Source organism: Bordetella genomosp. 5, from assembly GCF_002261315.1.
GTDB lineage: Bacteria > Pseudomonadota > Gammaproteobacteria > Burkholderiales > Burkholderiaceae_B > Bordetella.
Genome location: NZ_NEVP01000007.1, coordinates 1 through 230,686 on the forward strand (window position 1 = coordinate 1; position 230,686 = coordinate 230,686).

191 protein-coding genes, 5 tRNA genes and 2 pseudogenes (1 of these 198 cut by a window edge) are annotated in these 230,686 nt (G+C 66.4%); 62 read left to right on the forward strand and 136 right to left on the reverse strand.

What is annotated here, in order from left to right; all coding sequences use genetic code 11:
- The 3 genes from CAL25_RS12065 to CAL25_RS12075 all read left to right on the forward strand — a co-directional run.
- A partial coding sequence (locus CAL25_RS12065; RefSeq protein WP_094800299.1) for a VCBS domain-containing protein occupies positions 1 to 16,429 on the forward strand: 16,429 nt, incomplete at its 5' end.
- A gap of 89 nt (positions 16,430 to 16,518) precedes the next feature.
- Positions 16,519 to 17,202 (forward strand): transglutaminase-like cysteine peptidase, encoded by a 684-nt coding sequence (locus CAL25_RS12070; RefSeq protein WP_094800301.1) that lies wholly within the window; start codon positions 16,519 to 16,521, stop codon positions 17,200 to 17,202.
- Positions 17,203 to 17,220: 18 nt separating this feature from the next.
- On the forward strand, positions 17,221 to 19,248 hold the full coding sequence (locus CAL25_RS12075) for a bifunctional diguanylate cyclase/phosphodiesterase (RefSeq protein ID WP_094800303.1): 2,028 nt from the start codon (positions 17,221 to 17,223) through the stop codon (positions 19,246 to 19,248).
- A gap of 54 nt (positions 19,249 to 19,302) precedes the next feature.
- On the opposite strand, the gene CAL25_RS12080 is transcribed toward CAL25_RS12075, so the two are convergent.
- The 3 genes from CAL25_RS12080 to CAL25_RS12090 form a co-directional block, all read right to left on the reverse strand.
- Complete coding sequence (locus CAL25_RS12080; RefSeq protein WP_094800769.1) at positions 19,303 to 20,142, reverse strand: M48 family metallopeptidase; 840 nt, start codon at positions 20,140 to 20,142, stop codon at positions 19,303 to 19,305.
- Positions 20,143 to 20,216: 74 nt separating this feature from the next.
- Complete coding sequence (gene aroC, locus CAL25_RS12085; protein WP_094800305.1) at positions 20,217 to 21,275, reverse strand: chorismate synthase; 1,059 nt, start codon at positions 21,273 to 21,275, stop codon at positions 20,217 to 20,219.
- A gap of 38 nt (positions 21,276 to 21,313) precedes the next feature.
- Positions 21,314 to 22,687, reverse strand: a complete 1,374-nt coding sequence (locus CAL25_RS12090) for a putative bifunctional diguanylate cyclase/phosphodiesterase (protein WP_170948480.1) — start codon at positions 22,685 to 22,687, stop codon at positions 21,314 to 21,316.
- A gap of 241 nt (positions 22,688 to 22,928) precedes the next feature.
- Between CAL25_RS12090 and CAL25_RS12095 the strand changes: the two genes are divergently transcribed.
- Positions 22,929 to 25,718, forward strand: a complete 2,790-nt coding sequence (locus tag CAL25_RS12095; RefSeq protein WP_094800307.1) for an EAL domain-containing protein — start codon at positions 22,929 to 22,931, stop codon at positions 25,716 to 25,718.
- A 77-nt stretch (positions 25,719 to 25,795) separates the two neighbouring features.
- Here the strand turns inward: CAL25_RS12095 and CAL25_RS12100 are convergent, their stop codons facing one another.
- The 3 genes from CAL25_RS12100 to CAL25_RS12110 all read right to left on the reverse strand — a co-directional run bounded on the left by CAL25_RS12100 (position 25,796) and on the right by CAL25_RS12110 (position 28,550).
- Positions 25,796 to 26,524 carry a response regulator transcription factor gene (locus tag CAL25_RS12100; RefSeq protein WP_094800309.1) on the reverse strand — a complete coding sequence of 243 codons (729 nt, stop codon included), beginning with the start codon at positions 26,522 to 26,524 and terminating at the stop codon, positions 25,796 to 25,798.
- 128 nt (positions 26,525 to 26,652) lie between these two features.
- The gene (locus tag CAL25_RS12105) at positions 26,653 to 28,182 is read right to left on the reverse strand and encodes a protein adenylyltransferase SelO (RefSeq protein ID WP_094800311.1); all 1,530 of its coding nucleotides are present in this window, start codon (positions 28,180 to 28,182) and stop codon (positions 26,653 to 26,655) included.
- Positions 28,179 to 28,550, reverse strand: coding sequence for a DUF2069 domain-containing protein (locus tag CAL25_RS12110; RefSeq protein WP_094800312.1), 372 nt, complete (start codon positions 28,548 to 28,550; stop codon positions 28,179 to 28,181). Before CAL25_RS12110 ends, CAL25_RS12105 begins: the two co-directional genes overlap by 4 nt.
- A gap of 17 nt (positions 28,551 to 28,567) precedes the next feature.
- Between CAL25_RS12110 and CAL25_RS12115 the strand changes: the two genes are divergently transcribed.
- On the forward strand, positions 28,568 to 29,956 hold the full coding sequence (locus tag CAL25_RS12115) for a YihY family inner membrane protein (RefSeq protein WP_094800314.1): 1,389 nt from the start codon (positions 28,568 to 28,570) through the stop codon (positions 29,954 to 29,956).
- A 48-nt stretch (positions 29,957 to 30,004) separates the two neighbouring features.
- On the forward strand, positions 30,005 to 30,463 hold the full coding sequence (locus CAL25_RS12120) for a CBS domain-containing protein (protein WP_094800316.1): 459 nt from the start codon (positions 30,005 to 30,007) through the stop codon (positions 30,461 to 30,463).
- An 85-nt stretch (positions 30,464 to 30,548) separates the two neighbouring features.
- Here CAL25_RS12120 and dusA read toward each other — a convergent pair whose 3' ends face one another.
- The gene (dusA, locus tag CAL25_RS12125; protein WP_094800318.1) at positions 30,549 to 31,559 is read right to left on the reverse strand and encodes a tRNA dihydrouridine(20/20a) synthase DusA; all 1,011 of its coding nucleotides are present in this window, start codon (positions 31,557 to 31,559) and stop codon (positions 30,549 to 30,551) included.
- Between the two features lie 221 nt (positions 31,560 to 31,780).
- On the opposite strand from dusA, the gene CAL25_RS12130 reads away from it, so the two are divergent.
- Both CAL25_RS12130 and CAL25_RS24390 read left to right on the forward strand, forming a co-directional pair.
- Positions 31,781 to 32,749, forward strand: a complete 969-nt coding sequence (locus CAL25_RS12130; protein WP_094800320.1) for a homoserine kinase — start codon at positions 31,781 to 31,783, stop codon at positions 32,747 to 32,749.
- Between the two features lie 65 nt (positions 32,750 to 32,814).
- Positions 32,815 to 33,618, forward strand: a complete 804-nt coding sequence (locus CAL25_RS24390) for a BPSS1780 family membrane protein (RefSeq protein WP_249279049.1) — start codon at positions 32,815 to 32,817, stop codon at positions 33,616 to 33,618.
- A gap of 6 nt (positions 33,619 to 33,624) precedes the next feature.
- Here CAL25_RS24390 and CAL25_RS24395 read toward each other — a convergent pair.
- The 24 genes and pseudogenes from CAL25_RS24395 to metE all read right to left on the reverse strand — a co-directional run.
- A pseudogene (locus tag CAL25_RS24395) lies at positions 33,625 to 33,894 on the reverse strand (DUF192 domain-containing protein); the annotation flags it as partial.
- Positions 33,891 to 34,790, reverse strand: coding sequence for a type II secretion system F family protein (locus CAL25_RS12145; protein ID WP_249279050.1), 900 nt, complete (start codon positions 34,788 to 34,790; stop codon positions 33,891 to 33,893). The pseudogene CAL25_RS24395 and the gene CAL25_RS12145, both read right to left, overlap by 4 nt.
- 56 nt (positions 34,791 to 34,846) lie before the next feature.
- Positions 34,847 to 35,695, reverse strand: a complete 849-nt coding sequence (locus CAL25_RS12150) for a type II secretion system F family protein (protein ID WP_094800324.1) — start codon at positions 35,693 to 35,695, stop codon at positions 34,847 to 34,849.
- Positions 35,696 to 35,698: 3 nt separating this feature from the next.
- A complete protein-coding gene (locus CAL25_RS12155; protein ID WP_170948481.1) occupies positions 35,699 to 37,654 on the reverse strand; it encodes an ATPase, T2SS/T4P/T4SS family in 1,956 nt (651 codons plus the stop codon).
- On the reverse strand, positions 37,651 to 38,967 hold the full coding sequence (locus tag CAL25_RS12160) for a type II and III secretion system protein family protein (RefSeq protein WP_094800328.1): 1,317 nt from the start codon (positions 38,965 to 38,967) through the stop codon (positions 37,651 to 37,653). The genes CAL25_RS12155 and CAL25_RS12160 overlap by 4 nt, the downstream gene beginning before the upstream one ends.
- Positions 38,968 to 39,133: 166 nt before the next feature.
- Entirely contained in the window at positions 39,134 to 40,069 is a 936-nt protein-coding gene (gene cpaB, locus CAL25_RS12165; RefSeq protein WP_094800330.1) for a Flp pilus assembly protein CpaB, read from the reverse strand.
- A complete protein-coding gene (locus CAL25_RS24240; RefSeq protein WP_170948482.1) occupies positions 40,066 to 40,920 on the reverse strand; it encodes a hypothetical protein in 855 nt (284 codons plus the stop codon). Before CAL25_RS24240 ends, cpaB begins: the two co-directional genes overlap by 4 nt.
- A 152-nt stretch (positions 40,921 to 41,072) precedes the next feature.
- On the reverse strand, positions 41,073 to 41,876 hold the full coding sequence (locus tag CAL25_RS12175) for a hypothetical protein (RefSeq protein ID WP_141217926.1): 804 nt from the start codon (positions 41,874 to 41,876) through the stop codon (positions 41,073 to 41,075).
- Complete coding sequence (locus tag CAL25_RS12180) at positions 41,873 to 43,279, reverse strand: hypothetical protein (RefSeq protein ID WP_094800336.1); 1,407 nt, start codon at positions 43,277 to 43,279, stop codon at positions 41,873 to 41,875. Before CAL25_RS12180 ends, CAL25_RS12175 begins: the two co-directional genes overlap by 4 nt.
- Positions 43,276 to 43,557 carry a hypothetical protein gene (locus CAL25_RS12185; protein WP_432759237.1) on the reverse strand — a complete coding sequence of 94 codons (282 nt, stop codon included), beginning with the start codon at positions 43,555 to 43,557 and terminating at the stop codon, positions 43,276 to 43,278. The genes CAL25_RS12180 and CAL25_RS12185 overlap by 4 nt, the downstream gene beginning before the upstream one ends.
- A 175-nt stretch (positions 43,558 to 43,732) precedes the next feature.
- A complete protein-coding gene (locus tag CAL25_RS12190; protein WP_094800340.1) occupies positions 43,733 to 43,864 on the reverse strand; it encodes an entericidin A/B family lipoprotein in 132 nt (43 codons plus the stop codon).
- 27 nt (positions 43,865 to 43,891) lie between these two features.
- On the reverse strand, positions 43,892 to 44,587 hold the full coding sequence (locus CAL25_RS12195) for a fumarylacetoacetate hydrolase family protein (RefSeq protein ID WP_094800342.1): 696 nt from the start codon (positions 44,585 to 44,587) through the stop codon (positions 43,892 to 43,894).
- A 183-nt stretch (positions 44,588 to 44,770) separates the two neighbouring features.
- The gene (gene ppa, locus CAL25_RS12200) at positions 44,771 to 45,307 is read right to left on the reverse strand and encodes an inorganic diphosphatase (protein ID WP_094800344.1); all 537 of its coding nucleotides are present in this window, start codon (positions 45,305 to 45,307) and stop codon (positions 44,771 to 44,773) included.
- 39 nt (positions 45,308 to 45,346) lie between these two features.
- Positions 45,347 to 46,954, reverse strand: a complete 1,608-nt coding sequence (locus CAL25_RS12205) for a heme biosynthesis HemY N-terminal domain-containing protein (protein WP_094800346.1) — start codon at positions 46,952 to 46,954, stop codon at positions 45,347 to 45,349.
- 3 nt (positions 46,955 to 46,957) lie between these two features.
- Complete coding sequence (locus tag CAL25_RS12210; RefSeq protein ID WP_094800348.1) at positions 46,958 to 48,154, reverse strand: uroporphyrinogen-III C-methyltransferase; 1,197 nt, start codon at positions 48,152 to 48,154, stop codon at positions 46,958 to 46,960.
- 37 nt (positions 48,155 to 48,191) lie between these two features.
- Entirely contained in the window at positions 48,192 to 48,965 is a 774-nt protein-coding gene (locus CAL25_RS12215) for a uroporphyrinogen-III synthase (RefSeq protein WP_094800350.1), read from the reverse strand.
- 55 nt (positions 48,966 to 49,020) lie between these two features.
- The gene (gene hemC / locus CAL25_RS12220) at positions 49,021 to 49,968 is read right to left on the reverse strand and encodes a hydroxymethylbilane synthase (protein WP_094800352.1); all 948 of its coding nucleotides are present in this window, start codon (positions 49,966 to 49,968) and stop codon (positions 49,021 to 49,023) included.
- Positions 49,969 to 49,976: 8 nt separating this feature from the next.
- Entirely contained in the window at positions 49,977 to 50,099 is a 123-nt protein-coding gene (locus tag CAL25_RS24520) for a hypothetical protein (protein WP_255176093.1), read from the reverse strand.
- A complete protein-coding gene (locus CAL25_RS12225; protein WP_094800354.1) occupies positions 50,086 to 50,808 on the reverse strand; it encodes a TerC family protein in 723 nt (240 codons plus the stop codon). Before CAL25_RS12225 ends, CAL25_RS24520 begins: the two co-directional genes overlap by 14 nt.
- A gap of 171 nt (positions 50,809 to 50,979) precedes the next feature.
- The gene (locus CAL25_RS12230) at positions 50,980 to 51,678 is read right to left on the reverse strand and encodes a TerC family protein (protein ID WP_094800356.1); all 699 of its coding nucleotides are present in this window, start codon (positions 51,676 to 51,678) and stop codon (positions 50,980 to 50,982) included.
- Positions 51,679 to 51,978: 300 nt separating this feature from the next.
- Positions 51,979 to 52,860 carry a succinate--CoA ligase subunit alpha gene (gene sucD, locus CAL25_RS12235; RefSeq protein ID WP_094800358.1) on the reverse strand — a complete coding sequence of 294 codons (882 nt, stop codon included), beginning with the start codon at positions 52,858 to 52,860 and terminating at the stop codon, positions 51,979 to 51,981.
- Between the two features lie 21 nt (positions 52,861 to 52,881).
- Entirely contained in the window at positions 52,882 to 54,042 is a 1,161-nt protein-coding gene (gene sucC / locus CAL25_RS12240; protein WP_094800360.1) for an ADP-forming succinate--CoA ligase subunit beta, read from the reverse strand.
- Positions 54,043 to 54,052: 10 nt separating this feature from the next.
- Positions 54,053 to 54,661: a DUF2889 domain-containing protein gene (locus tag CAL25_RS12245; RefSeq protein WP_094800362.1), complete on the reverse strand. Its 609-nt coding sequence runs from the start codon at positions 54,659 to 54,661 to the stop codon at positions 54,053 to 54,055.
- 231 nt (positions 54,662 to 54,892) lie between these two features.
- Positions 54,893 to 57,187 carry a 5-methyltetrahydropteroyltriglutamate--homocysteine S-methyltransferase gene (metE, locus tag CAL25_RS12250; protein ID WP_094800364.1) on the reverse strand — a complete coding sequence of 765 codons (2,295 nt, stop codon included), beginning with the start codon at positions 57,185 to 57,187 and terminating at the stop codon, positions 54,893 to 54,895.
- Positions 57,188 to 57,338: 151 nt separating this feature from the next.
- Between metE and CAL25_RS12255 the strand changes: the two genes are divergently transcribed.
- A complete protein-coding gene (locus tag CAL25_RS12255) occupies positions 57,339 to 58,259 on the forward strand; it encodes a LysR family transcriptional regulator (protein WP_094800366.1) in 921 nt (306 codons plus the stop codon).
- Between the two features lie 15 nt (positions 58,260 to 58,274).
- Here CAL25_RS12255 and recX read toward each other — a convergent pair whose 3' ends face one another.
- Complete coding sequence (recX, locus tag CAL25_RS12260; protein ID WP_094800368.1) at positions 58,275 to 58,988, reverse strand: recombination regulator RecX; 714 nt, start codon at positions 58,986 to 58,988, stop codon at positions 58,275 to 58,277.
- A gap of 118 nt (positions 58,989 to 59,106) precedes the next feature.
- Positions 59,107 to 60,168, reverse strand: coding sequence for a recombinase RecA (gene recA / locus CAL25_RS12265; protein ID WP_094800370.1), 1,062 nt, complete (start codon positions 60,166 to 60,168; stop codon positions 59,107 to 59,109).
- Between the two features lie 275 nt (positions 60,169 to 60,443).
- On the opposite strand from recA, the gene CAL25_RS12270 reads away from it, so the two are divergent.
- From CAL25_RS12270 to CAL25_RS12280, 3 genes are all read left to right on the forward strand, one after another.
- Entirely contained in the window at positions 60,444 to 61,133 is a 690-nt protein-coding gene (locus CAL25_RS12270) for a response regulator transcription factor (protein WP_094800372.1), read from the forward strand.
- Between the two features lie 115 nt (positions 61,134 to 61,248).
- The gene (locus CAL25_RS12275; protein ID WP_094800775.1) at positions 61,249 to 62,631 is read left to right on the forward strand and encodes a sensor histidine kinase; all 1,383 of its coding nucleotides are present in this window, start codon (positions 61,249 to 61,251) and stop codon (positions 62,629 to 62,631) included.
- A gap of 187 nt (positions 62,632 to 62,818) precedes the next feature.
- On the forward strand, positions 62,819 to 64,492 hold the full coding sequence (locus CAL25_RS12280; RefSeq protein WP_094800374.1) for an MFS transporter: 1,674 nt from the start codon (positions 62,819 to 62,821) through the stop codon (positions 64,490 to 64,492).
- Positions 64,493 to 64,936: 444 nt separating this feature from the next.
- On the opposite strand, the gene CAL25_RS12285 is transcribed toward CAL25_RS12280, so the two are convergent.
- Positions 64,937 to 65,155: a hypothetical protein gene (locus tag CAL25_RS12285; protein WP_094800376.1), complete on the reverse strand. Its 219-nt coding sequence runs from the start codon at positions 65,153 to 65,155 to the stop codon at positions 64,937 to 64,939.
- A 149-nt stretch (positions 65,156 to 65,304) separates the two neighbouring features.
- On the opposite strand from CAL25_RS12285, the gene CAL25_RS12290 reads away from it, so the two are divergent.
- Positions 65,305 to 66,204 (forward strand): recombination-associated protein RdgC, encoded by a 900-nt coding sequence (locus CAL25_RS12290; protein WP_094800776.1) that lies wholly within the window; start codon positions 65,305 to 65,307, stop codon positions 66,202 to 66,204.
- Between the two features lie 98 nt (positions 66,205 to 66,302).
- Here CAL25_RS12290 and CAL25_RS12295 read toward each other — a convergent pair whose 3' ends face one another.
- From CAL25_RS12295 to CAL25_RS12310, 4 genes are all read right to left on the reverse strand, one after another.
- Positions 66,303 to 67,598 carry an aspartate carbamoyltransferase gene (locus CAL25_RS12295; protein WP_094800378.1) on the reverse strand — a complete coding sequence of 432 codons (1,296 nt, stop codon included), beginning with the start codon at positions 67,596 to 67,598 and terminating at the stop codon, positions 66,303 to 66,305.
- Between the two features lie 84 nt (positions 67,599 to 67,682).
- Positions 67,683 to 68,105: a hypothetical protein gene (locus CAL25_RS12300; protein WP_212590907.1), complete on the reverse strand. Its 423-nt coding sequence runs from the start codon at positions 68,103 to 68,105 to the stop codon at positions 67,683 to 67,685.
- A gap of 10 nt (positions 68,106 to 68,115) precedes the next feature.
- The gene (locus CAL25_RS12305) at positions 68,116 to 68,544 is read right to left on the reverse strand and encodes a BPTD_2524 family lipoprotein (protein ID WP_094800380.1); all 429 of its coding nucleotides are present in this window, start codon (positions 68,542 to 68,544) and stop codon (positions 68,116 to 68,118) included.
- A 315-nt stretch (positions 68,545 to 68,859) separates the two neighbouring features.
- On the reverse strand, positions 68,860 to 68,991 hold the full coding sequence (locus tag CAL25_RS12310) for an entericidin A/B family lipoprotein (protein ID WP_094800382.1): 132 nt from the start codon (positions 68,989 to 68,991) through the stop codon (positions 68,860 to 68,862).
- A 140-nt stretch (positions 68,992 to 69,131) separates the two neighbouring features.
- On the opposite strand from CAL25_RS12310, the gene CAL25_RS12315 reads away from it, so the two are divergent.
- Positions 69,132 to 69,890: an endonuclease gene (locus CAL25_RS12315; RefSeq protein ID WP_094800384.1), complete on the forward strand. Its 759-nt coding sequence runs from the start codon at positions 69,132 to 69,134 to the stop codon at positions 69,888 to 69,890.
- A 112-nt stretch (positions 69,891 to 70,002) separates the two neighbouring features.
- Here CAL25_RS12315 and CAL25_RS12320 read toward each other — a convergent pair whose 3' ends face one another.
- On the reverse strand, positions 70,003 to 70,335 hold the full coding sequence (locus tag CAL25_RS12320) for a hypothetical protein (protein WP_094800386.1): 333 nt from the start codon (positions 70,333 to 70,335) through the stop codon (positions 70,003 to 70,005).
- Positions 70,336 to 70,600: 265 nt separating this feature from the next.
- Positions 70,601 to 70,677, reverse strand: a tRNA-Met gene (locus CAL25_RS12325).
- A 530-nt stretch (positions 70,678 to 71,207) separates the two neighbouring features.
- Here CAL25_RS12325 and CAL25_RS12330 point away from each other — a divergent pair.
- Positions 71,208 to 72,644: a PLP-dependent aminotransferase family protein gene (locus CAL25_RS12330; RefSeq protein WP_094800388.1), complete on the forward strand. Its 1,437-nt coding sequence runs from the start codon at positions 71,208 to 71,210 to the stop codon at positions 72,642 to 72,644.
- 180 nt (positions 72,645 to 72,824) lie between these two features.
- Here CAL25_RS12330 and CAL25_RS12335 read toward each other — a convergent pair whose 3' ends face one another.
- Positions 72,825 to 73,070, reverse strand: a complete 246-nt coding sequence (locus tag CAL25_RS12335; RefSeq protein WP_094800390.1) for a hypothetical protein — start codon at positions 73,068 to 73,070, stop codon at positions 72,825 to 72,827.
- A gap of 117 nt (positions 73,071 to 73,187) precedes the next feature.
- Between CAL25_RS12335 and CAL25_RS12340 the strand changes: the two genes are divergently transcribed.
- Together CAL25_RS12340 and CAL25_RS12345 are read left to right on the forward strand one after the other, a co-directional pair.
- Entirely contained in the window at positions 73,188 to 73,643 is a 456-nt protein-coding gene (locus CAL25_RS12340; protein ID WP_094800392.1) for an Lrp/AsnC family transcriptional regulator, read from the forward strand.
- Positions 73,644 to 73,733: 90 nt separating this feature from the next.
- Positions 73,734 to 74,039, forward strand: coding sequence for a hypothetical protein (locus tag CAL25_RS12345; protein ID WP_094800778.1), 306 nt, complete (start codon positions 73,734 to 73,736; stop codon positions 74,037 to 74,039).
- A 10-nt stretch (positions 74,040 to 74,049) separates the two neighbouring features.
- Here the strand turns inward: CAL25_RS12345 and bla are convergent, their stop codons facing one another.
- Positions 74,050 to 74,976, reverse strand: a complete 927-nt coding sequence (bla, locus tag CAL25_RS12350; RefSeq protein ID WP_094800394.1) for a class A beta-lactamase — start codon at positions 74,974 to 74,976, stop codon at positions 74,050 to 74,052.
- 37 nt (positions 74,977 to 75,013) lie between these two features.
- Positions 75,014 to 75,934, reverse strand: coding sequence for an aldose epimerase (locus CAL25_RS12355; protein ID WP_094800396.1), 921 nt, complete (start codon positions 75,932 to 75,934; stop codon positions 75,014 to 75,016).
- Positions 75,935 to 76,057: 123 nt separating this feature from the next.
- Here CAL25_RS12355 and CAL25_RS12360 point away from each other — a divergent pair, with 123 nt between their 5' ends.
- From CAL25_RS12360 to CAL25_RS12375, 4 genes are all read left to right on the forward strand, one after another.
- Complete coding sequence (locus CAL25_RS12360) at positions 76,058 to 76,456, forward strand: DUF1090 domain-containing protein (protein ID WP_094800398.1); 399 nt, start codon at positions 76,058 to 76,060, stop codon at positions 76,454 to 76,456.
- A gap of 117 nt (positions 76,457 to 76,573) precedes the next feature.
- On the forward strand, positions 76,574 to 77,311 hold the full coding sequence (locus tag CAL25_RS12365) for a phosphatase PAP2 family protein (RefSeq protein ID WP_094800399.1): 738 nt from the start codon (positions 76,574 to 76,576) through the stop codon (positions 77,309 to 77,311).
- 432 nt (positions 77,312 to 77,743) lie between these two features.
- A complete protein-coding gene (locus tag CAL25_RS12370; protein ID WP_094800400.1) occupies positions 77,744 to 79,096 on the forward strand; it encodes an MFS transporter in 1,353 nt (450 codons plus the stop codon).
- 219 nt (positions 79,097 to 79,315) lie between these two features.
- Positions 79,316 to 80,428 (forward strand): porin, encoded by a 1,113-nt coding sequence (locus CAL25_RS12375; protein ID WP_094800401.1) that lies wholly within the window; start codon positions 79,316 to 79,318, stop codon positions 80,426 to 80,428.
- A 56-nt stretch (positions 80,429 to 80,484) separates the two neighbouring features.
- Here CAL25_RS12375 and CAL25_RS12380 read toward each other — a convergent pair whose 3' ends face one another.
- Positions 80,485 to 80,874 carry a DUF2809 domain-containing protein gene (locus CAL25_RS12380; protein WP_094800402.1) on the reverse strand — a complete coding sequence of 130 codons (390 nt, stop codon included), beginning with the start codon at positions 80,872 to 80,874 and terminating at the stop codon, positions 80,485 to 80,487.
- 31 nt (positions 80,875 to 80,905) lie between these two features.
- Positions 80,906 to 82,132, reverse strand: a complete 1,227-nt coding sequence (locus CAL25_RS12385) for an MFS transporter (protein ID WP_094800780.1) — start codon at positions 82,130 to 82,132, stop codon at positions 80,906 to 80,908.
- Positions 82,133 to 82,566: 434 nt separating this feature from the next.
- On the opposite strand from CAL25_RS12385, the gene CAL25_RS12390 reads away from it, so the two are divergent.
- A complete protein-coding gene (locus tag CAL25_RS12390; protein WP_249279067.1) occupies positions 82,567 to 83,382 on the forward strand; it encodes a prohibitin family protein in 816 nt (271 codons plus the stop codon).
- 89 nt (positions 83,383 to 83,471) lie between these two features.
- Here CAL25_RS12390 and CAL25_RS12395 read toward each other — a convergent pair whose 3' ends face one another.
- On the reverse strand, positions 83,472 to 83,756 hold the full coding sequence (locus CAL25_RS12395; protein ID WP_094800404.1) for a hypothetical protein: 285 nt from the start codon (positions 83,754 to 83,756) through the stop codon (positions 83,472 to 83,474).
- Positions 83,757 to 84,152: 396 nt separating this feature from the next.
- On the opposite strand from CAL25_RS12395, the gene CAL25_RS12400 reads away from it, so the two are divergent.
- Positions 84,153 to 85,511, forward strand: coding sequence for a c-type cytochrome (locus CAL25_RS12400; RefSeq protein WP_094800405.1), 1,359 nt, complete (start codon positions 84,153 to 84,155; stop codon positions 85,509 to 85,511).
- Positions 85,504 to 86,448: a c-type cytochrome gene (locus CAL25_RS12405; RefSeq protein ID WP_094800407.1), complete on the forward strand. Its 945-nt coding sequence runs from the start codon at positions 85,504 to 85,506 to the stop codon at positions 86,446 to 86,448. Before CAL25_RS12400 ends, CAL25_RS12405 begins: the two co-directional genes overlap by 8 nt.
- 25 nt (positions 86,449 to 86,473) lie before the next feature.
- Here CAL25_RS12405 and CAL25_RS12410 read toward each other — a convergent pair whose 3' ends face one another.
- Together CAL25_RS12410 and CAL25_RS12415 are read right to left on the reverse strand one after the other, a co-directional pair.
- Positions 86,474 to 86,758, reverse strand: coding sequence for a hypothetical protein (locus CAL25_RS12410; protein WP_141217928.1), 285 nt, complete (start codon positions 86,756 to 86,758; stop codon positions 86,474 to 86,476).
- Positions 86,755 to 87,102, reverse strand: coding sequence for a hypothetical protein (locus tag CAL25_RS12415; protein WP_141217929.1), 348 nt, complete (start codon positions 87,100 to 87,102; stop codon positions 86,755 to 86,757). Before CAL25_RS12415 ends, CAL25_RS12410 begins: the two co-directional genes overlap by 4 nt.
- Before the next feature lie 418 nt (positions 87,103 to 87,520).
- Between CAL25_RS12415 and CAL25_RS12420 the strand changes: the two genes are divergently transcribed.
- The 4 genes from CAL25_RS12420 to CAL25_RS12435 all read left to right on the forward strand — a co-directional run bounded on the left by CAL25_RS12420 (position 87,521) and on the right by CAL25_RS12435 (position 92,822).
- Positions 87,521 to 88,495, forward strand: coding sequence for an XRE family transcriptional regulator (locus CAL25_RS12420; protein ID WP_094800411.1), 975 nt, complete (start codon positions 87,521 to 87,523; stop codon positions 88,493 to 88,495).
- A gap of 75 nt (positions 88,496 to 88,570) precedes the next feature.
- Positions 88,571 to 89,116 carry a hypothetical protein gene (locus CAL25_RS12425; RefSeq protein WP_094800413.1) on the forward strand — a complete coding sequence of 182 codons (546 nt, stop codon included), beginning with the start codon at positions 88,571 to 88,573 and terminating at the stop codon, positions 89,114 to 89,116.
- A gap of 234 nt (positions 89,117 to 89,350) precedes the next feature.
- Complete coding sequence (locus tag CAL25_RS12430) at positions 89,351 to 90,094, forward strand: sulfite exporter TauE/SafE family protein (RefSeq protein WP_094800415.1); 744 nt, start codon at positions 89,351 to 89,353, stop codon at positions 90,092 to 90,094.
- 742 nt (positions 90,095 to 90,836) lie between these two features.
- Entirely contained in the window at positions 90,837 to 92,822 is a 1,986-nt protein-coding gene (locus CAL25_RS12435) for an autotransporter domain-containing protein (protein WP_094800417.1), read from the forward strand.
- Between the two features lie 593 nt (positions 92,823 to 93,415).
- Here the strand turns inward: CAL25_RS12435 and CAL25_RS12445 are convergent.
- A complete protein-coding gene (locus CAL25_RS12445) occupies positions 93,416 to 93,934 on the reverse strand; it encodes a bleomycin resistance protein (RefSeq protein ID WP_249279054.1) in 519 nt (172 codons plus the stop codon).
- A gap of 167 nt (positions 93,935 to 94,101) precedes the next feature.
- Here CAL25_RS12445 and CAL25_RS12450 point away from each other — a divergent pair, with 167 nt between their 5' ends.
- On the forward strand, positions 94,102 to 94,548 hold the full coding sequence (locus CAL25_RS12450; protein ID WP_094800419.1) for a phage regulatory CII family protein: 447 nt from the start codon (positions 94,102 to 94,104) through the stop codon (positions 94,546 to 94,548).
- Between the two features lie 331 nt (positions 94,549 to 94,879).
- Here CAL25_RS12450 and CAL25_RS12455 read toward each other — a convergent pair whose 3' ends face one another.
- The 22 genes from CAL25_RS12455 to ndk form a co-directional block, all read right to left on the reverse strand.
- On the reverse strand, positions 94,880 to 95,221 hold the full coding sequence (locus tag CAL25_RS12455) for an XRE family transcriptional regulator (RefSeq protein ID WP_094800421.1): 342 nt from the start codon (positions 95,219 to 95,221) through the stop codon (positions 94,880 to 94,882).
- The gene (locus CAL25_RS12460; protein WP_249279055.1) at positions 95,214 to 95,603 is read right to left on the reverse strand and encodes a type II toxin-antitoxin system RelE/ParE family toxin; all 390 of its coding nucleotides are present in this window, start codon (positions 95,601 to 95,603) and stop codon (positions 95,214 to 95,216) included. Before CAL25_RS12460 ends, CAL25_RS12455 begins: the two co-directional genes overlap by 8 nt.
- A gap of 227 nt (positions 95,604 to 95,830) precedes the next feature.
- Positions 95,831 to 95,909, reverse strand: a tRNA-Ile gene (locus CAL25_RS12465).
- Positions 95,910 to 95,916: 7 nt separating this feature from the next.
- Complete coding sequence (rpoD, locus tag CAL25_RS12470; RefSeq protein ID WP_094800423.1) at positions 95,917 to 98,190, reverse strand: RNA polymerase sigma factor RpoD; 2,274 nt, start codon at positions 98,188 to 98,190, stop codon at positions 95,917 to 95,919.
- A 925-nt stretch (positions 98,191 to 99,115) separates the two neighbouring features.
- A complete protein-coding gene (gene dnaG / locus CAL25_RS12475; protein WP_094800424.1) occupies positions 99,116 to 101,233 on the reverse strand; it encodes a DNA primase in 2,118 nt (705 codons plus the stop codon).
- Positions 101,234 to 101,252: 19 nt separating this feature from the next.
- Positions 101,253 to 101,465: a 30S ribosomal protein S21 gene (rpsU, locus tag CAL25_RS12480; RefSeq protein WP_006218592.1), complete on the reverse strand. Its 213-nt coding sequence runs from the start codon at positions 101,463 to 101,465 to the stop codon at positions 101,253 to 101,255.
- A gap of 476 nt (positions 101,466 to 101,941) precedes the next feature.
- Positions 101,942 to 102,481, reverse strand: a complete 540-nt coding sequence (locus CAL25_RS12485) for a phosphoribosyltransferase (protein ID WP_094800426.1) — start codon at positions 102,479 to 102,481, stop codon at positions 101,942 to 101,944.
- A gap of 125 nt (positions 102,482 to 102,606) precedes the next feature.
- Positions 102,607 to 103,902, reverse strand: a complete 1,296-nt coding sequence (locus tag CAL25_RS12490; RefSeq protein WP_170948483.1) for an adenylosuccinate synthase — start codon at positions 103,900 to 103,902, stop codon at positions 102,607 to 102,609.
- Positions 103,903 to 103,979: 77 nt separating this feature from the next.
- Complete coding sequence (locus tag CAL25_RS12495) at positions 103,980 to 105,134, reverse strand: ATP phosphoribosyltransferase regulatory subunit (protein WP_094800430.1); 1,155 nt, start codon at positions 105,132 to 105,134, stop codon at positions 103,980 to 103,982.
- Positions 105,135 to 105,362: 228 nt separating this feature from the next.
- Positions 105,363 to 106,253, reverse strand: a complete 891-nt coding sequence (gene hflC, locus CAL25_RS12500; protein WP_094800432.1) for a protease modulator HflC — start codon at positions 106,251 to 106,253, stop codon at positions 105,363 to 105,365.
- 18 nt (positions 106,254 to 106,271) lie between these two features.
- Positions 106,272 to 107,591 carry an FtsH protease activity modulator HflK gene (gene hflK / locus CAL25_RS12505; RefSeq protein WP_094800434.1) on the reverse strand — a complete coding sequence of 440 codons (1,320 nt, stop codon included), beginning with the start codon at positions 107,589 to 107,591 and terminating at the stop codon, positions 106,272 to 106,274.
- Complete coding sequence (hflX, locus tag CAL25_RS12510) at positions 107,557 to 108,663, reverse strand: GTPase HflX (RefSeq protein ID WP_094800436.1); 1,107 nt, start codon at positions 108,661 to 108,663, stop codon at positions 107,557 to 107,559. Before hflX ends, hflK begins: the two co-directional genes overlap by 35 nt.
- Positions 108,664 to 108,753: 90 nt before the next feature.
- Positions 108,754 to 108,990: an RNA chaperone Hfq gene (gene hfq / locus CAL25_RS12515; RefSeq protein WP_003810707.1), complete on the reverse strand. Its 237-nt coding sequence runs from the start codon at positions 108,988 to 108,990 to the stop codon at positions 108,754 to 108,756.
- A 131-nt stretch (positions 108,991 to 109,121) separates the two neighbouring features.
- Complete coding sequence (hisC, locus tag CAL25_RS12520; protein WP_094800438.1) at positions 109,122 to 110,204, reverse strand: histidinol-phosphate transaminase; 1,083 nt, start codon at positions 110,202 to 110,204, stop codon at positions 109,122 to 109,124.
- Positions 110,205 to 111,554, reverse strand: coding sequence for a ribosome biogenesis GTPase Der (gene der / locus CAL25_RS12525; RefSeq protein WP_094800440.1), 1,350 nt, complete (start codon positions 111,552 to 111,554; stop codon positions 110,205 to 110,207).
- Between the two features lie 21 nt (positions 111,555 to 111,575).
- Positions 111,576 to 112,739, reverse strand: a complete 1,164-nt coding sequence (bamB, locus tag CAL25_RS12530; protein ID WP_094800442.1) for an outer membrane protein assembly factor BamB — start codon at positions 112,737 to 112,739, stop codon at positions 111,576 to 111,578.
- A 3-nt stretch (positions 112,740 to 112,742) separates the two neighbouring features.
- Positions 112,743 to 113,381: a YfgM family protein gene (locus tag CAL25_RS12535; RefSeq protein ID WP_094800444.1), complete on the reverse strand. Its 639-nt coding sequence runs from the start codon at positions 113,379 to 113,381 to the stop codon at positions 112,743 to 112,745.
- 1 nt (position 113,382) lies between these two features.
- On the reverse strand, positions 113,383 to 114,675 hold the full coding sequence (gene hisS / locus CAL25_RS12540; RefSeq protein ID WP_094800446.1) for a histidine--tRNA ligase: 1,293 nt from the start codon (positions 114,673 to 114,675) through the stop codon (positions 113,383 to 113,385).
- A 52-nt stretch (positions 114,676 to 114,727) separates the two neighbouring features.
- Positions 114,728 to 116,014: a flavodoxin-dependent (E)-4-hydroxy-3-methylbut-2-enyl-diphosphate synthase gene (gene ispG, locus CAL25_RS12545; RefSeq protein ID WP_094800447.1), complete on the reverse strand. Its 1,287-nt coding sequence runs from the start codon at positions 116,012 to 116,014 to the stop codon at positions 114,728 to 114,730.
- Positions 116,015 to 116,028: 14 nt separating this feature from the next.
- Positions 116,029 to 116,556 (reverse strand): helix-turn-helix domain-containing protein, encoded by a 528-nt coding sequence (locus CAL25_RS12550; RefSeq protein ID WP_094800449.1) that lies wholly within the window; start codon positions 116,554 to 116,556, stop codon positions 116,029 to 116,031.
- Positions 116,553 to 117,704 (reverse strand): 23S rRNA (adenine(2503)-C(2))-methyltransferase RlmN, encoded by a 1,152-nt coding sequence (gene rlmN, locus CAL25_RS12555; RefSeq protein WP_094800451.1) that lies wholly within the window; start codon positions 117,702 to 117,704, stop codon positions 116,553 to 116,555. Before rlmN ends, CAL25_RS12550 begins: the two co-directional genes overlap by 4 nt.
- A 34-nt stretch (positions 117,705 to 117,738) precedes the next feature.
- Positions 117,739 to 118,164, reverse strand: coding sequence for a nucleoside-diphosphate kinase (gene ndk / locus CAL25_RS12560; protein WP_094800453.1), 426 nt, complete (start codon positions 118,162 to 118,164; stop codon positions 117,739 to 117,741).
- A 385-nt stretch (positions 118,165 to 118,549) separates the two neighbouring features.
- On the opposite strand from ndk, the gene CAL25_RS12565 reads away from it, so the two are divergent.
- Positions 118,550 to 121,438, forward strand: coding sequence for a valine--tRNA ligase (locus CAL25_RS12565; RefSeq protein WP_094800455.1), 2,889 nt, complete (start codon positions 118,550 to 118,552; stop codon positions 121,436 to 121,438).
- 365 nt (positions 121,439 to 121,803) lie between these two features.
- A complete protein-coding gene (locus CAL25_RS12570; RefSeq protein WP_249279056.1) occupies positions 121,804 to 122,184 on the forward strand; it encodes a hypothetical protein in 381 nt (126 codons plus the stop codon).
- A 52-nt stretch (positions 122,185 to 122,236) separates the two neighbouring features.
- On the opposite strand, the gene trmD is transcribed toward CAL25_RS12570, so the two are convergent.
- From trmD to panD, 17 genes are all read right to left on the reverse strand, one after another.
- A complete protein-coding gene (gene trmD, locus CAL25_RS12575; protein ID WP_094800457.1) occupies positions 122,237 to 123,046 on the reverse strand; it encodes a tRNA (guanosine(37)-N1)-methyltransferase TrmD in 810 nt (269 codons plus the stop codon).
- A complete protein-coding gene (gene rimM, locus CAL25_RS12580) occupies positions 123,046 to 123,672 on the reverse strand; it encodes a ribosome maturation factor RimM (protein WP_094800459.1) in 627 nt (208 codons plus the stop codon). The genes trmD and rimM overlap by 1 nt, the downstream gene beginning before the upstream one ends.
- A gap of 264 nt (positions 123,673 to 123,936) precedes the next feature.
- Positions 123,937 to 124,197 (reverse strand): 30S ribosomal protein S16, encoded by a 261-nt coding sequence (gene rpsP / locus CAL25_RS12585; protein ID WP_094800461.1) that lies wholly within the window; start codon positions 124,195 to 124,197, stop codon positions 123,937 to 123,939.
- A gap of 645 nt (positions 124,198 to 124,842) precedes the next feature.
- The gene (locus CAL25_RS12590) at positions 124,843 to 125,100 is read right to left on the reverse strand and encodes a sulfurtransferase TusA family protein (RefSeq protein ID WP_094800463.1); all 258 of its coding nucleotides are present in this window, start codon (positions 125,098 to 125,100) and stop codon (positions 124,843 to 124,845) included.
- Positions 125,100 to 127,721: an alanine--tRNA ligase gene (gene alaS / locus CAL25_RS12595; RefSeq protein WP_094800465.1), complete on the reverse strand. Its 2,622-nt coding sequence runs from the start codon at positions 127,719 to 127,721 to the stop codon at positions 125,100 to 125,102. Before alaS ends, CAL25_RS12590 begins: the two co-directional genes overlap by 1 nt.
- Positions 127,722 to 127,790: 69 nt before the next feature.
- Entirely contained in the window at positions 127,791 to 128,897 is a 1,107-nt protein-coding gene (locus CAL25_RS12600; RefSeq protein WP_094800467.1) for a hypothetical protein, read from the reverse strand.
- Positions 128,894 to 129,541: a prepilin-type N-terminal cleavage/methylation domain-containing protein gene (locus tag CAL25_RS12605; protein ID WP_141217930.1), complete on the reverse strand. Its 648-nt coding sequence runs from the start codon at positions 129,539 to 129,541 to the stop codon at positions 128,894 to 128,896. Before CAL25_RS12605 ends, CAL25_RS12600 begins: the two co-directional genes overlap by 4 nt.
- 33 nt (positions 129,542 to 129,574) lie before the next feature.
- Positions 129,575 to 130,681, reverse strand: coding sequence for a hypothetical protein (locus CAL25_RS12610; RefSeq protein WP_094800471.1), 1,107 nt, complete (start codon positions 130,679 to 130,681; stop codon positions 129,575 to 129,577).
- A gap of 35 nt (positions 130,682 to 130,716) precedes the next feature.
- Positions 130,717 to 132,354, reverse strand: a complete 1,638-nt coding sequence (locus CAL25_RS12615; RefSeq protein WP_170948484.1) for an ATPase, T2SS/T4P/T4SS family — start codon at positions 132,352 to 132,354, stop codon at positions 130,717 to 130,719.
- Positions 132,355 to 132,467: 113 nt separating this feature from the next.
- Positions 132,468 to 133,115 carry a hypothetical protein gene (locus tag CAL25_RS24050; RefSeq protein ID WP_141217931.1) on the reverse strand — a complete coding sequence of 216 codons (648 nt, stop codon included), beginning with the start codon at positions 133,113 to 133,115 and terminating at the stop codon, positions 132,468 to 132,470.
- Positions 133,105 to 134,421 (reverse strand): hypothetical protein, encoded by a 1,317-nt coding sequence (locus tag CAL25_RS12625; RefSeq protein WP_094800477.1) that lies wholly within the window; start codon positions 134,419 to 134,421, stop codon positions 133,105 to 133,107. Before CAL25_RS12625 ends, CAL25_RS24050 begins: the two co-directional genes overlap by 11 nt.
- Entirely contained in the window at positions 134,414 to 136,036 is a 1,623-nt protein-coding gene (locus CAL25_RS12630) for a hypothetical protein (RefSeq protein WP_094800479.1), read from the reverse strand. Before CAL25_RS12630 ends, CAL25_RS12625 begins: the two co-directional genes overlap by 8 nt.
- Positions 136,037 to 136,056: 20 nt before the next feature.
- Complete coding sequence (locus CAL25_RS12635) at positions 136,057 to 136,953, reverse strand: TcpQ domain-containing protein (protein WP_249279068.1); 897 nt, start codon at positions 136,951 to 136,953, stop codon at positions 136,057 to 136,059.
- Between the two features lie 343 nt (positions 136,954 to 137,296).
- On the reverse strand, positions 137,297 to 138,625 hold the full coding sequence (locus CAL25_RS12640) for an extracellular solute-binding protein (RefSeq protein WP_094800481.1): 1,329 nt from the start codon (positions 138,623 to 138,625) through the stop codon (positions 137,297 to 137,299).
- 4 nt (positions 138,626 to 138,629) lie between these two features.
- Entirely contained in the window at positions 138,630 to 139,886 is a 1,257-nt protein-coding gene (locus tag CAL25_RS12645) for a D-amino acid dehydrogenase (protein WP_094800483.1), read from the reverse strand.
- Between the two features lie 192 nt (positions 139,887 to 140,078).
- A complete protein-coding gene (locus tag CAL25_RS12650; protein ID WP_094800485.1) occupies positions 140,079 to 141,125 on the reverse strand; it encodes a CDP-6-deoxy-delta-3,4-glucoseen reductase in 1,047 nt (348 codons plus the stop codon).
- Positions 141,126 to 141,181: 56 nt separating this feature from the next.
- The gene (gene panD / locus CAL25_RS12655; protein ID WP_094800487.1) at positions 141,182 to 141,550 is read right to left on the reverse strand and encodes an aspartate 1-decarboxylase; all 369 of its coding nucleotides are present in this window, start codon (positions 141,548 to 141,550) and stop codon (positions 141,182 to 141,184) included.
- A 253-nt stretch (positions 141,551 to 141,803) separates the two neighbouring features.
- Between panD and sugE the strand changes: the two genes are divergently transcribed.
- Positions 141,804 to 142,121 carry a quaternary ammonium compound efflux SMR transporter SugE gene (gene sugE, locus CAL25_RS12660; RefSeq protein ID WP_094800489.1) on the forward strand — a complete coding sequence of 106 codons (318 nt, stop codon included), beginning with the start codon at positions 141,804 to 141,806 and terminating at the stop codon, positions 142,119 to 142,121.
- Here the strand turns inward: sugE and CAL25_RS12665 are convergent, their stop codons facing one another.
- The 6 genes from CAL25_RS12665 to CAL25_RS12690 form a co-directional block, all read right to left on the reverse strand.
- The gene (locus CAL25_RS12665; protein ID WP_094800491.1) at positions 142,122 to 142,997 is read right to left on the reverse strand and encodes an MOSC domain-containing protein; all 876 of its coding nucleotides are present in this window, start codon (positions 142,995 to 142,997) and stop codon (positions 142,122 to 142,124) included. It abuts the gene before it with no gap.
- Between the two features lie 211 nt (positions 142,998 to 143,208).
- A complete protein-coding gene (thpD, locus tag CAL25_RS12670; RefSeq protein WP_094800493.1) occupies positions 143,209 to 144,135 on the reverse strand; it encodes an ectoine hydroxylase in 927 nt (308 codons plus the stop codon).
- Positions 144,136 to 144,160: 25 nt separating this feature from the next.
- Positions 144,161 to 144,562, reverse strand: a complete 402-nt coding sequence (locus CAL25_RS12675; protein ID WP_094800495.1) for an ectoine synthase — start codon at positions 144,560 to 144,562, stop codon at positions 144,161 to 144,163.
- On the reverse strand, positions 144,559 to 145,866 hold the full coding sequence (gene ectB / locus CAL25_RS12680) for a diaminobutyrate--2-oxoglutarate transaminase (RefSeq protein WP_094800497.1): 1,308 nt from the start codon (positions 145,864 to 145,866) through the stop codon (positions 144,559 to 144,561). Before ectB ends, CAL25_RS12675 begins: the two co-directional genes overlap by 4 nt.
- Before the next feature lie 113 nt (positions 145,867 to 145,979).
- Complete coding sequence (gene ectA, locus CAL25_RS12685) at positions 145,980 to 146,546, reverse strand: diaminobutyrate acetyltransferase (protein WP_094800499.1); 567 nt, start codon at positions 146,544 to 146,546, stop codon at positions 145,980 to 145,982.
- The gene (locus tag CAL25_RS12690; protein ID WP_094800501.1) at positions 146,543 to 147,085 is read right to left on the reverse strand and encodes a MarR family winged helix-turn-helix transcriptional regulator; all 543 of its coding nucleotides are present in this window, start codon (positions 147,083 to 147,085) and stop codon (positions 146,543 to 146,545) included. Before CAL25_RS12690 ends, ectA begins: the two co-directional genes overlap by 4 nt.
- Positions 147,086 to 147,358: 273 nt before the next feature.
- Between CAL25_RS12690 and CAL25_RS12695 the strand changes: the two genes are divergently transcribed.
- Positions 147,359 to 148,309, forward strand: coding sequence for a MurR/RpiR family transcriptional regulator (locus tag CAL25_RS12695; RefSeq protein ID WP_094800503.1), 951 nt, complete (start codon positions 147,359 to 147,361; stop codon positions 148,307 to 148,309).
- Between the two features lie 43 nt (positions 148,310 to 148,352).
- A complete protein-coding gene (locus CAL25_RS12700; RefSeq protein ID WP_094800505.1) occupies positions 148,353 to 149,693 on the forward strand; it encodes an aspartate aminotransferase family protein in 1,341 nt (446 codons plus the stop codon).
- 50 nt (positions 149,694 to 149,743) lie between these two features.
- On the opposite strand, the gene CAL25_RS12705 is transcribed toward CAL25_RS12700, so the two are convergent.
- The 4 genes from CAL25_RS12705 to parE form a co-directional block, all read right to left on the reverse strand.
- Complete coding sequence (locus CAL25_RS12705) at positions 149,744 to 150,943, reverse strand: DUF418 domain-containing protein (protein WP_094800507.1); 1,200 nt, start codon at positions 150,941 to 150,943, stop codon at positions 149,744 to 149,746.
- An 87-nt stretch (positions 150,944 to 151,030) separates the two neighbouring features.
- Positions 151,031 to 153,346, reverse strand: a complete 2,316-nt coding sequence (gene parC, locus CAL25_RS12710; protein WP_094800509.1) for a DNA topoisomerase IV subunit A — start codon at positions 153,344 to 153,346, stop codon at positions 151,031 to 151,033.
- Between the two features lie 31 nt (positions 153,347 to 153,377).
- Positions 153,378 to 153,971, reverse strand: a complete 594-nt coding sequence (locus CAL25_RS12715; protein ID WP_094800511.1) for a YcxB family protein — start codon at positions 153,969 to 153,971, stop codon at positions 153,378 to 153,380.
- Positions 153,971 to 155,932, reverse strand: coding sequence for a DNA topoisomerase IV subunit B (parE, locus tag CAL25_RS12720; protein ID WP_094800513.1), 1,962 nt, complete (start codon positions 155,930 to 155,932; stop codon positions 153,971 to 153,973). The genes CAL25_RS12715 and parE overlap by 1 nt, the downstream gene beginning before the upstream one ends.
- 324 nt (positions 155,933 to 156,256) lie before the next feature.
- On the opposite strand from parE, the gene trxA reads away from it, so the two are divergent.
- Entirely contained in the window at positions 156,257 to 156,583 is a 327-nt protein-coding gene (gene trxA, locus CAL25_RS12725; RefSeq protein ID WP_094800515.1) for a thioredoxin TrxA, read from the forward strand.
- Between the two features lie 138 nt (positions 156,584 to 156,721).
- Positions 156,722 to 157,978: a transcription termination factor Rho gene (gene rho / locus CAL25_RS12730; protein ID WP_094800517.1), complete on the forward strand. Its 1,257-nt coding sequence runs from the start codon at positions 156,722 to 156,724 to the stop codon at positions 157,976 to 157,978.
- Between the two features lie 81 nt (positions 157,979 to 158,059).
- Here rho and CAL25_RS12735 read toward each other — a convergent pair whose 3' ends face one another.
- Positions 158,060 to 161,695: a YhdP family protein gene (locus CAL25_RS12735; RefSeq protein WP_249279058.1), complete on the reverse strand. Its 3,636-nt coding sequence runs from the start codon at positions 161,693 to 161,695 to the stop codon at positions 158,060 to 158,062.
- A gap of 123 nt (positions 161,696 to 161,818) precedes the next feature.
- Here CAL25_RS12735 and glnE point away from each other — a divergent pair, with 123 nt between their 5' ends.
- Together glnE and CAL25_RS12745 are read left to right on the forward strand one after the other, a co-directional pair.
- The gene (gene glnE, locus CAL25_RS12740) at positions 161,819 to 164,629 is read left to right on the forward strand and encodes a bifunctional [glutamate--ammonia ligase]-adenylyl-L-tyrosine phosphorylase/[glutamate--ammonia-ligase] adenylyltransferase (RefSeq protein WP_094800521.1); all 2,811 of its coding nucleotides are present in this window, start codon (positions 161,819 to 161,821) and stop codon (positions 164,627 to 164,629) included.
- A gap of 64 nt (positions 164,630 to 164,693) precedes the next feature.
- Entirely contained in the window at positions 164,694 to 165,368 is a 675-nt protein-coding gene (locus CAL25_RS12745) for an epoxyqueuosine reductase QueH (RefSeq protein ID WP_094800523.1), read from the forward strand.
- A gap of 48 nt (positions 165,369 to 165,416) precedes the next feature.
- Here CAL25_RS12745 and CAL25_RS12750 read toward each other — a convergent pair whose 3' ends face one another.
- The gene (locus CAL25_RS12750) at positions 165,417 to 166,808 is read right to left on the reverse strand and encodes an L-serine ammonia-lyase (protein ID WP_094800525.1); all 1,392 of its coding nucleotides are present in this window, start codon (positions 166,806 to 166,808) and stop codon (positions 165,417 to 165,419) included.
- Positions 166,809 to 167,027: 219 nt separating this feature from the next.
- On the opposite strand from CAL25_RS12750, the gene CAL25_RS12755 reads away from it, so the two are divergent.
- Entirely contained in the window at positions 167,028 to 168,692 is a 1,665-nt protein-coding gene (locus tag CAL25_RS12755; protein WP_094800527.1) for a Na/Pi cotransporter family protein, read from the forward strand.
- 45 nt (positions 168,693 to 168,737) lie between these two features.
- Here the strand turns inward: CAL25_RS12755 and CAL25_RS12760 are convergent, their stop codons facing one another.
- The 3 genes from CAL25_RS12760 to polA form a co-directional block, all read right to left on the reverse strand.
- Positions 168,738 to 169,529 (reverse strand): dienelactone hydrolase family protein, encoded by a 792-nt coding sequence (locus tag CAL25_RS12760; protein ID WP_094800529.1) that lies wholly within the window; start codon positions 169,527 to 169,529, stop codon positions 168,738 to 168,740.
- A 58-nt stretch (positions 169,530 to 169,587) separates the two neighbouring features.
- Positions 169,588 to 170,433, reverse strand: a complete 846-nt coding sequence (locus tag CAL25_RS12765; protein WP_094800531.1) for a ZIP family metal transporter — start codon at positions 170,431 to 170,433, stop codon at positions 169,588 to 169,590.
- A 126-nt stretch (positions 170,434 to 170,559) separates the two neighbouring features.
- Positions 170,560 to 173,280: a DNA polymerase I gene (gene polA / locus CAL25_RS12770; protein WP_094800533.1), complete on the reverse strand. Its 2,721-nt coding sequence runs from the start codon at positions 173,278 to 173,280 to the stop codon at positions 170,560 to 170,562.
- Between the two features lie 52 nt (positions 173,281 to 173,332).
- Here polA and CAL25_RS12775 point away from each other — a divergent pair, with 52 nt between their 5' ends.
- Entirely contained in the window at positions 173,333 to 173,962 is a 630-nt protein-coding gene (locus CAL25_RS12775) for a TIGR00730 family Rossman fold protein (protein ID WP_094800535.1), read from the forward strand.
- 16 nt (positions 173,963 to 173,978) lie between these two features.
- Here the strand turns inward: CAL25_RS12775 and CAL25_RS12780 are convergent, their stop codons facing one another.
- On the reverse strand, positions 173,979 to 174,935 hold the full coding sequence (locus CAL25_RS12780; protein ID WP_094800537.1) for a LysR family transcriptional regulator: 957 nt from the start codon (positions 174,933 to 174,935) through the stop codon (positions 173,979 to 173,981).
- 143 nt (positions 174,936 to 175,078) lie between these two features.
- Between CAL25_RS12780 and CAL25_RS12785 the strand changes: the two genes are divergently transcribed.
- A complete protein-coding gene (locus tag CAL25_RS12785; protein WP_094800539.1) occupies positions 175,079 to 175,477 on the forward strand; it encodes a tautomerase family protein in 399 nt (132 codons plus the stop codon).
- 86 nt (positions 175,478 to 175,563) lie between these two features.
- On the opposite strand, the gene typA is transcribed toward CAL25_RS12785, so the two are convergent.
- The 8 genes and pseudogenes from typA to scpB form a co-directional block, all read right to left on the reverse strand.
- On the reverse strand, positions 175,564 to 177,384 hold the full coding sequence (gene typA / locus CAL25_RS12790; protein WP_094800540.1) for a translational GTPase TypA: 1,821 nt from the start codon (positions 177,382 to 177,384) through the stop codon (positions 175,564 to 175,566).
- A 10-nt stretch (positions 177,385 to 177,394) separates the two neighbouring features.
- Positions 177,395 to 178,135, reverse strand: a complete 741-nt coding sequence (gene truB / locus CAL25_RS12795; RefSeq protein ID WP_094800542.1) for a tRNA pseudouridine(55) synthase TruB — start codon at positions 178,133 to 178,135, stop codon at positions 177,395 to 177,397.
- Between the two features lie 47 nt (positions 178,136 to 178,182).
- On the reverse strand, positions 178,183 to 178,581 hold the full coding sequence (gene rbfA, locus CAL25_RS12800) for a 30S ribosome-binding factor RbfA (protein WP_094800544.1): 399 nt from the start codon (positions 178,579 to 178,581) through the stop codon (positions 178,183 to 178,185).
- Positions 178,582 to 178,611: 30 nt separating this feature from the next.
- Entirely contained in the window at positions 178,612 to 181,719 is a 3,108-nt protein-coding gene (gene infB, locus CAL25_RS12805; protein ID WP_094800546.1) for a translation initiation factor IF-2, read from the reverse strand.
- Between the two features lie 76 nt (positions 181,720 to 181,795).
- The gene (gene nusA, locus CAL25_RS12810) at positions 181,796 to 183,274 is read right to left on the reverse strand and encodes a transcription termination factor NusA (RefSeq protein ID WP_094800548.1); all 1,479 of its coding nucleotides are present in this window, start codon (positions 183,272 to 183,274) and stop codon (positions 181,796 to 181,798) included.
- A complete protein-coding gene (rimP, locus tag CAL25_RS12815; RefSeq protein ID WP_094800550.1) occupies positions 183,271 to 183,768 on the reverse strand; it encodes a ribosome maturation factor RimP in 498 nt (165 codons plus the stop codon). The genes nusA and rimP overlap by 4 nt, the downstream gene beginning before the upstream one ends.
- Positions 183,769 to 184,477: 709 nt before the next feature.
- A complete protein-coding gene (gene rluB, locus CAL25_RS12820) occupies positions 184,478 to 186,592 on the reverse strand; it encodes a 23S rRNA pseudouridine(2605) synthase RluB (RefSeq protein ID WP_432759238.1) in 2,115 nt (704 codons plus the stop codon).
- Positions 186,593 to 187,622: 1,030 nt separating this feature from the next.
- A pseudogene (gene scpB / locus CAL25_RS12825) lies at positions 187,623 to 188,283 on the reverse strand (SMC-Scp complex subunit ScpB); the annotation flags it as partial.
- A 68-nt stretch (positions 188,284 to 188,351) separates the two neighbouring features.
- Here scpB and CAL25_RS12830 point away from each other — a divergent pair.
- Positions 188,352 to 188,428 (forward strand) — tRNA-Met (locus tag CAL25_RS12830).
- A gap of 38 nt (positions 188,429 to 188,466) precedes the next feature.
- On the opposite strand, the gene CAL25_RS24245 is transcribed toward CAL25_RS12830, so the two are convergent.
- From CAL25_RS24245 to CAL25_RS12840, 3 genes are all read right to left on the reverse strand, one after another.
- Complete coding sequence (locus CAL25_RS24245; RefSeq protein WP_170948485.1) at positions 188,467 to 188,610, reverse strand: hypothetical protein; 144 nt, start codon at positions 188,608 to 188,610, stop codon at positions 188,467 to 188,469.
- A gap of 990 nt (positions 188,611 to 189,600) precedes the next feature.
- On the reverse strand, positions 189,601 to 190,509 hold the full coding sequence (locus CAL25_RS12835) for a LysR family transcriptional regulator (protein WP_094800552.1): 909 nt from the start codon (positions 190,507 to 190,509) through the stop codon (positions 189,601 to 189,603).
- A 191-nt stretch (positions 190,510 to 190,700) separates the two neighbouring features.
- Entirely contained in the window at positions 190,701 to 191,735 is a 1,035-nt protein-coding gene (locus CAL25_RS12840) for a CobW family GTP-binding protein (RefSeq protein WP_094800554.1), read from the reverse strand.
- 173 nt (positions 191,736 to 191,908) lie between these two features.
- On the opposite strand from CAL25_RS12840, the gene CAL25_RS12845 reads away from it, so the two are divergent.
- Entirely contained in the window at positions 191,909 to 192,265 is a 357-nt protein-coding gene (locus CAL25_RS12845) for a cupin domain-containing protein (RefSeq protein WP_094800556.1), read from the forward strand.
- A gap of 78 nt (positions 192,266 to 192,343) precedes the next feature.
- Here the strand turns inward: CAL25_RS12845 and CAL25_RS12850 are convergent.
- Positions 192,344 to 192,419: transfer RNA gene (locus CAL25_RS12850), tRNA-Asn, on the reverse strand.
- Positions 192,420 to 192,645: 226 nt separating this feature from the next.
- On the opposite strand from CAL25_RS12850, the gene CAL25_RS12855 reads away from it, so the two are divergent.
- Positions 192,646 to 192,721: transfer RNA gene (locus CAL25_RS12855), tRNA-Thr, on the forward strand.
- A gap of 191 nt (positions 192,722 to 192,912) precedes the next feature.
- On the opposite strand, the gene maiA is transcribed toward CAL25_RS12855, so the two are convergent.
- The 3 genes from maiA to CAL25_RS12870 form a co-directional block, all read right to left on the reverse strand.
- Positions 192,913 to 193,557, reverse strand: coding sequence for a maleylacetoacetate isomerase (gene maiA / locus CAL25_RS12860; RefSeq protein ID WP_094800558.1), 645 nt, complete (start codon positions 193,555 to 193,557; stop codon positions 192,913 to 192,915).
- A gap of 146 nt (positions 193,558 to 193,703) precedes the next feature.
- Complete coding sequence (ispH, locus tag CAL25_RS12865) at positions 193,704 to 194,681, reverse strand: 4-hydroxy-3-methylbut-2-enyl diphosphate reductase (RefSeq protein ID WP_094800560.1); 978 nt, start codon at positions 194,679 to 194,681, stop codon at positions 193,704 to 193,706.
- Positions 194,681 to 195,136 (reverse strand): FKBP-type peptidyl-prolyl cis-trans isomerase, encoded by a 456-nt coding sequence (locus CAL25_RS12870; protein WP_094800562.1) that lies wholly within the window; start codon positions 195,134 to 195,136, stop codon positions 194,681 to 194,683. The genes ispH and CAL25_RS12870 overlap by 1 nt, the downstream gene beginning before the upstream one ends.
- Positions 195,137 to 195,208: 72 nt before the next feature.
- On the opposite strand from CAL25_RS12870, the gene radC reads away from it, so the two are divergent.
- The 6 genes from radC to CAL25_RS12900 all read left to right on the forward strand — a co-directional run bounded on the left by radC (position 195,209) and on the right by CAL25_RS12900 (position 201,305).
- Complete coding sequence (gene radC, locus CAL25_RS12875; RefSeq protein WP_094800564.1) at positions 195,209 to 195,886, forward strand: RadC family protein; 678 nt, start codon at positions 195,209 to 195,211, stop codon at positions 195,884 to 195,886.
- Positions 195,887 to 195,966: 80 nt separating this feature from the next.
- On the forward strand, positions 195,967 to 196,596 hold the full coding sequence (gene kynB / locus CAL25_RS12880; protein ID WP_094800566.1) for an arylformamidase: 630 nt from the start codon (positions 195,967 to 195,969) through the stop codon (positions 196,594 to 196,596).
- Between the two features lie 46 nt (positions 196,597 to 196,642).
- Positions 196,643 to 197,530, forward strand: coding sequence for a tryptophan 2,3-dioxygenase (gene kynA, locus CAL25_RS12885; protein ID WP_170948486.1), 888 nt, complete (start codon positions 196,643 to 196,645; stop codon positions 197,528 to 197,530).
- Positions 197,531 to 197,706: 176 nt separating this feature from the next.
- Complete coding sequence (locus tag CAL25_RS12890) at positions 197,707 to 197,973, forward strand: type B 50S ribosomal protein L31 (protein ID WP_094800568.1); 267 nt, start codon at positions 197,707 to 197,709, stop codon at positions 197,971 to 197,973.
- 156 nt (positions 197,974 to 198,129) lie between these two features.
- Entirely contained in the window at positions 198,130 to 199,866 is a 1,737-nt protein-coding gene (locus CAL25_RS12895) for an ArnT family glycosyltransferase (RefSeq protein WP_094800570.1), read from the forward strand.
- Positions 199,863 to 201,305, forward strand: coding sequence for an MATE family efflux transporter (locus CAL25_RS12900; protein ID WP_094800572.1), 1,443 nt, complete (start codon positions 199,863 to 199,865; stop codon positions 201,303 to 201,305). Before CAL25_RS12895 ends, CAL25_RS12900 begins: the two co-directional genes overlap by 4 nt.
- 104 nt (positions 201,306 to 201,409) lie before the next feature.
- Here the strand turns inward: CAL25_RS12900 and CAL25_RS12905 are convergent, their stop codons facing one another.
- The 3 genes from CAL25_RS12905 to radA form a co-directional block, all read right to left on the reverse strand.
- On the reverse strand, positions 201,410 to 201,619 hold the full coding sequence (locus CAL25_RS12905; RefSeq protein WP_094800574.1) for a hypothetical protein: 210 nt from the start codon (positions 201,617 to 201,619) through the stop codon (positions 201,410 to 201,412).
- A gap of 221 nt (positions 201,620 to 201,840) precedes the next feature.
- Positions 201,841 to 202,638 carry a sulfite exporter TauE/SafE family protein gene (locus CAL25_RS12910; protein WP_094800576.1) on the reverse strand — a complete coding sequence of 266 codons (798 nt, stop codon included), beginning with the start codon at positions 202,636 to 202,638 and terminating at the stop codon, positions 201,841 to 201,843.
- Between the two features lie 79 nt (positions 202,639 to 202,717).
- Positions 202,718 to 204,082 carry a DNA repair protein RadA gene (gene radA / locus CAL25_RS12915; RefSeq protein ID WP_094800578.1) on the reverse strand — a complete coding sequence of 455 codons (1,365 nt, stop codon included), beginning with the start codon at positions 204,080 to 204,082 and terminating at the stop codon, positions 202,718 to 202,720.
- Positions 204,083 to 204,255: 173 nt separating this feature from the next.
- Here radA and CAL25_RS12920 point away from each other — a divergent pair, with 173 nt between their 5' ends.
- The 4 genes from CAL25_RS12920 to hpaI are packed head-to-tail and all read left to right on the forward strand — an operon-like array spanning position 204,256 to position 208,764.
- Positions 204,256 to 206,028 carry a vWA domain-containing protein gene (locus tag CAL25_RS12920; RefSeq protein WP_249279059.1) on the forward strand — a complete coding sequence of 591 codons (1,773 nt, stop codon included), beginning with the start codon at positions 204,256 to 204,258 and terminating at the stop codon, positions 206,026 to 206,028.
- Positions 205,991 to 206,692 carry an RNA polymerase sigma factor gene (locus tag CAL25_RS12925; protein ID WP_249279060.1) on the forward strand — a complete coding sequence of 234 codons (702 nt, stop codon included), beginning with the start codon at positions 205,991 to 205,993 and terminating at the stop codon, positions 206,690 to 206,692. The genes CAL25_RS12920 and CAL25_RS12925 overlap by 38 nt, the downstream gene beginning before the upstream one ends.
- Positions 206,689 to 207,954, forward strand: a complete 1,266-nt coding sequence (locus tag CAL25_RS12930; RefSeq protein ID WP_141217933.1) for a hypothetical protein — start codon at positions 206,689 to 206,691, stop codon at positions 207,952 to 207,954. The genes CAL25_RS12925 and CAL25_RS12930 overlap by 4 nt, the downstream gene beginning before the upstream one ends.
- Before the next feature lie 6 nt (positions 207,955 to 207,960).
- Entirely contained in the window at positions 207,961 to 208,764 is an 804-nt protein-coding gene (hpaI, locus tag CAL25_RS12935) for a 4-hydroxy-2-oxoheptanedioate aldolase (RefSeq protein ID WP_094800582.1), read from the forward strand.
- A 178-nt stretch (positions 208,765 to 208,942) separates the two neighbouring features.
- Here hpaI and CAL25_RS12940 read toward each other — a convergent pair whose 3' ends face one another.
- Both CAL25_RS12940 and alr read right to left on the reverse strand, forming a co-directional pair.
- Positions 208,943 to 209,659, reverse strand: a complete 717-nt coding sequence (locus CAL25_RS12940; RefSeq protein ID WP_094800584.1) for an SDR family oxidoreductase — start codon at positions 209,657 to 209,659, stop codon at positions 208,943 to 208,945.
- Positions 209,660 to 209,900: 241 nt separating this feature from the next.
- Positions 209,901 to 211,028, reverse strand: coding sequence for an alanine racemase (gene alr / locus CAL25_RS12945; RefSeq protein WP_094800586.1), 1,128 nt, complete (start codon positions 211,026 to 211,028; stop codon positions 209,901 to 209,903).
- Positions 211,029 to 211,156: 128 nt separating this feature from the next.
- Between alr and hpnC the strand changes: the two genes are divergently transcribed.
- Genes hpnC through hpnE form a run of 3 tightly spaced genes read left to right on the forward strand, consistent with a single transcriptional unit; the run spans position 211,157 to position 214,177 of the window.
- Positions 211,157 to 211,984 carry a squalene synthase HpnC gene (gene hpnC, locus CAL25_RS12950; protein WP_094800588.1) on the forward strand — a complete coding sequence of 276 codons (828 nt, stop codon included), beginning with the start codon at positions 211,157 to 211,159 and terminating at the stop codon, positions 211,982 to 211,984.
- Between the two features lies 1 nt (position 211,985).
- The gene (hpnD, locus tag CAL25_RS12955; RefSeq protein ID WP_094800590.1) at positions 211,986 to 212,864 is read left to right on the forward strand and encodes a presqualene diphosphate synthase HpnD; all 879 of its coding nucleotides are present in this window, start codon (positions 211,986 to 211,988) and stop codon (positions 212,862 to 212,864) included.
- The gene (gene hpnE, locus CAL25_RS12960) at positions 212,861 to 214,177 is read left to right on the forward strand and encodes a hydroxysqualene dehydroxylase HpnE (RefSeq protein WP_094800592.1); all 1,317 of its coding nucleotides are present in this window, start codon (positions 212,861 to 212,863) and stop codon (positions 214,175 to 214,177) included. Before hpnD ends, hpnE begins: the two co-directional genes overlap by 4 nt.
- Before the next feature lie 68 nt (positions 214,178 to 214,245).
- Here the strand turns inward: hpnE and CAL25_RS12965 are convergent, their stop codons facing one another.
- From CAL25_RS12965 to CAL25_RS12985, 5 genes are all read right to left on the reverse strand, one after another.
- Entirely contained in the window at positions 214,246 to 215,280 is a 1,035-nt protein-coding gene (locus tag CAL25_RS12965; RefSeq protein ID WP_094800594.1) for a nucleotidyl transferase AbiEii/AbiGii toxin family protein, read from the reverse strand.
- The gene (locus tag CAL25_RS12970) at positions 215,273 to 215,869 is read right to left on the reverse strand and encodes a DUF6088 family protein (protein WP_094800595.1); all 597 of its coding nucleotides are present in this window, start codon (positions 215,867 to 215,869) and stop codon (positions 215,273 to 215,275) included. The genes CAL25_RS12965 and CAL25_RS12970 overlap by 8 nt, the downstream gene beginning before the upstream one ends.
- A gap of 111 nt (positions 215,870 to 215,980) precedes the next feature.
- Positions 215,981 to 216,358, reverse strand: coding sequence for a fluoride efflux transporter CrcB (crcB, locus tag CAL25_RS12975; protein ID WP_094800798.1), 378 nt, complete (start codon positions 216,356 to 216,358; stop codon positions 215,981 to 215,983).
- A 95-nt stretch (positions 216,359 to 216,453) separates the two neighbouring features.
- Positions 216,454 to 217,419, reverse strand: coding sequence for a tripartite tricarboxylate transporter substrate binding protein BugE (locus tag CAL25_RS12980; protein WP_094800597.1), 966 nt, complete (start codon positions 217,417 to 217,419; stop codon positions 216,454 to 216,456).
- 27 nt (positions 217,420 to 217,446) lie between these two features.
- Positions 217,447 to 218,916: an N-acyl-D-amino-acid deacylase family protein gene (locus CAL25_RS12985; RefSeq protein WP_094800599.1), complete on the reverse strand. Its 1,470-nt coding sequence runs from the start codon at positions 218,914 to 218,916 to the stop codon at positions 217,447 to 217,449.
- Between the two features lie 95 nt (positions 218,917 to 219,011).
- Here CAL25_RS12985 and CAL25_RS12990 point away from each other — a divergent pair, with 95 nt between their 5' ends.
- The gene (locus CAL25_RS12990) at positions 219,012 to 219,968 is read left to right on the forward strand and encodes a LysR family transcriptional regulator (RefSeq protein WP_094800601.1); all 957 of its coding nucleotides are present in this window, start codon (positions 219,012 to 219,014) and stop codon (positions 219,966 to 219,968) included.
- On the opposite strand, the gene CAL25_RS12995 is transcribed toward CAL25_RS12990, so the two are convergent.
- The 3 genes from CAL25_RS12995 to CAL25_RS13005 are packed head-to-tail and all read right to left on the reverse strand — an operon-like array spanning position 219,965 to position 222,527.
- On the reverse strand, positions 219,965 to 220,417 hold the full coding sequence (locus CAL25_RS12995) for an SRPBCC family protein (protein WP_094800603.1): 453 nt from the start codon (positions 220,415 to 220,417) through the stop codon (positions 219,965 to 219,967). The two genes, CAL25_RS12990 and CAL25_RS12995, sit on opposite strands and share 4 nt — an antisense overlap.
- Before the next feature lie 52 nt (positions 220,418 to 220,469).
- Positions 220,470 to 221,300: a phosphoenolpyruvate hydrolase family protein gene (locus CAL25_RS13000; protein WP_094800605.1), complete on the reverse strand. Its 831-nt coding sequence runs from the start codon at positions 221,298 to 221,300 to the stop codon at positions 220,470 to 220,472.
- Positions 221,301 to 221,312: 12 nt separating this feature from the next.
- A complete protein-coding gene (locus CAL25_RS13005) occupies positions 221,313 to 222,527 on the reverse strand; it encodes a Tm-1-like ATP-binding domain-containing protein (RefSeq protein ID WP_094800607.1) in 1,215 nt (404 codons plus the stop codon).
- 178 nt (positions 222,528 to 222,705) lie between these two features.
- Between CAL25_RS13005 and CAL25_RS13010 the strand changes: the two genes are divergently transcribed.
- A complete protein-coding gene (locus CAL25_RS13010; RefSeq protein ID WP_249279061.1) occupies positions 222,706 to 223,371 on the forward strand; it encodes a TetR/AcrR family transcriptional regulator in 666 nt (221 codons plus the stop codon).
- Positions 223,372 to 223,432: 61 nt separating this feature from the next.
- Here the strand turns inward: CAL25_RS13010 and clpB are convergent, their stop codons facing one another.
- Positions 223,433 to 226,036 (reverse strand): ATP-dependent chaperone ClpB, encoded by a 2,604-nt coding sequence (gene clpB, locus CAL25_RS13015; protein ID WP_094800609.1) that lies wholly within the window; start codon positions 226,034 to 226,036, stop codon positions 223,433 to 223,435.
- 434 nt (positions 226,037 to 226,470) lie between these two features.
- Between clpB and fnr the strand changes: the two genes are divergently transcribed.
- Together fnr and CAL25_RS13025 are read left to right on the forward strand one after the other, a co-directional pair.
- Positions 226,471 to 227,199: a fumarate/nitrate reduction transcriptional regulator Fnr gene (gene fnr / locus CAL25_RS13020; RefSeq protein WP_094800611.1), complete on the forward strand. Its 729-nt coding sequence runs from the start codon at positions 226,471 to 226,473 to the stop codon at positions 227,197 to 227,199.
- Positions 227,200 to 227,234: 35 nt separating this feature from the next.
- Positions 227,235 to 228,344, forward strand: a complete 1,110-nt coding sequence (locus CAL25_RS13025) for a hypothetical protein (RefSeq protein ID WP_249279071.1) — start codon at positions 227,235 to 227,237, stop codon at positions 228,342 to 228,344.
- A 12-nt stretch (positions 228,345 to 228,356) separates the two neighbouring features.
- On the opposite strand, the gene CAL25_RS13030 is transcribed toward CAL25_RS13025, so the two are convergent.
- The 3 genes from CAL25_RS13030 to CAL25_RS13040 form a co-directional block, all read right to left on the reverse strand.
- Positions 228,357 to 228,677 carry a 2Fe-2S iron-sulfur cluster-binding protein gene (locus CAL25_RS13030; protein WP_249279062.1) on the reverse strand — a complete coding sequence of 107 codons (321 nt, stop codon included), beginning with the start codon at positions 228,675 to 228,677 and terminating at the stop codon, positions 228,357 to 228,359.
- A gap of 47 nt (positions 228,678 to 228,724) precedes the next feature.
- The gene (locus tag CAL25_RS13035; protein ID WP_094800614.1) at positions 228,725 to 229,327 is read right to left on the reverse strand and encodes an NUDIX domain-containing protein; all 603 of its coding nucleotides are present in this window, start codon (positions 229,325 to 229,327) and stop codon (positions 228,725 to 228,727) included.
- Positions 229,328 to 229,474: 147 nt separating this feature from the next.
- The gene (locus CAL25_RS13040) at positions 229,475 to 230,239 is read right to left on the reverse strand and encodes a sulfite exporter TauE/SafE family protein (RefSeq protein ID WP_094800802.1); all 765 of its coding nucleotides are present in this window, start codon (positions 230,237 to 230,239) and stop codon (positions 229,475 to 229,477) included.
- A 94-nt stretch (positions 230,240 to 230,333) separates the two neighbouring features.
- On the opposite strand from CAL25_RS13040, the gene CAL25_RS13045 reads away from it, so the two are divergent.
- Positions 230,334 to 230,686, forward strand: partial view of a LysR family transcriptional regulator gene (locus tag CAL25_RS13045; RefSeq protein WP_094800616.1) — the 5' end (the start) only. Its footprint extends 538 nt past the window's final position; the window shows 353 of its 891 coding nt (coding positions 1–353); its start codon is at positions 230,334 to 230,336; its stop codon lies off the right edge, out of view.

Below are 230,686 nucleotides of genomic sequence, written 5' to 3' on the forward strand. Positions count from 1 at the left end.
CACGGTCACGTCGGCCGACGGTTCCATGCACGACATCACGGTCACGATCCAAGGGACCAACGACGCGCCCAAGCTGAGTGGTGAAGTCACGGGTTCGGTGACCGAGGATGGAACCAAGACGGCTACCGGTCAGTTGACGACCAGCGACATTGACACCACTGACACGCACACATACTCCGTCGTCGGCAATGCGAAGGGAACCTATGGTTCGTTCGGCGTCGACGCCACCGGCAAGTGGACCTACACGCTCGACAACGCTGCCGCCCAGACGCTGAAGTCGGGTCAGGCAATTACCGAGACCTACACGGTCCAGGTCAGCGACGGACACGGCGGCACCGACACGAAGGTCATCTCGGTCACCATCAACGGTACCGACGATGCCGCCGTAATCACCCCGCACACCCCTGGTGCCGACCGAGGTCGCGTCCAGGAGGACGGACAGCTTACGACCAACGGCAAACTCGACGTCGTTGACCCGGATGCGGGCCAAGCTGTCTTCCAAGTTCAACCGGCGACGGCTGGCGCCTACGGCACCTTCGCCGTCGACGCCAATGGCAACTGGACATACAACCTCGACAACACTAACAAGGCAGTTCAAGCCCTTGGCGCCGACAAGTCGCTGACGGAGACCTTCACGGTCACGTCGGCCGATGGCTCCACGCATGACATCACGGTCACGATCCAAGGCACGAATGACGCGCCGAAGCTGAGTGGCGAGGTTACCGGCTCCGTGACCGAAGATGGCGTCAAGACCGCCAGCGGTCAGTTGACGATGAGCGACGTTGACACCACTGACACGCACACCTACTCCGTGGTTGGCAAGACCACCGGCACCTATGGTTCGTTCGCTGTCGATGCCTCGGGCAAGTGGACCTACACGCTCGACAATGCTGCCGCTCAGACGCTGAAATCGGGCCAAGCAATCACCGAAACCTATACGGTCCAAGTTAGCGACGGCCACGGTGGCACGGATACGAAGGTCATCTCTGTCACGATCAACGGCACGGATGACGCTGCCGTCATCACCCCGCACACGCCCGGGGCCGATCAAGGTCGTGTTCAAGAAGACAGTCAGCTCGTCACCAACGGCAAGCTCGATATCGTCGATCCAGATGCGGGCCAAGCCGTCTTCCAAGTTCAACCGGCGACGGCTGGAGCCTACGGCACGTTCGCCGTCGACGCCAATGGCAACTGGACCTACAACCTCGACAACGCCAACAAGGCTGTCCAGGCACTTGGTTCCGATAAGTCGCTGACCGAGACCTTCACGGTCACGTCGGCCGACGGTTCCACTCACGACATCACGGTCACCATTCAAGGCACGAACGACGCACCCAAGCTCTCCGGTGACGTCACGGGTTCGGTGACCGAGGACGGCACCAAGACGGCTTCCGGCCAGCTCACCACGACTGACATCGATGCGACCGACACGCACACCTACTCTGTCGTCGGCAACGCGAAGGGAACGTATGGTTCCTTCGGCGTCGATGCCACCGGCAAGTGGACCTATACGCTCGACAACGCTGCCGCCCAGACGTTGAAGTCGGGTCAGGCGATCACCGAAACGTACACGGTCCAGGTGAGCGACGGCCACGGCGGCACCGACACGAGGGTGATCTCGGTCACCATCAACGGCACCGATGACGCTGCCGTCATCACCCCGCACACGCCGGGCGCCGACCAGGGTCGCGTCCAAGAGGATGGACAGCTCGTCACCAACGGCAAGCTCGACATCGTCGATCCGGATGCCGGGCAGGCTGTGTTCCAAGCTCAGCCGGCGACGGCCGGCGCCTACGGCACCTTCACTGTCGATGCCAATGGCAACTGGACCTACAACCTCGACAACACCAACAAGGCTGTACAAGCACTTGGTGCCGATAAGTCGCTGACCGAGACCTTCACGGTCACGTCCGCAGACGGGTCGAAGCACGACATCACGGTCACGATCCAAGGCACGAACGACGCACCGAAGCTCTCGGGCGAAGTTACCGGTTCGCTGACCGAGGACGGCACCAAGACGGCATCTGGTCAGCTCACCACGACTGACGTCGACACGACCGACACGCACAGCTACTCTGTCGTGGGCAAGGCCACCGGCACCTATGGTGCGTTCGCAGTGGATGCCACCGGCAAGTGGACCTACACGCTGGACAACGCCGCAGCGCAGACGCTGAAGTCGGGTCAGGCGATCACGGAAACGTACACGGTTCAAGTTAGCGACGGCCACGGCGGTACCGACACGAAGGTGATCTCGATCACCATCAACGGTACCGACGATGCCGCCGTGATCACCCCGCACACGCTGGGGGCCGACCAAGGTCGTGTGCAGGAAGACGGACAACTCGTCACCAACGGCAAGCTCGACATCGTGGATCCGGACGCCGGACAGGCTGTATTCCAGGCCCAGCCCGGAACGGCCGGCGCCTACGGCACCTTCGCCGTCGACGCCAACGGCAACTGGACCTACACCCTCGACAACGCGAATAGGGCAGTTCAGGCGCTGGGCTCGGATAAGAGCCTGACCGAGACCTTCACGGTTACGTCGGCCGACGGGTCGAAGCACGACATCACGGTCACGATCCAAGGGACAAACGATGCGCCGAAGCTGAGCGGCGAGGTCACCGGCTCCGTCACGGAAGATGGCGTCAAAACGGCCAGCGGTCAGCTGACGACAACTGATGTCGATACGACCGACACGCACACCTACTCCGTAGTAGGCAACACGAAGGGAACATATGGCGCCTTCGGCGTAGATGCCACGGGCAAGTGGACCTATACACTCGACAACGCTGCCGCCCAAACGTTGAAGTCGGGCCAAGCGATCACCGAAACCTACACGGTCCAGGTCAGCGACGGCCATGGCGGCACCGACACGAAGGTCATCTCGGTCACCATCAACGGCACCGACGATGCTGCCGTGATCACCCCGCACACGCCGGGTGCCGACCAAGGTCGTGTGCAGGAAGACGGACAGCTTGTCACCAACGGCAAGCTCGATATCGTCGATCCGGACGCCGGACAGGCTGTATTCCAGGCCCAGCCTTTGACGCAGGGTGCGTTCGGCACGTTTACGGTCGATGCGAACGGTAATTGGACTTACAACCTCGACAACGCCAACAAGGCTGTACAGGCACTTGGTGCCGATAAGTCGCTGTCCGAGACCTTCACGGTCACGTCCGCCGACGGTTCCACGCACGACGTCACGGTCACGATCCAAGGAACCAACGATGCGCCGAAGCTGAGTGGCGAGGTTACCGGCTCCGTGACCGAAGATGGCGTCAAGACCGCCAGCGGTCAGTTGACGACGAGCGACGTTGACACCACTGACACGCACACCTACTCCGTGGTTGGCAAGACCACCGGCACCTATGGTTCGTTCGCTGTCGATGCCTCGGGCAAGTGGACGTATACGCTGGATAACGCGGCGGCCCAGGTCCTGAAGTCTGGTCAGGCTGTCACCGAGACCTACACCGTCCAGGTCAATGACGGCCACGGCGGCACCGACACGAGGGTGATCTCGGTCACCATCAACGGCACCGACGACGCTGCAATCATTACCCCGCACGCCCCTGGCGCCGATCAGGGCCGGGTGCAAGAGGACGGCCAGCTCGTCACCAACGGCAAGCTCGACATCATCGATCCGGATGCCGGCCAAGCCGTGTTCCAACCGCAGCCAGGAACGGCGGGCGCCTACGGCACATTTACCGTCGACGCCAATGGCAACTGGACCTACAGCCTCGACAATGGCAACAAGGCAGTTCAAGCCCTTGGCGCCGACAAATCGCTGACGGAGACCTTCACGGTCACGTCCGCCGACGGGTCGAAGCACGACATCACGGTCACGATTCAAGGCACGAATGACGCACCGAAGCTCTCCGGTGAAGTCACGGGTTCGGTAACCGAGGACGGCACCAAGACGGCTTCCGGTCAGCTCACCACGACTGATGTCGACACGACCGACACGCACACGTACTCCGTGGTTGGCAAGGCCAGCGGCACCTACGGTTCGTTCGCCATCGATCCCACGGGCAAGTGGACGTATACGCTCGACAATGCTGCTGCGCAGACGTTGAAGTCGGGTCAGGCGATCACGGAGACCTACACGGTCCAGGTCAGCGACGGACACGGCGGCACTGACACGAAGGTGATCTCGGTCACGATCAACGGCACCGATGACGCTGCCGTCATCACCCCGCACACGCCGGGCGCCGACCAGGGTCGCGTCCAAGAGGATGGACAGCTGGTCACCAACGGCAAGCTCGATATCGTCGATCCGGATGCCGGTCAAGCTGTGTTCCAGCCGCAACCGTCGACTCAAGGGGCGTTCGGCACCTTCACGGTCGATGCGAACGGCAACTGGACGTACAACCTGGACAATGCCAACAAAGCTGTCCAGGCTCTCGGCGCAGACAAGTCGCTGACGGAAACCTTCACGGTCACGTCCGCCGATGGTTCCAAGCATGACATCACGGTCACCATTCAAGGCACGAACGACGCACCCAAGCTCTCCGGTGACGTCACGGGTTCGGTGACCGAGGACGGCACCAAGACGGCTTCCGGCCAGCTCACCACGACTGACATCGATACCACTGACACGCACACGTACTCCGCCGTCGGTAACGCGAAGGGAACGTATGGCTCGTTCGGCGTCGATGCCACCGGCAAGTGGACCTACACGCTGGACAACGCCGCAGCGCAGACGCTGAAGTCGGGTCAAGCGATCACGGAGACCTACACGGTCCAGGTCAGCGACGGACACGGCGGCACCGACACGAAGGTGATCTCGGTCACGATCAACGGGACTGATGACGCTGCCGTCATCATCCCGCACACGCCGGGCGCCGACCAGGGTCGCGTCCAAGAGGATGGACAGCTCGTCACCAACGGCAAGCTCGACATCGTCGATCCGGATGCCGGGCAGGCTGTGTTCCAAGCTCAACCCTCGACTCAAGGTGCGTTCGGCACCTTCACGGTCGACGCGAACGGCAACTGGACTTACAACCTCGACAATACCAACAAGGCAGTTCAGGCACTTGGTGCCGATAAGTCGCTGTCCGAGACCTTCACGGTCACGTCAGCCGACGGGACGAAGCACGACATCACGGTCACGATTCAAGGGACCAACGATGCGCCGAAGCTGAGCGGTGAAGTGACCGGCTCCGTGACGGAAGATGGCGTCAAAACGGCGAGCGGTCAGCTGGCGACAATTGATGTCGATACGACCGACACACACACCTACTCCGTTGTGGGCAACGCGAAGGGAACCTATGGTTCGTTCGGTGTCGATGCCAATGGCAAGTGGACCTATACACTCGACAACGCTGCCGCCCAAACGTTGAAGTCGGGCCAAGCGATTACTGAGACCTACACGGTCCAGGTGAGCGACGGCCACGGCGGCACCGACACGAAGGTCATCTCGGTCACGGTCAACGGAACCGACGACGCTGCCGTGATCACCCCGCATACACCGGGAGCCGACCAAGGTCGCGTCCAGGAAGACGGCCAACTTGTCACTAGCGGCAAGCTGGACATCATCGATCCGGATGCCGGCCAAGCTGTATTCCAGGCGCAACCTTCGACGCAAGGTGCGTTCGGCACCTTCACGGTCGACGCGAACGGCAACTGGACCTACGACTTGGACAACGCCAACAAGGCGGTCCAGGCACTCGGCGCGGATAAGAGCCTGACCGAGACCTTCACGGTCACGTCGGCCGACGGTTCCACTCACGACATCACGGTCACCATTCAAGGGACGAACGACGCACCGAAGCTCTCCGGTGAAGTCACGGGTTCGGTGACCGAGGATGGAACCAAGACGGCTACCGGTCAGTTGACGACCAGCGACGTTGACACCACTGACACGCACACATACTCCGTCGTCGGCAACGCGAAGGGAACGTATGGCTCCTTCGGCGTCGATGCCACCGGCAAGTGGACCTACACGCTGGACAACGCCGCAGCGCAGACGCTGAAGTCGGGTCAAGCGATCACTGAGACCTACACCGTCCAGGTCAGCGACGGCCATGGCGGCACCGACACGAAGGTGATCTCGATCACCATCAACGGTACCGACGATGCCGCCGTGATCACCCCGCACACGCCGGGGGCCGACCAAGGTCGTGTGCAGGAAGACGGACAGCTCGTCACCAACGGCAAGCTCGATATCGTCGATCCGGATGCCGGCCAGGCTGTGTTTCAGGCGCAGCCTGGAACGGCGGGTGCCTACGGCACGTTTGCCGTCGATGCGAGCGGTAATTGGACCTACAACCTCGACAACACCAACAAGGCTGTCCAGGCTCTAGGCGCCGACAAATCGCTGACGGAGACCTTCACGGTCACGTCCGCCGACGGTACGAAGCACGACATCACGGTCACGATTCAAGGCACGAACGACGCACCGAAGCTCTCTGGTGAAGTCACGGGCTCGGTGACCGAGGACGGCACCAAGACGGCTTCCGGTCAGCTCACCACGACTGATGTCGACACGACCGACACGCACACGTACTCCGTGGTTGGCAAGGCCAGCGGCACCTACGGTTCGTTCGCCATCGATCCCACGGGCAAGTGGACGTATACGCTGGATAACGCGGCGGCCCAGGTCCTGAAGTCTGGTCAGGCTGTCACCGAGACCTACACCGTCCAGGTCAATGACGGCCACGGCGGTACCGACACGAAGGTGATCTCGGTCACCATCAATGGCACGGATGACGCAGCGGTCATTACCCCGCACACTCCGGGGGCCGATCAAGGTCGCGTCCAGGAAGACGGCCAGCTCGTAACCAACGGCAAGCTCGATATCGTCGATCCGGATGCCGGCCAAGCTGTATTCCAAGCGCAGCCTTCGACGCAGGGTGCGTTCGGCACCTTCACGGTCGACGCGAACGGCAACTGGACGTACAACCTGGACAATGCCAACAAAGCTGTCCAGGCTCTCGGCGCAGACAAGTCGCTGACGGAGACCTTCACGGTCACCTCGGCCGACGGTTCCACGCACGACATCACGGTCACCATTCAAGGGACGAACGACGCACCGAAGCTCTCCGGTGAAGTCACGGGTTCGGTGACCGAGGATGGAACCAAGACGGCTACCGGTCAGTTGACGACCAGCGACGTTGACACCACTGACACGCACACATACTCCGTCGTCGGCAACGCGAAGGGAACGTATGGCTCCTTCGGCGTCGATGCCACCGGCAAGTGGACCTACACGCTGGACGACGCCGCAGCGCAGACGCTGAAGTCGGGCCAGGCGATCACGGAAACGTACACGGTTCAAGTTAGCGACGGCCACGGCGGTACCGACACGAGGGTGATCTCGATCACCATCAACGGTACTGACGATGCCGCCGTGATCACCCCGCACACGCCGGGGGCCGACCAAGGTCGTGTGCAGGAAGACGGACAACTCGTCACCAACGGCAAGCTCGATATCGTCGATCCGGACGCCGGACAGGCTGTGTTCCAAGCTCAGCCGGCGACGGCGGGCGCCTACGGCACGTTCGCGGTCGACGCGAACGGTAACTGGACCTACAACCTCGACAACGCGAATAAGGCAGTTCAGGCGCTGGGCGCGGATAAGAGCCTGACGGAGACCTTCACGGTTACGTCGGCCGACGGGTCGAAGCACGACATCACGGTCACGATCCAAGGAACCAACGATGCGCCGAAGCTGAGTGGTGAGGTCACCGGCTCCGTCACGGAAGATAGCGTCAAAACGGCCAGCGGTCAGCTGACGACAACTGATGTCGATACGACCGACACACACACCTACTCTGTCGTCGGCAACGCGAAGGGAACGTATGGTTCCTTCGGCGTCGATGCCGCCGGCAAGTGGACATATACGCTAGATAACGCAGCAGCGCAGACGCTGAAGTCGGGTCAGGCGATCACCGAGACCTACACGGTCCAGGTCAGCGATGGCCACGGCGGTACCGACACGAAGGTTATCTCAGTCACCATCAATGGCACCGACGATGCTGCCGTGATCACCCCGCATACACCGGGAGCCGATCAAGGCCGCGTTCAGGAGGATGGACAGCTCGTCACCAACGGCAAGCTCGATATCGTCGATCCGGATGCTGGGCAGGCTGTGTTCCAAGTTCAACCGGCGACGGCCGGCGCCTACGGCACCTTCGCCGTCGACGCCAATGGCAACTGGACCTACAACCTCGACAACGCCAACAAGGCTGTCCAGGCTCTAGGCGCCGACAAGTCTCTGACGGAGACCTTCACGGTCACGTCGGCCGACGGGTCGAAGCACGACATCACGGTCACGATCCAAGGAACCAACGATGCGCCGAAGCTGAGTGGTGAGGTCACCGGCTCCGTCACGGAAGATGGCGTCAAAACGGCCAGCGGTCAGCTGACGACAACTGATGTCGATACGACCGACACACACACCTACTCCGTTGTGGGCAACGCGAAGGGAACCTATGGTTCGTTCGGTGTCGATGCCAATGGCAAGTGGACCTATACACTCGACAACGCTGCCGCCCAAACGTTGAAGTCGGGCCAAGCGATCACCGAAACCTACACGGTCCAGGTCAGCGACGGCCACGGCGGCACCGACACGAAGGTCATCTCGGTCACCATCAACGGCACCGACGACGCAGCCGTGATCACCCCGCACACGCCCGGGGCCGATCAAGGTCGTGTTCAAGAAGACGGTCAGCTCGTCACCAACGGCAAGCTGGACATCGTCGATCCGGATGCCGGCCAAGCTGTGTTCCAAGCGCAACCGTCGACTCAAGGGGCGTTCGGCACCTTCACTGTCGACGCCAACGGCAACTGGACCTACAACCTCGACAACGCGAATAAGGCAGTTCAGGCACTCGGCGCGGATAAGAGTCTGACGGAGACCTTCACGGTCACGTCGGCCGACGGGTCCACGCACGACATCACGGTCACGATCCAAGGAACCAACGATGCGCCGAAGCTGAGTGGCGAAGTCACTGGGTCCGTGACCGAGGATGGCGTCAAGACCGCCAGCGGTCAGCTCACCACGACTGACGTCGACACCACCGACGCGCACACCTACTCTGTCGTCGGCAACGCGAAGGGAACGTATGGTTCCTTCGGCGTCGATGCCGCCGGCAAGTGGACATATACGCTAGATAACGCAGCAGCGCAGACGCTGAAGTCGGGTCAGGCGATCACCGAGACCTACACGGTCCAGGTCAGCGATGGCCACGGCGGTACCGACACGAAGGTTATCTCGGTCACCATCAATGGCACCGACGACGCAGCCATCATCACCCCGCACACCCCGGGCGCGGACCAAGGTCGCGTTCAGGAAGACGGACAGCTTACGACTAACGGCAAACTGGACATTGTTGATCCGGATGCTGGTCAGGCCGTGTTCCAGGCACAACCCACGACGCAAGGCGCCTACGGCACGTTCGCGGTCGACGCGAACGGTAACTGGACCTACAACCTCGACAACGCGAATAAGGCAGTTCAGGCACTCGGCGCGGATAAGAGTCTGACGGAGACCTTCACGGTCACGTCGGCCGACGGTTCCACGCACGACATCACGGTCACGATCCAAGGAACCAACGATGCGCCGAAGCTGAGTGGCGAAGTCACTGGGTCCGTGACCGAAGATGGCACCAAGACCGCCAGCGGTCAGCTCACCACGACGGACGTCGACACCTCCGACACGCACACCTACTCTGTCGTCGGCAACGCCAAGGGAACCTACGGTTCGTTCGGTGTCGATGCCACCGGCAAGTGGACCTATACGCTGGATAACGCAGCAGCGCAGACGCTGAAGTCGGGTCAGGCGATCACCGAGACCTACACGGTCCAAGTCAGCGACGGCCACGGTGGCACCGACACGAAGGTTATCTCGGTCACCATCAATGGCACCGACGACGCAGCCATCATCACCCCGCACACCCCGGGCGCGGACCAAGGTCGCGTTCAGGAAGACGGACAGCTTACGACTAACGGCAAACTGGACATTGTTGATCCGGATGCTGGTCAGGCCGTGTTCCAGGCACAACCCACGACGCAAGGCGCCTACGGCACGTTCGCGGTCGACGCGAACGGTAACTGGACCTACAACCTCGACAACGCGAATAAGGCAGTTCAGGCACTCGGCGCGGATAAGAGTCTGACGGAGACCTTCACGGTCACGTCGGCCGACGGTTCCACGCACGACATCACGGTCACGATCCAAGGCACGAACGACGCACCGAAGCTGAGTGGCGAAGTCACGGGCTCCGTTACCGAAGATGGCACCAAGACCGCCAGCGGTCAGCTCACCACGACGGACGTCGACACCACCGACACGCACACCTACTCTGTCGTCGGCAACGCCAAGGGAACCTATGGTTCCTTCGGTGTCGATGCCACCGGCAAGTGGACCTATACGCTCGACAACGCTGCCGCCCAAACGTTGAAGTCGGGCCAAGCGATCACCGAAACGTACACGGTCCAGGTGAGCGACGGCCACGGCGGCACCGACACGAAGGTCATCTCGGTCACCATCAACGGTACCGACGACGCGGCCGTGATCACCCCGCATACGCCGGGCGCCGATCAAGGTCGCGTCCAGGAGGACGGCCAACTCGTCGCCAATGGCAAGCTGGATGTCGTCGATCCCGACGCCGGACAATCGACCTTCCAAGTCCAGGCCGCCACCAAAGGCGCCTACGGCACCTTCGCCATCGATGCCAACGGCAACTGGACCTACAACCTCGACAACGCCAATAACTCCGTGCAGGCACTCGGTGCCGGCAAGTCCCTGACCGAGACCTTCTCGGTCAAGTCGGCTGACGGCACCACCAGCCAGATCACCGTCACGATCCAGGGCACCAACGACGCACCGAAGCTCTCCGGTGAAGTTACCGGCACGGTCACGGAAGACGGCGTCAAGACAGCCACTGGTCAACTGACCGGCACCGATGTCGACGTAGGTGACAAGCTCACTTACTCGGTCGTCGGTGGCGCAACGGGCACCTACGGCTCCTTCGCCGTGGACGCCAACGGCAAGTGGACCTACACGCTGGATAACGCAGCAGCTCAGGTCCTGAAGTCGGGCCAAGCCGTCACCGAGACCTACACGGTGCAGGTGAGCGACGGCCAAGGCGGCACCGACACCAAGACGGTGAACATCACCATCAACGGTACCGACGACGCCGCCATCATCACTCCGAGCAAGCCGGGTGACGACGCAGGCATCGTGAAGGAAGACGGCACCCTGCTCGCCGCGGGCAAGCTCAATGTCGTCGATCCCGACGCAGGTCAGGCAAGCTTCCAAGTCCAGGCCGCCACCAAGGGCGCCTACGGCACCTTCGCCATCGATGCCAACGGCAGCTGGACCTACAACCTCGACAATGCCAACAACTCCGTGCAGGCCTTGGGTGTTGGCAAGTCGCTGACCGAGACCTTCTCGGTGAAGTCGGCCGACGGCACGACGAGCCAGATCACGGTCACGATTCAAGGGACTAACGACGCACCGAAGTTGAGCGGCGAAGTCACCGGCTCGGTGACCGAAGACGGCGTCAAGACGGCATCGGGTCAACTGACCGGCACCGACGTCGACGCCGGCGACAAGCTGACCTACTCGGTCGTCGGTGGCGCAACGGGCACTTACGGCTCCTTCGCCGTGGACGCCAACGGCAAGTGGACCTACACCCTCGACAACGCCGCCGCTCAGATCCTCAAGACCGGCCAAGCCGTCACCGAGACCTACACCGTTCAAGTCAGCGACGGCCAAGGCGGCACGGACACCAAGACGGTAAACATCACCATCAACGGTACCGACGACGCCGCCATCATCACCCCCAGCCAGCCGGGTGACGACGCAGGCATCGTCAAGGAAGACGGCACCCTGCTCGCCACCGGCAAGCTCAACGTCGTCGATCCCGACGCCGGCCAATCGACCTTCCAAGTCCAGGCCGCCACCAAGGGCGCCTACGGCACCTTCGCCATCGACGCCAACGGCAACTGGACCTACAACCTCGACAACGCCAATAACTCCGTGCAGGCACTCGGTGTCGGCAAGTCCCTGACCGAGACCTTCTCGGTGAAGTCGGCCGACGGCACGACCAGCCAGATCACGGTCACGATTCAAGGGACTAACGACGCACCGAAGTTGAGCGGCGAAGTCACCGGCTCGGTGACCGAGGACGGAGTCAAGACGGCATCGGGTCAATTGACCGGCACCGACGTCGACGTCGGCGACAAGCTGACCTACTCCGTCGTCGGCAACGCCGCAGGCACCTATGGCTCCTTCGCCGTGGACGCCAACGGCAAGTGGACCTACACGCTGGATAACGCAGCAGCTCAGGTCCTGAAGTCGGGCCAAGCCGTCACCGAGACCTACACCGTTCAAGTCAGCGACGGCCAAGGCGGCACGGACACCAAGACGGTGAACATCACCATCAACGGCACCGACGACGCAGCCATCATCACCCCGAGCAAGCCGGGTGACGACGCAGGCATCGTGAAGGAAGACGGCACCCTGCTCGCCACCGGCAAGCTCAACGTCGTCGATCCCGACGCTGGCCAATCGACGTTCCAAGCCCAGGCCGCCACCAAGGGCGCCTATGGCACCTTCGCCATCGATGCCAACGGCAGCTGGACCTACAACCTCGACAATGCCAACAACTCCGTGCAGGCACTCGGTGTCGGCAAGTCGCTGACCGAGACCTTCTCGGTCAAATCGGCAGACGGTACGACCAGCCAGATCACCGTCACGATCCAGGGCACCAACGACGCACCGAAGCTCTCCGGTGAGGTTACCGGCACGGTCACGGAAGACGGCGTCAAGACGGCATCGGGCCAACTGACCGGCACCGACGTCGACGTCGGCGACAAACTCACCTACTCCGTCGTCGGTGGCGCAACGGGCACTTACGGCTCCTTCGCCGTGGACGCCAACGGCAAGTGGACCTACACGCTGGATAACGCAGCAGCTCAGGTCCTGAAGTCGGGCCAAGCCGTCACCGAGACCTACACCGTTCAAGTCAGCGACGGCCAAGGCGGCATCGACACCAGGACGGTGAACATCACCATCAACGGCACCGACGACGCCGCCATCATCACTCCGAGCAAGCCGGGTGACGACGCAGGCATCGTGAAGGAAGACGGCACCCTGCTCGCCGCCGGCAAGCTCAACGTGGTCGACCCCGACGCAGGTCAGGCAAGCTTCCAAGTCCAGGCCGCCACCAAGGGCGCCTATGGCACCTTCGCCATCGACGCCAACGGCAACTGGACCTACAACCTCGACAACGCCAATAACTCGGTGCAGGCACTGGGCGCCGGCAAGTCCCTGACCGAGACCTTCTCGGTCAAGTCGGCCGACGGCACGACGAGCCAGATCACGGTCACAATCCAGGGGACCAACGACGCGCCGAAGCTCTCGGGCACCCTGACGGGCACCGTCACCGAGGACGGAACGCAGACCGCGAGCGGCCAGCTGTCCGCCACCGATGTGGACACGGGCGACCGACTCACCTATGCCACCGTCGGCAACACGACGGGCACCTACGGCTCCTTCTCCATGGACGCCGCCGGCAAGTGGACGTACACGCTGAACAACGCTGCCGCGCAGGTGCTGAAAGGCGGAGAGACGGTCACCGAGACCTACACGGTGCAGGTCAGCGACGGCCAGGGAGGCACCGACACCAAGACGGTCACCGTCTCGATCAACGGGACGGACGACGCCCCGGTGATCACCGGCCAGACCTCCGGCTCGGTCATCGAGGACTACACACTGACCGCCACGGGCAAGCTCACCGTCACCGACGCGGACGCGGGCCAGAGCGGTGTCGTGGCGCAGACCAACGTGGTCGGCAAATATGGCAGCTTCTCGATCGATGGCAGCGGCAACTGGACCTACTCGCTGAACAACAGCCTGCCCGCGGTGCAGAACCTCGGGCCCGGCGCCGTGCTGTCGGAGACCTTCAACGTCACGGCCGGCGATGGCAAGACCACTCAGCCGATCACGGTATCGGTCGTGGGCACCAACGACGCGCCCGTATCGGCCGACAATTCGACGACGGTGGGCGCGGGTGCAGGCTACGCCTTCAAGACCAGCGACTTCGCGTTCAGCGACGGCGCCGAGGGCAACAGCTTGCAAAGCGTCATCATCTCGCGCCTGCCCGCCAACGGCACGCTGACGCTCAACGGTCAGGCGGTCACCGTCAACACGGCCGTCTCGGCAGCGGACATTGCCGCCGGCAAGCTGGTCTACACGCCCTCGACGGCCGGACAGGACACCTCATTCGGCTTCAAGGTGCAGGACACGGGCGGCACGGACCTGGGCGGCAAGAACACCTCGGGCGAATACAACTTCGCGATCGTCACGAACAATCTCGTGACGGGCGAGAATTCCGGCAGCGCCCCGGGCTCGCCGCTCGTCGGGGGATCGGGCGACGACATCATCCTGGGCGACAAGGGCGGTACCGTCACCACGGTTGAACCCGGCAAGAACTACAACATCGCGCTTGTCGTGGACACCTCGGGCAGCATGGCCTTCGGCCTGGACGGCTCGACCAACACGACCTATGCGAATTCGCGGATCAAGCTGGTCAAGGACGCGCTCACCAACCTGGGCACGCAACTGTCCGGTCACGATGGCGTGGTCAACGTCACGCTGATCGGCTTCTCCACGAACAGCAACCAGGCGATCACGCTGCAAGGCCTCAACAAAAGCAATCTGCCGAGCCTGCTCACTGCCATCAACAACCTCGTCGCGGATGGCGGCACCAACTACGAAGCCGCGTTCAACACCGCGGTGACCTGGTTCAACAACCAGACGGCGGCCGGCAAGACGGCGGCAGCCGGCTACGAGAACCTCACCTTCTTCCTGACCGACGGGGACCCCACCTACTACATCCGCTCCACCGGCACGATCGGCGGCACCGGCAACTCGACCGACGTGGTCACGCTGCAGGAGTCGGTGAATGCCTTCGCGCCGCTCAGCAACACCAGCAGTGTTCACGCGATCGGCATCGGCAATGGGGTCAACGGCGAGTACCTGAAGCTGTTCGACAACACCGGCAACGGCAACAGCACGGGCTACGTCACCTTCGGCACCGGCACCGAAACGGTCATGGCCAGCTTCAATACCTCGACCGGCACGGGCATGAACAACGTGAGCAACTGGTCCACGACAGGCACGGGCCTGCTGTCGGGATCGGTCGGCCGCAGCAGCAGCAACACGATGGCGATTACCGACTGGAACGGCGGCAGCTCCACGACCGCCACCAGCCCGAACTTCTCCATCTCCTCGGGCAGCTACGGCAAGGTGAGCTTCACCGCGCTCACGAGCAATTTCGTCACGGGCGATCAGTTCAACTGGACGGTGCAGCGTTATGACTCGTCCACGGGACGCTGGGTCACGGCCGACAGCGGCACGAGCACGTCGGGCTACAACAGCACGACCGGCATCGAGTCGCGTCTGTTGTCGGCGGGCACCTATCGCTTCGTGTTCGAGGTGATCGACAACTCCAACAACCTGCGCATGTCGACGGTGTCGATCGACGACATCACGCTGGCGGTGTGGGCATCGAGCCAGATGGTGATCGCGCCGTCCGGCCAGGTCGACATCGTGCTGCAGGGCGACCAGCTCGCCGCCGCGCTCGAACGCGGCAGCTCCAGCACCGACCCGGCCACGGTGGGCAGCGACAACATCAGCGCCGGCGCCGGCGACGACGTCATTTTCGGCGACACGATCAATACCGATCATCTCGCCTGGGGCAACGTCGCGGCCGGCTCGCACGACGGTCAGGGCATGAAGGCGCTGGTCGACTACCTCACCTACACCAACGGCAAGACGCCCACGACCCTGGAGGTCTACGACTACCTCAAGGCCAACCACGCCAGCTTCAACCTCCCCGACGATACGCGCGGCGGCGGCGACACGGTGCGCGGCGGCACGGGTAACGACATCATCTATGGTCAGGGCGGCGACGACTCGCTGTATGGTGAAGACGGCAACGACATCCTCTACGGCGGTACGGGCAACGACCTGCTGCATGGCGGCGCGGGCAGCGACAGGCTCGATGGCGGCAGCGGCAACGACACCCTGATCGGCGGCAAGGGCAATGACACGCTCCTGGGCGGCACCGGCAGCGACACGTTCAAGTGGGAGCTCAGCGACCAGGGCACGATCGCCGCCCCCGCGGTCGACGTCATCAAGGACTTCTCCACGGCCAAGCCGGCCGACGGTGGCGACATCCTGGATCTGAAGGACCTGTTGATCGGCGAGAAGGACGGCACGCTGACGCAGTACCTCAACTTCCAGAAAGACGGCAACAACACCGTCATCAACATCAACACGCAAGGCCAGATCGGTCAGGGCGCGGACCAGAAGATCGTGCTCGAAAACGTGGATCTCACGCAGAACGGCACGCTGGACAACCAGGCCATCATCAACGACCTGCTGCAAAAGGGGAAACTCGACGTCAATCACTGATCCCCAAGCCGCGCGGCGCGCTGTCTGCTCCGGGCAGCGCGCCGTCTGCATCGCACCGAAGCCGGCTGAAAGATGTGAAAATCCGTGTCATGCCTTCGAGTCTCCGTCCCCGCAGCCTGCCTCGGCTGAGCCGATGGGTCGTGCTTTGCCTGGCCCTGAGCTGGGGCGGCAGCCACGCCCTCGACATCGACGCCGGCCGATTGCAGAGCCTGGCGGCGAGCCGCTACGGGCATCAGGGCACGCAGGCTGTAAACGACTGGCTGCAGCTGTTGCGCGCGCCCGCCCCCAAGCAAACGCGCGAAACGCTGACGCGGACCAACGACTTCTGGAACCGAACCCTGCGCGCAGGCGAAGACCCGGCGATCTGGGGCCAGGCCGATTACTGGGCCACCCCGCTGGAGTCCCTGGGCAAGGGGATCGGCGACTGCGAAGACTTCGTCATCGGCAAATACTTCACCTTGCTGGCGCTCGGTGTGCCGCCCGAGAAGCTGCGCTTCATCTACGTGCGGGCCCGCATCGGCGGACCCGGCAGCAGCACCCAGGTGGCACATATGGTGCTGGGCTACTACGAAACCCCTAACGCGGTGCCGCTGGTGCTCGACAGTCTCATCTCGACGATCCTGCCCGCCACCGACCGGCGCGATCTCACGCCTGTGTTCAGTTTCAATGCCGAAGGCGTTTACGTCGACGGCAAAGCCGCCGCCCCCGCCGATCGGCTGGGCCGCTGGCGCGACCTCCTTCAACGCATGGAACGGGAAGGCATACGCCCCTGACGTCAGGAAAATTCAACCATGTCCATACTCCGACAATTACTGCTGAGCGTGACCCTCGCCATCGCGGTGATCCTGCTCGGCGCGCTCGCGCTCAACATCAACGCGGCGCGGCAGTATCTCTCCGGTCAACTCCAGGTGCAGAGCACCGACGCGGCCGTGTCCCTGGCGTTGTCGTTGTCACAGCCTGCCAACAACGATCCTGTCGTGCAGGAGCTGCTGGTGTCCGCGCTGTTCGACGGCGGCCATTTCTCGCAGGTGCGGCTGGCGGACCCGGACGGCAAGACGATCGTCGAACGGCAGGCGCCCGCGGCGGCGGACGGCGTGCCGGGCTGGTTCAAGTCGCTGGCGCCCCTGCAATCCGAACCCGCCACCCACGCGGTGAGCGACGGCTGGAAGCAGATCGGCTCCGTGACGCTGCTCGCCAACGACGCCTACGCATGGCAATCCCTGTGGCACGGCAGCCTGCGCATGATCGCGCTCGTCGCTGGCGCCGGCGCGTTGTGGGCGCTCTTCGCCTTCTGGCTCGTGCGCTGGATTCAGAATCGGCTGCTGCGCGAGATCAGCGACCAGGTGCGCCGCATCGGCCAGGGCGCGGCCGCCACACCCATGCAGGTGCGCGTGCCCGAGCTCTCGGGCGTGGTCGAAGCACTCAACCAGACGCGCGAGCGCATCCAGGCCAGCGTGGAAGAGCAGAACGCCAAGATCGAGTCGCTCGAGCTCGAGGTCAATCTGGATCCCGTCACCGGCCTGCCCAATCGCCGCTACTTCCTCAACGAACTGCGCCGCATTCTCGAGCAAAGCGGGCGCGGTGACTCGACGGCGCTCGGCACGGCGACACCCGGCGCAGCGGCATTCGACGCAGCGGCTTCCGGCGCAGCGGCGCCCGGCGCAGCGGCGTCCGGCGGCCATATCTTCATCTTCCGTCAGCGCGACCTGTCCGACCTCAATCGCCACCTGCCCCGCGAGTTCATCGATCAGTGGTTGGGCGGTGTGAGCAACCGCATCCTGGCATCACTGGAACAACTGCATGCCGCGCCGTCGCTGGTGGGCCGGCTGAACGGCTCGGATTTCGCCGTGCTCCTGGCCGGCTGTGCCGCGCCGCGGGCGCTGTCGATCGCCGAACAGCTGCGCAGCGACCTGCACGCCTCGCGCATCCCGGTGGGTGAAGGCCATCTGTGCCGCTGGGCGCTGGCCCTGGCCGATTACGCGCCGGGCACCGGCGCGAGCGCCGTGTTGGGCCGCCTCGATTTCGGCCTCATGCGCGCCGAAAGTGCCGGCGATGATCATGTGGTGGTCGTGGGCGACAGCGACGCGCAAGGGCCGTCCGAAGCGGGCAAGCTGGCCTGGCAGAGCACCCTGTCGGCCGCGCTGGCCGAGCGTCGGTTCGGGCTGGCCACCGACATGCTGCGGACGGCGCAGGGCGAACCGGTGCGCGCCGAGGCGACGCTGACCTTGCTCGACGAGGCCGGCCGTCCGCCGCTGCATGCCACGCTGTTCATCCCGCCGGCGGTGCGTCTGGGTCTGGTCGCCGACTGCGACCTGCAGGCGGTCGAGCTCGGGCTGGCCTGGCTCCAGACGCATCGCGGCGACCTCGCCGTGCGCGTCGCGTTGCCGTCGCTGCGTACCCTGCACTTCCTGCCGCGCCTGGCCGAAATCCTGCACGCGCAGCCCGCGCTGGCCGCGCGGCTGTGCATCGAAGTGGATGCGCATGGTCTGGTCGAGGCGCCAGAAGCGGTGCAGGCGTTCGCCGCAACGGTAACCGAAGCGGGTGCCCGGGTCGGCCTGCGACGCTTGGCGCAGCAGTTCGCCGCGGTGGCGCAGCTGCACACCGTGCCGCTCGCTTATGTGAAGCTGGGCGGGGGGTTCGTGGGCGGAATGACGCAAAGCCCGGGCAGCCAGCAGCTCACAGCCTCGGTGCTCGAGACGGCGCGCGCGCTGGGCATCGAGGTCTACGCCGAGGATGTTCCCGACGCGCAGACGCGCCGGGTGCTGCTGGATCTGGGGATCAATGTGATGCGCGGCCCGGGCGTGACGGCGCCGGCCTGATACGCCGAAAGGCGGGCGGGCGCGGCGGCGACGTGCCGCCTGCCCGCGCCGGGCTTACTTGCCCTTGGCCTGTTCGTAGAGCGGCATCACCTGCTGCGAGGTCGTCTGCAGCTCGTTGATGCGCGTGGACGCCGACGGGTGCGTCGACAGGAATTCGGGCTGCGAGCTGCCGCCAGACGCCGCGCCCATCTTCTGCCACAACGTGACGGCCGCGCGCGGATCGAAGCCGGCGCGCGCGGCGAGCTCCACGCCCATGCGGTCGGCTTCGGTTTCGTGCGTTCGGCTATTGGGCAGCGTGAACATCACGTCGGTCAGTTGACCGCCCAGATCGGACGCCGCCGAGGAGCCGGTCGCGATCGAAAGCACCTGCAGACCGATGTTGGTGGCCATTTGCTGGGACACTCGCTCACGCGCATGCTCGCGCAGCGCGTGCGCGATCTCGTGGCCCAGAATCGCCGCCAGCTCGTCATCGGTGGGTTTGATCTTGCTCAGCAGGCCGGTGTAGACGGCGATCTTGCCGCCCGGCATGCACCAGGCATTGATCTCGTCGACGCTCAGCACATGCACCTCCCAGGGCCAGCTCGTGGCCTCCGGACGGAACGCACCCACCTGGCCGATGAGCCGCTGCGAGATCGCGCGCACGCGGCTGACCTGCGCGGCATCGCGGTCGAGCAGATTCTTGGCGCGCGCCTGCTGGAGAATGTCGTTGTACTGCTGAGACGCTTCCTGGTTGAGCTGCTGCTCGGGCACCAGGCTCGACATGTACTGCTTGCGGTCGACGCCGACCGCCCCCGACTGCGTGGTATTGACGCTGGCGCAACCGGTGAGCACGGCGAGCACCGTGGCGGCCGAGGCCAGCGCCGCGCGGCGCAGCCATTGCTGAGTGAGGTTCATCGACGACATGGCGTCCTCCGGTTCGGTCTTGAATAAAGAATCTCGGCCGGCCTGCTGCGCGCGCTGCGGTCAGCTCAACCGCATTGGCCGCGATGCAGCAGCGCGTGGTCGATCAGCACCAGGGCCAGCAACGCTTCGGCGATCGGGGTGGCCCGAATACCGACGCAGGGATCGTGCCGGCCGAGCGTTTGCACGACGGTCGGTTCGCCCGCACGGTTGACCGAGCGGCGTTCGACACGAATGCTGGACGTGGGCTTGATGGCGAGCGACACCGTGATGGGCTGGCCGGTCGAGATGCCGCCGAGTACGCCGCCCGCATGATTCGACAGGAAGCCGTCGGGCGTGATCTCGTCACCGTGCTCCGAACCCCGCTGCGTGATGCTCGCGAAACCGGCGCCGATCGAGACGCCCTTGACGGCGTTCAGACCCATCATTGCATGCGCGATATCGGCATCGAGGCGATCGTAGATCGGCTCGCCCCACCCTGCCGGCAGCCCTTCGGCCACCACTTCGATGCGGGCGCCGATCGAGTCGCCGTCGCGGCGCAACTGATCCATATAGTCTTCGAGCGCCGGCACCACCTCGGCATTCGGCGCATAGAACGGATTGTTGGGCACTTCGTCCCACGACTGAAACGGAATCTCGATCGGGCCGAGCTGGCTCATGTAGCCGCGCACACGCACGCCGAACTCGGCGGCCAGCCACTTCTTGGCGACCGCGCCGGCCGCCACCGTGGGGGCCGTGAGACGGGCCGACGAGCGGCCGCCACCGCGCGGATCACGCACACCGAACTTGCTCCAGTAGGTGTAATCGGCGTGACCCGGCCGGAAGGTGTCGGCGATGTTGGAGTAATCTTTGCTGCGCGCGTCGGTATTGCGAATGAGCAGGCCGATGGGCGTGCCGGTCGTGACGCCTTCGTACACGCCGGACAGGATCTCGACCTGATCGGCCTCCTGGCGCTGGGTGACGTGGCGCGAGGTGCCCGGACGCCGACGGTCCAGCTCGCGCTGAATGTCGGTGGCATCCAGGGGCAGTCCGGGTGGGCAACCGTCGATCACACAGCCAATCGCGGGTCCGTGCGACTCGCCGAAATTGGTAACGGTAAAGAGGGTGCCTAAGGTATTGCCGGACATGGGTTTTTTCTGGAAAGCGGGGTTGAGGCCAGCCCAGATTATGACACCGACGCCGCCAAAACCCGTATCTGATGCGCCGGGACCGGCCGGCCCAGCAGAAATCCCTGCATGTAACGGCAGCCCATGCGGCTCAGAATGTCGCGCTGCGCCTCGGTTTCCACGCCCTCGGCCACCACCATCAGGCCCAGCGCGCGGCACATGCCCATGAGCGCCGACACAAGCTCCTGGCTCACCACATCGGATTCGATTTCCGCCACGAAACCGCGATCGAGCTTGACCCAATCGATCGGCAGGCGGCGCAGGTGCGTGAGGCTCGAATAGCCCGCGCCGAAATCATCGAGCGCCACCTGCACGCCGCGTGCGCGCAGGGAATTGAGCGTGGCCACATGGCGCTCGTACTGCAGAATGAACACGGACTCGGTGATTTCGAGCACCAGACGGTGCGGCGCCAGACGGCTGTTGGCCAGCACGTGCGCCACCTGCAGCGGCAGCTCGTCGGCGTACATCTGCCGCACCGACACGTTTACATGCAGGCTCCACGACGCGGGCCAGGTGACCGCGCGCGCGCAGGCCGTCTCGAGCACCCAGGCGCCCAACCCCACGATCAGACCGGTGCGCTCGGCCAGCTCGATGACCACCAGCGGCGACACATCGCCGTGCACCGGGTGATGCCAGCGCAGCAGCGCCTCGCATCCCTGGATCACGCCGGAATCCGTGTCGCAGACGGGCTGGTAATGCACCTCGAACTGATCCATCGACGACGAAGCGAGCGCCACGCGCAGGTCGTGCTCCAGCCCCTGGAAATGTCGCTGGCGCTCGAGCATGTCGGGCTCGAAGATATTCCAGGCGGGGCCGCCGTCGTCGAGCTGCAGCATGGCGATGTGCAGGCTGCGCTCGAGTTCGTCGAAATCCGCGCCGTGCGCCGGATACATCGCGGCCGACAGGCGGAACCCCACGATCAGCGGCTGGCCTCGCAGCTCGTAGGGCCACGAGAGCTGCTCGAGAATATGTGGGGCAAGCTCGGCGATCTGCCAGCCTTCGACATCGGGCGCCCAGACCATGAACGAATCGGTGGAATAACGCGCGACCAGAAAATCGTCGGACAGTTCATGCAGGCGCTGCGCGACCATGGCGAGCAGGGTCTTGTTGTCGGCCATATTCAACATGGCGGACAGGGAGGGATGCTGGATCAGCTTGACCAGCAGCGCGGTATCCTGGGTGGCCACGGCGCCGGTGCGCCGCATGCTGCGCTCGACCTTGAGGCGCAGTGAATCGGGCGTGAGTGCGCCCGTGAGCGAGTCGCGCGCCAGACGGCGACGCAACCGATACTCTCTATATATAAAGAAAACCAATGTGGCGGCCAGCGCCAATCCCGGTAGCAGACTCTGACCCACCAGGTCATCCAATCCCACGGAGCCCCCTTGTCAGCGAGTACAGCGTCCGGTGCCAACCACCGTCACGGGTATCAGCGGGATTATGCATGATTTGATACGAATTCAACGCGATATTTGGCGGTGGATTGGATAGATTTGGGCGGAAATTCGGGAAAGCGAGAATCCCGATGGGCGGTCAGCAATGTTTTGATTCTTATATTGAAAAAAATCACTACACTCGAAATATTCGAATTGCACTTTTCGCCCACGCCGCCCATCCATGACCTTGCCACATCGTTTCGTATGGGCCGTTCTCACGCCGTCGATCGTTCTCCTGCTCGGCGCGCAGGCACTACAGGCCTGGACCAGTTGGCGTATCGCACAGACTCATCAGCAAGAGACCGCCCAGCTCACCGCCCGGGCGTATGCCGCCGTGCTCGCGGACGCCAACGGCGCACCGCAGGCTTTGCGCGACCGGCTGCCGGCGCCGCCCGCCGGCTTGGTGGTCACCGTCCATCCGCTCGCGGGTGAACCGCTCACGCTGCCGTCCGCGCCCGCATCGGCGGCGCACACCCTGACGCGCCAACCGTATCGCGCCACCGACGGCACGGAGCGAGGCGAGATCGCCGTCGGCGGGCTTCCCGTCGCGCTCCCCGCTTCCCTGTGGCTGAGTGCCGGCCTGCTGCTCTTGCTGTGCCTCGGGGCCGCAGCCTGGATGCTGCGCAATCTGCGCGCCGCGCTGGGCCGTTGGCAGACGGGTCCGCTGGTCAGGCTCGCGGATCATGCGCGTGCCGGCGAGCCCGGCCAGCTTCCCGACGGCGGCGCGAGCGAGCGCACGCTGCTCGCCCCGGTCTACGCCGCGATCGACGAAGGGCTGGAGCGCCAGCGCCGCCAGCTCGGCGAGCGCGACGAACGCATCGCCGCGCTCGAAAGCGAGGCGCGCCACGACCCCGTCACGCGATTGATGAATCGTCGGGTGTTCTTCGATGCCTTCCGCAATGCGCTGCGCGCGCCGGGTCAGGGCGAGCCCGCAGGCCACCTGCTCATCTTCCGTCAACGCGACATGGCGGAGATCAATCGCCACATGCACCACGAGGCGACCGATCAATGGCTGCGCCTCACCGCCACGCATCTGAGCCAGACACTTACGAGCCACGGCGGCGTCGGCACCCTGCTCGCCCGGATCAATGGATCGGACTTCGCCGCCCTGCTCCCGGCGAGCAGCACGCGTACGGCCAACGAGCTGGCCGAGCATATGCGGCGCGAGCTGCGCCTGCGCCGTCTGCCGCTCAAGAATGGCCAATGGTGCCGCTGGGCACTCGCTCTCACGGCCTATCGTTCCCACGAGCAGGTCGGCACGGTGCTGGCCCGTCTCGACCACGCGCTGATGCGCGCCGAGATCTCCAACAGCGATGACCTGCAGCACGCCGATGACCGCAACGAGACCCGGGTCGACGGCGAGTACAGCTGGCAGGACATCCTGGTGCGGGCACTCGAAGAACACCGGTTTTTCCTGCGGCGCGAAGCGCGGCGGGATGCCGCGGGCACCGTGCTGCATCACAAGGCGACGCTCTGGCTGCGCGATCCCGGCACGCCCGAACCCATCCATGCGTCGCAGTTCATGCCGCCCGCCAGCCGGCTGGGTCTGGCCGCCGACTGCGACATCCAGGCCGTGCGCCTGGCGCTGGACCAGCAAGTGGGCACGACCGGCGACCTGGCCGTGCAGCTCGCCCCCGCGTCGCTGGAACAACCTTCGTTCCGTCAGCGCCTGCGCCGCCTCCTCGAAGACCGTCCGCCGCTGGCGCGCAGGTTGGTGCTCGAGATCGACGCCCATGGACTGGTCGATTATTTCGAGGGCGTGCAGGCGCTGTGCGACATCGCCACGGCGGCCGGCGCGCGCGTCAGCGTACGCCGCCTGTCGGAGCAGTTTGCCGCGCTCGAGCGTCTGCATCAGTTGCCGCTGGCCTACCTGAAGATCGGCGGCGGCTTCGTGCACAGCCTGGCGGGCAGTCCCGGCAACCGCCACCTCGCCGCCACGGTCGCGCAGACGGCGCGCACGCTGGGCGTTCCCGCCTATGCGCAGCACGCGCCCGATCAGGCCATCCGCGAGCTGCTGAGTTCGCTGGGTTTTGTCGTGCTCGAAGCCGAGCCCGACACGCTCGATGCTGGTGTGCTGGACCTCACCGATCCCCCCACCGACGAGCCCGTGGTTCACAACGCCGACGCACCGGCGGCCGAGGCCGCGATCGCGCAAGCCGGCGCCGCCCCTGCCGCGGCCGTCGCGAACCCCAGCCCCGCCTGGCCCGTGCCGGCGAGCGGCGTGCTGCGCAAGCGTCAGGAACAAGCCGACCAACGTCTGTCCGAGCTGGCCGGTGCGTTGCAGGCACAGCGCCAGATGCACTCGCTGCTGTCGCACGAGCTCCGCACGCCGGCGGCCACGATCAGCGCCGCGGCGCAGTCGCTCGAAACCATCCTGGCCGGCAGCGGCCAGGACGTCGACACCCGGCTCGCCCGCATCCGGCGCAACGTCACGCGCATGATCGACATGCTCGACCAGGTGCTCAGCCCGCAGCGCCAGCACGACCAGGCGCTCACGCCGCGCCCCGAGAGCTGCGATCTGGGCGACATCGTGCGCGATACCGCGGCCAGCATTCAGCCGGACACGGCCCATCTGCTGGTGGTCAACACGGAAGCACAGGTGCCGGTGCTGTGCGACCCCCTGCTCACGGGCCTGGTGCTGCGCAACCTGATCCAGAACGCGATCAAGTATTCGCCGGCGGACAAGCCCATTCTGATCGATGCGGGTCTGTCCAGCGGCGCTCACGGCGCGCTCGCCTGGCTCGCCGTCACGGACCAGGGCCCCGGCATCGAAGAATCCGAGACCGAACGCATCTTCGAACCGCACTTCCGCCGGGCCGCGCATCGCGAAACCCCGGGCACCGGCCTGGGCCTGCATCTGGCGCGCCAGCTGTGCAGCAACCAGGGCGGCTCGCTCACCGTCCAGACCCAACCGGGCCAGGGCGCGCGGTTCGTCATCGCCCTGCCGACGCCGCAAGGGCGCGGCAGTTGAGCGCGGGCCCGGCCCGATAGCGCAAAGAAAAAGGCGGCGCCGCAGCGCCGCCTTTTTTTGGCCGCGGGCCCGTGGGCTTACGCCGCGAAGACGTAACCCTGGCCGCGCACCGACAACACCGGCAGTTTGAACCCGGCCGATTGCGCCTTGGCACGCAGGCGGCTCACCATCACGTCGACGCGGCGCGGTTCGAAATCATCGGGGTTATCGGGCTGGATGATCTCGGCCAATACCTGGCGGGTCACGGCCTTGCCCGCGCTGTCGAGCAGCGTCATGAGAAAGATGCGTTCCTGGGCGTTGAGGTGCAGCGAAACACCCTCCGGGCCGACCAGCACCCAACCGCCTTCCTGCAACGACCATTGCGCCGACGGGCGGCCCGCTTCGACCATGGTCTGACCGGTTGTGGCGGCCCCCCCACGCGCGAGGCGCATGCGGCGCGCCAGGCTGCGGATCACGGAGCTGAGTTCGAGCAGGTCGACCGGCTTGGTCAGGTAGACGTCGGCGCCGCCCTCGAGCCCGCGGACACGGTCTTCGAGCGCGCCGCGGCCGGTCAGCATCACGATGCCCATGGGGCTGAGCGCGCGCAGGCGCGTGGCGACGGAGAAGCCGTCTTCGCCCGGCACGTTGGCATCGAGAATGACGATGTCGCAGGGCTGCGACTGGAGATTGCGGTAAAACGAGGCGGCGTCGGCGCAATCGAACACCACGTTGAACCCATAGCCACCCAGCCCCAGGGCCAACTCTTCGCGAAAGTCTTCGTCGTCCTCGAGCAGACCAATACGCAACAATCCGTCGGCAGCCAGCATGGCCTTCCCCTACTTCGATGTGGCCTGTCTGTGCAACATCACAACACAGGCCGTTGATGATGTGACAAATTTTACCCGCGATGCAAGGATTTGAGCGGATTGCAAGCCAATGCCGTGGCTAGCAACCCTCAAGAAGAGCAACTGACCTCGATGCCGGCGGCCCAATCGGGCGGTAAACCGGCATAGCCTTCGCATCCGGGCCGCGCTTCGAAGGGGGCCCGCAACACGGCAAAGAGCCGGTCGATCTCGCTGGCATCCCCTTGCGCAGCCGCCCGGATGGCCTGCTCGGCCAGGTGATTGCGCAAGACATAGAGCGGATTGACGCGGTCCATGGCCTGGGCACGGGCTTCGGCCGCCATGCCATCCTGGGCGTGCCGGGCCGTGAGGCGCGCCAGCCACGCGTGGGCCGCGTCACGGTCGATGAAGAGGTCGGCGAAGCCCTGCGGCTCTCCGCGCACCGCATCGCTCAGGCGGCGAAAGCTCAGGGTGAAGTCGGCGCGCTGACTATCCATCAATTTGAGAAGATCATCCAGCAGCACCTCGTCGTCGGCCTGCCATTGGGTCAGACCGAGCTTGGCGCCCATGCGGCCGTGGAAGGCCTGCGTGAACACTGCTTCATAACCATCCAGAACGGCGCGCAGCGCGTCGACGTCGGGCACCAGCGTATGCAGGCTGCCGCCCAGGCGATAGAGATTCCAGAGTCCGACCGACGGCTGGCGGTTCCAGGAATAGCGGCCCTGCGCATCCGTGTGATTGCAGATGTGGTTGAGCGCGAAGCCGTCCATGAATCCGTACGGGCCGTAATCCAGCGTGAGCCCCAGGATCGACATGTTGTCGGTGTTCATCACGCCATGGCAGAACCCCACGGCCTGCCAGCCCGCCATGAGTTCGGCGGTGCGGTGCGTGACGGCTTCGAGAAAGGCCAGCAACGGTCCGTGCTCGCCCGGGGCCTCGCGGCAGGCAGGATAGAAGCGGTCGATCACGTAATCGGCCAGCGTGCGCAGCAACTCGGGCTGGCGGCGCGAAGACCAATGCTCGAATGATCCGAATCGCACGAAGCTGGGCGCCATCCGGGTCACCACCGCCGCCGTTTCGATGGTTTCGCGCACCACCGCGTCGTCGGACACGGTGATGGCCAGCGCGCGCGTGGTCGGGATGCCCAGGCCGTGCATCGCCTCGCTCGCGAGGTATTCGCGCACGGACGAGCGCAGCACCGCGCGGCCGTCGCCCATGCGCGAATACGGCGTCATGCCCGCGCCCTTGAGCTGGAGCTCCCAGTTGCCGTGCGGTCCGCGGACTTCGCCCAGTAGGTGCGCGCGGCCGTCGCCCAACTGGCCGGCCCACACGCCGAACTGGTGGCCGCTATAGACCGCCGCCAGCGTGTCGCCACCGGGCAGCGGCGCGTGGCCCGAGGCCACATCCAGAAAGCCCTGGGTGTGCAGCTCGGCCGGATCGAGGCCAATCAGCGCAGCGGCTTCGGTATTGGCGTGCAAGAGGCGCGGCGCCGACGGCGGCCGCGTCTGCAGGCGCGTGTAGAACGCGTCGGGCAACGCCGCGAAGCTGTTGTCGGTGACCAACTGATCGAGACGCACCCCGCCCTGGACAGGGGGCTGCGCCTGATCGGCGGTGTCGGAAGGATGATGGGCGGGGATGTTCATGCTCGGCGCTCCCGGGCCGCGCGCTTGGCCGGCCGGACAAAAAAGATGGCGCTCAGAAAGAACACCGCGGCCAGGATGGCCTCGACCAGACCCAGCAAGGCGGATGCCTGCCCGGGATCGGACATGGCGCGCACGACACCCTCCATCAGGTACACCAGTACCAGCATGCTGGACCACTGATAGGTATAGAGATTGCCGCGGCTCACCCCGCGCAGCGCGAAGGCGAGCGGCAAGGCCTTGAGCACGAGCCAGGATCCGCCCGGACGCAGCGGCGCCAGCCAGAGCTCCCACGCCACGCTGAGGACGATCAACGCCAGCAAAGAGACGGTGGCGAGGCGACGCAACTGCGGATTGAGTTCGACGGTCATGCTGCTATTATCACCCGATGGAGCACCCCCAAGAGTCCAATAAGCAAGGGGCGGTTCCGCCCTTAGGCGACCCTGCACTTCGCGCCCCCTGGCCCGCCCGCCTGGCCAAGGTCGTCCGCTTTGCCGCCGACCGCGCCGACGAAGAACGGCTGCTGCAGGTCGCCTCGAGCCTCACCTTCACGACTGTCCTGGCCATCGTCCCGATGCTGGCCGTGGTGTTGTCGCTGTTCACCGCGTTCCCGGTGTTCCAGGAGTTCCGGGTCGCCCTCGAGGACTTCCTCGCGACCAGCCTGATGCCGCCGTCGGTGTCGGACAACATCATGGACTACCTCAACCAGTTCGCCCTGCAGGCCACGCGCCTCACGACGATAGGCGGGGCCTTCCTGATCGTGACCTCGCTGCTGTTGATCATGACGATCGACAAGACCCTGAACGATATCTGGCATGTCACGCGCCAGCGGCCTCTGTCGCAGCGCGCCCTGATCTATTGGGCCGTCATCACGCTGGGCCCGCTGGTGGCGGGCGCCAGCCTCTGGGCCACCTCGTTCGTGGCGCGCGAGTCGCTCGGCCTGGTCAGCGACGTGCCCGAGTTCGTGAGTCTGGCCGTCTCGTTCATTCCGCTGATACTCACGGGCCTCGCCTTCGCCGCGCTCTTCGTCGTGGTGCCCAATCGCCATGTCTACTGGAAGGACGCCCTGACGGGCGGCTTCGGCGCGGCCATCCTGCTCGAGATCATGAAGTCGGCGTTTGCGTATTACCTGACGCGCTTTCCCGCGTACACGGTGATCTACGGGGCCTTCGCGACCCTGCCTGTGTTCCTGCTGTGGATCTATCTGTCGTGGCTGTCGATTCTGTTCGGGGCGACCGTGGCCGCCAGCGCGCCGATGATCCGGCTGGGCCGATGGGAGATCAACCGCGAAGCTGGCGCGACCTTCGTGGACGCGCTGGGGGTGCTCGAGGCGCTGGTGCGCGCCCAGGGCATGGGGCCTGCCGGGCGCAGCTCGAATCATCTTTCGCGCCAGCTGTGCCTGCACCATGACGAACTCAACGATGTGCTCGAGGCCTTGAGCGATATGGGCCTGGTGGCCCGCACGGCCGACCAGCGCTGGGTGCTCGCCTGCGACCCGCGGGACACGCCGCTGGACGGCGTGGCCGACCGCTTCCTGCTGGACCGCACGCGCCGCCGGGTTCGCGAAGACCCGCGCATCGAGCTCATCGCCGCGCGTTTGCTGCAGCGCGACAACATTCCCACGCTGGCAGATCTCGTTCAGCTGTCGCACAATACCGGCGTAGACTCGGTGCAAGCGCCTCCGCCGTCCGCCTCCTCCACGCCCGCACCCGGCGCCGTGGACCTCCCGCCAACCGAGTCCGCACGACGGCTCCCCGGCAAGGCGCACGAAGGCTGACCACCGAGACAGGCAAGTTCGCGGGCCTCGCGCCCCAGGAGAATCACCATGTTGAAAGTCAGCGAAATTCTGCGCGTCAAGGGCGACACCTTGTACACCGCATCGCCCGACACCCCGGTGTCGGTGGCGGTGCGCACCATGAGCGAGCAAGACATCGGCTCGCTCGTCATCATGGAATCCGGCATGCTCACCGGCATGCTTACGTTCCGCGAGATCATCCGATGTGTGCATGCCGGCAACGGCCAGCTCGGCGAAACCACCATCCGCGCCATCATGGACGACGCGCCCGTGAGCGTGTCGCCCAACACCAGCGCCGACGAAGTCCAGCGCCTGATGCTCGAAAAGCACGCACGCTACATCCCCGTGATGGACGGCCCCACGCTGATGGGCGTGATTTCTTTCTACGACATGGCCCAGGCCATCGTGGCCGCCCAGCAATTCGAAAACAACATGCTCAAAGCCTACATCCGTGACTGGCCGCTCGAGAGCACCGGCGACAAACCCTGAACGGGCCTGGCGCAAAACCGAAGGGGCGTCCACGGACGCCCCTTTTGCATGGGTGCTCGGTTGCGACCGTGCGCCAGCGCGGCCGTCAGGCGGCGGCCAGCGGATCCGCCTCGAACGGCTCACGCATGCCACTGCGCAGACTGCGCCAGGCTTCGTAGATCAGGGCGGGATCATTGGCCGACAGACGGTGCGGATCGGACAGCAGGCGGCGCCAGCGGCGCGCCCCCGACTGACTGTTGACCAAACCCAGCATCGGGCGCGTGATCATGCGCAACGGCACGCCGCGCGCCACCTGGTCGGCGGCATAGGCCGTCATGGCATCGACGACCTGCGCATCGGACGGCAACCTGACCGACGGCCAGAGCTGCAGCGACACCTCTGACAGCACGCGCGGGTTATGCCAGGCGGCACGGCCGAGCATGACGCCGTCGAACTCCCCGGCGGCGCGTACCGACAGCTCGGCATCGGCCAGCCCGCCATTGAGCACGATGGTGCAGTCGGGAAAATCCCGTTTGAGCTGCGTGACCACGTCGTAGCGCAGCGGCGGAATCTCGCGATTGTCTTTGGGGGACAGGCCCTTGAGGACCGCATTGCGCGCGTGCACCACGAACACGCGACAGCCGGTGTCGTAGATCTTGCCCACGAAGTCGCGCACGAAGTCATACGACTCGTCGTAGTCGAGGCCCAGCCGGTGCTTGACCGTGACCGGCACGCTCACCGCATCCTGCATGGCCTTCATGCAATCGGCCACCAGCGTCGGCTCGGCCATCAGGCAGGCCCCGAACGCGCCCCGCTGCACCCGCTCGGAGGGACAGCCGCAATTGAGGTTGATCTCGTCGTAGCCCCATTGCTCCCCCATGCGCGCGGCCTGGGCCAGCGCATCGGGCTCGCTGCCCCCCAACTGCAAGGCGACCGGATGCTCGGTGGTATCGAAATCCAGGTGGCGCTCGACATTGCCGTGCAGCAGCGCACCGGTGGTGATCATTTCGGTGTAGAGACGCGCGCGCGGCGCCAGCAGCCGGTGGAAATAGCGGCAATGCCGGTCGGTGACGTCGATCATCGGGGCGACGCACAGCCGCCAGTCGGGAGAGGTCAAGAATCGCTCATGAAAAAACAAGGACTTGCGCTATTTTACCGGGGCATGACGCCCGCCGGGAATGGCTGTTGCCGGCCAGACGCGCGGCCGTCTATCCGGGGCACGGCGTGGCGGGCCGCGCGGTGGTCTAAAATTGCGGCGCTGCAGGGCTGCGCGTGGCGCGCCCTCCCCTGCATCCGCCAGGCTCGCCTGCACGTCAACTTCAGCCCTGTCTACGATCAATGGCCGTTTTCACCCCCGTAACCGAGCAAGACGCACGTGCGCTGCTGGCACTTTATGACCTGGGAGACCTGGTCTCGTTGCGGGGTATCACCGCCGGTATCGAAAACACGAACTACTTTCTGCACACCAGCAGCGGTGAGTATGTGCTGACGCTGTTCGAGGTGCTGACGCAGGAGCAATTGCCGTTTTACATCGAGCTGATGCACCACCTGGCGAGCCGCGGCATTCCGGTGCCCCAGCCCCAGACCCTGAAGGACGGCACCCGCCTCACGACGCTGCACGGCAAGCCGACCGCGATCGTGTCGCGGCTGCCGGGCGGCTACGAGCCGGCCCCGGGCCCGCGCCACTGCGCCCTGGCGGGCGCCACGCTGGCGCGCACGCACCTGGCCGGCCGCGATTACCCGCTGACCCAGCCGAACCTGCGCGGCCTGCCCTGGTGGGAACAGACCGCCCCCAAGGTTTTGCCGTTTCTCACGCCCGAACAGAGTGCGCTGCTGCAGGACGAGCTGCGCGCCCAGCAGGCCGCGGCCGCCAGCGCGGCCTGGCAGCGCCTGCCGAGCGGCCCGGCGCATTGCGACCTCTTCCGCGACAACGTGCTGTTTGCCGGCACCTTCGACGATCCGCTCATGGGCGGGTTCATCGATTTCTATTTTGCCGGCTGTGACACCTGGCTGTTCGACGTGGCCGTCAGCGTGAACGACTGGTGCATCGTGCGCGAGACGGGCGAGTTTGTCCCCGAATTGGTGGACACCTGGCTGGCCGCCTATGCCGCCGTCCGCCCGTTCACCGACGAGGAGCGCGCGGCCTGGCCGACCATGCTGCGCGGCGCGGCGCTGCGGTTCTGGCTCTCGCGCCTTTACGACTTCTTCCTGCCGCGCCCGGCGCAGACGCTCAAGCCGCACGATCCCCGGCATTTCGAGCGAGTGTTGCAGGCGCGCCACCGTGCCACGCTTCCCGTCTTGCCCTGAAAGCTCAGCACGCCATAATGAATGTTGAACAAGCGTTCCGTCCCTAGCATTTTCTGACGAGACCTATGCAAGCCGCATCCCTCCCCGCATCCTATGGTTGGCAATGGGTCCGCGACGGCATGAAGCTGTTCGCGAAACAACCCCTCGCCATTTTCATCTGGGCCATGTTCGTGAGCCTGCTGGTGGTGTTCGCCATGGTGACGCCGCCCGTCGGCCCCCTTCTGTTCGTGGCCCTGATGCCCGCCATCACCGTCATGACGCTGGCCGCATGCAAGCACATCGACGCCGACCGCGTCATGCTGCCGTCGATGTGGCCCAAGGCGCTGCAGAAGCCGGGCGTCTTCCGCAAGCTTCTGGTGATGGGCCTGCTCTATGCCGTCGTGGCCTTGCTCGCCGGCATGGTCTCGTTTCTGCCGTTCATGGGCGCGCTCACCGAAGGCATGCGCGCCGCATCCATCGAAAACGACCTGACACCGTTCATCATCGCGATGCGCGTGCCGCTGCTGATCTTCACGGTGCTTTATGTGATCATCGCGGCGCTCTTCTGGCATGCGCCGGTGCTGGTCGCCTGGCACGGCCTGCGCCTGCGCCAGTCGCTGTTTTTCTCGGGCATTGCCTGCTGGCGCAACAAGTGGCCCTTCATGGTCTACGGCGCGGTGTGGGTGCTGATTTTTCTGTTCATCGACCTGTGCGCCGGCATTCTCGTGGCGATGGGCGCATCACCCACGCTGGCCAGCACGCTGCAGGTGCCCTTCAATATCGCGGCGGGCGGCATCCTGTATTGCAGCTTCTACCCGGCCTACACCTCCGTGTTCGGCATCGAGAATCCCCACACGGGTCTCGACCACGGCCACAGCGCGCACGCATAAGGCGGCGCGCCAGGGCCGCAGCCGGCGCACCACCCGGATCACGCGCCCGTCGCGGCCCACGAAAGCCACATCGATGGCATAGGCCATGCCGAAGGTGTGGATCACGCGGCAGGGCGCGATCCATACGCCGACACGCGGCCCGGGCGGCCGCCGGCGGCACAGCAGCCCGCAAAGCCGCCGCCACGGCGTGTGGGCCCGCAGCAAGCGCAGCCGCGCGGCTTCGGCAAACCGAGCGGGCTCCGCGCCGGCTAACCGAGCCGGCTCCGCGCCCTTCATTGCAGTAGCGGCAATAGCTGCCGCACGATCGGAAACGCCAGCACGATGAACGTGCAGGGAAAGATGCACGCCATCAGCGGCAGCAGCATCTTGACGGGCGCCTGCATGGCCGCCTCTTCGGCCCGCTGAAAACTATCCGCCCGCTGCTGCGCGGACAGGCCGCGCAGCACGGGCCCCACACTCGCACCCAGGCGTTCGGCCTGCACCAGGGCCCCCACCCAGGCGCGCACACCGGGTGCCGCCAGATGCGTGGCCATACTCTCCAATGCCTGCTGGCGCGACACGCCCGTACGCATATCGGCCAGGGCCGCCGACAGGCCATTACGCAGAACGCCCTTGGGCGCATGGTCATACATCAGGCGCAACGCGCCGTTCAGGCTCAGCCCCGCCTCTACACACAGCACCATCAGGTCGAGCAGAAACGGCAGGTCGTGATCGGCACGCCGCCGCAGGTGTGCGCCTCGCCGCCACAACCACAGCAACGGCAGCACGCCCGCGACGACACCTGCCACCAGTCCGATCAGCAAGGCGCGCGGCAAGCCTGCCGCGCCGACGTCCGGTGCCGCGGCAGACTGGACGATCGGCGTAAGCGGCGCGACCGGCGTCATCAGGGCGCTGAACAGCCCCTGCACCGCCAGCATCGCCCCAAAAGTGCCCGCGGCCGCCGCCACCATGAAAGCCACCAGCAACGCCTCGGACACGTCGGACGAGACACCGGCGCGCAGCATCGCGCCCCGCAGCCGGTGACGCGCCTGCCAGGTCAGCCGGCGTTCGCACAGGTCAGCCACGCGCGACCAAAAGCGCCACGACAGGCGGCACCAACGCGGCAACTCGGCCGGTGCCGGCTTGCGCGGTGCGGGCCACGCCCGCCACAAACGCCCGAGCGCGGCCGCCAACAACGCGGCACCCGCAGCGGCCAGCAGGCTCGCCATCACGGCTGACGGCGAGCCCATCATGTGGGAATACGCAGGATGCGGCGGATCATCACCACGCCCACCGTCTCGAGGATGAGGAGCACACCCAGCACCAACCATCCCACCGGCGTCTGCCATAGCGGCGCGATCTCTTCAGGCTGGAGCTGATAAAGCGCGAAGCCCACCAGCAGCGGCATGCCGGCCAGCAGCGCCGCCTGCATGCGACCCTGCGCCGTCAGCGCGCGTAGCTTGCCCTGCAGTTGCAACCTCGCGCGCAGGGTGTGGGCGATGTTGTCGAGCGTCTCGGCCAGATTGCCGCCGCTGGCCGCGGCGACGCGCAGCGCTGCCGTAACCAGCACGGTCGACTCCGTCGGAATGCGATGACGCATGCGGTCCAGGGCCTGGTCGAATGGCACGCCGACACGCTGCTCGCGCAGCATCAGCCCGAATTCCTGCGCCAGCGGCGGCTCGCTCAGCTCCACGAGATGCCGCAGCGCGTGGTTAAGGCTCGCGCCCGCCCGCAGCGCGCCCGCCAACGACAGCAGCGCACCGGGAAGCTGGCGTTCGAATCGTTGCAGCCGGCGCTCGCGCGCCCGTTTGAGCAGACCCTGCGGCACCCGTTGCGCCGCCACCGCGGCCAACAAGGCGAGCACCGGCTCGCGGGTGAGCGCCAGCAGCGCGAGCCCGGTCAGCAGCGCCAGCATGACGCCCACGCCGAACAAGCGCGCGGGATCGATGAACAGGAACACCTCGGAAAGCCCGGTCTCGGCCGTGCGGGTGTAGGTGTCGCGATAGCGCTGCGCGGCCGGGCCGACCCACACGCTGGCCTGCCACGCCAGGCCGGCAGCGGCCAGCAATGCACCCGCGACGGCGAGCCAGACGAGCATGGATCAGGCCTCCCGAGCGTGCGCGCACGCCGCAGCCAGCCTCTGCGCGCCGCGCCAGTCGGCGGGCGTCATGGCCAGCGCATCGGTCTCGACGAAGCCCTGGCGCGCGTCGAACGCGAAGAGGGTCTGGGTTTGCACACAGCCGCTCTCCATGCCGGTCACCTCCACGATCTGGGTCACGACGCGTCTGCCCGAGGACAAGCGGCTCTGCTGCACGACCAGATCGATGCTCGATGCCACGTACTCACGGACCACCGATAGCGGCAGGTCGAGTCCGGCCATGAGGACCATGGATTCCAGTCGGCCCAGCGCATCACGCGGCGAATTGGCGTGCAAGGTGGTGAGCGAGCCTTCGTGGCCGGTGTTCATGGCGGTCAGCATGTCGAAGGCTTCCGCGCCACGGCATTCGCCCACGACGATACGGTCGGGGCGCATGCGCAGCGCGTTGCGCACCAGATCGCGGATCTCGACGCGCCCCCTGCCCTCGGCATTGCTCGGACGCGCTTCCAGCGCGACGCGATGTGCATGCGCGAGGCGGAGCTCGGCGGCGTCCTCGATCGTAATGACGCGCTCTCCCTCGGGGATGGCGTCGGAGAGCACGTTGAGCAGGGTGGTCTTGCCCGCCCCCGTGCCGCCCGACACGATGATGCTGCGGCGGTGATGGACCGCATGCGTCAGATAGTCGGCCATGGACTCGCTCAGGGCTTGCGCCGCCAGCAGGTCGGCCATTTGCCAATGGCGCTGCGGGAATTTTCGGATCGTGATCACGGCCCCGCCCAGCGCCACGGGCGGGATGACCGCATTGACGCGCGAGCCATCGGGCAAGCGCGCGTCGACCATGGGTGAGGATTCGTCGACCCGCCGGCCCAGCGGCGCCACGATGCGTTCGAGCACGCCGCGTACCGCGGCTTCGCCGCTGAACGCCACGCGGTGACGCGTCAGTCGGCCGTGCGACTCGATGTAGATGCAGTCGTGCCGGTTCACCATGATCTCGGTCACCTCGGGATCCGCAAGCAAGGCTTCCAGCGGGCCGAGGCCGAGCGCCTCGTCGAGCACATCCTGGGCCAACGCGGCGGGATCGACGTCCGCGTCCAACTCCGAACGCGCTTCGCTGATCAATTCGCGCAGGAGTTGAGCGGCCTGTTGCCGCAGCGCCGCGTCGCTCATGCCGGATACGTCGCGCCGGCGCAGATCCAATCGCTCCAGCAGGGCGAGATGCAACCGGCGGCGCAGCTGGCGCGAGCCACTGAACGCCGCGTCATCGTGTTTGGCGGCCGGTGCTGCGGAGGGTATCGATGTGCCGTGAACCGACGCGGGCGCGCTATCTGACCGCAGCCCCGCCGCGTCAAGACCCGCGCGCTGCGCCGCCTCGAGACGAAGAGGCAGGCCCGGAGCGGGATCGGGTTCGCCGAGCCGGGGTGGCGCGTGGCCCCCGAGCGCCTGTGTGTGCCAAGCAGGATGCAGCGCCCCGCCCGGCTCCGCCCCCGACGGCAGGCTCGGCTCCCCACCGCGCTCGACCACCCGCGGTGCACTGGCAGCGCCTGCACCCGACGCGATCGCGGGTGGCATGGTGAACAACGCTTCGTCCGGTGTGGACGGTCCGCTCTGGCGCGGCACACCCGGGTCGGCGGGGGCCGGCGCCGGACCGGCGTTGCGCCCATGCATCAGGATTCGCAGGCGGCAGGCGCCGATGACGATGGCGTCATCGGTGTGCAGGGGGCCATAGGTGGCGACGCGCAAGCCATTGACGGTGGTTCCGAGCAGCGTACCCAGGTCTTCGACGAAGATCTCTTCGCCCTGGGCCGACAGGCGCGCATGATGCTTGCCCACGCGCCATCCGGTCAGGCGCAGGGTGCAGTCGTCTCCCCTGCCGATCAGCACGGGCAAGGTAACCCGCTGCCGCTCGATCTGGCCGCTCTCGAAATGCAGCTGCAGCTCGATGAGATCGTGCGCGCTCATGGCCGCCCTCCTAGGGCTGCCGGACTCGCCACCCATTGGGAGCCGGGCCGAGCCTGGTGGCCACGTGCCGCCACGGGCTCATCGAGCCCCAACGGTGTGGGCTCGGGAAAGGCCGCTTGCAGCTGCCCCCGAGCGCGATGCAGGCGCCCGGCCTGCATCGGATGGTCGGGTCCCATGACGGTGGGCGTGACGAAGATCACGAGCTCGGTGTCGCGCCGCTCTTCACGCTGAATCGAAAAGAGCGCGCCCAGCACCGGAATGTCCGACAGCAAAGGCAGCCCCTGGCGCCGGCGCGAGGTCTCGCGCGAGAGGAATCCGCCGATCACGAGAGTGCGCCCGGATGGGACGTTGAACTCGGTGCTCGCACGACGCGTGCGCAGCGCCGGCCCGGCGGGCAAGGACAGCGCCGTGTCGATGGCACTGGCCTCCACCTCGATGCGGCAACGGATGCCGCCGTCGGGATCGATCTGCGGCGTGATGGTGAGCCCGACGCCGTAGGGCTTGAACTGGGTTTCGCTACGCCCGCCGTCCTGCGTGGAGGTGTAGGGAACCTCGCCACCCGCGAGAAAGTTGGCGGTGCTGCCGCTGCGCGCGATGAGCTGTGGCTGGGCCAACATGAGCGCATCGCCTCGTTCGGCCAGCGCGGCGAGGCGCGCGCCCACGCCCGCCTGCAGCAGCCAGTGGCGGGGCGAGGCGGCGGCTGATGACCCGGTGGGGTCGGCGAGCGCTCCGCCGACCGCGACGGCGGCCGGATAGGTCCATTGCGCCCCCGTGCGCGGTGCGCTGGCCGACTGGACATCCCATGCCATGCCGAATTCGCGCAGGCGCGACCTGGGCAGTTCGACCACCTGGACGTCGAGCAGCACCATGTTGTCCCAGCCCACCTGGCCCGTGAAGTCGAGGATGCGCGGATAGCGCTGAGCCAGCGCGGCGATCCGGGTGCGGTCCGTGTCGGACAGCCCGTTGCCTTCGATGACGATGCTGTCGCCGGCGACGTTGGCCCTCGCGCCGGGAATGCGCTGAAGCAGCGCAGAGACCTCGGCCTCCATGCCCGCGAACCCCGCCGGCCTTACGTGCACCGTGTGAACCTGCGTCCGGTTACCGGTGCGCCATATCTGAACGGACGTCGTGCCCTCGCCGCGAGCGAAGAGCAGCACCTCCTTGCCCTCGACCGTCGTGGCCTGGACGACCTGGCCGCTTCCCACAGCCACGCGCGCAACCCCGGGCGCCGGGAGGCTATGGGTCTGTCCAACGTCGAGTGTGATTCTTTGCAGGTCTGCATGAGAAGGGTCCTGTTCGAGAGGGGACGGCATGGGGCCGGTGGCGGTGGCTTTTGCGCGGCCAGGCGTGCCCGCGGCATGGCTTGGCGAGCCGCCAGCCAGCGTGCAACTCAACAAAGCGGCGAGACAGGCACGCAAGGCGGGCCGTGTGTACGTGCCCGGCGGCATGTGCCGGACGACACGCCGGCGAGCGGCGTGATCAGGGCGCAGGGGTGCCATGACGGCGTCCTCCCGTGGGCAGGGACGAGAACGAGGATGCGCGCGAGGCCGGCAGCAGCGGCGCGACCTCGCCATCGCCCTCGGCCATCGCGGGCGCGCCTGCGACGCCGGTCTTCGGTGGCATCGCGCCCACCATGCCGGGCGCCTCGGCGTCGCCGTAGAGCACGGGCACGGGTGGCGCGGGCGGCTCCACCCGGGCGGGGAGCCCGAGTAAGGCGCCAAGGTCGCTCGGGCCATCGGACTGCGCGACGGGATCCTCGGGCAGCCGCAATACGGCAGTGAGCGCGCCGGCCTGCTTGGCTGCGATGACGCGCAGGGCCTCGCCGGGTGCGGCATCCAGCGTGAGTGCCTCCAGCGCGCCGTCTGCATCATTGACCGCAACCGCCATGACCCGGCCGGCACTGAGCAATGGCAGCGTGAAGGCGCGCGCCTCGTGCATGATGGAGACGAAGAGATCCAGCTGATCCCCGACACGCAAAGGCCGGGGCAAGGCGTGAAAATCGTGCACGGCAAGAGTGAGCGCGCGGCGCCCGGGTGCCAGTTGAGACGACAGAGAATCCGCGGCCGGTGTCTCGGTCATGCCACGCAGAACGAGCTCGCCGGCGGCCACGGCGGAGCGCAGCTCGGTGTGCAACAGAAGATCGGCCTCGCTCGCGTCGAGCGCGCCTGTGGGCGTGTAGTCGAGCGCGACATCGCGTAGCGCGAGCATGTCGGCCGAAAGGCGCGTGCCCGCCGGAAGATCGCGAGCGGCGACCACGCGCCCGACCATCTGGATTTGATTCTGCCGCGTGAGCTCGTCTTCGCGTCGCGCGAGATGAGCCTGCACGGCCCAGGCCGCCGCCAGCCCGGCCGCGGCGGTGACCAGCCAGACGCCGTAGGCGCTGCCATAGCGCAGGAATCGAGCGCGCAGGTTCATCGCGTGGCTCCTGCCAGATGCGGCGGTATTTGCGGCGGTATTTGCGCAGGTGTTTGTGGCGATGCTGGTGCCGGTATCTGTGGCGGCACCTGTGCCGGTATCCGTGGCGGTACCTGCCGCATGGCCCAATGACCGCTCCCGGCTTGCGACCCGGCGGGCCGCGTGCGGCGCAGCCAGAGACCACTGGCGCCTGCGCCGCCCGCGGCCGTCGGGTTGATGACATAGGCGAGCGTTTCGCCTGTCCGCCAATGCTGTGCCGACCGGGCCTCGCTCGTGGGACCGCCGGGCACCGGCGCATCTTGGACAGGCGCTTCCTCCTGCCAGCCCTCCGCGGCCAGACGCCGGCGGAAGGCCTGATCGAGGTGCTGCGCAGAGAGCGGTGAAGCCCAGACCTGCTGCTGCACCTCCTGCTCATCCTCTGTGAACGACACGTCCAGCAGCAGCTCGGACGACGGCAGAGCGAACTCCGCCGTGCCGACATCGCGGTGAGTGTCGGCCCGACGCGCGCTTGCCTCGCCCGGACCCGACATGGACGCCTGGCAGATGCTCGCGATCGAACCGACGCTGCCGCCGCCGTCCACCTGCGCCACGCTGATGCTCCGGGAGCAGACACCACCGACGGCCGCCAACGTGATGCGCTGCGGCTCGATATGCAGTTGGTTGAAGTCGGGATGGCGGGTCGCGACGTAGTCGAGCAGATCCGCGACTTCATGCGCCGAACGAAACACCGCCATTCGGGCGGGTGCGCCGAACAAGCGCACGCCTTCGCCCAGCACCACCACCTCGGTGGCCGCGGGCAGGGACGGCAACGCGGGCATCGCGCCCGCGCGTGCGGCACTCGCCAGCATCACACCGATAACGCCCACGCACGCAACGGCGATGAGGACCGCGCGACGGCGCGCAGTATTCCGCCTCGCGCCTTGCATAAGGGTGGGATGCCGCGGCGCGCCCGGGCTCCCGGCGTGCCGCCCCGCATGCCTCGCTATCGGGCTGCGCGCGATGGTCATGGTTGCCCCCTGTCGCCCGGAGCACGGATCAGATCCGACCAGGGCGCCAGCCAATCGGTGTTGAGCTTGCGCGCGTGCCAGGGTTTGTCGACGGGCTCCCCGACCGCTGCCCCCTGACGCGACAGCGCGATGCTGCGATCGGCGGCCGCCCGCCAAGCGCTGCGTGAGCGACCCAGACGCTGCTGCGTTTGTGCCATCCCAGGGGCATGCCCCGCGCGCGCAACGAGAAGCAGACGGCGCTGCGGCTGCGCGCTCGCAAAGCTGATTTCGTTGCCGGTGCCCGCCAGGCTCGCGGGGCGATGCGGCCCGCCACGCACGGCCGCGGGTACGGCCGGCAACGGCAGGCGCGCCCGTGCGCCCATCATGCCTGGCGGCACGGCGAGCCAATCGGCCGCGATGGCACGCGCCGAGGGCACGAATGACGAAGGCATGCGGTGAGCTCGCGGTTCCGACGGCGGCACCGCCGTGCTCGGGCCCGGCGATGCGGCGCCTATGGCCTCGATCGCCACGGGCGACTTCGCACCTCTTGCGAACAGATGTGTCGCGGGTGCACCGGCAGCCAACGCGAAAGCGCCGAGCCGTGCCGCCTGGTTTGCGTGAAAGGCACGCTCACGCATGTGGTGCAGATACTCGAACGCATGCCAGCACAGCACCAACAGCCCGCCAATGAGCAACATCTCGGTCAGCGCCTGGCCGCGCTGAGCACCGTGCCCATGGTGCCATCCTGGCGCCCGTGCGGTAGCAGAGACAACGCCATGAGGCCCGCCCGGCGGCATCATGCGCAAGCCCATCGTGCTCATGGCTGCGCCTTTGTGGCAGGCCGCGCGGGCGCGACGGACAGGCTGCCCGGCACCGCCACTCGCCGAGCCATCCAGTAAGGGCGCAACAAGGCCGACAGCTGCGCGGGCTCCAGCCCCTGACGTCCGGGCGGCAGTGCGAGATACGCCTGTGCCGCCACCGTATGCGACAGCGGCATGTCATCGAGCGCGGGCAAGCGCCAACGCCAGGCCAGCGAGGCAGGCGCGCCACCCGGGCGCGCGGCATCGCTCTGCGCCACGGCGCCCTGCACGCGGATGATGAGGGTGGGCCCTGCCGTATTGGATAGCCCATGCATGGCCGGCAGGCCTCGGCCCGGCAGTGCCCAGGACTCGGCAAAACCGCGCCACTGCGCCATCGGATTGCCGGAGAGCAGCCGCGTGATGGGCCCGTGGCGCGCGATCTCGACGAGCCGCCAGCCGTTTTTGGCAGTGACGGCCGGCATGACGCGGTCGCCCCCCGCGCCGCCCACCTGCGCCCAGCCCATCGGGTATTCGCGGTGATAGCAGCCTCGCCACTTGTTGAATCGCAGCGAATGGAATGACTGCGTGTCCGCCGAAGCCCAGCGGCCGTCGCGGCCCAGCATGGTCTGGCCCATGCGCCGCAACTCGTGGCGCATCCAGGGGCACCACTTGTAGACAATCCATGGACTGCGCTCGGTGCGGTCGCGCGGGAACAGCAGGCCGTAGCGACCCGCGGCGTCGAGCGCGAGGGGCCGCAAACCTTTGGATGAGCGCGCGTCGTGTTCGACGACAGTGCCGGCCCAGCCATCACGCAAGACCGAGAACGTGAGCGGAAGGCCACTATCGTCGTTGGCGCTGAGCACGGCCTGCACGATCTGATCACGCAGCGAGGGCGTGTCGCGCAGCTGATGCCGCGCGGCCTGCAGCAGCACGTCGTGCACGATGGCATCGTGGCGCGTGGCCGCGGCGCGCACCGCCTCGGGCGACACACCGCCATCGCGGGCGCGGCCATACGCCCAACCGAAGCTGGGCCCGAACAAACCGCCGATGAGCGTAGCCGGCGGATTGCGCCGGCTGGACTGCCGCGCCTGCGTGCTGGCAAAGGCATTCCAGCTGGCCACGGTGGCGAGATGAGCAAGGGCCACCTGATGCGCGATCTGCGCCCGGTTGATGTAGGCGACCAGATTGAGCGCGCGCGCCTGCACCAGCGCGCCGCTATAGACCGCGGCATCGGCCACGTGAACGAGCCGCGTGCTGGCGCCGGCGACGCGGCCGATGGCGGCGGAACCCGCCCAGGCCGCGGTGACGACCGCCAGCAACACCAGGCCCAACACCAGCGCCTGGCCTTGCTCTGCGCCCGCCACCGGGCGCGCATCGATCACGATGATCACACGGGGCGTAGCCGTGACGCAGGACGTGCTCATTTGGCCGCCGCGGCGTTTCCGGTGTAGGCCTTGAGGGAACGCGACTTGGTCTGATCGGCCGCCTTGCCCGCCGCGCTCTGCGCCTGGCGCGCCTGCGCGGTGCCGTCTTCGCCCGCCAGCTCGCGTGCCATGGCGGCGGTCTGGGCGCGCACGACCTGACCGAATAGCTGGTAGACCGCGATCGCCGCGACCGCGATGAGCGCGACGATGACGATGTATTCGGTCATCGCCTGGCCGCGCTGACGAAGGGCGCGGCGCATTGGAAGGGAAGCTTGCATGGCACACCTCAGGAGAAGGATCGAGGTGCCAGGATGCCGCCGCGGATGAGTCCCCGACTATGCGTAGATACCGAGGCGGCGCGGCCGGGCGGGCGTTCGGCCAAATAAAAACCCCTTGCCCGTAAAGGCAAGGGGTCGGCCGTCTGAATACGACGAAGCGACTTAGTCGCTGGTCTTATTTCTCGGCGGCATGAGTGATGGCATTACCGGCACGGGACACATCCTTTCCCATACCAGCCATCGTGTTGCAGCCTTGAAGTACGAATCCGAATACCACGAAGGCCGTCAGCACGATCTTGCTGCGCATACGTTAACGCTCCCTGAAAAGACAAAGTCAGGCGATGCGCACGCGCAGTTCGCCCAAACCCTCGACGCCGCCCGTGATGACGTCGCCCTTGACCACCGCGCCCACCCCTTCGGGTGTGCCCGTGAAAATGATGTCGCCCGGCTGCAGTTCGAACAGGCCGGAGAGATACGAAATGCTCTCGGGAATGTTCCAGATCATCTGCGCCAGATCGCTCGATTGCTTGCGCGTGCCATTGACGTCGAGCCAGATCGCGCCCGTGTCGATCGTGCCGGTCACGCTGCGCGGATGCACCGGGCCAATCGGCGCGGAATGATCGAACGCCTTGCCCACTTCCCAAGGCCGGCCCTGCTTCTTGGCCTCGCCCTGCAGATCGCGGCGGGTCATGTCCAGACCGAGGGCATAGCCCCAGATGCAGTCATTGGCCTGATCGACCGGGATGTCCTTGCCACCCTTGCCCAGCACCACGACCAGTTCCATTTCGTAGTGCAGATTGCTGGTCTTGGACGGGTACGGCATCTCGCCCGTTTCGCCATCGGCCACGGTCAGCAGCGCATCGGCGGGCTTGCAGAAGAAGAAAGGGTCTTCACGGCCGGTAAAGCCCATTTCCTTGGCGTGTTCGGCGTAGTTGCGGCCGACGCAATAGACGCGGCGCACCGGGAAGCTTGCGTTGCTGCCGGCCACGGGAACGGACGCGACGGGCGCGGGCTGAATGACGTATTCCATGTTCGAAAACCTCGGTGAGGCCACGGCCGGCGAGAGCCGCCCGCGGTCGGTAAACGATGGGGGTGGAGCAATGCGCGAGTGTATCCCGATTCGAGCGGCGGGCCGAAGCGCGGCAGCGCGGGTCGGTGCGCACGCAAAAAAAGCGGCGATTTCTCGCCGCTTTTTTTGACCAAAACCTGAATATCAGGCCTGGCCCTTGTTGTAGCGCTCGGCGCTCTTCACGATTTCTTCGTGAGCGGCGTCCACGCCCTTCCAACCCTTGACCTTCACCCACTTGCCCTTCTCGAGATCCTTGTAGTGCTCGAAGAAGTGCTGGATGCGGGCCACGTCTTCGGTGGGCAGATCCTCGTACGACTTGATGTTGCGGTACGGGGGGTACAGCTTTTCGATCGGCACGGCCAGCAGCTTGGCATCGCCGCCCGACTCGTCGTCCATTTCGAGCACGCCGATGGCGCGGCAACGCACGACGGCGCCGATCTGGATCGGGAACGGGGTCAGGACCAGCACGTCGGCGGGGTCACCATCGTCGGAGAGGGTCTGGGGGATGTAGCCGTAGTTGCACGGATAGTGCATGGCCGTCAGCATGAAGCGGTCCACGAAAATGGCGCCGGTGTCTTTGTCGACTTCGTACTTGACGGGATCGGCATTCATCGGGATTTCGATGATGACGTTGAAATCTTCCGGCAGCTTCTTGCCGGGCGCGACGCGATCGAGACTCATAGTGGAACCTTGCTTAGCGAGTAATGGGTCTGTGGAAAATCAGGCTTTGTCGTTCTTGCGGGCGGCCTCGCCCGGCGCCTGCCGCGCGCCGACCGGGTCGGCTTCAGCAGGCAGGCTGTGCAGCGGTGCCTCGAGGGCGGTCACCGGAATCGGAGCGCTGTCGAAGTAGTCTTCGATGTCGACCGCCGAGCGCACCGGCACGGCAGCCGCGGCAAGCTCCTCGGGCTGCGGCGCCGGCCGGCCGGCCGTGCGCGCATCGGGATCGAGCACGTAGTCGACCGCGGAGGCCGCGACAACGGGCTCGCGATCCTCTGTGGCGGCGTCGGCGGCAGCGCCGGCGGACACCGCGCCGTAGTAATCGATATCGCCCGGCTCGTAGCCCCCTTCGGCGTCGAGGTGCGCAGGATCGGCACCCAGGTCGGCCGCCGGCAACGCGGCGTCGGTCGCCAGCACCGGCAACGCCATGCGGGCCGCGGTGGCCAGGCGCCAATGCCGCACGGCGTCCGCGGGACGATTCAGGCGGTCGTAGAGACTGCCCAGCAGCGCGTGGGTCTGGGGATCGTTGCGGCGCGCGAGGCTGCGCTGCAGATAGCGTTCGGCTTGACCCCAGAGTTGGCCGTTCAGACACAGCATGCCCAGCGCGCTGAGCAGATCGGTGTCGGTCGGGCGCTTCTGCAGCCAGGTCTCGGCCTTGGCCAGACGGCGCGGCACCTGCTCGGCATCGCAGCGGGCGTAAGCGGCAACCAGCACCGGGTCGAAGCGGGTTTCGATCGCGGCCTCGAGAATCTTGGCGGCGTCGTTGTGCTCGCCGGCGGCGTCGAACGCCTGCGATCCCACCAGCGCGATATTGGGCAGCAGGCGCTCTTCGGACTTGAGGTCTTTCCAGATGGCACGCCACTCGTCGGTGGCGATGCCGGCGCGCAAGCGCGCGGCGCCGGCCGTATCGATCAGCGATTCGGCTTCGGTCTTGGCCAGGGCGTTGCGGCGCGACAGGCCACGCGCCAGCACGAACACGCGCTCTTGATGGCCCAACGCGGTTTCGGCGCGCAGCAGCAGGCGCATGGTGTGCAGGTGGCGCGCGCCGCCGTCTTGCAGCGGTGCCAGCACCGCCAGGGCGCGCTCGGCCTCGCCCTGATCGAGCAGCATATCGGCGGCAACCGTGGCCACGGCCTCGTGCAGACCGGCGTCGTCGCCCGCGTGTTCGCGGGCGGCCTCGAGCATGCGATCGCGGCGCTCGAATTCGCCGAGCCCGTGCGCGGCCCGTGCCGCCGACAAGGCGGCAAGGACACGGCGGCTACCCTCGCGGGTCTGGTCGAGCAGCTTGGTGAGGTCTTTTTCGGCGTGTGCGAAACGGCCTTCGAGCAGCTCGATCCAACCGCGTTCGAGGAGCTCGTGGTCGCGCGCCTGGGCGCGGCGGCCGCGCCAGGCACGCAGACGATGCGGAATCGCCAGCAGCCAGGCCAGCACCCGCAGACCGACGTAGAGAACGACGAAGGCGGCGACCAGCAGCAAGACGGCCAGGGTAAGCGAAAGCTCGATCCGCCACGGCGAAACGAGGATCAGCACATTGCCGGGATGGGCGCGCAGCGTGACCGCCAGCGCGACGGCCACCACGGCCAACAGCAGGGTCCAGAACCAGGTACGCATGCGTCAGTCCTGCCCGTCGTCAGTCTTGAACCCCGCCGCGCGCAGGGCGGCGATGTTGTTCAGGCTGTCGGCCACGTCGGGCACGCGCACGGCGATGTCCGTCTGGGCCAGATCACGCGCGAGCGTGAGGGCGGCCTGCGTGTCGGCGGCACGGCCGTCGAAGTAACGGGACAGCGTGTCGGCGACCGTCTCGAGCTCACTCTTCCAGACGGTGGATTGACGCATCAGCATGGACAGTTGCACGGTCAGCAGACGCTGGCGCAGGGTCGAGCGGACCTGCTCGGCCTGCTCGGGCGACAGCAGCAGCGCGGCGGGCGCATCGGCGCGTTGCACCGAAATCAGATCGCCGAGTTCGTGGGCGAGCGCGGATCCCGCCCGGCCCGGCCAGGACGTGATCTCGGCACGCCAGCGCTCCCACCAAACCGCGTCGGCCGGCAACGCCGGCGCGCTGGCCGCGGGCACCGGCACGCGCGCGGCGGCCGGGGTATCGGTGGTGCCATTGGGCGCGGCGGCGTCGGGCACGAGCAGCGGCGCGCGGTTCACGAGCGCCACCAGACGCTCGATGCGAGCCGATTGACCGGGGATGTCGACCGTGGGCACCGCACGCAGGCGATCGAGATCGCCGTTGAGGCTTTGCTGCAGGCTGGCGAAACGCGGACGGTCGGCGCGGGCAAGCCGGCCCTGGGCCGTCTCGAGCGCGACAATCGCGTTACCGACATTACCGGCCAGACGCAGTTGCTGGCTGGCGATCGTCACGAGTCGCTCGATGTCGTTGGCCAGCATTTCGTCGCTGGTGCCGTCGTTGAGGTTCTGCAGCGCCTGCTGCAGCGTCTGGGCCTGACTCTGCGCCTCGCGCACACGCGTCTCGAGCTCGGCGACCTTGCCCGCCTGGGCCTGGGCCAGCGCCAGCGCCTCGCGCGTGTCGTTGCGGGATTGGGTGAGGTCGCGCGTGAGCTGGTCGAGTCGGGCGGCGACTTCGCGGCCGGACGACATGAATTGCTTGCGCTGGGCCCACAGACCGGCGCCCAGGGCGCCCGCCAGAATGACCACGATGATGAAGGCGGTGATCAACGTGCCGCCGGTCCGCTTGCCGCGAGCCGGTTTGGCACGCTGGGACGTTGATACGTCTGGCGTCGCAGCACTCTCGCCAGGACGGGCCGGCACGGGTGCCGGCGGTATAGAAGAGGTGTTGTCTGTCATGACGCGATTGTATTCGGTGATGGCCTAAAACGACGATTCAACCAGCAACAAAAGCCGCGAATATCGCCTCATCGGCAGGTATGCAATCTTTTACCAGAGCCCCGTTCCAGCCGCCACCGGCCAGCGTTTGCGCCAACGAGGGGTGCGTGACCACCGCCCTGCCGCGCAGCCACCACGCGCGTACGCCGGCACGATCGATGTTGGCGGCGACCGCCGCGATGCCCTCGCCGCTGGTCAGAAGCCAGGTGTGAGGACGATCCTGCGCGGCCCACTCCTGCAATAGCGCCAGCCGGGCGTCGTCCCACTCGCAGGGCACACGACGATAGATGGCGCACGGCACCACCTCCGCCCCGGCCTCGCGCAAGCGCTCCGCCAGCCACTCGCGCCCTTCGGTGCCGCGCACGATCAACACGCGGCGCGGCATGGGCCGCTGCCGCAGCAGCTCCCAGAGCGCTTCGGAATCGTGCCGCGGGGCCGCCGCGGGCGGATGAATCACTGTTGTATTCGTGCCAAAAAGGCCGGATTCGTGCAGCGCGGCCGCGCTGGCCGGCCCGACGGTGGCCGCCGCCGTCGCCGCCGGCCAAGCCGACGCGCCCTGGGCGCGCCACGCATCGAAGAACAGCCGGGCCGCGTTGCCGCTGACAAACACCACGAGATCGAAGTCGGCCGGCTCCGGCAGAGGCGACTGCCGCGGCATCGGCGCCAGCGCGAGCGCCGGCCAGCCGTGCGTGCGCCAGCCCGCGGCGTCCAGGCGAGCCGCCAGCGTGTCGTTGCGGCCATCCGGCCGCGTCAGGATCGCGAGAGGCGCCATCGAAAACTCCAGCATGCGAACAGACCGGCCCGCGCGCTGAGCGCGAGCCGTGGTGTTACTGCGGGTCTGATTCGGGGCGCAGCAGCTCGGCCAGGATCTGGTCGGCGCCGCCCGTCAGCAGTTCGCGTGCCGCGGTCAGGCCGATGCCCTCGGCCTGGGCCGGAAGCCCACGGTGTTCGGCACGCACGATGCGCTGTCCGTCGGGCGAAGCCACGAGCGCGCGCAGATGCAGGGAGTCGCCTTCGATCTCGGCGTAGGCGGCCAACGGCACCTGGCAGGAACCGCCCAGCTCGCGCGAGACCGCGCGCTCGGCCGTGACGCACGCCGTGGTGGCGGCGCAGGCCAGCGGCGCCAGCCAGGCCTGCATGTCGGCCCGGTCGGCGCGGATCTCGATGCCGAGCGCGCCCTGGCCGGCGGCCGGCAGGCTGTCGATCGGATCGAGGCGGCCCCGGATGCGCGACAGCAGCCCGAGACGCTCGAGCCCGGCGGCGGCCAGCACGATGGCGGCATAGTCGCCGTTATCGAGCTTGCCCAGGCGGGTATCGAGGTTGCCACGCAGCGGCTTGACGACCAGATGCGGAAACTGCGCGCGGATCTGAGATTCGCGGCGCAGGCTCGACGTGCCCACGACGGCGCCGGCCGGCAGGGAAGCCAGGTCGGGATAGTCGTTGGACACGAAGGCGTCACGCGGGTCGGCACGCTCGAGCACGGTCGACAGCGCGAACGGCGCGTGGAGGTCGACCGGGACATCCTTGAGCGAATGGACGGCCAGATCGGCGCGTCCATCGAGGAGCGCCGTTTCGAGCTCTTTGACGAACAGCCCTTTGCCACCGACCTTGGACAGGGTGCGATCCAGAATCTGGTCGCCGCGGGTGGTGAGGGTGAGGAGTTCGACTTCGCACGCGGGGTACAGCGTGCGAAGCCGATCACGTACGTGCTCGGCTTGCCACAGGGCAAGCCGGCTCGCACGGGTCGCGATGACCAGGCGTTGCGGATCGGGCACGACGAACGTCAGATGAACGACGAGACGACGATCGAAACAACCACGCCGATGATGGCGAGGACGAACAGGCCCTGCAGGAGGCTCAGGCCGGATTCGGTTTGTTGGGCGTTTTGGGTCCTACGCAGACTCATGTGCGGATTCCTTGGAGGCGGTTTTTTTGCGGCTTGCGATCCACCGTCCCAGGACAATGACCAGCACCGCGCCGATAACTTCAGCGGCAATTTTAACCGTCTGCGGCTGCTCGCCAAATTGACGCACGACAAACACATCGGTAATCAGCATGCCACCGGCGATCCAGCCCAGCAGCGCGGCGCCGAACGTGACGACCAGCGGATAGCGGTCGATCAGCTTCAGAACCAGCGTGCTGCCCCAGATGATGATGGGCACGCTCACGACCAGGCCGAAGATCACCAGGCCGAGCTGGTGGGCTTCGTCGGCGCCCTGCGCGGCGCCGGCAATGGCGATGACGTTGTCCAGGCTCATCACGAAGTCGGCCACGATGATGGTCTTGATGGCCGCGATGATGGACGTGCCGCCCTGGACGTTGCCGTGGGCGTCGTCCTCGGGCACCAGCAGCTTGACGCCGATCCAGAGCAGCAGCAGACCGCCGACGACCTTCAGGAAGGGAATGTTCAGCAAAGTGAGTGCGAAGGCGATCAGCACGACGCGCAGAATGATGGCGCCTGCGGTGCCCCACAGGATGCCTTGCATGCGCTGCTTGGGCGCCAGGTTGCGACAAGCCAATGCGATGACAACGGCGTTATCGCCGCCGAGCAGGATGTCGATCAGGATGATCTGGAAGACCGCCGACCAGCTCAGCGTTTGGAAAAACTCGAGCACTTTGTAAACCCCTAACGGTGTTATGTATGGATATTCCGACTTCCGGAACGCCGGGCAATCCACCCGGGCGTCCGTCCCCATTCCGACGTAGGGAAAGGGATCGGCGCAGCCCGCTATTGTAGTTCAGCTTTGCGTCATTAAGTTGGCGCAAAGCTTTGATTCAGCTTGCATTCAGGTTCGTTGCTGGCGCAACAAAAACAGCTTGCCGAGGGCCAGAACAACCACCGCGCCGACGACACCGGTAAGCATCGCGAAGTGATGTTGAGACATGCCCAACGCGGCATCGATGCGCGCCACGGGCTCCTGCAAAACAGGGTCACCGACCAGCAGTTCGCCCGCGATGAAGCCGAGCAATGCCGCGCCCACCCATACGATGACGGGGAAGCGTTCAATGACTTTAAGGAGGAGCGTGCTGCCGAAGATGACGAGCGGAATGCTGATGGCAAGACCCAGCACCAGGAGCGTGGTATCACCCATGGCGGCGGCGGCCACGGCCACGACGTTGTCGAGGCTCATCACCAGGTCGGCGATCATGATGGTGCGGATGGCGGCCATGAGGCCTCCGTGCTCTTTACCCGCGCCGTCTTCGTCGCCCTCGGGCAACAGCAGCGTCACGCCGATATAGACCAGAAGCAGCGCGCCGACCAGCTTGAGCCAGGGCAGCATCAGCAGTTTGGCGGCGACCAGGGTCAGCACGATACGCATGATGATCGCGGCGGCGGAGCCGACGACGATCGCTTTCTTTTGTTGTTGCGGGGGCAACGATCTGGCGGCCAGTGCGATGACGACGGCGTTGTCGCCCGACAGCAGAATGTTGACCCAAATGATCTGGAGCAGTGCGATCCAGAATGCTGCAGAACTGAGTTCCATGCCTCTCTTTCCTAGATGATCCCCTAGGTTTTATGGGTGGAAGGTGCCCAGCATGCACGGGCCGCCGTCTTGTCCAGCGCGAGCCGGACGGCAATTGTTATGGGTGCATGGGAGGGATAGGGAGAATGCCCTACCCTTTCATTATAGTTTCGCCAATCTGTCCACAGCCTTTCAGCGCGCACCACCCACACACATCCTCGGGAAATCCCCGATACCGCGGTCGCCCACGCCTCGCAAGGCGAAAAAAAACCCGCCTGTGAAGGCGGGTTTCCTGGAGCTGGGATCGATCCAGCCAGCGCTTTACAGCACCGACTTGAGCAGCTTGCCCATTTCCGACGGATTGCGCGTGGTACGGATACCGCACGCTTCCATCACTTCCAGCTTGGCGTCGGCCGTGTCGGCGCCGCCCGAGATCAGCGCGCCGGCGTGGCCCATGCGCTTGCCCGGAGGGGCGGTGACACCCGCGATGAAGCCGACGACCGGCTTCTTCATGTTGTCCTTGGCCCACTGAGCGGCGTTGACTTCGTCCGGACCGCCGATTTCGCCGATCATGATGACGGCGTCGGTGTCGGGATCGTCATTGAACAGCTTCAGGACGTCGACGTGCTTCAGGCCGTTGATGGGATCGCCACCAATGCCGACGGCGCTCGACTGGCCCAGACCCAGTTCGGTCACTTGAGCCACGGCTTCGTACGTCAGGGTGCCGGAGCGGCTGACGATGCCGATGCGGCCCTTGCGGTGGATGTGGCCCGGCATGATGCCGATCTTGATTTCGTCGGGGGTGATCAGACCCGGGCAGTTCGGGCCCAGCAGCAGCGTCTTGCTGCCCTTGGCCTTCATGCGGTTGCGCAGCTCGAGCATGTCACGGACGGGGATGCCTTCGGTGATGCAGATCGCCAGATCCAGTTCGGCCTCGACGGCTTCCCAGATGGCGGCGGCAGCGCCCGCGGGCGGCACGTAGATCACCGACACGGTGGCGCCGGTGTCTTGCTTGGCGTCCTTGACGGAGGCGTAGATGGGGATACCTTCGAAGTCTTCCCCGGCCTTCTTGGGGTTCACGCCGGCCACGAAGGCGGCTTTGCCATTGGCGTACTCACGGCACATACGGGTGTGGAACTGGCCCGTCTTGCCCGTGATGCCCTGGGTGATGACTTTGGTGTCCTTGTTGATCAGAATCGACATTTGTGAATCCTTGGCAATTTTTTACTTGGCAGCGGCGACAACTTGGGTCGCGGCTTCGGCCATCGTGTCAGCGCTGATGATGGGCAGGCCCGATTCGGCCAGCATCTTCTTGCCGAGCTCTTCGTTGGTGCCCTTCATGCGGACGACCAGCGGCACGCTCAGGTTGACGGCCTTGCACGCGGCGATCACGCCTTCGGCAATGACGTCGCAGCGCATGATGCCGCCGAAGATGTTGACCAGAATGGCCTTCACGCCCTTGTTCTTGAGCATGATCTTGAAGGCTTCGGTGACCTTCTCGGCCGTGGCGCCACCGCCCACGTCCAGGAAGTTGGCCGGCTCGCCGCCGAACAGCTTGATGGTGTCCATGGTGGCCATGGCCAGACCGGCGCCGTTCACCAGGCAGCCGATGTTGCCGTCGAGCTGGATGTAGGCCAGGTCGAACTTGCTGGCTTCGATTTCAGCGGGATCTTCTTCGTCGAGGTCGCGGTAAGCCACGATTTCCGGGTGACGGAACAGGGCGTTCGAGTCGAAGTTGAACTTGGCGTCCAGGGCGATGATGTTGCCCTTGCTGTCGCGGTTCAGCGGGTTGATTTCGACCAGCGAGGCATCGGTGTCCATGTAGCACTTGTAGAGCTTCTGGAACACGTCGACGGCCTGGGCGGTCGAGTCGGCGGGCAGGCCGATCGCGTTGGCGATCTTGGTGGCTTGTTCGGCGGTCAGGCCGGCCAGCGGATCGATGTATTCGGTGATGATCTTTTCGGGCGTGGAGTGAGCCACTTCCTCGATGTCCATGCCGCCTTCGCTGGAGGCGATGAAGGCAACGCTCTGCGTGGCACGGTCGGTGACCAGCGAGACGTAGTATTCCTTCTGGATGTCGGCGCCGTCTTCGATGTACAGGCGACGAACCTTCTGACCTTCGGGGCCGGTCTGATGCGTGATCAGCTGCATGCCCAGGATTTCGGAGGCCAGCTTGCGCACGTCGTCGAGCGAGCGTGCCAGCTTGACGCCACCACCCTTGCCGCGGCCGCCCGCGTGAATTTGTGCCTTGACGACCCAGACCGGTCCACCCAGCTTTTCAGCGGCAGCCACAGCCTCGTCGACGGAAAGAGCGGGAATACCGCGGGGCACGGGGACGCCAAATTGCTTCAGCAGTTCCTTGCCTTGATACTCGTGGATTTTCATGTGTTACCTGTCAGGACGTATGAGAAAAAGAGGGTGAATCGGAAACCGCAGCGACCGTTTCGCCTTGTGCCTCGCCCGTATACCACTGAGGGTAATAGGCGAGCACGACCGGGCCATCGGTACGCAGCGCATGGCAGCCGTCCAGCTGGAACGGACGCCGCTCCGGATTACTGGCACTGTTCTGGCGCCGCCGGCCGGCCATCATCTGGACGGCCGCCGTCGGCAAGACCTGCGAGAGCTCGGTCATGTGCGTACAGCCCGCGACATGACCGAAGCGCTCTTTCACCTGGCGCCGAAACCCCTTGAGCAGGTTCATTCCGACCAGGTCCTCGTAGGCGTCAGCGATCGCCATACAGGACCCGCCGTAAGGCGCGGCATCGTAGGCAGCGACCGCCGCGACGATGCTGTAGTCGTCGTCGATGGTGATGCGCAGATGCATGTGGTGGATGGGGTCGCCCGCCTTGAAGGTTTCGCCGTCACGCGTAAGGAAGTCGTATCCCTTCACGTCGATGAGCTCGGCCTCGAGATCCCATAAGCCGTCGTCGCGCCCATAGCACTGCACGCGGATGGACCGCGTGTGTAGGGGTTGGCGCGAAACTTCTGACAATGGCAAGGGCATAACGAACGGGCCTGCTGGCACGACTTTGACGCAAGGCAGCAAAACCAACAAAGTATAACGCAGCCCTTCCGCATCCCGGCGTCTTATCTCGCCGCGCCGCGCTCACCCCGCGCACCCGCACAAAAAACCGCCGGCGCGCTCCGAGAGGCGCCGGCGGCGGTCATTGCGGCGTGGTAAGGGCGCCCGGCAGAGGCGGCCTCTCCGCGCTTAGCCCCTACTGCGTGAAGGGTTTTAAACCGCGTCGCGCAGCGTGCGCGCCGCCTGGACCATGCTCAGCAGCGCCGCCTCGGTTTCGGGCCAGGCGCGCGTCTTCAGGCCGCAATCCGGATTGACCCACAGCCGCTCTTTCGGCAGCCGGCTCGCGGCCTTCTGCATCAGACCCACCATCCACGAGACCTCGGGCACATTCGGCGAGTGAATGTCGTATACCCCCGGACCGATGTCATTGGGATAGCGGAAGTCTTCGAAGGCCTTGAGCAGCTCCATGTTGGAGCGCGAGGTCTCGATGGTGATCACGTCGGCATCCATCGCGGCAATCGACTGGATGATGTCGTTGAACTCGGCGTAGCACATATGGGTGTGGATCTGCGTCTCGTCCCTCACGCCGGCGGTGCTCAGGCGGAAGCAGTCGACGGCCCAATCCAGATAGGCGTTCCAGTCGGCGCGGCGCAACGGCAGACCTTCCCGGATCGCCGGCTCGTCGATCTGTATGACCTTGATGCCCGCCTTTTCGAGGTCGACCACTTCGTCGCGCAACGCCAGCGCCAGTTGCCGGCAGGTGGCCTCGCGCGGCTGGTCGTCGCGCACGAACGACCACTGCAGAATCGTGACGGGGCCGGTCAGCATGCCCTTGACCGGTTTGTCGGTGAGCGACTGGGCATACGACGACCACCCGACCGTCATCGGTGCCGGACGCGCCACGTCGCCGAAGATAATGGGCGGCTTGACGCAGCGAGAGCCGTAGCTTTGCACCCAGCCGTTCTTCGTGAAGGCAAACCCGGCCAAGAGCTCACCGAAGTACTCGACCATGTCGTTGCGTTCCGGCTCGCCGTGCACCAGCACGTCCAGGCCGACCTTCTCCTGGAAGCGAATGACCTGCTCGATTTCCTTGCGGATCGCCGCCTCGTAGGCCGCGTCCGTGAGCGCCCCCGCCTTCCAGTCGCGGCGCAGCGCGCGAATCTCGGCCGTTTGCGGGAACGAGCCGATCGTGGTGGTGGGAAACGCCGGCAGATCGAGGTCCGCCTGCTGCCGCGCGATCCGCTCGGCGAACGGCGCCCGGGCGCGGCTGACCTCTGCGGCGGCTGTCATCCGGCGGGCGACCGCGGGGTTGTGGATGCGGGGCGACGCCGCCCGGGCCGCCAAGGCCGCACGCTGCCCGGCGAGCGCCTGGCCGACCGCCGCGTCGGCGTCGCCCTGCAGGGCCCGACCCAGCAGGTTCAGCTCTTGGAGCTTTTGCGCGGCGAAGGAGAGCCAGCTTTTGAGTTCAGGGTCGAGGTCGGTTTCGTGGGCCAGATCGACCGGCACATGCAGTAGCGACGAAGCCGGCGCCAGCCACAGGCGTTCGCCCAGTTGCTGCCTCACGGGCGCGAGCATCTTCAGCACGGCGTCCAGATCGGTGCGCCAGATATTGCGGCCGCTGATCACGCCAGCCGACAGCACCTGGCCGTCGCGCATGCCGGCAACCACATCGGCCAGCTGCCCCGGCGCCCGGACCAGATCGATGTGCAGGCCCGCGACGGGCAGACCGAGCGCCGTCTGCAGATTGTCTTTCAGGCCCTCGAAGTAGGTGGTGAGCATCAGCTTGACCGGCGCGCCGGTAAGCGCGGCATAGACCCGCGCGTAGGCATCGCGCCAGGCTTGGGGCAGATCGAGCGCGAGAATGGGCTCGTCGATCTGGACCCACTCCACGCCCTGGGCCCCAAACCGCTGCAGCACCTCGAGGTACACGGGTAGCAGCGCGTCGACCAACTCCAGCTTCGCGACGCTGCCCGGCCCCTCGAACGCATCCCCTTTGCCCAGCCACAGCCACGTCAGCGGGCCCGGAATGACGGGCTTCGCGGCATAGCCCAGCGCCTGCGCCTCGTTGACCTGGGCGAACAGGTCTTCGCGCGCGACGCGGAAGGTTTGGCCGGGCGCCAGCTCCGGGACGATGTAGTGGTAGTTGGTGTCGAACCACTTGGTCATCTCGCAGGCGGCGGCCGGCTTGCCGCTCGGTGCTCGCCCCCGGCCCATGCGGAACAAGGTGTCCAGCGAGACCGGCTCATGTTCGGGCTGGCCAAAGCGGGCAGGCACCGCCCCGAGGAGCGTCGTCCATTCGAGAATATGGTCGTACCAGGCGAAGTCTCCCACCGGCACGAACTTCAGACCGTTGGACGCCTGCAGACGCCAATGCTCGGCGCGCAGGGCGCGGCCCGTGTCGCGCAGCGACGCCGCGTCCTGCTGCCCGGCCCAATAGGCCTCGACAGCGCGCTTGAGCTCACGCTGAGCCCCCACGCGAGGGAAACCCAGATTATGAATAATGATCATGGGATCGCACCCTTACACAAGTTTGGTTCATGGTAAGGCTGTATTCTGCAACCAGTTCAACGTGAGCCAAAATCAATCTCTACATACATTTGTTGAATTTTGCTCATGGTTGAGCGATCATCCCGCCATCGTCCGACGCGCCGCCTCTCCGATGCTAGAAATCCGCCACCTCGAAACCCTGTCCGCAATCCGGGACGGAGGCAGTCTTCAGGAGGCAGCTGAACGGCTGCACCTGACGCAGTCGGCCTTGTCGCACCAGCTTCGGGATCTTGAAACCCGTCTGGGAACACAGCTGCTCAATCGGCGTACGCGACCGGCTCGCCTCACCACGGCGGGCTTGAGGGTGCTGGCCTTGGCCGACGAGGTGCTGCCGCGCATGCGCGCCACCGAACGCGAACTGCAGCGCCTTGCAGCCGGGCGCACCGGTCGGCTGCATCTGGCTATCGACTGCCATTCCTGCTTTCAATGGCTGATGCCGGCGCTCGATGAGTTTCGCGCGCAGTGGCCGGAGGTCGCGCTGGATCTGTCGGCGGCATTCTCGTTCGCACCACTGCCGGCGCTGGTGCGCGGTGACCTGGATCTCGTGATCACGTCCGACCCGCAGCCGCTCGACGCGGTGAGCTACCTGCCGCTCTTCAAGTACGAGCTCGTGCTGGCCGTGTCCGAGGCCAATCCGCTCGCCACCAGCCGCAACATCCTGCCCTCGCAGCTGGTGGACCAGACGCTCATCACCTATCCCGTCGACCGGCAACGGCTGGACGTGTTTACGGCCTTTCTGGATCCCGCCGATGTCGAGCCCGCACACATTCGCCGTGCCGAGCTCACGCCGATCATTGCGCAGCTGGTGGCCAGCAATCGCGGCGTGGCCGCGCTGCCCAACTGGGCACTGGCCGAGTATCTGAATCAGGGCTGGCTACGCGTCTGCCACCTGGGCCCTCAGGGCGTCTGGCGCACGCTTTATGCGGCCGTGCGCGCGGAAGACAGCGACACCTCGTATATCAGCGAATTTCTGGGCATTGCGCGCAACACCTGCTTCAGCACACTCACCGGCATCAAGTCGGCCAAGAGCTGATCGGACGTCGCCGTGTCAGTCGTCGTCGTGCTCGCTGGCGCCGATCACGCGGCGTATGACGTCGTGAGCAAAGCCGCGCCCCGCCAGAAACCGCGCCTGTTTGGCATAAGCGGCGCGATCGGCGGGCGCCTCCCCAAAACGCCGGCGCCAGACATCGAGCGCGCGCTCGTATTCGGTGGCACGCAGCGACTCCTTGACCTCGGCAATCTGGGCATCCGCCACACCGCTTTGCTTGAGCTCCTGGACGATGCGCGCCGTTCCTTGGCGCGAGGCCTTGCGATGCGCAAGGCTCTGCGCGAATCGCTCGTCCGACTGCCAGCCCTCGCGCGTGAGAGCGTCGATGACCTGCTCGACCTCTTCCTCGCTGTCGGCGTACGGGGCGAGCTTGCGGGCGAGGTCGGCACGCGTATATTCGCGCCGCGACAGATAACCGACGGCACGCCCCTTGAGGCTGGGCCCGCGGCGTTTTGGCTTGGCATCGGGATCGCCGTCGGCGTGAGGCGGCTGGGCGCCCGCCTTGTCATCACGCCCCCGCGCGGCTGCACGGCGCCGCGCGCCGCCCGTGCGCATCTCCGAGGTGCGGGTATAGACCGGTACGTCCGGGGCGGCCGACGCGGTGGCGCTGCCCTCGCCCTCCGCACGGCCCCGCGAGCGCGGCGCGACCGTCTCGAACTCGTCGTCCAGGCGTTCGAGGGTGCGATCGGAGGGCGGGGAGTAACGCGTGCTCATGGCCGTAGGATAAAGACAACGGGCTAAAAAAAGAGCGGGCGGCGCCTTGGACCCAAAGCGCCGCCCGCTGACGCAGACGGAAACCGGAGACAGGCAAAGACCGCCCTGTCTCCGTAGATCAGTCTTCGGACGACTCTTCGGCCGTCGGCGCAAACTCGGACGCGCGGCTGACGATGCCTTGGTTTTCGCGGATCTTGTTTTCGATCTCGATGGCCATCTGGCGGTTTTCTTTCAGGTATTCGCGGACGTTGTCCTTGCCCTGACCGATGCGGTTGCCCGAGTAGCTGTACCAGGCGCCCGACTTGTCGACCACGTTGGCGGCCACGCCCAGATCGATGATCTCGCCTTCACGTGAGATACCCTGGCCGTACATGATGTCGAACTCGGCCTGCTTGAACGGCGGCGCGACCTTGTTCTTGACGACCTTGACGCGGGTTTCGTTGCCGACGACCTCGTCGCCCTTCTTGATCGAACCGATGCGGCGGATATCCAGACGCACGGACGAGTAGAACTTGAGCGCATTGCCACCGGTGGTGGTTTCGGGGTTGCCGAACATCACGCCGATCTTCATGCGGATCTGGTTGATGAAGATCACCATGCAATTGGTGCGCTTGATCGTGGCGGTGAGCTTGCGCAACGCCTGGCTCATCAGGCGAGCCTGAAGGCCGGGCAGGGAGTCGCCCATCTCGCCTTCGATTTCGGCCTTGGGCACGAGCGCCGCGACCGAGTCGATGACGATCAGATCGACCGAGCCCGAACGCACCAGCGCGTCGGTGATCTCGAGGGCCTGTTCACCGGTGTCGGGCTGCGAGATCAGCAGGTCGGTGAGGTTGACGCCCAGCTTGGAGGCGTATTGGACGTCGAGCGCGTGCTCGGCGTCGACGAACGCGCAGGTGCCACCGATCTTTTGCATCTCGGCGATGACCTGCAGCGTGAGCGTGGTCTTGCCGGAGGACTCGGGACCGTAGATCTCGACAACCCGGCCGCGCGGCAGACCGCCGACGCCCAGGGCGATGTCCAGACCCAGCGAACCGGTGGAGACGACCTGGATGTTGTGCTCGACCTCGTTATCGCCGTAGCGCATGATCGAGCCCTTGCCGAACTGCTTCTCGATCTGCGAGAGGGCCGCGGCCAGCGCCTTGGCTTTTTCCGACGAGGCCTTGCTGGTTTTGTCGTCCATGTGGAGTCCTATCTGAATGAGTGTGCGGGGGTGCGGAACGATGGTTTCGGAGGATGGCGGGCCTGGCGCCCTGGCACGGGCTGGCTCACAGGCTGGCCCTCACATCGCCCCCGCTCCCTGAAATTTCGATGGCGATTATGGCATTGAATTGTACTGTATAAAAATCCAGTAAGACAAGTTTTCCACGTATTCCCTGAGTGGGCAAGGCTCGCCCCCTATGACAGAATCGCCGGGACGTCCGGGCCCCCGCCCGGGCCGGCCTTTCCGTAGCCTCGATGCGCATTCTCATCGCCGAAGACGACAGCATTCTCGCCGACGGGCTTTCCCGCTCCCTGCGCCACAACGGCTATGCGGTCGACGCGGTGCGCGACGGCCTTGCCGCCGATTCCGCGCTCGCCGCCCAGCCCTTCGATCTGCTGATCCTCGACCTCGGCCTGCCCCAGCTCACCGGCCTCGAGGTGCTGCGGCGGTTGCGCGCGCGCAACTCCGTCCTGCCCGTCCTGATCCTTACCGCGGCCGATAGCATCGAGCAGCGCGTCAAGGGCCTGGATCTCGGCGCCGACGACTACATGGCCAAGCCTTTCGCGCTGTCCGAACTCGAGGCGCGCGTGCGAGCCCTCACCCGGCGCGGCGCGGGCGGCGGCGCCACCGTCATCCGGCACGGCCGCCTCACTTTCGACCAGACCGGCCGCGTGGCCATGGTCGACGATCAGACGCTCGATCTCTCCGCGCGCGAAGTCAGCCTGCTCGAGATCCTGCTGGCCCGCAGCGGCCGCATGGTCAGCAAGACCCAGCTGGTCGACCACCTGTGCGAATGGGGCGAAGAGGTCAGCACCAACGCCATCGAGGTCTATGTGCACCGGCTGCGCAAGAAACTCGAACCCAGCGGCGTGAAGATCATCACCGTGCGAGGCCTGGGCTACTGTCTGGAGCGGGATCACGGTGCCTCTTTCCTCGCCAGCTGAGCCGGCGCGCACCGAAACGCTGAACCACGAAGCCCTCGAGGCGCTGCGCGGCGGCGCCAAGGGGCCGAGCTTCGCGCCGCCTCAGCGCTCGCTGCTGGGCGAAATCCTCGACTGGATGCTGGCCCCGCTGTTCCTGCTCTGGCCGATGAGCGTGGCCATCACGTATGTAGTGGCCCAGAACATCGCCAACGCGCCCTATGACCGCGCGCTGGCCAACAACCTCAACGTGCTCACGCACCAGATCCAGGCGGTACAGGGTCGCGCGGCGCTGCGCATGAGCGATGCCGCGCGCGAGGTCCTGCGCGCCGACGAGACCGACAGCGTCTTCTGGCTCGCGCTGGGCAGCCGTGGCGAATACCTCGGCGGCGACCGCGCCCTGCCCCTGCCGCCGCTGGCCGGCCAGCCGCAGCCCGGCCGCGTGCTCTATGCCGACGACACGCTGCGCGGCTTCGGGGTGCGCCTGGCCTACACCTGGGTCGACCTGAAGCTGCCCGATACCCAGCCCGCCCTCGTCATCGTGGCCGAGACGGTCGAAAAGCGCGCCCAGTTGGCCAACGACATCATCAAGGGCGTGATCATTCCGCAATTCGTGGTGTTGCCGATCGCGGTGCTGCTGGTGTGGTTCGGGCTGTCGCGCGGCGTGGCGCCGCTCAATGCCTTGCAGCAGCGCCTGCGCGCGCGCCGTCCCGACGACCTCTCCCCGATCGACGAACGCGCGGCGCCCTCGGAGATCGCGCCGCTGGTGGGCGCGATGAACGACCTGCTCAAGCGCCTGTCGGCCAACGTCGAGGCGCAGCGGCGGTTCGTAGCCGACGCGGCGCACCAGCTCAAGACGCCCCTGGCAGGCTTGCGCACCCAGGCCGAGCTCGCGCTGCGCGACGCCAGCCCCGAAGAGATGCAGTCGAGCCTGCGTCAGCTGGTCACGGGCTCGGAACGCGCCACGCGCCTCGTGAATCAGCTGCTGCTGCTGGCGCGCGCCGAGACACCCGATGCCACCGGACTCGCGCGCGTCGATCTGAACACCATTGCCTACGATCAGACGATGCAATGGGTGCCGCAGGCGCTGAACCTCGGCACCGACCTCGGCTTCGAGGGCAATCCGACGGCGCTGTACGTGAATGGCAATCCCATCCTGCTGGCCGAGCTGCTGAACAATCTGATCGATAACGCCCTGCGCTACACCCCGCGGGGCGGCCACATCACCGTGCGGGTACGGGCGCCCAATCCGCTGGCCATCGTGGAAGTCGAGGACTCCGGACCGGGTATCGCGCCCCACGAGCGCGAGCGCGTCTTCGATCGGTTTTATCGGGTGCTCGGAACCGTTTCCGACGGCAGCGGCCTGGGTCTCGCTATCGTGCGCGAGATCGCCCAGAAGCACCGCGCGAGCGTGCGGATCGACGATCACCCCACGACGCACTCCGATCTGCCCGGCACGCGCATTCAAGTAGTTTTTGCGCAGTACCAGGACGATCCGACGCCTTCCGACCCACAAACGTGAACTCAGGGTATGCACCTAGCTCCCAGGAGAGCTGATACATACTGTTTCACTATTAAGATTCAGGTAAGGGTCACGTCAGAACCTCGTCAGCCTCGGGTCCTACCTTGTCATGAGCTCGACGCCACCCCCAAACAGGCACCGGGTAGAACGCACGGCGGATACACCGCCGGCAATCCGAGGAGACTTCATGAGCACAACTACCATGCCGGGTGGGCCGTCGGCTGAAACCCGTCCCATGACCCGGAACGAGCGCCGCGTGATCTTCGCGTCGTCGCTCGGCACCGTTTTCGAGTGGTACGACTTCTACCTGTATGGCTCGCTCGCGGCCATCATCGCGCAACACTTTTTCTCGGGCGTGAACCCCACCGCGGGCTTCATCTTCGCCCTGCTCGCCTTTGCCGCGGGTTTTGCCGTGCGTCCGTTCGGCGCGCTCGTGTTCGGCCGTCTCGGTGACCTGGTCGGTCGCAAATACACCTTCCTCGTGACCATCGTTCTGATGGGTGTGTCGACCTTCCTGGTCGGCATTCTGCCGAGCTACGCCAGCATCGGTATCGCCGCACCCGCCATCCTGATCATCCTGCGTCTGCTGCAAGGCCTGGCGCTGGGCGGTGAGTACGGCGGCGCGGCCACCTACGTGGCCGAGCATGCGCCGCATGGCCGCCGCGGCTTTTACACCAGCTGGATTCAGACGACCGCGACGCTGGGCCTGTTCCTGTCGCTGCTGGTCATTCTGGGCGTGCGCACCGCGATGGGCGAAGAAGCCTTCCGCGAGTGGGGCTGGCGCATTCCGTTCCTGATCTCGGTCGTGCTGCTCGGTATCTCCGTGTGGATCCGTCTGCAGCTCAACGAGTCCCCCACCTTCAAGCGCATGAAGGAAGAAGGCAAGGGCTCGAAGGCGCCGATCAAGGAATCGTTCGGTGAATGGCGCAACCTGAAGGTCGTTCTGCTCGCCCTGCTCGGCCTGACCGCCGGCCAGGCCGTGGTCTGGTACACCGGGCAGTTCTACGCCCTGTTCTTCCTGACACAGACGCTCAAGGTCGACGCGAACACCGCCAACATCATGATCGCGATCGCGCTGCTCATCGGCACGCCGTTCTTCGTCGTGTTCGGGGCACTGTCCGACAAGATCGGGCGCAAGCCGATCATCATGGCGGGCTGCCTGATCGCAGCGCTGACCTACTTCCCGATCTTCAAGGCCATCACGCACTACGCCAACCCGGCGCTCGAGCGTGCTCAAGCCACCGCCCCCGTGACGGTGATCGCGGATCCGGCCACGTGCTCGTTCCAGTTCAACCCGGTCGGCACCGCCGCCTTCACCAGCTCTTGCGACGTGGTCAAGTCGTTCATGGCCCGCAACGCCGTGAACTACGACAACCAGGCCGCGCCGGCTGGCTCGACGGCCATCGTCAAGATCGGCAACGACCAGTTCAATTCGTTCGACGGCGCAGGCATGGCACCCGCCGAGTTCAAGGCCAAGGTCTCCGAGCTCGACAAGTCCCTGACCACCGCGATCCGTGCCCACGGCTATCCGGCCAAGGCGGATCCGGCACAGTCGAACAACGTCATGGTCGTCGTGATGCTGACCATCCTCGTGATCTACGTCACGATGGTGTACGGGCCGATCGCCGCCATGCTGGTCGAGATGTTCCCCACCCGCATCCGCTACACCTCGATGAGCTTGCCGTACCACATCGGTAACGGCTGGTTCGGCGGCTTCCTGCCTCCGGTCGCCTTCGCGGTCGTGGCTGCCACGGGCAACATCTACGATGGCCTCTGGTATCCCATCATCATCGCCGTCATGACCCTCGTCATCGGCACCCTGTTCGTGCGAGAAACCAAGAACAACGACATCAACGCATAAGCCGGGAATTTCCCCCGCCGGGTCGGACCGCTGCGCCGACTCGGCCCTTCAAAGCTCCTCACGGAGCTTTTTTTTTGCCCGCGCGCAGGGGCTCGGTGACATCGCGCTGCGCCGTGGCCCGCGCCCCCCCGCCCTTCAGCGCCGCGGACCGTCGACGCAGTACCTGGCCAGGATTCAGGACGCTGTCAGACCCTCACGATTAGACTGGCCTCTCAGATCACGGCCTTGCGTTGTTCTCCGGACAAACGATCCCCTGTACGGAGTTTGCAGGGCCAGTACTCTGACACCGATACCGCGTTCCCCGCGAGCCTTTTTATGACGCGGTATCGTGTGCCCCGTATCGGCCCGGCGCTAGCCGGGCCGTCTTTTTTTGTGCGGCCGGTTTCTCTTACCGCCGGGCAAAAAAAAGACCGCCCGCAGGCGGTCTCGATGCGCAGATGGCACTTAGCGGCGCATCCCCACGCCGATCACCAACACCCCCGCCACGATGGCCACGATGCCAGCCCAGCTCGGAATCGGCACGGACTTCTCGGTTTCGGCCGTGGCCTTCACGGATCCGACTTGCAGCACGGTTTCCTCGGAGGTGTAGTTAAAGCCCTTGTACACGAGCGCGGCAGCGCCCAGCACGATCAGAACAGCACCAATTATGGTTGCAGGTTTCATGGCACTCCTCTTTCTGCGGTGAATGATGTCAGGGACATTACCGGAACGCGTACGCCCTTTCAGTGACAGAGCGTGTCGCCGCTGACACCCAAGATACAAACCCCGCGCGCAGGCCCTGTCGTATAGAATCGACCCTTTTGCCCGAAGCCATGTGGTTCAAGAATCTCAAGATCTACCGACTGTCCTCGCCCTGGACACTGACCGGCGAGCAGCTTGAAGAAAGCCTTGCCCGGCACGCCTACCAAAGCGGCAACAACCTGGAAATGCAAAGCCTGGGCTGGATTCCTCCGCGCGAAAACGGGGGGCTGGCCCATGTGGTGAACGGCCAGATCCTGCTGACGCTGCGCGCCGAGAAGAAGCTGCTGCCGAGCACCGTGGTCAACCAGGTCACGAAGGCGCGCGCGCTCGAAATCGAAGAGCAGCAGGGCTACAAGCCCGGCCGCAAGCAGATGAAAGAGCTCAAGGAGCGCGTCACCGACGAACTCCTCCCGCGCGCATTCAGCGTCTATCGCGACACCCGCGTCTGGATCGACACCGTCAATCATTGGCTGGTCATCGATGCCGCGGCCTCGGCCAAGGCGGATGAAGTCATCGGCCTGCTGGTGAAGTCCGTCGACCCGCTGCCGCTCGAGAACCTGTACGTGACGCAGTCGCCTGCCGCCGCCATGACGGGTTGGCTGGCCGAAGACGAAGCGCCCAGCAACTTCTCGATCGACCAGGACACCGAGCTGCGCGCGTCCGGCGAAAGCCGTGCGGCGATCCGCTACGTGAAGCACTCCATCGACGCCGACGACGTCCGCCGTCATATCCAGTCGGGCAAGCAATGCACCCGTCTGGCCATGACCTGGGCCGATCGCGTCTCTTTCGTGCTGACCGAAGCCATGGACGTCAAACGCGTCGCGCCGCTCGACGTGCTCAAGGAAAACGCCGACACGGTCTCGCAGAACGACGATGAGAAGTTCGAGTCCGACATGGTGCTCATGACCGGCGAACTGTCGAAGCTCATGACCGATCTGGTCGAAGCGCTCGGCGGCGAAAAGAAAATCTGACGTCTCTCCACGCAAGCACAAAAAAAGCCGCGCGGTTGCACCGCGCGGCTTTTTTCATTGCGGTGCGCGGATCGAACCGCGCGCCCACGGACGTCCGATCAATCGAGCCCGTGGAAGACGGAGTCGTCCGGGCCGATGTGGGAGGGGTGCTTCCAGGTCACGTCGCGCATCGAATGCTGCACCAGCCCCTCGACGCCCAGCAGCACCGCGAAAATCGCCATGCGGATCGGGATGCCGTTGTCGGTCTGGCGGAATATCGCCAGGCGCGGGTCGTGGTTGAGATCGTTGCTGAGGTCATTGGCGCCCGGGCGGCTGTCGCGCGGCAGCGGGTGCATCACGATGGTATCGGGACCGCAGTAGGCGTCGATGATGGGGCGGCTGACCTGGAAATCGGCGGTATAGCCCTCGGCGCTCTCCTCGTTGGCGAAGCGCTCCTTTTGCACGCGCGTGGCGTAGATTACGTCGGCGCCGGCCAGGCCGTCGGCCAGCGAGCTCTTTTGCTCGATCACGTTGCCGTTGCGGCTCGCCTGCTCGAGGATGTATTGCGGCATTTCCAGGCCGGGAGGCGACACGAGCGTGAACTTCACACCCTTGTAGAGCGCCAGCAGCTTGATGAGCGAATGCACCGTGCGGCCATACTTGAGGTCGCCGACCATCGCGATGTGCGCGCCATCGAGCAGCTTGCCCAGGCGGGAAAACTCGGTGAGGATGGTGTAGAGATCCAGCAGCGCCTGGCTCGGGTGCTCGCCCGGGCCATCGCCACCGTTCACCACCGGGATATTGGTCGCTTGCGCGAACTCGGCCACCGAGCCCTGGTCGGGGTGGCGAATCACCATCGCGTCTACGTAGCCGCTCATCACGCGGCTCGTGTCGTAGATCGACTCGCCCTTGGCCATGGACGAAAACGTGAAGCCGGTCGTGTCGCAAACCGAGCCGCCCAGACGGCAGAACGCCGAGCCGAAACTCACGCGGGTGCGCGTGCTGGCCTCGAAAAACAGATTACCCAGCACCGCCCCCTCCAGGACGCGCGACACCTTCTGGCGTCGTGCGATGGGCTGCATCATGTCGGCCACGCGGAACAGGTCCTCGACCGACTCGCGGGTGAACTGATCCACGGAGAGCAGTTGCGGCTTGCCGTCGACCGCGATGCGCTCACGCAGCGGGCCGGCCTGTGCGCTCTGCGTATACTTTTCGAGAAGGTCGCGGTTTTGAACGATCTCGCCGACAAAGCGCTCCACCACCTCGGGCATGGCCCGGAACTCCTGCGAGCCCTCCGGCAGCAGCCAGGTGTCGAGCGCGCGGCGCTTCACGCCGATACGGGCAGCGAAAACGTCACGAGTGAGGTTCAGGCGGCGCATTGCGTCGCGCAGGAAGGCTTGCTGGGAGACGGACATGAGGGCCTCGGGGAGCTGGATGGGTAATGTACGCAATGCGCATATTAATCGCCCAAAAACGCCAAGTCCAGCGGATTCAAGCCATCAGCCCGTCAGGAAACGCACGTCTGCGTATACCGTGTCCGTTCCGACATCGCCGCCGATTGGAGCACCCGTTGCAAACCAGCAACCCGCCAGAAAGCTCAGCAGGGCCGCGATATAGAACAGCGTCATCAGCGCCAGCGCGGGCCAGAACAGAGCCCCGCGCCGCTGGGCGGCACCGCGCCGCGACACCTGGCGCGCGGCCAGCGCCGCGAGCAGCGACACCAGGCCGCTGCAGACGAAGCCGGCCAGAAAAGCCATGAGTGGAATATCGAGGTCGGGCGGCTCGAACTCGCCCCCGACGATGCCCAGCGAAAAGGCGGCCAGCAAGAGCGCCGCGCCGCCGTTGAGCCACGTGAGCGGGCGAGCGCCCGCCGCGACCAGGGCAAATCCGCGACCACGCTCCTGATCCGGCAACGTCGTCATGGTGCGGCGATCAGCCCAGCTTGCGGCACACCGGGGTGGCCGACTGGATCGACTGGCGTGCCGCGGCGATCTCGTCGCGATCCCAGATCCCCGTGTCGAGGACCGTGACCGTGACGTTGGAACGACCCGGCTGCTCCGACGGCAAGGCCTGGATCAGCTCGAGCAACTTGGCCGGCTCTGTGCTGCGATACACGCGCACTTCGTTCGGATCGCCCTTCTCGCCTTCCGCCGTCTTGGCCACGTAGGCCGCGCCGTAGGGATGCGCACGCTGCTCGTGGCAGACCCGCACGTACTGCACCGCGCGCCGATATGCCGCATTGAAATCGGCCTGGACCTCGAAGGTCTCCTTGACGCCGGGCTCTTCCCGCAGGCCCGTGCCCGCGCACCCCGCCAAGACCGTCAGTGCCACGGCCGCCATCAAACCCGCCTGCTTGCGCATAGTCTCTCCTGCAATCGACGCTCAACGCCGCGATTATGCATCAAAGCTAGAGCGGAACTTGCCCCCACGCTGCGCCTTCGGCTTGCTGCCCCCCGAGGGGGCGCTTTTTCCTTGGGGCGGCCCGGCGGAAAAAGGGCCCCCACGCTGCGCCTTCGGCTTGCTGCCCCCCGAGGGGGCGCTTTTTCCTTGGGGCGGCCCGGCGGAAAAAGGGGGGCCTCCGGCTGCGCCATCGGCGCACGAAAAAGGCCGGTGGCCAGGGAGCGTTTGAATGCCCCCTCGCCACCGGCCTTGCGGTGGACTCACCGCGAGCCTGTGTTAGCGCTGCGCGGCTCCCTGGATCTTTTCGCCACCGCGCTCGATGTCCTTGCCTGCTCCTTGGACGGTATTGCATCCCGCCGTGACAGCGGCAACGGCCAACATCACAACCAGAAAAACTCGGTTCTTCATGAACTATCTCCTTTCAGGGAAGCGGCTAGACAAAGCGGTTAGTACCGGCCACCCGAAACCAGGGGGCCGGATGCAACCAGAATACCGCAGTGCATGGCGACTGGCACACATCCTCGCCAAAAAACATAAAATGCCGCGCCATGAAACGTTTAGCTGTTGCAGTTTTGGCGGGCTTCATTCTGGGGGCTCCCGCCGCCCCCGTCTTCGCGGACCTCGTCACCCGCCCCGATGCGGTCGGTCCACGCGATTTCCGCAACGCGAAGAAGGTGCTGCCGCGCGTGTATCGCGGACTCGAGCAGGACTTCTATTGCGGCTGTCCGTACACGGGCAAGGAGATGGACCTCAAGAGCTGCGGGTACGAACCGCGCAAACAACAGACCCGTGCCGAACGCCTCGAGTGGGAGCATGTGGTGCCGGCCTGGGTGCTGGGACACCAGCGCATGTGCTGGCAAGAGAAGGTCAAAGGCAAATCGGGCGGACGCAAGAACTGCACCGACAACGATCCCGTGTTCGCGCGTGCCGAGGGCGACCTCATCAACCTGGTGCCGTCGGTGGGCGAAGTGAATGGCGATCGCCAGAACTTCCGGTTCTCGATCTGGACCGACAAACCGACGCCGATGTATGGCCAGTGCCAGACGGTGGTCGACTTCAAGGAGCGGAGGGTGCAGCCGCGTAAAGAGGTGCGCGGCCGGATCGCGCGGATCCAGTTTTATATGGCGGCGCGCTATGACCTGAAGCTGTCGCGCGAAGACCAGCGGATTTTCTGCGCCTGGGCACGCGCCTACCCAGTCGACGCCTGGGAGCGCCAGCGCGACGAACGCATCGTCAAGCTGCAGGGCAACGGCAATCCCTTCGTGAGCGACGCGGGCGCGATCACCAAGGTCTGCGGGCAAACCTGATCATTTTTTGACCGGCGGTCGCAAGTGCCGGAGACTTCAGGACTTTTTTGCCCTATCCGCAAGTTGTTGCGGCAGTTTTCCACAGCAGATGTGGGCAACTGCCGCAGTGACCTCAGGCAGGCGCCATCGCGCGCATCGGGCCACTCCAGGGGACCGCATCGAGCTGCAGACGCGTCTCCTGGAATTCGTTGCCGGTCAGCAGGTGATCACGCACCGCCTGCCCCATCGCACGCCGGCAAAGGGTTTCCGCGTCGTCCGGCATCGACTGGAACACGCTGTCCGGAATGCGCAGCCGCAACTGGGCTTCGGCCTGACCGTGCTCGTCGACACGGCCGATGTGTACATGCGCGGGATAGCCATGCGGGCACCAGATACCCACGAGAAACTGCCCGTCGGTGCCGGTATCCGCTACAAAGCCCGGGTGATCGTATTTTGCTGTGCCCACGTCTGACTCCTCTCGGCTGAGCGATATTCGGGTTTTGCTTCAACGCCGATGGTAGCTTAAGGATGTCGCGGCGCAAATCAGGAAAATCTGCCGGCTTGCGATGCCGCAAGTGACGTATCACGCGCTCGCACGTACTTCTCGCGCGAGATCGGTGCCGGAACGGCCATGGAAGGTCGACCGTGGAAGGTCGACCATGGAAATCGGCCACGCAACGAAAACAGAAATGAAAAAAGCCCGGTTCGGAAACCGGGCTTCATTCAAGAACTGGTTGCGGGGGCAGGATTTGAACCTACGACCTTCGGGTTATGAGCCCGACGAGCTGCCAGACTGCTCCACCCCGCGTCTGATGAATAGAATCATAACCCATTTTCCAAAAGCCTGCACGCCGGCCCGCCACACGCGCTGCAGAACTGGTTGCGCGCGCAAATAAACCACCCGCGCATCGCGCTGGGCGCGCACGACCACCGGCCCCGAGAATTCGATCGTGCGGCACTCGCCTTCGCGCAGGCGCTCGGACGGCAAAGGCCAGGCCGCTGTGTATTCGCCCTGCTCCGCGCAGGTCTGCACCAGCTCGATCTCGCCGGCGAGACAGACCACATTGGAACCGTGGCGCAGCACGCGGCGTTCGCTGGCGCCGGCGGGCAGAAAAATGGTCGTGGTACGAAGCGACGCGGCGGTGGAATCTGGGGACGTCATGATGCGGTTTCCGATGTGGATGGCGTACCGTCAGATTACGGAGCCCCCGCGAACCGCAACAGACACACCCGACTGCTATCTGTTGCGCAACACCGCCGCCTGCAGAGCTCTGTTATGGTTGTGTTTTGGGATATCTGTGTCTGTCGGCGCACTCGAGACGCCGGCATGATCGCCACATGGATACGCAGCCTCTCTATCAGCGCCTGGCCGACTACTACCGGCGCGCCATCCAATCCGGCGCGCTGGCGCCGGCGCAACGCATGCCGTCGGTGCGCACCATGGTGCGCACGCATCACGTCAGCCTGACCACGGCGCTGCAGGTGTGCCGCCGGCTCGAAGACGACGGTCTGGTCGAGGCGCGGCCGCGTTCGGGGTATTTCGTCAGGCCGCCTGCCGGCCCTCGGCTCGCGCCGGTGCCGGATCCGGATATCCGCCGGCCCATCGATGTGGCGAACTACGTGGGCATCCACGACCGGGTGGCGAATTTCATCACCCGATCGGAGAGCCAGGACTGCAAAACCAACTTCGCCCTGGCCGCCGCCCCGCCCTCGTCGTATCCGCACGCGGCCCTGCGTCAGGCCATGACCCGGGCATTGCGCATGAATTCCGCCGTGCTGGCGGGCCGCGCGCCCGCGCACGGCCATCCGCAATTCCGGACGGTGCTGGCGCGCCGCGCGCTCGACTGCGGCATCAGCGCCAATGCCGACGACCTGCTCGTCACCCATGGCTGCATCGAGGCGCTCAATCTGGCGCTGCGCGCCGTCGCGCGCCCCGGCGATACGATCGCCGTGGAATCGCCTACCTACTTTGGTCTGCTGCAGATCATCGAAAGCCTGGGGCTGCGTGCCCTCGAAATCCCGACGAGTCCGCAGCGCGGCATATCGATCGAAGCCCTCGAGCTGGCCTTACGCACCCAGCCTGGCATCCGGGCCGTGGTGGTGGTGCCCAACCTGCAGAATCCGTTGGGGTGCATCATGTCCGACGAAGACAAGCAGCGGCTGCTGCAGCTCTGCACCTCGCAGCAGATCGCCCTGATCGAAGACGACACGTACGGCGCGCTGGGCGACGACGGCCCGAGCCTGGCGATCAAGCACTGGGATCGCAAAGGCGACGTGATCTACTGCGCCTCGCTGCACAAGACGCTCGCACCCGCGATGCGCCTGGGCTGGACCATGGGCGGGCGCTGGCACGAGCGCATGGCCATGTTCAAGTTTGCGCAGAGTCGTCCCAACGAGCCGCTCGCACAGATCGCGGTGGCCGAATACATGAGCACGAAGGCCTACGATCGCCATCTGGCGCGCCTGCGCCAGCAGCTCCGCCAGCAGCGGGCGCACGTGGCCGAGGCCGTGGCGCGGCACTTCCCCGCCGGCACGCGGCTGGCGCCGCCCGCCGGCGGCATGCTGCTCTGGCTCGAGCTCCCCGAGGGCACGCCCGGCATGACCGTCTTCGAGCGCGCGCTGGAAGCGGGCATCCGCGTGGCGCCCGGCGCGATGTTCAGCAACTCGTCGCGCTACGACCACTTTCTGAGATTGAGTTGCACCGAACCGGCGGTCCCGGAGACCGAGGCGGCGATCCGCGCGCTCGGCGAGATCGTCGCCGCGTGCGCCCCTTGACAGCACGCGCATCGGCTGATCACGGCTTGCGCAGCACCGGGGAAAACCCTCATCCAGATCAAATTAAAGCAAGCCCTTGATGCAAAGGCTTTTTTACCGGACCCCGGGGCAAATATCCCAAGGCTTACCCACAGGTTCTGTGGATAACTTCGGGCGGGTGCCCGGTAAGGTAAGGACAGCCTACTTCAGCGCGGCCTGGACGGCGTCGCGCACCGTTTCGAACCCGGCCACGTATTGCGGATTTTCGGAGCGCGCCAACAGGCTGGAGTAATTCTGCTCGAGCTGGGCCTCGATGGCCTCGCGCAGCCCGGGCGACGACTTCACGAGATGCAGGGTGGCGGCCAGCGTGGCGCTCAGCGCGTCGATGCGGCCGCCCTGATGCGAGACGGTGTGCACGATGACGGCGATCTGTTCTTGAATATCCATGGTCAACCTCGTAGTTCGGGTACGGCTTCAATCATACGGCGCGCATCCTAGCATGGCGTTGACGGGCCCTCGTGCCCCGGGCTACCGTGCGCCAGACCTCCCGTTCGCACCCCGACCATGCCCGCACCTCTCGATGAGATCGACCGCCGCCTGCTGAGTCTGCTGCAGGCCAACGCCCGTGAAGCCACCGCCATCCTGGCCCGCAAACTGGGCCTGGCGCGCAGTACGGTGGTGGCGCGCATTGCGCGTCTGGAACGCGATGGCGTGGTGGCTGGATACGGCGTGCGTCTGGGTCGACGGCTCGAAGAAGCCGCGGTGCGCGCCTACTGTTTCATCAGCGTGCTGCCCAAAACCCCGGCCGCCGTGATCCGCGAACTCGAACGGCTGCCGGAGGTGGAAGAGGTCTCGTCCGTGAGCGGCCCCTACGATTATCTGGTGTTCCTGCGCTGCGAGACCCACGAGCAACTCGACGACCTGCTCGATCACATCGGCCTGCTCGATGGCGTGAAGCAGACGCAGACGTCCATCGTGCTGAGCCGCAAGCTCGATCGGCGCAATGCGTTCGGCGGCTGAACCACCAGCCCGACTTGTGCAGCCTGCCTGATTTGCTTTGTAATGGCGTTCTGGATCATCCGGTGCCTCGCGCCGCCCAACGGAATCGTCATGCTCTCACGCTTTGCCCTGCTCCTGCCCCTTGCCCTGCTGACCGCGTGCGGCAGCATGAAGCCTGTCCAGCAGGTCGACAAAGAACGCTACAGCGTTTCGTACAACGCCGGCTTCAAGGCCATGACGTGGGTCGAGATCAAGAACGTGGCCCGCCAGGAAGCCGAAAATCACTGCGCCAGCCTGGGCCGCCAATATGCACGGCCCGAGATCACGTCGAACCGCGCCACGGGCCTGATGCCCAAGGAAGCGACGATCACGTTCAGCTGCGACGCCCCCAAGACCAAGCCCGCCCGGGAAGGTTGAGGCAAACAGCTCAGCCGGCGCGCAGGCGCGTCTGAACGACGGCGTGCACGACGATCCGCGCCGTCTCGGCCAAGAGCGCGTTTTGCGCATCGCGCGACGCGGGTGAATTCGTGAGATAGGCGGTCACGAGAATCGGCGCGCCGCGCGGCGGCCAGATCACCGCCACATCGTTGTTGGTGCCGTGCTCGCCCGCGCCCGTTTTATTGCCCACGATCCAATCCGCGGGCAGCCCCGCGCGCAGCCGCGTATAGCCGGTACGACAACCCCGCAGCCAGGCGGTCAGCTGATCGCGCTGCGGCGCCTCGAGGCCACCCTCGAGCAGCACGCGGCGCAGCAGCCGCAACATGGCCTGAGGTGTCGTCGTGTCGCGGGGATCTCCGGGTTGGGCTTCGTTCAGGGCGGGCTCGATGCGATCGAGCCGGGTCTGGTCATCGCCCTGACTGCGCGCGTACGCCGTGATACCCGGCGGGCCTCCCAGCGTCGACAACATCAGATTGGCGGCGGTGTTATCGCTCCACACCACCGCCGCCTCGCACAAGGCGCCCAGCGTCATGCCCTGCGCCACTTGCGGCTTGGTCACCGGAGAGTACGGGACGAGGTCCGTCGCGCCATAGCGGATGTGGCGATCCAGCGAGTCCTGGCCACGCCCCACGCGCGCCAGCACCGCGGCGGCGGCCACCCATTTGAACGTACTGCACATCGGAAAGCGCTCGTCGGAGCGATGGGCCAGTGCCCAGCCGCTGCCGGTGTCGAGCACGCTGACGCCGAGGCGTCCGCCATCACGCGCCTCCAGGCGGGCCAGCAAACGCTGCGGATCGGTGTCGGTGTCGAGGGCGCTGTCGCGCGCGCCGGCGCGCACGAGCCCGGGCAGCGCGCTGCCCGTCAGCGCGGCACCGGCCAGCAAGGCCAGCCGGGCGCTGAAAGTGCGGCGATTCATGAGCTTGTCCTTCGCGGGCCACGGTGCCCGCCATGCATCAGGAGGGTGTCCGCTGACCTGCGGAAGGCAGCAGGACAAAATGCATGGTACTGCTAAAGCGCGCGCCGGGCGCGAGCACGCGCATGCCGGTATCGGGGACGCCTGCCGCGGCGAGGTTGAACGCATCCGCCACATTGGTGACGGGCTCGACGCACAGAAAGCGGGCCTTGGGCGCGGAGTACACCACCAGATGCTCGAAGGCGGGGTCCGCCTCGAGCGAGAGGCGATGCCCCTCCGGCCATTCCAGCAGCGCACGCCCGCCCCACTGCGACAGATACGTGTCGCAGCCTTCGGCGGAGCGCGCGATCATGTCGACGCGCGTGGTCACTCCGGACTGCGGCAGCCCTTGCGTGTCGGCGGGCCAATAGCGGCGCGCCTGCATGCGCACGCGCTCGGCCGTGAAATACGGATGCACACCGCAACCGAACGGCATATCGCGCTCGCTCGTGTTGGTGAGCGTCAGCGTGAGCGCCAGACCCCGCTCGCTCAACACGTAGCGTTGCACGCATTCGAACGACCAGGGCCAATCCTGCACGCCCGCAGGTTGCACCAGCACCAGATCCAATGAGTCTGCCTGCGCATTGCGCACCGCCCAGTCGGCATACACGCCCGAGCCATGGATCGCCTGAGGCCGTCCGGGCAGCGAACTGAGTTGGTACGAGGCGCCGGCGAACACGAAGCGGCCGTCACGGATGCGGTTGGAGTACGGCGCGAGAGGATAGGAGCCGGCCCGCGGCCACCGCGTGGCCGGCCATTCGGTCTCGGTGATCGGCACGATCCAGTCATGGTCGCCGGTGCGCAATGCGGTGAGGCGGCCTCCGGCGCGGGGCGCGAACTCGGCGGTGTGCGCGCCATGAGAGAGGGTCACGCGTTCGCGCGCATCGAGCACAGGCAAGGCGGCATGAGAGGCATCGGACATCAGGACTCCAGCGGATGGCCACGGCCACGGCGGCCGCCCTTGCCGATTGTGCACGTGGCAACGCTTGGCGGCAACACGAGCGGGGGCTATGCTTTAAAGCTCCATTGCCCCAGGATGCGTCTCATGAACCCTTTGTTGCGCCGGATCACACTCGCCTCGTTCGTGCTGGGCAGCGCCCTCGCCTCCAGCACCGCGCTCGCGCAAGAGAGCCCGCTGCGAGGTTGCGCCGCCAAGAAGCAATCCATCGAACGCGAACTCACGCATGCCCGTGAGCATGGCAACAGCAACCGGGTGCGCGGCCTCGAGAAGGCGCTGGCCGCGGCGCAAGACTGCGACGATGCGAGCCTGCAGCGCGAACGCCAGGAGAAGGTGCGCGATGCCGAGAAAAAGGTAAAAGAACGCGAAGAAGAACTCGCCGAGGAAAAGGCGGAAGGCAAACGCAAAGACATCCAGAAGGCCGAGCGCAAACTCAAAGAGGCCCAGGACGAACTCGCCGCAGCCCGCGCCGACGTCCATCGCTGAAGCGGCGAGCCGCTGCTCATCCAACGCGTGCAATCCCGGGATCGCGCGCGCCGGGATTTGACGAATTTTCGATCCGTGCCCGACTAGCATGGCGTACCTCATCCACCCGGTTACGCCATGTCCGTCACGCCACTGCCCGTTTCCGTGCCGGTTCGCCGGTCCTGGATCACGTCCTATCGCCGTGGTCACGTGGTGCTGGTTCCGCTCCTGCTTGCGCTGCTCGCCTGTTGGGTCCAGCAGAGCGGACTGGATGCGTACGTGGCGCATCGGTTGTACGACGCGGACCAGGCCCGCTTCGCGTTGCAGCAGGCGCCCGTCCTGGATGCCATCGGGCATCAGGCGCTACGCGCGATCCCTGCGCTACTCGCCGCCGCCGCACTGTTTTTGTTGGCGGCGGGATTCGTCCGGCCGGCGTTGAAACGCTGGCGGGGCCTGGCACTCGCCCTGCTGGCGGCGATGGCGCTCTCGCCACTGTGCGTGGCCATGCTGAAGCAACTCACCGCCCTGCCCCGCCCTTACGCGCTGAGCGAATTCGGCGGCACCCTCGCGTGGCCTGCGCAGTTCTGGGCCGGCGCCGGGCAGCCGGCGGGGCATGCACTGCCCAGCCATCATGCCGCGTCGGGCTTCGCCGTGGGCTTGCTGTACTTCTTCGGTTGGGCCGCCGGGAAGCCGCGCCTTCGCTGGGGAGGCCTGATCGCGGGAGTGCTGCTGGGCAGCCTGTTCGCCGCGCTGCGTATCGGGCAGGGCGCGCACTTCCTGAGTCAGACGTGCTGGTCTGCTGTTGTCGTATGGACCGTGGGCGCGCTCTGCTTCTGGCCGCTGCTCCGACGCGATGGGCGCACGACCAACGCCTGACACGAGCGATCCGCGATCGGCGGTGCACGAGCAGCCGAAACCGTAACGATGCGGCGGGCCGTGAATAGAGAGCCCCGAAATGCGAAAGCCCCGAAGGTATCGGGGCTTTGTGCTCTGCGGATCGCGCGTCGACCAGCGTTTGCTGTTGCGGACCTGCGCCGTGATGAGAGCCCGGCATTGCGCCTGAAGCCCCCGCAGTCATGGCCGCCCGCATCGGTTGCGAGTGCACTGAGCATGACTCGATGCTGCGCTCGGCGCCGAGTGCTGTCAAGCGCGTTTACAGATTGAGCGATAGCTTTCAGCCGCGCGTGGGCAGGGTCGTCATTGATTGACAGTTATATAGTTCAAACCTAAATTATCCGGGCGATCGAACCGGCATGGTTGAGCGACGCCGGTGACGATGAGCCTTCATAACATCACATCGGGAACGTCATGCAACAAGCAGCATCCACCGCGCCCTGGACCACGCCCGCGCGCACCACTCATATCGTGCTTCTCATCTGCGGCCTGGCCATTCTTTTCGAAGGCTACGACGTGGGCGTCATGGGCGCCGTTCTGCCGGCGCTGATCGAAGACAAAAACTGGAACCTCGGATCCCTGCAGGCCGGCGTCCTCAGCAGCTATGCGCTGGCGGGGATGTTCGTCGGTTCGTTCGCGGTCGGCATGGCGAGCGACCTGCTTGGCCGCCGCCGCATGCTGCTGGGCTGCGTCACGCTGTTCTCGCTGACCATGATCGGCGCGGCATGGGCGCCCACGCCGAATTGGTTCGCTGCCTTCCGTTTCATCGGCGGACTCGGGCTGGGCGGGGTGATCCCGGTCGCGGCCGCGCTGACCATCGAGTTTTCGCCCCCGGCGCGCCGCGGCTTCAATTACGGGATCATGTATTCCGGCTACTCGCTGGGCATCCTGTGCTCGGCCGCCGTGGCGATGGCGCTGCTGCCGCAGATCGGCTGGCGCGGGGTGATTGCGGTCGGCGCCCTGCCCTTGCTCGCGGTGCCGTTCATGGCGCGCTACCTGCCCGAGTCGATCGAGTACCTGCTCGCCAAAGGGCGCGTGGACGAAGCGCGCGCTCAGGCACATCGTCTCGGCATCACTTCGCTGGAAGCCTTCGCGCCGCGCGAGCGCGTCGCGTCGACGGCGACATGGCAGGACATCATGCGCGCCATCTTCGCCACCCGTCACCTGCGCGCGACCCTGTGTTTCTGGGGCGCGCTGTTTCTGGGCATGATGCTGGTCTATGGCCTGAACACCTGGCTGCCGCAGATCATGCGCAAGAATGGCTACGACCTGGGCTCGAGCCTCTCGTTCCTGCTGGTGTTCAGCCTCGCCTCGGCGATAGGCGGGATCATCCTGGGCCAGATCGCCGACAAGACGGAGCCGCGCCGCATCGTCGCGCTTTTCTATCTGCTCGGCGGCGCCGGCATCTTCTGCCTCACCTTCAACAGCGGACTGACGGTGAACTACATGCTGGTCGCGCTGGCCGGCGTGGGCAGCATTTCGTCGTCGTTGATCCTGACCGGCTACCTCACCAACTACTACCCCGCGCACGCCCGCAGTGCCGCGACCGGCTGGGCGCTCAGCTTCGCCCGCGTGGGCGCCATGAGCGGGCCCGTGTTGGGCGGCTATCTTGCGAGCCTGCAGTTGCCGATCGCCTGGAACTTCTACACGTTCGCGGGCGCAGCGGTACTGGCCGGGGTGTTCGTGCTGCTGATTCCCAACCGCTACGCGCACGACGCCGCGCCCGTTGCCGCTCAGCCCGCAAGCCCGCACGCCGCGACGCGCTGAAAAAGGCCGGCAGCGCGATTCATGCAACAAAATACGACGGCATTTCGCTGCCATCGGTTGCGTATACACAACAATTTCGGGCATTTATCGGGCAATTACCCTGCCCAAGGGTGGGCCATTGTTGCTGCGTCTGTTGCAATAGGGCCTGCCCGCCGTCGAACTCAGGCACCTCGGACGGCGAGCACGTTGTTCACTATTAAAGATTACGGAGAATCACATATGACCAAGACGCTGCTTGTTGCCGCCCTGATGGCAGGTTTCGTGGGTGTTGCTAACGCAGAATCGTCAGTCACTCTTTATGGTGTCATCGACACCGGTATTGGCTACAACAAAATCAAGGGCGCAGGCTACGACGCCAGCCGCACCGGCATGATCAACGGCATCCAGGACGGATCGCGTTGGGGCGTGCGCGGTCGCGATGAACTCGGCGACGGCCTGCGTGCTGAATTCGTGATGGAAAGCGGCTTCGACTCGAGCGACGGTTCGCGTGCCCAAGGCGGCCGCCTGTTCGGTCGTCAGGCCACCATCGGTCTGGCCAACGACGCCTGGGGCGTCCTGGAGTTCGGCCGTCAGACGAACCTCTCGTCGAAGTGGATCGCCGACATCGACCCGTTCTACACCAGCTACACCCAAGCCAATATCGGCGTCGGCTTCTCCTCGGCCAACACCGTGCGCTGGGACAACATGGTCATGTACCGCACGCCCGTCGTGAATGGCTTCCAGGTTGGCGTGGGCTATTCGTTCAACGTGGACGGCAACAACGGCGACGAATCGGGCTTCGCCACGCCCGACAACACGCGCGGCATCACCGCCGGCGTGCGCTACATGCAGGGTCCGCTGAACGTGACCGCCACGTACGAACAGCTCAACGGCAGCAACCGCAGCTCGCAAGCCGATGCCGACAGCGCCACGCCGCGTCAGTACTCGCTGGGCGCGACGTACGACTTCGAAGTGGTCAAGCTGGCGGCCGCCTACGCCCGCACGACCGACGGCTGGTTCGGTGGCCAGGACCTGCCCGCCGGCACGCCGCTGTCCGACCTGTTCGGCAACAACCGCTTCGTGGACGGCTTCAAGGCCAACGCCTACATGGTCGGCGCGACCGCCCCGATCGGTGGCGCGAGCAGCCTGTTCGCATCGTGGCAGCTCGTCGATCCGTCGAACGACCGTCTGACGGGCGACGACGAGAAGATGAACGTCTGGAGCGTGGGTTACACCTACGACCTGTCCAAGCGCACCAACGTGTACACCTACGCGTCGTACGCCAAGGACTACGCCTTCATCGACGGCGTGAAGAGCACCGCTGTCGGCGCCGGTGTGCGCCACCGCTTCTAAAGCGAGACAGTCGGAGAGAAACGGGGCGGCGCGCCGCCCCGCTCGAAAACGGCACCTCAGGGTGCCGTTTTTGTTGCCCGCTGCCGAGGCAGCTCGATGGCCAGCACCGCGATCCAGCCGAGGGCATAGGCAAGCATGTCCCACCAGTCGGCCGTGCTGCCCAGCACGATGCGCAGCACCGGATTGGGAATGCGCCATCCGAGCTCGCCGGCCAGATATTGCCCGAGCTCGACGAACGCGCCCATCCCGAAGGCGAGACCCGCCAGCGTGAGCACATGCGCACGCAGAAATGTCTTGAGCACGAAGTACACCCAGATCACGGCGAGAGTGTCGCCCAGGAAAGTGCGTATCCACCCCAGGCCGGCGCCCAGCGTGGCGAGCAGTATCAACAGCACCAACAGAACGGCCGCAACGGCCAGGGATCGGATATCGAAGCGCAGCGTCATGCGCCTGATCGTAACCCGGCGCACGAGCGGTTCACGGTGCGCGTGGCAAGGTGTCCAACTTGCGGACCGGCGACCGCCAGAGAATCGCCCACTGCAAGGCGAAGCCGACCACACAGAGAAAGAGCGCCGCCGCCACGCCCGCCTGCGCGGCCACCAGCGCACCCAGTGCCGCGCCCAGGGGCCTGGCGCCATAGGTGGCCGTGAGAATCACGGAAGACACGCGCCCAAGCATGTCCGGCGGCGTGACGCCCTGACGCAGCGACGTGGTGGCGATGGTCCATACGATCGGCCCCGCGCCAAACAGCACGAAGGCCGGCGCCACCAGCCACAACGTCGGCCAGGCCACGCTGCCCGCCATCAGCAGCGCCGCCACCAGCGCACTCGCCGGCCCGCAGGCCACCAGACCGCCGAAGGTCCAGCGGCGCGCCAGCGCCGGCGCCGCCCACGCCCCGGCCACCATGCCCACGCCGTACAGCCCCAGCGTGAGACCGATCTGCGCGGCCGAGAGCGCCAGCCGCGATGCCGCGTACGCCACGTAAATGCCCTGCAGCACGAACCAGGCGATGTTGAAGACCACCGCCGTGAGCATGACGGGCCGCAGATAGGGATGGCCCAGCACGAACCCGATGCCCTCGCGCAATTGCCGCAGCGGTCGCGCATGCGACGGCCGGCGCGGCGCCTCGGGGGCCAACTGCCGCAGTTGCCAGGCGGCAAACAAAGACATCAGGCATGCGAGGCCGAGCGCCACGGCAGGACCGGCACGCTGAAAAGCCACCCCGGCCACCAGCGGCCCGAAGGCCAGCGCCAGGCTGCGCATGAGCTCGAGCTGCCGGTTGGCCTGCGTGAGTTGCGCATGGCCCACCAGCGCAGGCACCAGCGCCGGCGCCGCCACGCTATAGGCCACCGTGCCGCAGGCCCCCAACGCACCGAGCAGGCCCAACCCCACGAGCGAGAGACTGTCCTGTGTCCACAAGAGCGCCAGCAGCAGCAGCGTGGACGCGCGCAGCAGCTCAGCGGCGCACATCAAGCGCGAACGCGATGCGCGGTTCGCGAGGACGCCCAGTGGCAGCGCGAGCAACAGAAAGGGCAAGGTCTGGCCCGCTTGCAACCATGCCGTCCGAGACCCGTCGGCACCCCACGCCAGCACGGCGATCAAGGGCGCGATGGCGAGCGCAAGCTGCTCGGCTCCCTGCGCGGCGAAGCAGGAGCGCACCAGGCGGCGCACGTCGGGCGGCAATGGCGTGTCGGATCGGGTCATCATGGCGCGCAGCGTAGCGAGCCGCGGCCCGGCACGCCTCCCGAATCTTGCGCGAGCAATCGGCCCGCGCACGACAGGCGGCGTGCCCGCCCGCCTGCCCGCGCGGCGCGCCGGCAGCAACAGGCATAGCATCAACATTCAGTTTCATGTAGCCACATTCAGCGTCACAACCGTTGCCCGCGCAACCACCCTTGGCCCTACTATTGCGCCCGGCACGAATCACGGGAGGGAACCCCATGCGCACCGCATTGATATTCATTGGCGCGGCGGTCGTCGCCTTTTTCCTCGTCAAGGGCATCAAAGCCTATTTCGCCGAACGCAACGGCAAAGGGAGATAACAAGCAATGGCAAGCAAAGAACTGATCAAGAGTGGCGCGGTGCAGGGGTCCGTGAAGTGGGCGGTGCTCGGCGTCGTCGTGTTCCTGGTCGTCCTGATGCTGGTGTTCGGTTCGTGGTTCCAGGTGGACCAAGGCGAACGTGGCGTGGTGCTGCGCAACGGCAAGATCGTGAGCGTGGCGGATCCCGGCCTGGGCTTCAAGGTGCCGGCGATCGATACGGTGCACTCGATCTCGGTGCGCGACCACACGATCTCTTTCGGCGGCCGCGGCTCTGCGCCGCTCGAGGCCTACAGCTACGACCAGCAGCCTGCCAGCCTGCGTGTCTCCATCACCTACCAGGTGCCGCCCGAGAAGGTGGCCGACCTGTACTCCGAGTACCAGACCCTCGGCAATCTCGAACAGCGCGTGATCGAGCGCCGTACCTACGACGTCATCAAGAACGTGTTCGGCAAGTACACGGCGGCCAGCGCGATTCAGCAACGCGAGAAGATGGGCATGGACGCAAACGCCGCCATGCGCGCGGCGCTGCAGGACGTGCCGGTCACCGTGGTGAGCGTGCAGATCGAAGAGGTCGGCTTCTCGAAGGCTTATGAGGACAGCATCGAAAAGCGCATGCTCGCCCAGGTGCAGATCGAGACGACGCGTCAGCAGAAGCAGACCGCCGAAATCCAGGCCGAGATCCAGGTCGTGCAGGCAGAGGCCGCCGCCAAGGCGCGTATCGCGGCCTTCAAGGCCGAAGCCGACGGCATCAAGCTGCGCGGCGACGCCGAAGCGGCCGCCATCGAAGCCAAGGCCCGCGCGCTGGCCACCAACACGAACCTCGTCAACCTGAACGCGGTCGAGAAGTGGGACGGCAAGCTGCCCGAAACGCAGGTGCCGGGCTCCGCCCTGCCCTTCATCGGCATCAAGTAAACGCCTGGGCTCCGCGCTCAGACAATAACGGCGGCCCTGGGCCGCCGTTATTTTTGGCCGCGCGTCGGCGGCAAGATTTTCGGCAGGCATCACTTGAAGCCTTGCCAGGCGGACCCGGCCGTCAGGATGGCCGTCACCAATCCGATGATGCAGGCCAGCGGTTTCGCCAGGCGCCCCAGCCCCTGCAGCACGCGAATGCAGCCTGCCCACGCTTGGTAAGTCTCGACGATATCCTGGGTGTCGCGACCGAGCTGCTCGGTCAGTTTGGTGTTGCGCGTCGTCATGCGCGCATTGGCCGCCATGTCGCGTTCCATCCGGGCCACGCGCGCGTTCAGACTTTCGAGGGCGGCTTCGATATTCGGCTCTTGTGCCACGATGTACTCCTCTGCTGGCGAGGCCAGCGTAAAGAATCAGGCTGTCATACCGCTTCCGCGATGCCGGGATCACGATCGACAGACGAAAAAAAAGTCCGCGAGATGGCGGACTCTGGTGTTGGAGCGGTGTCGCGGGCAGCGCCACGGATCGCGCTGACGGTGGACGCAATGCCCCGGACAAATTGTCGCACTGTCCGTCCCGCCGAAGCGGCCAGGATGTCCTGCTAGCGCGACACGCGCCCTGCGTTTGCGGGGGATCAATCGAACGCGTTTTATATCGGCCGCGCGAGCGCTTTTGCGAGGAGACGAACACTAAGCTTGCGCCCATAAGCTGGATACACCGAGGCGCGACATCTGCCGGGCACGGACCAGCGACTCAGCCGTAGGGGTTGCTGCATGGGAAAGAAACTGCTGTCGGCCGCGGCCGGCATCGCGCTGGTTGCCGCCGGCGCCATCGGAGGCGCGCACTGGGTGGGAGAGAGCCGGCGAACGGCGCAAGCCGCCGAGCCCGACGTGAAGGATCCGGGTCGCATCGCGCGCGGAGAATACGTCGCACGTACCGCCGATTGCGTTGCCTGTCATACCGCCCCCGGCGGCCGCCCGTTTGCCGGCGGGCGCGCGATGGAGACGCCGGTGGGCGCCATCTACACCACCAACATCACACCGGATCCCGAGACCGGTATCGGCCGCTATAGCTATGCCGCGTTCCGCGATGCGGTTCAACATGGCGTGCGCATGGATGGCGCGCCGCTCTATCCCGCGATGCCCTATCCGTCGTACGCCATCATGCCCGACGCGGACATGCAGGCGCTGTACGCCTACTTCCGCAGCGGCGTCGAGCCTGTCGTGCAGCGCAACGCGCCATCGACCATCCCCTGGCCGCTGAACATGCGCTGGCCGATGGCCTGGTGGCAGCTGCTGTTCGCACCGGACCGTGAGTTCGTACCGCCCGAGGGCGCGGACGCCCGCATCACGCGCGGCGCATTTCTGGTCGAGGGCCCGGCGCACTGCGGTTCGTGCCATACGCCACGCGGCCTCGCGTATCAGGAGAAGGCCATGTCGCTGGCCGATGGCGATGCGTTCCTGTCGGGCGCCGTCATCGATGGCTGGCGCGCGAAAAGCCTGCGCGGCGAGGCCCAAGGCCTGCAAGCCTGGAGCCAGGCAGAGATCGTCGACTTTCTGAAAACCGGCCGCACGGACAAGGTCGCCGCGTTTGGCGCGATGGCGGACGTGGTGGAGCACAGCACGCGCTACTTCACGGACGACGATTTGCAGGCGGTCGCGGCGTATCTCAAGCACCTGCCGCCGGTGGCCGGTCGTCTCAAGCAATTTTCCGACAAAGCGGACACGACGACCGCCGATCTGCAGGCGGGCCGACTCACGACGCGCGGCGCCGTGCTTTATATGGAGTACTGCGCCGCGTGTCACCGTGCCGATGGCCAGGGCGTGCCGCGGACGTTCCCGGCACTGGCAGGCAACTCGGCCGTCTTTGCCGAGTATCCGCAGTCGCTGATTCAGATCACGCTGGAGGGCGGCACCATGCCCGCCAACGATCACGACGCGATGGCATTTGCGATGCCAGCCTTCCGCATGCTGAGCGACGAAGACATCGCCAGCCTCGTCAGCTTTATCCGTGGTGCATGGACCAATCAGGCGCCGCCGATCGCCGCGCGGGACGTCGCGGCCACCCGCGCCTTTCTCGCGGCAAAGGCGCCGCACATCGTTCCCCAGGTGCAAGGAGACAAGAATGAATGAGCGTATGCGTGCGAGCGTGACGGCTGCCCTGCTGAGTGTGATGCTGGCGCCCGCGGCAAGTCTGGCCGGATCCGGGGCGCGTGCCCCCGCGCAGGAAGCGGCCGAGCCCGCCGCACGCGCCCCCGGCGAGATCATTCGCTATGAAGTTCGCGACAAGGACGGCAAACGCCTGCCCGACTACGTCATTCCCGACGACACCGCGATCGACCGCGAGCCCAACGCCGCGCAGATCCGGCTCGGTCAGCGCCTGCTCAACGATACCCGCCGCCTGCTGCCGGCCAATACCGGCGCGAGCATGAACTGCAATAGCTGTCATATTCAGCAAGGCAAGAAGCCGCTGGGTGCGCCCTACATCAATACCTTCAACACGTTTCCTCAATACAACCCGCGGGCCGACCGCATCGTGACGCTGGAGGATCGCATCAACGGCTGTTTCCAACGCTCGATGAACGGCAAGCCGTTGGCCCGCGACGGCGCCGACATGGCCGCGATGGTGGCCTACATGAAATGGCTGGCTCAGGATGTGCCTCACGGCGCGAAGGTGCAGATCCAGAACGCCTATCCGATCGACACGCGCCTCGTGCCCGATGCCACGCGCGGCGCGGCGCTGTATGCGAAGCACTGCGCCGCCTGTCATGGCGAGAATGGGGCCGGTAAAAAAGATGCCGCCGGCCAGGTGACGTTTCCGCCCTTGTGGGGCGACGAGTCGTTCAACATCGGCGCGGGGCTGGCGCGCACCTACAAGGCGGCCGCCTTCATTCGCAACAACATGCCCATGGGCGTGAACATGACCGGGCACTGGGGCGAAGGCGGCGTGCTGTCCGACCAGGACGCGGTGGACGTCGCCGAGTTCTTCACCCATATGCCCCGCCCGGACTTCGCGGGCAAGGCCAATGACTGGCCCAAGGGCAACAAGCCGAAGGATGCGCGCTACTGATCGCCGAGGACACCGAGGTCTGCGTTTATGCGGCTGCCAGCGCCAGGGTGCGGCTCGCGGGTGCCTCTCGACCTTGCCGCGCCATGCCATACTCCGCGTAAGAGCCGGGCGTGGTGGCAGGCACCACGACTTCGACCAGGCCGGTGTCGATGAAGGCATCGAGCACGCGTCGTACGGCTTTGCGTGCCGCCGCGCGCTCGCGCACGTCCAGCGCGCGGCCTCGCGTGGCATGCCGCACTAACTCCACAACCCGGAACGAGCGCTGCGGATAGGTCTCGAGCAGGTCCATCACTTCCATTGCGTATTTCACAAGATCCTCCTTGCGACAGCTTCGCGAAACATTCCTACGTAGTTCTGATACTGCGCCTGCGACAGCGTGACGCCGGTCGTTTCCGCGATCCAGCGGCGCGCCGCGGTGCCACGCGCGCCGGCATCGAGCGCGCCGAAGCGCGCGTGCTTCTGCGGATACTCGGCGATCACGGCCATGCGCTCATGCCAGGGCAGCATTTCGTACATCGACTGCACCTGCTGGGCGTGACGCTCATTGATGGGCCGCACCACCTCGGCTTCCGACAGGTACGGCGCCATGTTGCCTACGGCGGTGCCAGACCAGGCCCAACGCGCCCAGTTCCAGAGCAGGTCGTCGCCGGTCAAGGTGCGCCCGGAAATCCCGGCATTTGATATTGGCCGAGGCTCGCGCCACTGGCTGCGAGGTGATGCATGCATGTTGTTCTCCTTGATGAGGGCGAGGCGTGGTCGCAGCGCACGGCCGCCCAGGTCGAACCGCCACGCTGGCCTTGCGGCTGCCCCGGGCACCCGCATGCCGTAACGGGGAGCCGCGACGGGAGCCACTGGATGGAAATGACCGATACGGTCATATCTTCGCTGGCGTCGCCCTACCCACAGCAGGTACACTGGCCTCTCTCCTACAGTGCTGTAGGAAGATTCGCTGCGTTGGTTCGTCAAATTCATGAGAATCAGTCTATTACCAATTTGGTAAACAGCACAAGTGATTTAGCGTTACCATATCGGTTCATTTACCAATCCGGTTAAGGCAGGGCCCGTGCCGCCTATGAAGTCCATCAAAGAAATCCGCCGCGACAATCTCGCGCGCGCCATCGACCTGCGGTGCGATGGCAACCAGACCCGCGCCGCGTTGCTGCTGGGCTACTCCACGCCCTCGTTGGTCAGCCGCTACACCACCAGCGCCAAGGACATCGGCGACCGCGCCGCACGCAAGATGGAAGAAGTCTTCGGCCTGCCGGCCAACTGGATGGACACGCCGCACGAGGCCGCCAACGGTGCTGCCCGTGATCCGGCCGGCGCATCGGCCGCCGCGCCCATCGGCCGCGCGATCCGGCATGTGCGCATGGCGCGCGGCATGTCCGCCGAGAAGCTGGCCGATCTCGCCGGCATCGATGCCGCCGCCCTCGCGGCCATCGAGAAGGGGGCCACGCCGGCTCCTGATGTGTTGGCGCGTTTCGCGCACGCGCTCGAGGTCGACACGCCGCTGCTCGCGCGCCTTTCGGCGCTGTCGTTCGGCGAGGTCACCACCGCGCTGCTGCAGCAGCTTCCGCCCGACGACCTCACCCACACCTTGTCCGAAGACGAAGTCACCTACGTCGGCCCCTATCACGCCACCCGACGGATTCCGGTGGTGGGCATGGCCCAGCTCGGCGAAAACGGCTTCTACGACGAGCTCGAATATCCGGCGGGCCACGGCGACGGCTATCTGCTCTTCAACTCCAAGGATCCCAACGCCTACGTATTGAAGGTGCGAGGCGACAGCATGAAGCCCGCCATCCGCAACGGCTGGTACATCGTGGTCGAGCCCAGCGGCCGCCCCACCCCCGGCGAGTACGTGGTGCTGCAGCTCGAAGACGGCCGCAAGATGGCCAAAGAGCTGCTGTTCCAGCACGCCCGCACGGGCGACATCGAAGTGATGTCGGTCAATGGCGAGATCCGCATGAGCGTCCCCGGCACGGCCGTCCGGCACGTGCACCCGATCGCGGCCGTCGTCCCGCCGAGCCAAATCATCTACAGCTGAGACAGCGCCCGTGATACCGATTCAGCCCTCGCGCCGCTCGCACGCGCGCCGACACCTCCGGGGCCGCCGCTCGTGATGCCCGACACGCCCCCGGCGCACGGTCCATCCGACGCCCACCCGGCGCTGTTTCGTATCGTCCGATCGCAATTCCCCTTCGGCGCTTTCTTCGGCCATGACCTGATCGCGCTGCTCGATCCGGCAAACCGCCTTCTGCGCGAGGCCGATGGCCTGGCCACCTCCCGCAGCGGCCGGATCAAGCCGATCGGCTATCTGCCCTCGGATCGGCTCAAGGTGCATGAGTTCGATCGGGCCGCGCTTTACCGCCCCAACCAACCGCGGGTCACGCTGTTCGAAGGCACTCACGCCGAGGCCATGCAACGTTGGGCCGCGCTACGCGAGGCCGGCCGCATGCTCAACGCCCTCGACCTCCCCTACCCGTTCCTCGGACTCGGCCCCAACAGCAACTCCGTCGCGTGCACACTCACCGCCGCCATGGCGCTCGACGACCGCCTGCACTGCGGCCGCCGCCATGCGCCCGGCCGTGGCACGCTGCTGCTGCAGCCCGCTCAGCTCGCCGACCTCCACCAGCGCCACGGCTGGCCGAGCTCGAAGGCCGTGTAAGCGTTTTCTTTCGCACACGCGGCCGACGTTCGCGCCCCTGTCGGCATCGCCGAACCGCCCCATTAGGCTCTGGGCACCCTGCCGCCACGCACTGCTCCGTCACTGCCACGTTCCCCGGCGAGTAGAATCCAGGCTCCTCACGGGAAAGGCCGAGGCCGCAGGCATGGCCCTGGTTGTGCGCGCAACAGGGCCGCAAGCCTGACCCTTCCCGGATCATTCGAGTCGGATGCTGCAATGACGCTATATCTGGTGGTCGCCGCGGGAGCGGTGGTGGCGGGTTTCGTGCAAGGTCTGTCGGGCTTCGCGTTCGGCCTGGTGGCCATGTCGTTCTGGGTCTGGGTGCTCGAGCCGCAACTGGCCGCGGTGCTCACGGTGTTCGGCGGCTTGCTGGGCCAGCTGATCGCCGCCTTCTCCGTGCGCCGCGGCTTCCGCCTGCGTCAGCTGTTGCCCTTCGTGCTGGGCGGCCTCGCGGGGATTCCCATCGGCGTCGGCCTGTTGCCGCTGATCGACACCCACACGTTCAAGCTGGTCCTCGGCACCTTCCTGCTGATCTGGTGCCCCACGATGCTGCTGATTCAGCACATTCCGAAGATTTCGGTTGGCGGCCGTATCGCCGACGCGCTCGCCGGCCTCGGCGGCGGCGTCATGGGTGGACTCGGCGGCTTCACCGGCGTCGTTCCTACTCTGTGGTGCCTGCTGCGCGGCTTCCCGCGCGACGAGCAGCGCGCCATCATCCAGAACTTCAATCTGGCGATGCTGGCGGTCATCATGCTGACCTATCTCGGCACCGGCCTCGTCACCCGCGACACGCTGCCCCTGCTCGCGATCGTCGCTCCCGCGATGCTCATCCCCACCTTTCTCGGCACGCGCCTGTATCTCGGCATCAGCGATCAACGCTTCCGCCAGATCGTCCTGGGTCTGCTCACCCTGTCCGGCCTCACCATGCTGAGCTCGGCGCTGGCGCGAATGCTGGGTTAGCCCCCGGCTCCGCGGGCGCGCCGCTCAATTGGGATTTGCGCTCCTGCACCGCCTTCCCCGTCGCCGCAGAACCCGCCGCGCGCCTGGCGCCGCCTGGCGCCGTTTGCCCGCGCATGCCCAGCGCCTGCCCCGCGTCTGCTCGCGCCAGCCCGCGTCTGCACGCGTCTGCACGCGCCAGCCCGCGCCTGCCACGCGCCTGCCCCGCGCCTGCCCCGCGCCTGCCACGCGCCAGCCTCGCGTCTGCCACGCGCCTGCCTCGCGTCTGCCTCGCGTCTGCCCGCGCCAGCCCGCGTCTGCCCGCGCCAGCCCGCGCCTGCCCCGCGCCTGCCACGCGCCTGCCACGCGCCTGCCTCGCGTCTGCCCCGCGTCCGCCGGCGCCAGCCCGCGTCTGCCCGCGTCTGCCCCGCGCCTGCCCGCGCCTCTCCGCCAGATTCTGTGTATTTCTTTCGGGCTCTCACCTTTCATAGTCGGAGGATTCTCACTTTCAATTTAACGTTGCATGCGACCCTCCGCTTCCGCCCACAGCACGGCCCACGCCCGCCCCCCTCTCCTGTTGCGCCGTCTGCCGTCGCTCATCGGTGTGTGCGGCACAGCCTTGCTTTATTCGCTGTCTCCCGCCCACGCTCAATCGTCCGTCTTTGGCGACCTGACCACGCCGGGTACCGCCTGGGCCGTGAGCGAGGATGGCTCCACCGTAGTCGGAACGCGGCTGTGGCTCAGCACAGGCCCCCAAGAGCCTTGCATGAACTGCACGTTTCGCGCGGTCAATCCAGACGGCAGCGTCGCCGTAGGAACAAACGGCAGCAACGCCATCCGCTGGACCCAACAATCCGGCCTCCAAACCTTAGATTTCGGCGTCGGCAATACCGACGCGGTTGCCACGGCGGTGACCGCGGACGGAAACACCGTCTACGGATGGCGCCGACTCCAAAGCGGATCGATTCAGGCGATTCGCTGGACGGCAGCCTCGGGCGCCGAAAACTTCAATGCCAACGCGTCGAGGTTTGGCGCGGACGCGCGCGTGCTGGACGCCAACGACGACGGCACTGTACTGGTAGGCCAGCAAGGTAACGCGGCCGCGGTATGGCGAAACGGTTGGTCCCTTTATGGCGATGAGCGCGTCGCGACCGGCGTCAGCAAAGACGGCAGCGTCGTGGTCGTTGGCGCTCAGTTTGTGCAGGGGCAGTTCTACGACGGCACCAACAACTGGGCTCCCGGCACCCGCGCCATCATCTTCGACCTCGGCGACACTCGCCGAAACCGTGACCTCGGCACCCTGGGGGGTAACGCCTCCGGCGCGAATGCCGTCAGCCGCGACGGCAAGACCGTGGTCGGCGACTCCACGACGGCCACCGACGAATGGCGAGGCTTTCGCTGGACGCTGGAATCGGGCATGCAATCGGTGGAAGAGTGGCTGCGCTCGGCCGGCGCCACCGTGGAGGGCGTCACCACTCGCAACGCGCGCGGCGTCAATGCCGACGGCTCCGTCGTCGTGGGTCAACTGACCAATGGCAATCCCTACATCGCGCGCGCCCCCGCCCGGCAACCGCCTCAAACCACCGTTCCCGACCCCGAGCCCACCACGCCGCCCTCGACACAGCCGCCGTCGACGACACAGCCGCCGGCGACGACACAGCCGCCGGCGACGACACAGCCGCCGGCGACGACACAGCCGCCGTCGACGACGCAGCCGCCGTCGACGACACAGCCGCCTTCCACGACACCCCCGTCATCCAACCCGCCCCAGTCGTCTCCCCCGACCGTCACCGTGCCGGCTCCCGGCACCGGCCTGATCGATGTGTATGAGTTCAACCAGGGGCTTGCACGGGTCGCGAACGCCGGGCTGGACGCATCGCGAAGCATGACCATGCTGATCAACGGCTTGCACAGCAACCCGATGCGTGGGCTGATCCCCAACGGCGGGCAGTCATCCGCCTGGACCTCGGGCGACTGGGGCAATCAAACCCACTCGCCGTACAACGCCAAAGAATGGAACGCCGAGGTCGGCTTCGGGTATCGCGTCAGCGAACAACTGCAGTTCAACATCGCCGGCGGCTACGTCGGCAGTCGCGCCGACACCGGCCTGGGCGGCATCACCAAAACCCAGGCGGGCTACGTCATGCCCGAAGCGATCGTACGCCTGAGCCAGACCCCGCTCTACACCACGATCACCGCGCTGTATGCGTCGGGCCGCTCCGACATCGACCGCGCCTACCTGAACGCCGGCGTTCGAACATCCGCCTCCGGCAAGCCCGACACCCAATCCTGGGGCGCCCGCGTACGCCTCGACTGGATGAACGCGGCAACGCTGGGCAATGTCGCCCTGACGCCTTATGCGAGCCTCACTTACCTCAACACGCACCTCGACGGCTACACGGAAAAAGACGGCGCATTCCCCGTACGCTGGGACGCTCGCACCACCGACAGCACCACGGCCCACCTGGGCCTGGACGCCACATGGCGCGCCACGGAACGCCTCACGATCCTCGGCCGCATGACCTACGCACACCGCTTCGAAAAACGCGACGTCGCAGCCTCCGGCAACCTCATCGGCCTATACGACTTCCGCTTCCCCGGCCTCGCCCTCAAGCGCGACTGGCTGCAATGGGGCCTCGGCGTCGAAACCGACATCACGCCCAAGAGCAAAGCGTCGTTCATGGTCAACGTCACGACACAGGGGCAGGCGCCGACCTACTGGGGCTCGTTCAATTACCGGTATTTGTTCTGACACTGCGAACGCGCGCCAGCGGCAACCCATCGCCGCTGGCGCGGACGGTGCCGCTGGCAACACGCGGCCCCGCCACCAGACCCGCACATGTGTCTTTGCGATCACGGCCCCGCCCCCACGCATCCGCGCCAACCGGCGACAGAGGATGATCGAAGCGCAAACGGAGCCACGGAGCATATCGAGCGGGTCGCGCTTCATCCCATCCCGATACGGACGAATTTCCAAAACAGACTCGCCGTGGTCGGCCACCACGATCGACTCCCAGGTTGCTTCAATGTGCCGGAAAAGCTCACGCGCACGAGCCCCGAATTCGATCTTTGTGAAAAGGTAGTCTGACACCTTTATGCGGGTGGCCGTTCGCCCGATCCCGTAGGTGAGGTCGCAGCCACTGCACCAAAAGCAAAAGGCCGGTCGTGGGCCGCCTTTTACTTAGGAGTATGTATGAAAAGGTAGTCTGACACCTTTAAGCGTGACACCTTTAAGCGTGACACCTTTAAGCGATCCGCCCGATCCCGTGGGCGAGGTCGTAGCCAGTGCACCAAAAGCGAAAGGCCGCCCGTGGGCGGCCTTTCGCTTAGAAATATGGAGATTGTCTAAACCTGCGGATCCAGAGGTGCCTGGCTATCTCTTCTCCCGGCAGCCACCCGCTTGCCAAGCAAGCACTGAAACCGTATTAGATAGCCATCGGGGTCTTGCACCAAAAACTGCCGTACGCCGAGCTCGACTGACTCCTTTCGATACCACTGCTCTTCCGGCGCCATGAACAAAGGGTAGTCCGACGCAGCGAGGGCGGACAGCAACGGTTCAAGCGACGGCACTTCCACCTGAAAATTGATGCCACGGCCGAACGGAGCTTCCAGCGCACCCGTGATCCAGTTCCGTCCGCGCCCCGCCTCCTCGAGCATCACTTGCGCGCCGCCAAGCTCAAGATAGGCAAACCCTTCGTCGGGCCGATCATACGCAACGGAAAAGCCGCATGTATCGACCCAAAACCGCAGGCTTGCAGCGATATCCGTCACCAGCAACTCCGGCACTAATGCTGCAGATCGTTCCACCAACAACTCTCCCGAGAAGCGCCCCTTGGCGCCAGCCTTGAGATCGTAACCGGTCATACCGTCAACGAGCGTTAATAATGACCACCCAAGGCCCGGTCGCCTTTCAAGCACGCTGATGCCAGGCTGGTAGAAAGCTCCCCGGGGGAACGAGCGGCGTAGATTGCATGCGTCGCAGTTCAAAAGTAGTCTGACACCTGATCCTAAAACACGAAAGAGCGAGAAGAATGAATATTGTTGAGGCGGCATACTCCACTGTGCATGAACAGCGCGGCGGTAGCGAGTCCTTGGGACCATTGGTCGGTATTTCTCCCGCTGTCCTGCGCAATAAGGTCAATCCCAATAACACCACTCATCATCTAACGCTCGCAGAGGCTGTCCGCATTTGCCGTCTGACCGCCGACTACCGGATCCTGAAGGCTTGGGCGCGAGAGTCAGGCTTTCTGCTCGTTCAGCAGCCCGAGGAGGGTCAAGTCGAAAGCGACATGTCGGTCCTCGAGCAGGTCGTCAGTTTTATGTCCGCTAGCGGAGCATATGGGCAGGAGATATATAGGGCGCTATCTGATGGCGGCGTGGATCGTGCAGAGCTGATGCGTATCCGGGAAGCCGGCGCAGATGTCATGACCGCCGTCGCGTACATTGACAACCGTCTGGAGGGTATGTCCGACAGGTGACCGCTCGCGCGCAGAATGGCGTGTGTATAAGGGTGTCAGACTACCTTTTCAGTCGGTCGCGCGAGAGTCGGTGGCGGTTTGGTATGCACATGGCACCACGGGCATTGTCGAGCGATCGTCGACTGCCCGCGGCTCGGCGAGGATCAGGCTGCCCGTGTGCTCTAGGCGAGTCAATGGGTCTCGGCGAACCTGCAAATGCTCAGTGCCGCTAGTCGGCGCGATAAGGTGTCAGACTACATTTCACTGTAGGCACCCGGAATAAGGTGTCAGACTGGACCAATTCGGGTTAGCTCAGCCTGACAGCTTTATGGGAAGCCGGTCTCTGGGTCAATCAGGTATCTGAGTCGCCAGCAGCAGCAGGGGTCGACAAATCCGAAAAGTTGCTGATCCGCACTGCCCCATCCGGAAAGCGGGCCACGATATCGAGTTGGCCACCCATCGCCTCGATGTGGTTGCGCAGCGTCGAAATGTACATGTCCGTCCGCTTCTCCATCTTGGCAATGGACGGTTGCTGTACGTGCAGAATGTCGGCCAGGGCCTTCTGTGACAGGCCGCGGGCCTGACGCAGTTCCTGCAATGGCATTTCCCGAAGCATTTCTGCGGTCGCGGCTGTGGCGCGAAGCTGGGATTCCTGCGACATAGCCGCCCGGAGTGCTGCAAATTTCTTAGCCATTGTTCTGCCCTTCCGTCCGCAACTGTTCCAAATGCGCGTCGTAGATTTTGTCTGCTCGCGGCACGAATTCTTCATACCAGCGGTCATTGCCAGTCTTGTCGCCGCCGATCAGCAAAATGGCGGTTCTTCTCGGATCGAAGGCATACAGCGTACGTAGTGGATGACCACCCGACTGCGTTCTGAGTTCACGCATGTGCTCGTGCTTCGAGCCCTTGATGCCGCTCGAATGGGGGAACCCGAGCGCCGGGCCGAGATATTCCAGCAGGCCCACCGTGGCTGCCACGGATTCCTGCTCGCTTTCCGATAACGAGTTCCACCACTGCTCGAACTCGTCGGTGAACTCGACGTCCCACGCTATCAACCGCCTGCCTCTAGCGTCCATGGAATTATAGCCCCGAAGGAATATTCCATCAAAGGAATGCCGGTCCCGACAGACGTGCTCGTCGCAACGCCTGAGATCACATCAAAAGGGGTGCAGCAGTATGGATCTTTGGCGCGAACCGATCGAGCCACCCGCGCAGAAAGGACACACTACCGGGCACACCAGACGCCAGAAACGAAACAGCCGCCATTGCTGGCGGCTGTAGTACCTGATTTCGCAGGATTTCTTGGTAGGCCCCCCGAGAGTCGAACTCGGCACCAACGGATTATGAGTCCGCTGCTCTAACCAGGCATGAGCTAGAGGCCCGAAAGCGTTACTGCCCTTCGAGGAAGCTCTTCAGCTTGTCGGCCCGGCTGGGATGACGCAGCTTGCGCAGCGCCTTAGCCTCTATTTGACGGATCCGCTCGCGCGTCACGTCGAACTGCTTGCCGACTTCCTCGAGCGTTTGGTCGGTGCTCATTTCGATACCGAAACGCATGCGCAGGACCTTGGCCTCGCGCGGGGTCAGGGAGTCTAGCACTTCCTTGACCACGTCGCGCATGGAGCCATGCAGCGCCGCGTCGGAAGGAGCCAGCGTGGACGTGTCCTCGATGAAGTCGCCCAGGTGCGAATCGTCGTCATCGCCGATGGGGGTTTCCATCGAGATGGGTTCCTTGGCGATCTTCAGGATCTTGCGGATCTTGTCTTCCGGCATGTCCATCTTCTGCGCCAGGGTCGCGGGATCCGGCTCGGCGCCGGTTTCCTGCAGGATCTGACGGCTGATCCGGTTCATCTTGTTGATCGTTTCGATCATGTGAACCGGAATACGGATGGTGCGTGCCTGGTCGGCGATCGAGCGCGTGATGGCCTGACGAATCCACCACGTGGCGTACGTGGAGAACTTGTAGCCACGACGGTATTCGAACTTGTCCACCGCCTTCATCAGGCCGATGTTGCCTTCCTGGATCAGGTCGAGGAACTGCAGACCGCGGTTGGTGTACTTCTTGGCGATCGAGATCACCAGACGCAGGTTGGCCTCGGTCATTTCGCGCTTGGCCTTGCGAGCCTTGGCTTCGCCGGTGGCCATGCGCTTGTTGACGTCCTTCAGGTCCTTCAGCGGCAGCACGACGCGCGTCTGCAAGTCGATCAGCTTCTGCTGCAGCTCTTGGACGGCCGGGATCTGACGCTCGAGCGTCTCGGCGTACGGATGACCCGCGGCGACCTCATCGAGCACCCACTGCAGGTTGGTCTCGTTGCCCGGGAACACCTTCAGGAAATGCGGACGCGGCATGCCGGCGCGATCCACGCAGGTGTGGAGCACGGCACGTTCGAGCTGACGCACTTCTTCGACCTGATTGCGCAGGGTGTCGGCCAGCTTCTCGACCATCTTGGCCGTGAAGCGGATACCCATCAGCTCGTTCTGGATGATTTCCTGAGCCTTGGTGTACGAGTCGGATTTGTAGCCTTCCTTCTCGTACGAGAGGCGCATGCGGTCGAACTGCTTGGACACTTCGTCGAACTTGGCCAGTGCCTTGACGCGCAGGTCTTCGAGCTGCTTGCTCGACATGCCGCCGGCCGGGCCGTCATCGCCTTCGTCTTCGTCGGCGCTCACGCCGGCGCCAGCGTACTCCTCACCATCTTCCGGATCCACCAGGCCGTCGACCACTTCGTCGATCTGAGCCTGGCTCTCACGCACGCGCGTGGCGTGGGCGAGGATCTCGTTGATGGTGGTGGGACACGCCGAGATGGCCATGACCATGTGCTTCAGGCCGTCTTCGATGCGCTTGGCGATCTCGATTTCGCCTTCGCGGGTCAGCAGCTCGACCGAGCCCATTTCGCGCATGTACATACGCACGGGGTCGGTGGTGCGGCCGAAATCGGAGTCCACCGTGGTGAGGGCGGCTTCGGCTTCGTCTTCGACGTCGTCGTCGTTGGACGCCACCGGGGCGTTTTCGCTCATCAGCAGGGTTTCGGCGTCCGGGGCCTGGTCGTAGACCGAGATGCCCATGTCGCTGAAGGTGCTGATGATGCCGTCGATGGCTTCGGCGTCGACCAGATCGTCAGGCAGATGATCGTTGATTTCGCCGTACGTCAGGTAGCCGCGGTCCTTGCCCAGCTTGATCAGCTGCTTCAGGCGATTGCGGCGCGCTTCGTATTCTTCGGGCGTGACGGGGCCACGGGCGATCAGATCCTTCGGATCGCCCTTGCCGCGCTTGCCGCCGCGCTTGGCGGGCTTGAAATCAGGCACGACTTCGCCTTCGCCGTCCATCGGATCGTCGAACGAATCGCTGTCGTTATTGGCATTCTTGGCAGGACGGCCGGGACGACGGCCGCTGGGCACGGCCGGACGCGCGCCGCCGACCAGATCGGCCAGCTTGTCTTCGGCCTTCTTGGCACGAGCCTTGGTGACCTTTTCGCCGGTCGCGGCAGCAGCCGTCTTGGCGGGCGCTTTCTTGGCGGCCGCCTTCGTTGCAGTCTTGGCGACCTTCACTGCCGTTTTGGCAGGCGCTTTTTCCGCCGCCATGCTCACGACGCGCTTCTTGGCCGTCGGGGATTGGGCGTCAGCCGCATCGATTGCAGAGGTGGATTTGCCAGTGGTTTTGGTCATAGTCGCTTCCGTGGTCGTCGCAACCCTGTTTTGGGTTATTGCACCGTGGTGTACACGGGTAAAACTGGCGGGCCTTGCTGAAACCGCGCATTCGCGTTGGTCGCGAAACTGGCTCCGAACCCCGTTGCGCCGCTGATCTGGCATCGATGCCCAACAGCGCTAACGTGTCGCGATTTCGTCGGTTGCCGTGCGCCGGATATCGGAGGTGCTGTCGTGCCTGTTTCAGGCCGGGCTAGCTGTGGGAATCCCCTGCTGCCTTAGATACAACACCTGCCGTCATACCCGGCGGCGCGGCCGCCGATTGCGCGACCCACCACCTGCTTACTTCATTTGTTCCGACCCGCCACACGCGGGTCATGCCGCGCGATCTCCGAAAGCAAACCCCAAAAGGCCATGACCATGACCGCCGCGCAAAATCGCGGCACACCGTCATGGCATGACCGATTGGTGAAAACAGGTTCGCATCACCGGGTATCGTAACCCCGGCACTCGAAAACCGCCCAAACTTCGTAAAAATCGAGGTATCCAAGCCCCGCCGGGCACGCCGCTTGCTACTTGTCGCGGCGCGACCGTCTTGCAGGGTGACCCTGGCGTGGCATAAGCCAGCGAGCCAGGAGGACACCGTCGGATCGTGCGTTGGAGCGTCTTTTGCCTGGAGGGCAAGCGCTACGACACCGCGACGTTCCGATTACCGCTCTGCGCCCGCCGGTGCGACCGGCAAACGCGTTGTTCAATGTGGCCCCGTTACGCCGGGCCTGCAGGAGACATTACGCACCCCTGCCGGGCGGATCTTTCATCGCGCCCCGCGCCTGCGGCCGCCATGCGGCGCCATTGCCGGACCTGATCGCCGGGTCTGGTCACCGGGCCTGATCATGCCTGGCGGACAAATTCGCCGTAAACACGAAACCCTCGATGTTAACGCAATTCAGCGCATACCTGCAGCTTTTAAGACAGTTAAACGGGCTGATAGTTCAAGATAGCGCTTCCGGCCGGCCTCGTCGGAGACCCCCGACTGGGCCAGTTTGGCCATCTCGGCGCGCACCGAATCGAACTCGATCCGACGCAGCGCGTCGTCCCATTCGGTCTGCGGATCGGGCAGATCTTCCTGGGCCAGCACGTCGGCGCGCAAACCCTTGAGCGCCACATACAGATCCGAATCGCTGTCCGCCGCCTCCATCAGCGCGCCCACGTGACGGGCGCCGCTGCTCTTGGCCAGCATGATCAGGTCTCGTACAAGACCTAGATGGGGACCGTGGTCGATGACTTCAAGCTGCAGGTCGCCCATGGAGTCCACCAATTCGGGGTGGGCCAGCAACAGACACAGCAGCCGGCGCGCCAGGGACGGCATGACCCGCTTGCCCTCGTAACCGCCCGGGCCGTCGTCGCGGCGACCTTTCCAGTCGCCCTTGCCCTTGCCTTTCCATTCGCCCTTGGGCTTCCAGTCGCTTTTACCCTTCCAGTCGCCCTTGGACTTCCAGCCGCCGGACTCCTCGCCGCCCCATTGCGGCGCGGACTCTCCCGCGGGTTCGATGCCCATGGCATAGAGATCGGGCTCGTCGTCGCCGTAGGGCTCGTAGCCCCAATCCGGCGGTGCGCCGTCCTCAGCCCCACCGGATGCGGGCGCATCGCCGGGCTGGCCGGCTTGGCCAGCCTGTGCGGCAGCGGGCCGCGCCGCGCCGGGCTGCGCGGGCGTGGCGGGATGGTTGGCCGCCACGGCCTGGCGTGCCGCGGCCTGCGCCTGCATCTGCGCCGAGTACTGCGCCATCGACGCGGCCATCTCCTCGGGCGTGAGCTGCACCACCTTGGCCAGCTCGCGCTCGATCTGCGTGCGCAGACCACACTCGGGGATCTGATGCAGCAGCGGCTTGGCTTCGTGCAGGCAACTGGCCCGCCCTTCGGCCTCGTCGAGGTTGTGCCGGGAGCTCAGCTCATCGAGCAGGAAGCGCGACAGCGCCGCCGCCTGGCCCAATTGCTCGCGAAACGCCTCGGCGCCGAACTCGCGCACATAGGAATCGGGATCGTGCTCGGCCGGCAGGAACAGAAAACGGATGGCGATGTCGTCGCGCAGCACCGGCAGGCAGGCCTGCAGCGCGCGCCACGCGGCCCGCCGACCCGCGGCGTCGCCATCGAAGCTGAAAACGACCTTGTCGCTGGCCCGCAGCAACTTCTTGACGTGATCCGGCGTGGTGGAGGTGCCCAGCGTGGCCACGGCATTGCCGATGCCCAGCTGCGCCAGCCCGACCACGTCCATGTACCCCTCGACCACGATGACCATCCCTTCCTGACGGATGGACAGACGGGCCTCCCACAGACCGTACAGCTCGTGGCCTTTGGAGAACACGGGGGTCTCGGGAGAATTGAGGTACTTGGGCTCGCCCTTGCCGATGATGCGGCCACCGAAGCCGATGAGCGCGCCACGCGTATTGCGGATCGGGAACATGATCCGCTCGCGGAAGCGATCGTAGCGGCGGCCATCCTCGGACTCGATCACCAGGCCGGACTCGACCAGGATCGGATCATCGTAGTTGTCGAAGATCTGCGAGAGACCGTGGCGGTCCGTGCCGGACCAGCCCAATCCGAAATTGCGCGCGACCTCGCCCGTCAAGCCACGTTGCTTGAGGTAGGCGATCGCTTGGGGAGATCCGCGCAGCAGCCGCAGATACTGCGCCTGCGCGGCATCAAGCACCTGCGTATGACGCGACACCTCGGCCTGACGGCGTTGGGATTCGGCGCGTTGACGCGGACTGCGGGATTCTTCGGGAACGGTCATTCCCACGGAGCCGGCGAGGGTACGCACGGCTTCGGGGAAACTTGCGCCCGTGTGCTCCATCAGGAAGGTGATGGCGCTGCCATGGGCTCCGCAGCCGAAGCAGTGGTAGAACTGCTTCGTGGGGCTGACGGTGAAGGAAGGGCTTTTCTCGTTATGAAACGGACAGAGGCCAAGTAGATTGGCCCCACCCTTGCGCAACTGCACGTATCGCCCGACGACGTCTGCAACATCGACCCGGGCGAGTAAATCCTGAATGAATGATTCTGGAATCAATAGATTCGGGAATCAGATATCAATACAGGCGCGGGGGCAGTTGCTGGCTACGAATCCGCTTGTAGTGGCGCTTCACCGCGGCGGCGTGCTTGCGCTTGCGCTCGGCCGTGGGCTTCTCGTAGAACTCGCGCGAACGCAGCTCGGTGAGCAAGCCAGTTTTTTCGATGGTGCGCTTGAAGCGGCGCAGAGCGGCTTCAAACGGTTCGTTTTCCTTCAGTCGAACGATAGGCATAAATTCAGTGGTCTTGAGTAACTACGATTGATGACAAACCTGGTCCTGGCTGGCCCTACGGCTATCTACACACGCCGCAAGCCCCTGAAATCAGGTTCCAACGGGCTTGTAGCATGCGGCGCAACCCGAAAACCGAGCTCTGTGCTACGCACAGGCCGCCCTCGGGCCGCATCCCTAGCCGATCTCCGGCCTTTTGTCGCACACCTGAGAGGACCCGGGGGTTACCCAAGGGACTGCTCAGGGCCTACTCGGGGGTTACTCAAATGAGCCCCAAGCCGACAATAAAACAGGTTCGGTTTAGCGATAACCAGCGATTCTAGCACGGCTGCGCCGAAATTGACCAGTCGGACCGGGCAAAGAGACAACACCCGGCCGGACCGCCGGCCAAGGCGCCCCGAGTCGGAGACCGAGGCGAAACAGCATCGGGTGGCACCGCAGGGCGCGCGCCGCACGCCGCGAGCGCGCCGAGCCCGGTGTCAGCTCGAACCCTTGCGGATCCAGGCTTCGAGTTGGTGCGGGCGCAGGCTGTCGTAATCCTCGAACGGCTGGTGAATCCAGGGGTTCGTGGGCAACTTGTCGGCGTAATAGTCGGGCGTGGCCTGTGAATGGCCTTTCCACCAGAGCACGGCACTGCGCAACTCGGTGATCGCCGGGAACTGGTTCTTGAGGTGGTCATGCACACGCATGAAGGTCTTGCCCGTGTCGACCATGTCGTCTACCAGCAACACCCGGCCCGACAGCGTGCCGCGCGTGATGGTGATGAACTGGGCGATATCGAGGTCGCCCTGCTTGGTGCCGGCGGCTTCACGGTAGCTGCTAGTGGCCAGAATGCCGAGGGGAACGTCGAAAATTCGGGACATCACGTCGCCGACCCGGACGCCGCCGCGGGCCAGACACAGAATCTGGTCGAATTCCCAACCGGACTGGTAGACCGTAAAAGACAGGCGCTCAATCAGGCGGTGATAGTCGTCCCAAGTCACCCACAGATGGCTGTCGTCGCTTTTTGGCGAGCTCATGGAGGGTCATCTCCTGCAAATGAATACGAAAAGGCCGCCGGCAGGTGACCCTGCGGCGGCCTGGCGAATCATAACCCGGGCAAAGGCGATTGAAAAAGCGGCCTGCTCTGCCCGGGCGTGTGCGTTCAGCCCTTGAAGGGGTGGCGCAGCACGATGGTTTCGTTGCGATCCGGACCGGTCGACACCAGGTCGATCGGCACGCCGCACACTTCTGCCACGCGCTCGAGGTAGCGGCGGGCGTTGGCGGGCAGCTTGGCATACTCGGTGATGCCGACGGTCGACTCGGACCAGCCCGGCAGCTCTTCGAGCACCGGCTGAGCCTGAGCGACGGCGTGGGCGCCGTACGGCAGCACGTCACGGAACTCGCCATCGACGCGATAGCCGACGCCGAGCTGGATGGTTTCGAGGCCGTCGAGCACGTCGAGCTTGGTGATGCACAGGCCCGAAATGCCGTTCAGGCGCACCGAGCGCTTGAGCGCGGCGCCGTCGAACCAGCCGCAGCGGCGCGGACGACCCGTGACCGAACCGAATTCCTTGCCGATGGTGGCCAGGCGCGTACCGATTTCGTCGACCAGCTCGGTCGGGAACGGACCCGAACCGACACGCGTGGTGTAGGCCTTGGTGATGCCGAGCACGTAGTTCAGCGATTGCGGGCCCACGCCGGCACCGGCCGAAGCCGCACCCGCCACGCAGTTGCTGCTCGTGACGAACGGGTAGGTACCGTGATCGACGTCGAGCAGTGCGCCCTGCGCGCCTTCGAACAGCAGGCTGGCGCCTTGCTGCTGAGCCAGATAGAGGTTGCTCGAGACATCGCGCACCATCGGGGCGATGGCCGGCGCGAGCGCCATGGCCTGGTCGCGCACTTCGTTGGCCGACACGGCTTCGGCGCCCAGGTACTGGGTCAGCACGAAGTTGTGGTAGTCGAGCACTTCGGCGAGCTTTTCGTCGAACAGGCTCGGATTGAAGAGGTCTTGCACGCGCAGCGCGCGGCGGGCGACCTTGTCTTCGTAGGCCGGGCCGATGCCGCGACCGGTCGTGCCGATCTTGCCCTCGCCCTTGCGTGCCTCGCGCGCCTTGTCGACGGCCACGTGGTACGGCAGGATCAGCGGGCAGACTTCAGAGATCTGCAGACGCGAGCGCACATCGAGGCCGGCGGCCTCGAGCTCTTCGATTTCCTTGAGCAGGGCCTCGGGCGACAGCACCACACCGTTGCCGATGTAGCAGGTCACGCCAGGATGCATGATGCCCGACGGGATCAGACGCAGAATGGTCTTCTGGCCGTTGATCCACAGCGTGTGGCCAGCATTATGGCCACCCTGGAAGCGGACCACGCCCTGAACCGACTCTGCCAGCCAGTCGACGATCTTGCCCTTACCCTCGTCACCCCATTGGGTGCCGATAACCACGACGTTCTTGCTCATGTTACGAATCAAATATCGAGTTTCTCGGGAAATCCGGAAATCTCCCCGCGGCCCTCCCGTCATCGGGAGGGAATTAGTCACAGCGTTTTGACCGTCCAGGCACCTTCTTGCAGTGCCAGCTCGCGATCGCAAACGTATTCGTCCTGGTCTTGCTCATGACCGGGCAATACCTGGACGACGATTTCGCCCGACCGGCGCAGTGCGCGCACCGCATCGATCAGGGCGGGGTCCTGCCCCCAGGGCGCGCGTACGGCGCGCCCGGGTTCTGCCGGCGCCAGCCCGGCTGCGAGCTTGCGCAGGTCGAGACTGAAGCCCGTGGCCGGGCGAGCCCGGCCGAATGCGCGGCTGACGTCGTCATAGCGACCGCCACGCACCAATGCATCGTGCCACCCCTCGGCATAAAGCGCGAAGGTGACGCCGGAGTGATAACCGTAACCGCCGACGTCAGCCAGGTCGATACCCAGCGCCACCTCGGGCAGCGCATCGACCACGGCCTGTAGGTCGTCGAGGGCGGCCGCGAGCGCGGGCAATGCCGGCAGCACGCGGCGCGCTTCTGCCAGCACCTCGGGCCCACCGTACAGCTCGGCCAGCGCGCGCAACGCCTGTTGCGTTTCGGCGCGCAATGCCGGGCCGCTCTCGTTGAGCGCCTTCAGACCCGCCACATCTTTCTCGCGCAGCAGCAGGATGATCTCGCTGGCGCGCGCCACCGCCGCGGCATCCGCGTCGAACAGCGCCTTGACCACGCCCGAATGGCTCAGATCGAGACGCGGCGCACGCACCCCGGCGATACCGACCGTTTCGAGTACCAGGTTGATGATTTCGAGGTCGGCCTCGAAACCCGCATGGCCGTAAATCTCGGCGCCGATCTGCAGCAGCTCGCGGCTCGACAGCAGGTCGGCCGGGCGGGCATGCAGGACAGTGCCGCAATAGCAAAGGCGGGTTACGCCAGCGCGATTGAGGAGGTGAGCATCGATGCGCGTGACCTGGGTGGTCATGTCGGCGCGTACGCCCAACGTGCGACCCGACAGCTGGTCGACCAGCTTGCAGGTGTACAACCCCAGATCACTGCCGGCACCCAGCAGAGAATCGATGTATTCGACCAGCGGCGGAGCGACCAGCTCGAAACCGTAAGTACGGTAGAGATCGAGCAGCTCGCGCCGCAGTTCCTCGATGCGCCGGGCCTCGGCCGGCAAGACATCTGCCAGCCCCTCGGGCAGCAACCAGTTACCCATGAATATTTACCTGAATGACGCGTCGATCAAACGAAAGCGTCGCCCAAAATGAAAACGGCTGAGGGGGCGTAAGCCCGCTCAGCCGTTGCGGAAATGTTCTAGCTTACGGGGTATTGTACATGGATCGGGCAGATCGTCCTACCCCTTGCCCAGCCCCGGAATGCCAAACGGGGCGCCCGAAGACGCCCCGCCCGGATGGCGCCCCGCCGAGGCGAGGCAACCGTGGTCTTACTGAGCCGTGCCCGTGGTCGCGGCCGTCGGGTTCTTGAAGAACTGGAAGAAATCCGACGACGGATCCACCACCAGCACGTCGCCCGTCTTCGAGAAGGCAGCGCGGTAACCCTCGAGGCTCTTGTAGAAAGAGTAGAACTCGGGATTGCGGCCGAAGGCTTCGGCATAGATGCTGCCGGCCTGGGCGTCGCCCTCACCCATGACCGTCTGGGCACGGGCGTAGGCCTGAGCCACGATCACTTCGCGTTGGCGGTCGGCTTCGGCGCGGATCTTCTCGCTCTCGGCGGCACCGATCGAGCGCAGCTCGTTGGCGACACGCGTACGCTCGGCTTCCATACGGCGGTAAACCGATTCGGAAATCTCGGGCGCGAACTCGATACGGCGCAGACGCACGTCGACCACTTGCACGCCCAGCGGCTCGGCGCGCTTCGCGACGTTGGTGAGGATTTCGGCCATCACCTTGTCGCGCTCGGCCGACACGACGTCCTTCACGGTACGCACGTTGACCGACGCGTTGAGCGCGTCGCGGATCTGGGCCTGCAGACGTTCCTGGGCGGCGCGCTCGTTGCCACCGAAGGTCACGTAGTACAGGCGCGGATCGGCAATGCGCCACTTCACGTACGAGTCGATCATCAGGTTCTTCTTTTCAGAAGTCTGGATGCGCTCGGCATCGCTCGATTCGATGGTGAGAATGCGCTTGTCGAGCGTGACGACGTTCTGGAACGGCGGCGGCGCCTTGAAGTAGAGACCCGGCTCGTTGATGACGGTACGGACTTCACCCAGCGAGAACACCAGCGCGTAGTCGCGCTCGCGCACGACGAAAACGCAGGAAGAAAGGACGGCCAGGATGATGAGAAGGCCGACCAGGTAAGGCATGAGACGTTGCATAGTCAGGGCTCCTCGGGATTAGCGGGACAACACGCGATCGCGCGTGAGCGTGTTGCCGGTGTTGCTGTTGTTGCCGCTATTGCCGGCGTTGTTCGCCGACCCCGGAGTGCGCGAGGGCGCGGGCGGAATCGTGGGCTGGTTGCCGCCCGGAAGACTCAGATTGCTGCCCTGCGGACGACCCGCCTCGTGCGCGGCCTGCTGCATGATCTTGTCGAGCGGCAGATACATCAGCTGATTGCCGTTCTGCGTATCGACCATGACCTTGCTGGCACGCGTGAAGACCTCTTGCATGGTCTCGAGATAGAGACGTTCGCGCATGACGCGCGGCGCCTTCTCGTATTCGCCCAGGATCGACACGAAGCGTGCCGAATTACCCTGCGCGTCGCCGATGACCTTGGCCTTGTAACCTTCGGCCTGCTCGAGCATGCGCGACGCCTGACCACTGGCGAGCGGCACGACCTGATTGGCGTAGGCCTGGCCTTCGTTGATCTGACGCTCGCGATCCTGACCGGCCTTGACCGCATCGTCGAACGCGGCCTGCACCTGTTCGGGCGGCTGGACGTTCTGGATGGCGACCGTGCTGATCTGGATGCCCGCCTGGTAGCGGTCGAGGATCTGTTGCATGAGTGCCTGGACTTCGCCAGCCACTTCGGTACGGCCTTCGTACAGCACGAAGTCCATCTGCTTCTTGCCGACGATCTCGCGCATGGCGGTTTCGGCGGCCTGGCGCACGGAATCATCCGGATCGCGCATCTTGAACAGATAATCGGGCGCGCCGTCCGCACGCAGGCGGTACTGCACCACGAACTGCATGTCGACGATGTTTTCGTCGGTGGTGAGCATCAGCGATTCAGGCAGAACCTTGTTGCGCGAACCCCCGCGGAAACCGACTTCGAACGTACGCAGCTGCGAAATGTTGACCATTTCGTGCGATTGGATCGGATACGGCATGCGCCACTGGAAGCCCGCGGGCGCCGTGGACTTGTATTTGCCGAACTGGGTGACCACGGCCACCTGGCCTTCCTGGACGATGAAGAAGCCGCTCGCCAACCACAAGCCGGCAGCCACCAGAACGATGACGCCGAGACCGATCCGGGCGCCTCGCGGCGACGGCGGCTGAAAGCCCCCGCGCGGCGAGTTGGGGCGGTTGTTATTGCCGCCGCCCTTGCGCCCGAAGATCGAACCTATGCGGTTATTGAAGTCTCGCCAGACCTCATCGAGATCTGGCGGACCGTCTCCATTGCCCTGCGGCCGCTGCTTGGGCGGCTCGGAGCCATTGTTGTTGCCACGACCCCAGCCGGGATCATTCAGATTGAAGAGTTTGTTGATTCGAGGCATTGTTTCCCGCAATCTGTCCGGTCTCTGCAATTGCCCCGCGCAACGCATCCAGACCGGCGCGCTCGGTAGCGCTTACGAATACTCGCGCAATCGTACCATGGGCATCGCGCTCGACCCGCGGAGGCAGGTCAAGGCGGTCGATCTTGTTGTATACCAGAATGGTCGGAATCTCGGCTGCGCCGATTTCCGTCAGCACCTTCTGGACTTCCAGCACCTGCTCGTCGCGCTGCGGACTGGCCGCGTCGACCACATGCAGAAGCAGGTCGGCGTGCACGGTTTCTTCGAGCGTGGCGCGGAATGCCGCAATCAGGTTGGGCGGCAGATCACGAATGAATCCCACCGTATCCGAAAGCACCACCGAGCCCGCGCCGTCGATCCAGATGCGCCGCGTGGTCGTGTCGAGCGTGGCGAACAACTGATCGGCCGCGTAGGCGCCCGCGCGCGTGAGCGAATTGAACAGCGTCGACTTGCCGGCGTTGGTATAGCCCACGAGCGAGACCGACAAGGCGCCGCCGCGCGCACGCGCACGACGTTGCGTGATGCGCTGACGTTCGACACGGTCGAGGCGCTCGCGCAGCATCTTGACCTTGGCGCCGATCATGCGTCGATCCATTTCGAGCTGGGATTCACCCGGCCCGCGCATGCCGATACCACCGCGCTGACGTTCCAAGTGACTCCACAACCGCGTGAGGCGCGTGGAGAGATGCTGCAGCTGAGCGAGCTCGACCTGCAGCTTGCCTTCGTGACTCTTCGCGCGCAACGCGAAGATGTCGAGGATCAGCGCCACGCGATCGACGACGCGCAGATTGAATTCGCGTTCGAGGTTGCGCTGCTGCGCGGGCGACAACGGCTGATCGAACAGCACGATATCGGCGAGCAGTGCGCCGGCCATGGCCACGCCCTCTTCGACCTTGCCCGAGCCGATGAAGAACTTGGCGTCGGGCCGGTCTCGGCGCGCGTTGAGGGTACCGACGATTTCCGCGCCGGCGCCGTCGGCCAGCATCGCGAATTCTTCGGCATGGGCAATATGATCAGGACTGCCCAGATCCACACTGATAATCAGGGCTCGCATACGTGCACCATTTCGAGGCCAAAGCGAAAATGCCCGCCGGCACGAAGCGTGCGGCGGGCAACAGGAGGTACTGCCGGAGCAATAAACGGTTTATTCAGCGGGAACTTCCACCTGGAAATTGACGGCTCGCGCCGGAACGACGGTCGAGATCGCGTGCTTGTAGACCATCTGGGTCACGGTATTACGCAGCAGCACCACGTATTGGTCGAAGGATTCGATCTGCCCCTGAAGCTTGATCCCGTTGACCAGATAGATCGACACGGGCACGTGTTCCTTGCGCAGCGTGTTCAGAAACGGGTCTTGCAAAGTTTGCCCTTTATTGCTCATTGGCCAGGCTCCATTTGTTATTGAGGTGGTGGCGGACGCCGAAATATGTACTCTACAGGGTTTTCCCGGGCGGTGCCACTTGGCTGCCCGGGCAAGATGCCACGAGAGTTTTCAGATTTTCCCCGAGGGCGTCACGATGAAAAAATCGCCTTCAGGCCCGTGATTAGACGGGCACATTCGTCGTCGGTTCCGACCGTGATGCGAAGGAATTGATCGATACGCGCACGACGGAAATGACGCACGATGATCGCACGCTCGCGCAGGGCCGCGGCAAGCGCGGCGCCATCGTGCGCGGGATGGCGGGCGAACACGAAGTTGGCGGCCGACGGCAGCACCTCGAAGCCCAGCGCCTGGAGGTCGGCGGTCAGCCGGTCGCGCGTGGCGACGATGGCGCGGCAGGTCTGTTCGAAATAGGCCTGATCTTCGAGCGCGGCGATGGCGCCAGCCGACGCCAGACGGTCGATCGGATAGGAATTGAAGCTGTCTTTGACGCGCTCCAGACCTTCGATCAGGGCCGGATGACCGATGGCGTGACCCACGCGCAGACCGGCGAGCGAGCGCGACTTCGACAGCGTCTGCACCACCAGCAGGTTGTCGTGACGCGCCACCAGCGACACCGCGCTCTCGGCGCCGAAATCGACATACGCCTCATCGATCACGACCACGCATTGCGGATTACCCGCCACGATGCGCTCGACATCGGCGAGCGGCATGGCGCGGCCGGTGGGTGCGTTGGGGTTCGGGAAGATGATGCCGCCCGCGGCCTGCCCACCAGCAGGCAGGTAATCCTGCGGCTCAACCCGGAAGTCGTCGGTGAGCGGCACGGTGTCGTGCTCGATGCCGAAGAGACCGCAATAGACCGGATAGAAGCTGTAGCTGATGTCCGGGAACAGCAGCTTGCGACCCTCGTGCTTGAGCAGGGCCACGAACACGTGGGCGAGCACTTCGTCGGAACCGTTGCCGACGAAAACGTGCGCCGCCGTGATCCCGTGCCCTGCCTGCGCGGCGATGGCCTCGCGCAGACGATCGGAGCCCGGATCGGGATACAGGCGCAACGTGTCGTCGGTCGCGGCGCGAATGGCCTCGATGGCCTTCGGCGACGGTCCGTACGGGTTTTCGTTGGTGTTGAGCTTGACCAGATCGAGCAGCTTGGGCTGCTCGCCGGGCACGTAGGGACTGAGCGCCCCGACCACGGGGCTCCAGTAGCGGCTCATTTACTTGTCCTCGGCGTAGGGGTTGTGCGAGGACTTGAACTCGATGCGCAGCGGCGTGCCAGCCAGATTGAAGGCGTTGCGGAAGCGGGTTTCGAGGTAGCGGCGGTACGAATCCGGAATCGCGTCCAGTGCGTTGCCGTGGATGACCACGAGCGGGGGGTTTTGTCCGCCCTGGTGCGCATAGCGCATCTTCGGACGGAAAATGCCCTTGCGCGGCGGCTGCTGCTGCTCGACGGCGTCCTGGAGCTCACGGGTGAGCTTGGGGGTCGAGAGCTTGGCGAATGCCGCGGCATGCGCCGCATTGACCGACTTGAGCAGCGGGCGAATGCCCTGCCCCTTGAGCGCCGAGATGGTGTGCATACGCGCGAACGACAGGAACCGCAGCTTGCGCTGGAATTCGCGTTCGATGCGCTCGCGCTGTTCGTCGTCGAGGCCGTCCCATTTGTTGATGGCCACGACCACGGCGCGTCCGGTCTCGAGCACGAAGCCCGCGATGTGGGCGTCTTGTTCGGAGACTTCGGATTGCGCGTCGATCATCAGCAGCACGACGTTGCTGGCCTCGATGGCCTGCAGCGTCTTGATGACGGAGAACTTCTCGACGGCCTCGAACACCTTGCCGCGCTTGCGCAGCCCGGCGGTATCGATCAGCGTGTACTTGCGGCCGTCGCGCTCGAATTCGATCTCGATCGCGTCGCGCGTCGTGCCCGGCATGTCGAACGCGATCACGCGCTCTTCGCCCATCAGCGTGTTGATGAGCGTGGACTTGCCGACGTTGGGACGACCGACGATCGCCAGCTTGATGCGGTGATCGGGCTCGCCCTCGCCGTCGGCGAGCTCGGGCTCGGGTTCGACCAGGCCCTCGAGGGCGATGCCGATCAGATCGACGATGCCATCGCCGTGCGCGGCCGAGATCGGATAGGGCTGCCCCAGGCCGAGCTCGTGGAAATCACCCGTGGCGCTGCCCACGCCCATGCCTTCGGCCTTATTGACCGCGAGCAGGACGCGTTGCTGACCCGACTTGCGCAGCAGGCGCGCGATCTCGTGATCGTGCGCGTTGATGCCGGCGCGCGCGTCGACCAAAAACACCACCACGTCGGCTTCGGCGATGGCCTGGCGCGTCTGGCGCGCCATTTCGGCCAGGATGCCGTCCTTGGCCACCGGCTCGAAGCCGCCCGTGTCGATCACGATGAAAGGCGTTTCCCCGACCCTGCCCTCGCCGTAATGCCGGTCGCGGGTCAGGCCGGAATAGTCGGCCACCAACGCCGCCCGGGAGCGCGTAAGGCGGTTGAAGAGGGTCGACTTTCCGACATTGGGACGGCCGACCAGGGCAACGACAGGTTTGAAAGACACGGTGTAAGGCTTAGTTTTGGATTAGTTGGTACCGAGGAGGACCAGATTGCCGTTGCCGGTCTGGACCACCACGCCCTGCGACGTGGTCTGAAGCGGCGAGACCACCGCGCCACCGCCCACCGACACGCGCGCCATCAGGCGGCCATCGCTGCGCGACAGGAAATGCACATAACCGTCGTAGTCGCCGACGGCGACCGCGCCGCCGAGGATGGCCGGCGAGGTCAGTTTACGGTTCTTCAGGCCGGCCTGCTTCCAGACGTTGTTGCCGTTCTCGAGCGCGAAGGCGTTCACGACGCCGTTCTGGTCGGGCGCGAAGGCAAAGCGATCGTCGAGCGCCATGCCGCTGGCGCTGGAGAAATCCTTGGCCCACAGCGGACGGCCACCCTGGGTGACGTCGAAGCAAACGATGCGACCCTGATAGGCCACGGCGCACATCAGCGGACCGATCAGGCGCGGCGCACCGACTACGTCGGTGAGGCGTTCGAGGTCGCTCGCGCCCTTTGGCGTGGCCACGGTGCCTTCCCATTGGACGTTGCCGGACGCGACGTTGATCGCCAGCATCTTGCCACCCGGCAGACCGGTGATGACCAGGCCTTCGGCCATGACCATCTGGGCCGGGCTGCGCAAGGCGAGCGCCGGACCCGGACGCTGCAGGCTCCACAGACGATTGCCGGTATTGGCGTCGAAGGCCTGGATACGGTAGTCGCCGCTACGGACGACGACGGCGCCGTAACCGACCACGGGCGGAATCTCGACATCGCTGGACGCCTTGGCGCGCCACTTGATCTTGCCGGTGTCGTCGAACGCGACGACTTCGCCCGAGGGCGTGGCCACTGCCGTGGTGGTGCCGTCGCTGCCCACACCGGCGGACAGCTTGGACTCTGCCTTGCTCTTCCAGACGACGCGGCCGCTCTGGAGGTCGAACTTGCCGACGGAGCCATCGGGCGTCGCGGCGTAGACGGCATCGCCCAGCACCGTGGGCGCGAAGCCCAGGCCGGAACCGCTACCGATCGACTGCGACCACACGGCGCGCGCCGACATGGCGGGCGAATAATCAGTCAGGGGCGCCGGCGCATAGCGGTCGTCGTCCTTGGAGAACCACGAGCACGCGCTCAGGGCCAGGACGGCGCTCATGACGAAGGCGCCGCGCCAGATCAGACGGCCAGGACGGGAATTACGCATCACTTATCAGGCTCCGGTCAAAGCATCGAGTTTCAGTTGCACGGCTTGCGTGAGGGGATTCGCGGCGCCCAGACCGTCGACGGCCTGTTGCCACGCCGTGCGGGCTTCTTCGCGCTTGCCTTGAGCTGCCAGCACGTCGCCACGACGATCGGCATACAGCGCGGCGAAAGGCGCCGGCGGATTGTTGAGCTGCGCCAGCGCGGCATCGTATTGCTTTTGGTCGAGCAGCATGCCTGCCAGACGCAGACGCGCGACCGGCGCGAGCGCGGGCTGCTTTTCCTGGCTGGCCAGCCATTCGAGCTGCTGGCGCGCGCCATCGGTATCTTTCTGTTCGATCAGCGCGGCGGCGGCGACGAGCGCGCCCCGGCCGGCATAGCCGGTGGCGGGATAGTCGTCACGCAGCGTTGCGGCGGCGGCCTTGATGCGCACGGCCGAATCGGCACCACCCAGGCGGGCGGCATCTTCGAGGGCTTCGAAGTAGCCCATGGCCTGATTGGCGCGATAGCCCTGATAGGCCTTCCAGCCAGCGGAGGCGGCCCAGGCCAGCACGATCACGGTCGCCAAGCCGAGCAGCAGCGTGCCCCAGCGTGCCCACCAGGCCTTGATTGCGTCGAGTTTTTCCTGTTCTTCGAGATCGTATGCCATGCTAACCCTTGGATTTCAGAACTTCAGCCAACTGTGCGAGCGGGACTTGCTGCTGGCTGGCAGCGCCCTCGGCTTCGCCGCGTAGATACTTGAGGCTTGCGGTGTCGTTGGCCACTTCATCGTCGCCAAGAATAACCGCAACCCGGGCACCGCTGCCGTCGGCACGCTTGAATTGCGCCTTGAAGCCGGTCGCGCCGGCGTGCACGATGACCGAGAAGCCGGCATCACGCAACTGCTCGCCCACCTTGGCGGCCAGACGCTGCGCGCCTTCGCCCTGGTGAACCACATAGACGTCGCACTCGGCCTCGGCTTCGGCCGGCACGCTTTGCTGCCACAGATCGAGCAGCCGTTCCATGCCGATGGCGAAGCCGACGGCCGGCGCCGGCTTGCCGCCGAGCAGCTCGATCAGGCCGTCGTAGCGGCCACCGCCGCACACCGTGCCCTGCGCGCCGAGGCGGTCCGTGACCCACTCGAAGACGGTGAGGTTGTAGTAGTCGAGACCCCGCACCAGGCGCGGATTGAGGCGGTACTCGATGCCCGCGTCGGTCAGACGCTGGCACAGGCCATCGAAGTGCGCCCGGGATTCTTCGCCCAGGAAGTCGAACAGGCGCGGCGCGCTGTCGGCCATCGCCTGCATGGCGGGATTCTTGGTGTCGAGGACGCGCAGCGGGTTCGAGTAGAGGCGGCGCTTGCCGTCTTCGTCGAGGATGTCGGCGTGCTTCTCGAGGTGAGCGATGAGCGCCGTGCGGTGCGCCGCGCGCTCGGCGGGCTGGCCCAGCGAGTTGAGCTCGAGGCGGATGTCGGTCAGGCCCAGCATCTTCCAGAGGCGCGCGAGCATGACGATCAGCTCGGCGTCGACATCGGGGCCGGCGAGGCCCAGCGCCTCGACGTCGATCTGGTGAAACTGGCGATAGCGGCCGCGCTGGGGCCGCTCGCGGCGAAACACCGGACCGATCGAGTAGACGCGATGCGGCCGGTCGTAGAGCATGTTGTGCTCGATCGTGGCGCGCACGATGCCGGCGGTCATTTCGGGCCGCATCGTGACCTGATCCTGTTTGCCTTCGGCGCCGTCCCAGAAGGTGTACATCTCTTTTTCGACGATGTCGGTGACTTCGCCGATCCCGCGCGCGAAGAGGCGCGTGCTCTCGAGCACCGGCGTGCGCATGTTGCGATAGCCGTAGCTGCGCAACCAGCCGCGCACGATTTCCTCGAAACGCTCCCATTGGGCGCTTTGGCCCGGCAGCAGGTCGTTCATCCCGCGAATGGCGGAGACTTTCTGGAAAGCTTGCGTCATCTTTGTCGTGCCACCGTCATCCCCGCGAGGACAGGCGGCCTGGTCCTTGTACTTAATGAGAAGCGTCGGCGCCGTAGCGGCGGGCGACATAATCTTCGACGATGGCCTGGAACTCTTCGGCGATGTGATCGCCCTTGAGCGTGACGGTGCGTTCGCCGTCGACGAATACCGGGGCGGCGGGCACCTCACCGGTACCGGGCAGGCTGATACCGATGTCGGCGTGCCGGCTTTCGCCGGGGCCGTTGACCACACAGCCCATCACGGCCACGTTCATGCTCTCGACGCCCGGATAGCGGGTGCGCCACAGCGGCATCTGGCGACGCAGATACGACTGGATGCTGTCGGCGAGCTCCTGGAAGAAGGTGCTGCTCGTGCGGCCACAGCCCGGGCAGGCCACGACCATGGGGGTGAAGGCACGCAGACCCATGGTCTGGAGGATTTCCTGGGCGACGATCGCTTCGCGATCGCGGTCGCCGCCGGGCTCGGGGGTGAGCGAGATCCGGATGGTGTCGCCGATGCCCTGCTGCATGAGCACCGCCAGCGCGGCCGTCGAGGCGACGATGCCCTTGCTGCCCATGCCGGCTTCGGTGAGCCCGAGATGTAGCGGGTAATCGCAGCGCGAGGACAGATCGCGATACACCGCGATCAGATCCTGCACATGGCTGACCTTGCAGGACAGCACGATCTTGTCGCCGGCGAGGCCGAGCTCTTCGGCGCGCAGCGCATTGGTGATGGCGGACTCGACGAGAGCGTCGCGCATCACGGCCTGGGCTTCCCAGGGCGTGGCGCGGGCGTTGTTCACGTCCATCTTGCGCGCCATCAGCTCGTGATCGAGGCTGCCCCAGTTGACGCCGATACGCACCGGCTTGTCGTGGCGGCAGGCCACTTCGATCATCTGCGCGAAGTTGTCGTCGCGGCGCTTGCCCCCGCCCATGTTGCCCGGATTGATGCGGTACTTGGACAGGGCCTGCGCGCAATCGGGAAACTGCGTGAGCAGCTTGTGACCGTTGTAGTGGAAGTCGCCGACGAGCGGGACGGACATGCCCATGCGATCGAGCTGCTCGCGGATCGCGATGACCTCGCGCGCGGCCTCGGGGGTATTCACGGTGATCCGGACGATCTCGGAACCCGCCTGGGCCAGCTCCTTGACCTGGATCGCGGTGGCGATCGGATCCGCGGTATCGGTGTTGGTCATGGACTGCACCACGACCGGAGCGTCACCGCCGATGGTGACGACACGCTCGCCCCATTTGACCTGGACGGCACGCGTGCGACGGCGCGGCGCGGCGCCCACGTCGGGCGGCGGCGTGTCCTGGCAGGGCTTGGACTGATCATGCATGAATCGGGCCGGTGTTACTTGGTCAACTGGGAAACCCACTGGAACGACAGCCACTCACGCGGCAGCCAGCCTTGCCAGAAGGCATAGCCGACGCCGGCGGCGATCAGCACCAGAATCACGATCCACCAGCCCCAGGAACCGCCGGAACGGTCGTCTTCGCTGGGCAGCCCTTCGGTACCGGAGGTGCGCAGGCCACGGCTCTGCGCCAGGCTGCTGCCGCGCGTCGGGGCGACGCTGGCCGCCGGCGCGGGCGCGTGCGCCTCGAGCGAACCGGCGATGGCCTGACCGTCGGCGCCCAGCAGGCGCGCGTAGTTACGGATCAGGCCACGCAACGACACCCCGGTGGGCAGATCGTTCCAGCGCTCTTCTTCGAGTGCCTGGATCTGACGGGGAGAAAACTTGATGCGGCCGGACACCTCTTCGAGGGACCAGCCTTTGGAGAGCCGCAAGGCTCGCAGGGCCGCGCCGACAGTGGCCGCTGCCGCACCGGGATCGGTTGCGGGAACGGCTTGCGATACTGCGGGAGCGATTTCCTGCGTCATGCTGGCACCTGTCGGATGGGAATGGACCGAGCGGCAGCGTTGCGCTCGGTGATACGCGTGCGATCCTTGACTTCGCCGGCCAACTGGCCACAGGCGGCGTCGATGTCGTCACCGCGCGTCTTGCGCACGGTGGTGATGATGCCCGCGTCCATCAGACGCTGGGCGAAAACCTTGACCCGGGCCGACGGCGAGCGCTTCAGGCCGGACGCCGGGAACGGGTTGAACGGAATCAGGTTGAGCTTGCAACGCACCTGGCGCGCCACCTGGATCAGTTCCTTGGCGTGCTGGTCGGTGTCGTTGACGCCATCCAGCATGCAGTATTCGAACGTGATGAAATCGCGCGGCGCATGCTCGAGATATCGATTGCAGGCGGCGAGCAATTCAGCGAGGGGGTATTTCTTGTTGAGCGGCACGAGCTCGTCGCGCAGCGCGTCGTTGGGCGCGTGCAGCGAGACGGCCAGCGCCACCGGGCAATCCTGCGAGAGCCGGTCCATCATGGGCACGACACCCGAGGTGGACACCGTGACGCGTCGGCGCGACAGGCCATAGGCGTTGTCGTCGAGCATGAGACGCAGCGCGGGCAAGACCTGGTCGTAGTTGAGCAGCGGCTCGCCCATGCCCATCATCACGACGTTGCTGATGACGCGGGTATCTTCGGAAGCCTTGGCACTGGCCAGGCGCGCGGAGCCGATATCGGCTTCGACGGCACGCTTGGCATGCCACAGCTGACCGATGATTTCGTCGGTGCGCAGATTGCGGTTGAAACCTTGATGGCCCGTCGAACAGAAGCGGCAGTTCACCACGCAGCCGGCCTGGCTGGAGATGCACAGCGTGCCGCGGTCGTCTTCGGGGATGAAGACGGTTTCGATGGCATTGCCCTGCCCCACGTCGAACAGCCACTTGCGTGTGCCGTCGACGGAGCGCTGCTCGGTCGCGACCGGCAGCGCTTCGATCAGGCAGTTCTGGGCCAGCTGCCCGCGAAAATCACGGGCGAGGTCGGTCATGGCGTCGAACGAATCGGCGCCGCGCTGGTGAATCCAGCGCTGCAGCTGGCGGGCGCGAAAAGGCTTGCCGCCCCACTTGCCGACCAGGTCGGCCAGGGCGCCGGCATCCATGCCCAGCAGATTGATTCGTTCGACAGTGCTCATGACGCAAAGACAGACAGAAAAGCCAGACCCGTGATCAACGGCTGTGGATGTTGATTTCGGGGAAGAAGAAAGCGATTTCGACGGCGGCGGTTTCGGGAGCGTCCGAACCGTGCACGGCGTTGGCGTCGATGCTTTCGGCGAAGTCGGCGCGGATGGTGCCCGGGGCAGCCTTCTTGGGATCGGTCGCGCCCATCAGGTCGCGGTTCTTGGCGATGGCGCCTTCACCTTCGAGGGCTTGCACGAACACGGGGCCCGAGATCATGAAATCGACCAGGTCCTTGAAGAAGGGGCGCTCGGCGTGCACGGCGTAGAAACGCTCGGCGTCGGCGCGCGACAGTTGTTGCAGACGGGCAGCGACGACCTTCAGGCCGGCTTGCTCGAAACGGGCAACGATCTGACCGATGGCGTTCTTGGCGACGGCGTCGGGCTTGATGATCGAGAGGGTGCGTTCAATGGACATGAGAACTCCAAAAGACTGACTTGACGACAGATTTTCAATAGGGTTTGACGCCCGGCCGCGCGGAGAGTTCTGCGCGGCCGCGACCGACATGACGGCCTGGGGGAACTGTGTTTGGGGGTGGCGAGCCTGCCGGCGCGCGCCTCGGTTGCATGCTGGCGCGCCCCCAAGGACGTGCCCACGGGCACGCACCTCAGCACCGGCCCGAACGTCAGAACCAGGATTCGGCACTGGCAACCAATCAGAATTCCTCAATAAAAACAGAGACTTCTAAAAGGTTTACAGTAACCCGGCATTCTAACACGCCGACACGACCGCATTACATCTTAAAATTGATGGTTTGCTCGACCGCCAGTATGGTCGGGCCCCTGTTTGCCGGAACTGAGTAATGACCCAAGCTGCCGACCCGAATTCTTCCCCGAACGACACTCCCGAACTGTCCAAAAGCTTCGAACCCGCCGAGATCGAATCGCGCTGGTACGACGAATGGGTAAAGCGGGGCTATTTCGAGGCGGGCCGCCACGTAGAAACGGGGGCGGATAGCCAGCCCTACTGCATCCAGTTCCCGCCGCCGAACGTGACGGGCACCCTGCACATGGGTCACGCCTTCAATCAGACCATCATGGACGGCCTGATCCGCTACCGCCGCATGAGCGGCGACGACACCGTCTTCATCCCGGGCACGGACCACGCCGGCATCGCCACGCAGATCGTGGTGGAGCGCCAGCTCGACGCCAAGGGCGTGTCGCGGCACGATCTGGGCCGCGAAGCCTTCACCGAGAAGGTCTGGGAGTGGAAGGAGCAATCCGGCAACACCATCACCAGCCAGGTGCGCCGCCTGGGCGCATCGGCCGACTGGCCGCGCGAATACTTCACGATGGACGACCGCATGTCGCGCGGCGTGGTCCAGACTTTCGTGCACATGTACCGGCAGGGCCTGATCTACCGCGGCAAGCGGCTGGTCAACTGGGATCCCAAGCTGCTGACGGCCGTGTCCGACCTCGAAGTGCAGTCGGAAGAAACCGACGGCTTCATGTGGCACATCGAGTACCCGTTCGTCGACGGGCCGCAAACCATCGTGGACAAGGAAGGCAATACCGTCACGCTGCGCGGCCTGACCATCGCCACCACCCGTCCCGAGACCATGCTGGCCGACGGCGCGCTGTGCGTGCATCCCGACGATGCGCGCTACAAGCACCTGGTGGGCAAGCTGGTCGAGCTGCCGCTGTGCGATCGCAACATCCCGATCATCGCCGACGACTTCGTCGATCCCGAGTTCGGCACGGGCTGCGTGAAGATCACCGGCGCCCACGACTTCAATGACTACGCCTGCGCCCTGCGTCACGACCTGCCGCTGATCGTGATCTTCACGCTCGACGCGCACATCAACGAAAACGGCCCGGCGCAGTTTCAGGGCATGGAGCGCTACGAGGCCCGCAAGGCCGTGGTTGCTCAGCTCGAAACCGACGGCTATCTGGTGCGCGTCGAACCGCACAAGATGATGCAGCCTCGCGGCGACCGCACGGGCGTGGTGCTGGAGCCCATGCTCACCGACCAATGGTTCGTGGCGATGAGCAAGCCCGCGCCCGAAGGCGCGATCAATCCGGGCAAGAGCATCACCGAAGTGGCGCTCGACGCCGTGGCCGACGGCCGCATCACCTTCTACCCGGACAACTGGACCACGATCTACAACCAATGGCTCAACAACATCCAGGACTGGTGCATCTCGCGTCAACTCTGGTGGGGCCACCAGATTCCGGCCTGGTTCTCCGAAGACGGTCAGGTGTTCGTGGCGCACTCCGAAGAAGAGGCGCTCGAGCAGGCGCGCGCCGCCGGCGTGACGGGTCCGCTCAACCGCGACCCCGACGTGCTCGACACCTGGTTCTCGTCGGCGCTCGTGCCCTTCACCACGCTGGGCTGGCCCGAAAAGACGCCGGACCTGGCGCGCTACCTGCCCTCCAGCGTGCTCGTCACGGGCTTCGACATCATCTTTTTCTGGGTCGCGCGGATGGTCATGATGACCATGCACATGACCGGCAGCATTCCGTTCAAGCACGTGTACGTGCACGGCCTCATCCGTGATGCCGACGGCCAGAAGATGAGCAAGTCCAAGGGCAACACGCTCGACCCGGTCGACCTCATCGACGGCATCGATCTGGACTCGCTGGTGGCCAAGCGCACGTTCGGCCTGATGAATCCGAAGCAGGCCGGCACGATCGAAAAAGCCACGCGCCGCCAGTACCCGGATGGCATCCCCGCCTTCGGCACCGACGCGCTGCGCTTCACGATGTCGGCATACGCCACCCTGGGTCGCAACATCAACTTCGACCTCAAGCGTTGCGAAGGCTACCGCAACTTCTGCAACAAGCTCTGGAACGCGACGCGCTTCGTGCTCATGAACACGGAAGGGCACGCGCTGCACGGCAACGAGACCGGTGAACTCTCGTTCGCCGACAAGTGGATCGTGAGCCAGATGCAGGCACTCGAAGCCGAAGTGGAACGCGGCTTTGCCGACTACCGCTTCGACAACGTGGCCAACGCGCTGTACCGCTTCGTGTGGGACGAGTACTGCGACTGGTACGTCGAACTGGCCAAGGTGCAGATCCAGAACGGCACGCCCGCCCAGCAGCTGGGCACCCGCCGCACGCTGATCCGCGTGCTGGAGGTCGTGCTGCGCCTGGCACACCCGATCATTCCGTTCATCACGGAAGAGCTCTGGCAGAAGGTGTCGGTCGTGGCCGGCAAGCGCGAGGCGGGTCAGGCCGGCAGCGTGAGCGTGCAGCCCTATCCGCGCGCCAACCCGGCGGCGATCGATAAGGATGCCGAGGCCGAAGTCGCCCAACTCAAGGCGCAGATCGAGGCCGTGCGCGCGCTGCGTGGCGAAATGAACCTGTCGCCCGCCCAGCGCGTGCCGCTCATCGCCCAGGGGGATGCCGCGGTGCTCAAGCGCAATGCGCCCTATCTGGCCGCGCTGGCCAAGCTGAGCCAGGTCGACGTGGTCGACAGCCTGCCCGACGCCGGCGCGCCCGTTCAGGTGGTGGGCAATGCCCACCTCATGCTGCACGTGGAGATCGACGTGGCGGCCGAACGCGTGCGCCTGGACAAGGAGATCGCGCGCCTCGAGGGCGAAATCGCCAAGGCCAACGGCAAGCTCGGGAACGCCAGCTTCGTCGAACGCGCGCCCGCCGCCGTGGTTGAGCAGGAGAAGGCGCGCGTCGCGCAGTTCAACGAAACGCTGGGCAAGGTGCGCGATCAGCGCGCCAAGCTGGGCGGCTGAGCCCTCGGCCCTCCCCGCGCACCTATAGACCGGCCCCGAGTGGGGCCGGTTTTTTTTGCCTCGGCCCGGCGAACGTAAAGGTTTGTGCCAGCGCCTCACTGCCAGAGCGTCCGGGCGCGATACAGGCTGTTGCAGGGTATCCGGGCCGCACGGCACAAACGGGGCATATTTTCCCCGCTGCGTTGCGCAGCGCACAGCCGGGTCGGGCCCGGCTGTGCTGGTGGAGGGCGAAGCGGGGGCAGGATGGCCGAGGCAGTAGCGCCGGCCATGACCCCGCATCGCACTCCTTGCTGGCTGCCCCACAACAACGCCAGGAACGGCGACCGTGGATCCGGCAGCCGATCCCATCACGTTGGAGACCTGAAATGCCGATCCTCTCGCAAGTCCGCGCCTTCTCCCGCATCAAGACCGCCGCCGTCATGAGCGCCGCCGCATTCGCGCTTGCGGGCGGCGCCGCCACCGCGCAGCAACCGATGCCGGGCCAACAGGGAATGCCCAATCTGGCCGCCCTGAGCGGCCAGATGCACGCCGCGGCCGAAGCCTGCAACGCCTACACCAGCGCGCAACTCGAACAGATGAAGCAGCAGCAGAAGACGGCCACCGCCAGCCAGGGCATGTCGGCCGCCGACTTCGACAAGTCGTTCAAGACGAGCTATGACGACACGAAGACCAAACTCGGCACGATGAGCGCCGCCGACAAGGAAAAGATGTGCGCGCAACTGAAGGCGATGTCGGGCGCACGCTGAAGCAGCGGGTCGCGCGGCAGGCAAGACCCGGCAGCGCTGAACGATCAGCGCCTCAGCCGGCCTTGCCGCGCCGCCGCTTGCGCGGCGCCTCGGGCGGCGGCAGGCCCTGGAGCTCGGCCAGCCGCACTTCGTCGGCATGGTCGAGCCAGCCCTGCTCCCGTGCGCGATCGATCAACTCGGGACGCCGTTGCAGCGTGAGTCGTAGCGATTGATCGCGCCGCCAGCGTGCGATGAGCGCATGGTTGCCGCTCTTGAGTTCGGCCGGCACCGCGACACCCTCATAGACTTCCGGGCGCGTGTAGTGCGGGCTGTCCAGCAGGCCCGACAACGTTTCGTTGAAGGAATCCTGGAGCGCCGAGTCGCCATCGTTGAGCACGCCCGGCACGAGCCGCACGGCCGCATCGATGACCGCCAGCGCGGCGATCTCGCCACCCGACAACACGAAGTCGCCGAGCGAGATTTCGAGCGTGACGCAGCGGTCGATGAAGCGCTGATCCAGCCCTTCGTAGCGGCCACAGATCAGAATCAGCCCGGTGGAGCCGGCCAGCCCCTGCGCGGCCGCCTGATCGTAGCGCCGGCCCACGGGCGCGAGCAGCGCGACCGGCGCGCGCGGCAGCCCCTCGGCCTCGCGGCCGCGCTGCGCGGCCTCGACCGCGGCCTCGAGCGGCGCGGCCAGCATCACCATCCCCGGCCCGCCACCATACGGACGATCATCGACGGTGCGATGGACGTCCGATGTGAAATCGCGCGGATTCCAGGTGTGCAGAGACCAGATCCCCTGCCCGTGCGCACGGCCGGTCACGCCTTGATCGCGAACGACGGCGAACGTTTCGGGGAACAGGGTGATGACGTCGAAACGCATCAGTCGTCTTCCAGCGGCCAATCGCTGTCGATGACGCGGGCGGTCAGATCGACGTGATGGACATGGGCCCGAACGAACGGCACCAGGACTTCGGCGGGACGACCCTTGGCGTCGAGCACGGGCTCGACCGGTGCGTCCGGCGCCGCCTGGCGCTGACGATGGACCTGCAGAATGGCATGGGCGCCGTTATCGAATACCCCGTCGACCACGCCGATCAGCGTGCGAGTGCCAGGCGCGTCGGTATAGAGCGCGCATCCGATCAGGTCGACCCAGTAGTATTCGTCGTCGCCCGCGGCCGGAAAGGCGCTACGCGCCACCGACACGACATGACCGCGCAAGGCTTCCGCCTGATCACGATCGGCTACACCGTCGAGCTGCGCCACGACCGTGCCACTATGGACACGTGCCTGCAGCACCTTGATTGCGACGGGTACGGACGCGACAACGCCCCGAGCCGCTTGCGGCGCGGGGCGAGTCAACCACCACTGAGACTGGGTGCGCAACACATCGGCCTGTGCCGAGTGCGGCTGCACCTTGACCCAACCCTTGACACCGTAGGCCGCGGTGATGCGACCCAGTTCGACCAGGTCTTCGGGCGCCGCTTTGGAGCGGACAGCATCAGACATGGGTCGTGTGCAAAAAATGTGGTTGGAGGGCTCGCGCCAGGCGCGAACCAGACTCGCGGGAGGCAGCAGGATCTGCCCAAACCGAATCAGCCCCGGCAACCCCTGCCTTGAAGGCCGGGATGACTCGGGCTGGAACCCACCGTGCGCGATGAGCGCGGCGTTGATTCGGAGGTGTCACTGCTTCCTGGCCCGGTGTAACGCGTGAGCGCCGGCCACCGGGCATGTCATGGCACGCGTGCCAGACGGACCCGCGAGAGGCAAAGCTTAGGCAGCAGCCGAAACCTTGGCCGAGTAGTCTTTGACCAGACGCTCGACGGCGGGCGACAGTTGCGCGCCGTTGTCGGTCCAGTACTTGACACGATCCAGCGCGATGCGCAGGTTTTCGGTGCCTTCGGAGCCAACCGGGTTGTAGAAACCCACGCGCTCGACAAAGCGGCCGTCGCGACGGTTGCGCGAATCGGTAGCAACCAGGTTGTAGAACGGACGCTTCTTGGAGCCGCCACGGGCCAGACGAATCACCAGCATAGGTAATCCCTTGAATTAGTTGTGGAAAAACGGGAAATTCTAGCACCCTATTGAACACCATGGCAAATGCCCCGCCGTTTTTTGCGGTGGGCGCCCATGATGTTGTGCCGTTATGCCACGAAGCAACATATGCTCGGACTCGGTGGAGTGTGGCAATGGCGGCACGCGGGGTAGTCTCGGGTGTGGCCGGCAGCGCCGGTCCGCGGGAAGAACTGCCGCGCGTTTGCGGGTTCAGAACGGCTAAAAAATCGGTTGAAAAACCGGGGCCGCAATGACGAGGCAACCGGGGATCGACCGGACCGCGATGCGAACAGCACGGGAAGACCTCCCCGGGACGCTCGGCGTGGCAGTGATGGCCCGGAGTCCGGGCTCGCCACGTTTCACCATCAACGGCAAGACGCAAGCATACACCGTCCCGGCCCATGGCCGCATTCGCAAGGAGTGTGTCATGTCTCAGAACGTTGTTTCACGCGGGCCGTGGCCGGGTCGGTGATTGCGCCGGCGCGCTCCAACGCCAGGCCGCTACGCCCTATCCGATCGCCACAACCCAACTGAAAGGTACGCGCCAAAGAAAATCCCCGAAGGCCGGTCGACGGCATTCGGGGATGGGTGCACCGGCACGCCCAGCGGGCGCGGCCCAGGCCGTCAGCGACGGCGCAGATAGTGATGCGCGCTATCGCCTTCGGTGAGCTGCGCCACCAGCGCGTTACCGGTCTGCGTGGCGAAGGCCTGGAAATCCCGCGTGGCCTTGGGATCGGTGGTGATGACATGCAGCACCTGACCGCTTTCCATCTGGGCCAGGGCTTTCTTGGCACGCAGAATGGGCAGCGGGCAGGTCAGGCCGCTGGCATCGACCTCCAGTGCGAACTCGGGCCGCTGCGTGGCAGCGTGTTGATCGCTCATCAGAGACGCTCTTCGACCCACTTCTGGACACCGGCGACCGCCGCGGGCAACGCGCCCACATCGGTACCGCCGCCCATGGCCATGTCAGGACGGCCACCGCCCTTGCCGCCGACCTGCGACGCCACGAAACCGACCAGATCGCCCGCCTTGACGCGACCGGTCAGGTCGGACGTGACACCGCCCACGACGCTGATCTTGCCGTCGGCGCCGGTCGCCAGCAGCACGACCGCGGACTTGAGCTTGTCTTTCAGGTTGTCGACCATGCCGCGCAGTGCCTTGGGATCGACATCGTTGATGGTCGCGGCCAGCACTTTGACCCCCTTGACCTCGACGGTGGCACGATCGGCGAGATCGTTGCCGGCGCTCGCGGCCAGCTTGGCACGGGCCTGCTCGAGGTCTTTTTCGAGGGCCTTGACCTGGTCCTGCACCTGCACGATGCGGTCCGGGAGGTCAGCCACGGTGCTGCGCAGCACGCCCGCGGCGCGGGTGAGCAGCGCGTTCTGTTCGCGCACCCAGCGCAGCGCGTTGTCGCCCGTGATGGCCTCGACGCGACGCACGCCGGCGGCCACGCCGCCTTCGGACACGATCTTGAACAGGCCGATATCGCCCGTGCGCGCGACGTGCGTGCCGCCGCACAGTTCGCGCGAGAAGCCGATGTCGAGCACGCGGACCGTATCGCCGTACTTTTCGCCGAACAGCGCCATCGCGCCGCCCTTGACCGCGTCGTCGTAGGCCATGACCTGCGAGCGGGTGGAGTGGTTGGCCAGCACTTCGGCGTTGACGATGTCTTCGACACGCGCGATCTGCTCGGCGGTCATGGGCGCGTCTTGCGCGAAGTCGAAGCGGGTTTTGTCGGGATCGACCAGCGAGCCACGCTGCTGCACGTGCGAGCCCAGCACTTCGCGCAGGGCCTTGTGCATCAGGTGAGTGGCGGAGTGGTTGCGCACGGTACGCGCGCGACGAACGACGTCGACGCGCGCCAGCAGCTTGTCACCCACCTTGAGCGAGCCGGACTCCAGCTCGCCATGATGGCCGAACACACCCGGTTGAATCTTGAGCGTGTCGGCAACGGCAAAGCGCACGCCCTCGGCTTCGAGCAGGCCGGTATCACCGACCTGACCGCCGGACTCGGCGTAGAACGGCGTCGCGTCGAGCACGACGACCGCGTTCTGGCCAGCCTGAACCTGCTCGACCTGCGTACCGTCGACATAGAGCGCCGTGACTTCGACGCCGCTCAGTTCGAGCTGTTCGTAGCCCTCGAAGCGGGTCTGTGCGCCTTCGTAGCTCAGGCCTTCGGCCATCTTGAACTTGCCCGCGGCGCGTGCCTGGTCGCGCTGGCGCGCCATCGCGGACTCGAAGCCGGCCATGTCGACCTCGACCTCGCGCTCGCGACAGATGTCGGCGGTGAGGTCGACCGGGAAACCGTAGGTGTCGTACAGCGTGAAGAGCGTATTGCCATCGAGCTGGCCGCCGGCCTTGACGTTGGCCAGGGCCACGTCGAGGATCTTCATGCCGTGTTCGAGGGTCTCGCCGAAGCGCTCTTCTTCCTGCTTGAGCACCTGGGCAACGCGCTCGGCGATATTGGCGAGTTCGGGATAGGCCTCGCCCATTTCCTGGACGAGATCAGGCACCAGACGGTGGAAGAAGGGCTTGGTCTGGCCCAGCTTGTAGCCATGACGCAGCGCGCGGCGCACGATGCGGCGCAGCACGTAGCCACGGCCCTCGTTACTCGGAATCACGCCGTCGACGATCAGGAACGAGCACGCGCGGATGTGGTCAGCGATGACCTTGAGCGAATTGTCTTCGAGGTTGTTCGTGCCGGTTTCGCGCGCGGCGGCCGCGATCAGCTTCTGGAAGAGATCGATCTCGTAGTTCGAGTGCACGTGCTGCAGCACGGCGGCGATACGCTCCAGGCCCATGCCGGTATCGACGCAGGGCTTGGGCAGCGGGGTCATGTTGCCGGCCGCGTCGCGCTCGAACTGCATGAACACGAGGTTCCAGATTTCGATATAGCGGTCGCCGTCTTCTTCGGGGGATCCCGGGGGGCCGCCCCAGATGTCGGCGCCGTGATCATAGAAAATCTCGGTACACGGACCGCACGGACCGGTGTCGCCCATCTGCCAGAAGTTGTCCGATGCGTATCGGCTGCCCTTGTTATCCCCGATGCGGATGATGCGCTCGGTGGGCACGCCGACTTCCTTGGCCCAGATGTCGTAGGCTTCGTCGTCTTCCTGGTAGACGGTCACCCAGAGCTTCTCGGCGGGCAGCTTGTAGACCGTGGTCAACAATTCCCAGGCATAGAAGATCGCATCGCGCTTGAAATAGTCGCCGAAGCTGAAGTTGCCCAGCATCTCGAAGAACGTGTGGTGGCGTGCGGTATAGCCGACGTTTTCGAGGTCGTTGTGCTTGCCGCCCGCGCGCACGCTGCGCTGCGACGAGGTAGCACGGTTATAGGAACGCGTTTCCTTGCCGGTGAACACGTCCTTGAACTGCACCATCCCGGAGTTGGTGAACAGCAGCGTGGGGTCGTTACCCGGCACCAGCGAGGACGACGGAACGATCGTGTGGCCCTTGGACTGGAAGAATTGCAGGAACTTCTGGCGAATCTCGGAGGATTTCATCGTGGATGAATCGGGATTTAGGCGAATTTTTGATTATAGAGGCAAGGCGGAAGGAAGCCAGCGACCACCTTAATCGGCCGCCAGGCACAGCGCGGTCAGCTCGGTGACCCTATATTCGACGTAACCCGGCGGGCACCGGCAGCGAATGCTGCGGAACGGATCGCCAAAATCCAACTGCTGCAGAACGTGATAGCCATACACGCAGTCGTGGTCGGCTCTGCCCTCGGGATCCATCCGGTTGCGATACAGCCCACCGAACCGCTCCTTGAAGGCCCGCTGCCAGACGCCCTCGCGGCAGACCAGCGTCCTGCCGCTGGCGTCGCTGGCCAGCGCGCCGGCGGGCATCGCGCACGCCGCGGCTTCGGTGTAGGCCGCGGCCACGGACAGATGGGTGCGGGCGCTGATCTCGCGCTGCGCGGTCACCGCGCCCTGCGCCGCCACGGATCCCGCCACGCTGAGATGGCCGCGTAGCTGCGGGTCGCGGGTGTCGCCCACCTGCACGTAGCGCGGGTCGAGGGGCGGCTGGTTGGCGCCGGCACCGGCCTGGCCGGCCCATCCGATGACGGTGCCCCACGGCCATCGCCCCGCGTCGATGCCCGCGAGCGCCGCCTCGCCCGCGGCCCGGCCGACCACGCGGCCCGTGGCGGGATCGAGCCAGGCGCCCTGCCCGCCGAGCTTTTCGAGGAGCGGAAAAATGGCCACCAGGTCGAGCGGGCGGCCGCGGCGGTCCACCAGGGCGCGGTCGCTGGCCACGACCGCGTCCAGCCGGCAGGCCGCCCCCGGGCACGCCGCGCCGCGCAGCGACACCGTGACGCCGAATCCCAATGGCGCCCGCCCGGGAAAGCCGCGTGGCAGGCTCCCTGCCCGGATCAGCTCCTCGAGCGAGGGCCGCGTCGGGTCGGCATAGCGCAGCGCGCCAGTCAGATCCCGCGGCGGCTCGCCGCGCTCCCAGGCGTCCCGGTCGCGCGCGGCGGCGGTCTGGACGGCGGCGAGCACCTGGGCCATCCATTGGCCACTGGCCCGCGCCGCCGCATCCTGCGCTTCGCGCGCCTGACGCGCCGCCACGGCCACGACGAGCAGCATCGCCAGCAGTGCCGCCCAGGTGAACTCGAGCAGCGCAAAGCCGGCTTGCCCGGCCCCTGCCGGACGGGGACGAAGGCGCCCGCGCGCACTCATCGGAACGTGAACTCGAAGCGGTTGCTCTCGCCCCTGGCGCACTCGGCCAGGGCTTGCAGGCCGTCGTAGGGGAGCGGGGGATTGCGCGTGTCATCCTTGACGGTGACCGCGGCTCCCCTGCCCTGCAGGGTCACGACGGACGCGGCCTGCTGCAATACCGCGGCCAGACCGGGACACGCCGCATCATGGACAGCGTCGAACGCGAGTCGATAGGCGCTGCCGACGACGCCGCCGGCCGCCGCGGCCGGGACCGCCGTGATACGACCGGTCTGCCCGAGCCCATGCCGCAGCGTGGGCGCGGCGCCATCGGCGCCTTCGGTGATCACGATCGACGAGCCCTCGAACGCGCGGGCCAGCGTGGCATTGCCCATGTTCGTATAGGGCAGCGCGTCGTTGGACCAGGCCTGTCCTTGCATGCGCGCCACGAAGCGGTGCACCTCCTCGCCCACGCGCGGCACGCGAAACTCGATCACATAGCCGCGCACCGCGGGGATGCCGAACACCGCCACCAACAACAGGATGGAGGCGACGATCGAAATCTCCACGAGGGACATGCCGCGCTGATGCCGTAGCGCGATACGAGGATTCAGTGCGCGATGGGGGCCGAGACGACACGGGACGCGCAGCAGGAGATAAGCGGACATGAGGGGCTCCAGATGAATACCGGCGACGGAAAATCAATAAGACGAATACACCTGCACCAGGGCGCGACGCAGCTCGTCGATCACCTGGTAATGCCACAGCACGAGGCCGATCAGCTGTGCCACGACGCCGAGCAGAATCCACCAGCGCAACACGCCCGCCTGCCGCGCGACCGCGGGCAGCAGATGGGACTGAACCCGCCCACGCGCGAGGCGCAGCCCGGCTTCCAGCCCATGCGCGAGTGTCATGTCGCCCAGGAACCACCAAAGCCGTTTGTCGAGCAGACCCGTGTCGAAGGTGGCTGCGCCCACGTCGCCCGCATCGATGCGGGCCACCATGGCATCGATGTGCCAGGCCATCCACGGGCTGGCATATGGGCGTTGCGATACCAGGGCCGCGCGCAGGCGGGTGTCGAGATTGCCGTGCCGCCTCAGCAGCACATCGAGCAAGGCGAGGAAGCGCGTGGCCTGCACATCGCGATAAAGCCGCCACGGCCCGAGGCCGTCGATCGCGCCGCGCCATGACGGCGTGACCGCGGCAAACGACCAGATCCACAGCCCGCACAGCCCCCCGCCCAGTGCGAGCGCCACCGGCCACACCCGGGCCAGCAGGTCGGACAGGCCGAACAGCCGCTGCGTCGACACGCCGTGCTGTGCCACCGGCACGGCATCGAAGACCAGGCGCAGCTGAGGCACGGTGTAGTACGCGACCGCGATCAGGGTGGCCATCAGCACCAGAAGCGCGACAACGGCCGCGGCCAGGGTGGAGAGGGCTTCGCCGCGGGCCCGGCGGGTCAGTGCACAGACCCGCGCCAGTTCGCCAAGCGCCTGGGTCAGCGCCGTGGCGCCCGCCGCCTGAGCGGCGCCCACGACCATGCACTCTTGGGCGGGCAACGTACCGCTCCAGACTTGCCCGAGGTGGCCGGCATGGGCGTCGCATATCGACGCCCAATGGGCCGACAGGCGGCCTCTGACCGTGCGGGGACCGTGACGCGCCGCATCGCGAAAGAGCACGTCGCGCAATGAGTGCCGCCCGTCCGCGCCACCCAGCAGGGCCGCCAGATAGTCGTAGTAGTCCGCCCGATCCGAGCGGAACCGCCACGCGTCCAGGCGTAGCCTGACCCAGCCCAGGTGGGACCGCATCCGCCGACGCCAGGCCATGACGTGAACGTGGCGCATCATGTGACCTCCCGCCAACGCGGACGCGGCCGGCGCGACAGGGAACGGTGCGCAGGCAACGGCGCCGCGCGCGCCATTCGCATCAGCGGTGCCACGCCGCCTGCCAGGTCGGCCAGCCAGCGCGGGTCGATGTCGCCGTGCAGAACCCGAACCCCGCCCGCATGCAGCAAAGGCATGACGGGCAGCACGCCAGAAGGCGGGCCCGCATCTGTGGAAACGATGCGGTCTGCCTCGCCCCGTGCCTCGGCCAGGACGTCGGCCACCACCAAGCGTCCGGCGTAGCCCCAGAGCGCGGCGGGACGACCACGCGTGCAACGAGGGCATCCCTGTTCGTTGCGGTAACGCACCCGTCGCAGCGTGCCCGGCATGCGTCGCTCGCCGCGCGCCCACCCTGCCCGCCAACGGCGCCATTCATTGCCGCGGCGATGGTCGCGTTGCAACCACTCCCAGGGGGGCAGCGCGCAGTGCCGGCACAGACGCGGCGCAAGCGTTTGGTAAATCCGCAGCTTGATCAGGCCAGGCGCATTGAGCAGGTCGCGAGACACACCGATGAAATCGCTTGCGAGCCGATCGACGATCGATTGCGCCGAGCCGGCATGCACCGTGGTGTAGACACTGATGCCGGCGCTCGCCATGTCGGCGAAGGCACGCCCGGTATCGTGATCGCGCACCTCGCCCAGATAAAAATCTTGCAGCGCGCTGCGCTTGACCGTTTTGAGCTTGGCATCGAAAGGATGCCCTTCGGACGGGCCGAGGTCGCGCACCACGGTATTTTGCAGGGCACCGGCAATCGGGGTTTCGACGGGATCTTCGAGCGTGATGAGCTTGCGCGTGCCCGGCAAGGCCGCCAGCATGGCCGCCAGCGTGGTGGATTTTCCGGATCCTACGCGGCCCGAGACCACCACCGCACCGCCTTCGATACGGCAGGCCGTTTCGATGCGGGCCAGTTGCGCCGGCAGAAACCCCAGACGGCGCAGACGGGCCTGCTGCGCGGGCTTTCGGCGCGTGAGGCGCAGGCAGACCGCGGGCCCCGTGTCGGTGGCCAAAGACGCCCAGCGCAACAGCACCGGCTCGCCCGCGTGATCGTGCAGGAGCTGCCCCTGCTGCTCGGCGAGCGGGTCGAACACCGCGCCATTACCGCCGCGTACATCCATCCACACGACCGCGAGCATGTCGCGCAGCATGCGCGTCGGCACCGGCGCCAGCGTCGGTATCGGCACGTACATCCCGTCGACCGTGCAACGGATCTCGGCATCGCGCGAGGGCTCATCGACGCGCAGGTGCAGGTCGCTGGCCTCGAGCCGCAGCGCCTGCGACACGATCTCATGGAACAGCAACTGCAGGGCCGACGAGCTCATGCGCAGGGAATCCGCGGGCTCGGAGACCACCGAGGGCGCGGGATCGCGGGCCAGCGTGAGCAGGAGCGACGTGGAGGCCGCCTGCCGCGCGGGGGTGCTGAGCGGCCAGCCGTGCCGCCGCACCAGCCGTTGCACCTCGTCGGTCGCGTCGCCTTCGAGATACTCGGGCAGCACCAACAGGCGCACGCGCTGATCGTCGAGCAACACGGGGCACACCATCGAGCGCAGGTCGGCCAGATCGAACTCGGCATGCAGGCTGCGCACGAAGGCCGGCCGCATGGCCCGCAGTTCGGCGACGCTGCCGCATATCGCCGGCAGGCCTTGTGCTGGCCCCTCCGCCACCGAAGCGGTATGAACGGCGCGGGATTCGGATCCCCTGAGCACGGCGCGCATCACCGGACCGCCCCGGGGTCGGACGCACCCAGCAGGCAGGTGCGCAGCGTGTCGGAGCCGTGCCGCAGCACCACGCAGGGCGGCTCGATGCGCTGCAGTCGATAGGACTCGCCTGCCTCGCCTGCCGCACGCGCATCGCGCCGCCGGGCCTGCTCCTGGCCGCTGCGAAAGCGCTGCACATCGCCGTCGATGGCGACGTCGGCCATCAGGTGACGCCCGATCCCATAGATCGCCTGGACCCGCACGCCCCGTTCGCGCACTGAGGGACCGGCGGCGACGGGCGCACGCTGAGCCTGCACTTCCGCACGCAGCAGATCGGCCACGGTCTGGCTGCCGGTCCACGCCTGCGGCAGGTCAGGCCCGGCGCTCGCAGCAAGCGGGGCGGCAGGCGCGTTTGCATCGAGCGGAGCGGCAGGCGTGGCGTTCGCATCGAGCGGATCAGCAGGCGCGGCGTTTGCAGCGACAGGCGCGACCGGCGCGGCTGACACGGATGGCGCGGGCGCCTGACCGGTGCCGGCATCGGAGAACGATGCGCGCGGGACCTCCCGTGCCGGCATCGTGGCAAGGGAGGGAGGCGCAGCCGCCACACAGACCGCCAGCAGCAAGGCGCCCGCGAGCAGCCGGCGGGTGCAAAGGTCAGGGTTCATAGACGTCTCCATCGAGATCGACGAGCAGTGGACTGCGGGGCCCCTGGCTGGGACTGGCGAGGTCGACGCGCATGGACAGACGCTGCCAGTGCGCTTGCAACGCGGACCAGGGCATCGCGGTGACCACGCGCAGCGGGCCCTGGAGCGCGACGGAACGCCGTCGCGCCACCGCGCCCTCGCCGTGCGCCTGCGGCGCCGAGACCTGCAGGCGCGTGAGGGAGGCGCGGTGCGTTTGCAGCAGGCTCAGTCCGGTGGCGGAAGGCGGGGCACCGGGCGCGGTACCCGACTCTGCAAAGACCCGCGCCTCGCGGGCCGGCACACGCCAGCCGAGGTCGGCCTGATCGAGCGACGGAAAGGCCAGGGTCCACCCCGCAGGACGGCGCTGGACGAACTGCGCGCTGGTGGCTTCGGTGGCCACGCGGCGATAGCGCGCGTCGCAGTCCCAGGCGGGCGCCGCGCCCTGCCAAAGACAGCGCGCCTGCTCCAGACGCCAGCCCAGCACGCCGAGCGGAAGCCGATTGAACGAGGCAAGCGCGTCGGGCAAAGCGTGGCCATCCTGGACGCGCAAGCCCGCCTCGACAGGCGGTGAAGGCGCGGGCGCCTGGGCCACGACCGGGGGAGGATCCGCCTGGACGGCGCCGCCGAAGGCGATCCATCCGGCGCCCGTGGCCACCGCCGCCGCGCATACCAGCGGCACCGGATGCCAGCGGCGCACGGGCTGCAGGCGGGCGCCCGGCACGACCTGGCGACTGGCCTGCAGATAGAGGGCGGCGGCATCGCACACCACCAGCAGCGGATGACGTGTGCACAAGGCCTGCAGTGCGGCCTCGGCCTCGGCGCGCGAGAGGTAGACCCGATCCGCCCGCGTCAGCACGGCGCCATCCTGGGTGGCGGCCAGCCACCAGCGGCCATCCGGCAGGCAGGCCAATCCGGCTCGCGGCTGACCCTGCGCCAGATGGGCGAAGGCCTGTGCCGCGGAGACCAGGATGCGCGCGGCTCGCGGCCCGCGCATCAAGCCGTGACGTCGCGTGAGCCGCAGACAGCCGCAGGTGAGACCGCGGGCGCCGCCCACGACGAAGTGCGTCGCGCCGGTCTGGCGCGCACGCAATCGCGCCAGGGCCGTGGCGTGCGATCCGACCACGGCGAACCAATGCAGGCCGACGACCAGTTGCGTGCCCGGCTCGGCATGCGCGTAGAGCCCGGCGCGGCCCGCCGCGGACAGCTCGGCATCCGCCTGCGGCTCGGCATCCGCGGCAACCGGCCCCGTGTCCATCACATCGGGGCGATAGGCAGTGGGATCATGCATCACCGTCCTCCAGCTGGGCCGTGACCAGCAGTACCGTGCTCAAGCGTGTGTCGCCGAGTTTGTCGTGCCCGCCCGCGACGATCGGGGCGCCCGGCGCAAGGCGGCGCGCCTGTGCGTCGAGCTCCTGCCGGTCGAATCCCGCAAGCAGGACGGCCTGCCCCGGCCGCAGGGCGACCTGCTGAACCGTGCCTTGCCCGTCGAGATTGAGCTGCTGCACCACGAGCGCGCTGTCCTTGGGACCGAACGACAGCGCCTGGAGCGGCTGCGCGTAGGTGTTGTCGTAGCCGATCGAGAGCAGGATGCTGCCGTCGTCGCGCGCGTCCGGCACGATGGTCACGAAGGTGCCGACCGTCTCGCGCTTCTGGCTCACGCTCACGGTGGGCAACAGCGCCTGATTGACGTTGGTGCTGCCTACCGCCCCGCCCTGCACCTGATCCACGTACGAGAACGTGTTGTGGACCGCGTGGGTGACGGGCTGGCGGTTCAAGGTGAGCAGTGGGATGCTGCGCCGGCGCACGACCGTGCCGGCCTGCGACAACGCGCGCAGCATCGCGCGGCTGCCCGCCCAGGCCCCGGTATCCACCGCCGCCGAGGCCAGCGCGCCCGTGCCCTGGGCAGCCGCCGGCGTGGCGAGATTGAAGGCGCGGCCGGCCTGGGCGAACACGCCCGACCAATCGATATCGCGCTCGTCCTGGGCGCTGGTGGAGACCGTGACCTCTTCGAGCAGAATGCGGACACGGCGCGTGGCAATGCGATTCTCGCGGGAGATGTAGGCGTCGATGCGGTCGAGCACCTCGGGCAGGTCGGTGACGACCAGCGCACTGCCGCCCGTGGCAACCTCGGAGACCACGCCCGCGCGCGACAGAAACGGAAGAATCCGTGCCCGCAACGCCTCGAGCGGCGCGCCCTCACCCGACTGCATCGATGTCTGCATGGCGTGATCGAAGCCCTCGGCCTGCGCGCTCGCGGATCGACCGAGACGGCTTTCGGTCTGGGTCGAGAGCGCCAGCATCCGGACGTCGAACACCCGGGTATCGGTGCGATAGAACTCGATCGCCCCGGCGCGATAGCGCCAGTGCACATAAAGCCGTGCGGCCAGCGCATCGAGCAGATCCGCCAGCGGCTGAGGACCGCTTTCGAGTTCGGCCTGCCGCGCCGCATCGTCGACCGCCGATGCCGAGCCTTGCAGCCCCTGCAAGCGGGGCATGAACATCGCAGGCGGCAACATCGCTTCGGGCAAGACCCGCACGGCGATACCGGTGGCACGGCGGATTCGCTGCGCGATGCGCAGGAGATCGGGCTTGTCGGTGTAGAGCAAGGTGGCCTCGACGCGCGTGCGCAGCGGCTCGGGCAGGACGACGTCACGCGCCAAAGGCTGCGCACGCCCGGCCAGCCAGGGCACGGCCACATCCTGCGCCGCCACGCGCGTGGCCCGATCCGACATCCGGCGCGCATGCGCATCGTGCAGGCCCTCGACCCGCGCGCGGGCTTGTACACCTTGTGCGCGCGCATGGTCGAGACGCTCGGAGAGTGAGCACCCGCCGCACAACAGCGCCAGCGCGACCGCCGCGGGCCAGCCGCTACGTGCCGCGGGCCCGCGGCACGGCGGCACCATCCGGGGAGCGTTGAAGGCCATCATGCGTCTACCTTGGCATCGGCGCGGCTGCGATCGCAGGCCTGCGCCAGCGGCACCACTCTGAGCACGCGGTTGGCATAGAAGCACGGTTGAACCGGACGATCCGAGAGCTCGGTGCTGGCGAGAAGATCACGCACGACCTGTTTGAAGTCGCCATGAAAATCCGCCGCGCCATCGAGCGGGATATCGGCATCGACGGCCCAGTGAGCCGCCTGGAACATCCACCCCGCCCCCGTCGCCCAGCGCGAGAGCACGGCGCGCAGCGTGGGATCGGGCGGCCCCGCGCGAAACGTGGCGACGTCGGCGTCGGGGATTCGAGCGCTGGCGGGGCTGAGGGGCGAGGCCCGCGTTGCCGCGCCAGAAGCGGCAAGCTGCGGGCCCGCGCCGGTGCCCGCGCCGGTGCCCGCGCCGGTGCCCGCGCCGGTATCGGTGAGACGCGCATGGCCGCCCACCCCTGCCGTGTCTGGTGCCCGCGGCGCCGCCTCGGGCAGCAGGGCCTGCGCCTGCGGGCCCGCCCCGAGCGAGGCGGCGGCGCTGGCCGGCCCGGCCTGCGCGAGAGAGGCATGCCTCGCGCGCGCCTCGCGGTGACCCGCCCGCATGACGAGCTCGCGCGCATCGCTGCTCACGACGACATAGGGCGGATACGAGCGATAGGGCAATGGCAGCAGACCGGCGGCGGTGTGCGCGAACAACGCAGGCACCTCCTGGCCGGGCGCGAACTGCAGCCAGATCTCGCGACCTTCGCCGAACATCTGTGCGGGCCCCGCTTCGATGTCGCCCGAGAGCTGCCAGTCGAAATCGTACGCCGCGGCACGCGCCTGCCACGCGGGCGCCGGCACGCCGTCGGCGGCCCAGCCATCGCTGCCCAGGCGCAGACCGCAGCCCGGCAACAGCACCAGCAAACTGCTCGCGCAGACCAGCCCACGCGCGCACCGGCATCGCCCGACGCCCTCTTGCCGCAAAGCCGCGCCATCCTTGTTCATCACGCCTCCCTGGCCTGGACCCTGACGGGAACCGCGGACCGGAGATCGGTGCCGGCGGCCGCGTCTATCCAGCTGGCACGACGCGAACAGGCATGGTGCGCGCTTCGCCCGGCGCCCGAAACCTCGACTAGTACGGAGGGACGCCGTCATCGCGGCGTGACGAAACCGTGCGGCCCGCGCGCGCGAGATCAGCGCGAGCGGCCATGAAAAAGGCCACCCCGAAGGGTGGCCTGATCAACGCAGGAGCGAGTCCGGATCAGCGCTGGGTGGCGATGGTACGGGCTTGCGCCGAGGCGTTGTTGAGCGCGGCGACCGGCGGCGTCTTGCCGTCGAACGCATCCTGGAGCTGCGCGTTGAACACGGGCTCGATGCGATCGTAGTTGGCAATACGGAAACCGCGGCCGTTGGGGGCCGGCTGGGCGCGCATGGAAGCGATCAGCTGGTGCGCACCGGGGACCTTGTCGTAGAACGACACGTCGGACGCACGGAACGCCGCCTCGGTCAGGGGCAGGTAGCCGGTCTGCTGGTGCCATTCGGTGGCAATCACCGGTTTGGACAGCCAGGCGAGGAAGTTGGCGGTGGCTTTTTCTTCGGCTTGCGGATGGCCTTCGACCGCCCACAAGGCGGAGCCGCTCACGAACGGACGGCCGGCGGCCTTGGTGGCCTGGTCGTAGTACGGCAGCGGCGCGACGCCGAACGACAGCGAACGCGTGTTGAGGAACTGGCCGAACGAACCCGAGGTGGAGGTCAGCACGCCACACTCACCCTTGGCGAACAGCTGATCGCTCTTTTTGTCGCCCGAATAGGCCGTGAGCAGCAGCGAACGCTTCCAGCTCACCATCAGCGAGAGGTGACGCATGTACAGCGTGTCGAACTGCATGGTGGGGGCGGCTTTGCCCTTGCCCAAGCCGTTTTCGTTGGTGGCGTAGAGCTGGTTGTTGATCGGCGCCAGATTCTCGAGATGCACCGTGACCTGCTCGCTCGTGGCGTAGGGGCAATCGATATCCGCCACGTCGCGCAGCTTGAGCAGCTCGGCCTGGAGCTCGTTCCAGGTGCGGGCGGGCTGGTTGGGATTGAGGCCCGCCTTCTTGTACAGCGCCGTGTTGTAGTACATCACGGGCACTTCGGCCATCCAGGGGAAGGCAAGCAGGCGGCCGCGGCCGTCGCGCACGAAATCGCTGGTCGCGGGCAGGAACCAGTTCAGGTCTTTGATCGGGTATTTCGCGAGCAGCTGGTGCAGCGGCAGAATCGCCTTGTGCTCGGCCACGACTTCGGGCGAGTGGTTGTCGTTCAGCTGCACCAGATTGGGCGCCTTCTTGGCTTTGAGGGCTGCCGCGGCTTCGCTCTGCAGCGCCGACTCCGACGGGAAGTCGCGCAGCTTGACCGTCACGTCTTTCTGTTCTTTGTTGTACTGCTTGGCGAGTTTTTCGAACTCGGCCTTGTTGGCGCCGTTCAGCACGTGCCACACCTGGATTTCGACCGTATCGGCATGCGCGATGCCGGTGGCGGCCAGGGCCAGACCAAACAGCGCGTACCGGCTGGCACGCAGCGCGTGGGCAAGGCCCGTCAGTTGCAGTTTCTTCATAGGTTCACAGACCAAGAAAAGGAAATTCCGGCTCGGGCCGGCGTCCGCTGAGCAGATCGGCCAAAGCGCGGCCCGAACCCACTCCCATCGTCCAACCCAGCGTACCATGGCCCGTATTGAGATACAGGTTGGAAACACGGGTGCGGCCGATCAGGGGTACGTTCGAGGGGGTGGACGGGCGCAGGCCCGACCAGTAATTGACGCCCTCGTAATCGAGGGCATCGGAAAAGAGCTCGCGCGCAAGGCGCGTGAGAGCTTCGCAGCGTCCGGTATTGAGGCTGCGCGAATAGCCCGACAATTCGGCCGTGCCGGCCATGCGCAGCCGGTTACCCAGCCGGGAGAACACCACCTTGTGGCTGCTGTCGGTCAGGCTGACGGTGGGCGCGCGCGCCGGATCCTTGATCGCGAAGGTCGCGGAGTAGCCCTTGGCGGGATAGACGTTGCACGACACCCCGAGCGGTCGCACCAGGCGCGGGGTGTGGCTGCCCAGCGCCGCCACGTAGGCGTCGGCGCGCAGGACGCCATAGGTGCCGTCGGGTTCGATGAGCTCGACGCCGCGCACCTGCCCCGCCTCGACCAGGAGCCGGGTGATGCCGGTGTTGAAACGGAACTCGACGCCCGCGGCGGCGCAGCGCTCGGCCAATGCGACCGTGAACAGATGAACGTCGCCGCTTTCGTCTTCGGGTGTGTAGTCACCGCCGACGATGGTGGCCCGGTGCGGCGCCAGCGCGGGTTCGATCGCAATCACCTCATCGGTGTTGATCACCCTGCGCTCGACGCCGAAGTCGCGCATGAGACCCGCGGCGCGTTGCGAGTTCTCGAACTCGTGCGGGTCGCGATAGAAATTGAGGATGCCGCGTTCGAGGTGGTCGTATTGGATGCCGAGCTCGGCGCGCATGGCCTGCAGCGTGCCGCGGCTGTACTCGGCCATGCGGACCATGGCGCGGATGTTGGGCGCGAGGCGCGACGGCAGGCATTCGCGCAGAAACGCCAGGCCCCACATCCATTGCCGCCAATCGAGCTGCGGGCGGAACAGCAGGGGCGCGTCGTCCTGGAACATCCATCTGAGCAACTTGAACGGCGCCTGCGGATTGGCCCAGGGCTCGGCGTAGGACACGGAGATCTGCGAGCCGTTGGCCAGACTGGTTTCCTGGGCGGCGCCCGTGCAGCGATCGACGACGACGACGTCATGGCCGGCCTGCCTGAGCCACCAGGCGGTGGAGACCCCGATGATGCCGCTGCCCAAAACCGCTACTTTCATGCGCTCAATACTCCCTGCCCGAGACGCCGGGCCGACATGGTGGATGCGCGCGCCGGACTGGCCGCCCCCAGGATGGTGCGGCAGTTTACTCCGGCGCAGGCACGAAGTTGGCTAAAAAAAAGGGGAGACATCCGCACCGCGCATCGAGCCGGTTGGATGTCTCCCATTGTCGCATGATGCGCGGCGCTGAAATCAGGCGCCGACGCGGGCCAGATCGGCCTCGGAGGTGAACGCATCGGCGTAGAACTCCTCGGCGGGCAGGCTGCATTGCGCGCTGAATTCGCGGCGTGCGGCATCGACCATCAGCGGCGTGCCACAGGCATAGACCTGATGACCCGACATGTCCGGCACATCGGCCATCACGGCCTCGTGCACGAAGCCGGTGCGGCCCGTCCAGGCGTCTTCTTCGAGGCCATTGGAAATGACCGGCACATAGGTGAAGCCGGGCAGCGTCTCGGCCCAGGAACGCGCCAGGGCGTCCATGTACAGATCCTGCGGACGACGGCCACCCCAGTAGAGCGTGACCGGACGGCGGATTTCGTTGTGCGCCATGTGCTCGACGATGGCCTTGACCGGCGCGAAGCCGGTGCCGCTGGCGAGCAGGATGATCGGCTTGTCGGTGTCTTCGCGCAGGAAGAACGAGCCGAACGGGCCTTCGAGGCGCAGGATCTCGCGCTCTTTCATCTGGGTGGCGCCCGCGCCGAAGACGTGGTCGGTGAACAGGCCGCCGGGCATGTGGCGAATGTGCAGTTCGAGCGGGCTGCCGGTGTGCGGCGCCCCTGCCATCGAGTACGAACGGCGCTTGCCGTCCTTCAGGATGACTTCGATGTATTGGCCGGCGTAGTAACGGAACTGCTCGGAGGCCGGCAACTGCAGCTTCAGCACGGTGACATCGGGCGCGACGCGCTCGAGCGTCTGCACGCGCGAGGGCAGCTTGCGGATCTGGATGTCGGAAGCGAGCCGGACTTCGGTGGATTCAAGCACGAGGTCCGTCTGGGGACGGGCCTGGCAGAACAGCGTGTAGCCGGCGGCGAGCTCCTCGGGTGACAGGATCTGAGCCGGATAGGTGCCGGCATCGTACTCGCCGGACACCACCTTGCCCTTGCAGGTGGAGCATGCGCCGGTACGGCAGCTATAGGGCAGCACGATGCCGGCGGCCAATGCCGCGTCGAGCACGGTCTGGCCTGACTCGACCTGAAAATGATGCTGGCTGGGTTGGATGGTGACCGAGAAGCTCATGATGATACGAAGTGGGAGACGCGGAGCGCTGGAGGGCGCCCCGCCGGCCCGGACACTCAGTCCGGGAACTTGCGGATTTCCTTGACGCGGTTGGCGTCGGTCACCAGCACGACCTGCGGCTTGTGCCGCGCCGAATCTTCTTCGGACATCGGGCCGTAGGTGCAGATGATGAGCAGATCGCCGACCTGCGCCTTGCGTGCCGCTGCGCCGTTGAGCGAGATGGCGCCGCTACCGCGGGCTGCCTTGATGATGTAGGTATCGAAGCGCTCGCCATTGGTGACGTTATAGAGTTCGATGCGTTCGAACTCGCGCATGCCGGCGGCGTCGAGCAGGTCTTCGTCGATGCCGCACGAACCTTCGTAGTGCAGATCGGCTTCGGTGACCGTGACGCGGTGCAGCTTCGCCCGCAGCATAATGCGTTGCATAAAAATTTGATTCCTGGTGTGCGGGCCGGGTCCGCAACAAAGGCCCGGGCAGCGCGGCGGCGGACGCCGCCAGACGCGCCCATTGCAGCGAGGGCTCCCGGCTTTGCCCTCTGGCGTCCGCTATTCTATAATTTTTGGCTCCGGGACGACCCGGAAGCGTCGTGCGGCGTCTGCCGCCACGCATTGCCTCATCCGGGGACGGCCCCTTCAATGCCGCTCGCCCCTTCTCAGGCGGGCGCTACACGGAGCTGTCATGACCTGGTTGATTCTGTTTCTCGCCGGACTCTTCGAAGTCGTTTGGGCGATCGGCCTCAAATACACGCACGGTTTCACGCGCCTCGTGCCCTCGGTCATCACCGTGGCCGGCATGATCGTGAGCTTCTGGCTGCTGTCCACCGCCATGAAGACCCTGCCGCTGGGGACCGCTTACGCGGTCTGGGTCGGCATCGGCACCATTGGTGCCTTTGTCGCGGGCATCGTGCTTTTCGGCGAGTCCGCCAGCCCGCTGCGCATCGCCAGCGTGCTGCTGATCGTAGTCGGCCTGATCGGCCTCAAACTCGCCACGCCCTGATCAGAAGTCGAGTTCGATCTCGACCGCATCCCCGACGCGGAGCACGGCGCCCTCGGGCGCCGATACGATCGCGTTCTGGCCAAAAACCACCCCGATATCCAGATTGCGGTAGCCGGCGAGCGTCTGCCCCGGCTCGGCATACGTCTGGGCGGTGCGCTGGTCGATGTCGGGCACAGAACACCGGGTGCACGGCTTGACCAGCGCGAGCCTGACCTCACCGAGGGTCACGACGGCGGTCTGGTCTTCTTCGAATGCGGGCCAGTCGTCGCTTTCGATCACGATGTTGGGCCGGAAGCGGTCCATCGGCACCGCCGCCGCGCCCCGCGCCTCGAGGCGGGCATTGAGGTCGTCCAGCGATGCCTGATTGGTGATCAGCAGCGGGAAGCCGTCGGCAAAGCCGAAGAAATGATCGCCCGCGAACTCGTCGGCGAAGTCGGGATGACGCTCGAGCCAGCCATCGACCCATTCGGGCTTGGCCGGACGGCGGGCCTCGCGATCGACCTTGAACAGCCGGCACGGCGTACCCAGAAACTCGCTCAACCAGGCGGCGGCGGCGTCGGTATCGGCGCGCGCGGTGATGGCGTCGCGCCACACTTCGACCTGCTCCGAGGCGGGTGCGAGCCCGCTTTCGTCGAGCGCCACCTGTAGCGGCGACTGACCCGGCGCGCTCAGCGTGAGCCAGCGGGCGTCGAGTGCGGTGCGGATGAGCGCCATGCGCGGCCACTGGCGCTGCGTCATGAATTGGCCCTCGGCCGTCACGATCAGCCAGCGGCGATCGTGGTTCAGGCCCGCGCGGTCGATCGGCGACTCGCTCAAGTCGATGCCGGCACACGATTTGACGGGATAGATATGCAGACTGCGGATCCGAGCGGCCATGGAACACCAGGGAATGGGTTGTGGAATGCGGGCAAGCTTAGCAGGCCGTTCCCACCCCGCCCAGGTCCACATCGCAGCAAAAATGAGGCTCCAAGGCGAGCCCGCGCGCCCACCTTGGGACGACCCTGCTGTGGGCGGGCCCCAAAAAACCCCGGGGGATCGCCCCGGGGAATGGGTAATGCCACGGCTTGCCGCCGCAGGCATTGGGAGGTCAGCGCTCCACGAGCTTCAGTGCGTCCAGCGGCGTGACAGCCTTGAACGCCTTGCGCGTGGCGATGTGCTCCGGACGCGGATCCAGGCCGTACTTCGGCGGATTCAGCGTGTTTTCCATGCTGTTGTAGACCATGAACACGTTGGAACGCGGCCATGGCGAGATGTTGCTGTTAGAACCGTGCATCGTGTTGCAGTCGAAGAACACCACCGACCCGGCCTTGGCCATCATGGTCTGGATGCCGCCCTGCTCCGCGAGCAGCTGCAGGCTGACCTGATCCGGCACGCCGTATTCCTGCTTCTTCAGCGACTGCTTGTAATGGTCACGCGGCGTCTCGCCGACGCACGAGATGAACTGACGGTGCGAACCCGGCACCAGCATGAGCGGGCCATTGGTTTCGTTGTTGTCCGACAGCAGCACCGAGCAGCTCAGTGCACGCATGGCGGGCATGCCGTCTTCGACGTGCCACGTCTCGAAGTCGGAGTGCCAGTAAAACTCTTTGCCGTGGAAACCCGGCTTCATGTTGGCACGCGACTGGTGGATGTACACCTCGGAACCCAGGATCTGGCGGGCCACGTTGGCCACGCGCGGATCACGGGACAGACGCGACAGCACCGGGCTCAACACGTGCACCATGAAAATCGAGCGCACGGCATTGCTGCCACGCTCGGTGATCGCCTCTTCGCGACGCACGATGGCGGGATCGCGCGTCATGCGCTCGACCTCGGCCAGCAGCGCGGCGACCTCTTCCTGGGAAAACAAGTTTTCCAGCAGCAGGAAGCCATCACGCTCGTACGACTGCACCTGTTCGGTGCTGAGCGCATCGGCGTATTGACCATCGCCGTAGACCACGGGGTCCTTGCGGGCGATGATGGCGGAACCACGATCCGTACGCGAGGCGTACGGATCCTGCGCAGGTGAAATCATAGAAACCTCCAGTTCAGTGTTGGCCTCAGGCGGCGACCTTCTCTTCGGGCAGGGCGTAGACGCCATCGGCGTCGTGCACTTCCTGGCCGGTAAGGGGCGGGTTGAAAACGCAGATCACCCGCAGCGGCTCCTTGCCGCCGCACAGCCAGTGCTCGTCGTTTTCGTTCAGGGCGTAGACGACGCCCGGGCCCAGGTCGTACTTCTTGCCATCGGCAATGGTCTCGATCGAACCATCACCCTCGATGCACCAGACGGCTTCGAGGTGGTTCTTGTAGTGGATGTGCGTGCGCGTGCCGGGAAAGATCGTGGTTTCATGGAACGAGAAACCCATGTTGTCCTTCTTCAGCAGCACACGACGGCTCACCCACGTATCGGTGCGCACCTCGTCCTTGGTGCCAATCACATCTTTCACATTTCGCACGATCATCGACGCTTACCTCCAAATTTGAGTACACGGGCGGACTTTTCGTCTTCGCCCAAGGCATCGGCCACGCTGGCCTCGATCACGTCCAGGCCACGGGTCAACAGTTCATCCTCGATCGTCAGCGCGGGCAGGAACTTCAGCACTTCATCGTGCGCGCCCGACGTCTCGATCACCACGCCGCGCTGGAACGCCTTCTGCGCGATGCGGTTGGCCAGGCCCGGATCGGCGGTCGCCACCAGACCCTGGATCAGGCCACGCCCACGGACCGCGAGGCCGGCGTTCGGGTAGCTGTGCGCCAGGTTCTCGAGCCAATCACGCACCAGACGCTCCTTGCGCTGGATGTCGGTCGAGAACGCGTCGCTCGCCCAGTAGGTGTCGAGCGCCTCGGTGGCCGTGACGAAGGCCAGGTTGTTGCCGCGGAAAGTGCCGCTGTGGGCGCCCGGCTTCCACACGTCCAGCTCGGGCTTCATCAGCACGAGGGACATGGGCAGGCCAAAACCCGAGAGAGACTTCGACAGCGTGATGATGTCCGGACGGATGCCGGCCGACTCGAAGCTGAAGAAGCTGCCGGTGCGTCCGCAGCCCACTTGAATGTCATCGACGATCAACAGCATGTCGTGACGACGGCACAGCTTTTCGAGCTCCTTGAGCCAACGCAGCGTGGCCACGTTGACACCGCCCTCGCCCTGCACGGTTTCGACGATCACGCCGGCCGGCTTGTCCAGGCCGCTGCTCGGATCATCGAGCATGCGCTCCAGGAAGGCGATCGTGTCGACGTCGGGACCGAAGTAACCGTCATAGGGCATGAAGGTCGTGTTGCCGAGCGCGTAGCCGGCCGCATCACGGAACTTCATGTTCGCGGTCGCCGAGAGCGAGCCGCCGCTCACGCCATGAAAGCCGTGGGTGAACGAGATAATGTTGGAACGTCCCTTGACCTGGCGGGCGATCTTCAGCGCGGCTTCGACCGCGTTGGTGCCCGTGGGACCGGTGAACTGCAGCGTGTACTGCCAGTTGCGCGGCTTGAGCAGCACGCGATCCACCGTTTCGAGAAAGCGCTTCTTGGCGCTGGTGGCCATGTCGAGGCCGTGAACCACACCGTCGGACTCGAGGTACTCGAGCAGCTTTTCCTTGAAGACCGGGTTGTTATGCCCGTAGTTCAGGGTGCCGGCGCCACTGAAAAAATCGATGTACTCCGTGCCTTCCTCATCGATCAGCAGCGACCCGCGGGCCTGGCTGAATATCACTGGAAAGGACCGAATGTAGCCCCTGACTTCCGACTCCATCCGGTCAAAAATTTTCAAATCCATGTGATCCTCCCATCATCAAATTGACAGACAACAAAGCCCCCTCCAGTTGCCGTGAGGCATCCGGATGTCATGGACTAAGTCGGCGGTACTGAAGGCCGCGAGCGGCCGTCCCGTTAGTGGGACGGGGCGAACGGGCCTATCTTCAACAGCATCTCGTCGTCGTGCTCGGCCCCGCCAAACAGCTGCCGATCGAAATACGGCTGCTCGCTGACGTGGGCGCCCAGCTCACCGGCGAGACCGGTGAACGTGCGGCGCGAAGCCTGGTTGTCAGGCCCCACCGTGGTTTCAAGATGGCGCACCTGCTGCAGCGCGTCGCGCGACAGCAGTTCGTTGAGCATGGCGCGGGCCAGTCGTTGGCCGCGGGCACGGGCGTGCACGGCTACCTGCCAGACAAAGAGCGTGTCGGGGCGGTTGGGCGGGACGTAGGCGGAGATGAATCCGTCGATGTCGCCACCCAGGCTCTCGGCGACCACGCAGGTCTCGCTGTGGTGTTCGCACAGCAGCAGGTAGGCATAGAGGGAATTGACATCCAGCGGCGGGCATTCGGAGACCAACCGATGGATCGCGGCGCCATCGGTCAGCGTGGCTGACCGGAAGATGTGGCGCGGCAGGCGGGCCGACGCGGGGCGCGCGGCCGAATTTGGCAGGGAAGTAGTGTTGTTAAGTTCTATATTTCTCATACGACCAATCCCGATTCTGGAGGTGCGCCACCCGTGGGCACGTCGAGAATGGGCGAGGAGGGATCATGGACTTCTGCTGCATGTCCTTCCTGTTCCATCAGGTCGACGATGCGCTCCAAAGAGAGCGTGATCGTCGCCTGCTCGAGCTCGGGCAGCGCGTTGAGCGAGTCGGCCAAATGCTTCTGCAAAGGCGACGGCGCTTCGGTTGCCAGCGCGCGGCCGGCATCCGTGGCGGTAACGAACACGATGCGGCGGTCTTCACGGCCGCGTTCGCGGCGGATCAGACCTTTGTCCTCCAGACGGTCGAGAATGCCCACGACCGTGCTGGGGCTGACGTGAATCTCACGGCTGATCGCCGTGGCCGTAAGCGGACCGCTGGCAATCACCGTACGCAGGCACATCAGCTGGGGCGCGGTGATGTGACTCACCGCGGCCAGCTGGCGCGAGTGCAGTGCGATCGAACGCGTAATGCGGCGCAGGGCGCGCAGGATGCGGAGGTCGTACTGCTGCGAGGATTCCGTCGTCGTGACGTTATTCATGACTGAAAATAGTTCAACAAAATTGATTTCTACACAAATGATATGCGGCCAAACCGTATGAGTCAAACCTGAATTGCAAGCACGATGTAATTAAATGAAGGTGACTTTGCAGCAGATGACAAAAATAGCCGATATCCCCAGGGGGCGCCCCTTTTAATAGGGACGCAATATCAGGGCATTCCCGGAGTAAAAAAGGGGCATACCCAAGACATAAAACGAATGTTTTTTAACTAATATATAAAACAACATCTGTTTTATGGCCTCGCCTACATCATGCCTGATTTGCCGCTGCCCGAGGCGCTCGTCGACACGCTGCGGTCGCGCCTCGCCACCTTGCCCCCGGAACTGGAACGCGCCGCGCATTGGGTCGTCGCCCATCCTGTCGAGGTCGGGCTGTGGTCCATGCGCCGTCAGGCGCAGGCGGTCGGGGTCGCGCCGGCCACGATGCTGAGGCTGGCGCGGGCCACCGGACACGAGAGCTACGACGACTTTCGCCGACCCTTTCAGTCGGCGCTGGCCGCCCCGCGCGGGCCCGGCCTGCGGCAGCGCGCGGCGGCCCTGCAGGCGGCGAACGCGCCCGATCCGGATGCCGCTGGCCGCCGGCCAGGGCATGCGGTGCTGCAGGCGGCCCAGACCGACGCCATGGCTTCGGCGTGCGTGCTGAACACCCCGGCCGATCTCGACGCCGCCGCACTGACCGTGCTGGCCGCGCCACGGGTCGGATTCCTGGGCACGCGCTCCGCCTTCGGCATCGCCTTCCAGATGCGTTATGCCTACCAGCTCATTCGTCGCAACGGCGTCCTGATCGACGGCCTGGGCGACACGCACGCCGAGCAGATCGACGCCCTGCAGCACGGCGACGCGCTCGTGGTGTTGTCGCAGGCCCCCTACCCCACGGCCACGGTCGCCCTCACGCAGCAGGCCGTCGCGCGCGGCGTGGCCGTGATCGCGCTGACCGACTCGCCCCTGTCGCCGATCGCCGCCGACGCCCGCCACACGCTCCGGTTCGCGGGGAGCGACCTGGAGCAGGCGCAGGCGCAGCCCGCGGTGGCCGGGCCGGGGTCGTTCTTTCACACCACCGCCGGCCTGCTGGCACTGGCCGAGCATCTGGTGGCACGCATCACGGCGTGCGGCGGCGAAGCCGTGCTGGACCGCCTCGCCGACGTCGAGGCGCGCCTGCAGGCCGAGCAGGTGTATTGGCACCGTGCGCGGCAGTCCGGCTGAGCGCACGCAAGCCGTTTATCGATTCGAACCGCGCGGAGGCGCCATGAAACCGACCCATATCCTGCATCGCTCGCTGCGCCACACCCCTGCCACCGCGGTACGCGGCGAAGGCGTGTGGATCTACGACAGCGAGGGCCGTGCCTATCTCGATGGGTCGGGGGGCGCCGCGGTGTCCTGCCTGGGCCACAACCATCCCGAGGTGCGCGCGGCCATGCACGCGCAAATCGATGCGCTCGCCTATGCGCACACCGGCTTCTTCACGACGGAGGTGGCCGAGCGGCTCGCCGAACGGCTGGTGGCCGACGCTCCCGCGGGCACCTCGCATGCCTACTTCGTCTCCGGCGGCTCGGAGGCGGTCGAGGCGGCGCTCAAGATGGCCCGCCAGTATTACGTCGAGATCGGCCAGCCGCAGCGCCGCAACATCGTGGCGCGCCGTCAGAGTTACCACGGCAATACGCTGGGCGCGCTGGCCGTCGGCGGCAATGCCGCGCGCCGCGCGCAATTCGCGCCCTTGCTGATCGACGTGACGCACGTATCGCCCTGCTATGCCTACCGCGATCAGCGCCAGGACGAAACCGAAGCCCAATACGCGCAGCGCCTGGCCGACGAGCTCGAGGACACGTTCCTGCGCCTGGGGCCCGAGACGGTCATGGCCTTCGTGGCGGAGCCGGTGGTGGGCGCCACGCTTGGCGCCGTGCCCGGCGTGGGCGGCTACCTGCGCAAGGTGCGCGAGGTCTGCGACCGGCACGGCGTGTTGTTGATCGCGGACGAGGTGATGTGCGGCATGGGCCGCACGGGCACCCTCTATGCCGTCGAACAGGAGGGCGTGCTGCCCGATCTGATCACCATCGCCAAGGGACTGGGCGGCGGATATCAGCCGATCGGCGCGGTGATGGCGCAGGAGCGCATCGTATCGGCCATGCAGCGAGGCAGCGGGTTCTTTCAGCACGGCCACACCTACCTGGGCCACGCCATGGCGTGCGCGGCGTCACTCGCCGTGCAGGAGGTCATCCAGCGCGACAATCTGCTGGCCCAGGTGCGCCGGCAGGGTGACGGACTGCGCGCGCGCCTTCAGGCCCGGCTCGGCGATCATCCGCATGTCGGAGACATTCGTGGCCGCGGGCTTTTCATGGGCGTGGAGCTGGTGGCCGACCGTGCCACCCGGCAGGTGTTCGACCCTGCCCGGTCGTTACACGCACAGATCAAACGCGAGGCGATGGCCCGTGGCCTGATGGTGTATCCGATGGGCGGCACCATCGACGGGCGACACGGCGATCACGTCCTGATCGCGCCGCCGTTCATCATCACCGACGACGAGCTCGATCAATTGGTCGCGCGGCTCGCCGAGGCGATCGACGCCGCCATCGGCGGGCTGACGCGCTGAGACACGGCTTGCGCCAGCGCGGCCGTCATGCCGCGACGGCCGCGATCCGCTCATCCCCGCCGGCGCCAGGCCGGGCGGCGCGCGTAGGTCGCGGCGCGCAACAGCCATTCCACCGGACCGTATTCGTGATGCCGCAGCCACCACGCGGACCACGGCGCCTGCGCGGCAAAAATCGCGAGCGCGATCAGCACGGTCTGGAGCGGCGACACCGTGCCGACGAGGCGCAGCCCCCAGGCGGTGAACACGAACGCGCACACCACCGACTGCATCAGATAATTGCTGAGCGCCATGCGCCCCATCGGCGCCAGCCAGCCCAGCAGGCGCGGGCCGATCGCCGTGCGCCAGACCAGAAAAAAGACGCCCGCATACGAGAGGCTCAATAGCGGCGCCGTGAAGAGCCCGATGGCAAGACCGATCACGGTATAGGCTTCGGGCACCTCCGGCAGACCGGAGGACGCATACACGGCCGCCCCGGCCAGCCCGGCCGGCAGGCACAACGCGATCAGAAGACCCAGCGTGCGCGCCGATTGCCACGGCGCGACGAGCGCACCGCGGCGACCGAGCGCCAGCCCGGCGAGAAACATCGCGAGCACGTAAGGCCCCTGCACCAGCAGCACCATGAACCACGTCGTTTCGATCAGCTCGCGTGCGTGCTGGGCGATCGTGGACCCGATGGTGCCGCGGTAGGCCTCGGCCGCGGCCCGCGGGCCGTCGTAGCTGATGGCGGGCGGCTGCATCGCCTGCGGGTCGAGCGTGGCGAGCCCGCCCAGCAGCAGCCATCCCAGCGAGGCCAGCGTGATCACGAACAGCGCGGCGTTCAGCGCGCGAGCCGGCGCCATGTCACGGCACGCCAGCAGGATCAACGCCAGCACGCCGTAGGTGACGAGAATATCGCCGTGATAGAACAGAAACGCGTGAATCAGGCCGAGCAGGACGAGCACACCGAAACGGCGCAGCAGCCTCGACACCGGCGCCACACCGGCGCGCGCGGCCGAATCCAGCTGCAGCGAAAAGCTGTAGCCGAAGAGAAACGAGAACAGCAGATAGAACTTGGTTTCGAACAGCCAGGCGACGGTCCACAGCACCGTGCCGTCGAGAGGCCGATCAAAGTTTGGATCGGCCACCGCGTATCCGTAGTAGGTGGACGCGAACACGTTGATGTTCACGAGCAGAATGCCGAACAAGGCAAATCCGCGCAGGGCATCGAGGTGCGTCAGACGCGAGGCGGTGGGATCGGGGAGTAGCGGCATGGATGAACGCGGCGCGGCCCGCGGCGGCAGCCGGTAAGAATGCAAAAACGGCGATGAGCCTCGAGGCCCATCGCCGCCAGACACCGGTCAGAAGACCGGCGAGAGCAGCGGCTGCTTGGGCCGCACGTCGAGCTGACGGCCCTTGCGAGCGCGCTTGCCAACGTAGGGCGTGAGCGCCGTGCCCGCGAGGATGTCCTCGGTGGGCTTGTTGCGATAGATGCCGGTCGCGCGCACCCCGGCCTTGCCGATGGGCACGGCCTGCTCGAGCTTGTCGTTGGGATCCAGGCCCATCAGGATGGTGCCGCGGCCGCCCCCCGACAGGGCTTTGACCTCGTCCAGCCCGAACACCAGGAACTTGCCCTTGGCCGACAGCAGCGCCAACTGCGCCGCGCCCTCGAAGAGCGGCACCGGGCGCAGCAACGCATCGCCCGCCTCGAGCGTGACGAATTGCTTGCCGCCGCGCTGGCGGCTGCTCATGTCGGACAGGCGCGTGGCAAAGCCGTAGCCGCCCTGCGTGGCCAGCAGCCAGCGCGTGTCGGGCGCCGCCGCGATGGTATGCACGATGCGCGTGCCGGATTCCAGATCGATCATCGTGGTGACCGGCTGACCGTCGCCGCGCGCCGACGGCAGGCCCGCCACCGCCACGGTGTAGACGCGGCCGTTGTCGCCCACCGCGATCAGCGTGTCGGTCGTGCGGCACTCGAATGCGCCGTAGAGATCGTCGCCCTGCTTGAAGCTGAATTGCGCGGCATCGTGGCCGTGGCCCTGACGCGCACGCAGCCAGCCCTTTTGCGACACGATGACCGTGACCGGCTCGTCGACGACCTTGGTCTCGAGCACGGCGCGCTCGGCGGTCTCGATGAGGGTGCGGCGCTCGTCGCCGAACTGCTTGGCGTCGGCCTCGATCTCTTTGATGAGCAGGCGCTTCAGCGAACTGGGATTGTCGAGCAGGTCTTGCAGCTTCACCTGCTCTTCGCGCTTGTCGGCGAGCTCCTGCTCGATCTTGAAGCCTTCGAGACGCGCCAACTGGCGCAAACGCATTTCGAGGATGTCTTCGGCCTGACGCTCGGACAGCGAGAAGCGCGTCATGAGCGCTTCTTTGGGCTCGTCGGATTCACGGATCGTCTGGATCACCTCGTCGACATTGAGGTAGACCACCATCCGGCCTTCGAGCACATGGATGCGATCAGCGACCTTATCGAGGCGGTAGCGCGTGCGGCGCACGACGGTGTCCGTGCGGAACGCGACCCACTCCTCGAGCACTTCGCGCAAGCCCTTCTGGCGCGGACGGCCATCCGTGCCGATGCACACGAGATTGATCGGCGCGTTGCTTTCCATGCTGGTCTGGGCGAGCAGCGTGTTCACGAAGTCGTCGCGATCGACCTTGGACGTCTTGGGCTCGAACACCAGACGCACGGCGGCATCCTTGCCCGACTCGTCGCGCACGGTATCCAGCAGGCTCAGCATCACTGCCTTGGACTGCTGCTGTTCGGGCGACAGGGCCTTCTTGCCGGCGCGCACCTTGGGATTGGTGAGCTCTTCGATTTCTTCGAGCACCTTCTGGCCAGAGGTGCCCGGCGGCAGTTCCGTGACGACCAGTTGCCACTGACCGCGCGCCATCTCTTCGAACTGCCAGCGCGCGCGCACCTTCAGCGAGCCACGCCCGGTGGTGTAGATCTGCGCGATATCGGCCGGCGCGGTGATGATCTGGCCGCCGCCCGCGAAGTCGGGGCCGGGGATGAACGCGAGCACGTCTTCGTCGGCGAGCTTGGGATTGCGGATCAGCGCCACGCAGGCGGCCGCGACCTCGCGCAGATTGTGCGGCGGAATCTCGGTGGCCATGCCCACGGCGATGCCCGACGCGCCGTTGAGCAGCATGACGGGCAGGCGGGCCGGCAGCATCTGCGGCTCTTGCTGGCTGCCATCGTAGTTGGGCACGAAGTCGACCGTGCCCTCGTCGAGCTCGTCGAGCAGCAGGCGCGCGAACGGGGTCAGGCGCGCTTCGGTATATCGCATCGCGGCGGCGTTATCGCCGTCGCGCGAACCGAAGTTGCCGTGGCCATCGATCAGCGGATAGCGCAGCGAGAAATCCTGCGCCATGCGGACCATGGCGTCGTACGCGGCCTGGTCGCCGTGCGGGTGATATTTGCCCAGCACGTCGCCCACCACGCGCGCCGACTTCACGGGCTTGGCGTTGCCGCCCAGCCCCATGGCCTGCATGGCGTAGAGAATGCGGCGTTGCACCGGTTTCTGGCCGTCGCCCACGTCCGGCAGCGCGCGCCCGCGCACCACCGAAACGGCGTAATCCAGATAGGCCTGCTCGGCATAACGGCCCAGCGTGATGGCCTCGTCGTCGCCCCCGGAAGGCGCGTCGAACAGGCCGGCTTGGTTGGTATCGGTCATGATCAGTCTTTATCCAATATGCGCTTCTTGCTCAGTCGGGCTGCAGCTGCGATCCGCTCACGTGCGCACGCACCTGCGCCCGCACCGCGGCCAGCGCGGCCGGATCCTGGCCCCGCTTGGGCAGGATCACGCCCTGCAGCGGCGCGATGAACAGGAAGAGGTAATCCGGGGTTTCTTCGGCGCTACGCACCATGTCCCAGGGCACGCTGCCCGAGGCATGCTCGGTCGCGTCGCCGATGCCGTCGTCCTCGAACAGAAAGTGATGGCGTCCCAGGAAAGGATTGTCGGGCTCGCGTGCGAAGGCACGGCGCACGTTGAAACGCGCCATCGCCGGCACCGCATGTTCGAACACCAGGGCCATCAGCAGCAGCGTGCCCAGCCCGACCACCGCGCTCTGCGCGAAGGCCGGCAGCACCACCGACAGACTGGTGCCCAGGCCGGCGCTCGAGCTGCGTGCCGCCGTGTAGAGCAGCAGACCCACGGCCATGATGATCCCGAACCGGATATGGCTCTTGATCCGGCGGCGGCGCAATTCGGGCCGGCGGTGCGCGTAGGTGATGAACGTCTGGTAATCGTCGAGCGTCAGATCCACCGTGAGCGGCGCGGGGGGCGTCACCTGCGTCATCAGATGTCGAGCTCCGCGAGATTGCCCTTTTCTTCGATCCACGCGCGGCGCTGGGACGACTCACCCTTGCCCATCAGCATGTCGAACAGACGCGTGGTGTCTTCGGGCGTCAGGTCGCCATAGCCCACCGGCAGGAGGCGGCGGGTGTCGGGGTTCATCGTGGTTTCCCAGAGTTGCTCGGGATTCATTTCGCCCAGACCTTTGAAGCGGCTGACGCTCCAGGCGCCTTCACGCACGCCTTCCTTGCGCAGCTTGTCCTGCGCGGCTTCGAGCTCGCCCGAATCGAGGCAGTACACCTTGCGCGCCGGACGCTTGCCCTGCGCGGGCACGTCGAGGCGGAACAGCGGCGGACGCGCCACGTAGACGTGACCCGCCTCGACCAGCTTGGGGAAGTGGCGATAGAACAGCGTGAGCAGCAGCACCTGGATGTGCGAGCCGTCGACGTCCGCGTCGGACAGGATGCAGACGCGGCCATAGCGCAGGCCCGAGAGATCGGGCGTGTCGTTCGGACCGTGCGGATCGACGCCGATCGCCACGGCGATGTCGTGGATTTCGTTGTTGGCGAACAGCCGGTCGCGGTCGACCTCCCAGGAGTTGAGCACCTTGCCGCGCAGCGGCAGGATGGCCTGGAATTCTTTGTCGCGGCCCATCTTGGCCGAACCGCCCGCCGAGTCACCCTCGACCAGGAAGACTTCGGTGCGCGTCGCGTCGCTGGACTCACAGTCGGTGAGTTTGCCCGGCAATACCGCCACGCCCGAACTCTTGCGCTTCTCGACCTTCTGGGCGGAACGCGCGCGTGCCTGGGCCTGCCGGATGGCGAGCTCGGCGAGCTTCTTGCCGAACTCGACATTGCTGTGCAGCCACAGATCGAGCGCGCTCTTGGAAAAGCCGCCGACCAGCCGCACGGCGTCGCGGCTGTTCAAGCGCTCCTTGATCTGCCCCTGGAACTGCGGATCCAGCACCTTGGCCGACAGCACGAAGCTCGCGCGAGCGAACACGTCTTCGGGCAACAGCTTCACGCCCTTGGGCAGCAGGCTGTGCAGCTCGGCGAAGCTCTTGACCGCGCCGAACAGGCCCTCGCGCAGGCCGGACTCGTGCGTGCCGCCCGCGGGAGTCGGGATCAGGTTGACGTAGGACTCGCGCACGACGTTGCCGTCGTCGGTCCAGGCCACCACCCACTGAGCTCCCTCGCCCTCGGCGAAGCTCTCGTGATCCGCGCCGGCGTACTGCTCGCCCTCGAAGAACGGCACCATCAGCTCGGCTCCGGCCAGCGCCTCGGCCAGATAGCCGCGCAGGCCCTCCGTGTATTGCCAGGTCTTGGTGTCGCCGGTCTTTTCGTTGACCAGCTGGACCTTCACGCCCGACAACAGCACGGCCTTGCTGCGCAGCAGGTGCGTGAGTTCGCCCAGCGGAATATTCGGACTGTCGAAGTACTTGGGATCGGGCCAGACGCGCACCCGGGTGCCTGCCTTCTTGCGGCCCGCTTCGGGATACGGCGCGAGCGCTTCGGTGACGTCGCCGCCTTCGAAGACCAGGCGATGCACGCCGCCATCGCGCCAGACGACCACCTCGAGCCGCTTGGCCAAGGCATTGGTGACCGACACGCCGACGCCGTGCAGGCCGCCGGAGAAGGCATAGGCGCCGCCGCCCGCCTTATCGAATTTGCCCCCGGCGTGCAGCCGGGTGAAGACCAGCTCGACCACGGGCGCGTTTTCTTCGGGATGCATGCCGACGGGGATACCGCGGCCGTCATCTTCGACGGAAATGCTGCCATCGGCATGCAAAGTGACCTGGATCTGCTTGCCATGACCGGCAAGTGCCTCGTCGGCCGCGTTGTCGATGACCTCCTGCACGATGTGCAGGGGGTTTTCGGTGCGGGTATACATACCCGGGCGCTGGCGCACAGGCTCCAGCCCCTTCAGGACGCGGATCGACGATTCGGTGTAACGTGGTGTCGCCAAGTTATCCCCAACATCTGTGGAAAAAAACCGACATTCTACGGACAAGCCCTTATTCGGCGCGCCTTTCGGTGGAATGCGCACGAGCTGAGCAACCCGGAATTCGGTAGGATGGACAGGATGCGCCCGGCTGGGGAGCCGGTTGCGCCGCATCATGCTACACAAAACCGGCAAACCCTGTTGTTATCGACAGTGGTATGCTTTAATCCTTACCCTAACAAGTCACAGAGGGCGGCTGCCGCAGGCGCGCCACTGGCGAGCCGGTCCCCGGGCCCCCGGGGCAGTAGTTCCGGCCCATCCCTCCTCCCCCCGTCGAGAATCAGATCCATGAGCGAGCAAATCAAGAACGTCAGCGACGCCAGCTTCGAAGGCGACGTGCTCCAATCGGCCCAGCCCGTGCTGGTCGACTACTGGGCCGCCTGGTGTGGTCCCTGCAAGATGATTGCGCCGATCCTCGAAGAAGTCGCCACCGAGTACGCCGGCCGCCTGACGGTCGCCAAGCTCAACGTCGATGAAAACCAGGAAACCGCCGCCAAGTACGCCGTGCGTGGCATTCCGACCCTCATGCTCTTCAAGAACGGCCAGGCTGCCGCGACCAAGGTCGGTGCCCTGTCCAAGTCTCAACTGACCGCCTTTCTGGACAGCGCGTTGTAAAATACGCGCTGCGGACCGCGCCGCGCTGCGCCGGGAGCCACGCTCCCGGAATACGCAAGCGGCGCGACACTACCGCGCGGGCCCGTCCGTGGCCTGCCGCCAGATCCCGTCTCCCTCTTTTCCCCCTATTTCACCGCGATGCACCTCAATGAACTGAAGGCGCTGCACGTGTCGCAGCTGCTGGAAATGGCCGCTGGCCTGGAAATCGAGAACGCCAACCGCCTGCGCAAGCAGGAGTTGATGTTCGCCATCATGAAGCGGCGCGCCAAGCAAGGCGAGCAGATCTTCGGCGACGGCGTCCTCGAAGTCCTGCCCGACGGCTTCGGCTTCCTGCGCTCGCCCGAAACGTCGTATCTGGCCAGCACGGACGACATCTACATCTCGCCCTCGCAGATCCGCCGCTTCAACCTGCACACGGGTGACTCGATCGAAGGCGAAGTCCGCACGCCCAAGGATGGCGAGCGCTACTTTGCCCTGGTGAAGGTCGACAAGGTCAACGGCGTCACGCCCGAGACCATCAAGCACCGCATCATGTTCGAGAACCTGACGCCGCTGCACCCGAACCAGGTGATGCGTCTGGAACGCGAGATCAAGAGCGAAGAAAACCTCACCGGCCGTATCCTCGACATCTTCGCCCCGATCGGTAAAGGCCAGCGCGGCCTGATCGTGGCGCCGCCGAAGTCGGGCAAGACCGTGATGATGCAGCACATCGCGCATGCCATCACGACCAACTACCCCGACGCCGTCCTGATCGTCCTGCTCGTCGACGAGCGCCCCGAAGAAGTCACCGAAATGCAGCGCACCGTGCGCGGCGAAGTCGTGGCCTCGACCTTCGACGAACCGGCCACCCGCCACGTGCAGGTCGCCGAAATGGTGATCGAAAAGGCCAAGCGCCTGGTCGAAATGAAGAAGGACGTGGTGATCCTGCTCGACTCGATCACCCGTCTGGCGCGTGCCTACAACACCGTGGTGCCGGCCTCCGGCAAGGTGCTCACCGGCGGTGTCGACGCCAACGCCCTGCAGCGCCCCAAGCGCTTCTTCGGCGCGGCGCGCAATCTCGAAGAAGGCGGTTCGCTCACCATCCTGGGCACCGCGCTGATCGAAACCGGCAGCCGCATGGATGAAGTCATCTATGAAGAATTCAAGGGCACCGGCAACTCCGAAGTCCACCTCGAGCGCCGTCTGGCCGAGAAGCGTGTCTATCCGGCCATCAACCTGAACAAGTCGGGTACCCGCCGCGAAGAGCTGCTCATCAAGCCCGAGCTGCTGCAAAAGGTGTGGGTGCTGCGCAAGTTCATCCACGACATGGACGAAATCCAGTCGATGGAGTTCATCGTCGACAAGATGCGCGCCACCAAGACGAACGCCGAATTCTTCGACATGATGAAGAAGTAAGCCGAACGTCGGCAGTATCGAAAACGGGAGCCGCGAGGCTCCCGTTTTACATGGGTCGAATCGGCGGGCGTGGCTGCCCGATCAGCTGCCGCCGGTGCCGAAATCGGCCGCCGGATCTTCCTGCACCCGCGGGACGCGGGTTTCAATCGGGGCGATCTTGGGGTCGTCCCAGGATCCCGTGACCGCGTATTCCGCCGACATGGCGCGAGCGAGCGGTTGCTTGAGCAACCACTGCGTCAGAAAGGCGCCCAGGCCGATCAGCGGATTCACGATGGCGGCCGTGGCCACGGCCGCGCCGCTCGCGTCGATGTTCGGAATCACCACCGTTTTCAGGTCCCAGCGCTCGTCGATGATATTGGTGGTGCCGGCCAGCACGATGGCGGCCACCGGGCCGTTGACCTTGAAACCTTCGGTCCGGACCAAGCCATCGTTGATGGCCACATCGCCCCGCACCGTATCGAACGGGAAGCCCTCGCGCAGCACGCCGGCGGGATTCAGATCGAGCTTGCTCAGCCGCTGCAGCGACTGCAGCGACAGCAGCTCGAGCAGCCGCGCCGTGCGGGAGTTGACGTTGAGAAAACGGCCTTTGTCCAGGCTGAGCAACAAGGCGCCATCCACATTGGCGAGGTTGTGCGTCCAGGGCAGATCCTGCCAGGACAGATTGCCGTCGAGCGTGCCGCTGCCGCCCGCCATCACCTGCTTCAGGCCGACCTGGTCGAGCAGCTTGCCCATGTCCGCGAACTTAGTTTTGACGTCGATCGACAGGCCGCGCTGAGCGCCCTCGAGCCGCCAGGTGCCGGTCGCGTCGAGCGAGGCCGCGTCGTTGGTGATCTGCAGCGTGTCGAGACGCCAGAGTTTGCCCCGCTCCAGATTGGTGCCCAGCAGCCGCAGCTTGCCCAGTGGTTTGTCGTACAGCACGAACTGGTCGGCGACGAGATCGACGGCGGGAATATCGGAGAGGTCGGTCCCTTCGTTCAGCGCATCCTTGGCCTGGTTGGTGTCGTCCGAGCCGCCCAGGGCCAGGTGTTTGAAGCGCGCGGTGATGCGCCCCGCGATCACCTGCGACGCTTCGGTCCATTCGAGCGCCCCCTTGGCCTGACGGGAATCGATGTCCACGCGCCATTGATCCGGCGCGGGCCGTTGCGCATACAACTTCAGATTGTCGAGCACGTAACCGCCCGCACGCAGCTTCTCGGTGGCCAGATTCACCTGGGCCGCCGGCGGCAGCGCGGGCCGGCTGTTCGCCACCGGGCGCGCGCTCTTCACCGCGGGTTCGTCGAACGCATCGATGACGGTATTCCAGCCATCGAGATCGAGCGCGGGCACGGTCGCCGCGAGGCTGAGGCCCGTCGGGGGCAGCACGGCCGCGCGGTTCACGCCCACCGCGCCGCGCGAGAAATAACTGGCGCGCAGCGCCGGGTCGCGCTCCAACAGCACGTTGATGTTTTCGCCGAGGCTGCCCGAGAGCCAGCGCCGGTCGCGCGCGCCGGCGTCGGTCGCGGCGCTCCATTGCAGCGACAGCGGCAGCGCGCTCGCGGCCGGCTTGCCCACGGGCGCCGGCATGTCGATCGCCAGGCCGTCGAGGTCGGATTTGACCGAGATGTCGACCGCACCGCCCCGCAGATAGCTGAGCTGCCCGCTGTAGCGAGTCCGGCCGGAAAAGCGCTTCATGGCCTGGGCGTTAATCAGTTCGCCGAGCGCCTCGCCGGCCAGCGTGCCTTCGACCCGCAGCGGTTCGGCACCCTGCTCCATCTTGCCCCACACGCGCGCCGGGCCGCCCAGGAACTGCCCCTTGATGTCCTTGACCTCGAGCCCCCGCTCGGTGAACAGCAGCTCTCCTTGCACCTGATTGAACACCGGGATCTCGGGCATGAAACGGAAGCTACCACCGTTGAAGATCACCTTGCCCGCCACGCGCGAATCGTCGGCGTTGAGCAGGGGGACGTCGAGCTTGAGCGGCACATGCCAGTCGCCCTGCCCGCTGGCTTCGTCGAGCGCGCCGTCGAGCAGGCCACCCAGCGGGGAATGCGCCACCAGCGCAAGGTAGGCGGGCACCGAGCCGTGCGAATCGCCGTCGACCGTGAGCGTGGCGTCGTGCTCCATGTCGGGAATCACGGCGTGGACTTTGCCCAGCGAGAGCGTCTCTTTGTCGCTGGTGCGGATGCGGCCCTCGCCCGGCGAGTCCAGGGTCAGGCTGGCACGGTCGATGGCAAAGCTGCCGCCGAGGTTTTCGAGCCGGGGCCAGGCCTTGCGCCCGGGTCGCGCCGGCGCGTAATCGACGATGGCGTCGCGATACGCGCCCGCCAGCCGGAACTCGCCCACGGCGCCCGGGGCGGAAAAGGGAAAGCCGTCCAGATCGCCCCGGATCGTGATGGCCGCGTCGCGGATCTCGCCGGCGGGCAGCCCGTAGGCAAGCCAGTCGCGTGCGTCCTGGTTGACCTCCAGCGGCAGGTAACGATGAATCGCGGACATGGCGGCGCGCGACAGACTGCCGCGCAGGTCGGCCGTGCCCGCGGGCGTACTGCCCTCGGCCCGCCAGGTGCCTTGCAGACGGCCCTGCAGGTCATCGTTGACCAGACTGAGCTCGCGCAGGTCGAGCCGCAGCGGCTGACCCGGCGGCTCGACCCACCGGCCGTCGAAGACGGCCTGGTGCGCATCGAGCGTCGGCGTGGCGAACACCTCGGGCAGGGCCACGCTCGCCCGATCGAGCTTGAGCCTGACCGACACCCCGCGGCCGTCGGCGCTGCGCGCGAGCGGCACATCGGCGAACGCCACGATGTCGCCGGGCGATCCTTCGGCATGCAGGCTGGCGCTCGAAAACTTCGCCTGCGTTTTGCCGTCGTCGGCACGCCACGCGCCCCCTCGGGCCAGGGCGTCGGCGCTGAAGCCGGTGATCTTGCCGGCGGCCATGTCGGCCCAGGCCCGCGCGGAGAATCGGCCCTGCACATGCACGGGCAGATCGAGCCAGCGCTTCCAGGCCATCGGTTCGGCATCGATGAGCTCGGCGTACAGTTGGCCGCTCCAGTTGGCGGGATCGCGCGACGCACCGCGCACGAACAGCGCCCGGTTGTACTCGCCCTTCACGTTCAGCGACGCGCCCAACTCGGCCGGCGGGCGGGCGCGCAGCGCGAAGCGGTGCGACAGGGCGCCGTTGCGTACGACAAAATTCAGGTCGGTGAGCGCGATTTCGGGCACCTGCCGCAGCTCGTCCTGCCAGCGCAAGGTCGCGCCGTGCAGGCTCAACTCGCGCTGACGCATGAGCCAGCGCATGAGCGGCGACTGGCCGTCGCCCGTTTCGCTGAGATCGAATGACTGCCCCGCGACCCAAAGATGATTATCCGCGGCGCGCCGCAAGGTCACGTCGGCGTTGTCGATGCGCAGATTCAGGAGCCGCGGCGAGAGCAGCAGCACGCTGCGCCAGCCGAGCGTGGCCGCCACCTTGGGCAGTTCGAGCACGGACTGCCCGGTCTGCGGGTCGTGGATGCTGACGCCCAGCAGCCGCAGTCGCGGATTGAGTCCACGCCAATCGGCGCTCAGGTGTTCGATCGAGACCTTGGTGCCCAGCGTCTCGCTGGCGTATTGTTCGATGTCCGGCCGCCAGCGGTCCACCTGCGGCAGCACCCAATACCGCAGCCCGATGAAACCGGCGGCCGCCACGCAATAGAGGGCAAATAGCCCCCAGAACAGGCGTCGGATCAATTTGCGGGAAACGGACACGTTGGATGATCGGGAAAGTGCATTCTCAGGTATCGTCCCCTTATACATTAAACCTGTCCGTCCTGCGCAGCGCCGGCGAACTGCCTGACGGGCTCGCCCGCCTCTTTTGTAGCGAAATACATCATGACTCGATCCGATCTGCTGGCTCCTGCCCTCGCCTGGTCCGGGCATCTGCGCCGCCGCCTCGACGCGCATCCCGATCTGGCCGCCTGGCTGACCTCGGCCGCACCGCACGCCGTCACGCCCAATGTGCTGGCATCGTGGCAGGCCGAACTCGCCGGACCGGACGCGCCCGACACCCTGAGCGTGGAGCAGTGCCGTGTCGTGTTGCGGCGCCTGCGCGAGCGCGTGTTTCTGGCCCTGATCGTGCGTGACGTGGCCGGGCTGGCGGATCTCGAAGAAGTCGTGGGCGCGATGACGGCACTGGCCGATACGGCCGTGGCCACGGCATACCGCAGCGTCGCCGCAGAACTCGCCGCCACCCATGGCCTGCCGCGCGAACAGAGCGGCGGCGAACCGCAGGAGATGCTGATCGTCGGCATGGGAAAGCTGGGCGGTTGCGAGCTCAACGTCTCGTCCGATATCGACCTGGTCATGCTGTATGGCGACGAGGGCGAGACCGATGGCCCCCGCCGCATCAGCAATCATGAGTTCTATGGCCGACTGACGCGCCGCATGATGCCGGTGATCTCCGAGGTCGATGCCGAGGGTCAGGTGTTCCGCACCGACCTGCGGCTGCGCCCCGACGGCGACGCGGGCCCGCTGGCCTGGAGCCTGGATGCGTTCGAACACTACCTGATCGGCCAGGGCCGCGAGTGGGAGCGCTATGCGTGGCTCAAGGCGCGCCTGATCCCGGCGCAGGCCTTCGCGGGCAGCGATAGCGCGCCGCAGGAGCGCGTGCTCGAGAGCCTGCGCGTGCCGTTCGTGTACCGCAAGTACTTCGATTTCGACGCGCTGGCCGCGCTGCGCTCGCTGCGCGAACGCATCCGCCAGGACTGGCAGCGCCGCGCGCTGTCGCGCAATGGCGTGGACAGCGCCAACAACATCAAGCTGGGCGACGGCGGCATCCGCGAAATCGAGTTCGTGGTGCAGCTGTCGCAACTGATCCGGGGCGGCCGCATGCCCGCGCTGCAGCGCCGTGGATTGCTCGAAGCGCTGCATGCCGAACGCCAGGCCGGCCTGCTCGGCGCGGAAGACGCCGAGCGGCTCGAGGCGGCGTATCGCTTCCTGCGCCGCACCGAGCACATGCTGCAGTATCGCGAAGACGAACAGACCCACCTGCTGCCGGGCGACCCCGCGCAGCGCGCCGCGCTGGCCCAGGCGCTGGGCCTGAGCCCCGAAGAATTCGAGCAGACGCTCGCCGCGCACCGGCAGTTCGTCTCGCAGACCTTCCGCAATGCGTTCCGGCTGGCCGGCATGGGCGAAGAGGAACAGCAGGAACGCGCGCCCGCCCAGGATACGGGCGCCCAGGGCAACGCCCAGGCAGCCGGTGACACCGACGGCGATGCCGAAGACCGGCTCGCGAGCCAGATCCAGGCGGCCTTTGGCGAGCAGGCGCCCGATCTCGTGCGCCGCACCGAATCGCTGCTCGGCAGCCACCGCATCCGCAGTCTGCCGGAGAGCAGCCGACGCCGGCTCGAGGCGCTGCTGCCGGCGGCGCTGGCCGCCGCGCAACAGACGCCCGCGCCCATGGATGCCGCGACGCGCCTGCTCGACCTGATCGAAGCGATCGCCCAGCGCAGCGCCTATCTAGCGCTGCTGGCCGAGTATCCCGACACCCTGGCGCGCGTGGCGCGCATGGTGGCCGCGAGCCCGTGGGCCGCTCAATACCTCACTCAGCATCCCCTGCTGCTCGACAGCCTGATCGACTGGCGCACGCTGTTCCAGGCGCTGGACTTCGCTCAGATCGCGCGCAGCCTGTCCGCCGATCTTGATGCCTGCGTGCTGCCCGGCGGCGAGCCCGACATCGAACAGCAGATGAACCTCATGCGCGACGTCCAGCGTCAGGCCAGCTTTCAGCTGCTGGCCCAGGACCTGGAGGGCGAGCTCACGGTCGAGAAGCTCGCGGACCAGCTGTCGGCGCTGGCCGATCTGCTGCTGGCCGAAACCATCCGGCGCGTCTGGCCGCTGGTCAATCGTCAGGCGGGCGCCGAGCCGCGCTTCGCCGTGATCGCCTACGGCAAGCTGGGCGGCAAAGAACTGGGCTACGCCTCGGATCTGGATCTGGTGTTCGTGTTCGACGACCCGCGCGAAGACGCGCCGGAGCTCTACGCCAAACTCGGCCGCCGGATGACCTCATGGCTCTCGACCATGACCTCGTCGGGCCGGCTCTACGAGATCGACCTGCGCCTGCGCCCCGACGGCGACGCCGGCCTGCTGGCCGTGTCGCTCGAAGCCTTCGAGCAGTATCAGCGCAAGCATGCCTGGCCATGGGAACACCAGGCGCTCACGCGCGCCCGCTACGCGGCCGGTGACACCACCGTGGGCGCCGCCTTCGAGCGCATCCGGGCCGACATCCTGGTCACGCCGCGGGATGCCGCGAAGCTGCGCGAAGAGGTGTTGAGCATGCGTGAAAAGATCAATGCCGGTCACCCCAATACCAGCGGCCTGTTCGATCTCAAGCACGATCGTGGCGGCATGGTCGATGTGGAATTCGTCACGCAGTATCTGGTGCTGTGCCACGCGGGCGAACATCGCGTGCTGGTCAACAACCTGGGCAACATCACCCTGCTGCGCCTGGCGGGCGAAGCCGGGCTGATCGATCCCGCGGCCGCGCGCGCCGCCGGCGATGCCTATCGCACGCTGCGGCGCGCCCAGCACAAGCTGCGTCTCAAGGGCATCGACAAGGCGCGGGTGCCGGCGGATCAGCTCACCGAAGAACGGCAGGCCGTGACCCAGCTCTGGGACGCGGTGCTGGGGGCGCCGTCCGCCTGAGTGGCAGCGCTGCTGCAAGTCGTCGTAAAATAACGGTTTTCCGCCTGAAAGCCCGCTTTTTGCCATGTCCGAACTCGTGCGCCCCAAACTCGAACTGCCCAAGGGCCGCAGCAAGGTGCTGATGCACTCGTGCTGCGCCCCCTGCTCCGGCGAGGTCATGGAAGCCATGACCGCCTCGGGCATCGACTACGCGATCTACTTCTACAACCCGAACATTCATCCGGTCAAAGAGTACGAGATCCGCAAGCAGGAAAACATCCGGTTCGCCGAGCAGCACGGCATCGAATTCATCGATGCCGACTACGACATGGACAACTGGTTCGATCGGGTCAAGGGTCTCGAGGATTCGCCCGAGCGCGGCGAGCGCTGCACGGTGTGCTTCGACATGCGCTTCGAGCGCACCGCGCTCTACGCCCACGAACATGGCTTCGATACCATCACCAGTTCGCTCGGCATCTCGCGCTGGAAAGACATGAACCAGATCAACGGCTGCGGCGAGCGCGCGGCCGGTCGCTACGACGACCTGATCTACTGGACCTACAACTGGCGCAAGGGCGGCGGATCGGCGCGCATGATCGAGATCAGCAAGCGCGAAAACTTCTATCAGCAAGAGTATTGCGGCTGCGTCTATTCGCTGCGCGACACCAACCGCCATCGCCGTTCGCAGGGCCGCGAACGCATCCACATCGGCGTGAAGTTCTACGGCAAGGAAGACCTGATCAACGAAGAACAGCTCTGACCCACGCAGAGCCATCAGCGGGGGGCGCCATGCGCCCCCCGCTTCATTTCAGCATTCCACGATGTTCACGGCCAGACCGCCGCGGGCGGTTTCCTTGTACTTGGTCTTCATGTCGGCGCCGGTTTCGCGCATGGTCTTGATCACCGAATCCAGCGACACATAATGCTTGCCGTCGCCGCGCAGCGCCATGCGGGCGGCGTTGACGGCCTTGACCGATGCCATGGCGTTGCGCTCGATACAGGGGATCTGCACCAGACCGCCGACCGGGTCGCAGGTCAGGCCGAGGTTGTGCTCCATGCCGATCTCGGCCGCGTTCTCGACCTGCTCGACCGTTCCGCCGAGCACCGCGGCCAATGCCCCGGCCGCCATCGAACAGGCCACGCCCACCTCGCCCTGGCAGCCGACTTCGGCGCCCGACAGCGACGCGTTGTATTTGTAGAGCAGCCCGATGGCGGCGGCTGTCAGCAGGAATTCGCGGATGCCCGCTTGCGACGCACCTGGCACGAAACGATCGTAGTAGTGCATGACGGCGGGAATGATGCCGGCCGCGCCGTTGGTGGGCGCCGTCACGACCCGGCCGCCGGCGGCGTTTTCTTCGTTGACCGCCATGGCATACAGATTGACCCAGTCGAGCGCCGACAAGGGATCCGCCAGCGCGCGCTCGGCGCGCTGCGTGAGGCTGCGGTAGAGCTCGGCGGCACGCCGGCGCACCTTGAGCGGCCCCGGCAGATCGCCGTCGGCCTCGGGGTAATCGATGCCACAGCCGCGCGAGACACAGGCCTGCATGACCTCCCAGATCCGGTCGAGGCCCGCCTCGATCTCGTCCTGGGCGCGCCAGGTCAGTTCGTTGCGCATCATGAGGCCGGCGACCGACAGGCCGCTGGTACGGCACATGTGCAGCAGCTCACGCCCGGTGCGGAACGGAAACGGCAGTTGATCGTGGGCCGCGATGACCTGGGCATTCGCCGCGCCGGCGGTCACGACGAAGCCGCCGCCCACCGAGAGATAGCGAGCCTCGCGCAGCGAATTGCCCTCGGCATCGAAGGCGTGGAACTTCATGCCGTTTGGATGTTCGGCCATGGCTTCGCGGCGATAGAACAGCAGGTGTTCCTTTTCGATGAACGGCACGCGATGATGACCGAGCACCGGCATCACGCGGCTGGCGCGCACGGCCTGCAGCATGCCCGCCACCGCCACCGGATCCACGGTGTCGGGCGCCTCGCCCATCAGGCCGAGCATCACCCCTTTGTCGGTTCCGTGTCCCTTGCCCGTCGCGCCGAGCGAGCCGTAGAGTTCGGCGCGCACGTGGGCGACACGAGGCAACAGGCCATCGCGCTCCAGACCCTGCGCGAACAGCAGCGCGGCGCGCATGGGTCCGACGGTATGCGAGCTGGACGGCCCAATGCCTATCTTGAAGAGATCGAATACGGATACCGCCACGGCCACTCCTGCTGGTGTCAAACGGGGAACATGATTCGCGCCCATGATACGCGGGCATACCACCCGCGCAAGGTTGGGCGCAGAATGGGGCGGACACGAATCGAAAGCACCACCTAAACGTGTCCATTGCGCGCCGCCGCATGCGATCATTACAAAATTATTTCATGTCATATTTCCGCCGGGTCGGCACCCGGCGGAAAGTCAGGCCTGAGGAGTGTCATGTCGGGACTGTTGCCGTTATTGGATTTCGCGGGATACGTCGCCCTGCTGCTGTGGGGCGTGCATATGGTGCAGACGGGTGTGCAGCGCGCGTTCGGCGCGGCGCTGAGCGCAGCGTTGGGCAAGGCGCTCGGCACGCGGCTGCGCGCTTTTCTGGCCGGTCTGGGCATCACGGCGGTGTTGCAGAGCAGCACCGCGACGGGCCTGATGATCACCGGCTTTGCGGCCGGTGGCGTGGTGAGCCTGGTCCCCGCGCTCGCCGCCATGCTGGGCGCCAACGTCGGCACCACGCTGATCGTGCAGTTGCTGTCGTTCGATCTCACGGCCGCCGCGCCCATCCTGATCCTGATCGGCGTATGGATGTTCCGCCGTTCGCAGCCCGGCCGCTCGCGCGACCTCGGGCGGGTCTTCATCGGCCTGGGTCTGCTGTTGATGGCCCTGCATCTGCTGGTGGAGCTCTTCGCCCCCTTCGAAAGCGCGCCGCTGCTGGCGGTGATCCTGGGCGCCCTCGGCAGCCAGCCGGTGGCGGCCGTGCTGATCGCGGCCGCCCTCACCTGGGCCGCCCATTCCAGCGTCGCCGTCGTCGTGCTCATCATGTCGCTGGTGAGTCACGGCATCGTCGAACCGCACGTGGCGTTCGCGCTGGTGCTGGGCGCCAACCTGGGCACCGCGGTGAATCCGATGCTCGAAGGCGTGACGGGCGATGACCCGGCCGCTCGCCGCCTGCCGCTGGGCAACCTGCTCACCCGCGTCGCGGGCGTGCTGGTGGGCGTGATCCTGCTGCCATGGATCGAGCCTTGGCTCTCCGGCATGGCGAGCGGCGATTCCGCGCGCGCGGTCGCCAACTTCCACACGCTCTTCAACATCGTGATCGCGCTGGTGTTCCTGCCGCTCCTCACGCCGTATGCGGCCTTTCTCACCCGTTGGCTGCCCAAGCGGGCCGATCCCAACGACCCGTCCCGGCCGCAATACCTCGACGAATGGGCGCATGACGTTCCTGCCGTGGCACTGGGCAACGCGGCGCGCGAATCGCTGCGCCTGACCGACATGCTGCAGACCCTGCTGCTCTACGCGCGCGCCGGCTTCAAGCGCGACAACCGCCACCGCATGGTGCAGGCGCGTCAGATCGACACGGCCGTCGACAAGCTCGAAAACGCCATCACGACCTACGTGGCGACGCTGGACCACGAAAACATGACGCAGGAAGATCGCCAGCGCGTGGACAGCATCATCGCCTTCGCCAGCAACATCGGGCACGCTGCCGACATCGCGTATCACGGGCTGCTGGGCCACGTGGGCAAGCTGCGCAAGCAGGGATTGGCGCTCACGCCGGAGCAGCGCGACCGGATCGACGAAACGCTCGCCGCCCTCATCGCCAATCAGCGTCAGGCGGCGGCACTGTTCGTGAACGACGACGTGCGCCAGGCCCGCGCGCTCGCGGGCGAGAAATCACGCTTTCGCGCGCTCGAGGCCGAAGCCGCCGACACGCATCTCGCGCAGATCAAGTCGGGCAAGGTCGAGTCGGCCGATGTGGGCGCCCTCTATCTCGACATCCTGCGCGACATGAAGGGCATCAACTCTCATCTCATCGGCGCCTCGGCCTACCCGCTGCTGGCGCGCCACGGCGAACTGCTGCCCAGCCGTCTGCGCGACGCGGGCAACTGATACCAAAGCAAAGGCGGCCCGGATCCGGGCCGCCTTGTCGGGCGATCAGCCCAGGTGACGCTGGAACCACGTCAGCATGCGGGCCCAGCCGTCGCGCGCGTCTTCGGCGCGGTAGCTCGGCCGGTAATCGGCCAGGAACGCGTGACCGGACTCGGGATACACCACGAAGCTCGACGCCTTGCTGGCGTCGTTACCCGACTGCAGCCGTTGCTTCATGGTGTCGATGTCGGCGAGCGGAATGCTGTGATCCTGCGCGCCATACAGCCCCAGCACCGGGCCATGCAGCTGACCCGCGATGTCGAGGGGCACCTGCTTGATCAGCGGGCCGTGGCCTTCCGCCAGCTTGCCGTACCAGGCCACGCCGGCCCGCACCTTGGGATTGTGGGCGCTGTACATCCAGGTGATGCGCCCGCCCCAGCAAAAGCCAGTGATGCCCAGGCGGCTCGTGTCGCCGCCGTTCTTGCCGGCCCAGGCTACGCAGGCGTCGAGGTCCGCGTAGACCTGCTCGTCGGGCACTTTGGCCACGAGCTCGGAAATCAGCTTGGGAATGTCGTCGTACGCCGAAGCGTCGCCCTGGCGCTGATAGAGCTCGCTGGCGATCGCCAGATAGCCGGCATGCGCGAGCCGGCGGCAGAGGTCCTTGATGTGCTCATGGACGCCGAAGATCTCCTGGACCACCAGGATGACCGGCAGCTTGTCCTTGCCCGCGGGCGCGGCGTAATAGGCGTTCTGCGTGCCATCGGCCACCGGCAGGGCGAAGTCGCCGTGCACGAGGCCGGCGGCGTCGGTGTGAATGGTGGTGTCGGCGGGCTGGCCGGCGGCGGCGGCAAAATTCATGGGCGGACTCCTGACGGGATGGAAGAGGTCCCGGCAGCCAGCCCGCGCGACCGCGAGATCAATGCGTGTGCGGTGCCTCGATACGCGCAGGACCGTGGTCGTGGGCGTGATCGTGGCCGTGGTCGTGGCCGTGATGCATGAACGAGGTGACGCCATAAATGATGACGACACCGATGCCCACCAGCAGCAGCTGTGGCACCGCATCGGCCAACGTCACCCGCTCGTGCATTTGCGGCATCAGGTCGGCTACCGAGATATACAGGAAGCTGCTGGCGGCGATCACCAGCACGTACGGAACGAGGTTCTGCGCTTCCTGCAACACGAAATATCCTACACCGCCGCCGATGGCCGTGCACAGGCTGGTGAAGAGGATCAACCCGAACGCGCGCTTGCGCTGCAGGCCCGCGTTGATCAGCACCACGAAGTCGCCCAGCTTGTGAGGCACTTCGTGCACGATGATCGAGGCCGCCGTCAGCAGGCCCAGCACCGGATCGGTGAGGAACGCCGCGGCGACCAGAACACCGTCGCACAGGTTGTGCAGCGAACTGCCGATCAGGATCAGCACGCCGCCGCGCCCCGCCTCGTGGCGATCGTGACCCTTGTGGTGGTGGTGCCCATCGCCTTCGTGGTGATGGCTATGGCGCAGCAGCGCGATCTTCTCGAGCACGAAAAAGCCGATGAGGCTGGCAAGCATCAGGCCGAAGAGCGTGTGCACATCGGCTTGCGCCGACTCGAACGCCTCGGGCAGCAGATGCAGGAGCGCGACCGACAGCAGAACGCCCACCGACAGGCTGACCATGTGATGGAGATAACGGGCAAAGACGCGATAGGCGAGCCAGCTCGCGACCGAGATGGCGATCAGACCGCCAGCAATCGTGGCCAGGACGATCCAGAGTAGCAACATGGGGAGAAAATCGGTGGGGGGCGAAAGCGCAACATTATATCGTTGCAGCCGCGCGGGAGGAAATCGGCCTCGGCCAGCCGGGCAGCGCGGCAGGGAACGCGCGGACGCGCTCCCTGCACAGGCGCCTCAATGCGCCTGTTCCCAGTTGTGGCCCATGCCGACTTCGGCAATCAGCGGCACGCGCAGCTCGGCCACATCGCTCATCAGACGCGGCAGGCGCTCGCGCACCCGCTCGAGCTCGGACTCCGGCACCTCGAGCACGAGTTCGTCGTGCACCTGCATGATGATGCGGCTCTCGAGCCCTTCGGCATCCAGCCAATCCTGGGCGGCCACCATGGCCAGCTTGATCAGGTCGGCCGCCGTGCCCTGCATCGGCGCGTTGATGGCGGCGCGCTCGGCGCCCTGCCGGCGCGGGCCCGACGCGGCGCGGATGTCGGGCAACTGCAGGCGTCGGCCAAAGACCGTCTCGACGTAGCCCTGATCGCGCGCCTGATGACGCGTGACGTCCATGTAGCGTGCCACGCCGGGATAGCGCGTGAAGTAGCGGTCGATGTACTGCTGGGCGGCGTCGCGCGTGATGCCGAGGTTGGAGGCCAGACCGAACACGCCCATGCCATAGATGAGGCCGAAGTTGATGGCCTTGGCGGCGCGGCGCTGATCGCTCGTCACCTCGTCGAGGGCCACGCCGAACACCTCGGCGGCCGTGGCGCGGTGGATGTCTTCGCCCGCGGCGAAGGCGCGCTGCAGGTTCGCGTCATCGGAGACGTGCGCCATGATGCGCAGCTCGATCTGGGAATAGTCGGCCGACAGCAAGACGCGCCCTTCGGACGCGATGAAGGCCTCGCGCACGCGGCGGCCCGCCTCGGTACGCACCGGGATGTTTTGCAGGTTGGGATCGGACGACGCCAGCCGGCCCGTGATCACCGCGGCCTGCGAGTAATGCGTGTGCACCCTGCCCGTGGCCGGGTTGATCATGCGCGGTAGTTTGTCGGTGTAGGTGGACTTGAGCTTGGACAGACCCCGGTACTCGAGCAGCACCTGCGGCAACGGGTAATCCTGAGCCAGTTTGGACAACACTTCTTCGTCGGTGGACGGCGCGCCGCTCGCGGTCTTGCGCACCACCGGCAGGCCCATGCGGCCGAACAGGATCTCACCCAATTGCTTGGGCGAATTGAGGTTGAACGGCTGGCCCGCCAGCTCGTAGGCGCGCTGCTCGAGCGAAAGCATCTCGCGGCCCAGCACATTGCTCTGGCGGCCGAGCTCGGCGGCGTCGACCAGCACGCCGTTGCGCTCGATCACGTTGAGCACGCGCGAGACCTGCATTTCGAGCAGATAGGTGCGCTCGAGGCCCGCATCGGCGCTCACGCGCGGACGCAGCGCCTGATGCAGCTGCAACGTGAAGTCGGCGTCTTCGGCGGCATAGAAGCCCGCCTTGTCGATCGCGACCTCGTCGAAGCCGATCTGCTTGGCACCCTTGCCGCAGAGGTCTTCGTAGCTCACGCCGCTGCGGCCCAGGAAGCGCTGCGCCAGATCGTTGAGCCCGACGCCGCGATGCGACTCCAGCACATAAGCCTGCAGCATCGTGTCTTCGGCCACGCCGCGCAGCGCCACGCCTTCGTTGGCGAACACATGCGTGTCGTACTTGGCGTGATGCAGCAGCTTGGGGCGATCCGCGGCTTCGAGCCAGCCGCGCAGGCGTTCGATCACGTCGTGCTTGGGCAATTGCGGGCCGGTGTCGGGGCCGCGATGCGCGAGCGGGATGTAGCAGGCGACGCCGGGCGCGACCGCCATCGAGACGCCCACCAGGCGTGCCTGCATTTCGTCGAGCGAGGTGGTCTCGGTGTCGAGCGCGACCAGCTCGGCGGCGTCGACGCGCGTCATCCAGTCTTCGAGATCGGACCACTCGGTGATGATGCGGTAATCGGTTTCGACGGGGGCGACATGGGCCGCCTCGACGGCGCGCGCGTCGCCGGTCGGCACGCGCTCCGGCTCGCCGCTGAGCTCGCGCAACCAGGTGCGGAAGCCGTAGCGGTCGTACATGCGGGCCAGCGTGTCGTTGTCCTGCGCCTTGGGCGTGAGGTCGTCCATACCCGCGATGTGGCCGGTGAGGTCACAGTCGCACTTGATCGTGAGGAGCTGACGCGTGAGCGGGAAATTGGGAATGGCTTCGCGCAGGTTGTTGCCCGCCACGCCCTTGATGTCGGCCGCATGCTCGACCAGATTTTCGATCGAGCCGTATTCGCCCAGCCATTTGACCGCGGTCTTGGGGCCGACCTTGGTCACGCCCGGCACGTTGTCGACCGCGTCGCCCACCAGCATCAGATAGTCGACGATGCGCTCGGGCGGCACGCCGAATTTGGTCTGCACGCCGGGCGGATCGAGGGTCTCGCCGCTCATCGTGTTGACCAGCGTAATATGGGGATCGACCAACTGCGCCATGTCCTTGTCACCGGTGGACACGATGGTGTGGATGCCCTGAGCCGCGGCCTGGCGCGCGAGCGTGCCGATGATGTCGTCGGCCTCCACGCCCTCGATGGCGAGCAGGGGCCAGCCCAGCGCGCGGATGGTTTCGTGGATGGGCTCGATCTGTGCTGAGAGGTCGGGAGGCATCGGCGGACGATGCGACTTGTACTCAGGGTAGAGGTCGTCGCGAAACGTCTTGCCACGCGCATCGAAGATGCATGCGGCATACTGTGCCTTATGATCCTGAACAAGCTTCTTGAGCATGTTCACGACACCATACAGTGCCCCGGTCGGTTCGCCCTGGGCATTGCGCAGATCGGGCATGGCGTGAAAGGCTCGATACAAATAGCTCGAACCGTCCACCAGCAACAAGGTTTTTTTCATGGTTAATAAGGCAGAAAAAGAGACGCCCGCCGGCATGCAAATACCGGTGATTATGTCAGAGATAAAGACCGCGGCCGAAAAGCTGGCGCATATCGGTCCGGCTGTAAGTGTGTTCGGAAGCGCGCGGATCAGCCGCGATTCCCCGCATTATGAAACCACCGTGGCCATCGCCGCCGGGCTGGCGCGCGAAGGCTTCGCGGTCATCGCCGGCGGCGGCCCCGGCATCATGGAAGCCGCCAATAAAGGCGCTTTCGAAGCCGGCGGCACGAGCATCGGCTTGAACATCAACCTGCCGCACGAGGCGCACAACAACGAATTTCAGACCATCAGTCTGCAGTTCGACTACTTCTACTCGCGCAAGGCCACCTTCTTCATGCACAGCGCGGCCTACGTGTCGATGCCGGGCGGCTTCGGCACCATGGACGAGCTGTTCGAGGCGCTCACGCTGATCCAGACCGGCAAGGTGCCGCCCGCGCCGATCATTCTCGTCGGCAGCGAATTCTGGGGCGGTCTGGTCGACTGGCTCGGCGAACAGCTGCTCGGCAACGGCATGATCGGTGCGCACGATCTCAATCTCTTCATCATCGAAGACGATCCCGAGAAAGTCGTGCGCCGCGTCGCGGAGTTTTTCGACAAGGTCAAGGTGCCGGACGAGGCCTACGCCCCGTCGCTGCCGGCCTGAGGCCGCGCCAGCCGCCTCAACGAAAGTGCGCGACCACCGCGTCGCGCACCTGCCCTGCCCGCGCGTCCTCACCGGCGCGCGGCGGCAGCGCCTCGAATACCGCCATCCCCAGCGCGGGCAACGCGCCGGCCCCGCGCCACGGCACGATGCCGTCGCTCATGGCACCCCGATTCAGGCACGCCACGCCCAGCCCGGCCGCCAGCGCCATCTGCAGGCCCGCCACCCCGGTCGTGACGTGGGCCACCCCATAGGCCACGCCAGCCCGCCGCAGCACACCCTCGGTGTATTGGCGCAGTGAGCACGACTCCGTGAGGCACAACAGCGGCAAGGACGCGGCTGACATATCGACATCCGACGCCCCGGCGCCCGAGGCATCGGGGCCCGACGTACCGCCGCCAGCCGCAAAGACCTCGGGATCGCCCGCCACGCCGAGATCCACACCCTCACCGGCCAACCATACCAGCGGCTCCCGGCGCAGCACCCAGGCCGGATCGGCGGCCGCGTCCGACGCGCCGGCCTCGGTCACCCGCATGGCCACCGCCACGTCGAGCTCGCCGCGGGCGTAGGCGGCGCGCACCAGGTCGCTCTTGGCGATCTCCACACGCAGCCGCAGGCCCGGATAGGTCAGCTTCAGGCGGGCCAGCAGCGGGCTGATCTCGTTGGGCCGGAAGTAGTCGGTGATCCCCAGACGCAGATCGCCCTCGAGGGCCAGCCCGCGCATCTCGCGCTGCGCCTGCTCGGCCAGCGCGAGGATGCGGCGGGCGTAGTCCAGCAGGCGCACGCCGGCCGGCGTCAGCACCACGCCGGTTTTACCCCGCCGCAACAGAACCTGGCCGGCGCGCTCCTCGAGCTTGCGGATCTGCTCGCTGACGGAAGACTGCGACAGGAAGACCCGCGGCGCCGCCGCGGTCAGGCTGCCGGCGTCGGCCACGGCGGCGAAGGTACGGAGCTGGTCGAGATCGAGTTGTGACATGGCGGACTTCCGGGGGATAAGCTTATCCATCGCTAAAACCGATTGATTCGATCATAAATTCCCGTTTTGCCGATGTCAAAGGCCTCCCTAGACTGATGTCATGGCGGATGCGACCGCACCGCCGCCCCTCTTGGAGAACCACCATGCCTCACATCGTGATCCACCTATCCGGCGCACCCGACGCCGCCCGCGACGAACGCGTCGTGCAGGCCACCATGGACCTGACGCAGCGGGTGCTGGGCAAAGAACGGGATGTGATCGCCATCACCGTGCTGCACGTCCCCGCGGCGGCCTGGTACGTCGGCGGCCGCAGCCTGGCCGATCTCGCCCGCAACGCCTTCCATCTGGACATCAGCGTGACCGACGAGACCAACACCAAGGCCGAGAAGGCGGCCTATCTGAAGGAAGTGCATACCGCGTTCGCTGCGATTCTCGAGCCGCTGCACGAGGTTTCGTACGTGCACGTCATCGACGCCCGCGCGGCGGCCTACGGCTACGGCGGCCGCACGCAGGAATACCGGCATCAGCACCGGCCCACCTGACGCCACAAATGACAAAGGGCGCATCGTTGCCGATGCACCCTTTGTCGGTGGCGGCGCCGGAGATCCCGGCGCCCCTGCCCTGGCGCTTATGCGCCTTCGCGCGACGCGCGGCGACGCTCGTGCTCTTGCAGGTGACGCTTGCGCAGACGGATCGACTTGGGCGTGATTTCGACCAGTTCGTCGTCGTCGATGAACTCGACCGCGTACTCCAGCGTCAGCTGGATCGGCGGCACCAGGCGCACGGCTTCGTCGGTGCCCGAGGCGCGCACGTTGGTCAGCTGCTTGCCCTTGATCGGGTTCACGACCAGGTCGTTGTCGCGGCTGTGGATGCCGATGATCATGCCTTCGTACAGCGGCTCGCCCGGGCTCACGAACATGCGGCCACGATCCTGCAGCTTCCAGAGCGCGTAGGCAACGGCGTCGCCGTTGTCCTGGCTGATCAGCACGCCGTTACGACGCTCGCCGATCGAACCTTCCTTGAGCGGCGCGTATTCGTGGAACGTGTGGCTCATCAGGCCGGTACCGCGGGTCAGCGTCAGGAATTCGTTCTGGAAACCGATCAGGCCACGGGCCGGGATCAGGTATTCGAGGCGGGTGCGGCCACGGCCGTCCGGCTGCATGTCCTGCAGGTCGCCCTTGCGGCGGCCCAGCTCTTCCATGACGCCACCCTGGTGACCGTCTTCGACGTCGACCGTCAGGGCTTCGACCGGCTCGCACTTCACGCCGTCGACTTCCTTGAACACCACGCGCGGACGCGACACGGCGAGTTCATAGCCTTCGCGGCGCATCGTTTCGAGCAGAATGGTCAGGTGCAGTTCGCCACGGCCCGACACTTCGAACACGGTGTCGTCACCGGTGTCGCGCACACGCAGCGCCACGTTGGACTTCAGTTCGCGGTCGAGACGGTCGCGCAGCTGGCGGCTGGTCACGAACTTGCCTTCGCGGCCGGCCAGGGGCGAGGTGTTGACCATGAAGTTCATGGTCAGGGTGGGCTCGTCGATGCGCAGCACGGGCAGCGCTTCGGGCGTGGCCGGATCGGTCACGGTGGTGCCGATGTTCAGGTCTTCGATACCGTTGATCAGCACGATGTCGCCGGCTTCGGCTTCGTCGACCACCACGCGCTCCAGGCCGCTGAACTTCAGCACCTGGTTGATGCGGCCGCGCTGAGCGGCGGCTTCGGGACCGAAGCGGAAAGCCACGTCCATGCCGGGGCGCATACGGCCACGGTTGATGCGGCCCACGCCGATCTTGCCGACGTAGCTGTTGTAATCGAGCGAGATGATCTGCATTTGCAGCGGACCATTGGGATCGTCTTCACGCTGCGGCACGTGCTGCAGAATGGCTTCGAACAGCGGACGCATGTCGCCTTCGCGGATGTCGGCGGTCAGGCCGGCATAACCCGACAGGCCCGAGGCGTACACCACCGGGAAGTCGAGCTGCTCTTCGGTCGCGCCGAGCTTGTCGAACAGTTCGAAGGTCGCGTTGATCACGAAGTCGGGACGGGCGCCCGGACGATCGATCTTGTTGACCACGACGATGGGCTTCAGGCCGAGGGCCAGCGCCTTGCGGGTCACGAAGATGGTCTGGGGCATCGGGCCTTCGACCGCGTCGACCAGCAGCAGCACGCCGTCGACCATCGACAGCACGCGCTCCACTTCACCGCCGAAGTCCGCGTGTCCCGGGGTGTCGACGATGTTGATGTGCGTGCCTTCGTACTCGACCGCGCAGTTCTTGGCCAGAATGGTGATCCCGCGTTCTTTTTCGAGATCGTTCGAGTCCATGACCCGCTCGGCCACGGCCTGGTTCTCGCGGAACGTACCGGATTGGCGCAGAAGTTGGTCAACCAGCGTGGTCTTGCCGTGGTCCACGTGGGCGATGATGGCGACATTGCGCAAGGCGCGGGTCATAGCAGGTCCTTTAAGTTCGAGTGACGGGCAGCAAGCCCGCCGGCAATTCATTCAGGGCAAGCAGCGCCGTCTTGGGATCGGGCATCGCCTGCAAGGCGTCTAACGTCACGGCGCGGTCGAGCGAAAACGGCCCGACCTGAGTACGCCGCAGCGCCGCCAGGTGGCCATAGCATCCCAGCGCGCGCCCGATGTCCTGGGCCAGCGTGCGGATGTATGTCCCTTTACTGCATGCCACATCGATCTCTGCCTGCATGCCATCACAGGACAGCAGCTCGATGCGGTGGATGGTCACCCGCCGGGGCGGGCGCTCCAGTTCGATACCGGCGCGCGCATACTCATAGAGCGGCTTGCCGTCGCGCTTGAGCGCGGAATACATGGGCGGAATCTGCTCGATGCTGCCCTGGAAACGTGACAGCACGTCGAGCACCTGCTCGCGCGTCACGCCCGTGAAGCCGGCGTCGGCGCGCGCCACGACGTTGCCGGTCAGGTCGCCGCTGTCGGTTTCTTCACCGAACTGAATGACGGCGCGGTACGCCTTGTCGGCATCGAGCATCGCGCCCGAAATCTTGGTGGCGCGGCCCATACAGCACAGCAGCAGACCCGTTGCGAACGGGTCCAGCGTGCCGGTGTGACCGGCCTTGGCGGCGTCGAGGGTGCGCCGCGCACGCTGCAAAGCGTGATTGCTCGACAAACCCACGGGTTTATCGAGCAGCAGCACACCGTCGAGCGCGAGCCCGCGTCGTTTGGCCATCGTCTAGATCCGGAAGTAAAACGAAAAAAACAGAGACGACAGCCCGATCAGGACTCGTCTTCGGGCTCGTCGGGCACGCCAGAGTGCGGCCCGCGATTGGCGCGGTCGATCAGCATCGACATTTCGATGCCGCGCGTGATTTGCGGATCATGGAAGAACCGCAGCGTGGGAACAGTGTGGATGTGCAGCAGCTTGTAGAGCTGCGAGTGCAGCCAGCCGGCCTTCTCGTTCAGCAAGGCGGCAGCGGTCTCGGGCTCGGCGCCCAGGACCGTGAAGAACACCTTCGCGTGTGCGTAGTCGGCCGAAAGCTCCACACCCGACAGCGTGATCAGTCCGGCGCGGGACATATCGATCTCGCGCTGGATGATCCCGGCCAGATCCTTCTGGATCTGGTCGGCCAGCCGCAGATTGCGGCCGGGGATGGCTTTGGACTTGTGACGGCTCATGTAGAAAACGACTTGAATCGCACGTATGCCTTACAGCGTACGCGCAATTTCCTTGATTTCAAAGACTTCCAGCTGGTCGCCCATCTGGAGATCGTTGTTGCCGCGCAGGGTCAGACCGCAATCGAAGCCCGACTTGACTTCCTTGACGTCGTCCTTGAAGCGGCGCAGCGAATCGAGCTGGCCGGTCCACTGGACCACGTTGTTGCGCAGCAGGCGGACCTGCGAATCGCGACGCACGTAGCCGTCGAGAACCATACAACCGGCGACGGTACCGATACGCGAAATCGTGTAGACCTCGCGCACTTCGACCAGGCCGATGATCTCTTCGCGCTTTTCGGGCGCCAGCATGCCCGACATGGCTGCCTTAACCTCATCCACGGCGTCGTAGATGATGTTGTAGTAGCGCAGGTCGATGCCGTTGTTTTCGGCCAGCTTCTTGGCGCTTTGTTCGGCGCGCACGTTGAAGCCGATCACGACGGCATTGGAGGCGATCGCAAGGTTGACGTCGCTTTCGGAGATACCACCCACGGCGGCATGCACCACCTGGACGCGCACTTCGTCGGTCGACAGCTTGGTGAGCGAGGCCACCAGTGCTTCCTGCGAACCCTGCACGTCGGTCTTGACGATGAGGGGCAGCGTCTGGGTGCCTTCGCCCATGTTGTCGAACATGGATTCGAGCTTCGCGGCCTGCTGGCGAGCCAGCTTGACGTCGCGGAACTTGCCTTGACGGAACAGCGCGATTTCGCGGGCCTTGCGTTCGTCGGACAGCACGATCAGTTCGTCGCCAGCGGCGGGCACGTCGGTGAGACCCTGAATTTCGCAGGGAATCGACGGACCGGCGGCCTGGATCTGCTTGCCGTTTTCGTCGAGCATGGCGCGCACGCGGCCGAAGCTTGCGCCGGCCAGCACGACGTCGCCGCGCTTGAGCGTGCCGCTCTGCACCAGAATCGTGGCCACCGGGCCGCGACCCTTGTCGAGACGGGCTTCGATGACCAGACCCTTGGCGGGTGCCTCGATCGGTGCCTTGAGCTCGAGAATTTCGGCTTGCAGCAGCACGTTTTCGAGGAGGTCGTCGATGCCGGCGCCGGTCTTGGCGGACACGGACACGAACGGCACGTCGCCACCGTATTCTTCGGGCACGACTTCTTCGGCGACCAACTCTTGCTTCACGCGCTCGGGGTTGGCATCGGGCTTGTCGATCTTGTTGACGGCCACGACCAGCGGCACGCCGGCGGCCTTGGCATGGTGAATGGCTTCACGCGTCTGGGGCATCACGCCGTCGTCGGCGGCGACCACCAGAATGACGATGTCGGTAGCCTTGGCACCGCGAGCACGCATGGCCGTGAAGGCCTCGTGACCCGGGGTGTCGAGGAAGGTCACCACACCACGGCCGGTTTCGACGTGGTACGCACCGATGTGCTGCGTAATGCCGCCGGCTTCGCCCGCGGCGACCTTGGCGCGACGGATGTAGTCGAGCAGCGAGGTCTTGCCGTGGTCGACGTGACCCATGACGGTAACGACGGGGGCACGCGGTTGCTCTTCGGCATCCGACGCCACGGGCGCCAGGTCGAGGAAGGCTTCCGGATCGTCGAGCTTGGCGGCGATGGCCACGTGACCGAGCTCTTCCACCACGATCATCGCGGTTTCCTGGTCGAGCACCTGGTTGATGGTGACCATCTGGCCCAGCTTCATCAGGTGCTTGATCACCTCGGCGGCCTTGACGGACATCTTGTGCGCCAGGTCGGCCACGCTGATGGTCTCGGGCACGTGGATTTCGCGTGCGATGAATTCCTGGGCTGCCGGCTCGTTGCGGCGGTCGTTCTGCTGATGGCGGTTGTTGCGGCCCTTGCCACCGCCACCCTTGCCACCCGCGCGCCAGCCGTCGCGCGACGGCGCGGCGGGCGCCTTGTCGGCGGGCTTCTTGCGCGACGCGTCGTCGGACCAGGTGGACGACACTTCGGCCGTCTTGATGACCTTCTTGGCGCCCGGAGCGGCCGGCTTGGCGCCGTCCTTCTTGGGGGCGGCAGCGGGCTTGCCGGCAGGCTTGTGCAGCGTACCGGTGATCGCGCCCGCGGCGGGCTCGGGTTCCGGTGCGCGCAACACCTTGCGCGGACGATTCAGCATTTCGCGCAGCGCGGCGGCTTCGGCTTCGGCGGCGCGACGGGCGTCCTCGCGGCCGGCACCGCCGGCGGAGGCGGCCACGGGGGGCGCGGCACGGCGAGCGTCGGGACGCGCGGCGGACTTGGGTGCGTCGGCACGAGCGGCGGCAGGCTTGCCGGCGTCGGATTGGGGCTTGGCGGGCGCGGCGGCCTGCGCTTTGGAGTTCAGATCGGTTTGAGCTTGCACAACAGGTTCAGATCGAGCAGCTTCAGCCGGTTGCTCGACGGCAGGTTCATTCTTGGCTTCGGGCTCGGCGGGCTGCGCCGAAGACTGCTTGCTGGAAGCCTCGGGTTGAGGTTCGGACTCGGACTCAGGCTCAGCCTGGGCCGCGGGTTGGGCGGAAGCCGGAGCCGGGGTGGCTTCGGCGGGCACGACCGGCGCGGCGGGCGCTTCGGCCACGGGGGTCGTCGCAGGCGCAGCCTCGGGCGCGGTTTCGGTGGCGGGCGCCTCGGCGGCCGGCTCGGCCTTGGGCGCTTCTTGCACTTCGGGCGCCGGCTCGGCCGCGGCGGCAGGCGCCTCGGCGGCGGCTTCTGCGACCGGGGCGGCCTTCACGTCGGCCGGGGCGTCCTGGACGGGCGCCTCGGCGGCCGGCGTCTGCGCAGCGGGCGCGGCGGCGGCGTCCTGAGCCGCGACATCGGCGGCTTCGGCCTGCTCGGCGGTCTGTTCGGCGGCGAGCTCGGCCGGATCACGCTTGACGAAGACGCGCTTCTTGCGCACTTCGACCTGGATCGTGCGCGAGCGACCGGTGGCATCGGCCTGGCGGATTTCCGAAGTCTGACGACGCGTGAGCGTGATCTTCTTGCCTTCGGAACCGCCATGCGCGCGGCGCAGCGAGTCGAGCAATTTCGCCTTGTCGCTGTCGGTCACGGCATCGTCGACCGATTTGAGGTCAACACCAGCCGCACGCAGCTGCTCCAGCAGCGTGTTGGCAGGCATTTTCAGCTCGGTGGCGAACTGGGCGACAGTATTACTCGACATTAGGCTCTCTTCCCTATATGCAGCTATTTACAAACTTCAACTCGCGGCGGATCGCCGGCCTGATAGGCGGGGCGGATCATTCCTCGTCGAACCAGTGAGCGCGTGCACGCATGATCAGGTCGCTTGCCTGGCTTTCGTCCAGGCCGGCGATCTCGGCCAGCTCATCGGTGGAGAGCTCCGCCAGATCATCACGCGTGTGCACTTGACGCTCGGCCAGCTTGGCAGCCAGCTCGGGCGTCACGCCTTCGAGTTCGAGGAGGTCCTGTGCCGTTTCGAGCCGCTCTTCCTGGGCGATCGCCTCGGTCAGCAGCGCGTTGCGGGCACGGGCACGCAGCTCGTTGATGGTGTCTTCGTCGAATGCCTCGATTTCCAGCAGTTCCTGCATGGGCACGTAGGCGATTTCTTCGATACCGGTGAAACCTTCATCGATCAGGATGTCGGCGACCTCTTCGTCCACGTCCAGCTTCTGCATGAAGGTGGCGCGCAGCGAGGTACGCTCGGTTTCCTGGCGGTTCAGGCTTTCTTCCGGCGTCATGATGTTGATCTGCCAGCCGGTCAGCTCGGAGGCCAGACGCACGTTCTGGCCCTTGGCGCCGATCGCCTTGGGCAGATTTTCTTCGTCGACCACGACGTCCATGGCGTGCTTGTCTTCGTCGACCACGATGGATTCGACGTTGGCAGGCGCGAGGGCGCCGATCACGAACTGGGCCGGATCTTCGGACCACAGCACGATGTCGACTTGTTCGCCGCCGAGCTCGTTACGCACGGCGGTGACACGCGAGCCGCGCATGCCGACGCAGGTACCGATCGGGTCGATACGCTTGTCGTAGGCGATCACGGCGATCTTGGCGCGCACGCCAGGATCACGGGCCGCGGCTTTGATCTCGAGCAGACCCTGCTCGATCTCGGGCACTTCGTTTTCGAAGAGCTGGCGGATGAATTCGGGCGACGTGCGCGACAGGATGACCTGCTGGCCGCGAGCGGCATGGTCGACACGCAGCACGAAGGCGCGCACGCGATCACCGATGCGGAGGTTTTCCTTGGGGATCATTTCCGAGCGCGGCAGACGGGCTTCGATCTTGCCGGTTTCGATGATGGAATCACCCTTGTCCATGCGCTTGATCGTGCCCGAGATGATGGTCTCGCCACGGTCGAGGAAGTCGTTGAGCACCTGCTCGCGCTCGGCGTCACGGATCTTCTGCAGAATCGCCTGCTTGGCGGCCTGCGCGCCGATACGGCCGAATTCGACCGGCTCGAGCGGCTCTTCGATGTACTCGCCTTCCTGGATTTCGGGCACGATCTCCTTGGCGTCCGACAGCATTTCCTGCTTGTCGGGCTCTTGCAGACCGGCCTCGTCAGGCACCACGAGCCAACGGCGGAAGCCTTCGTGGCTACCCGTCTCGCGATCGATCGAGACGCGGATATCCGCATCTTCCTTGAAACGCTTTTTCATGGCCGAAGCCAGCGCGCCTTCCAGCGCCCCGAACACGACATCGCGCGTGACGTTTTTCTCACGCGCCAGTGCATCGACCAACAGAAGAATTTCGCGACTCATCGCTTTTTGCCCTTGAAATCCAGAACGGGATCCAGCTTGGCGCGCTCGATGTCAGCGAGCGTGAAGCTCAACACCTGGATATCGTTCTTCTTTGCCTCAAATTCGAGACCGAACATCGCCGTGTCCTGCGCCGCGCCTTCAGCGGAAGGCGCCGGCTCGGCCAGACTCAGGATGCCGGTGAATACTTTGCGTCCGTCGATGGCGTCGCGCAGCTTGATCTCTACGCGCTCGCCCACGAAACGGCGGAATTCTTTTTCGGTGCGCAAGGGCCGATCGACGCCGGGCGAGCCGACTTCGAGACGCTTGTAGTCGATGTTTTCGACTTCATACACACGCGAGAGCTGGCGCGAGACCTGCTCGCAGTCTTCGATGCGCGCACCGCCTTCACGGTCGATCGTCACGCGCAGCAGTCCCATGGCGGCACGTTCGACATCGACGAGTTCGATGTCCATGCCAGCCAGCGCTTCTTCGGTCAGTGTGAATAAATCAGCCATACGCTCAAAAAAAATGGGCTGTACGCCCAGCCCACCCTATTGCCTGCCCGAGATGCCACCAGAACGCCCGTCTTAAAAACGGACATCGCCCCGACAACCCTCTCCAGACAGACCCAATGTTGCGACCTGCGCCGTGGAAATACCGGTACCAGCTACCGCGAGCTCGCAGGCTCGTGACCACGGCAGTGGCGGACAGAAAGGAGCCCGATACCGCCAGGCCCTGCACGGCGTCCGCCGCTATAACGTCTGTTTTTTCGTTGCGCCTGCCTTGCGCAGCCAGCTCAACGAGCCCGCGGATCGCGCATCGCACGATACCGGCAACCGCGGCACACGGCCTGCAGCGCGATCACGAAAGCGCCGTGGCAGGCAAACCTGCGGGTGCTTCGTCCGTACTGGCCACATGCAGCGCAGTCTCTGCGCGGTTTTTGCTCAGCTGCTGCAGTTTCTGCAGCTGCCATGTACTGCCACCTGCATCAACCTACACCCGAGGGGCAGAACGCAAAAACCAGCAACGCTGGCGCGGTTCTCCATCGCCACCCGCCAAAAACCGGCCGAGGCAAAAGATACGCGCGCCACGAAAACGAATGATTCTACCAGAAATTGAAAGAAATTGCCTGATTCGTCGCGGGTTTACGCGTAATCGGGACATATCTCTGGCAGCTCGGGCGTCGCGCCGCGGACGCGCCGCGGCACGACGGACCCGCATCGATCAGCGGTCGCCGCGGCCCCGGCCACCCATGAATCCCAGGCGGGACTCGTGCGCCGAAGCGCCCTTGGGTTGCCAATCGTCGCCACGACCGGCGCCACCACCATTACCACCGCGGCCGCGGGGCTTGCCGGAGGCTGCCGGCTTGTTGCCGCCATTCGCCGATTTGGCGGCGCGCGGCGGCTTACCACCCGCACCCTGCGCCTTCTGATTGCGACCCTGACCCTGGCCCTGGCCTTGGCCCTGACCGGGGCCCGCGCCGCGCGGCTTCTTGCCACGCCCGTCGGCGGGCTTGTCAGCGCCCTCGACACCCGGGCCACGCGGCTGGCCGCGGCCACCCGGCGCCGCCTTGCGCGCGCCACCGCGACCCTTGCCGCCTTCGGCGCGAGCACCGCCCGCCTTGCCGCCCGCGCCACCCTTACCACCGCGGCCCGAGCGATTGCCATTGGCATCGCCACCGAGCGGATGACCGTTGGCGTAGCCGCCGGTGATCATGAGACCCGTGCCAAAGGGATCCGACGGACACGCCGCGGCCTGGCCCGCGCTACCGGCGCGACCGCCCTGCAACTTGCCGCGACGGCCGATACGCGCACCGTTCATGCCATTGCGATCCATGGTGCCGAACCCCGGCGGCAGCGCGCTGTCATGCGACTGCGGCTGGCGCGACTTGCGGCGCCCGCCCTCGGAATCGTCGTCGTCATCGCGCAACAGACCGAGCTGGACCATCAGCGCGCTCACCAGCTTGCCGTCGAGCTCTTCCCAACGACCGCGGCGCAGGCTGCGCGGCAGCACGATGTCGCCGAAGCGCGTGCGGATCAGGCGGCTCACCGTGACACCCACCGCCTCGAACATGCGACGGACTTCGCGGTTGCGGCCTTCCTGCAGCGTGACGCGATACCAGCGATTGCTGCCGTCGCCACCGATGTATTCGAACGAACCGAACGCCGCCGTGCCGTCATCGAGCTCGATGCCTTCGGTGAGGGACTTGCGCTGAGCCTCGTCCATCTCACCCAGCACGCGCACGGCGTACTCGCGCTCGGTGCCGTAACGGGGATGCATGATGCGGTTGGCCATGTCACCGGAGGTCGTGAAGATCAGCAGACCTTCGGTGTTCAGGTCCAGACGGCCCACCGACAGCCATTTGCCGGTGCGCAGCTTGGGCAGGCGCGCGAACACGCTGGCACGGCCGCCCGGGTCGTCATGGCTGACGATCTCGCCGGCCGGCTTGTGATACAGGATCACGCGCGGCGGCTTCTTGGCATTCGGACGCATCACGGGCTTGCCATTGACGCGCACCTGATCGTTGGCCGCGACACGCTGCCCGATGTGGGCCGGCTCGCCATTGACGGACACGCGGCCCGCCACGATCAACTCTTCCATTTCGCGCCGCGACCCGATACCGGCGTCGGCCAGCACCTTGTGCAGCTTGGGCATGACCGCTTCGCTGTTGAGGTACTTGCCCAGACGCTGTTCGATGCGCTCGGCGTTGTCGAGATAAGACAGAGCCTGGTCGGCATCGCGCTCGGCGGCCGGATCCGCGGCGTAGGCCGGGAACTGATCGCCGCCCTCGCCGCGAGGCGCGCGCTCACCGCGGGGCGGGCGTGCCCCGGGCGGACGCTCGCCGCGAGGGGCGCGCTCGCCGCGAGGGGCGCGCTCACCCGGGGCGCGCTCGCCGCGAGGGGCACGCTCGCTCTTCTCACCCTTGGCGGCACGTTCGGCCTTCGGCGCGCGCTCACCCTTGGCGGCACGTTCACCCTTCGGCGCGCGCTCACCCTTGGGCGCACGCTCACCCTTGGGCGCACGCTCACCACGAGGCGCTCGCTCGCCCTTCGGGGCGCGTTCGCCACGGGGCGCGCGCGCAGGACGCTCGGCAGGCGCGGCGCCCTCTACCGCGGGGGCAGCCTCGGAGGACTCGCCATCGCCCGCGGCGGCTTCCGCGCCCGGCGCCTGCTCGGCATCACCCCGGCGGCGACGGAACGGCGTGCGCAGCTTGCGGCCACGGCCACGGCTGCCCGCATCGCCCTCGGCGCTCGCGCCGGGCTGCTCTGCGCCAGCGTCGGCGGCGTCGTTGCCCGGGCCCGGGGTATTGTCATCCTGCATCGTGATATTGGTTGTCACTGGGACAGCTCCGGATTTCAAACTTGGGAAGGCTTGCCGTCGGCAAGCTCATCGTCATCATCATTGGACGGATTCGATGCGCCAGACACGCCGGGCAAAGCCTCGGGCGCGGGGGGCGCGATCTCGGGTTCTTGCAGGCCCGGCTGGAATTCCGGCGCGGGCGCTGGGGGCGTGGTTTCGCCGGGCACGGACGGCGGATCGATACGATCCGAGTCGAGCTGTGGCACCTCGGGCACCACATCGGCCAACGGTACGCCCAGAGGCGCGCGCGGGGCGCTCGCCTGGACATCATGCGAAGCTTCGGAAGGAAGCGCCGCGGGGGGAACAGCATCGATCCGGGCGCGGCCCGAAAGCCCTGCGGGATCGCCAGCGGCAAACCCTGCCGCATCGGCGACACGCCCTGCCCCGCTCGCCACCCCGGCCGGATCCTGATCTTGCGAATCGGGGTCTTGTTCGGGGGGTTGATCCGAACTCTGCTCGGGGGTTTGCTCCGAACCTTGCTCGGGGGTTTGCTCCGAACTTTGCTCCGAACTTTGCTCGGGGGTTTGCTGGGGCTCCGGCTCGGGGCGTTGCTCCGGGTTTTGCCGGGGCTCCTGCTCGGGCTCCTCCGGGAGACTCGGCTTTTGGCCTTGCTCTTGCCCGGCATCGGAAACCGGCGCGGCGCCCTGAAGTTCGACACCCTGCAGGTCAACACCCTGACCGTCGGCACCGTCGGCACCCTCGCCGTCGAGCGCCGGATCCGAATCGGAGGCGACGCGCGAAACCATCGATTCTACGCCATCTGCGTCCTGTGCGTCAGGTAAAGCTTCGGGCGTGTGCGACGCGGTTGCGACCGCAACGTCTTCGACCACGCTGTCGCCAGGCTCCTCGGCAGGCGGCAGATCTTGCGCCACCGACGTCCGGGCCTCGCCGTCGGGGGCTGATTCGCCAGGGGCGACGTCGGCCTGCGAGCCCGCCTCGGCGCCGCTCTCAGCGGCGTCGGCGTCCTGCGCGCGATCGGCGCCCGGCTCACCATCGAGCAGCGCGCCCTGCTCCGGCGCATCACCCAAGGCATCGCCCACGGCCTGCGCGGCGGGATCGGTCTCTTCCGGCGCCAAGCCTTGTGCGATCGCGATCTCTTCCGGCTGAATTTCGGCCCCGCCCAGATCGAGGCCGGCCAGCGCGGCGGCGGCCTGCGCCGACTCGAGCGGCGGCAGCTCATCGAGCGCGCGCATGCCCAGATCGTCAAGGAATTGGCGCGTCGTGCCGAACAGTGCCGGGCGACCCGGCGCGTCGCGGTGGCCGATCACTTCGATCCAGCCGCGATCCTCGAGCGCCTTCACGATCTGCGACGACACGGTCACGCCCCGGATGTCTTCGATGTCGCCGCGCGTCACGGGTTGACGCCAGGCAACGATGGCGAGCGTCTCGAGAACGGCGCGCGAGTACTTGGGCGGGCGCTCCGGATTGAGACGCTCAAGATAGCGCTGCATGGCCGGGCGGCTCTGAAAACGCCAGCCCGATGCCAATTGCACGAGCTCCAGCCCGCGGCCGTCCCACTGCGTTTGCAGGGATTCGAGGCAGGCGCGCAGCGTGTTGTTGTCGAAGTCGGGGCTCTCGCCAAAGAGCTTGCGCATCTCGGCGATCGGCATCGGCTGGCTCGCGCACAAGAGCGCGGTTTCCAGCACGAGAGTGGCTTCGCTATCGTTCATTGGTACTCATCAAAAAAACGGCAAACTTGCACCAGGTTGGAATTCAGAGTAATATCTTTCTTCTCAGACGCGGGGTGGAGCAGTCTGGCAGCTCGTCGGGCTCATAACCCGAAGGTCGTAGGTTCAAATCCTGCCCCCGCAACCAGTTATTGATTGAAGCCCGGTTTTCGAACCGGGCTTTTTTCATTTCTGCCGCCGGCGCAGCATGAGCACCAGCCGCAGCATGAGCACCAGCCGCAGCATGAGCACCAGCCGCAGCATGAGCACCGGCCGCAGCATGAACACCAGCCGCGAGATGAGCCCCAGCGTGAGCCCCAGCGCGGCCATGCGCCTGAACAGCGCAGCCTGACGAAGCGGGCGCAACGTGACCGTGCGAAGCCGAGGCGGCCTCGGCAACGGCCATGGCGCGAGCCGCGGCCGCACGCGCAGCCGCCAGGTCCGCGCCAACACCCTTGGAATCTCCCGCCCGTAGCCCTGCCGCGACGGCTGCGCGCGCAAGGCCTGCGACAGCGCGCACCAGGCCCCACCAGCGCGGCATCTCCGCGCAACAGGCCCGCGCAGCGCGTACGCAGCCGCGAACGGCCGCATGGATGCACGCAAAAACGCTGAAGCACATCCAGACGCAGACGCACCAGCGCGCGGCCTCGGCCGGATGGCGGTGGCTGGCGGGTGTGGTCATGAGCCCGAAGAACACGATGTGTCTGTTTTCAATTGCTTAGGGTTAAACGCCGCGGCCCGATCCGCACGCTGGATGGGCCACGCAGCATTCGCGGATGCTTGCGCGCGAACTGCGCGCTGGCCGCGCGCAAACACGGCGTACAGAGCAAAAAAATGCGCAGGGCAAGGTATTGCACGGCATCGATCGCCGCGACAGCGCGGCGGTCAGTCCAGGCAAGCGCCCGTGCCACCGCCGAGGCGGGACCGACGCCGCAAAGAGACCGGACAACAATACGGCGGGACAACACCGGACAAACCGGCCACATGCCCCGCCCGACGGTACATCGGCCGCCTGCGGCCACGACGACTTCTCGTGGTGAACCCAGACCGCCAGGATGACGCTGAATCGCAGGACCGGCGCGCCATGGTGGCCGATCAGCTCACCCAGCGCCGTGCGACGACGGAGAGCCAGGTGTGCCGGACATCGCTGGCCCGATCAGGCCAACTGCCGACGACGATTCTTGGACGATTATGGTTGCTGCCAGGAGAGCCGCCCCGCCCCGATAAGGGCGCAGGCGCGGAACCGCAGCGTGAAACAATTATAGCCCCCAAGGCAGAAGGGGCAACACCCCCATAAGGATGATCCGCGCGGCCCGCATGTCAGGCCTTGATCTCCTGATCCCAGGGCGCAGACCCGAGTCGCTCGACCAGAAAATCCAGCATCGCGCGGAGAATGAGCGGCATCTGGCGCCGCGAGGCGTACACGCCATGAATGCCGAGCACCTGGGGTTCGCACTCCGGCAGAATGGCGCGCAGTCTGCCCGCTGCCACCTCGGGCGCCGCCAGATAGGTGGGCAGCAGCGCAATGCCGGCGCCGCCCAGTGCCGCGCGCATCAATACGACGGCCTCGTTGGCGGTGATATTGCCGCTCACCGGCACATCGACGGTTTCGCCATCGCGCACGAACCGCCACAGACTGCGGCCGTAGTAGGAATGCGTGAGACAGTTGTGCAGCGAGAGATCCTCCGCCCGCGCGGGCAGCCCCGCGCGCTCCAGGTATGCCGGCGCGGCGCAGACCAGCGAGCGGCAGTCGGCGAGGTGACGCGCGATCAGATTGGGATCTACATCGTTGGTGATGCGGACCGCCAGATCCACACGCTCTTCGACCAGATTCACCGCCCTGTCGACGAGCATCAGGTCGACGGCGGCGCCGGGATAGCGCCCGACGAACTCGCTCACCACCCCGACAAGCTGGCTTGTGCCGAACGACATCGGCGCCGTCACGCGCAACAACCCTCGCGGAGACGCCTCGGGCGTGGCAACGGCGTCGCGCATGTCGCCGACGAGATCGAGCATGCGGCGGCAACGAGGCAAGGTTTCCGCGCCCGCCGGCGTCAGGCTCAGGCGCCGCGTCGTGCGGTGCAGGAGACGTACGCCGACCCATTCTTCGAGTTCGGCCAGGTAGCGCGACACCATGGCGCGCGACATATCCAGGTGCGCGGCGGCCGCAGACAGGCTGCCCCGGTCCGCCACCTCGACAAAGACCTGCATGGCTTTCAGGCGATCCATGATTGTCTCGTTTGACGCATCAGATTGCCTTTGTTTATACCGTATTTTGATCGGATGCAGGCCCTCCGAGGGCGATCTTCCGCCCGGCCGATCGATGCGGAGACCCCGACGCTCACTGGCAGCGCCTGACGAAAAAAACAGGCCGGCAACCCGGCGCGACGACACGCGCCGCGGTCGCACGCACAGGGCGTTCAGGCGAGTGGCGGCTGGTGCAATGCGCGACGCACCTGCTCCTGGACCGCGTCGCCCCGCAAGCCGCGCAGAATGAACACGAGCCGCGAGTCGCGACCATCTCCCGGCCACTGCGGCAAGGCCTCGAGCGGATAGAGCTGGCGGTGCACGCCGTGCACGGCGCAGGGCAACGCGTCGCCGGAGAAGCAGATCATGCCCTTGATGCGCAGCAGGCCCTGATCGTAGCGGGCCTGGATGTCATGCATGCCCGCCAGAAACTGGCCACGGCTGATCGGCGCGACCAAGGTCATCGAGAAATGCTCGACCTGGGCGTGACCGCCGGGCCGGCCCGGCGCGCCGAGCGGCTTCGAGTAGGCCGACAACCAGCCGTCGAGACCTTCGGGCGACGCGCGCTGCCGCGCGAGCGCGGCCTCTCCCAGCATGCTGTCGAGTGGCGCGTCCGCCCGCAGCACGGTGCAGGGCACCCCCGGATTGATGCGCATGACCTCAGCCCGGGCGCTTTCGATGCGTGCGGGATTGACCAGATCGGCCTTGCTGAAGGCCACGACGTCGGCCAGGGCCAATTGCTGCGTCGCCTCTGGTTGCGTGCGCAGATGATTGTGCAGATGCTGCACGTCGGCGACCGCGATCGCGCCACGGTAGACGTAGCGCTCCGCCAGAAATGGATCCGTGCGCAACGTGAACAGGATAGGCGCCGGACTCGCGAGTCCGGTGGTCTCGATGAGAACGCGCCTGAAGGGTTTGATGCGCCGCTGAAGGGCGAGCATGAACAGCGAACGCAGTGTGTCGACGAGGCCGCCGCTGACCGTGCAGCAGATGCAGCCGCCTTCGAGGAGCACGATGCGGTCGTCGGCCACGCGCACCAGCTGGTGATCGATACCGATATCGCCGAGCTCGTTGACGATGACCGCGGCGTCGGCATAGGCCGGGTCGCGCACCAGACGATTGAGCAGCGTGGTCTTGCCGCTGCCCAGAAAACCCGTCAGAACGGTCAGCCCGATCCGCCGATCCTGTATTGCCCCACCACCGCTCATCCGCCTGATCCCGACTCACCACGCGCGCGCCCCCGAGGCGCGCTACCGCTGTTGTTTCGAGGCATGTTAGTACAGAGAGGGAGGCCCGACTATGTGCTGCGCAGCATGGGCGAGCGCGATGTTACGCTCACACAACGCCCAGACTCGCCTTCCCGATCTCTCAGGAGCCGCACATGTCCCTGCACCACGCCCGCCCCGGCGAGCTTATCGACATCCGTCCACTCGGGCCCGCGCTGCGTGACACGCCATCGAAGGCACTGGTGCGTTCGGACCAGATCGAAGTGCTGCGGCTGAGCTTGATGGCGGGCGAGACATTGCCTGCGCACGAAATCGCGGCGAGCGCCATCACCTTGCAGTGCCTCGAAGGCGTGGTCGAAGTCACGGCGTATGGCGTGACGCAGCCCATGGAAGCGGGCACGCTGCTGTTTCTGGCGGCCGGCGTGCCGCACAGCCTGCGCGCCATGACCGACACCTCGGTGCTGGTCACGCTGTTTCTCAATCGCGCACCGCTCCCGCCGACCTCAGCCTGAGCGCGCCGGCCCGCACAGAAAATCTCGCGCAGAAAGCCAAAAGGGCCATTCACTTGCGTGAATGGCCCTCGAATACTTTGGCTCCCCGAGCTGGGCTCGAACCAGCGACCTGCGGATTAACAGTCCGTCGCTCTACCGACTGAGCTATCGGGGAACTGCTAAGAAACGAGATTATGAAGGAATTTTTCAAACTGTGCAAGCGAGGGGGTTAGAGAATTTTTTTGCGCCGCAGGCTTCACAATGCCTGAAAACTTCTGATATGATTTCGGTCTTTCCTGATCTGCACTTACCTGCAGAGATGCTAGGCAAAAACGCCAAGCAGAAATGCAAGGCATGTAGCAAAAGCGGATTCGGAAAACAAAACAAAGCACAGGTTAAAAGCCGGCATAGCTCAGTTGGTAGAGCAGCGCATTCGTAATGCGAAGGTCGGGGGTTCGACTCCTCTTGCCGGCACCAGTTGTAAGGAAAGGGCCACCCATCTGGGTGGCCCTTTGCTATTGGGCGAAACCGCGAGGCCACCATTACGGTGGCCTTTTGTTTTTGAGGCACGCTGTGCGAATGCGCATTTCAAAACAACGCCGCCCCATGGGCGGCGCTGTGAACCGGTCTGCGGCAGCGGCGGAACAGACGGTCCGCCACCGACGCATTCATTCTGCGTCGGGCTGATTCTGAGGCTGTGCGTCGACGAAGGCCTGCAACTCGCCGCAGGCCGCATCGATGCGTTCGATCGTCGGGAACGCGCTCATATCGCAGCCGAACCGGCGCGCGTTGTACACCTGGGGCACGAGGCAAAGGTCGGCGACGGTGGGCGTGTCGCCGTGGCAGAAGCGTCCGGTGTCATCGGACTGCGCCAGCATCGCTTCGAGCGCGCCCAGACCCACATCGACCCAATGGCGGTACCACTCGTTCTTGGCGTCGTCGGACACTTGCAGCGTGTGCTTGAGGTACTTCAGCACGCGCAGGTTGTTCAGCGGATGGGTATCGCACGCGACCGCCTGGGCCAGCCCGCGCACCCGCGCACGACCCAGCGCGTCGGCGGGCAGGAGCGGCACTTCGGGGCGGGTCTCGTCGAGATACTCGATGATGGCGAGCGATTGACCCAGCGCCGCGCCGTCGTCGACCAGCGTGGGCACCAGCGCCGCCGGATTGAGCGCGCGGTAGGTATCGCTCAGTTGCTGCCCGCCGTCCTTCAGCAGATGGACCGGCACGTATTCATAGGAGAGCCCCTTCAGATTGAGCGCGATGCGCACGCGGTAGGCTGCCGAACTGCGGAAGTATCCGTACAACTGCATGAAGAGGTCTCCTGATTGTTATGTATGAGGGCACCGGACGGCACGGGTGTTGAGGTGCGCCGGCAGGCCAGCATGCGATGGGCGCGATCCCGACGTGCCGGCATCGCAGCCCCCGCCCGGCCGCGCGGACCGGACGGACAAGCCGATTACTCCAGCGTCTCGATCTGCGCGCTCTTGCGCGAGAGCCCGCGAGGCAGCGGAAACGCCACGTTTTCTTCGAGGCCGGGCATGGTGCGCACCGACACGGCACCCAGCTCGCGCACCCGCGTGATCACCTGCTGCACCAGCACTTCGGGCGCCGATGCGCCGGCCGTGATGCCGATGCGCTGGCGGCCTTCGAGCCAGGCGGGATCGATCGCGGCGGCGCCATCGACCAGATACGCATCGACGCCGATGCGCTCGGCGACTTCACGCAGCCGGTTGGAATTCGAGCTGTTGGGGCTGCCCACCACGAGCACGAGATCGCACTCCGGCGCCAGGACCTTGACCGCATCCTGGCGGTTCTGGGTGGCGTAACAGATGTCGCTCTTCTTGGGCTCGACGATGGTCGGGAAACGCGCCTTGAGCGCCGCCGAAACCGTGGCCGCGTCGTCCACCGAGAGCGTGGTCTGGGTGACGTAGGCGAGGTTGTCGGGGTTGACGACCTCGAGGGCCGCGACATCTTCGGCGGTCTCGACGAGATACATGCCGCCCTGCGCCTGGCCCAGCGTGCCTTCGACCTCGGGGTGCCCCTTGTGGCCGATCATGATGATTTCGCGGCCGGCGGCGCGCATGCGAGCCACCTCGACGTGCACCTTGGTCACGAGCGGGCAGGTCGCGTCGAACACGCGCAGCCCGCGCTCGTCGGCCTCGGCGCGCACGGCCTTGGACACACCATGCGCCGAAAACACGACGATCGCGCCCGCAGGCGCCTGCTCGAGCTCGTCGATGAAGATCGCGCCCTTGCCGCGCAGGTCTTCGACCACGTAGCGGTTATGCACGATCTCGTGGCGCACATAGATCGGCGCGCCGTGCAGCTCGAGGGCGCGCTCGACGATTTCGATCGCGCGATCCACACCGGCACAGAAGCCGCGCGGCTGCGCGAGCAGGACTTCCGCCTCGGGGGCGGTGACGGAGACGGGCATTACAGAACTCCCAGAATGGCGACGTCGACCCGCAGACGGGTGCCGGCCAGCGGGTGGTTGAAGTCGAACATCGCCCAGTCGTCGTTCATTTCTTTGAGCACGCCGGAATACCGCCCGCCGTTGGGGGCCGTGAACTCGACCAGATCGCCGGGCGCGAAGGTGGCGTCGGCACCCGCGTGTTCGGCGAGCATCTTGCGCGTGACCTTCTGGATCAGATCGGGGTTGCGATCTCCGTAGGCGTCGGCCGGCTCGAGCGTATAGCTGAAGCGCTCGCCTTCCAGGCGGCCGGTGAGCGGCGCCTCCATGCCCGGCGCCCACTGGCCGCCGCCCATCTGCAGGGTGGCGGGACGGCCGTCGAAGGTGTCGGTGAAAACCGAACCCTCCGCCGGGCCGGAGGCCAGGACGATGCGGTAGTGCAGGGTGAGGTAGGAGTCCGGACGGATGGAAACAGTCATTTTGCGTGAGGCGGCGCCAGGGCTTTGGCACTCTATTTGAACATCGATGAACCTGATTTTAGAGCCTAGACGATGAACCTGCCCGACCGCATCCCCGAAACCGAACGCCCGCGCGAGCGTCTGACCTCCCACGGCGCCCACGCACTGCAGGATTCGGAGCTCCTGGCCGTGATCCTGCGCACCGGCGCGCGCGGCACCCACGCGATCGATCTGGCCCGCGAATTGATCCTGCGCTATGGCGGGCTGCGGGGCGTGCTGTCCGCGCCGCTGCACGAGCTGTGCCAGACCCACGGATTGGGCATGGCCAAGGCCAGCAGCCTGGCGGCGGTGCTGGAGATGGCGCGGCGCGCCCATGTCGAGCCGTTGCGCTCGCGCAACCTGATGTCACACCCGGAAGCCGTGCGCCAATATTGTGTCGCGGCGCTGGGCCACCTCGAGATCGAGCTCTGCCTGGCCCTGTTTCTGGACCAGCGGCTGCATCTGATCGAGGCCACCGAACTGGCGCGCGGCACGCTGAATCAAGCGTCCCTGTATCCGCGCGAGGTGGTGCGCGAGGCGCTGCGGCGCCACGCCGCGGCGATGGTGCTGGCCCACAACCACCCGTCGGGCGCCACCCGGCCCAGCGCGGCCGACGTGGCCATCACGCGCCACCTGAAACAGGCGCTCGCGCTGGTCGACGTGCGGCTGGTCGACCACCTGATCGTGGCGCGCGACCAGGCCATCTCGATGGCCGAACTGGGCGAACTCTGACGGCGCACGCGCGCGCGTTTCTCTCGTCGGGGCGGCCGATTTTCGTTAGACTAGGCGCCGACGCAGGAATTACTTTAACCATGAAACGTTTGTGGGACATTTCGCCGCCGGTCTCGGCCAGCTCCCCGGTTTTTCCGGGAGACACGCCGTACAGCCAGCAATGGAAATGGACGCTGACGCCGGACTGTCCGGTCAATGTCAGCGAGGTCCGCATGTCGCCCCATATCGGCGCCCATGCGGATGCCCCCCTGCACTATCAAAATGACGCCGCCGCCATCGGCGCGGTGTCGCTCGAGCCCTTTCTGGGCGTGTGCCGCGTCATTCATGCGATCGACTGCGGACCGCTGATCCTGCCCGAAGATCTCGAGCCCTGGGCGCACTCCCTGCCTCCGCGCGTGCTGGTGCGTACGGCCAAGCATGCCGCGCTCGACTGGTGGACCGACGATTTTTCCGCCTACGCGCCCCAGACCATCGAATGGCTGCATGCACGCGGCGTGACGCTGATCGGCATCGATACGCCGAGCATCGACCCCGCGTCCAGCAAGACCCTGGACAGCCATCACACCATCCTGCGGCACGACATCCGCGTGCTGGAGAATCTGCTGCTCGATGAGGTGCCGGCGGGCGATTACGAATTGATCGCCCTGCCGCTGAAGCTGATCCAGGCCGACGCCAGCCCGGTGCGTGCGGTATTGCGCTCGCTGGGCTGACCCTTGCATGCCCGCCGCCACACCCGTGGCGGCATCGAGATCTGCCATGACCGACAAACCCCGCAGCGCGCCGCCCACGGGCGGCTGCCCCATGCACGCCAAGCCCGAAGACATCGTCCATACCGAACGCGCGCAACTCGATTTTTCGCGCGACATGACGTACGGCGATTATCTCGACCTCGATCGCATTCTGGGCGCGCAGCATCCGCTCTCGCCCGAGCACAACGAAATGCTCTTCATCGTGCAGCACCAGACCAGCGAGCTCTGGATGAAGCTGATGCTGCACGAGCTGCGCGCCGCGATCGCCAGCATCAGCCAGGATCGCCTGCCCCCCGCCTTCAAGATGCTGGCGCGGGTCAGCAAGATCATGGAGCAGCTGGTCCATGCCTGGGACGTACTGGCCACCATGACCCCGCCCGAGTACTCGGCCCTGCGCCCGTACCTGGCGAAGTCGAGCGGCTTTCAGAGCTATCAATACCGCCAGATCGAGTTTCTGTTGGGCAACAAGAACGCGGCCATGCTGCGCCCGCACGCCCATCGCGCGGACCTGCTGGCGCAGGTTCAGGCCGCCTACGAGGCGCCGTCGCTCTACGACGAGTCGCTGCGCCTCTTGGCCCGTCACGGCGTGCCGGTGCCGGCGTCCCACCTGGAACGCGACTGGACCCAGCCCTATGCCGCGGACGACGGCGTGGAGGAAGCCTGGCTCACGGTGTACCGCGACACCGAGCGCTACTGGGACCTGTATCAGCTGGGCGAGAAGCTGACCGATCTCGAGGACGCGTTCCGCCTGTGGCGTTTCCGCCACGTCACCACCGTGGAGCGCGTGATCGGCTTCAAGCGCGGCACCGGCGGAACCTCGGGGGTCGACTATCTGCGCAAGATGCTCGATGTCGTGCTGTTCCCCGAGATCTGGCGCCTGCGCACGGAGCTCTGACGCCCGGGCCCGACCGGACCGCCCACGGCCCCTTCCCCGGCCGTGGGCGCCCTGCCCGCATCAAATCCGCCACGAAACGGCCCTGCGTGCTAGAATTAAGGGTTACTTTTTGGATACGTGGTCCGGCGCGAGGGTTTTGCGTCTGGCTGGCGACCCGCCCAACCCTAGGATTCGACATGAAAGAAGGCATTCACCCCGAATACCGCGAAGTGGTGTTCCTCGACGTGCAGACCGGCAACAAGTTCGTCACGCGCTCGACCATCAACACCCGCGAAACCATCGACATCGATGGCAAGACGTACCCGCTCTTCAAGTGCGACGTGACGTCCGAATCGCACCCGTTCTACACCGGCGCCCAAACCCGTATCGTCGAAACCGGCCGCGTCGAGAAGTTCCGCGCCCGCTTCGCCCGCACGGCTGGCACCGTCAAGTCGGCTTCGTAATTCACGAGCCGCTGCGGCACTCCTCCGGGAGGCGCACGAAAAAGCAGCCCTCGGGCTGCTTTTTTTTCCCCTCGATTTCCCACACCGGATCGGCCCGCCTCGCGCCGCTCCGCAATTAGGGCTGCCGATTCCACGTCGGTCGGTTACATTACGTCAGTGTCCCCACTTACGCGCTCCACTCCCGCCAGACTGACCGCGCTGGCCACCGCCAAGCTGCCTCGGCTGGTCCTGATCGGCCTGTCGCTCGCCTATATCGTGGCGGGCCTGTTCATGCGCGACCCCTGGAAGACCGACGACGCCGTGGGACTGGCGACGATGGTGACGGCGCTGCGCGAGGGCGGCATCACCTGGCTGCTGCCGCAGGTGGGTCATCTGGCGCACGCGGAAGAAGGCCCGTTCATCACCTGGGTGGGCGCCATTTCGATGTGGCTCTTCGGGCCACTGCTCGGTGACATCGCCGCGGGCCGCCTGCCCAATCTGCTTTGGTTCGGCATCAGCGTGTTTTCGGTCTGGTACGGCACCTACCTGCTGGGCCGACGCAACGAAGCCCAGCCGCTGGCGCTGCCGTTCGGCGGCGAGCCCTCGGTGCGCGACTATGGCCGCATGCTGGCCGACGCTGCTCTGCTGCTGTTGCTGGCCACCGTGGGCATTTTGCAGCGCGTGCACGAGACCTCGGTCGTGCCGGCCATTCTGGCCTCGCAGGCCCTCGCGTTCTATGCGATGGCGCGCACGCTCGACCGCCCTTTCCTGGGCGCGACGACGCTGGGCGTGGCCGTGGCGACCGCCTTTCTGACCCGCGGCTGGATCGGCGCCGCGCCGATCATGGTCGCCGCCGTGCTGGCGTTTTACCCGCGCAGCGCGCTCTGGCAACACAAGCGCTGGCTGCCCTGGGCCGCCCTGGTCGCGCTGGTGCTGATCCTGGCCTGGTGGCTGCCCGCCTCCACCGGTCATGGCAACGACTACTGGATCCGCAACTGGAAGATCTGGAACCTCACCTCGTTCGACTGGCCCCAGATCGGCACCACCGGCCGCGCACTGCGCGATCTGCCCTGGTACCTGTGGCCGACGTGGCCGCTGGCGCTGCTCGCGATCTGGCGCTGGCGCGCCTGGCTGTTCGCCCCGCACATCTGGCTGCCGCTGATGTTGCTGGTGCCGGCTGCCATCATGCTGCTGATGCTCGAAGAGCCCAACGACGCCGAATACATTCTGCTCGTCGTGCCCTGCGCCGCCCTGGCCGCGTTCTCGCTGCCCACGCTGCGCCGCGGGGTGGTCAATGCGCTCGATTGGTTCGCCGTGATGTGCTTCTCGCTCACGGTCGCGACGGCGTGGCTGGGCTGGGTGGCCCTGCACTTCGGCTGGCCCACGCAGATCGCACGCAACATCGCGCGTCAGACCACGGGGTATGAACCGCAGATTTCGTGGATTGCCTTCCTGCTGGCCCTGGTCGTGACCGGCGCCTGGGTCACGCTGGTGGTCTGGCGTCTGCGCGTGAAGCCGCTCGCGCTGTGGCGCGGCACCGTGCTGTCAGCCGGCGGCCTGACCGCCACGTGGATCCTGCTGGTCCTGCTGTGGCAGCCGGCGGTCGACTACGCGCGCTCGTACCGCACGGTATCGGGCGAACTCGCACAGGCCTTGCGTGCCAACCTGAAGCCGGGCGAGTGCGCACGCGGCCTCAGCCTGGGCAGCGGCCAGCGCGCCTCGTTCCTGATCTTCGACAACCTGACGTTCTCGTACGACTCGCGCTGCACGCTGGTGCTGCAACAGACCACCCAAAGCAGTCTGCGCGATGGCACCGCCGCGTATAGCGAAGGGGCCACCGAGCTGTGGCGCGGCGGCCGCCGCGCCGATCGTCACGAGATCTTCCGCCTCCTGCGCGTCAACGCCCCGCGATGAACACCACCGTTGCGCCTCCCGTCGGCCTCGGCGCGACGATGCTGGGCATCGTCCGTCAGGCCTGGCCCGTGCTGGTGAGCCAGTGGGCCGGCATCGCTTTCGGCGTGCTCGACACCGCCATGACCGGGCATGCCAGCCCGCAGGATCTGGCGGCGATGTCGCTGTCGGCGTCCGTCTATATCACCGTGTTCGTCGGGCTGATGGGCGTGATCCATGCGCTCATCCCGATTCTCGCGCAGCAGTTCGGCGCGGGACGGCTGAGCGAGGTCGGGCGCACCTGGGGCCAGGGTGTCTGGCTGGCGCTCGGGCTCTCGCTGGCCGGCGCGGTGCTCATGCTGTTTCCCGACATGTGGCTGGCGTTCTCGGGCGATGTCGACCCCGAGGTGCGGTCGCGCATCACCTGGTATCTGCGCGCGCTGATTCTGGCGCTGCCGGCGGCGCTGGTGTTCCGCACGATCTACTGCCTGGGCACCGCCGTCTCGCGGCCCAAGGTGGTGATGAGCATCAACCTGGGCGCAATCGGTTTGAAGGCCTTCTTCAACTGGGTTCTGATCTACGGCAAGTTCGGCCTGCCGGCGCTCGGCGCCACGGGCGCCGGGCTCGCGACCGCGCTGGTGTCGTGGATCAGCCTCGCCGTGGGCTTGTGGTTCGTGGCGCGCAACGGCTACTTCCGCCAGTTCAGCCTGCGCGTGGAGCGCCCCGACTGGAAGGCGTTGCGCGAGCTGCTGCGCCTGGGCCTGCCGATGGGCGGCTCGTATCTCGTCGAAGTGTCCGCCTTCACCTTCATGGCCTTGCTGGTGGCGCGCGAAGGCACGTATGTGTCAGGCGGACATCAGATCATGTCGAACCTGGCCGCGCTCTGCTACATGATGCCGATGGCGCTCGGCGTGGCGACGGCCGCGATGACGGCACAGTCGATCGGCGCCGGTCGCCTCGAACACGCACATCGATGCGGCCTGGCCGGACTGGTGCTGGGATTGCTGGGCGCGCTGCTGACGTCGGTGATCCTGCTGGTCGGACGTCCGGCCATCCTGGCCGCCTACACCGACGACGTACAGGTGGCCGCCGTCGCCGCATCGCTGCTGGCCGTGATTCCGTTCTTCCATCTGTGCGACTCGATGCAATGCATCAACTCGTACCTGTTGCGCGCGTACAAGGTGGCGGTCGTGCCGCTGATCCTGCAGACGGTGGCATTGGCCGGCGTGGGGCTCGTGGGCGGCTGGTGGCTGGGCTTCGGCCCGGGCCTGGAAAGCGCCGCGCATGGCACGGTCGAAGGCCTGCGCAATCTGATCATGCCGGGCTCGCCGCAAGGCGCCGGCACGATGTGGATGATGGCCATGGTGGGCCTGGGCTTGTCGGCCATCCTGCTGCACGTCTGGTACTGGCGCATCGTGTATCGCGTGCGCACCCAGGGCATCGACGCCGTCATTCCCCGCTAGTCGTCTCACCTGAAACACGGAGGCCCCGCCCGACGCACTGACGCCGGGCGGGGCCTTGTCTTTGGCCGCGCACCGCGCCGTGAGCGCGGCGCGGCGCGGCGACACTACTTGACCGAGGCAGCGCTGGTCTTGGCCTTGGCATGCGCGTGCGTGCCGGTCTTTTTGGCGTGATGCTTGGAAGCGTGCGTCTTGGTGTGGGCCGTGGCGCCCGGGGTCGCGTCGGCGGGCGCCGCGAAAGCGGACGGCGCGGCGGCGAGGCCCAGGCACAGGGCCGAGGTGGACAGGAAAGCAGCAATGCGCGATTGAGTGGTCATCTGAGAGACTCCTGGTCAGGCATGAGGCCCGGACAGCGGGCCAGCTGGGGTCAGCCGCGACCGCGCCTGTACCCTCACTGCGTTGGAGCGCGCAAAGGGTGCCGTGGTTCTGCGCTGCACGACTCTTTTGCGCACGTAACGACTCGACACGGCGCCGACATCGGAGCGACAGACTTCGTTCATCGTGGCGTCAGCCTGCGCGGCCGCGCACGCCCGGCGCGTCAGCCTTCGAAGACGAGCAGCGCGACTGTGGCCATGAGCATTACCGCGAAGTAGATGCGCAGCTTGCGCTCGGGCAGGCGATAGGCCAGACGCACGCCGACCGGCACGAAGACCAGGCTCCCGATCGCGAGCGGCAGCCCGACCCACCAGTTGGCCTCGCCGGCCCAGGTGTAGGTGACGAGGGCGATGGTCGATCCCGGGATCACCATGCTGAGCGCGAGCGCCTGCGCGGCGGTTTGCGGCAGGCGGAACACCGAGGTCAGGATCGGCACGGCCAGCACGGCGCCGCCGACGCCGAAGAAGCCGCCCAAGGTGCCGCACACCATGCCGAGCACGCAGGCGCGGCGTGGAGTGAAGGCGGGTGCGGCGGCCGATGCCGCGCCGGCCGTTGCCGCGGCGGCCGTGCCGTCGTTCTTCGGCTTGCCCCGCCGCAACGTCTGCTGGATGTAGTGCAGCGCGATCACGAACAGGAACACGGCGAAACTCAGGCGCAGCGTGCTCGACGGGATGCCGAGCGCGAGCCGGGCGCCGATCCAGGTGAAGAACATCGCACCCGCGGCGCCGGCGGCGGCCGCGCGCAGATCGATGCGCGCCTGCTGGTGATATTTGCGCACGGCCATCATGATCGTGGGCAACACCATGATGAGCGCGGTGCCCTGCGCCATCTGCTGCGACATGCCCAGCGTCAGCACCAGCGCGGGAATGGCGATCATGCCGCCCCCGATCCCGAGCACCCCGCCCATGAAACCGATCATGGCGCCGCTCGCCAGACCCGCCACCATCACCCACACACTCACGTGCCACTCCTCGATGCATGAAATCGGCCCGGGCGATGCGTGGCAACCCCCGGGCCCGTATGACGTCTGGCGCGCTTCCTCAGCGCAGTTTTTCGAGTGCGTCCTCGAGACGATCCACCGCCCAGATCTCCAGGCCCTCGATGGGCTGGCGCGGGGCGTTGGCCTTGGGGATCAGCGCCACGCTGAAGCCCAGCTTCGCGGCTTCGCGCAGGCGCTCCTGGCCGCGCGGCGCGGGCCGGATCTCGCCCGCCAGGCCGATCTCGCCGAACGCGATCAGCCCCTTGGGCAGCGGCCGATCGCGCAACGACGACATGATGGCCAGCAACACGGGCAGGTCGGCCGCGGGCTCGGTGATGCGTACGCCGCCCACGGCGTTGACGAAGACGTCCTGGTCGAACGTCGACACACCGGCGTGACGATGCAACACCGCGAGCAGCATCGCCAGCCGGTTGCTCTCGAGGCCCACGGTGAGGCGCTTGGGATTGGGGGCATGCGAGGCATCGACCAACGCCTGGATCTCGACCAGCAGCGGGCGCGTGCCCTCCTGCGTGGCCATCACGCACGAACCGGCCACCTGGCTCTGGTGTTGCGACAGAAACAGCGCGGACGGATTCGCGACGCCGCGCAGCCCGCGGTCGGTCATGGCGAACACGCCAAGCTCGTTGACCGCACCGAAGCGGTTCTTGAAGGCGCGCACCAGCCGGAACGAGGAATGGGTATCGCCCTCGAAATACAGGACGGTGTCGACGATGTGCTCGAGCACGCGCGGCCCGGCCAGCGCGCCATCTTTCGTGACGTGGCCGATCATGACGATCGCGATGCCGGTCTGCTTGGCCAGGCGGGTGAGCTGGGCGGCGCATTCGCGCACCTGCGACACCGAGCCCGGCGCCGCGGTCAGCTCGCCGCTGTAGAGGGTCTGGATGGAATCGATCACGGCCACGGCCGGCTTCTGCTCGGACACCGCCGCCTGAATCGCCTCGAGCCGGATCTCGGCGAGCAGATTGACCTCGCCCGTCTGCAGGCCCAGCCGCCGGGCGCGCAGCGCCACTTGCTCGGCCGACTCTTCGCCGGTGACATAAAGCACCGGCGTGGTGGCGGACAGGGACGCGAGCGCCTGTAGCAACAGGGTGGACTTGCCGATCCCCGGATCGCCGCCGATCAGCACCACCGCCCCGGCCACGAGACCGCCGCCCAGCACCCGGTCGAACTCTTCGAGCCCGGTGGGTTGACGCGGCGTTTCGCGGGCCTCGATTTCGGCAAGGCTGCGCACCGGACTGGAATTGGCCAGCGGTGCATAACGGTGGCTCGCCGCGGCCTGGCTGGCCGGCGACTCGACCGTTTCTTCGAGGGTGTTCCAGGCGGAACAATGCGGGCATTTGCCCTGCCATTTGAGGCTGGTGCCGCCGCACTCGGTGCAGACGTAGACGGTTCTGGATTTGGCCATGGGCGAGAGTGTACCGGGAAGCCCGGCGCCTGGACCGGGCCGGCCCGGCGCGCGCCCGACACACCCGGCCGGCCGGCGGATACATTCTTTTGCACTAAAGCCGGGCGGCTTTTAACCCCGATGTCGCGCGGCGGGCGTTTCACCGTACATCACCCCACACGAGGATGTCCGCCATGAGCCACCCGAACCGCCGCGCCGCCCGCTTCATGCCGCGCCTGATCTGCGTCTTCACCTCGCTGGCCCTGCTGGCCGCCTGCACGCCCTCCCGCGACACCGACGGTCAGGTTCGCAGCGCTCCCGGCACGACCGCGTCGGGCGCCGCTGCGAGCGCCGCCCCGGGCAGCGACGCCGCCAGCCCGGCAACGCGGCAACAGGAGTCGCAGGCGCGGGTCGACGCCAGCACCCTGAACGCGCCGCCGCCCCCGCCGCACCCGCAGCCCGCGATAACGCCCGCGAGCGAGCCGTACGCCGCCGCCACCGTGCGCCGCATGGTACCCGCTCCCGCCTCTTACTCGCCGCCCGCCGCCCAGGAGAGCCGGGACCGCTACAGCAAGTACACCGAGAATCCCGTGCGCATCACCCGGGAGGCGCCGCTGGCGACCTTCGGCGTGGACGTCGACACCGGCTCGTATACCCACGTGCGCCGCATGCTGTCGATGGGCAAGCTGCCGCCCACGGATGCGGTCCGTGCGGAGGAGTTCATCAACTATTTCGACTACGGCTACACGCCGCCCTCGAACCGCGACGTGCCCTTCTCGGTCACGACCGAGCTCGCGCCCTCGCCGTGGAACCCGAAACGGCAGTTGCTGCTGGTCGGCATCCAGGGCTGGCAGGCCGAGCCGAGCACGCTGCCGCCGGCCAACCTCGTGCTGCTGGTCGACACGTCGGGTTCGATGGCCGGCCCCGACCGGCTGCCGCTGATCCAGGCCGCCATGCGGCAGCTGGTGGGTCAGTTGCGGCCACAGGATCGCGTCGCCATCGTGACGTACGCGGGATCGGCGGGCGTGGCCCTGCCCTCGACGGCAGGCGACAAGAAAGCCGAGATCCTGGCGGCCATCGACGCCTTGCGCGCGGCGGGCTCCACCAACGGCTCGGCCGGTCTGGAGCTGGCCTACAACGAGGCGGCCCGCGGCTTCATCGATAAGGGCGTGAACCGCATCCTGCTCGCCAGCGATGGCGACTTCAACGTCGACACGACCGACATCGATGCGCTGAAAGAACGCATCTCGGTGCAGCGCAAGCGCGGCATCGGCCTGACGACGCTGGGCGTAGGTTCGGGCAACTTCAACGAAGCCCTGGCCCAGCAACTGGCCAACAGCGGCAACGGCAGCTACCACTATCTGGACAACCTGCAGGAAGCGCGGCGCGTGCTGGTCAACCAGATCGGCGCCACGCTCTACACGATTGCCAAGGACGCCAAGGTGCAGGTGGAGTTCAATCCGGCCTATGTCGCGGAGTACCGCCTGATCGGCTACGAGAAGCGCGCGCTCGCGAGCGAAGACTTCAACAACGATCAGGTCGATGCCGGCGAGATCGGCGCGGGAGCCAGCGTGACCGCGCTGTTCGAGATCACTCCCGTCGGGTCCGATGCGCCCAGCGTGGATCCGCTGCGTTACGGCGACAAAAAGGCCGCTGCCGATTCGAGCGCCGGCGCGAATGAGTTGGCCATGGTGAAGGTGCGCTACCAGAAGCCCGAAGGGGGCCCGAGCCACCTCGTGTCGCGGCCGGTATCGACGCGCGCCGACGCCGCGCCGTCCGATCGCCTGAGCCAGGCGGCCGCCGCCGGCGCCTTCGCACAATGGCTGCGCGGGGGCAAGTATCTCGCCGGCTACGCCCCCGCCGATATGGCCGCCCTGATCCGCCAGCACCGCCCCAACGCCGGTCAGACGGCGCTGGCCGATCTGGTCGATGTCGCCGGCAGTCTGGGCGTGCCGGTCCAGCGCTGAACGCCGTCTCGCGATGAACACGTTGGCCGCCCCGCTGCCCGCCGAGATTCCCGCCGCCCCGGGATGCGCGGCGGGCGCGGGGGCGATACACTTCGCCGCCATGGACTATGCGCGCGCGGAAGACGAAGCGTTGATGATGGCCTACGGCACCGAGGGCGACATGGCCGCCTTCGACGTGTTGTATGCGCGCCATCGCGCCGGCTTGTACCGCTATATCGCGCGTGGCGCCCGCCATCGGGAGCAGGTCGACGATCTGTTCCAGGAAACCTGGAGCCGCGTGATCGATGCCCGGGGGCGATACCGTCCCCAGGAATCCACGCGATTTTCCACCTGGCTTCTACAGATCGCGCATAATCTCTTGATCGACGCCTATCGCCGCCAGGCGCGTGCCGGCACGACGGTGAGCGATGACGACACGCTGCACCAACTCAGGGCGTCGGAACACGAACAGCCCGACCAGCAGCTGTCGCAATTCCAGTTGCGTCGCCGCCTGCAGCGCGCGATCGAAGCGTTGCCCCCCGATCAACGTCTTACCCTGCTTTTGAAACTGGAGCATGATTCGAGTGTGGACGAGATCGCTGCCATCACCGAGGCGCCGCGCGAGACCGTGCGGTCGCGTCTGCGTTACGCCACACGCCGGATTCGCGAGGAGCTAGGCGCATGAGCCCTCATATGTCGCCCGACGACGACACCGAAGATCGCGACCTGCGCGGCCTTTACCGCCATCTGCCGCCCGTCGAACCGTCCGCCCAGCTCGATTCGGCGATTCGCGGGCAGGCGGCGAGCGCCGCCGCGTCGGATCGGCGTGGCCGGCGTCCGCACGGCACCTGGCATCCCGGTTGGGGCGTGGCGGCGTCGGTGCTGGCCGTGTGCGCCCTGCTGTTCCTCACCGACTACAGCGATCTGGCCAACACGCCCACGCTCGACAGCGAGTCCGACGAAACGGCCGCCGTGGATGAAGAGGCGCCGCAACCCGAGATCGACACGCAGCTGGCAACGCCGCCGCCGCTGGGCACCTATGCGCCCGCCCCGGCGCCGGCCCTGCCCTCGACCCTGACGGCGCCGGGCGGCACGGCCGCGCCACCGCCACCGCCGCCGCCCGCCGCCCCCGGCGCCGCGCCGGACGCAGCGCCTGCCGTGCCGGCCGTGCCCAGCCCCGAACCCTCGGCGGAATCCGCGTCGGCGCTCGAAGGTTCGCGCGCCCGCATGGCCCGGCCCGCGCCGCGCGCCGCGGCGCCGCTCGCATCGGCACCGGCGGCCGAAGCGCCGGCTGCCGCAGCGCCGGCTGCCGGCACACCCTCCGCTGAAGCTCCCGCTCCCGCAGCGCCGGCTGCCGCAGCCCCCCCTGCCCCTGCCCCGGCTGGCGGAACGGCCGCGGGCGAAACGTCGGCGAGCGCGCAGGCGCCGTCGTCCTCCGACGCCAACGTCGCGCCGGCCCCCACCGAGCGCGGCGCGCCGCGGATGGCGGAAGTCGGCGAGGCCGCGCGCCGGTCGGAACAGTCCTTCAGCGGCGAGCCGCTGCCCGGCAGCGCCCTGCCGGCGGAGCGCGCCGCCGAAGGCGCGAAGGCGCAACTCGCTGCCAATCCCAATCACACCGTAAAGCCGCCCGCCGGCCCGGACGCCACCTCGCGCATCGAGTACATCCGCGCGCTGTTGCGCAACAACCAGCGCAACAACGCGCTCGCGCAACTGCACTCGCTGCACGACGACGAACCCGAGATCGAGTTGCCGCCGGATTTGGTCGCGCTGTTGCCCGCCGCCGAAACCGTGCCGGCGGCGCCGTCGCCCCTGCCGCCCCCACCCGCGCCGCAGCCCGCCGCGCAGCCTGACAGCGCCGCGCCAGGCACGACGTCTCCCGCCGCGACGCCGTCGCCGGACGGCACGACGCCGGCCGATCCGGGCACCGCCCCTCGACCCTCTCCCTGATCGCTCATGGACCTGCTGACCAACCATTTCAAACGCGCGCTGGCCGCCCGCCAGCCCCAGATCGGTTTGTGGGCCGGTCTCGCTCATCCGTACACCGCTGAAATCTGCGCCGGCGCGGGCTTCGACTGGCTCGTCATCGACGGCGAGCATTCGCCCAACACGCTGCAGACCATGTTGTCGCAGTTGCAGGCCGTGGCGCCCTACCCGGTCATGCCGGTCGTGCGTCCGGGCAGCAATGATCCCGTCGAACTCAAGCGCATCCTCGACATCGGCGCGCAGACCGTGCTGATTCCGATGGTGCAGTCCGCCGAAGAAGCGGCGCGCGCGGTGGCGGCGGTGCGCTATCCGCCTCAGGGTATCCGTGGCGTCGGCAGCGCGCTCGCACGCGCGGCCCGCTGGAATCGGGTGCCCGATTACCTGGCCCGCGCCAACGAGGAGATCTGCGTGCTGGTCCAGATCGAGACGCCGCAAGGACTGGAAGCGCTCGAGTCCATCGCGGCCGTCGAGGGCGTGGACGGTCTGTTCATCGGGCCGGCCGATCTGTCGGCCAGCATGGGTTATCTGAGCGAACCCGATCACCCCGAGATGCTTGCCACCCTGGACCGCACGATCGAACGCATCGTGGCCACGGGCCGGGCGGCCGGCATCCTGCACGGCGATCCGGCCCGCGCGCAGCATTTTCTGGATCTGGGCGCCACGTTCGTGGCCGTGGGCGCCGATGCTTCGCTGCTGGCGCGTGCCAGCGAGCAACTGGTGCAACGGTTCAAGCCGGGCGCCGCGGCAACCGCCCGCACGCAGGGACCCTACTGAGCCACACGGGCCGAGGCCGTCGCCTGACGCCCGCGCCCGCCAAGCACAAAAAACAAGGCCGCCGGATCGCTCCAGCGGCCTTGTTGCATGGGTATGAAATGCCCCCACGCCGCGCCTGCGGCTTGCTGCCCCCCGAGGGGGCGCTTTTTGTCTTGGGGCGGCCCGGCGACAAAAAAGATCAGCGTCCGCCCAGCGCGCCGCCGCCGTCCACGCCGATGACCTGGCCGGTGATGTAGCCCGCGTCGTCGGACAGGAGGAATGCGATGGCGGCCGCGACATCCGCGGGCGAACCCAGACGCTTCATCGGGATCGAGGCCAGCGCGCGCTTTTCGGCATCGCTGCCGGCCGGGTGGTTGGCGCGGAACAGCTCGGTCTCGATCGGGCCCGGCGCCACGGCGTTGGCCGTGATGCCGTATTCGGCGAGCTCGAGCGCCCAGGTGCGGGTGCAGCCCACCAGCGCGCTCTTGGCCGCGGAGTAGGCGGTCCGGTGCAGCGAGCCCTGGACGGCACGGCTGCAGACGTTGACGATCCGGCCCGCGCGGCGCGCCTTCATGGATTCGATGAAGGCCTGCGTGACCTGCACCGCGACGCGCACGTTCAGGTCGAGCACGGTGTAAAGCGTGGCGAGGTCGATCTCGCCCAAGGCCTGCGGCGACACCACGCCGACGTTGTTGACGACGGCGTCGACCGGGAATTTTTCACGGATCTCGCGCAACACCTCTTCGGTGCGGCCGGCGTCGGAAAGATCACAGGCGTAGAGATAACCGGGGAAGTCCACATCGGTGGTATTGCGCGCGATTCCGACCACGTGACAGCCCAGGTCCGTCAACCGCTGCGACAGCGCCCAGCCGATGCCCTTGGTTGCGCCCGTCACGAGCACACATTTGTCCTTCATGGATCGAAACCTCGCTAAATTATTGCCGTGGCTGCCCACGCTGCCACGGTTCGTTCGGCCGCCCCGTGAGGGCGGATTCGCCTAGTAGACACCAAGCCGGGGCGCGCTGTCTTGTAACTTGCGTTGCCGTCCGCCGCTATCCGGGTGTCCACGTACGGGACACGGCCGCGTCGGCCCCGACGGCCGGCAAAAGCCAGGACTGAAACCGCAGGCTCGTAATGGCGGACTCGAAACGCGCCGGTCAGACCACGAAACGCGGCACCCGCGGCGCGACGGCGCACAGCAGCTCGTAGCCGATGGTGCCGGCATGCGTGGCGACCTCGTCGACGCTCGGGCCGCCCTCGCCCCACAGCACGACAGGCGTGCCGAAGGCGGCGCCCGGCACCGGATCGAGATCTACCATCAGCATGTCCATCGACACGCGGCCGACCAGACGCGTGGTCACGCCGCCGACCGTGACCGGCGTGCCGGTGCCGGCATGGCGGGGATAGCCGTCGGCATAGCCGCACGCCACCACCCCGATGCGCATCGGCGCGGGCGCGGTGAAAGTGGCGCCATAGCCCACGGCGGCGCCGGCGGGAATCTCCTGCACGGACAGCAGCTCGGAACGCAGCGTCATGGCCGGGCGCAGGCCGAAGCTCGCGGCGTCGGCATCCGCGAACGGCGAGGCGCCGTACAGGCAGATGCCCGGGCGCACCCAGTGGGTGGTCTGCGCGTCGCCCACCGCGATCTCCGCGTAGCGCAGCGTGGCGGCCGAGTTGCAGACGCTGACCGGCCCCGCCGCCAGGCCCTGCGTGTTGGCGTTGAAGACGTTCATCTGCGCGGCGACGCCCTGCTCGCCGTCGGCGCAGGCAAAGTGCGTCATTTTGCCGACGGTGCCGAGCTGGCCGCGCTCTTGAAGCTGCAGCGCGCGGGCATGCGCGGGGCCGTACGAATGGGCGCTGAAGCCCAGGCGGTTCATGCCGGTGTTGAGCTTGAGCATGATGTCGACCCGCCGCGACAGCTTCGCATGCGCGAGCATGTCGAGCTGCTCGCGATTGTGCACGGAAGTGGTGAGGTGGTAGCGGTCGACGATATCGAGGTCGTCGGGCTCGAAAAAGCCCTCGAGCAGCAGGATCGGACCACCCCAGCCGGCCTCGCGGCAGCGCACGGCCTCCTGCAGATCGAGCATGGCCAGACCCTGCGCATCGGAAAAGCCGGACACTGCCTGCTCGATGCCGTGGCCGTAGGCGTTGGCCTTGATCACGGCCCAGATCGAGGCGGGCGTGCCGCCCGCGCGCTCCGCCGTGCGATCGAGGTGCTCGCGCACCACGGACAGGTTATGCCGCAGGGCGGCAGGAGCTATCGAGACGGAGATCGGACGCGGCATGAGGATTTTCCTTCAAGCCGCCTAGTCTAACTGATCGCTGACATCCGGACACCCGCCGCGCCCCGGGCAGCCACTAAAATACGGGGCCTGCGCGGGATGGGCCCGCGCACCGCCGCTACACAAGGTATATGGCCGTCGACCACTACGAGAACTTTCCCGTGGCCTCGCTGCTGCTGCCGCGCCGCTTGCGGCCGGCCGTGCGCGACATCTACCGCTACGCCCGCCATGCCGACGACCTGGCCGACGAGGGCGACGCCGCGCCCGACGAGCGTCTGCGCGCCCTGCAGGCCTATCGGGCCGAACTGCATCGCATCGGCGCCGAACCGGCCACCCGGGTGCCCGGGGACCCCGCGCTGGCGCCCATCTTCGATCCACTGGCGGCCACCATCGCGCGCCATCAGTTGCCGATCACGCCGTTCTTCGACCTGCTGTCGGCCTTCGAGCAGGACGTGACCACCACGCGCTACGCCGATTACGCCACCCTCCTCGACTACTGCAGCCGGTCGGCCAACCCGGTGGGCAGACTGATGCTGCATCTCTATGGCGCGGCCGACCAGGCCAACCTGCGCGACGCCGACGCCATCTGCACCGGGCTGCAACTGGTCAACTTCTGGCAGGATGTACGGGTCGACTGGCGCAAGGCGCGCGTCTACCTGCCCCAGGAAGACCTGGACCGTTTCGGCGTGAGCGACGAAGACATCGCGGTCTGCCGTCTCACGCCCGCGTGGCGCCAGCTGATGGCCTTCGAGGTCGAGCGCACGCGCGCACTGCTACACTCTGGCGCTGCGCTGCCGCGCCGGCTGCCCGGGCGCATCGGCCTCGAACTGAGGCTGGTGGTTCAGGGCGGATTGCGCATCCTGCAACGCATCGAACACGCCAACTACGACGTATTCATGAATCGCCCCGTACTGGGCGCCAAAGATTGGGCCCTCATGCTGTGGCGCTCCCTGACTTGATATGACCCCTGACGAATACTGCCAGGACAAGGCCGCCAAAAGCGGCTCGAGTTTCTACTACGCCTTCCTGTTCCTGCCCGTGCCCCGGCGCCGCGCGATCACGGCGCTGTACGCGTTCTGCCGCGAGGTCGACGACGTGGTCGACGAATGCACCGACCCGTCGCTGGCCCGCGTCAAGCTGGCGTGGTGGCGCACGCAGATCGACGCGATGTTCGACGGCAAGCCCGAACATCCGGTCACGCGCGCGCTGGCGCCGCATCTGCCCGACTACGGCATCACGCGCGAGCGCCTGCTGGCCGTGATCGACGGCATGGAAATGGACCTGGACCAGACACGCTATCTCGACTGGCCCGGCCTGCGCAAATACTGTTGGCACGTGGCCGGGGTCGTCGGCGAGATGTCGGCCGGCATCTTCGGCTACACCGATCCGCGCACGCTCGAGTACGCCTCCAAGCTGGGGCTCGCATTCCAGATGACCAACATCGTGCGCGATGTCGGTGACGACGCGCGCCGTGGCCGCATCTATCTGCCGGTCAACGAGCTGCAGCAGTTCGAGGTCAAGGCGAGCGACATTCTGAACGGCGTGTATTCCGAACGCTTTTCCGCGCTGATGGCCTTCCAGGCCCAGCGCACCCGCGAGCTCTACCGCGAAGCCATGCAGGCGCTGCCGGATGCCGACATCCGCGCGCAGCGCCCCGGACTGATGATGGCGGCGATCTACCACGCCCTGCTCGAAGAGATCGAGCGCGACGACTGGCAGGTGCTGCATCAGCGCATTTCGCTCACGCCGCTGCGCAAGCTCTGGCTCGCCTGGAAGACCTGGGTGAGTGGCGGGCGCGGTCTCGTGCGCCGTCTCGGCCGTCCCGGCGCGGGCCAATGAAGGCAGCGGTCATCGGCGCCGGCTGGGCCGGGCTGGCAGCCTGCGCCACGCTGCGCGCCGCCGATGCGCAGGTCACGGTGTTCGAAGCGGGCCGCACGCCCGGTGGCCGCGCGCGCCGCGTCGTACATCCCGGCTTCGCCGCCGACCTCGACAATGGCCAGCACATCCTGCTGGGCGCCTACCGTGAAACCCTCGCGCTGATGCGCCGCCTCGGGCGCAATCCCGACGCGCTGCTGATGCGCCGGCCGTTGCGCCTCGCGAGCCTGGATGGCCGTTTCCGGCTGTCGGCCCCGCCGCTGCCCGCGCCCTGGCATGCGGCCGCCGCGCTCATCACCGCGCGTGGCCTGTCGTGGCGCGAGCGCTTCGCCGCCATCCGGCTGATGCGGGGGCTGGAACAACGCGCCTGGCAACCGCCGCGCGACTGGACCGTGACGACGCTGCTGGCGCAGTACGAGCAGCCCGACGGACTGGTGCGCAACCTCTGGGAACCGCTCTGTCTGGCCGCGCTCAACACGCCGCTGGCCACCGCGAGCGCCAGCCTGTTCGCGCATGTGCTGCGCGACTCGCTCACGGGCGACCGGCGCAACAGCGACATGCTGCTGCCCTGCGTGGACCTGTCGGCGCTCTGGCCCGACCTCGTCGCGCTGCGCGCCACGATGCGCTACGGCAGCACCGTGCGCCAGATGACGCCGACCGATCAAGGCGTGGAGATCCACGGCGAGCAATTCGATTGCGCCGTGCTGGCCGTGCCGCCATCGGCGGCCGCCCGCCTGCTGGGGCCGGCGCTGCGCGGTGCCGGCTCGCAAGGCCTGCTGCGCGCGCTGCAGGCCTTTCAGTACGAACCCATCGCCACGCTCAACCTGCGCCTCGCCGCGCCGTGGTCGCTGCCCGAGCCCATGATGCTGCTGCGCGAAGACGCGGCCCGCGGCCATCACGGCCAATGGCTGTTCGACCGCGCCCGCCTCACCGGCCACAGCCAGCGGGGCGAACTCGCCATCGTGGCCAGCGCCGCGCGCGCGCTGGTCGACGCCGACCGCGACACCGCCATCGCCGCGCTGGTCGAACAGGTCACGCAGCAGGCCGCGCACCACCCTGCCCGCCTGCAGCCGCTGCCCGCGATCGAGCGCGCCGAGTTGTTTGTCGAAAAGCGCGCCACCTTCGCCGCAGTGCCCGGCCTGGCACGCCCGCTCAACACCACGCCCTGGCGCTCGCTGGCGCTGGCGGGTGACTGGACCGACACGGGCTATCCCGGCGTGCTCGAAGGCGCCGTGCGCAGCGGCCTAGCCGCGGCCCGCGTGCTGCTCGGCCGCTGAAGCGCGTCAGCGTAAGGCGTGCGCGGTCGCGAGACCGGCGGCGGTGAGCAGTAGCGAGCCGCACAGGCTCAGGGCGATGGCGCCGCGCCATTGGCCGCGGCCTCGATGAGCGCGCATGTCGACAACACTTGATCGAAAGCGGGCGCCCCCTCGGGCAGCAGGCCTGCATCGAGCATACGAAGGTAGTCGTCGTGTAGCGCGCCAAGCGCAGCGCCCTGGGGCACAAGCACGAGCGCTCCCCGCACGGCCTGCCAGTAATCGATTCGATTGCCGCCGGCATCGTTATGCTTGAAGAACCACGACTTATGCGCGGCGACCATGTCGGCAACATTCCGATCCCTGATCATCGACGTACCATTGACGCTTCCGAACATGGCGGCCAGGTCATACCAGTGTCGCGCGAAGCGCTCCGCACGCAATCGTTGCTGCATGCAGTACACATGGGCCGCCGTTGCCTTTTCCCAGAAAGTTCGGCTCAGACCCATGACGACTGGCGTTGCATGCGGCAGCTCGAACGCGTCGGAGAGTGCAGAGACACTAGCGATGTCGCTGCTTACCGGCATGGGCCCATGAGGTTCGCCCGTTGCACGGGCACCAAACTCGAACAAGACCGTGGGCCGAACATAGGACCTCTCGGCGGTGTCCAGCGCGCTCGGGTAGTGCAGTTCCACCTGATCCGGAGCCGCGTGGTTCAGGCGAGCGGCCAATCCCTGCGCGACCAGTGCTGCGGATACTCCCGGAACGAAGGTGTTTGCGATCCAGTCAGGCAGCCGAACGTCGATCAGCCCGCGCCATTTTTTCTCCTGGGCGGCCGATGAAGGAAGGCCGGACTCTGCCGCGTGCTCCGGAAGCATCCTGCGTATGTCGCAAGTGAGGTCCAGATCCTCGGAGAATCGGTCGATGATTTGGTAGGCCTTGGACAGCGAAGTTCCCCCCTTGAAGGTCAGGCCGCCGGCCAATGGCCCGGAGTAAATAACCTCGAGCGCCCACTCCACCCAGAGGTCTTTTTCGAGCAGATCCGGGAGGCGGCCAAGCTGTTCGCTGGCATATAGCAGGGCTTCTCGCCTGGTGTGGACAGGCTGCCCGAGAAAGGAATCAGCCAACGTGCATTTCCTGCCCGATGGCTTCAGCCATCCAGGCAGGCAACCGTCGGCGTGCTCGAGTCAATGCCTGCCACGCCTGCGGGGCCAACTGTTGATGCAGCTTGCGCAGGGCCTGCGCCGCGACCGCCGGGCCCAACCATGCGAGCGCGCGTGCCGCCGCGGCTTCTTCCGTGCGGCCCAGCAGAAAGCTGGCGGGTGCGATGTGCTCGATTTGCACCGGATTTTTGCCGAACAGCAGCCGACGAGGGGGCCCGGAGGACAAGAACACCCTGCGTACGGGCATCTGCGAGGTGAGCCCCAGACGATTGGCCTCGGCCGCACCGTGAGCAACGATGGCTTCGCCCGTGGTTTCCTCGAGGGCGCGAATGACCTTTTCGGCTGCGGGAGCCCGCTTGCCAAAGGGCGAGGCCACCGGCGCCGCATACACCCCGCGCCCCAGACGCAACAGCACGCCAGAACGCGTGAGGCGGGAGAAAGCCTGGTCCACGGCGGCACGAGAGCCCAGATGTAGAAAATCGCGGGGCGTGACAGTTCCGCCCTCAGGGAGAGACTGTGCGAATTGCAGAATCGCTTGAGGTAAAGATGTCATGAGGGCCACCGCAAACCAGATTGATGTCAGATTTTACATCTTAAATCTGACATTTTGGCCATGGGCGCGGCGACCCGCGAGCGTGCCGGACTTATCAACGATGGATAGCCCCTAGCGTAAGGCGTGCGCGGTCGCGAGACCGGCGGCGGTGAGCAGCAGCGAGCCGCACAGGCTCAGGGCGGCGTAGCCCAGCGCGGTGGCGTAGGCGCCGCGTTCGATCATGTCGACCGTTTCGGCCGAGAAGGTCGAGAAGGTGGTGAGGCCGCCCAGAAAACCCGTGACGGCCGCGAGGCGCACCCAGGCAGGCCATTCGGGATGCGCGGCGATCAGGCCCAGCACGAGGCCGATCAGATAGCCGCCGCCGAGATTGGCGGCCAGCGTGCCCCAAGGCCAGCCCGCGGCATTCAGGCGCAGGCCCAGCATCCAGCGCAGCCAGGCACCCAGCGTGGCGCCGCAGCCCACGGCAAGAAAATTGACCGCTGTCAGCATGGCGCGCGTCATCCTCGAGAACGGCCGGGCCGACTGCCGGCCCGGCTTGCAGCGTGCATCTTATGCCGCCCGCCCTCACAGCGCCATGAACGGCCTTATTGCAGCTTGATCCCCGCCTTGTCGATCACCACCTTCCAGCGGTCTCGTTCGGTTTCGATCTGACGGGCGAACTCCTGCGGCGTATTGCCGAGCGGGAAGGCGCCCGTCTCTTCCATCTTGGCCGCGGTGGCGGGGTCGCGTACCGCCTGCGCGAAGGCGGCCGCCAGCTTGTCGCGCACCGCGTCGGGCACGCCGGCCGGCGCCACCACGCCGTACCAGGCGGTCACGTCGTAGTCTTTGTAGCCCTGCTCCGCGAAGGTCGGCAGATCCGGCAGGCGGGCGTTGCGCGCCGTGCCGGTGATCGCCAGGGCACGCAGGTGGCCGCTCTTCACGTACGGAAGCGTCGACGGAAAGTTGTCGAAGATGACCGGCACCACGCCGGCCACCGTGTCGGTGAGCGCCGGCGCCGAACCGCGATACGAGATGCTATTCATCTTGCCGTCGATCAGCTGCAGGAACCAGATCATGCCCAGGTCGTTGACACCGCCGGCGCCGGCATTCGCGTAACCCTCCTTGCCCGGATTGGCGCGCACGTGGGCGACGAACCCGGCGAGGTCGCGCGCGGGATGCGAGGGGTTCACGGCGAGGATGTTGGGGCTGGTGACCAGATTGCTGATGGGCGTGAAGTCGCGCACCGGGTCGTAAGCCAGCTTGGGAAACAGGTGCGGCGCGGTGCCGTGGGTGCTCACGGTGGCCAGGCCGATGGTGTAGCCATCGGGCTTGGCGCGCGCCGTGGCGGCCATGCCGATCGTGCCGGAAGCCCCGGTGCGGTTTTCCACCACCACCTGCTGGCCCAGGATCTCGCCGGCCTTGGCGGCGGCGACGCGGCCCACGATGTCGGTCGGGCCACCCGCCGGGAACGGCACGATCAGCGTGATCGGGCGGTCCGGAAAATCGGCTTGGGCCGCGGCCCAGGGGCTACAGAGGGCCAGGCCCAGGGCAATCGCGTTGAACGCTTTCATGTCGGTCTCTCTCCTGTTGAATGCCGGTCAGTGAGCGCCGGCTTGGGGGTCGCGCCGCAACACGCGGCCGGGCCGGTCGCCGCTCGCGCCGGCCGGAAATACCTGGGCGCCGTTGACGAGCACGGCGTCGATGCCGATCGAGGCCAACGTGGGCTGATCCCAGGTGGCCTCGTCGATCACGGTGGCGGGATCGAACACCACCACGTCGGCCAGCGCGCCCACGCGCAACTCGCCCCGGTCACGCAGGCCGAAGACGCGGGCCGGCAACGACGTCATCTTGGCGATGGCCGCTTCCAGCGACATCAGCTCGGCCTCGCGCACGAACCGGCCCAGCACCCGCGTGAACGATCCCCACAGACGCGGATGGGGCCGCGCGTCGTTGGGCAGTCCATCGGAGCCGACCATGCAGCAGGGGTGCTGGAAGATGCGCCGCACCTCGCTCTCGTCCATCGCAAAATAGATCGCGCCCGCCGGCAGCAGGCGCCGCGCGGCGCTGACCTTGTCGCAGCCCCACTCGCGCGCGATGTCGGCCAGGTCGCGGCCATTGCATTCGGGGTGCGGGGTGGACCACGTGATGCGGATCTCGTCGATCGTGTCCGCGCGCTCGGGGATGAGGATGGTGGAGCTGCCGGGGTAGGGATACATGTCGAGCGCGACGTCCACGCCCGCCGCGCGGGCGCGGTCGATGTTGGCGAGCGTCGCGGCGCTCTTGCCCCAGTTGGCCGGCATCATGCATTTGTGATGCGAGAGCACGGTGGCGCAGCCGGTGTCGCGCCCGATCGCCAGCACCTCTTCGACCGCCTCTTCGACGCGATCCGCCTCATTGCGGATGTGACTGGTGTGCAGGCGGTTCAGTTCGGCGGCGACGCGCGCCAGCCCCCGCAGCTCCTGCTCGCCGGCCTGCCCGCCCGGATCGTAGGCCAGGCCGGTGCTGAAGCCCACGGCGCCCGCCTCGAGCGACTCGCGCAGCAGGGCCTCCATGCGCGCCTGCTCGGCCGGCGTCGGCTGGGCCCGCGCATCGTCCATGACGGCCAGACGCAAGTTGGCATGGCCCACGAGCGCGGCCACATTGATCATCGGGCGCTGGCGCGCCAGCTCGGCCAGGTAAGCGGCCATGTCGTCGAAGAGCGGCGTCTCGCCCAGCAGCGCGAGCGCGGCGGCGGTGTTGCCCGGCCGGGGCGCGGGCGCGCCGCTCACCCCGCAGTTGCCGACCACCACCGTGGTGATGCCCTGGCTGGTTTTCCATTCGAGACCCGGCTTCTCGACGAACATCAGGTCGTCGTGGCCATGCGTGTCGATGAAGCCCGGCGCCACCACCCGGCCGGCGGCGTCCAGCGTCCGGCGCGCGGCTCGTTGCGACAGATCGCCCACCGCCACGATGCGGTCGGCCACGATGCCGACATCGGCCCGCACGCGCGGCGCGCCCGAGCCATCGATCACCCAGCCACCCTCGATCTTGAGGTCGAGCACTTCGGAGTCGGCAAACGTATTGGTCATGGCGCAAAGCACGGCGAGTCAGTGATCCGCCTAGTATCCACGCCAGGATCCATCTGCAAAAATTGTTTTACTTAATCCATTGATCGCATTTTGAAATGGCTCGCCTTCCCAAGCACGTCACGCTCAAACACCTGAACGCCTTCGTGGCGGTGGCCCAGGAGAGCAGCTTCACGCACGCGGCAAGCCGCCTGTTCCAGACGCAATCGTCGGTCACCACCCTGATCCGTCAGCTGGAGACGGCACTCGGCGCCAATCTGTTCTCGCGCACCAGCCGCCGTGTGCTGCTCACTCCGCTCGGGCAGGAATTTCTGCCGCGCGTGATGCGGCTGCTGGCCGACGTGGACGGCGCGATCGACGACGCGGTGCGTTATGGCGCCCTGCAGCGCGGCCGCGTCGGCGTGGCGGCCGCGCCGTCCGCCATCACCGAGCTCATCGCGCCGGCGGCGGCGGGCTTCTGCGCCAGTCACCCCGGTATCCGGCTGTACCTGCGCGACGACAACTCCGCGCGCATCCAGCGCCAGGTGGCCGCTGGCGAAGTGGACTTCGGCCTGACCAGCCGCTGGGCCGACGCGCCGGGGCTCGTGTTCGAACCGCTGCTAGAAGACCGTTTCGGCGTGCTCTACCGTAGCGACGACACGCAACTGGCGCCGGGCCAGGACGGCACGGTGCGCTGGTCGGCGCTGGCCGACCGCAAGCTGGTGGGGGTGGTCGACGAGACCGGCATCATGGCGCTGCTGCGCGCGCGTGCCGATCTGCCGATCGAGGCGGCCTCGCCCTTCTACGAAGCGTCCAGTACCACCTCGCAGGCGGCGCTGGTGCTGGCCGGACTCGGGGTCGCCCTGCTGCCCGCGCTGGCCGTGCAGCGCGTTCTGCAGCCGGGGCTGTCGTATGCCCTGCTGGCGCGGCCGACCCTGGTGCGCACGCTCTGCCTGATCCATCCCGAAGAGCGCGAGCTCAGCCCGGCGGCGCAGGCATTCATGACGACGCTGCGCGGCCACGTGCGACAGCGTACGTGGCCCGCGGGCTGCAAGGTCGTGGGACGAAAGGCTTAGCGCAGGCGCTCGGCCATCGCGCGGATGCCGGCGGCGAACACGTTCTCGCCCACGGCCTGCGCCACGCCGGCCAGGTCAGCGCCCTCGGCCACGTTGAAATCGGCCCACCACGTGAACAGCGTGGCCTGATCGAGCGTGATCGGGGCAAGGCGCACGCCCGCCACGTAGTTGCGCATCGGCAGGCTGGTTTCGATGATGCTGTAGCGCAGCGTGAACCCCGGGTCGTCGAGCGCCAGCAGGCGTTCGCGCACGAAGCCGCCGCCGTTCAGGTCGAGATACCGCACGCTGCCCAGCGCGTCGCCCCGGCCCTCGTCTTCGAGGCGCGAGGCCGCGATGCCCGGATGCCACTGCGAGAGCGCATTGAAATCGCGCAACAACGACCAGACCTGGTCAATCGGGGCGGGCACCACGCCGCTGACGAACACGGTGTGCTTCTGATGATCCTGCATGCTGAACTCCTGGCGGACGGGCTTGGGCCACGCGCGGCCGCAACGTGGCGGATCAGAACGAGAGTGACTTGAATGCCTGGGTGGCGGCCGTGAGCGCGGTCTCGGTCGGCAGCCGCTCCATCGAGCTGGCGCCATAGAAACCATGGCAGTGACGGCACTCGCGCAGCACGCGCGTCGCGTCGGCCGGCGTGGCGATCGGCCCCCCGTGGCACAGCACGATAACATCGTCGCGCACCGCCAGCGCGGCCTCGGCGATCGCGTCGATGCGGGCGATGCAATCGTCGAGCGTGAGCGCGGTCGACGCCCCGATATTGCCGCCGGTGGTCAGCCCCATGTGCGCGACGATGATGTCGGCCCCGGCCTCGGTCATGGCGCGCGCCTCGTCTTCGTTGAACACATAGGGGGTGGTGAGCAGGCCCTTGTCGTGCGCCAGCCGGATCATCTCGACCTCCAGCGCATAACCCATGCCGGTTTCTTCGAGATTGGCGCGGAAGTTGCCATCGATTAGCCCCACCGTGGGGAAGTTCTGCACGCCCGAAAAGCCGGCGCGAATCAGCTCATCGAGAAACACGTCGAAGTTGCAGAACGGATCGGTGCCATTGACGCCGGCCAGCACCGGCGTGTGGCGCACCACGGGCAGCACCTCGCGCGCCATGTCCATCACGATCTCGTTCGCGTTGCCGTAGGCCAGCAGGCCCGCGAGCGAGCCGCGTCCGGCCATGCGGTAGCGGCCCGAGTTGTAGATCACGATCAGATCGATGCCGCCGGCTTCTTCGCACTTCGCCGACAGTCCGGTGCCGGCGCCACCGCCGACGATGGGACGGCGCTCGCGCACCATGGACTGGAACTTCTGCAGCAAGGCAGTGCGTTCGAAACGGGGCATGACGGAAACTCCTCAGTCGGGCGCGATCGCCCGGAAATGCTCGACCGCGATGCTGGCGAAGCGCGGATCGTTGATGTGGTGCGGCACCCGGATCAGGCGCCGCCGTTCTGTCTGGATGAAGTCGCGCTCGATGGCCTCGAACAGCGCGGCATCGGCGGCCGGGTCCCAGAAGGCCTGGCCCGGCGCGTCCAGCGCCGACACGCCGCCCTCGGGCAACAGAAAGCGCACCTCGCCGTCGCACTGGTTCAGCCGCTCGGCGATCCAGGCGCCCTGGCGCGCGTTCTCTTCGGCCGTGGTGCGCATCAGCGTGACCTGCGCGTTATGCGGATAGAACAGGCGGCCGCGGTAGCGTTCGGGCACGGTCGCGGGTTGGCCGAAATTCACCATATCCAGTGCGCCGCACGATCCCACGTAAGGCGCGCGCGTCCGCGCCACCGCGCCGAAGCGATCGGGCGTGCAGGCGAGTACGCCGCCGAACAGCATGTCGCAGACCTCGGTGGTCGTCAGGTCGAGCACGCCGGTCAGCAGATGGCTGTCGAGCAGCTTTTCCATCGAGCGCCCGCCCGTGCCCGTGGCATGGAACACCAGCGTGTCGTAGTGCGATTGCAGCAACGCGCTGACCTCCCGCACACACGGCGTGGTCACGCCGAACATCGTGATGCCGACCGCGGCCCTGCCGTCTGCATCCTGCGGCTCCAGGGCCGCGCGATAGGCGCCCGCGATGGCGCCCGCCGCGTTGGCAAGCACGCGCCGCGAGATGCGGTTCAGCCCGGCCACGTCGGTCACGGAATACATCATGGCGATGTCGACGGGGCCGACGTAAGGGGCGACGTTGCCCGATGCCATGGTCGAGACCATCAGCTTGGGCAGGCCCACCGGCATGGCCCGCATGGCGGGCGCGATCAGCGCCGTGCCACCGGAGCCGCCGACGCCCAGCACCGCGCCCACGTCGCCGCGGGCGACCAGAAAGCGCTCGAACGCGAGCGTCATGGCCGCGATCGCACTGGCGCGATCGCCGGTGAACACCGCGGCACGGCCCTCGGGATGGTGATCGGCGACCTCGGCGGCCGATACGATCGCGCCGGACGCTGCCTCGGCGCCGGTCGACAAGTCCACCGTGATCACCGGGACATCCGCGGCCGCGAGCCGCGCCGCCAGGAAGGCGGCCTCGTCGGCCTTGGTGTCGAATGTGGCGGCGACATAGACGCGCCGTAGATCAGTTGCCATGACTCCTCCGCGAGCGCGTTACACTGACAGGTGCGCGCGCCTCTGTATATCCTGGGTCGCGAGCGCCCGCAACACTACTGCCGCTGCCGGCGATGCGACTGCAATGAGACGAACGAATCATAATGAGACACCTGTCTCAGGTCAACCGGAAGGCGTCCGCCCTGCCGCCGCCTCTCCCATGAAAAACCCCCAGATCGGCCCCGCCAGCCGCCAGGCCGCTCAGAGCGGCGAACCGCCGCACGGCCCGCGCGCGCGCATGCGCCGCACGCTGCTCGACACCGCGCAGCGGATGATGGCCGCGGGCATCACTCCGTCGGTCGCCGAGCTTGCCGAAGCCGCCGAGGTGTCGCGTGCCACGGCGTACCGCTATTTTCCGAGCCAGAGCGCGTTGATCGCCGCCGTGGTCGACCAGAGCCTGGGCCCCCTGCTCGACTGGCAGGCCCGCGCGGGCGACGCCGGCGCGCGCGTCGACGAGTTGCTCACCTACGCCTATCCCCGCCTCGAAGAGCACGAAGCGCCGCTGCGCGCGGCGCTGATGGTGTCGCTGCAGCAGCAGGCGGCCGCACGGGCGGGCGATCAGGCCACGCCGCTGCTGGTGCGCGGACACCGTGTCGATACGCTGCGTCATGTGCTGGCGCCGCTCGCCGACCGGCTCGAGCCCGCCGCGCTGCAACGTGTGGCGCAGGCACTCTCGCTGCTGTATGGCACCGAGGTGTTCCTGGTGCTCAAAGACATCTGGAAGCTCGATCTCGAGGGCATTACCGATGTGGTGCGCTGGACCGCCCAGGCCATCATCGCCCAGGCCGAGCGCGATGCCGCCGGCGCGGCCGGAGGCCAGACATGAGCGATGGTCAGGCAAAAAAATACGGCGCCCGAGGGCGCCGTATTTCATTTCAGGCCGGCATTCACTGCAGCGTGCGCGTGAACACGAACTTGCCGTCCTGCCAATCCACCGGCACGACGTCGCGCGGTCCGAACTTGCCTTCGAGAATGAGCCGGGCGACCGGGTTCTCGACCTGCTGCTGGATCGCGCGCTTGAGCGGCCGCGCGCCGAACACCGGGTCGAAGCCCGCACGCGCGATCTCCGCGAGCGCCGCATCGGTCACCTCCAGCCGCATCTCCTGCTTCTCGAGCCGGTCGGCCAGCCGCTTGAGCTGGATGCGCGCGATCGATTCGATGTGCTGCGCGTCGAGCCCGTGGAACACCACGACTTCGTCGATCCGGTTGAGGAACTCCGGGCGGAACGACTGCTTGAGCTCGTCCCACACGACTTCCTTGATGACTTCGTAGGGCTTGCCCGCCATGGTCTGGATATGCTGCGAGCCCAGGTTGGACGTCATCACGATCACGGTGTTGCGGAAGTCGACGGTGCGACCCTGGCCATCGGTGAGGCGGCCGTCGTCGAGCACCTGCAGCAGCACGTTGAACACGTCCGGGTGCGCCTTCTCGACCTCGTCGAGCAGGACCACGCTGTAGGGCTTGCGCCGCACGGCTTCGGTCAGGTAGCCCCCTTCTTCGTAACCCACATAGCCCGGGGGCGCGCCGATCAGGCGGGCCACCGAATGCTTCTCCATGAACTCGCTCATGTCGATGCGGATCAGGTGCTCTTCGGAGTCGAACAGGAACTCGGCCAGCGCGCGCGTGAGCTCGGTCTTGCCCACGCCGGTGGGGCCCAGGAACAGGAACGAACCATACGGACGCGACGGATCGGCGAGGCCGGCGCGCGAGCGGCGGATCGCGTCGGCGACCAGGCGCACGGCTTCGTCCTGCCCCACCACGCGGCGATGCAGGAACTCCTCCATCTTGAGCAGCTTGTCGCGCTCGCCCTGCATCATCTTGGACACCGGAATGCCGGTGGCGCGTGACACGACCTCGGCGATTTCTTCGGCGCCGACCTCGGTGCGCAACAGGCGCGGCTTGCCGCTGTCGGTGTCCTGCTTCTCGGCGGCCTGCTCGGCGCTATCGGCGGCCGACAGGCGCGCCTCGAGCTCGGGCAGCTTGCCGTATTGCAGCTCGGCGAGCTTGTCGAACTGACCCTTGCGCTGCAGCTCGGCCATCTCGGCACGAACCTTGTCGATCTCTTCCTTGATGGCCTGCGCGCCCTGCACCGCGGCCTTTTCGGCTTTCCAGATCTCTTCGTAGTCGTTGTACTCGCGCTGCAACTTCTCGAGCTCTTCCTCGATCACGGCCAGACGCCGGCGCGACGCATCGTCGGTTTCTTTCTTGACGGCTTCGCGCTCGATCTTGAGCTGGATGATGCGGCGGTCGAGCCGGTCCATCACCTCGGGCTTGGAATCGATTTCCATGCGGATGCGCGCGGCCGCCTCGTCGATCAGGTCGATGGCCTTGTCGGGCAGGAAGCGGTCGGTGATGTAGCGATTGGACAGCTCGGCCGCGGCCACGATGGCCGGGTCGGTGATGTCCACGCCGTGGTGCAGCTCGTAGCGCTCCTGGAGGCCGCGCAGAATCGCGATCGTCGACTCGACGTCGGGCTCGCCCACCAGCACCTTCTGGAAGCGGCGTTCGAGCGCGGCGTCTTTTTCGATGTACTTGCGGTATTCGTCGAGCGTGGTCGCGCCGATGCAATGCAGCTCGCCGCGCGCCAGCGCGGGCTTGAGCATGTTGCCGGCGTCCATGGCGCCCTCGGCCTTGCCGGCGCCGACCATGGTGTGCAGCTCATCGATGAACACGATGTTCTGGCCGTCGTCCTGTGCGAGCTCCTTGAGCACCGCCTTCAGGCGCTCTTCGAACTCGCCACGGAACTTGGCACCGGCCAGCAGTGCGGCCAGGTCGAGCGACAGCACGCGCTTGCCCCGCAGGGACTCGGGCACCTCGTCGTTGACGATACGCTGCGCCAGCCCTTCGACGATGGCGGTCTTGCCCACGCCGGGTTCGCCGATCAGCACCGGGTTGTTTTTGGTGCGGCGCTGCAGAATCTGAATGGTGCGGCGGATCTCGTCGTCGCGGCCGATCACCGGATCGAGCTTGCCTTCGCGGGCACGCTCGGTGAGATCGAGCGTGTACTTGGACAGCGCTTCGCGGTTGGACTCGCCTTCGGCGGCGTTGACGTTCTGACCGCCACGCACCGCGTCGATGGCGGCTTCGAGGGCCTTCTTCTGCAGGCCGGCTTCGCGCAGGATGCGGCCGGCGTCGCTCTTGTCGTCGGCGAGCGCCAGCAGGAACAGCTCGCTGGCGATGTAGGTATCGCCGCGGCGGGCCGCCTCTTTATCGGTACGCGTGAACACGCCCTGCAGGTCGCGGCCGACCTGGACGTTATCGCTGCCCTGCACCTGCGGCAGGTTCTTGAGGGCCTGGTCGAGCGCGGGCTGCAGCCGGTTGACGGCCACGCCGGCACGCGCCAGCAGACTGGTCGCGCCGCTGTCGGCGTCGCCCAGCAGAGCGGCCAGCACGTGCAGCGGCTCGATGTAGGGATGGTCGTTACGGGCGGCCAGGCTTTGCGCGTCGGCCAGGGCTTGCTGGAACTTGGTCGTAAGTTTGTCGAATCGCATGATGGTCGTTGGCTATGAAGAGAGCCACGCCGAAGATGGATCAGCCGGCTCGATGACCTGAATATGCGGACGCGAGTGGGGTTTTCAAGACCCACTGCCCTATTTGCGTGGGGGCGTCCAGCGCCGAACTACGACTTGCACCCGGCATACACTACACGCGAGACGCGTCCCGGCACAACCCACGGCCTCGCGCGTGCGAAGCCGCGCGCAGACCACCCCGCGTCGCGTCGCGCCCGGCCTTGCGACCAAAGGGTCGCTACACATAATCCGGGCGCGTCATCACACCGCTGACACCCGGAGTCGCTACGATGGCGCCAGCGGGACTACAATGTAACGACGCTATACACATTTGGTACGCACACTCGCGTGCGCGCCAGACGTAACACCAACCGGCGGGCCTAGCTCAAAGCCGGTGTTCAAGCCTCGAGGTCACTATGCAAAAACGGGTTGCCATTTCGCCGGATGCCGCACATTGTTCGAGCTGCATGCTCGGTCACGTCTGCATTCCCGTCGGCATGGCCGCGAGCGAAGTCGAAAAGCTCGACGACCTGGTCAAGGAACGCGTGCGTGTCGAAAAGGGCAAGCCGCTGTACGAGCTCGACGCCCCGCTCGACGCGGTCTATGGCGTGCGCTTCGGCTCGCTCAAGACCCAGCTCGAAGACGCGTCGGGACAACTGCAGATCACCGGCTTTCACCTGCCGGGGGAGATCGTGGGTTTCGACGGCATGATCGAAGGCCGCCATGTCTCCAACGCCGTCGCGCTCGAAGACTCCGAGGTCTGCGTCATCCGCCTGCCCGAGATCGATCGCGTGGCCACCCATCTGCCGAGCCTGCAGCAGCAGTTCCGGCGCCTGATGAGCCGCGAGATCTCGCGCTCGCATCAGATGCTCGCCACGCTGGGCTCGATGCGCTCCGAGCAGCGCGTGGCCGCCTTCCTGCTCAACCTGTCGCAACGCTACGCCGCCCTGGGCTACTCCTCGAGCGAATTCGTGCTGCGCATGAGCCGCGAAGAGATCGGCAACTACCTGGGCCTCACGCTCGAGACCGTCTCGCGCCTGCTGTCGCGCTTTGCGCGCGAGGGCCTGATCCGCATCAACCAGCGCGAAGTGCGCATCCTCGATCACGCGGCCCTGCTCGAGCTGCTGGGCCAGGAACATTGCTGAACGCGCCGCGCACGTGCTGGCCCGCCACGGCCGCGCTGGCCGCGCTCTGCTGCGCGTGGCCAGCCCACGCCCAGCTCGCCGGCCAGCCCGCCGAAGGCCATGATCCCTACGCCGCCCCGGTCGTGCCCGCGCCGGTCACCACGCCGCCCTGGCGCCCGATCGAGCTGGGCAAACCCGGCCGACGCTATGCGTTTCCGGTCTACACCAGCAAGAATCTCCAGGAAGACGATCTGCGCGGCATCCGCCGTGTCGTGATCGTGGTCCATGGCGTCACGCGCGACGCCAATCGCGCCTTCGAATCGGTCGCGCAGCTCTATCACGCCAACCCGGAACGCGCCGACGACACGCTCATCGTGGCGCCCAAGTTCGCCAGCGCGATCGATGCCGGCTTCGGACGCATGCCGGCATGGCGTCGCGCCAGCTGGGAAGACGGCGCGGCCAGCATGACCCTGAAGGACCGCCCACCCGCCGTGACTTCGATCCAGGTGCTCGACGATCTGGCGCGCGAGCTCACGGCGCAGGGCCGGCTGCCCGCCCTGCGCGAGCTGGTCATCGCCGGCCACTCCGCCGGCGCTCAGCTGGTGCATCGCTACGCCGTGCTCAACGATGCCGACGAGTCCTTGCGCAAGACGGGCCTGATCCTGCGCTACGTGGTGGCCAACCCGTCGTCGTATCTGTACCTCACGCCGGAGCGGCCGCGCGCCGATGGCCGCGGTTTCGCCCCCTATGAGCGCGGTATTTGTCCCACTTACACCCAGTACAAGTATGGGCCGGACCAGATGCCGCCGTACTCGTCGGTCACCGATCCGCTCAAACTCGCCGCGCGATATCTGCAGCGCAACGTGACCTATCTGCTGGGCAGCGCCGACAACAATCCCGAACACCAGTATCTCGACAAGACCTGCGGCGCCGAGGCCCAGGGTGCCACGCGCTGGGCGCGCGGCACCGGCTATTGGCGCTACGAGGCCTGGCTGGCGCAGCGGCACACCGACTGGCCCGCCACGCGGCATCAGGCGCAGCAGGTCGTGGGCGTGGGACACAGTTCGACGGCCATGTTCGGCTCGACGTGCGGCGCGCGGGCCTTGCTCGGCGACACCACGTCACCGTTGCCCAAAGGCGCGCCGTGCCTGCCGATCGAGCCCTGAGACCGCGGATCTTCAGCGCTGCGCGCCGGTGAGGCGCTGGCGCGGCGCGGTCGAAGCAGGCTCGATACGCACCGCGTCGGGCACCTCGAGCACCACATCGCTTTGCGCGTGCGCCACACAGGGCAGCATCCAGCCCTCTTCGCGCTCCTCGCGCGTCACGCCGGGCCATTCGATCTCATAACGCACCTCGCCGCTGACCAGCATGCACATGCAGGCGCGGCAGGTGCCGTTGCGGCAGGAGCTCGGCAGCCTGATGCCGACCGCGCGCGCGGCCCGCATCAGGGACTGGCCCTGCGGTGCGTCGTACTGCCAGCCCGACGGCTGCAGCGTCACGCGATGGCTCGGAGCCGCCGGATCGGCGTTCCCTTGCGCCGGCGGCGTCAGGCCGCTTGCCACGGCAGGGACCACGCGCCGCTCAGCGCGTTCTGCAGCCAGAGGGTGCATGTGAGCGTCTTGGCGTCGGTCACTTCACCGCGCTGACAGGCGGCGAGAAACTCGTCGACCGAGGCGCTGCGCACGTCGAGGAATTCGTCGTCGTCGAGCTGACGTTCGCCGGCACGCAGGCCGCGGGCGAAATAGATGTGGATGATCTCGGTGGAGTAGGCGATGGCCAGGTGCAGGATGCCCGCCTTGGCCCATTCGCCGGCGGTGTAGCCGGTCTCTTCGAAGAGCTCGCGCTTGGCGCAGGCGAGCGGGTCTTCGCCCGGATCGAGCTTGCCGGCCGGAAACTCCGTCATCACCTGGCCCACCGGGTAGCGGAACTGGCGCTCCAGCAGAATGCGGCCGTCGTCGAGCAGGGGAATGATCACGACCGCGCCCGGATGCACCACGTATTCGCGCGAGGCGACGTTGCCGTTGGGCAACCGCACCATGTCGTTCTTGATGTGCAGGAAACGGCCGCGATAGACGGACTCGCTGGATTCCAGGGTTTCGGTGAGGTGGCCCTCGGGGGCCTGACTGAGGTCGAGATGCGAATCGGACATGGAAAGCCTGACAGGGAGATGCGAGCCGTCATCTTATTGCACGGCCCGACCGCGCGACAAAAAAAGCGGGGTATCGAGGTCCGCAAGCGGAACGCGATACCCCATGCCGATGCACCTCGCTGCGTGTTCGCCGTCGGCCAGCAGCCTTCAGCCTGCGAACAGGAGGTGTCCCCCCAGCAAAAACAAAGCGATGAAGAAGCCGCGCTTGAACGCCTTTTCGCTGACGCGCTGGCGCAGCCAGCCACCGAGCGCCATGCCGGCGAGCGCCGGCAGCACGGCGAGCACCGAGGCGCTGGCCTCGCCCGTGCCCAGCGCGCCGCTGTAGATCAGGCCGCCCGCCATCGCGAGCGTGGACACCATGAAGGAAATGCCCATCGCCTGCACGAGCGCGTTGCGGTCGAGGCCGAGCGCCTGCAGGTAAGGCACCACCGGCACCACGAAGACGCCGGTGGCCGCCGTGACGAGGCCGGTGGCGCCGCCCACGAGCGGGCCCAGCCAGGGCTCGGCCCGAGGCGGCACCTGCATCCGCACGGCCGCCAGCCCCAGCGCCGCGTACAGCAGCAGCGCACAGCCCAGCAGGCTGGACGCCCCCTCGACCGCGGTGCCGGCGAGCCAATAGGCGCCCAGGGCGTTGCCCACGCAGATCGCGATCAGCATGGGCCCGAGCCGGCGCAGCAGCATCCAGAACTGGCCGCCCACCAGGCATTGCCAGACGTTGGTGACCAGCGAGGGCACGATCAGCAGCGCGGCAGCCTGCGGCGCGGGCATAGCCAGACTCAACAGTCCGATCGCGACGGTGGGCAGACCCAGGCCGATGCAACCCTTGACGGTGCCGGCCAGCAGGAACGCGCCCAGCACCATCGCGGAGAGGGCCGGGCCGGCGTTTTCATAGAATTCGGTGAGTGCATGCATGGCCGCATCTTGCGCCCCGCGCCACGGTTTGAAAATGCGCAATAAACTGAGTCTGCCTTCGGCTTTTCCGTAGGCAGCACCTTCAGAGACCGCCATGCATTTCGACCTGACCGATCTGCGCCTGTTCCTGCACATCGTCGATGCCGGCAGCATCACCGCCGGCGCGGCGCTGTCCCACCTGGCGCTGCCGTCGGCCAGCGCGCGGCTGCGTGCCCTCGAGACCTCGGTCGGCACCGCGCTGGTCACGCGCGAGCGCCGCGGCGTCACGCCCACGCCGGCCGGCGTCGCGCTGGCCCACCATGCGCGCGGCCTGCTGCAACAGGTCAACCGGATGGAAGAGGATCTGGGCGAGTACGCGCTCGGCTTCAAGGGTCAGGTGCGGCTGTGGTGCAACACCGCCGTCATGTCGGAATTCCTGCCGGATCCGCTGGCCGACTTCCTGCGCGC

Excerpts from the sequence above, each read along its gene's own strand:
- parC (WP_094800509.1), bottom strand. The coding sequence starts at position 153,346 with ATGACCGATACCAACCAAGCCGGCCTGTTCGACGCGCCTTCCGGGGGC.
- CAL25_RS12180 (WP_094800336.1), bottom strand. The coding sequence starts at position 43,279 with ATGAGCACGTCCTGCGTCACGGCTACGCCCCGTGTGATCATCGTGATC.
- radC (WP_094800564.1), top strand. The coding sequence starts at position 195,209 with ATGAACCTGCCCGACCGCATCCCCGAAACCGAACGCCCGCGCGAGCGT.
- CAL25_RS12905 (WP_094800574.1), bottom strand. The coding sequence starts at position 201,619 with ATGACCACTCAATCGCGCATTGCTGCTTTCCTGTCCACCTCGGCCCTG.
- CAL25_RS12230 (WP_094800356.1), bottom strand. The coding sequence starts at position 51,678 with ATGGAACTCAGTTCTGCAGCATTCTGGATCGCACTGCTCCAGATCATT.
- hflK (WP_094800434.1), bottom strand. The coding sequence starts at position 107,591 with ATGCCTCGAATCAACAAACTCTTCAATCTGAATGATCCCGGCTGGGGT.
- CAL25_RS12275 (WP_094800775.1), top strand. The coding sequence starts at position 61,249 with ATGCTGGCCCCGCTGTTCCTGCTCTGGCCGATGAGCGTGGCCATCACG.
- CAL25_RS12315 (WP_094800384.1), top strand. The coding sequence starts at position 69,132 with ATGAAACGTTTAGCTGTTGCAGTTTTGGCGGGCTTCATTCTGGGGGCT.
- CAL25_RS12210 (WP_094800348.1), bottom strand. The coding sequence starts at position 48,154 with ATGACAGACAACACCTCTTCTATACCGCCGGCACCCGTGCCGGCCCGT.
- hpaI (WP_094800582.1), top strand. The coding sequence starts at position 207,961 with ATGGACCTGCTGACCAACCATTTCAAACGCGCGCTGGCCGCCCGCCAG.
- CAL25_RS12940 (WP_094800584.1), bottom strand. The coding sequence starts at position 209,659 with ATGAAGGACAAATGTGTGCTCGTGACGGGCGCAACCAAGGGCATCGGC.
- CAL25_RS12535 (WP_094800444.1), bottom strand. The coding sequence starts at position 113,381 with ATGGCATACGATCTCGAAGAACAGGAAAAACTCGACGCAATCAAGGCC.
- CAL25_RS13005 (WP_094800607.1), bottom strand. The coding sequence starts at position 222,527 with ATGGCAACTGATCTACGGCGCGTCTATGTCGCCGCCACATTCGACACC.
- CAL25_RS12715 (WP_094800511.1), bottom strand. The coding sequence starts at position 153,971 with ATGACGCAGGTGACGCCCCCCGCGCCGCTCACGGTGGATCTGACGCTC.
- clpB (WP_094800609.1), bottom strand. The coding sequence starts at position 226,036 with ATGCGATTCGACAAACTTACGACCAAGTTCCAGCAAGCCCTGGCCGAC.
- CAL25_RS24520 (WP_255176093.1), bottom strand. The coding sequence starts at position 50,099 with ATGAGTCTGCGTAGGACCCAAAACGCCCAACAAACCGAATCCGGCCTG.
- CAL25_RS12650 (WP_094800485.1), bottom strand. The coding sequence starts at position 141,125 with ATGAGCTTCTCGGTCACCATCCAACCCAGCCAGCATCATTTTCAGGTC.
- rho (WP_094800517.1), top strand. The coding sequence starts at position 156,722 with ATGCACCTCAATGAACTGAAGGCGCTGCACGTGTCGCAGCTGCTGGAA.
- CAL25_RS12310 (WP_094800382.1), bottom strand. The coding sequence starts at position 68,991 with ATGAAGAACCGAGTTTTTCTGGTTGTGATGTTGGCCGTTGCCGCTGTC.
- CAL25_RS12130 (WP_094800320.1), top strand. The coding sequence starts at position 31,781 with ATGGCCGTTTTCACCCCCGTAACCGAGCAAGACGCACGTGCGCTGCTG.
- CAL25_RS12430 (WP_094800415.1), top strand. The coding sequence starts at position 89,351 with ATGACGCTATATCTGGTGGTCGCCGCGGGAGCGGTGGTGGCGGGTTTC.
- CAL25_RS12390 (WP_249279067.1), top strand. The coding sequence starts at position 82,567 with ATGCTGGTGTTCGGTTCGTGGTTCCAGGTGGACCAAGGCGAACGTGGC.
- CAL25_RS12485 (WP_094800426.1), bottom strand. The coding sequence starts at position 102,481 with ATGAGCTCGCCAAAAAGCGACGACAGCCATCTGTGGGTGACTTGGGAC.
- CAL25_RS12460 (WP_249279055.1), bottom strand. The coding sequence starts at position 95,603 with ATGGACGCTAGAGGCAGGCGGTTGATAGCGTGGGACGTCGAGTTCACC.
- CAL25_RS24390 (WP_249279049.1), top strand. The coding sequence starts at position 32,815 with ATGCAAGCCGCATCCCTCCCCGCATCCTATGGTTGGCAATGGGTCCGC.
- CAL25_RS12290 (WP_094800776.1), top strand. The coding sequence starts at position 65,305 with ATGTGGTTCAAGAATCTCAAGATCTACCGACTGTCCTCGCCCTGGACA.
- CAL25_RS13035 (WP_094800614.1), bottom strand. The coding sequence starts at position 229,327 with ATGTCCGATTCGCATCTCGACCTCAGTCAGGCCCCCGAGGGCCACCTC.
- ndk (WP_094800453.1), bottom strand. The coding sequence starts at position 118,164 with ATGTCCATTGAACGCACCCTCTCGATCATCAAGCCCGACGCCGTCGCC.
- typA (WP_094800540.1), bottom strand. The coding sequence starts at position 177,384 with ATGACCCGCGCCTTGCGCAATGTCGCCATCATCGCCCACGTGGACCAC.
- CAL25_RS12615 (WP_170948484.1), bottom strand. The coding sequence starts at position 132,354 with ATGCGGCCGGCCTTCGTGCGCAGCCTGCATGCCGAGTTCGATCTGGCC.
- CAL25_RS12845 (WP_094800556.1), top strand. The coding sequence starts at position 191,909 with ATGTCCCTGCACCACGCCCGCCCCGGCGAGCTTATCGACATCCGTCCA.
- CAL25_RS12455 (WP_094800421.1), bottom strand. The coding sequence starts at position 95,221 with ATGGCTAAGAAATTTGCAGCACTCCGGGCGGCTATGTCGCAGGAATCC.
- CAL25_RS12640 (WP_094800481.1), bottom strand. The coding sequence starts at position 138,625 with ATGAAGAAACTGCAACTGACGGGCCTTGCCCACGCGCTGCGTGCCAGC.
- CAL25_RS12360 (WP_094800398.1), top strand. The coding sequence starts at position 76,058 with ATGAACCCTTTGTTGCGCCGGATCACACTCGCCTCGTTCGTGCTGGGC.
- hisS (WP_094800446.1), bottom strand. The coding sequence starts at position 114,675 with ATGACGCAAGCTTTCCAGAAAGTCTCCGCCATTCGCGGGATGAACGAC.
- glnE (WP_094800521.1), top strand. The coding sequence starts at position 161,819 with ATGACTCGATCCGATCTGCTGGCTCCTGCCCTCGCCTGGTCCGGGCAT.
- CAL25_RS12420 (WP_094800411.1), top strand. The coding sequence starts at position 87,521 with ATGAAGTCCATCAAAGAAATCCGCCGCGACAATCTCGCGCGCGCCATC.
- CAL25_RS12365 (WP_094800399.1), top strand. The coding sequence starts at position 76,574 with ATGTCCGTCACGCCACTGCCCGTTTCCGTGCCGGTTCGCCGGTCCTGG.
- ispG (WP_094800447.1), bottom strand. The coding sequence starts at position 116,014 with ATGCATGATCAGTCCAAGCCCTGCCAGGACACGCCGCCGCCCGACGTG.
- CAL25_RS12590 (WP_094800463.1), bottom strand. The coding sequence starts at position 125,100 with ATGAGCGATCAACACGCTGCCACGCAGCGGCCCGAGTTCGCACTGGAG.
- kynA (WP_170948486.1), top strand. The coding sequence starts at position 196,643 with ATGACCGACAAACCCCGCAGCGCGCCGCCCACGGGCGGCTGCCCCATG.
- CAL25_RS12450 (WP_094800419.1), top strand. The coding sequence starts at position 94,102 with ATGAATATTGTTGAGGCGGCATACTCCACTGTGCATGAACAGCGCGGC.
- CAL25_RS12120 (WP_094800316.1), top strand. The coding sequence starts at position 30,005 with ATGTTGAAAGTCAGCGAAATTCTGCGCGTCAAGGGCGACACCTTGTAC.
- hpnD (WP_094800590.1), top strand. The coding sequence starts at position 211,986 with ATGACCCCTGACGAATACTGCCAGGACAAGGCCGCCAAAAGCGGCTCG.
- CAL25_RS12920 (WP_249279059.1), top strand. The coding sequence starts at position 204,256 with ATGAGCCACCCGAACCGCCGCGCCGCCCGCTTCATGCCGCGCCTGATC.
- truB (WP_094800542.1), bottom strand. The coding sequence starts at position 178,135 with ATGGCCAAACGACGCGGGCTCGCGCTCGACGGTGTGCTGCTGCTCGAT.
- CAL25_RS12175 (WP_141217926.1), bottom strand. The coding sequence starts at position 41,876 with ATGAGCACGATGGGCTTGCGCATGATGCCGCCGGGCGGGCCTCATGGC.
- fnr (WP_094800611.1), top strand. The coding sequence starts at position 226,471 with ATGCAAAAACGGGTTGCCATTTCGCCGGATGCCGCACATTGTTCGAGC.
- CAL25_RS12565 (WP_094800455.1), top strand. The coding sequence starts at position 118,550 with ATGACCCAAGCTGCCGACCCGAATTCTTCCCCGAACGACACTCCCGAA.
- CAL25_RS12835 (WP_094800552.1), bottom strand. The coding sequence starts at position 190,509 with ATGGATCGCCTGAAAGCCATGCAGGTCTTTGTCGAGGTGGCGGACCGG.
- CAL25_RS13040 (WP_094800802.1), bottom strand. The coding sequence starts at position 230,239 with ATGCATGCACTCACCGAATTCTATGAAAACGCCGGCCCGGCCCTCTCC.
- CAL25_RS12215 (WP_094800350.1), bottom strand. The coding sequence starts at position 48,965 with ATGGCGCCTCTCGCGATCCTGACGCGGCCGGATGGCCGCAACGACACG.
- rlmN (WP_094800451.1), bottom strand. The coding sequence starts at position 117,704 with ATGAGCACTGTCGAACGAATCAATCTGCTGGGCATGGATGCCGGCGCC.
- CAL25_RS12205 (WP_094800346.1), bottom strand. The coding sequence starts at position 46,954 with ATGCGTACCTGGTTCTGGACCCTGCTGTTGGCCGTGGTGGCCGTCGCG.
- CAL25_RS12970 (WP_094800595.1), bottom strand. The coding sequence starts at position 215,869 with ATGACATCTTTACCTCAAGCGATTCTGCAATTCGCACAGTCTCTCCCT.
- CAL25_RS12985 (WP_094800599.1), bottom strand. The coding sequence starts at position 218,916 with ATGACCAATACGTTTGCCGACTCCGAAGTGCTCGACCTCAAGATCGAG.
- hfq (WP_003810707.1), bottom strand. The coding sequence starts at position 108,990 with ATGAGCAATAAAGGGCAAACTTTGCAAGACCCGTTTCTGAACACGCTG.
- CAL25_RS12495 (WP_094800430.1), bottom strand. The coding sequence starts at position 105,134 with ATGGGTAACTGGTTGCTGCCCGAGGGGCTGGCAGATGTCTTGCCGGCC.
- CAL25_RS12870 (WP_094800562.1), bottom strand. The coding sequence starts at position 195,136 with ATGACTGTTTCCATCCGTCCGGACTCCTACCTCACCCTGCACTACCGC.
- CAL25_RS12425 (WP_094800413.1), top strand. The coding sequence starts at position 88,571 with ATGCCCGACACGCCCCCGGCGCACGGTCCATCCGACGCCCACCCGGCG.
- rpsU (WP_006218592.1), bottom strand. The coding sequence starts at position 101,465 with ATGCCTATCGTTCGACTGAAGGAAAACGAACCGTTTGAAGCCGCTCTG.
- trmD (WP_094800457.1), bottom strand. The coding sequence starts at position 123,046 with ATGCGTTTCGACGTCATCACCCTGTTCCCCGAAACGTTCGCCGTCGTT.
- CAL25_RS12980 (WP_094800597.1), bottom strand. The coding sequence starts at position 217,419 with ATGAAAGCGTTCAACGCGATTGCCCTGGGCCTGGCCCTCTGTAGCCCC.
- CAL25_RS12280 (WP_094800374.1), top strand. The coding sequence starts at position 62,819 with ATGAGCACAACTACCATGCCGGGTGGGCCGTCGGCTGAAACCCGTCCC.
- CAL25_RS12155 (WP_170948481.1), bottom strand. The coding sequence starts at position 37,654 with ATGAGCGCGCACGATCTCATCGAGCTGCAGCTGCATTTCGAGAGCGGC.
- CAL25_RS12775 (WP_094800535.1), top strand. The coding sequence starts at position 173,333 with ATGTCAGAGATAAAGACCGCGGCCGAAAAGCTGGCGCATATCGGTCCG.
- hisC (WP_094800438.1), bottom strand. The coding sequence starts at position 110,204 with ATGAGCCGCTACTGGAGCCCCGTGGTCGGGGCGCTCAGTCCCTACGTG.
- crcB (WP_094800798.1), bottom strand. The coding sequence starts at position 216,358 with ATGCTGACAGCGGTCAATTTTCTTGCCGTGGGCTGCGGCGCCACGCTG.
- CAL25_RS12610 (WP_094800471.1), bottom strand. The coding sequence starts at position 130,681 with ATGCGGTCCCACCTGGGCTGGGTCAGGCTACGCCTGGACGCGTGGCGG.
- bla (WP_094800394.1), bottom strand. The coding sequence starts at position 74,976 with ATGAATCGCCGCACTTTCAGCGCCCGGCTGGCCTTGCTGGCCGGTGCC.
- CAL25_RS12370 (WP_094800400.1), top strand. The coding sequence starts at position 77,744 with ATGCAACAAGCAGCATCCACCGCGCCCTGGACCACGCCCGCGCGCACC.
- CAL25_RS12380 (WP_094800402.1), bottom strand. The coding sequence starts at position 80,874 with ATGACGCTGCGCTTCGATATCCGATCCCTGGCCGTTGCGGCCGTTCTG.
- CAL25_RS12700 (WP_094800505.1), top strand. The coding sequence starts at position 148,353 with ATGAAACCGACCCATATCCTGCATCGCTCGCTGCGCCACACCCCTGCC.
- CAL25_RS12080 (WP_094800769.1), bottom strand. The coding sequence starts at position 20,142 with ATGAACCTCACTCAGCAATGGCTGCGCCGCGCGGCGCTGGCCTCGGCC.
- CAL25_RS12755 (WP_094800527.1), top strand. The coding sequence starts at position 167,028 with ATGTCGGGACTGTTGCCGTTATTGGATTTCGCGGGATACGTCGCCCTG.
- CAL25_RS12095 (WP_094800307.1), top strand. The coding sequence starts at position 22,929 with ATGACCTTGCCACATCGTTTCGTATGGGCCGTTCTCACGCCGTCGATC.
- CAL25_RS12255 (WP_094800366.1), top strand. The coding sequence starts at position 57,339 with ATGCTAGAAATCCGCCACCTCGAAACCCTGTCCGCAATCCGGGACGGA.
- CAL25_RS12900 (WP_094800572.1), top strand. The coding sequence starts at position 199,863 with ATGAACACCACCGTTGCGCCTCCCGTCGGCCTCGGCGCGACGATGCTG.
- CAL25_RS12490 (WP_170948483.1), bottom strand. The coding sequence starts at position 103,902 with ATGAGCAAGAACGTCGTGGTTATCGGCACCCAATGGGGTGACGAGGGT.
- rpsP (WP_094800461.1), bottom strand. The coding sequence starts at position 124,197 with ATGCTGGTGATTCGTCTGGCCCGTGGCGGCTCCAAGAAGCGTCCGTTC.
- CAL25_RS12990 (WP_094800601.1), top strand. The coding sequence starts at position 219,012 with ATGGCTCGCCTTCCCAAGCACGTCACGCTCAAACACCTGAACGCCTTC.
- CAL25_RS12305 (WP_094800380.1), bottom strand. The coding sequence starts at position 68,544 with ATGCGCAAGCAGGCGGGTTTGATGGCGGCCGTGGCACTGACGGTCTTG.
- ppa (WP_094800344.1), bottom strand. The coding sequence starts at position 45,307 with ATGAGTCTCGATCGCGTCGCGCCCGGCAAGAAGCTGCCGGAAGATTTC.
- polA (WP_094800533.1), bottom strand. The coding sequence starts at position 173,280 with ATGAAAAAAACCTTGTTGCTGGTGGACGGTTCGAGCTATTTGTATCGA.
- CAL25_RS12445 (WP_249279054.1), bottom strand. The coding sequence starts at position 93,934 with ATGACCGGTTACGATCTCAAGGCTGGCGCCAAGGGGCGCTTCTCGGGA.
- CAL25_RS12115 (WP_094800314.1), top strand. The coding sequence starts at position 28,568 with ATGGAGCACCCCCAAGAGTCCAATAAGCAAGGGGCGGTTCCGCCCTTA.
- CAL25_RS12605 (WP_141217930.1), bottom strand. The coding sequence starts at position 129,541 with ATGTCCGCTTATCTCCTGCTGCGCGTCCCGTGTCGTCTCGGCCCCCAT.
- CAL25_RS12570 (WP_249279056.1), top strand. The coding sequence starts at position 121,804 with ATGCCGATCCTCTCGCAAGTCCGCGCCTTCTCCCGCATCAAGACCGCC.
- CAL25_RS12665 (WP_094800491.1), bottom strand. The coding sequence starts at position 142,997 with ATGGCCGCTCGGATCCGCAGTCTGCATATCTATCCCGTCAAATCGTGT.
- CAL25_RS12300 (WP_212590907.1), bottom strand. The coding sequence starts at position 68,105 with ATGACGACGTTGCCGGATCAGGAGCGTGGTCGCGGATTTGCCCTGGTC.
- infB (WP_094800546.1), bottom strand. The coding sequence starts at position 181,719 with ATGTCGAGTAATACTGTCGCCCAGTTCGCCACCGAGCTGAAAATGCCT.
- CAL25_RS13000 (WP_094800605.1), bottom strand. The coding sequence starts at position 221,300 with ATGCCCCGTTTCGAACGCACTGCCTTGCTGCAGAAGTTCCAGTCCATG.
- ispH (WP_094800560.1), bottom strand. The coding sequence starts at position 194,681 with ATGCCCGTCTCCGTCACCGCCCCCGAGGCGGAAGTCCTGCTCGCGCAG.
- CAL25_RS12930 (WP_141217933.1), top strand. The coding sequence starts at position 206,689 with ATGAGCCCTCATATGTCGCCCGACGACGACACCGAAGATCGCGACCTG.
- nusA (WP_094800548.1), bottom strand. The coding sequence starts at position 183,274 with ATGAGTCGCGAAATTCTTCTGTTGGTCGATGCACTGGCGCGTGAGAAA.
- CAL25_RS12245 (WP_094800362.1), bottom strand. The coding sequence starts at position 54,661 with ATGCCCTTGCCATTGTCAGAAGTTTCGCGCCAACCCCTACACACGCGG.
- CAL25_RS12925 (WP_249279060.1), top strand. The coding sequence starts at position 205,991 with ATGTCGCCGGCAGTCTGGGCGTGCCGGTCCAGCGCTGAACGCCGTCTC.
- CAL25_RS12375 (WP_094800401.1), top strand. The coding sequence starts at position 79,316 with ATGACCAAGACGCTGCTTGTTGCCGCCCTGATGGCAGGTTTCGTGGGT.
- rimP (WP_094800550.1), bottom strand. The coding sequence starts at position 183,768 with ATGGCTGATTTATTCACACTGACCGAAGAAGCGCTGGCTGGCATGGAC.
- CAL25_RS12780 (WP_094800537.1), bottom strand. The coding sequence starts at position 174,935 with ATGTCACAACTCGATCTCGACCAGCTCCGTACCTTCGCCGCCGTGGCC.
- CAL25_RS12600 (WP_094800467.1), bottom strand. The coding sequence starts at position 128,897 with ATGAGTGCGCGCGGGCGCCTTCGTCCCCGTCCGGCAGGGGCCGGGCAA.
- CAL25_RS12645 (WP_094800483.1), bottom strand. The coding sequence starts at position 139,886 with ATGAAAGTAGCGGTTTTGGGCAGCGGCATCATCGGGGTCTCCACCGCC.
- thpD (WP_094800493.1), bottom strand. The coding sequence starts at position 144,135 with ATGATTTCACCTGCGCAGGATCCGTACGCCTCGCGTACGGATCGTGGT.
- sugE (WP_094800489.1), top strand. The coding sequence starts at position 141,804 with ATGACCTGGTTGATTCTGTTTCTCGCCGGACTCTTCGAAGTCGTTTGG.
- CAL25_RS12625 (WP_094800477.1), bottom strand. The coding sequence starts at position 134,421 with ATGCATGATCCCACTGCCTATCGCCCCGATGTGATGGACACGGGGCCG.
- CAL25_RS12400 (WP_094800405.1), top strand. The coding sequence starts at position 84,153 with ATGGGAAAGAAACTGCTGTCGGCCGCGGCCGGCATCGCGCTGGTTGCC.
- CAL25_RS24245 (WP_170948485.1), bottom strand. The coding sequence starts at position 188,610 with ATGGCCGCGCTGGGGCTCACGCTGGGGCTCATCTCGCGGCTGGTGTTC.
- recX (WP_094800368.1), bottom strand. The coding sequence starts at position 58,988 with ATGAGCACGCGTTACTCCCCGCCCTCCGATCGCACCCTCGAACGCCTG.
- CAL25_RS12160 (WP_094800328.1), bottom strand. The coding sequence starts at position 38,967 with ATGCCGTCCCCTCTCGAACAGGACCCTTCTCATGCAGACCTGCAAAGA.
- CAL25_RS12335 (WP_094800390.1), bottom strand. The coding sequence starts at position 73,070 with ATGGATATTCAAGAACAGATCGCCGTCATCGTGCACACCGTCTCGCAT.
- sucC (WP_094800360.1), bottom strand. The coding sequence starts at position 54,042 with ATGAAAATCCACGAGTATCAAGGCAAGGAACTGCTGAAGCAATTTGGC.
- CAL25_RS12840 (WP_094800554.1), bottom strand. The coding sequence starts at position 191,735 with ATGAGCGGTGGTGGGGCAATACAGGATCGGCGGATCGGGCTGACCGTT.
- hflC (WP_094800432.1), bottom strand. The coding sequence starts at position 106,253 with ATGCAACGTCTCATGCCTTACCTGGTCGGCCTTCTCATCATCCTGGCC.
- CAL25_RS12340 (WP_094800392.1), top strand. The coding sequence starts at position 73,188 with ATGCCCGCACCTCTCGATGAGATCGACCGCCGCCTGCTGAGTCTGCTG.
- CAL25_RS12270 (WP_094800372.1), top strand. The coding sequence starts at position 60,444 with ATGCGCATTCTCATCGCCGAAGACGACAGCATTCTCGCCGACGGGCTT.
- CAL25_RS12890 (WP_094800568.1), top strand. The coding sequence starts at position 197,707 with ATGAAAGAAGGCATTCACCCCGAATACCGCGAAGTGGTGTTCCTCGAC.
- hpnC (WP_094800588.1), top strand. The coding sequence starts at position 211,157 with ATGGCCGTCGACCACTACGAGAACTTTCCCGTGGCCTCGCTGCTGCTG.
- CAL25_RS13010 (WP_249279061.1), top strand. The coding sequence starts at position 222,706 with ATGAAAAACCCCCAGATCGGCCCCGCCAGCCGCCAGGCCGCTCAGAGC.
- sucD (WP_094800358.1), bottom strand. The coding sequence starts at position 52,860 with ATGTCGATTCTGATCAACAAGGACACCAAAGTCATCACCCAGGGCATC.
- rimM (WP_094800459.1), bottom strand. The coding sequence starts at position 123,672 with ATGTCTGATGCTGTCCGCTCCAAAGCGGCGCCCGAAGACCTGGTCGAA.
- alaS (WP_094800465.1), bottom strand. The coding sequence starts at position 127,721 with ATGAAATCCTCCGAGATTCGCCAGAAGTTCCTGCAATTCTTCCAGTCC.
- CAL25_RS12690 (WP_094800501.1), bottom strand. The coding sequence starts at position 147,085 with ATGAATAACGTCACGACGACGGAATCCTCGCAGCAGTACGACCTCCGC.
- ectB (WP_094800497.1), bottom strand. The coding sequence starts at position 145,866 with ATGGATTTGAAAATTTTTGACCGGATGGAGTCGGAAGTCAGGGGCTAC.
- CAL25_RS12330 (WP_094800388.1), top strand. The coding sequence starts at position 71,208 with ATGGATACGCAGCCTCTCTATCAGCGCCTGGCCGACTACTACCGGCGC.
- CAL25_RS12785 (WP_094800539.1), top strand. The coding sequence starts at position 175,079 with ATGCCTCACATCGTGATCCACCTATCCGGCGCACCCGACGCCGCCCGC.
- ectA (WP_094800499.1), bottom strand. The coding sequence starts at position 146,546 with ATGAGAAATATAGAACTTAACAACACTACTTCCCTGCCAAATTCGGCC.
- metE (WP_094800364.1), bottom strand. The coding sequence starts at position 57,187 with ATGATCATTATTCATAATCTGGGTTTCCCTCGCGTGGGGGCTCAGCGT.
- rbfA (WP_094800544.1), bottom strand. The coding sequence starts at position 178,581 with ATGAGCCGTCACAAGTCCAAAGCCATCCCCGGCCGCAATCTGCGGCTG.
- panD (WP_094800487.1), bottom strand. The coding sequence starts at position 141,550 with ATGCAACGCATTATGCTGCGGGCGAAGCTGCACCGCGTCACGGTCACC.
- CAL25_RS24050 (WP_141217931.1), bottom strand. The coding sequence starts at position 133,115 with ATGAACCCTGACCTTTGCACCCGCCGGCTGCTCGCGGGCGCCTTGCTG.
- CAL25_RS12550 (WP_094800449.1), bottom strand. The coding sequence starts at position 116,556 with ATGACGCAGGAAATCGCTCCCGCAGTATCGCAAGCCGTTCCCGCAACC.
- trxA (WP_094800515.1), top strand. The coding sequence starts at position 156,257 with ATGAGCGAGCAAATCAAGAACGTCAGCGACGCCAGCTTCGAAGGCGAC.
- CAL25_RS12745 (WP_094800523.1), top strand. The coding sequence starts at position 164,694 with ATGTCCGAACTCGTGCGCCCCAAACTCGAACTGCCCAAGGGCCGCAGC.
- hpnE (WP_094800592.1), top strand. The coding sequence starts at position 212,861 with ATGAAGGCAGCGGTCATCGGCGCCGGCTGGGCCGGGCTGGCAGCCTGC.
- CAL25_RS12405 (WP_094800407.1), top strand. The coding sequence starts at position 85,504 with ATGAATGAGCGTATGCGTGCGAGCGTGACGGCTGCCCTGCTGAGTGTG.
- CAL25_RS12995 (WP_094800603.1), bottom strand. The coding sequence starts at position 220,417 with ATGCAGGATCATCAGAAGCACACCGTGTTCGTCAGCGGCGTGGTGCCC.
- alr (WP_094800586.1), bottom strand. The coding sequence starts at position 211,028 with ATGCCGCGTCCGATCTCCGTCTCGATAGCTCCTGCCGCCCTGCGGCAT.
- CAL25_RS12285 (WP_094800376.1), bottom strand. The coding sequence starts at position 65,155 with ATGAAACCTGCAACCATAATTGGTGCTGTTCTGATCGTGCTGGGCGCT.
- CAL25_RS12760 (WP_094800529.1), bottom strand. The coding sequence starts at position 169,529 with ATGAATTTTGCCGCCGCCGCCGGCCAGCCCGCCGACACCACCATTCAC.
- rpoD (WP_094800423.1), bottom strand. The coding sequence starts at position 98,190 with ATGACCAAAACCACTGGCAAATCCACCTCTGCAATCGATGCGGCTGAC.
- CAL25_RS12100 (WP_094800309.1), bottom strand. The coding sequence starts at position 26,524 with ATGCTGGCTGCCGACGGATTGTTGCGTATTGGTCTGCTCGAGGACGAC.
- CAL25_RS12075 (WP_094800303.1), top strand. The coding sequence starts at position 17,221 with ATGTCCATACTCCGACAATTACTGCTGAGCGTGACCCTCGCCATCGCG.
- hflX (WP_094800436.1), bottom strand. The coding sequence starts at position 108,663 with ATGCGAGCCCTGATTATCAGTGTGGATCTGGGCAGTCCTGATCATATT.
- CAL25_RS12110 (WP_094800312.1), bottom strand. The coding sequence starts at position 28,550 with ATGACCGTCGAACTCAATCCGCAGTTGCGTCGCCTCGCCACCGTCTCT.
- aroC (WP_094800305.1), bottom strand. The coding sequence starts at position 21,275 with ATGTCCGGCAATACCTTAGGCACCCTCTTTACCGTTACCAATTTCGGC.
- CAL25_RS12695 (WP_094800503.1), top strand. The coding sequence starts at position 147,359 with ATGCCTGATTTGCCGCTGCCCGAGGCGCTCGTCGACACGCTGCGGTCG.
- CAL25_RS12630 (WP_094800479.1), bottom strand. The coding sequence starts at position 136,036 with ATGGTGCCGCCGTGCCGCGGGCCCGCGGCACGTAGCGGCTGGCCCGCG.
- CAL25_RS12705 (WP_094800507.1), bottom strand. The coding sequence starts at position 150,943 with ATGCCGCTACTCCCCGATCCCACCGCCTCGCGTCTGACGCACCTCGAT.
- radA (WP_094800578.1), bottom strand. The coding sequence starts at position 204,082 with ATGGCCAAATCCAGAACCGTCTACGTCTGCACCGAGTGCGGCGGCACC.
- CAL25_RS12765 (WP_094800531.1), bottom strand. The coding sequence starts at position 170,433 with ATGTTGCTACTCTGGATCGTCCTGGCCACGATTGCTGGCGGTCTGATC.
- CAL25_RS12150 (WP_094800324.1), bottom strand. The coding sequence starts at position 35,695 with ATGCTCGTCTGGCTCGCCGTCGCGGGTGCATTGCTGGCCGCTGCCGGC.
- kynB (WP_094800566.1), top strand. The coding sequence starts at position 195,967 with ATGAAACGTTTGTGGGACATTTCGCCGCCGGTCTCGGCCAGCTCCCCG.
- CAL25_RS12070 (WP_094800301.1), top strand. The coding sequence starts at position 16,519 with ATGCCTTCGAGTCTCCGTCCCCGCAGCCTGCCTCGGCTGAGCCGATGG.
- CAL25_RS12385 (WP_094800780.1), bottom strand. The coding sequence starts at position 82,132 with ATGACCCGATCCGACACGCCATTGCCGCCCGACGTGCGCCGCCTGGTG.
- CAL25_RS12435 (WP_094800417.1), top strand. The coding sequence starts at position 90,837 with ATGAACTGCACGTTTCGCGCGGTCAATCCAGACGGCAGCGTCGCCGTA.
- CAL25_RS12105 (WP_094800311.1), bottom strand. The coding sequence starts at position 28,182 with ATGAACATCCCCGCCCATCATCCTTCCGACACCGCCGATCAGGCGCAG.
- cpaB (WP_094800330.1), bottom strand. The coding sequence starts at position 40,069 with ATGAACCTGCGCGCTCGATTCCTGCGCTATGGCAGCGCCTACGGCGTC.
- CAL25_RS12190 (WP_094800340.1), bottom strand. The coding sequence starts at position 43,864 with ATGCGCAGCAAGATCGTGCTGACGGCCTTCGTGGTATTCGGATTCGTA.
- maiA (WP_094800558.1), bottom strand. The coding sequence starts at position 193,557 with ATGCAGTTGTACGGATACTTCCGCAGTTCGGCAGCCTACCGCGTGCGC.
- CAL25_RS12185 (WP_432759237.1), bottom strand. The coding sequence starts at position 43,557 with ATGCAAGCTTCCCTTCCAATGCGCCGCGCCCTTCGTCAGCGCGGCCAG.
- recA (WP_094800370.1), bottom strand. The coding sequence starts at position 60,168 with ATGGACGACAAAACCAGCAAGGCCTCGTCGGAAAAAGCCAAGGCGCTG.
- CAL25_RS12195 (WP_094800342.1), bottom strand. The coding sequence starts at position 44,587 with ATGGAATACGTCATTCAGCCCGCGCCCGTCGCGTCCGTTCCCGTGGCC.
- CAL25_RS12295 (WP_094800378.1), bottom strand. The coding sequence starts at position 67,598 with ATGTCCGTCTCCCAGCAAGCCTTCCTGCGCGACGCAATGCGCCGCCTG.
- CAL25_RS12355 (WP_094800396.1), bottom strand. The coding sequence starts at position 75,934 with ATGTCCGATGCCTCTCATGCCGCCTTGCCTGTGCTCGATGCGCGCGAA.
- CAL25_RS12675 (WP_094800495.1), bottom strand. The coding sequence starts at position 144,562 with ATGATCGTGCGAAATGTGAAAGATGTGATTGGCACCAAGGACGAGGTG.
- CAL25_RS12345 (WP_094800778.1), top strand. The coding sequence starts at position 73,734 with ATGCTCTCACGCTTTGCCCTGCTCCTGCCCCTTGCCCTGCTGACCGCG.